189 protein-coding genes, 2 tRNA genes and 1 other RNA gene (2 of these 192 only partly in view) are annotated in these 230,686 nt (G+C 39.5%); 91 read left to right on the plus strand and 101 right to left on the minus strand.

The genetic code is table 11. The annotated features are described in order from the left end of the window. From METTI_RS11410 to METTI_RS11430, 5 genes are all read right to left on the minus strand, one after another. Positions 1–1,122, minus strand: the 5' portion of a protein-coding gene (locus tag METTI_RS11410) for an MBL fold metallo-hydrolase (RefSeq protein WP_023845971.1). It extends 21 nt beyond the left edge of the window; the window shows 1,122 of its 1,143 coding nt (coding positions 1–1,122); it begins with the start codon at positions 1,120–1,122; its stop codon lies off the left edge, out of view. A 50-nt stretch (positions 1,123–1,172) separates the two neighbouring features. Further along, positions 1,173–2,075, minus strand: a complete 903-nt coding sequence (locus METTI_RS11415; protein WP_023845972.1) for a permease — start codon at positions 2,073–2,075, stop codon at positions 1,173–1,175. Beyond that, positions 2,068–3,132, minus strand: a complete 1,065-nt coding sequence (locus METTI_RS11420) for a DUF362 domain-containing protein (RefSeq protein ID WP_023845973.1) — start codon at positions 3,130–3,132, stop codon at positions 2,068–2,070. The genes METTI_RS11415 and METTI_RS11420 overlap by 8 nt, the downstream gene beginning before the upstream one ends. A gap of 106 nt (positions 3,133–3,238) precedes the next feature. Then, the gene (locus tag METTI_RS11425; RefSeq protein WP_023845974.1) at positions 3,239–3,814 is read right to left on the minus strand and encodes a TetR/AcrR family transcriptional regulator; all 576 of its coding nucleotides are present in this window, start codon (positions 3,812–3,814) and stop codon (positions 3,239–3,241) included. Positions 3,815–3,916: 102 nt separating this feature from the next. Beyond that, entirely contained in the window at positions 3,917–5,155 is a 1,239-nt protein-coding gene (locus METTI_RS11430) for an ABC transporter permease (protein ID WP_023845975.1), read from the minus strand. A gap of 195 nt (positions 5,156–5,350) precedes the next feature. Between METTI_RS11430 and METTI_RS11435 the strand changes: the two genes are divergently transcribed. Then, positions 5,351–5,560 carry a hypothetical protein gene (locus METTI_RS11435; protein WP_023845976.1) on the plus strand — a complete coding sequence of 70 codons (210 nt, stop codon included), beginning with the start codon at positions 5,351–5,353 and terminating at the stop codon, positions 5,558–5,560. A 43-nt stretch (positions 5,561–5,603) separates the two neighbouring features. Here METTI_RS11435 and METTI_RS11440 read toward each other — a convergent pair whose 3' ends face one another. The 4 genes from METTI_RS11440 to METTI_RS11455 all read right to left on the minus strand — a co-directional run bounded on the left by METTI_RS11440 (position 5,604) and on the right by METTI_RS11455 (position 8,231). Then, positions 5,604–6,002 (minus strand): DUF2023 family protein, encoded by a 399-nt coding sequence (locus METTI_RS11440; protein ID WP_084324067.1) that lies wholly within the window; start codon positions 6,000–6,002, stop codon positions 5,604–5,606. Between the two features lie 610 nt (positions 6,003–6,612). Beyond that, the gene (locus METTI_RS11445) at positions 6,613–7,032 is read right to left on the minus strand and encodes a DUF2111 domain-containing protein (protein WP_023845978.1); all 420 of its coding nucleotides are present in this window, start codon (positions 7,030–7,032) and stop codon (positions 6,613–6,615) included. A 30-nt stretch (positions 7,033–7,062) separates the two neighbouring features. Then, the gene (gene trxB / locus METTI_RS11450) at positions 7,063–7,977 is read right to left on the minus strand and encodes a thioredoxin-disulfide reductase (protein ID WP_023845979.1); all 915 of its coding nucleotides are present in this window, start codon (positions 7,975–7,977) and stop codon (positions 7,063–7,065) included. A gap of 5 nt (positions 7,978–7,982) precedes the next feature. Then, complete coding sequence (locus tag METTI_RS11455; RefSeq protein WP_023845980.1) at positions 7,983–8,231, minus strand: glutaredoxin family protein; 249 nt, start codon at positions 8,229–8,231, stop codon at positions 7,983–7,985. A gap of 176 nt (positions 8,232–8,407) precedes the next feature. Here METTI_RS11455 and METTI_RS11460 point away from each other — a divergent pair, with 176 nt between their 5' ends. Then, on the plus strand, positions 8,408–9,103 hold the full coding sequence (locus METTI_RS11460; RefSeq protein ID WP_048135417.1) for an AIM24 family protein: 696 nt from the start codon (positions 8,408–8,410) through the stop codon (positions 9,101–9,103). 620 nt (positions 9,104–9,723) lie between these two features. Further along, positions 9,724–9,969, plus strand: coding sequence for a hypothetical protein (locus METTI_RS11465; RefSeq protein ID WP_023845983.1), 246 nt, complete (start codon positions 9,724–9,726; stop codon positions 9,967–9,969). Here METTI_RS11465 and METTI_RS11470 read toward each other — a convergent pair whose 3' ends face one another. From METTI_RS11470 to METTI_RS11480, 3 genes are all read right to left on the minus strand, one after another. Beyond that, positions 9,970–10,296: a PLDc N-terminal domain-containing protein gene (locus METTI_RS11470; RefSeq protein ID WP_023845984.1), complete on the minus strand. Its 327-nt coding sequence runs from the start codon at positions 10,294–10,296 to the stop codon at positions 9,970–9,972. Between the two features lie 200 nt (positions 10,297–10,496). After that, positions 10,497–11,819 carry a PAS domain-containing sensor histidine kinase gene (locus METTI_RS15250; protein ID WP_023845985.1) on the minus strand — a complete coding sequence of 441 codons (1,323 nt, stop codon included), beginning with the start codon at positions 11,817–11,819 and terminating at the stop codon, positions 10,497–10,499. Between the two features lie 64 nt (positions 11,820–11,883). Beyond that, the gene (locus METTI_RS11480) at positions 11,884–15,144 is read right to left on the minus strand and encodes a chemotaxis protein CheB (protein ID WP_023845986.1); all 3,261 of its coding nucleotides are present in this window, start codon (positions 15,142–15,144) and stop codon (positions 11,884–11,886) included. A gap of 499 nt (positions 15,145–15,643) precedes the next feature. Here METTI_RS11480 and METTI_RS11485 point away from each other — a divergent pair, with 499 nt between their 5' ends. After that, on the plus strand, positions 15,644–16,135 hold the full coding sequence (locus METTI_RS11485; RefSeq protein WP_023845987.1) for a rubrerythrin family protein: 492 nt from the start codon (positions 15,644–15,646) through the stop codon (positions 16,133–16,135). 70 nt (positions 16,136–16,205) lie between these two features. Here the strand turns inward: METTI_RS11485 and METTI_RS16210 are convergent, their stop codons facing one another. Beyond that, on the minus strand, positions 16,206–16,331 hold the full coding sequence (locus tag METTI_RS16210) for a hypothetical protein (RefSeq protein WP_281170045.1): 126 nt from the start codon (positions 16,329–16,331) through the stop codon (positions 16,206–16,208). Positions 16,332–16,761: 430 nt separating this feature from the next. Here METTI_RS16210 and METTI_RS15255 point away from each other — a divergent pair, with 430 nt between their 5' ends. Further along, positions 16,762–21,366, plus strand: coding sequence for a methyl-accepting chemotaxis protein (locus METTI_RS15255; protein ID WP_023845989.1), 4,605 nt, complete (start codon positions 16,762–16,764; stop codon positions 21,364–21,366). Between the two features lie 109 nt (positions 21,367–21,475). Here the strand turns inward: METTI_RS15255 and METTI_RS15260 are convergent, their stop codons facing one another. Then, positions 21,476–27,709 (minus strand): PAS domain S-box protein, encoded by a 6,234-nt coding sequence (locus METTI_RS15260; RefSeq protein ID WP_023845990.1) that lies wholly within the window; start codon positions 27,707–27,709, stop codon positions 21,476–21,478. A 660-nt stretch (positions 27,710–28,369) separates the two neighbouring features. On the opposite strand from METTI_RS15260, the gene METTI_RS11505 reads away from it, so the two are divergent. Continuing rightward, on the plus strand, positions 28,370–28,780 hold the full coding sequence (locus tag METTI_RS11505) for a DUF6144 family protein (protein WP_048135421.1): 411 nt from the start codon (positions 28,370–28,372) through the stop codon (positions 28,778–28,780). 28 nt (positions 28,781–28,808) lie between these two features. On the opposite strand, the gene METTI_RS11510 is transcribed toward METTI_RS11505, so the two are convergent. Further along, positions 28,809–29,672 carry a mechanosensitive ion channel family protein gene (locus tag METTI_RS11510; protein WP_023845992.1) on the minus strand — a complete coding sequence of 288 codons (864 nt, stop codon included), beginning with the start codon at positions 29,670–29,672 and terminating at the stop codon, positions 28,809–28,811. Next, positions 29,672–30,718, minus strand: coding sequence for a hypothetical protein (locus METTI_RS11515; RefSeq protein WP_023845993.1), 1,047 nt, complete (start codon positions 30,716–30,718; stop codon positions 29,672–29,674). Before METTI_RS11515 ends, METTI_RS11510 begins: the two co-directional genes overlap by 1 nt. 426 nt (positions 30,719–31,144) lie before the next feature. Here METTI_RS11515 and METTI_RS11520 point away from each other — a divergent pair, with 426 nt between their 5' ends. Both METTI_RS11520 and METTI_RS11525 read left to right on the plus strand, forming a co-directional pair. Next, the gene (locus tag METTI_RS11520; protein WP_023845994.1) at positions 31,145–33,544 is read left to right on the plus strand and encodes a PDC sensor domain-containing protein; all 2,400 of its coding nucleotides are present in this window, start codon (positions 31,145–31,147) and stop codon (positions 33,542–33,544) included. 110 nt (positions 33,545–33,654) lie between these two features. Next, positions 33,655–34,074 (plus strand): potassium channel family protein, encoded by a 420-nt coding sequence (locus METTI_RS11525; protein WP_023845995.1) that lies wholly within the window; start codon positions 33,655–33,657, stop codon positions 34,072–34,074. A gap of 69 nt (positions 34,075–34,143) precedes the next feature. Here the strand turns inward: METTI_RS11525 and METTI_RS11530 are convergent, their stop codons facing one another. Both METTI_RS11530 and METTI_RS11535 read right to left on the minus strand, forming a co-directional pair. Further along, positions 34,144–34,974: a hypothetical protein gene (locus METTI_RS11530; RefSeq protein ID WP_023845996.1), complete on the minus strand. Its 831-nt coding sequence runs from the start codon at positions 34,972–34,974 to the stop codon at positions 34,144–34,146. A gap of 257 nt (positions 34,975–35,231) precedes the next feature. Next, positions 35,232–35,303 (minus strand) — tRNA-Thr (locus METTI_RS11535). An 82-nt stretch (positions 35,304–35,385) separates the two neighbouring features. Here METTI_RS11535 and METTI_RS11540 point away from each other — a divergent pair. The 10 genes from METTI_RS11540 to METTI_RS11575 all read left to right on the plus strand — a co-directional run bounded on the left by METTI_RS11540 (position 35,386) and on the right by METTI_RS11575 (position 44,585). Next, the gene (locus tag METTI_RS11540) at positions 35,386–36,432 is read left to right on the plus strand and encodes a tyrosine-type recombinase/integrase (protein WP_023845997.1); all 1,047 of its coding nucleotides are present in this window, start codon (positions 35,386–35,388) and stop codon (positions 36,430–36,432) included. A gap of 474 nt (positions 36,433–36,906) precedes the next feature. Then, positions 36,907–39,510, plus strand: a complete 2,604-nt coding sequence (locus tag METTI_RS11545; protein ID WP_023845999.1) for a TOTE conflict system archaeo-eukaryotic primase domain-containing protein — start codon at positions 36,907–36,909, stop codon at positions 39,508–39,510. 185 nt (positions 39,511–39,695) lie between these two features. Then, positions 39,696–40,616 (plus strand): hypothetical protein, encoded by a 921-nt coding sequence (locus METTI_RS11550; protein ID WP_023846000.1) that lies wholly within the window; start codon positions 39,696–39,698, stop codon positions 40,614–40,616. Positions 40,617–40,913: 297 nt separating this feature from the next. Then, positions 40,914–41,384, plus strand: coding sequence for a phenylalanine--tRNA ligase subunit alpha (locus METTI_RS11555; protein WP_023846001.1), 471 nt, complete (start codon positions 40,914–40,916; stop codon positions 41,382–41,384). A gap of 154 nt (positions 41,385–41,538) precedes the next feature. After that, complete coding sequence (locus METTI_RS11560; protein ID WP_023846002.1) at positions 41,539–42,423, plus strand: hypothetical protein; 885 nt, start codon at positions 41,539–41,541, stop codon at positions 42,421–42,423. Between the two features lie 29 nt (positions 42,424–42,452). Continuing rightward, on the plus strand, positions 42,453–42,593 hold the full coding sequence (locus tag METTI_RS15850; RefSeq protein WP_023846003.1) for a hypothetical protein: 141 nt from the start codon (positions 42,453–42,455) through the stop codon (positions 42,591–42,593). Position 42,594: 1 nt separating this feature from the next. Next, positions 42,595–42,741 (plus strand): hypothetical protein, encoded by a 147-nt coding sequence (locus tag METTI_RS15855; RefSeq protein WP_023846004.1) that lies wholly within the window; start codon positions 42,595–42,597, stop codon positions 42,739–42,741. Positions 42,742–42,954: 213 nt separating this feature from the next. Further along, entirely contained in the window at positions 42,955–43,434 is a 480-nt protein-coding gene (locus tag METTI_RS11565) for a hypothetical protein (protein ID WP_048135425.1), read from the plus strand. 420 nt (positions 43,435–43,854) lie between these two features. Then, positions 43,855–44,184 carry a hypothetical protein gene (locus tag METTI_RS11570; protein ID WP_023846006.1) on the plus strand — a complete coding sequence of 110 codons (330 nt, stop codon included), beginning with the start codon at positions 43,855–43,857 and terminating at the stop codon, positions 44,182–44,184. 62 nt (positions 44,185–44,246) lie between these two features. Next, positions 44,247–44,585 (plus strand): hypothetical protein, encoded by a 339-nt coding sequence (locus METTI_RS11575; RefSeq protein ID WP_023846007.1) that lies wholly within the window; start codon positions 44,247–44,249, stop codon positions 44,583–44,585. A 136-nt stretch (positions 44,586–44,721) separates the two neighbouring features. Here the strand turns inward: METTI_RS11575 and METTI_RS11580 are convergent, their stop codons facing one another. Continuing rightward, positions 44,722–45,123, minus strand: a complete 402-nt coding sequence (locus METTI_RS11580; RefSeq protein ID WP_023846008.1) for a hypothetical protein — start codon at positions 45,121–45,123, stop codon at positions 44,722–44,724. Then, positions 45,124–45,468 (minus strand): hypothetical protein, encoded by a 345-nt coding sequence (locus tag METTI_RS11585; protein ID WP_023846009.1) that lies wholly within the window; start codon positions 45,466–45,468, stop codon positions 45,124–45,126. Positions 45,469–45,625: 157 nt separating this feature from the next. Here METTI_RS11585 and METTI_RS11590 point away from each other — a divergent pair, with 157 nt between their 5' ends. Both METTI_RS11590 and METTI_RS11595 read left to right on the plus strand, forming a co-directional pair. Beyond that, positions 45,626–46,324 (plus strand): GxxExxY protein, encoded by a 699-nt coding sequence (locus tag METTI_RS11590; RefSeq protein WP_023846010.1) that lies wholly within the window; start codon positions 45,626–45,628, stop codon positions 46,322–46,324. Positions 46,325–46,470: 146 nt separating this feature from the next. Continuing rightward, the gene (locus tag METTI_RS11595; protein ID WP_023846011.1) at positions 46,471–47,640 is read left to right on the plus strand and encodes a competence protein CoiA family protein; all 1,170 of its coding nucleotides are present in this window, start codon (positions 46,471–46,473) and stop codon (positions 47,638–47,640) included. 61 nt (positions 47,641–47,701) lie between these two features. Here the strand turns inward: METTI_RS11595 and METTI_RS11600 are convergent, their stop codons facing one another. The 3 genes from METTI_RS11600 to METTI_RS16215 all read right to left on the minus strand — a co-directional run bounded on the left by METTI_RS11600 (position 47,702) and on the right by METTI_RS16215 (position 49,242). Further along, the gene (locus METTI_RS11600) at positions 47,702–47,914 is read right to left on the minus strand and encodes a hypothetical protein (protein ID WP_023846012.1); all 213 of its coding nucleotides are present in this window, start codon (positions 47,912–47,914) and stop codon (positions 47,702–47,704) included. A gap of 112 nt (positions 47,915–48,026) precedes the next feature. Beyond that, positions 48,027–49,022 carry a transglutaminase domain-containing protein gene (locus METTI_RS11605; RefSeq protein ID WP_023846013.1) on the minus strand — a complete coding sequence of 332 codons (996 nt, stop codon included), beginning with the start codon at positions 49,020–49,022 and terminating at the stop codon, positions 48,027–48,029. Positions 49,023–49,107: 85 nt separating this feature from the next. Continuing rightward, complete coding sequence (locus METTI_RS16215; protein ID WP_281170046.1) at positions 49,108–49,242, minus strand: hypothetical protein; 135 nt, start codon at positions 49,240–49,242, stop codon at positions 49,108–49,110. 465 nt (positions 49,243–49,707) lie between these two features. On the opposite strand from METTI_RS16215, the gene METTI_RS11610 reads away from it, so the two are divergent. Then, the gene (locus METTI_RS11610; RefSeq protein WP_156916279.1) at positions 49,708–50,136 is read left to right on the plus strand and encodes a hypothetical protein; all 429 of its coding nucleotides are present in this window, start codon (positions 49,708–49,710) and stop codon (positions 50,134–50,136) included. 887 nt (positions 50,137–51,023) lie between these two features. Beyond that, on the plus strand, positions 51,024–52,370 hold the full coding sequence (locus METTI_RS11615; RefSeq protein WP_023846015.1) for an MATE family Na+-driven efflux transporter: 1,347 nt from the start codon (positions 51,024–51,026) through the stop codon (positions 52,368–52,370). A gap of 55 nt (positions 52,371–52,425) precedes the next feature. On the opposite strand, the gene METTI_RS11620 is transcribed toward METTI_RS11615, so the two are convergent. The 4 genes from METTI_RS11620 to METTI_RS11635 form a co-directional block, all read right to left on the minus strand. Continuing rightward, complete coding sequence (locus METTI_RS11620; protein ID WP_023846016.1) at positions 52,426–53,301, minus strand: hypothetical protein; 876 nt, start codon at positions 53,299–53,301, stop codon at positions 52,426–52,428. Between the two features lie 215 nt (positions 53,302–53,516). Continuing rightward, positions 53,517–53,777, minus strand: coding sequence for a hypothetical protein (locus METTI_RS11625; RefSeq protein WP_023846017.1), 261 nt, complete (start codon positions 53,775–53,777; stop codon positions 53,517–53,519). A gap of 81 nt (positions 53,778–53,858) precedes the next feature. After that, positions 53,859–54,455, minus strand: coding sequence for a hypothetical protein (locus METTI_RS15265; protein ID WP_023846018.1), 597 nt, complete (start codon positions 54,453–54,455; stop codon positions 53,859–53,861). Between the two features lie 44 nt (positions 54,456–54,499). Next, positions 54,500–54,868, minus strand: coding sequence for a hypothetical protein (locus tag METTI_RS11635; protein ID WP_023846019.1), 369 nt, complete (start codon positions 54,866–54,868; stop codon positions 54,500–54,502). Between the two features lie 491 nt (positions 54,869–55,359). Here METTI_RS11635 and METTI_RS15860 point away from each other — a divergent pair, with 491 nt between their 5' ends. The 3 genes from METTI_RS15860 to METTI_RS11645 all read left to right on the plus strand — a co-directional run bounded on the left by METTI_RS15860 (position 55,360) and on the right by METTI_RS11645 (position 56,061). Further along, on the plus strand, positions 55,360–55,497 hold the full coding sequence (locus METTI_RS15860; RefSeq protein ID WP_156916280.1) for a hypothetical protein: 138 nt from the start codon (positions 55,360–55,362) through the stop codon (positions 55,495–55,497). Positions 55,498–55,565: 68 nt separating this feature from the next. Continuing rightward, the gene (locus METTI_RS15865; protein ID WP_156916281.1) at positions 55,566–55,709 is read left to right on the plus strand and encodes a hypothetical protein; all 144 of its coding nucleotides are present in this window, start codon (positions 55,566–55,568) and stop codon (positions 55,707–55,709) included. 4 nt (positions 55,710–55,713) lie between these two features. Then, entirely contained in the window at positions 55,714–56,061 is a 348-nt protein-coding gene (locus tag METTI_RS11645; RefSeq protein ID WP_023846021.1) for a hypothetical protein, read from the plus strand. 27 nt (positions 56,062–56,088) lie between these two features. Here METTI_RS11645 and METTI_RS11650 read toward each other — a convergent pair whose 3' ends face one another. Next, the gene (locus METTI_RS11650) at positions 56,089–56,931 is read right to left on the minus strand and encodes a hypothetical protein (protein WP_023846022.1); all 843 of its coding nucleotides are present in this window, start codon (positions 56,929–56,931) and stop codon (positions 56,089–56,091) included. A 122-nt stretch (positions 56,932–57,053) separates the two neighbouring features. Here METTI_RS11650 and METTI_RS11655 point away from each other — a divergent pair, with 122 nt between their 5' ends. From METTI_RS11655 to METTI_RS11665, 3 genes are all read left to right on the plus strand, one after another. Beyond that, positions 57,054–58,085 (plus strand): hypothetical protein, encoded by a 1,032-nt coding sequence (locus METTI_RS11655; protein WP_023846023.1) that lies wholly within the window; start codon positions 57,054–57,056, stop codon positions 58,083–58,085. A gap of 160 nt (positions 58,086–58,245) precedes the next feature. Next, entirely contained in the window at positions 58,246–59,232 is a 987-nt protein-coding gene (locus tag METTI_RS11660) for a hypothetical protein (protein WP_023846024.1), read from the plus strand. A 256-nt stretch (positions 59,233–59,488) separates the two neighbouring features. After that, complete coding sequence (locus tag METTI_RS11665) at positions 59,489–60,067, plus strand: tyrosine-type recombinase/integrase (RefSeq protein WP_023846025.1); 579 nt, start codon at positions 59,489–59,491, stop codon at positions 60,065–60,067. 304 nt (positions 60,068–60,371) lie between these two features. Here METTI_RS11665 and METTI_RS11670 read toward each other — a convergent pair. From METTI_RS11670 to METTI_RS11690, 5 genes are all read right to left on the minus strand, one after another. Continuing rightward, positions 60,372–60,443: transfer RNA gene (locus METTI_RS11670), tRNA-Thr, on the minus strand. A 67-nt stretch (positions 60,444–60,510) separates the two neighbouring features. Further along, entirely contained in the window at positions 60,511–61,512 is a 1,002-nt protein-coding gene (locus tag METTI_RS11675) for a class I SAM-dependent methyltransferase (RefSeq protein WP_023846026.1), read from the minus strand. Position 61,513: 1 nt separating this feature from the next. After that, positions 61,514–62,125 carry a LysE family transporter gene (locus METTI_RS11680; protein ID WP_023846027.1) on the minus strand — a complete coding sequence of 204 codons (612 nt, stop codon included), beginning with the start codon at positions 62,123–62,125 and terminating at the stop codon, positions 61,514–61,516. 113 nt (positions 62,126–62,238) lie between these two features. Then, positions 62,239–63,252: a transcription initiation factor IIB gene (locus METTI_RS11685; RefSeq protein ID WP_023846028.1), complete on the minus strand. Its 1,014-nt coding sequence runs from the start codon at positions 63,250–63,252 to the stop codon at positions 62,239–62,241. 105 nt (positions 63,253–63,357) lie between these two features. Beyond that, complete coding sequence (locus METTI_RS11690; RefSeq protein WP_023846029.1) at positions 63,358–63,618, minus strand: H/ACA ribonucleoprotein complex subunit GAR1; 261 nt, start codon at positions 63,616–63,618, stop codon at positions 63,358–63,360. Between the two features lie 342 nt (positions 63,619–63,960). On the opposite strand from METTI_RS11690, the gene ppdK reads away from it, so the two are divergent. After that, positions 63,961–66,618 carry a pyruvate, phosphate dikinase gene (gene ppdK, locus METTI_RS11695; protein ID WP_023846030.1) on the plus strand — a complete coding sequence of 886 codons (2,658 nt, stop codon included), beginning with the start codon at positions 63,961–63,963 and terminating at the stop codon, positions 66,616–66,618. Positions 66,619–66,761: 143 nt separating this feature from the next. On the opposite strand, the gene METTI_RS11700 is transcribed toward ppdK, so the two are convergent. The 15 genes from METTI_RS11700 to serA all read right to left on the minus strand — a co-directional run bounded on the left by METTI_RS11700 (position 66,762) and on the right by serA (position 78,230). Beyond that, entirely contained in the window at positions 66,762–67,730 is a 969-nt protein-coding gene (locus tag METTI_RS11700; protein WP_023846031.1) for a polyprenyl synthetase family protein, read from the minus strand. A gap of 19 nt (positions 67,731–67,749) precedes the next feature. Next, the gene (locus tag METTI_RS11705; RefSeq protein WP_023846032.1) at positions 67,750–69,096 is read right to left on the minus strand and encodes an RNase J family beta-CASP ribonuclease; all 1,347 of its coding nucleotides are present in this window, start codon (positions 69,094–69,096) and stop codon (positions 67,750–67,752) included. A gap of 62 nt (positions 69,097–69,158) precedes the next feature. Continuing rightward, on the minus strand, positions 69,159–70,262 hold the full coding sequence (fni, locus tag METTI_RS11710) for a type 2 isopentenyl-diphosphate Delta-isomerase (protein ID WP_023846033.1): 1,104 nt from the start codon (positions 70,260–70,262) through the stop codon (positions 69,159–69,161). A gap of 38 nt (positions 70,263–70,300) precedes the next feature. Further along, positions 70,301–71,077 carry an isopentenyl phosphate kinase gene (locus METTI_RS11715; protein WP_023846034.1) on the minus strand — a complete coding sequence of 259 codons (777 nt, stop codon included), beginning with the start codon at positions 71,075–71,077 and terminating at the stop codon, positions 70,301–70,303. Continuing rightward, positions 71,070–71,993 (minus strand): mevalonate kinase, encoded by a 924-nt coding sequence (locus tag METTI_RS11720; protein WP_023846035.1) that lies wholly within the window; start codon positions 71,991–71,993, stop codon positions 71,070–71,072. Before METTI_RS11720 ends, METTI_RS11715 begins: the two co-directional genes overlap by 8 nt. Positions 71,994–72,054: 61 nt before the next feature. Further along, positions 72,055–72,852 (minus strand): MEMO1 family protein, encoded by a 798-nt coding sequence (locus METTI_RS11725; protein ID WP_023846036.1) that lies wholly within the window; start codon positions 72,850–72,852, stop codon positions 72,055–72,057. A 72-nt stretch (positions 72,853–72,924) separates the two neighbouring features. Beyond that, positions 72,925–73,581 (minus strand): 30S ribosomal protein S2, encoded by a 657-nt coding sequence (gene rpsB / locus METTI_RS11730; RefSeq protein ID WP_023846037.1) that lies wholly within the window; start codon positions 73,579–73,581, stop codon positions 72,925–72,927. A gap of 25 nt (positions 73,582–73,606) precedes the next feature. Continuing rightward, on the minus strand, positions 73,607–73,783 hold the full coding sequence (locus METTI_RS11735) for a DNA-directed RNA polymerase subunit K (RefSeq protein ID WP_023846038.1): 177 nt from the start codon (positions 73,781–73,783) through the stop codon (positions 73,607–73,609). A 304-nt stretch (positions 73,784–74,087) separates the two neighbouring features. Continuing rightward, on the minus strand, positions 74,088–74,276 hold the full coding sequence (locus METTI_RS11745) for a DNA-directed RNA polymerase subunit N (protein WP_023846039.1): 189 nt from the start codon (positions 74,274–74,276) through the stop codon (positions 74,088–74,090). Between the two features lie 8 nt (positions 74,277–74,284). Continuing rightward, entirely contained in the window at positions 74,285–74,689 is a 405-nt protein-coding gene (locus tag METTI_RS11750) for a 30S ribosomal protein S9 (protein ID WP_023846040.1), read from the minus strand. 17 nt (positions 74,690–74,706) lie between these two features. Next, the gene (locus tag METTI_RS11755) at positions 74,707–75,126 is read right to left on the minus strand and encodes a 50S ribosomal protein L13 (protein ID WP_023846041.1); all 420 of its coding nucleotides are present in this window, start codon (positions 75,124–75,126) and stop codon (positions 74,707–74,709) included. 9 nt (positions 75,127–75,135) lie between these two features. After that, positions 75,136–75,516, minus strand: coding sequence for a 50S ribosomal protein L18e (locus METTI_RS11760; protein ID WP_023846042.1), 381 nt, complete (start codon positions 75,514–75,516; stop codon positions 75,136–75,138). Positions 75,517–75,649: 133 nt separating this feature from the next. After that, on the minus strand, positions 75,650–76,126 hold the full coding sequence (locus METTI_RS11765; protein ID WP_023846043.1) for a DUF2240 family protein: 477 nt from the start codon (positions 76,124–76,126) through the stop codon (positions 75,650–75,652). Beyond that, the gene (locus METTI_RS11770; protein WP_023846044.1) at positions 76,126–76,608 is read right to left on the minus strand and encodes a hypothetical protein; all 483 of its coding nucleotides are present in this window, start codon (positions 76,606–76,608) and stop codon (positions 76,126–76,128) included. Before METTI_RS11770 ends, METTI_RS11765 begins: the two co-directional genes overlap by 1 nt. A gap of 50 nt (positions 76,609–76,658) precedes the next feature. Further along, on the minus strand, positions 76,659–78,230 hold the full coding sequence (serA, locus tag METTI_RS11775; RefSeq protein ID WP_023846045.1) for a phosphoglycerate dehydrogenase: 1,572 nt from the start codon (positions 78,228–78,230) through the stop codon (positions 76,659–76,661). Positions 78,231–78,683: 453 nt separating this feature from the next. On the opposite strand from serA, the gene METTI_RS15270 reads away from it, so the two are divergent. After that, the gene (locus METTI_RS15270; RefSeq protein WP_023846046.1) at positions 78,684–81,074 is read left to right on the plus strand and encodes an ATP-binding protein; all 2,391 of its coding nucleotides are present in this window, start codon (positions 78,684–78,686) and stop codon (positions 81,072–81,074) included. 4 nt (positions 81,075–81,078) lie between these two features. On the opposite strand, the gene alaXM is transcribed toward METTI_RS15270, so the two are convergent. Continuing rightward, the gene (gene alaXM / locus METTI_RS11785) at positions 81,079–81,792 is read right to left on the minus strand and encodes an alanyl-tRNA editing protein AlaXM (protein ID WP_023846047.1); all 714 of its coding nucleotides are present in this window, start codon (positions 81,790–81,792) and stop codon (positions 81,079–81,081) included. Between the two features lie 97 nt (positions 81,793–81,889). Between alaXM and METTI_RS11790 the strand changes: the two genes are divergently transcribed. After that, positions 81,890–83,188 carry an MFS transporter gene (locus METTI_RS11790; RefSeq protein ID WP_023846048.1) on the plus strand — a complete coding sequence of 433 codons (1,299 nt, stop codon included), beginning with the start codon at positions 81,890–81,892 and terminating at the stop codon, positions 83,186–83,188. 40 nt (positions 83,189–83,228) lie between these two features. Here METTI_RS11790 and METTI_RS11795 read toward each other — a convergent pair whose 3' ends face one another. Next, positions 83,229–84,644 (minus strand): dihydrolipoyl dehydrogenase family protein, encoded by a 1,416-nt coding sequence (locus METTI_RS11795; protein WP_245596120.1) that lies wholly within the window; start codon positions 84,642–84,644, stop codon positions 83,229–83,231. 76 nt (positions 84,645–84,720) lie between these two features. Then, the gene (locus METTI_RS11800) at positions 84,721–84,927 is read right to left on the minus strand and encodes an MM0924 family protein (RefSeq protein ID WP_023846050.1); all 207 of its coding nucleotides are present in this window, start codon (positions 84,925–84,927) and stop codon (positions 84,721–84,723) included. A 176-nt stretch (positions 84,928–85,103) separates the two neighbouring features. On the opposite strand from METTI_RS11800, the gene METTI_RS11805 reads away from it, so the two are divergent. The 15 genes from METTI_RS11805 (at position 85,104) to mtaB (ending at position 101,854) form a co-directional block, all read left to right on the plus strand. Continuing rightward, a complete protein-coding gene (locus tag METTI_RS11805; protein ID WP_023846051.1) occupies positions 85,104–85,646 on the plus strand; it encodes an Hsp20/alpha crystallin family protein in 543 nt (180 codons plus the stop codon). 105 nt (positions 85,647–85,751) lie between these two features. Beyond that, on the plus strand, positions 85,752–87,773 hold the full coding sequence (locus METTI_RS11810) for a GAF domain-containing sensor histidine kinase (protein ID WP_023846052.1): 2,022 nt from the start codon (positions 85,752–85,754) through the stop codon (positions 87,771–87,773). 129 nt (positions 87,774–87,902) lie between these two features. Continuing rightward, positions 87,903–89,405, plus strand: coding sequence for a homocysteine biosynthesis protein (locus METTI_RS11815; protein WP_023846053.1), 1,503 nt, complete (start codon positions 87,903–87,905; stop codon positions 89,403–89,405). A gap of 2 nt (positions 89,406–89,407) precedes the next feature. After that, positions 89,408–89,800, plus strand: a complete 393-nt coding sequence (locus METTI_RS11820) for a 4Fe-4S binding protein (RefSeq protein WP_023846054.1) — start codon at positions 89,408–89,410, stop codon at positions 89,798–89,800. 37 nt (positions 89,801–89,837) lie between these two features. Continuing rightward, on the plus strand, positions 89,838–90,551 hold the full coding sequence (locus tag METTI_RS11825) for a UPF0280 family protein (protein ID WP_023846055.1): 714 nt from the start codon (positions 89,838–89,840) through the stop codon (positions 90,549–90,551). A 108-nt stretch (positions 90,552–90,659) separates the two neighbouring features. Next, complete coding sequence (locus METTI_RS11830; protein WP_023846056.1) at positions 90,660–91,811, plus strand: pyridoxal phosphate-dependent aminotransferase; 1,152 nt, start codon at positions 90,660–90,662, stop codon at positions 91,809–91,811. Between the two features lie 182 nt (positions 91,812–91,993). Next, the gene (locus METTI_RS11835) at positions 91,994–92,482 is read left to right on the plus strand and encodes a metal-dependent transcriptional regulator (protein WP_048135433.1); all 489 of its coding nucleotides are present in this window, start codon (positions 91,994–91,996) and stop codon (positions 92,480–92,482) included. 195 nt (positions 92,483–92,677) lie between these two features. After that, positions 92,678–92,920 (plus strand): FeoA family protein, encoded by a 243-nt coding sequence (locus METTI_RS11840; RefSeq protein ID WP_048135435.1) that lies wholly within the window; start codon positions 92,678–92,680, stop codon positions 92,918–92,920. Positions 92,921–93,006: 86 nt separating this feature from the next. Further along, entirely contained in the window at positions 93,007–95,004 is a 1,998-nt protein-coding gene (gene feoB, locus METTI_RS11845) for a ferrous iron transport protein B (RefSeq protein ID WP_023846059.1), read from the plus strand. After that, positions 94,994–95,503 (plus strand): hypothetical protein, encoded by a 510-nt coding sequence (locus METTI_RS11850; RefSeq protein WP_023846060.1) that lies wholly within the window; start codon positions 94,994–94,996, stop codon positions 95,501–95,503. Before feoB ends, METTI_RS11850 begins: the two co-directional genes overlap by 11 nt. Beyond that, positions 95,500–95,772, plus strand: coding sequence for a hypothetical protein (locus tag METTI_RS11855; protein ID WP_023846061.1), 273 nt, complete (start codon positions 95,500–95,502; stop codon positions 95,770–95,772). Before METTI_RS11850 ends, METTI_RS11855 begins: the two co-directional genes overlap by 4 nt. 267 nt (positions 95,773–96,039) lie before the next feature. Then, entirely contained in the window at positions 96,040–97,659 is a 1,620-nt protein-coding gene (locus tag METTI_RS11860; protein WP_023846062.1) for a methylamine methyltransferase corrinoid protein reductive activase, read from the plus strand. Between the two features lie 39 nt (positions 97,660–97,698). Beyond that, complete coding sequence (locus METTI_RS11865) at positions 97,699–98,832, plus strand: GTP-binding protein (protein ID WP_023846063.1); 1,134 nt, start codon at positions 97,699–97,701, stop codon at positions 98,830–98,832. A gap of 859 nt (positions 98,833–99,691) precedes the next feature. Further along, entirely contained in the window at positions 99,692–100,453 is a 762-nt protein-coding gene (gene mtaC / locus METTI_RS11870) for a methanol--corrinoid protein MtaC (protein WP_023846065.1), read from the plus strand. A 15-nt stretch (positions 100,454–100,468) separates the two neighbouring features. Continuing rightward, entirely contained in the window at positions 100,469–101,854 is a 1,386-nt protein-coding gene (mtaB, locus tag METTI_RS11875; RefSeq protein WP_023846066.1) for a methanol--corrinoid protein co-methyltransferase MtaB, read from the plus strand. A 180-nt stretch (positions 101,855–102,034) separates the two neighbouring features. On the opposite strand, the gene METTI_RS11880 is transcribed toward mtaB, so the two are convergent. The 9 genes from METTI_RS11880 to METTI_RS11915 form a co-directional block, all read right to left on the minus strand. Next, positions 102,035–103,966 carry a hydantoinase/oxoprolinase family protein gene (locus METTI_RS11880; RefSeq protein ID WP_023846067.1) on the minus strand — a complete coding sequence of 644 codons (1,932 nt, stop codon included), beginning with the start codon at positions 103,964–103,966 and terminating at the stop codon, positions 102,035–102,037. Positions 103,967–104,194: 228 nt separating this feature from the next. Continuing rightward, entirely contained in the window at positions 104,195–105,205 is a 1,011-nt protein-coding gene (mtaA, locus tag METTI_RS11885) for a methylcobamide:CoM methyltransferase MtaA (RefSeq protein WP_023846068.1), read from the minus strand. Positions 105,206–105,431: 226 nt separating this feature from the next. Beyond that, positions 105,432–105,617 carry an MM0924 family protein gene (locus METTI_RS11890; protein WP_023846069.1) on the minus strand — a complete coding sequence of 62 codons (186 nt, stop codon included), beginning with the start codon at positions 105,615–105,617 and terminating at the stop codon, positions 105,432–105,434. Between the two features lie 103 nt (positions 105,618–105,720). Then, positions 105,721–108,552: a DEAD/DEAH box helicase gene (locus METTI_RS11895; protein ID WP_023846070.1), complete on the minus strand. Its 2,832-nt coding sequence runs from the start codon at positions 108,550–108,552 to the stop codon at positions 105,721–105,723. Continuing rightward, on the minus strand, positions 108,549–109,418 hold the full coding sequence (locus tag METTI_RS11900) for a metallophosphoesterase (RefSeq protein ID WP_023846071.1): 870 nt from the start codon (positions 109,416–109,418) through the stop codon (positions 108,549–108,551). Before METTI_RS11900 ends, METTI_RS11895 begins: the two co-directional genes overlap by 4 nt. Before the next feature lie 34 nt (positions 109,419–109,452). Further along, entirely contained in the window at positions 109,453–109,869 is a 417-nt protein-coding gene (locus METTI_RS11905; protein WP_023846072.1) for a hypothetical protein, read from the minus strand. 112 nt (positions 109,870–109,981) lie between these two features. After that, positions 109,982–110,140, minus strand: coding sequence for a hypothetical protein (locus METTI_RS15870; protein ID WP_023846073.1), 159 nt, complete (start codon positions 110,138–110,140; stop codon positions 109,982–109,984). 10 nt (positions 110,141–110,150) lie between these two features. Further along, positions 110,151–112,085 carry a hydantoinase/oxoprolinase N-terminal domain-containing protein gene (locus tag METTI_RS11910; protein ID WP_023846074.1) on the minus strand — a complete coding sequence of 645 codons (1,935 nt, stop codon included), beginning with the start codon at positions 112,083–112,085 and terminating at the stop codon, positions 110,151–110,153. An 11-nt stretch (positions 112,086–112,096) separates the two neighbouring features. Continuing rightward, positions 112,097–112,837 (minus strand): hypothetical protein, encoded by a 741-nt coding sequence (locus tag METTI_RS11915; protein ID WP_023846075.1) that lies wholly within the window; start codon positions 112,835–112,837, stop codon positions 112,097–112,099. Between the two features lie 236 nt (positions 112,838–113,073). On the opposite strand from METTI_RS11915, the gene METTI_RS11920 reads away from it, so the two are divergent. Together METTI_RS11920 and METTI_RS11925 are read left to right on the plus strand one after the other, a co-directional pair. Next, positions 113,074–113,886: a winged helix-turn-helix domain-containing protein gene (locus tag METTI_RS11920; RefSeq protein ID WP_023846076.1), complete on the plus strand. Its 813-nt coding sequence runs from the start codon at positions 113,074–113,076 to the stop codon at positions 113,884–113,886. A gap of 300 nt (positions 113,887–114,186) precedes the next feature. Then, positions 114,187–114,888: a helix-turn-helix transcriptional regulator gene (locus METTI_RS11925; protein WP_245596123.1), complete on the plus strand. Its 702-nt coding sequence runs from the start codon at positions 114,187–114,189 to the stop codon at positions 114,886–114,888. A 19-nt stretch (positions 114,889–114,907) separates the two neighbouring features. Here the strand turns inward: METTI_RS11925 and METTI_RS11930 are convergent, their stop codons facing one another. Together METTI_RS11930 and METTI_RS15275 are read right to left on the minus strand one after the other, a co-directional pair. Continuing rightward, positions 114,908–116,335 carry an RNA-binding domain-containing protein gene (locus METTI_RS11930; protein WP_023846078.1) on the minus strand — a complete coding sequence of 476 codons (1,428 nt, stop codon included), beginning with the start codon at positions 116,333–116,335 and terminating at the stop codon, positions 114,908–114,910. Between the two features lie 189 nt (positions 116,336–116,524). Then, a complete protein-coding gene (locus METTI_RS15275; protein ID WP_052324337.1) occupies positions 116,525–117,955 on the minus strand; it encodes an S-layer protein domain-containing protein in 1,431 nt (476 codons plus the stop codon). A gap of 155 nt (positions 117,956–118,110) precedes the next feature. Here METTI_RS15275 and METTI_RS11945 point away from each other — a divergent pair, with 155 nt between their 5' ends. Further along, a complete protein-coding gene (locus METTI_RS11945; protein WP_023846080.1) occupies positions 118,111–119,064 on the plus strand; it encodes a deoxyhypusine synthase in 954 nt (317 codons plus the stop codon). 19 nt (positions 119,065–119,083) lie between these two features. Continuing rightward, positions 119,084–119,737 (plus strand): orotidine-5'-phosphate decarboxylase, encoded by a 654-nt coding sequence (pyrF, locus tag METTI_RS11950; protein WP_023846081.1) that lies wholly within the window; start codon positions 119,084–119,086, stop codon positions 119,735–119,737. A gap of 126 nt (positions 119,738–119,863) precedes the next feature. Here pyrF and METTI_RS11955 read toward each other — a convergent pair whose 3' ends face one another. From METTI_RS11955 to METTI_RS11980, 6 genes are all read right to left on the minus strand, one after another. Continuing rightward, positions 119,864–121,456 (minus strand): coiled-coil domain-containing protein, encoded by a 1,593-nt coding sequence (locus tag METTI_RS11955; protein WP_023846082.1) that lies wholly within the window; start codon positions 121,454–121,456, stop codon positions 119,864–119,866. Next, positions 121,453–122,490 carry a rod shape-determining protein gene (locus tag METTI_RS11960; RefSeq protein ID WP_023846083.1) on the minus strand — a complete coding sequence of 346 codons (1,038 nt, stop codon included), beginning with the start codon at positions 122,488–122,490 and terminating at the stop codon, positions 121,453–121,455. Before METTI_RS11960 ends, METTI_RS11955 begins: the two co-directional genes overlap by 4 nt. 233 nt (positions 122,491–122,723) lie before the next feature. After that, positions 122,724–123,617, minus strand: coding sequence for a Ppx/GppA phosphatase family protein (locus tag METTI_RS11965; protein WP_023846084.1), 894 nt, complete (start codon positions 123,615–123,617; stop codon positions 122,724–122,726). Then, positions 123,614–125,695 (minus strand): polyphosphate kinase 1, encoded by a 2,082-nt coding sequence (gene ppk1, locus METTI_RS11970; RefSeq protein WP_245596125.1) that lies wholly within the window; start codon positions 125,693–125,695, stop codon positions 123,614–123,616. The genes METTI_RS11965 and ppk1 overlap by 4 nt, the downstream gene beginning before the upstream one ends. Positions 125,696–125,845: 150 nt before the next feature. After that, complete coding sequence (locus METTI_RS15280) at positions 125,846–127,765, minus strand: CHAD domain-containing protein (RefSeq protein ID WP_023846086.1); 1,920 nt, start codon at positions 127,763–127,765, stop codon at positions 125,846–125,848. Positions 127,766–127,840: 75 nt separating this feature from the next. After that, positions 127,841–128,185, minus strand: coding sequence for a 4Fe-4S binding protein (locus METTI_RS11980; RefSeq protein ID WP_023846087.1), 345 nt, complete (start codon positions 128,183–128,185; stop codon positions 127,841–127,843). 113 nt (positions 128,186–128,298) lie between these two features. On the opposite strand from METTI_RS11980, the gene METTI_RS11985 reads away from it, so the two are divergent. The 3 genes from METTI_RS11985 to METTI_RS15285 all read left to right on the plus strand — a co-directional run bounded on the left by METTI_RS11985 (position 128,299) and on the right by METTI_RS15285 (position 135,491). Next, entirely contained in the window at positions 128,299–129,618 is a 1,320-nt protein-coding gene (locus tag METTI_RS11985; protein ID WP_245596127.1) for an MgtC/SapB family protein, read from the plus strand. 66 nt (positions 129,619–129,684) lie between these two features. Beyond that, positions 129,685–131,187, plus strand: coding sequence for a polyphosphate:AMP phosphotransferase (pap, locus tag METTI_RS11990; protein WP_023846089.1), 1,503 nt, complete (start codon positions 129,685–129,687; stop codon positions 131,185–131,187). Between the two features lie 359 nt (positions 131,188–131,546). Beyond that, a complete protein-coding gene (locus METTI_RS15285) occupies positions 131,547–135,491 on the plus strand; it encodes a PAS domain S-box protein (RefSeq protein WP_023846090.1) in 3,945 nt (1,314 codons plus the stop codon). Here METTI_RS15285 and METTI_RS15290 read toward each other — a convergent pair. Next, a complete protein-coding gene (locus METTI_RS15290; protein ID WP_023846091.1) occupies positions 135,485–136,738 on the minus strand; it encodes a CYTH domain-containing protein in 1,254 nt (417 codons plus the stop codon). The two genes, METTI_RS15285 and METTI_RS15290, sit on opposite strands and share 7 nt — an antisense overlap. Positions 136,739–136,989: 251 nt before the next feature. Here METTI_RS15290 and METTI_RS12005 point away from each other — a divergent pair, with 251 nt between their 5' ends. Next, positions 136,990–137,850: a hypothetical protein gene (locus tag METTI_RS12005; protein ID WP_156916282.1), complete on the plus strand. Its 861-nt coding sequence runs from the start codon at positions 136,990–136,992 to the stop codon at positions 137,848–137,850. A 15-nt stretch (positions 137,851–137,865) separates the two neighbouring features. Here the strand turns inward: METTI_RS12005 and METTI_RS12010 are convergent, their stop codons facing one another. The 6 genes from METTI_RS12010 to METTI_RS12040 all read right to left on the minus strand — a co-directional run bounded on the left by METTI_RS12010 (position 137,866) and on the right by METTI_RS12040 (position 147,481). Further along, positions 137,866–138,222 carry a GNAT family protein gene (locus tag METTI_RS12010; RefSeq protein ID WP_156916283.1) on the minus strand — a complete coding sequence of 119 codons (357 nt, stop codon included), beginning with the start codon at positions 138,220–138,222 and terminating at the stop codon, positions 137,866–137,868. A gap of 28 nt (positions 138,223–138,250) precedes the next feature. Further along, positions 138,251–138,853, minus strand: coding sequence for a CheR family methyltransferase (locus tag METTI_RS12015; protein ID WP_023846094.1), 603 nt, complete (start codon positions 138,851–138,853; stop codon positions 138,251–138,253). Between the two features lie 209 nt (positions 138,854–139,062). Then, a complete protein-coding gene (locus tag METTI_RS12020; RefSeq protein WP_023846095.1) occupies positions 139,063–139,554 on the minus strand; it encodes a chemotaxis protein CheW in 492 nt (163 codons plus the stop codon). Positions 139,555–139,566: 12 nt separating this feature from the next. Continuing rightward, positions 139,567–143,208, minus strand: a complete 3,642-nt coding sequence (locus tag METTI_RS15295; protein ID WP_023846096.1) for a methyl-accepting chemotaxis protein — start codon at positions 143,206–143,208, stop codon at positions 139,567–139,569. A 209-nt stretch (positions 143,209–143,417) separates the two neighbouring features. Continuing rightward, positions 143,418–143,924, minus strand: coding sequence for a chemotaxis protein CheW (locus tag METTI_RS12035; RefSeq protein ID WP_023846097.1), 507 nt, complete (start codon positions 143,922–143,924; stop codon positions 143,418–143,420). Between the two features lie 17 nt (positions 143,925–143,941). Next, positions 143,942–147,481: a methyl-accepting chemotaxis protein gene (locus METTI_RS12040; RefSeq protein WP_023846098.1), complete on the minus strand. Its 3,540-nt coding sequence runs from the start codon at positions 147,479–147,481 to the stop codon at positions 143,942–143,944. A 317-nt stretch (positions 147,482–147,798) separates the two neighbouring features. Here METTI_RS12040 and METTI_RS15300 point away from each other — a divergent pair, with 317 nt between their 5' ends. From METTI_RS15300 to METTI_RS15305, 5 genes are all read left to right on the plus strand, one after another. After that, positions 147,799–148,842: a PAS domain-containing protein gene (locus METTI_RS15300; protein ID WP_023846099.1), complete on the plus strand. Its 1,044-nt coding sequence runs from the start codon at positions 147,799–147,801 to the stop codon at positions 148,840–148,842. 203 nt (positions 148,843–149,045) lie between these two features. After that, positions 149,046–150,776, plus strand: a complete 1,731-nt coding sequence (oadA, locus tag METTI_RS12050; protein WP_023846100.1) for a sodium-extruding oxaloacetate decarboxylase subunit alpha — start codon at positions 149,046–149,048, stop codon at positions 150,774–150,776. 10 nt (positions 150,777–150,786) lie between these two features. After that, complete coding sequence (locus tag METTI_RS12055) at positions 150,787–152,268, plus strand: acetyl-CoA carboxylase biotin carboxylase subunit (RefSeq protein WP_023846101.1); 1,482 nt, start codon at positions 150,787–150,789, stop codon at positions 152,266–152,268. 56 nt (positions 152,269–152,324) lie between these two features. Beyond that, positions 152,325–153,296, plus strand: a complete 972-nt coding sequence (locus tag METTI_RS12060; protein WP_023846102.1) for a biotin--[acetyl-CoA-carboxylase] ligase — start codon at positions 152,325–152,327, stop codon at positions 153,294–153,296. Positions 153,297–153,313: 17 nt separating this feature from the next. After that, positions 153,314–153,901, plus strand: a complete 588-nt coding sequence (locus METTI_RS15305; RefSeq protein ID WP_084324014.1) for an S-layer protein domain-containing protein — start codon at positions 153,314–153,316, stop codon at positions 153,899–153,901. A 60-nt stretch (positions 153,902–153,961) separates the two neighbouring features. Here METTI_RS15305 and METTI_RS12070 read toward each other — a convergent pair whose 3' ends face one another. The 5 genes from METTI_RS12070 to METTI_RS12090 form a co-directional block, all read right to left on the minus strand. Continuing rightward, positions 153,962–154,885 carry a coiled-coil protein gene (locus METTI_RS12070; protein ID WP_023846104.1) on the minus strand — a complete coding sequence of 308 codons (924 nt, stop codon included), beginning with the start codon at positions 154,883–154,885 and terminating at the stop codon, positions 153,962–153,964. Then, the gene (locus METTI_RS12075) at positions 154,882–155,556 is read right to left on the minus strand and encodes a hypothetical protein (protein WP_023846105.1); all 675 of its coding nucleotides are present in this window, start codon (positions 155,554–155,556) and stop codon (positions 154,882–154,884) included. The genes METTI_RS12070 and METTI_RS12075 overlap by 4 nt, the downstream gene beginning before the upstream one ends. An 18-nt stretch (positions 155,557–155,574) precedes the next feature. Continuing rightward, positions 155,575–155,865, minus strand: coding sequence for a DUF424 domain-containing protein (locus METTI_RS12080; RefSeq protein WP_023846106.1), 291 nt, complete (start codon positions 155,863–155,865; stop codon positions 155,575–155,577). A 21-nt stretch (positions 155,866–155,886) separates the two neighbouring features. Beyond that, complete coding sequence (locus METTI_RS12085; protein WP_023846107.1) at positions 155,887–157,977, minus strand: minichromosome maintenance protein MCM; 2,091 nt, start codon at positions 157,975–157,977, stop codon at positions 155,887–155,889. A gap of 100 nt (positions 157,978–158,077) precedes the next feature. Further along, positions 158,078–158,812, minus strand: coding sequence for an RNA methyltransferase (locus tag METTI_RS12090; RefSeq protein ID WP_023846108.1), 735 nt, complete (start codon positions 158,810–158,812; stop codon positions 158,078–158,080). A gap of 258 nt (positions 158,813–159,070) precedes the next feature. Between METTI_RS12090 and METTI_RS12095 the strand changes: the two genes are divergently transcribed. The 4 genes from METTI_RS12095 to METTI_RS12110 all read left to right on the plus strand — a co-directional run bounded on the left by METTI_RS12095 (position 159,071) and on the right by METTI_RS12110 (position 162,431). Next, the gene (locus METTI_RS12095) at positions 159,071–159,862 is read left to right on the plus strand and encodes a respiratory nitrate reductase subunit gamma (RefSeq protein ID WP_023846109.1); all 792 of its coding nucleotides are present in this window, start codon (positions 159,071–159,073) and stop codon (positions 159,860–159,862) included. A gap of 1 nt (position 159,863) precedes the next feature. After that, the gene (locus tag METTI_RS12100) at positions 159,864–161,108 is read left to right on the plus strand and encodes a (Fe-S)-binding protein (RefSeq protein ID WP_023846110.1); all 1,245 of its coding nucleotides are present in this window, start codon (positions 159,864–159,866) and stop codon (positions 161,106–161,108) included. 68 nt (positions 161,109–161,176) lie between these two features. Next, entirely contained in the window at positions 161,177–161,818 is a 642-nt protein-coding gene (locus tag METTI_RS12105) for a DUF116 domain-containing protein (protein WP_023846111.1), read from the plus strand. Further along, positions 161,811–162,431, plus strand: coding sequence for a DUF116 domain-containing protein (locus METTI_RS12110; protein ID WP_023846112.1), 621 nt, complete (start codon positions 161,811–161,813; stop codon positions 162,429–162,431). Before METTI_RS12105 ends, METTI_RS12110 begins: the two co-directional genes overlap by 8 nt. 37 nt (positions 162,432–162,468) lie before the next feature. On the opposite strand, the gene rnpB is transcribed toward METTI_RS12110, so the two are convergent. After that, positions 162,469–162,851: RNase P RNA component (gene rnpB, locus METTI_RS15455), an RNA gene on the minus strand. Positions 162,852–163,044: 193 nt separating this feature from the next. Here rnpB and METTI_RS12120 point away from each other — a divergent pair. Continuing rightward, on the plus strand, positions 163,045–163,269 hold the full coding sequence (locus METTI_RS12120; RefSeq protein WP_156916286.1) for a hypothetical protein: 225 nt from the start codon (positions 163,045–163,047) through the stop codon (positions 163,267–163,269). A gap of 46 nt (positions 163,270–163,315) precedes the next feature. On the opposite strand, the gene METTI_RS16220 is transcribed toward METTI_RS12120, so the two are convergent. From METTI_RS16220 to METTI_RS12135, 3 genes are all read right to left on the minus strand, one after another. Further along, complete coding sequence (locus tag METTI_RS16220) at positions 163,316–163,447, minus strand: hypothetical protein (protein WP_274377629.1); 132 nt, start codon at positions 163,445–163,447, stop codon at positions 163,316–163,318. Between the two features lie 172 nt (positions 163,448–163,619). Continuing rightward, positions 163,620–164,171 (minus strand): TMEM165/GDT1 family protein, encoded by a 552-nt coding sequence (locus METTI_RS12130; protein ID WP_048135445.1) that lies wholly within the window; start codon positions 164,169–164,171, stop codon positions 163,620–163,622. Between the two features lie 170 nt (positions 164,172–164,341). Continuing rightward, positions 164,342–164,548, minus strand: a complete 207-nt coding sequence (locus METTI_RS12135) for a hypothetical protein (RefSeq protein WP_023846116.1) — start codon at positions 164,546–164,548, stop codon at positions 164,342–164,344. A gap of 225 nt (positions 164,549–164,773) precedes the next feature. Here METTI_RS12135 and METTI_RS12140 point away from each other — a divergent pair, with 225 nt between their 5' ends. The 4 genes from METTI_RS12140 (at position 164,774) to METTI_RS12155 (ending at position 168,275) form a co-directional block, all read left to right on the plus strand. Beyond that, positions 164,774–165,916, plus strand: a complete 1,143-nt coding sequence (locus METTI_RS12140; RefSeq protein WP_023846117.1) for a methanogenesis marker 9 domain-containing protein — start codon at positions 164,774–164,776, stop codon at positions 165,914–165,916. 47 nt (positions 165,917–165,963) lie between these two features. Next, a complete protein-coding gene (locus tag METTI_RS12145) occupies positions 165,964–166,920 on the plus strand; it encodes a triphosphoribosyl-dephospho-CoA synthase (protein WP_023846118.1) in 957 nt (318 codons plus the stop codon). Further along, positions 166,920–167,507, plus strand: a complete 588-nt coding sequence (locus METTI_RS12150; protein WP_023846119.1) for a DUF447 domain-containing protein — start codon at positions 166,920–166,922, stop codon at positions 167,505–167,507. The genes METTI_RS12145 and METTI_RS12150 overlap by 1 nt, the downstream gene beginning before the upstream one ends. Before the next feature lie 63 nt (positions 167,508–167,570). Next, positions 167,571–168,275: a dihydromethanopterin reductase (acceptor) gene (locus tag METTI_RS12155; RefSeq protein WP_023846120.1), complete on the plus strand. Its 705-nt coding sequence runs from the start codon at positions 167,571–167,573 to the stop codon at positions 168,273–168,275. Between the two features lie 34 nt (positions 168,276–168,309). Here the strand turns inward: METTI_RS12155 and METTI_RS12160 are convergent, their stop codons facing one another. The 13 genes from METTI_RS12160 to METTI_RS12220 form a co-directional block, all read right to left on the minus strand. After that, entirely contained in the window at positions 168,310–168,981 is a 672-nt protein-coding gene (locus METTI_RS12160; RefSeq protein WP_023846121.1) for a CehA/McbA family metallohydrolase, read from the minus strand. Between the two features lie 267 nt (positions 168,982–169,248). Next, on the minus strand, positions 169,249–170,499 hold the full coding sequence (gene hflX, locus METTI_RS12165; RefSeq protein ID WP_023846122.1) for a GTPase HflX: 1,251 nt from the start codon (positions 170,497–170,499) through the stop codon (positions 169,249–169,251). Positions 170,500–170,521: 22 nt separating this feature from the next. Further along, complete coding sequence (locus METTI_RS12170; protein WP_023846123.1) at positions 170,522–170,914, minus strand: DUF2209 domain-containing protein; 393 nt, start codon at positions 170,912–170,914, stop codon at positions 170,522–170,524. Between the two features lie 87 nt (positions 170,915–171,001). Beyond that, positions 171,002–172,060 (minus strand): tRNA-intron lyase, encoded by a 1,059-nt coding sequence (gene endA, locus METTI_RS12175; RefSeq protein WP_023846124.1) that lies wholly within the window; start codon positions 172,058–172,060, stop codon positions 171,002–171,004. A 174-nt stretch (positions 172,061–172,234) separates the two neighbouring features. Next, complete coding sequence (locus METTI_RS12180) at positions 172,235–178,462, minus strand: S-layer protein domain-containing protein (protein ID WP_245596179.1); 6,228 nt, start codon at positions 178,460–178,462, stop codon at positions 172,235–172,237. A gap of 197 nt (positions 178,463–178,659) precedes the next feature. Further along, positions 178,660–180,333: an alpha-glucan family phosphorylase gene (glgP, locus tag METTI_RS12185; RefSeq protein WP_023846126.1), complete on the minus strand. Its 1,674-nt coding sequence runs from the start codon at positions 180,331–180,333 to the stop codon at positions 178,660–178,662. A 148-nt stretch (positions 180,334–180,481) separates the two neighbouring features. Continuing rightward, the gene (gene cfbB, locus METTI_RS12190; protein WP_023846127.1) at positions 180,482–181,948 is read right to left on the minus strand and encodes a Ni-sirohydrochlorin a,c-diamide synthase; all 1,467 of its coding nucleotides are present in this window, start codon (positions 181,946–181,948) and stop codon (positions 180,482–180,484) included. A 12-nt stretch (positions 181,949–181,960) separates the two neighbouring features. Continuing rightward, entirely contained in the window at positions 181,961–182,755 is a 795-nt protein-coding gene (gene cfbC, locus METTI_RS12195) for a Ni-sirohydrochlorin a,c-diamide reductive cyclase ATP-dependent reductase subunit (protein WP_048135449.1), read from the minus strand. After that, entirely contained in the window at positions 182,752–183,882 is a 1,131-nt protein-coding gene (gene cfbD, locus METTI_RS12200) for a Ni-sirohydrochlorin a,c-diamide reductive cyclase catalytic subunit (RefSeq protein ID WP_023846129.1), read from the minus strand. The genes cfbC and cfbD overlap by 4 nt, the downstream gene beginning before the upstream one ends. A gap of 158 nt (positions 183,883–184,040) precedes the next feature. Continuing rightward, positions 184,041–185,459 (minus strand): coenzyme F430 synthase, encoded by a 1,419-nt coding sequence (gene cfbE, locus METTI_RS12205; protein ID WP_048136226.1) that lies wholly within the window; start codon positions 185,457–185,459, stop codon positions 184,041–184,043. Between the two features lie 109 nt (positions 185,460–185,568). Further along, complete coding sequence (locus tag METTI_RS12210; protein ID WP_023846131.1) at positions 185,569–186,192, minus strand: DUF2150 family protein; 624 nt, start codon at positions 186,190–186,192, stop codon at positions 185,569–185,571. Positions 186,193–186,304: 112 nt separating this feature from the next. Then, the gene (locus METTI_RS12215; RefSeq protein ID WP_023846132.1) at positions 186,305–186,751 is read right to left on the minus strand and encodes a UPF0179 family protein; all 447 of its coding nucleotides are present in this window, start codon (positions 186,749–186,751) and stop codon (positions 186,305–186,307) included. A 41-nt stretch (positions 186,752–186,792) separates the two neighbouring features. Continuing rightward, positions 186,793–187,857 carry an NAD(P)-dependent glycerol-1-phosphate dehydrogenase gene (locus METTI_RS12220; protein ID WP_023846133.1) on the minus strand — a complete coding sequence of 355 codons (1,065 nt, stop codon included), beginning with the start codon at positions 187,855–187,857 and terminating at the stop codon, positions 186,793–186,795. Between the two features lie 207 nt (positions 187,858–188,064). Between METTI_RS12220 and METTI_RS12225 the strand changes: the two genes are divergently transcribed. The 16 genes from METTI_RS12225 (at position 188,065) to METTI_RS12300 (ending at position 203,504) form a co-directional block, all read left to right on the plus strand. Next, the gene (locus METTI_RS12225) at positions 188,065–188,913 is read left to right on the plus strand and encodes a DUF63 family protein (RefSeq protein ID WP_023846134.1); all 849 of its coding nucleotides are present in this window, start codon (positions 188,065–188,067) and stop codon (positions 188,911–188,913) included. 3 nt (positions 188,914–188,916) lie between these two features. Further along, complete coding sequence (locus METTI_RS12230; protein ID WP_023846135.1) at positions 188,917–189,522, plus strand: stage II sporulation protein M; 606 nt, start codon at positions 188,917–188,919, stop codon at positions 189,520–189,522. Between the two features lie 85 nt (positions 189,523–189,607). After that, entirely contained in the window at positions 189,608–190,765 is a 1,158-nt protein-coding gene (locus METTI_RS12235) for a formate--phosphoribosylaminoimidazolecarboxamide ligase family protein (protein WP_023846136.1), read from the plus strand. Between the two features lie 146 nt (positions 190,766–190,911). Then, positions 190,912–191,667, plus strand: coding sequence for an RAD55 family ATPase (locus tag METTI_RS12240; RefSeq protein ID WP_023846137.1), 756 nt, complete (start codon positions 190,912–190,914; stop codon positions 191,665–191,667). 235 nt (positions 191,668–191,902) lie between these two features. Continuing rightward, on the plus strand, positions 191,903–193,129 hold the full coding sequence (locus tag METTI_RS12245; RefSeq protein WP_023846138.1) for a translation initiation factor IF-2 subunit gamma: 1,227 nt from the start codon (positions 191,903–191,905) through the stop codon (positions 193,127–193,129). Further along, the gene (locus tag METTI_RS12250) at positions 193,126–193,494 is read left to right on the plus strand and encodes a type II toxin-antitoxin system VapC family toxin (RefSeq protein ID WP_023846139.1); all 369 of its coding nucleotides are present in this window, start codon (positions 193,126–193,128) and stop codon (positions 193,492–193,494) included. Before METTI_RS12245 ends, METTI_RS12250 begins: the two co-directional genes overlap by 4 nt. 69 nt (positions 193,495–193,563) lie before the next feature. Then, positions 193,564–194,127: a DNA-directed RNA polymerase gene (locus METTI_RS12255; RefSeq protein WP_023846140.1), complete on the plus strand. Its 564-nt coding sequence runs from the start codon at positions 193,564–193,566 to the stop codon at positions 194,125–194,127. Positions 194,128–194,147: 20 nt separating this feature from the next. Continuing rightward, on the plus strand, positions 194,148–194,333 hold the full coding sequence (gene spt4 / locus METTI_RS12260) for a transcription elongation factor subunit Spt4 (RefSeq protein WP_023846141.1): 186 nt from the start codon (positions 194,148–194,150) through the stop codon (positions 194,331–194,333). Next, complete coding sequence (locus tag METTI_RS12265) at positions 194,334–194,927, plus strand: GTP-dependent dephospho-CoA kinase family protein (protein ID WP_023846142.1); 594 nt, start codon at positions 194,334–194,336, stop codon at positions 194,925–194,927. It begins immediately after the preceding gene. Further along, the gene (locus tag METTI_RS12270) at positions 194,908–195,252 is read left to right on the plus strand and encodes a 30S ribosomal protein S24e (RefSeq protein ID WP_023846143.1); all 345 of its coding nucleotides are present in this window, start codon (positions 194,908–194,910) and stop codon (positions 195,250–195,252) included. Before METTI_RS12265 ends, METTI_RS12270 begins: the two co-directional genes overlap by 20 nt. Before the next feature lie 2 nt (positions 195,253–195,254). Beyond that, positions 195,255–195,404: a 30S ribosomal protein S27ae gene (locus METTI_RS12275; RefSeq protein WP_023846144.1), complete on the plus strand. Its 150-nt coding sequence runs from the start codon at positions 195,255–195,257 to the stop codon at positions 195,402–195,404. A gap of 461 nt (positions 195,405–195,865) precedes the next feature. Beyond that, positions 195,866–196,540 (plus strand): DUF2162 domain-containing protein, encoded by a 675-nt coding sequence (locus METTI_RS12280; RefSeq protein WP_023846145.1) that lies wholly within the window; start codon positions 195,866–195,868, stop codon positions 196,538–196,540. 2 nt (positions 196,541–196,542) lie between these two features. Next, positions 196,543–197,166, plus strand: coding sequence for a MotA/TolQ/ExbB proton channel family protein (locus tag METTI_RS12285; RefSeq protein WP_023846146.1), 624 nt, complete (start codon positions 196,543–196,545; stop codon positions 197,164–197,166). Then, positions 197,163–197,555, plus strand: a complete 393-nt coding sequence (locus tag METTI_RS12290; protein WP_023846147.1) for a DUF2149 domain-containing protein — start codon at positions 197,163–197,165, stop codon at positions 197,553–197,555. Before METTI_RS12285 ends, METTI_RS12290 begins: the two co-directional genes overlap by 4 nt. 153 nt (positions 197,556–197,708) lie before the next feature. Continuing rightward, on the plus strand, positions 197,709–202,949 hold the full coding sequence (gene cobN, locus METTI_RS12295) for a cobaltochelatase subunit CobN (protein ID WP_023846148.1): 5,241 nt from the start codon (positions 197,709–197,711) through the stop codon (positions 202,947–202,949). Between the two features lie 246 nt (positions 202,950–203,195). Beyond that, positions 203,196–203,504, plus strand: a complete 309-nt coding sequence (locus METTI_RS12300; protein WP_211232194.1) for a hypothetical protein — start codon at positions 203,196–203,198, stop codon at positions 203,502–203,504. A 352-nt stretch (positions 203,505–203,856) separates the two neighbouring features. Here the strand turns inward: METTI_RS12300 and METTI_RS12305 are convergent, their stop codons facing one another. Further along, positions 203,857–211,281 carry a PKD domain-containing protein gene (locus tag METTI_RS12305; RefSeq protein WP_023846150.1) on the minus strand — a complete coding sequence of 2,475 codons (7,425 nt, stop codon included), beginning with the start codon at positions 211,279–211,281 and terminating at the stop codon, positions 203,857–203,859. Positions 211,282–212,198: 917 nt separating this feature from the next. Here METTI_RS12305 and METTI_RS15310 point away from each other — a divergent pair. The 6 genes from METTI_RS15310 to METTI_RS12335 all read left to right on the plus strand — a co-directional run bounded on the left by METTI_RS15310 (position 212,199) and on the right by METTI_RS12335 (position 225,778). Next, positions 212,199–218,519 carry a putative Ig domain-containing protein gene (locus tag METTI_RS15310; RefSeq protein ID WP_023846151.1) on the plus strand — a complete coding sequence of 2,107 codons (6,321 nt, stop codon included), beginning with the start codon at positions 212,199–212,201 and terminating at the stop codon, positions 218,517–218,519. A 119-nt stretch (positions 218,520–218,638) separates the two neighbouring features. Next, the gene (locus METTI_RS15315; RefSeq protein ID WP_023846152.1) at positions 218,639–222,976 is read left to right on the plus strand and encodes a PGF-pre-PGF domain-containing protein; all 4,338 of its coding nucleotides are present in this window, start codon (positions 218,639–218,641) and stop codon (positions 222,974–222,976) included. 38 nt (positions 222,977–223,014) lie between these two features. After that, complete coding sequence (locus tag METTI_RS12320) at positions 223,015–224,034, plus strand: bifunctional N(6)-L-threonylcarbamoyladenine synthase/serine/threonine protein kinase (protein WP_023846153.1); 1,020 nt, start codon at positions 223,015–223,017, stop codon at positions 224,032–224,034. Then, a complete protein-coding gene (locus tag METTI_RS12325; protein ID WP_023846154.1) occupies positions 224,031–224,603 on the plus strand; it encodes a Kae1-associated kinase Bud32 in 573 nt (190 codons plus the stop codon). The genes METTI_RS12320 and METTI_RS12325 overlap by 4 nt, the downstream gene beginning before the upstream one ends. Continuing rightward, a complete protein-coding gene (locus METTI_RS12330; protein ID WP_023846155.1) occupies positions 224,596–225,150 on the plus strand; it encodes an XTP/dITP diphosphatase in 555 nt (184 codons plus the stop codon). The genes METTI_RS12325 and METTI_RS12330 overlap by 8 nt, the downstream gene beginning before the upstream one ends. A 46-nt stretch (positions 225,151–225,196) precedes the next feature. Continuing rightward, positions 225,197–225,778, plus strand: a complete 582-nt coding sequence (locus METTI_RS12335) for a hypothetical protein (RefSeq protein ID WP_023846156.1) — start codon at positions 225,197–225,199, stop codon at positions 225,776–225,778. A 121-nt stretch (positions 225,779–225,899) separates the two neighbouring features. On the opposite strand, the gene aroA is transcribed toward METTI_RS12335, so the two are convergent. Continuing rightward, entirely contained in the window at positions 225,900–227,177 is a 1,278-nt protein-coding gene (aroA, locus tag METTI_RS12340) for a 3-phosphoshikimate 1-carboxyvinyltransferase (protein WP_023846157.1), read from the minus strand. A gap of 352 nt (positions 227,178–227,529) precedes the next feature. Between aroA and METTI_RS12345 the strand changes: the two genes are divergently transcribed. Continuing rightward, entirely contained in the window at positions 227,530–227,964 is a 435-nt protein-coding gene (locus METTI_RS12345) for a DUF488 domain-containing protein (protein ID WP_156916287.1), read from the plus strand. Positions 227,965–227,993: 29 nt separating this feature from the next. Here METTI_RS12345 and htpX read toward each other — a convergent pair whose 3' ends face one another. Both htpX and METTI_RS15320 read right to left on the minus strand, forming a co-directional pair. Next, positions 227,994–228,854: a zinc metalloprotease HtpX gene (gene htpX, locus METTI_RS12350; RefSeq protein ID WP_023846159.1), complete on the minus strand. Its 861-nt coding sequence runs from the start codon at positions 228,852–228,854 to the stop codon at positions 227,994–227,996. 214 nt (positions 228,855–229,068) lie between these two features. Then, on the minus strand, positions 229,069–230,686 hold the 3' portion of the coding sequence (locus METTI_RS15320) for a methyl-accepting chemotaxis protein (protein WP_023846160.1). The gene runs 1,220 nt beyond the window's last position; the window shows 1,618 of its 2,838 coding nt (coding positions 1,221–2,838); its start codon lies off the right edge, out of view; it ends in the stop codon at positions 229,069–229,071.

Below are 230,686 nucleotides of genomic sequence, written 5' to 3' on the forward strand. Positions count from 1 at the left end.
TGGAGATGTTTCCATCTCTGAATCTAACAAAACTGTCTCACCGATCATTGGAGCAATTATGTCCACTTTTTTTTTGTTTGCTTCTTCAATTGCCCTTTCTATTGGTTCATTCCAGGCATGATTAGCCAGTGTAAATGCTCCCCAATGCATCAGCATCATGGTTTCACCCTTGACATCCAGATGAGCCTGTACTGCTTGTTCCGGCACCATATGAATTTCAGACCATCTCCGGTCATATTGGGCACCTTCCATCAGGGTGATGTCAAAAGGTCCGTATTTGTTTCCAATTTCCTCAAAGTGCGGACCGTATCCTCCATCTCCGCTGGTATATACCCGGTTTTTACTTCCCAGAATTACCCATCCACCCCATAAAGTAGTATCAATGCTGAATAGATCTCTTCCTGAGCCATGTCTTGATGGTGTAAGAGCAACAGTCAAACCCTGATACTCCGCTTCTTCCCACCAGTTGAGTTCTGTGATTTTTTCCTCCGGGATACCCCATCTTATCAGATGAGCACCACATCCAAGAGGAACAAAGAAGTGAGATACTTTGCTGTTTAATTTTACAATGGATTGGTAATCCATGTGATCGTAATGATCGTGTGTTATGAGTACTGCATCAATTGGTGGCATTTCATCAATGATATTCATCATGATATCTTCGGTGTATTCATATCTGTTAATTCCCACAAACGAAACCGGTGAAGCAACAGGACTCAGCATAGGATCGAGCAATATTTTATTGTCATCAATACTCAGCAGGTAAGCGGAGTGTCCCAACCAGGTCAGACTATCGTTTTTACTGTTCACCTGATTCCAGTCTATCGCAGAAACAGGGATTGGATTTGCAGGATCACGGTTTACGACTTCGGAACCTGAAGAATCATTTGATGATGTATCTGGCGAATCTACGAATACACTTGTTGGTAATTCGTTTACAAAATGTCCGTCGGCATAGTTACTTAATTGTTGATATGCTTCTTTTTGCTCTGATGTTGGATCTCCTCCAAAAGCCGGAGCTACATTCATGAATACTATTATTCCGGCAAAAAACAGAAGCAAAAGCAGGAATGAATGTAATACGACCTTTTTGAGTTTGATCTTTTTTATTTTTTGAATCACAAGAACACCAATTTCTTTAACACCTTGTTTTTATTCTCCACTATAGGATATTACAGAACAATATCTATAATAATTCCTGTTATAATTGCAAACAAAATCGTATATGCCAGATAGATACTGAATTGCCTTTTACCCAGTACTATTTTCACAGCACCAAGATTCGTAATTTTCGTTGCAGGCCCTGTTACCATAAATGCTGCAGCAGCACCCAGACTCATTCCATGTCGCAGCCATTCCAGTAGTAAAGGAATAGTACCTCCGCCGCATACGTATAAGGGTACTCCTATGGTTGCTGCCAGCAATACTCCAAATCCCTGCTGGCTCCCGAAAAGGCTGGCAAATGCATCAGGGGATACATAGCGTTGAAACATCGCTGAAAGCAAGATACCCAGAAAAAAATAAGCTCCTGTTGCCCTGATATTTCTCCTGATATTTTTTATCAGGCGCATCAGCATATTGGTGTCTGTATCCCTGTTTTCCGGCAGCACAAGCGTTGAAAAATTGAAAAATCCTTTTTCACGGAAAAATAACCTGACACAGAGGCCGGCCAGAATTCCACAAATGATACATGAAATTAAACGTATGGAAAAAACTGTTTTGCCAAGAGCGGCACTGTAAATGAGCAGTTGAGGATTGAGCAAAATAGAGCTCATCATGAATGCAGCAAGCCAGTCATCCCTCATTCCTTTTTCAGAGAATGAAGCTGCAATAGGAATAGTACCAAACATACAAAGAGGGGAGGCGATTCCCAGCAGACTTGCCGGAACCACTCCGAATAATCCAAGGCGTTTGTTCTGTATGGAAACGAACAATCTGTGAATTTTCTCTTTCCCAAATACGGAAATTACTGAGCCCAGGATAATACCGAAGACCCAGTATATTGCTATCTGGTTGAACAGGACGCTGGAATAATACCAGAGATATATGACTTCTCTCTGAAGTATGTCAAGCATCCAGATTCACCAATTCATATTCCTGACTACCTATGCCAATTCCTGCTGCATAGTCAAGGATATGTGTACCGTTTCTTGACTCAATCCTCTCAATTACATGTTCTCCGTCAGGTGCTGTGTAAATCTGGTCAACACTAGCCTGATCAAGAGCTACAGGATCAAGGGACGCCATGATTCCTATGTCTTCCATAGTTGGTTCAGCCGGACTGGCAACACAATCACAATCAACAGAGATCCTGTTTAAGACATTTATGTAGGCTACGTTATCTCCAACATCATCCATGAATGCACCATTGGCTTCTGCCATCGATTCCAAAAAATCGTCCTGTGGTGTTTCTCTGAAGGCATCCCAGATCTGACTAACATCGTCATAATTTCCTGCACCATGTACACTTGTCTTTCCATTAGCTGATGCAATACCTATTGCCACATTCTTTAGGGCACCTCCAAAACCGCCCATTGCATGACCTTTAAAGTGAGAAAGAATTAACCATGAGTCATAATTTGAGTAATGTGAACCAACAATGAATTCGTCAAGGTGTTTTCCATTACTTACCGGAAGCGACATTTCACCTTTTTCATCCATTATGTCTGTTGGAGCAATAGCTGTGAATCCATGATCTATCATAACTTGTTTATGCATTGCTGTTTCAGCCCTACCGCCACCGTAAGCAGTATTGGCTTCAACAATAGTACCGTTCACTAACTGAACCAGATCTTTTATAAATTCAGGTCTGAGATAATTGTTATCTTCACTGCCTGGTTCCCCACTATGAAGCTTGACTGCAACATTTCCGGTAAGATCACGGTTCATTGCTTCATAAACTGCAATTAAGCCTTCCGGACTGATGTCAGTGGTCATATAGACTTTAGGAACTTCAGTTGACATGTTATCCTTAGCAGTTGTCATCTGAGAATTTTCTCCTGGATTGTTGCTATCGGCTTCCAGTCTTTCCGAATCAGTTTCTGATGCGCTGTCATCTGTGATGCATCCCGCAATTAAAGAAAACATCAGAATGGAAACCAGCAAAATAGTAGTCTGCTTTCTCATTTTCATTAACTCTCCTTTCTATATGTGCAAATTTTCAATGATTTTTATGAAAGTGTATGCGTCTTAATGTTATATGAGTGACCGGTCACTCATATATGTGGAGAAAAAAATATTATTTTTTGGCAATCCCATTCCATACAACCTGAAATCCATCTTCAATAGCTTTATTCTTATCCTGTGGTTCTGAAAAAAGAATAAATTCTACTATTGTCCTGCTTGATTGATAGAACATTGAAATGATCATTCCTTCAGGGTAATCTCCCAGCTCACCATTTGCTAATCCTTCTTTCACAAGATCATGGAAGAAAATATACTCTTCCATAACTACTTCACGGGTATGGTTTGTGATGTAAGGAGAAGAACAGAACTGTCCTACAAAAAGGAATTCATTCTGGTTTTCCAGTCCCCATTCTGCCAGGTTATACCACATTTTCCTTAGTTTTTCCTTATAGTTTTCCTGTATATGGACATCTTTTCCCATTTCACGGCTTAGTTCACCTTTAACCTCAAAATACAGGCTGTTGATGAGATCTTCTTTTGTAGGGAAATAGTTGAATAAAGTGCCTGTGGCTACTCCTGCCTCTTTTGATATCTGGGCTGTGGATGTACCATGGAAGCCTCTTTCAGTAAAGAGCTTCAGGGCAGCTTCTAAAAGAGCTGCTTTTTTGTCTTCAACCTGTTTTTTCATGGATAATCTCTGGTATTGACTAATTAGTCATTTTATGTTACTAAAAATGGTTTGTTCTATAAATACCTTTTGTATATCTTTGTTCATCTGATTGAGTTTTAATTATTCGTACCTCAATGCGTCCACTGGTTTCATTTTTGATGCATTATATGCAGGTATAATTCCTGAAATAATTCCTATAAACATTGCAAGACCAATACCAAGCAGCATCAGGTCAGGAGCAACTGTCATTCCTGTGGATGAACGTGTCATTGGAAGTCCGAGGTAAGGGAAAAATGATGTCAGTATCAGACTTAAAACAATACCAAGTACTCCTCCCACAAAGCCCACAAGTGCGGAGTTGAAGAGGAATATCATCATAATATCACTATTTTTTGCACCAATAGCCTTCATGGTTCCTATTTCTTTTGTCCTTTCCAGTACGGATGTAAACATTGTATTTGCAATACCCACAGAACCTACTACAAGTGATACACCTGCTATGGCTCCCAAAAATATTGTAAACGATGCCATCATCTCACTGAAGGATTCTGCCATTGATAATGAATCTGAAACACTGAAATCACGGTCATCATCGTTCATAACATGCCTTGAGATCATGAGTTTCTCTTCGATGTCCTCTACAACCGTTTCAACATTATCCACATCATCAGCTTTTACAACAATACTGTCAAATACGTCCGTTTCAGCATCATCGATGATATCTACTGCAGAATCTATGGGCATAATGATAGCACTATCACTTTCCCCTTCTGCCAGTATTCCTACAACTCTGTAGGACCTTCCTTCAATAGCAAGCAAGCGGTTAAGGCCAATCTCCTGGTCATACATCTCATGAGCTATCCTGTAACCTATGACTACAACGTTATTATCGGTGGCTTCAAGCAATCTTCCGGATTCCAGCTCATAAGTCACAGTATATTGCCAGACCTGAGGATCAACTCCTGTTACAGAAAGGTCTGCAGTTTCACCCATGAAGTAGACTTCCAGACCACTGTCTGCTATCTGGCCATAGATGTAACCAATGTTCTCTACCAGCTTTATCGCCATTATATCCTTATCTGTAAGTTCTGCATCCGAGGATGAAGTGCTGCTTCCAAAGCCACCTCCTCCACCTCTAAAACCTGACATTGCCTGCGTGTAACCCGGGGTCACCGTGATAAGTGTAAGATCCAGGTCAGCTAATCTCTCTTCCATGTCTGCTTCCATACTGTCACTTAGTGCCATGATGGTAACAACTGATCCAACGCCTATTACAATACCTATTATGGTGAGCCAGCTTCTGATCTTACTATGTACCAGGATATTAGTAGCAAGTTTTAGGTAGGTACTTTTTCTCATTGCAGTTTCTTCCCAATTTCATTTCATCCGCTGTTTTTCATTGATTGACTAATTAGTCATTTTAAGTTTAATAAAATTGTACATATAAATACTTATGCTAAATTCAGATGATTATTCCTAAATAGACTATATCATAATCATCATGGATTCGCAATAAATAGAAAACTATAATATGGATAAAATGTTGTTCTGACTATGGAAGGGCCACTTGGTAAAATATACGGTATGCCGGCAGCGGTACTGCTGGTTGTTGGTATGGTTTTGAGTGCGTTTCTTTTCTATAGTCTCATGAAGGCAGCAGAAAACGGGAACGTATTGATGGTTGTAATTCTTTCAATAGCAATATCCATCGTAGCTTTTGTAATAAGCAAGGCAATCAAGTTCCAGAATATGAAAAAGTTTTGATTGAACTGATTGAACTATTATTCAGGTTCAACGTATTCAATGATCAAATCTGGATTTCCTGCTGACAGCTTGCTGATACATGCCGATGATCGCAAGTAAAATAGACTCCTGCACTTTGACTTTGACTTTTGCTTTTTCTTTTGAGGTATCGGTCACATTGCTGTATTCTATCATAACCCAGCATTGTTCCAAGTATAAAGTCTTCCTCAGGAGTGTAATCTGAAAGACTTTTATTCCCTATCTTTTTGAGAACACTGATACATCTCCTATCACCAAAAAAGACATTGATCTTTTTATCCGAAGCTTTCTGGATATGATAGTTGACATTCTTTTTTTCAAGCAGGTCAGTTATCTCATTTTCTAAGTCTGTGGTAGAAGTATGTAATATCAAATGCCTCAGACCTTTCTGGTATTCATAGATATGATGGCGTAAAACTTGCATGTTGCCACGCATGTACGAATTTAAAAAATCATCACTTACCTTTTTCACTTGAATACACCTCTTGTTTTTGATACTGTTTATCCGTTTCTTTCAGATGCAAGTTATTCACTTTTCAGAACCTGAGTAATATTCTGCATCATGCCATACTCTGAAATGTCTGAAACGTTGCTGTGTTCTTCTTGGCAGTCTCCAATCCATAATTTTACTCCTTTTAGACTGTTTCTGAAATTTTATTTATTATTTATTTTTTTTGTGTTTGAAGGCTACCATACAACACCTGGAGAAGAGTGTTCTGCTTAAGGAAAATGACCAATCTGGTTGCAATAGATAACCAATTTTTGTTTATTGGCAGGTGTTATGTTGTATGGTAGCAACACCTACTAGGTGTTGTGAGTATTTATTTATTTTGGTATGCCTAATATTTGTGAAGGTACCTATTGTAAAACTGATATTCTTTTAGATTTAAATACGGCAGGAAACAGGAATATTTGAATCGGATTTGATTTCATCAAAGTCAAAACTCAGAAGATTAGCTACCAGCACGGATAATCAAAAAGCAGCAAAAATGTATAAAAAAGAAACCAAGATAAAGAATGAAGGCAATAATTTCTTACTGAATTCTTTTTCTTGATTCTTCCACTTCGTCAATTATACCTGGATATTCCCTGAACATCACCAGTATGTCAAGGGCTGCAACAAGATCAACAACACCTATAGCACCAATGGCATCCCCGCCGAGTGTTCTTATAGGAGCAACCATGACCGACTTACCCTTGTAAACACCTTCTTTTGGTACTGTCCTGATACTCTGGTTTATCCTCATGACCTCTTCTAGTACCGGACCTGTGTAGTCTCTATCAATTATCATACCTCTTTCCATACGAATTCCCTTGCAATTGAGACTGCGAATCGTAGTCGGTATGCCTATCAGGGCGTGTACAGCAGTTGCTATGGGCTCCAGATCATCAGCCGTGGAATCCGGGCATATGTTCAGGCAAATCGAACCATTTAATTCTTCACCGCATGTCATTTTACTCACCTTCTATTTTGTGGAAAGAACCTAATTTTCATATTTAATAGCTGTAATGTATTCATGTGCCGATATGGCTGCAACCGCACCATCTGAGACAGCTGTAACCACCTGCCACATGGAAGTCCTGCGACAGTCACCTGCTGCAAAAATGCCGGAAACAGAGGATTCCATTTTATCATCGGTTACAATGAAACCTGCACCTTTCTTTTCTACATCCACCATAGATGTGTTTGGGTTAATACCAACATAGATGAAAAGGCCATCAATTTCCATTTCAGTCAGTTCATCTGTTTTTGTATTCCTGAGGACCACTTTTTCAACAAGGTCGCTGCCCTTTATCTCCTGAACAACTGTGTCCCAGATGAATGTGATATTCTCTTTATCAAAAGCTCTTTTCTGAAGAAGAGAACAGGCTCTAAGTTCATCACGCCTGTGAACCACATAGACTTTCTCGGCAATATCGGAAAGTATGAGTGCATCGGTAACTGCAGACTCTCCTCCACCTACTACGATTACATTCAGTCCCGAGTAAAAAGGACCGTCACATGTGGCGCAATAGGAAACTCCTTTTGTCAGGAATTCATCTTCACCGGGAACACCAAGTCGTCTTGGATTTGCTCCTGTTGCAACGATTACTGCCAGAGCTTCAAAATCGCCGTTGTCAGTGACAATAATCTTTTTGTCACCTTCATCTTTGACGGTTTTTACATCTGCACTTTGGGTTTTGACACCAGTTTGCTCTGCATGCTCCCTGAACTTGTTCATGAGTTCCATTCCTGATATGGAAGGAAAACCGGGGTAATTCTCAACCCTGTCAGCGGTTGCTATCTGGCCGGGGACAACGTTCTTTTCCAGCACAAGGGTATCCAGACCGTAGCGCACGGCATAGATGCCTGCTGTCATTCCCGCAGGCCCTCCGCCAATAATCACAAGATCATACATATTGATCAGCTAGCATCACAAACATTGCTTGCCTGGGCTTTGTCAGGAACTCCTACAAATGCAACCTTATCATCAATGATTGTTGTAGGTATTGAGCGGATCTTGAACTTCTTTGCAAGTTCTTTTCCCTCAGGAGTGTCCAGTTCTACTTCCTCGTACTCAAAATCACACTGTTCCTTAAGTTCGCGCCATATTTTTTTTGCAGTAGGACAAAAATGACACCATTCCGAATGTACTAAAGTAACTTTAACCATATTTTCCACACTCCTTGTATTGGTTATTAATCTATTAGTTAGGAGAGTATATCAAATTAATGACTGTAAAAAGTTAATTATCGCTGTTAACTTACTGTTGAAGCTTGAATCTATAAATTTTCATTTGAAAAAGTATATCACTAATAAACAATATTTTCAATGATGGAGGGATTGATATATCAAGATATTCCATCGATGAGTTTGTAAAGAATACAGGTCAGAAAGATCTTGGACAGGGCAAGTTTGAACTTGAACGTGACAGGATGCTTGAAGTGAACCTTGATGGTCGTGTATGGATCAAAAGAGGTTCAATGGTTGCTTACCTTGGTGATGTAAAATTTACCCGCGAAGGTGTGCTGGAACATGGCCTTGGAAAGATGATGAAAAAAGCGGTTACCGGTGAGGGTGTTTCCCTTACAAAAGCCGAGGGTGCCGGTAAAGTTTACCTTGCAGACGGCGGTAAGAAAATATCCATACTCAACCTCAAAGGCGAGGCAATTTATGTGAATGGAAATGACCTTCTGGCTTTTGAAGAAAGTATCAACTGGGACATCAAAATGATGAAAAAGGTGGCTGGAATGATGGCCGGCGGACTTTTCAACGTAAGGCTTGAAGGAACCGGAATGGTTGCTATTACAACACACTACGACCCGTTGACATTGATGGTAACTCCTGACAGGCCAGTATTTACCGATCCGAATGCAACTGTTGCATGGTCAGGAAACCTGCAGCCTGATATAAAAACGGATATTTCCCTGAAAACACTGGTTGGAAGGTCAAGTGGTGAAAGTATACAGATGGCTTTCAAAGGACAGGGTTTTGTGGTAATCCAGCCTTATGAGGAAATTCCTTACGTAGTTCCAACTGCATGAGTAAATTAAAATCATAAAAAGTTTCCAGTTAGCACTCAATTGATTGGGTGCATACTTTTTATTTAAGTCGTAAAATGTCAGGTATTGACAAGTCCTGCTATTACGACTACTGCCATCAGCATGAGTGTGTACAGGAAGAACATCAGTCCTACCTTTTTGGCACTGATGATTGCATCGTTATTCATTGTTAAGCTCCAGTCACTATCAATTATAATTATAGGCTTCAAAAGTATATAATGATTATTAGTTACAACATATCTATATTTGATTGCACATTTCCACATTAATTTAGTAATTTCTACTTACGGGCTTAAAAATTCTGGCTGGCCCCATGCGGAAGATTTCATAAACTTTATATAGAGAATGGTTTGAACTATATGTATCAGACGTGGGGGTGGTCTCATCAGGGCAGATCACCTCAATAGATTCAATCTTAAAAGGTGGTCTGCCTCCCGATCGAATACATGGAACGGTGAGATTAGGATCATAACAACATACACCCCCACATACGATACCCTTTTCCTGTATTCTTTGTAATCTGTAATATTTGGTATTCGGTAAAAACAACTTCCGGATGTACTTGTAAAGAGTTATATTATTTGAATACCATTACGGGGCAGATGAAATTAAAAACGCCAATGTACATGGTAGCAGCAGGGCTCGTTATTATCTTTCTTGTTGCGGGCATATTGTCAATGTGCAATATTGCAGGAATTGACCTTACTGAAAGTGCATGTGATGCAGCAGGAAATCCAACCGGAAATCCTCATACGCTTCCATCTGTCATTTTCAATGTGGGGCTGACCGGAATGTTCATGGTGCTTATCGGAGTTGTATGGACAGTCAAGTCTTATTTCTTCGCATAATCAATTCACATTTTTACTGTTTTTGGGGTCAGCAGTTTCATTGTATTTTGTGAATACAAGTGCAAAATAAAGAAATGCTCCTATCAGGTTAAGAAATATCAGGACCATTGACCAGATTAGTTTTTCATTCTGCCCCTTCACGGGAAATTCAGTTTCATTTCTCTGCAGGCAATCAACAAGCATATTCACCCAGAACGCAAAAAACAATAGTATTATCCCCCAGAGCAATTGGCCAATTTTAAATGTGAAAGGAATTACTATCAGCACAACTAATGCCAGAATTAGCCATTTCATTATTGAATTTACAGCTTTTTGATTAAATTTCATAATTTTCTTCCCAATTATTTATTCTTGAAATGATGAAATATATCTAAAATTAATAATATTTGATGTAAATTAATTTACAATAACTTTTCGATCAAATGCATATAAGATAGAAAAGGACGTAGAAAAAATAAGATTACAGGTACAGGAATATTCACAAAAACAGATCGCATTCCCTAAACAAATCTCTTATGAAAGAGAATTCATTCAAATTCATCAAACAGTTTACCGGTTTTTGGAATTGAAAATGTAAACTTACTTCCTTTGGAAACTTCGCTTTCAAGCTTAATTGTGCCATCGTGTAGTTCTACTAATTTTTTTACAAGAGCAAGACCAAGGCCTGTACCTTTCTGGTCTTTACTTAAGGAAGAATTTAGCTGTGAGAAAGGGTCAAATATTTTTTCGTGGCATTCAGATGGAATTCCGATACCTGTATCCTCTATCGATATCTCTATTTTATGATCAACTGATTTCCCGGTGACATCTACTGCTCCTTGCTCGGGAGTAAATTTCAGGGCATTGCTAATGAGGTTCAACATAATTTGTTTTAGCTTACACATATCCCCCTCAAAAGTGATGTTGTTTTCTTCCTGTTTAAAATTCAGATTAATCTCTTTGTACGAGGCTATAGGATATACCATGTGTTCTATTTCTTTTAATAGTTCGTTCATATTGACCTGTTCGAGACTAAGTTCCATCTTTCCGGCTTCCACTTTAGAAATATCAAGCAAGTCATTTATAAGATTAAGCAGATGTTTGCCACTTTCTTCTATATACCCCATATAGCGCCTTTGCTCTTCATTCAATTCGCCAGTCTCTCCCCTTTCCATTGCTTCAGAAAATCCTATTATGGAAGTAAGAGGCGTTCGCAGCTCATGACTCATATTTGCAAGGAACCAGCTTTTAGTATTGTTTGCTTCCTCTGCTGCTTTCATTGCATTGACAATAGCCTTTTCTGCATTTTTGCGCTCTGCTATGTCATTGAACGTTATGAGTATCATAGGAGTTTGTTCATAAATGCTGAAGAATCCAAAGTGTTCCTTGATCTCTTTTCTCCCTCTCATCTCCATGTAAAGTATATTTCCCTCCCTGCCTTTAAAACGCAGTTCCAGCGTTTTATCTTCAGGTTTTTTAAAAAAAGCCTTAAAACGGGACATATATGCAGACCTGTCTTCCTCTACAATATACTTTGAAAGGGGATTACACATATTCTCACATTGTGAAAGATCGATAAGCTCGCAAAGCAACTGGTTAGCCTTTCGGATCATTCCGTTCTCATCCAGTAGTGCATAGCCAATGGGGGCCCGATGGAACAATTGGTAATAACTCTCTCTCTGGAGAACAAGTTCCTCCTGTGATCTTTTCAGTTCCTCATTCTGAAGTTCCAGTTCTATCTGGTGCACACGTAGTTCATGAAGGATTGCCTGTATGTTTTCATCAGGATTTTCTTTTACGGTTTCCTCCTTTTCCAGCTCGTTAAGTCGTGTGTGTGCTTCTTTTTTCAAATCCTCTAAGCTCTTATCCATATAAGTGCCCCATTTCGATTATCAATTTTCAGATTTTCATCATATTTGTACAACTGTCTTTTCCCTAATCTATACTATAGAATATAATTACAATTTCTCCATTGGGAAGCATGTACATATAAATTTCATACTTTCCGTTGGTATTTTCAACATCAAATGTATATGAGTCAATGTGAGAAGGCAATCCATTTTTCTTTACACTGAGAATCAATTCCTCTAAGGTTCCATCCTTATCCGGTAGCAATTCAAACAGTTTGTTCCCAACTACATTCTCTCGCTTAACGGAAAAGATATTTTCTGCGGCACAATTAATTTCCTTGATATCACATTTACCGGTAGATTCACAATTGCAGACAATTGCCGGGCTTGTTATCATTTCATAAAGTACATCATACTTATTTCTTGCATTTTCAAGCTCCGATATCATATTTGATTGTTCTGTGATATCCTGAAAAGCCCCGTAAACCCTGACGATTTTATTTTCATTTTTTTCTGCTTTTCCTATTGCTCTGACCCATTTTATCTTTCCCTTATTGGTTATGAGACGCAGCTTAAGATCAAAAGGATTCCCTTTTTCAAGGGCATTTTTAACTGCGTTTTCAATTATAGGCCTGTCATCAGGATGGTAGAAATCAATTCCATTGTGGACATCATGATCAAAATCAGGTTCTACTTCGTGTATTCTGTAAACTTCTTCAGTCCAGATTGTTTTCATTGTAGATGTATCGATCTCCCACCCACCTACTTTAGCGATAGATGCGGCTTCTTCTTGCCACATTTCTTTCTTTTCAAGGGTACGCTGCGTTTTTTTGAGAGTGGTTATGTCTATTACTGTAAGAACTATACCGGAATATTTGTCATTTGATATAAAGTATGGAAGAACTTTTAGGAAATACCATCTGTCATCCTTTGTGTGAACTTCATTCTCATAACTTCTGTTGTTCTCATGTACATCCTTTATAATGGTGATTAGATCAATATCAACTACTTTATTGGCGATTCCTTCCAGTGGCCTTCCAATATCGTTGTCTACCAGGTGGAAGATCTTTTCGATCATGGTGGTATATTTACGGATCTCAAGATTCTCATCAAGGAATAATGTTCCTATTTGAGTATTTGCCATGAGATTCTCCATATCCTGATTTAGTTCAGTAAGTTCTATTATCTTAGCCTGGAACTCTGAATTTACAGTGTGCAGTTCTTCATTAACAGACTGAAGTTCTTCGTTTGTAGCCTGAAGTTCTTCGTTACTTGCAAAAAGTTCCTCGTTTGTTGCCTGAAGCTCTTCATTTGATGTTTCGAGTTCCTCTATGGTTGCCTGCAGGTTCTCGCGGGTAAACTGTAATTCCTGTTCAAGGTCTGATATACGCTGCTCAACGATCTCTTCCATATCATATTCATTTTGATCAGGGTTTTGATCCTGTACAGGAATTATATTCTCCTTCAGTATAATTGCAGCAAGAGGAGTCTGGTTATTTCGGGAAGGGAGGAGTTTTATCTCAATATCGAGTTTCTTTTTTTCTCCCTTTATGCTTGCCTTTACATTTTTATATCTGACTTCTTCTTTGGTGTTGAATACTTTCTGAAGACCAGTGGTAATAGGTATGGACAGGTCATTTGATGCCATTCTTGAAATAGTGAATACCATTTTTCCGGAAGGGACCTTGAAATATCCTTCTGTGTCGCCTATTGTGTAGACGATCTCCATGCTTTCATTTGCTATGATGGTCACAGGAAGATATTCATCCTGTATAGTATCCATGATCCTTTCAAGCAACTTTTCATCCTGTGTTTGTTTCCATGTTCTGGTTTGCGGAACGTATTCATTTTTAGCTCTGGAAACATCCATCGTTATATTGCGGATCTTCTGGATATCAAGGGTCTTTGCCTTTCCTCTTGAACGATATATTTTCCATTTATGGTTCATAGGCTCAAAGTTATCAGACATATCACCTGTGGTTTCACTGGGTCCCAGGAATAGTATTCCACCGGGCTTTAGTGAATAATTGAAAAGTTCAAGTACTCTGGATTGAAGCACAGGCTGGAGATATATGAGCAGGTTCCTGCAGCTTATAAGATCAATATTCGGGAAAGGAGGATCCATAAGAACATCGTGTTTTGCAAAAACTATCATTTCCCTTATTTCTTTACTTATACGGAATTCATTATCAGTTGCAATAAAATATTTGTGGAGTCTTTCAGGATTTACGTCAGAAACTATTGCTTCAGGATAACGACCGCTGGCTGCTTTAAGAATTGCATCTTCGTCAACATCAGTTGCAAAAATCTTAACATAGATGTGTTTGCCAATCATTTCCATTGTTTCTTTCAGGATAATTGCAAGGCTGTAAGCCTCCTCACCGGTGGAGCATCCTGCCACCCAGATGCGGATCTCTTTTTCGCCGGACTTGTTAATAATGTCAATAATAGATTTCTGGGCTATGTAATCAAAAGCATCTTTGTCTCTGAAAAAATGAGTTACTCCTATAAGCAGTTCCTTGTAAAGATTTGTTATCTCCTGTGGATTGTTTTCCAGATATCCCACATAATCCCTGAATTCGGAAATATGGTTTACAACCATTCTGCGTTCTACCCTTCTGACAACCGTGTTCATCTTATAATGTGTAAAGTCAACTTTGTGTTTTTTTCTTAAAAGGGAAAAGAGCTTGCCCATGCTTTTCTGATCTGAAAGAAGTACATTCGTCTCTGCAGGGTTGCTTGCATAGGGATGCTCAATAAAGGAGATGAGTTGCTCAGGCATTTCCCTTGTTGTCAGTACGTAGTCTACGATTCCAGTAGATATGGCACTCTTTGGCATACCGTCAAATTTAGCGGAATCTTCTCTCTGGACCATCACCATGCCACCTTTTTCCTTGATGGCTTTTATTCCCCGCATACCATCACTGCCGGTTCCTGAGAGGATTATGCCAATGGCTTTATTTCCCTGGTCTTCAGCCAGCGATTCTAAAAATATGTCAATTGGGAAATTCGGAACCCTGTGATTATCGTGCTCGCTTAAGAGTAGTTTGCCGTGAAAAATAGTGAGATTGTTTTTTGGAGGAATAAGATATATCTTGTTTGGTTCTACAAGCATCCCTTCTTCTGCCCTTAACACTTCCATCTTTGTCCTTTTAGATAGTAGTTCCACCATCAGGCTCTTATAATCAGGTGAAAGGTGTTGTATTATCACAAATGCCATTCCAGTATTGGAAGGCATGCTGTTGAATACTTCTTCAATGGCTTCAAGGCCACCTGCTGATGCTCCTATGCCTACTATGTAATGGGAAGATTCAAATCCACCCTCTGTAATACCCACCGAATTCATATTATACTCCTGATTATTGTTGTCAGAAGTATATCTAATAATATATTAGATATTTGTCTTTTCTAACACAAGAAACACTATTAAGTGACTATTTACTCACCAATTATGTTTTTGTTGCACACTAGTCCCAATCACATTACGATGCGATTTTATTTTATATATATTTACCTATAAATTCAAATTTTGCTGCACAATGTGAAAAATGATTTCATATATTTATAATAATATCTTAATAACAATGTGGATAATGCATGCTACGCATTAATTCCAATTTTTTTATTAAGAAACGTAATAGAATTATTATAATATCTTTTCTTCTTGATTATTATTTTCCAAATTTGATGAGTTGCGGCATATAATTGTCCGATAATAAATTTGTCGTTTAAATTATCTTGCTGAATCACTTTTAATGCCTTTTCCTATTTTTACTCTGTCACAGCGTTAATCTGATATATGCGGGAACACCTAATCAGGCTGAGAAACATTAAAGGAGATAATTATGAGTTCCAAAGATAACCTTAAAGCAGCATTTACCGGTGAATCAATGGCAAACAGGACATACCTGGCCTTTGCAGCAAAAGCTGATGCAGAAGGATACACTCAGGTAGCTAAACTTTTCAGGGCTGCAGCAGCTGCTGAAACAATCCATGCACTAAATCACCTCAAACGTATGGGTGGCATCGGTTCAACAGAGGATAACCTGAAAGAGGCTATCAATGGCGAAACTTATGAATTTGAGAGTATGTACCCTTCCTTTATTGAAGAAGCAGAAAAGGAAGGCGATGACAAGGCTCTCTGGAGTTTCAAGGTCGCAAACGAAGTGGAAAAAACCCACGCAGCTCTTTACGAAAAAGCCCTTAAAGAACTTGGCAGCAACGAAGAAACAGATTACTACGTTTGCAGCGTCTGCGGACATACCCACGAAGGCAAACCTGAAGATAACTGTCCTGTCTGCGGTGCACCTGCATCCAAATTTGATAAGATTGACTAAATCTCAGAGTAATATATAATATAAAATAACGAGAGCATAAGCATTATGCTTATCTCTTTAACAACTTTTTTTATTCAGGATTTCCTGTCCTGCTTTCTTCATCCAGAAAAGACGCAGTAGCTTTTTGAATGAATGCCATTTCGTCCAGTGAGAAATACATAAAGACATCCTCCCCGGTGTGGCGATTGCATTTCATGATACGTAACCACTTGTCTGAATAAGAGTTTATACGGATAAAATTTTTACTGTTACAGTGTACAAACTCCTTTCCTTTGTTGCATATCTCCATGAATGAATGGAGGTTCAGATCGAACTTATACTTATGTTGTATATTCTCTATAGAAGTACGTGTACAATATAATAGTATAATTTATGTGTAGATTTTCTGATACAGCTTGAATGGCACTGATGTGTTTCAACAGTAATTCTCTTTTGATGTGTTTTTGGTATATTCTAAAATTTGTGAGTTATATAGTTTTATTTTCACACTGCAACATTTATATATTTTTAGTTCTATACATATGCTGGCTGGTTAACAGTTGAACTTATGTACATTAAATATTTACTGAGTTAACATTAGAATGCGGTACAAATCAAAATCATCTGTTGGTATTTGGTGAGGCAACATGTTTGAGAATATAAAAATAAATAATCTTCTTATAGGAAGTTTTGTAGTGTTACTATTATTAACCGCTATTGTGGGATACAGTGGTTATAATGGAATGATGAATGTAGACGACAGGGTTGTCAAGGCGGACGACATGAACCGGCTTGTCAAATTCATGAAAGATGCCCGCATCTCTCAGGAAAGTTATCAACTGACACAGGATCCGGCCTATGTTGTAGAAGTAGATGCACATGTTGAGGAAATTGTAGCACAGACTGAAGCTTCAAAAGAGATATTTGCTGACCCCGTTAATGATCAGCAAATGGACGATGTGCAGACAGCTGCTCTTGCATATGATGCCGCATTCAACAATTATGTAGCTCTTGAAAACCAGAAGACAGAAGCTGAAAATGTTTTAGTTCAGCAGGGTCTGCTTCTTGACGAAATGGCAGTTAACCTGATGGAAAGTCAGGATGCGGATTATGTCCAGGCACTGGAACAGAACGCCGGAGCTGCAGTTCTCACGGAAGAATTTGAAAATATAGAATACATCAATGAGATTATCCAGTTAAACCTTGAATCACGTGGTGAAAGATTACGTTTCATGGTTCACCTTGAAGATCAATATGTGACAAATGTCAACAATATAATGGACGAGATTATTGTCACAGCAAATACTCTTGATTCACGTTTCCAGAACACTGCTGACAAAGAAGCTGCCCAGGCAATAGCCGCAGCAGCAGCTGAATATAAAACTGATTTCAATGCCTATGTTTCCTATGCCCAGGAACAGGAAGTAGCAAGGACAAGTATGGTACAGAGTGCGGCTGCCGTTGAAACAATAACAACCCAGGCCCGTGCTGACCAGAAAGAAAAGATGGAAAGTGAAATGAACAGTGCTGTTACCACAGTAATAAGTATGGTAGTCCTGGCGATTCTGATTGGTATTATAATGTCACTTTTCATTTCAAGACTTATATCAAAGTCCATCAATGACATAGTAGACGACTTTAAGAAATTGACACAGGACACCCTTGACGGTAAGCTTGACAAAAGGGCAAAAACCAATGTAGGTGTTGACTTTATTGATATTCCAAAAGGTTTCAACATGGTTCTGGATGCTGTTATCGGTCCTCTTAATCTTGCTGCTGAATATATTGACAGGATATCCAAAGGTGATATTCCTGCACCTATTACTGATGAATACAAAGGCGATTTCAATGAAATAAAGAACAATCTCAATCAGTGTATTGATTCAGTACATGCACTGGTTGATGATGCCAATATGCTTTCTGCCGCCGCTGTTGAAGGCCAGCTTGACACCCGCGCCGATGCTTCAAGGCACCAGGGGGATTTCAAGGCTATAATCGATGGTGTAAACGACACCCTTGATGCTGTCATCGGTCCTCTTAACGTTTCAGCTGAATACATCGACCGCATTTCCAAAGGAGATATTCCTGAAAAGATCACAGACGAATATCGCGGTGATTTCAACGAAATAAAAGATAATCTGAATATGTGTATAGATTCTGTAAATGAACTCATTTCAGATGCTAATATGCTTTCTGCTGCTGCTGTTGAAGGTCAGCTCGACATCCGTGCCGATGCATCAAAGCATAATGGGGATTTCAAACGTATTATTGATGGTGTCAATGACACTCTCGATGCTGTCATCGGTCCTCTTAACGTTTCAGCTGAATACATCGACCGCATTTCCAAAGGAGAAATTCCTGAAAAGATTACAGATGAATATCGCGGTGATTTCAACGAAATAAAAGACAATCTGAATATGTGTATCGACTCTATCAATGCTCTTGTTTCAGATGCTAATATGCTTTCTGCTGCTGCTGTCAGAGGTCAGCTTGATGCCCGTGCTGATGCCAGCAAACACCAGGGTGATTACCTTGCAATAGTTCAGGGTGTTAATGACACTCTTGATGCTGTAATTGGTCCGCTCAACGTTTCAGCCGAATACATCGACCGCATCTCCAAGGGAGATATTCCTGAAAAGATCACCGATGAATACTATGGAGATTTCAATGAGATCAAGGACAATCTAAACCAATGTATTGATGCAGTCAATGCCCTTGTTTCCGATGCTAACATGCTTTCAAAAGCAGCGGTAGAAGGAAGACTTGATACCCGTGCCGATGCTTCAAGACATGGTGGCGATTATCGTGCAATCGTTGAAGGTGTCAATGACACTCTTGATGCTGTCATCGGCCCACTTAATGTTGCTGCTGAATATGTTGACAGTATAGCACACGGAAATATTCCTGAGCAGATTACCGATGATTACAATGGTGACTTCAGTGAGATCAAGGACAACCTGAACCAACTGATTAATGAACTCAATATGTTCGTAGCTGAAATGTCTCGTATGAGTAGTGAGCACGATGCCGGAGATATTGATGTTGAAATGCCAGTTGACAGGTTCCAGGGAGTTTATGCCAGCATGGCAAAAGGTGTCAATGATATGGTCGCAGGCCACATTTCTGTGAAGAAAAAAGCAATGGCATGTGTAAAAGAGTTCGGAGAAGGAAACTTTGAAGCTCCGCTTGAACAATTCCCTGGTAAGAAGGCTTTCATAAACGACACGGTTGAAGAAGTAAGAGGCAATCTCAAGGCTTTGATTGCTGATGCTAATATGCTGTCAGAAGCTGCCATTGAAGGAAAGCTTGATACCCGTGCCGATGCTTCAAGGCATCACGGTGATTTCAGAAAGATAATAGAAGGTGTTAATGAAACTCTTGATGCTGTCATCGGTCCTCTTAATGTTTCTGCCGAATACATTGACCGTATATCCAAGGGAGATATTCCTGAGAAGATCACTGATGATTACAATGGTGATTTTAACGCCATCAAGAACAATCTTAACCAGTGTATCGATGCTATCAACGCGCTGATTTCCGATGCCAATATGCTTGCAGAGGCTGCTGTTCAGGGTAAACTTGAAACCCGTGCTGATGCTTCCATGCATCAGGGTGATTATCGTGCTATTGTTGAAGGTGTAAACCGCACTCTTGATGCTGTTATTGGTCCTCTCAATGTTGCTGCCGATTATGTTGATTTCATATCCAGCGGTGCAATCCCTGATAGGATTACTGACAACTATAATGGTGATTTCAACACTATCAAGAACAATCTTAACCAGTGTATCGACGCCATCAATGCTCTTGTAATGGATGCCAATATGCTTGCAGAAGCAGGAGTCAATGGTGAACTTAGTACCCGTGCCGATGCATCCATGCATCAGGGTGATTATCGCAGGATTGTTGAAGGTGTCAATAATTGTCTTGATGCGGTTGTTGGCCCTGTCAATGAAACTGCAAGGGTTATCAATGCTTATGCAGATGGTGATCTTGGTACCAGGGTATCAATTGATGCAAAGGGAGATTTCAAACAGTTAAGTGATACACTTGATGGATTTGGTGATTCCTTGCAGTCTATTATAAGAGACTCATGTGATGTTCTGGAATCAATGGCCTCCAACGACCTTACAAGAAAAGTAAAAGTAAGGGGAGTCGGTGACTTTGTACAGTTGACCGATGGTGTGGAGAATTGCAGAGTATCCCTGAATGAAGTTGTTTCACTTGTGGCTTCAAATGCAGAAAATATTTCTGCTACAGCACAGCAGATGTCCTCATCCAGCGAACAGTTAACAGCTACTGCAGAACAATTAACAACAACAGTGACTGAGATATCAAAGGGAACACAGGTTCAGTCCGGTAAGGCTGAAGAGGTTTCTCAGGCGATGGCTGACATGAGCCGCACTGTTCAGGAAGTTGCTTGCAATTCAAGCAGTGCTGCAGAAAGTGCTGTACAGTCTAACAACCTGATACAAAACCTGGGTAAGATGTCTGAGGATCTCAAGTTAAAGATGACAGGCATAAAATCCGCTGTTGGTGATTCTTCAAATGTAATCAATGAACTTGATGAAAAGTCCAAACAGATTGGGGAAATTGTCAACCTCATCACTAACATTGCAGACCAGACAAATCTGCTTGCTTTGAATGCTGCCATTGAGGCTGCAAGGGCAGGAGAACACGGAAAAGGATTTGCTGTTGTGGCTGATGAAGTTAGAAAGCTTGCTGAAGACTCAGGTAATGCTGCCAAGCAAATTGCAGAACTCATCGGCCAGATGCAGACCGGAACCCATGAAGCAGTTTCATCCATGAAAAAGGGTGCAGAGGAAGTCGATACAGGAGCAGAGTCTCTGGATGAGTCTGTGGCTGCAATCGGTGATGTTGTTGAAGCCGGAAACACCATTGTGAGAATGGTTCAGGAAATTGCAGCGGCTGCAGAAGAACAGTCTGCTTCCATAGAGGAGGTTACAAGTTCTGTTGAAGAAGTATCTGCCATTTCAGAAGAGTCTGCAGCAGGAGCACAGGAAGCTTCCGCTTCAGTTCAGGAACAGACGGCTTCCATGCATGAGCTTGCTAAAGCCGCAGAAGGTCTTGCAAATGTTGCTTCCAACATGCAGTCTGTAGTTTCCAAGTTCCGTATAGATGCGTCATGTACTACTGCTTCAACGAAGACAACAATAACAGAGGATTTAGATTTTGATGATTCTCCGGAAGCAAATGACATGTTTGCCTCATTCCCGGAAAATGCATTTGTCTAATCCCGTGTAAGAATACAAACAACAGAAATAAACACAAACGACAGCTCAGCTTGAGTTGTTGTTTGTAGATTCTTTTTTTAAAGCTGAATTTAAAATAGCTTGTACAGGTTTATATTTTTTCTAATTCCTGCATAAGGAGCTCATAACTCTTTTCCAGTTCCGGCAGCATTTTCGCGATCATATCCATCTCACCGGAGCCTGCCTGCATCTCTATTCTGGAAGATATGTCACTAAGTGCCATTCCTCCAACACTTGCCGAGGCTCCTTTTAGTGAATGTGCACTATTGACAATACTTTCAATTTCCTTTTCACTAATAGCTTTCTTCAGTTCATCAAGCTGGCGAGGAGCATTTCTATTAAAGATATCAATGATTCCCCTGGCAATGACCATATCATCCATGATATTTTCCATAAAGAGATCGTAGTCAAATATCTTTGGTTCTTCTTTTTGCTCATCCGGGGAATTGTTTACATCATCCTTTTCCGGTTCATTATCCAGCCACTTGTCTATCTTTGCTGCAAGCAATTCCAGATTAATAGGTTTTGACATATAATCATTCATGCCTGCTTCTATGCATTTTTCGTCATCTCCTTTCATTGCATGTGCTGTCATGGCAATGATAGGAACATCATGGTTGATGACCGAGGAATGCTTATTACGGATGTGCTTACTCGCTTCCAGTCCATCCATTTCAGGCATTTGTATGTCCATAAAAACAAGGTCATAAGGTATTGTTTCCAGGGCTTCGATGGCTTCCAGCCCGTTATTTGCAACATCTGCTGTAATGCCAAGTTTGCGGAGCATACTCTGGGCAACATGCTGGTTAATCACATTGTCTTCCACAAGCAGTATCCTTGCTTTGCTGCTATCAATACTGGATTTTTCACTATTCTCCCCGTTTTTAACAATGTTGTCTTTTTCTCCTTTATTGTCTTCAGATAACAGCGAAGACAATTTTGTAAACAGAACTGAAGATTTAACGGGTTTTGAAAGACAGGCTGCAAAATTACTTTTATTTTGCTCCCAGTTATCAGGCATTTGTCCTGCAGAGCTTAACATTATTAATGATGTCCCATTCAAATCCTTGTCTGATTTAATAATACGTCCAAGCAGAACTCCATCCATACCCGGCATTTGCATATCCAGTATAGCTATATGGAAATCTTCTCCTTTTTCATGTGCTTTAAAAAGCTTCTCAATTGCTGAAGGCCCATTCTCTGCTTCATCTACTTTCATATTCCAGGAATCAAGCAGCTTTACCAGGACTTCACGGTTAGTCTTATTGTCATCAACTACCAGGACACTAATATCTTCAATTCCCGGATAGTATCTGTCTTGTATTTCAGCTGCAGGAGATTTCTCAACATTTAGTTTGAACCAGAACTCCGAACCTTTACCTTCCTTACTTTCAAAACCTATTTCACCGTTCATCAGTTCCACAAGTTCCCTGGAAATCGCAAGGCCAAGTCCTGTGCCTCCGTAATAACGTGTTGTTGAAGCATCTACCTGGCTGAATTTCTGGAAAAGGAGGTCCTTTTTCTCATCAGGAATTCCAATACCTGTATCCCTGACAGAAAAACGTAGTGTTTCTGCATCTTCACTTTCTGATTCCAGGCTGACCCTGATGACAACTTCACCTTCATGTGTGAATTTTATTGCATTTCCACCGAGATTTATCAGTATCTGCTTCAGTCTTGCAGGGTCTGCTTTGATATTTACCGGCACATCAGGGTCAGCTATACATATAAATTCGAGTCCTTTGCTATTTGCTTTTACAGACAGAATTGATGCTACATCTTCCAGCATTTCCTGAAGGTTAGTATCGATTACATCGATTTCCAGTTTTCCGGCTTCTATTTTAGAGATATCAAGAATATCATTGATAAGTTCAAGAAGGGATTCCCCGCTTTTCTTTACAGTATCAATATAGTGTCTCTGCTCTTCATTCAGTTTTGTAGTGAGCAGAAGGTTTGTCATTCCTATGACGCCATTCATTGGTGTGCGTATTTCATGGGACATATTAGCCAGGAAAGCACTTTTAGCTCTGGTGGCTTCTTCCGCCTTTACCAGGGCTTTGTCAAGTTCTATATTCTTATTTTCCAGTTCCTCGGCATATTCCAGCAGTTTTTTCTCTGCACTCTTACGTTCTGTAATGTCCTGCAATATTCCGGTTACTTTCACAACCTTCCCATCTACGATTTTCGGAAAACCACTTGTTCTGACCCATTTGTGGTTTCCTTTAGCTGTTATAAATTCAAGTTCGAGTTCATAAGGTTCACTTTCCTCGATGAGTTTATTAAATGATTTCTCAAGTATCTCCCTTGATTTTTCAGGATAATAAGACAATCCCATGTCAGTACTTGCTACTGAATCTACGTCCAGTTCGTGTATCTTTGCAACTTCAGGTGTCCAGCTGGGTTTGTTGGTAAGCAAATCAAGCTCCCATCCGCCTATCTTTGCAATATTTCCCATTCTGGTAAGAAGTGATTCTCTTTCCCGAAGCTTTTCTTCGTATTCCTTACGTTCAGTGATGTCTTCTGCAAAGATTATAATGCCACCAATCGAGCCGTCGGCTGCTTTCCATGGCCTGAGCTCCCAGCGAAGCCAACGCATACGACCATCATCTCTGATATAAAAGTCCTCATTACTGCGTACCACTTCTCCGTTCAGCGCTTTTTGATGTGCTTCTTTCCATTTTTCCTTGATATAAGGCATTACTTCATAGTGATGTTTACCTATAATGTCCATGTCAAGGGAAAAATCTTCAAGCCATCTCTGGCTCACGGCTATGTGCCGCATATCACAGTCAAGCATTGTCAGGGCTGCAGGTGCGTGTTCAATGAACAGTCTAAGCTTTTCTTCACTCTCTTGCAGTTTTTCTTCTGCTTTCTTCCGCTTTGTAATATCCCTTGCTACTGCGTAGATTAGTTCTCCTATCGGGGCAGAGCGCCATTCTATCCAGCGGTAAGTTCCATCCCTGGCAAGGTAACGGTTCTCAAAGCTTTGAACCTTTGTTCCCTGATTGGCCTGATCAGTAAGGACTCCAATGGTAGTCTCTTTGTCATCAGGATGTACAAAATCTATGAAGTAACGACCTTCCAGCTCGCTGATAGGGTATCCAAGTACATTTTCCCATTCAGGATTCAGACGGATGAATTGTCCTTTTGTGTTAACAATGCAAAGGAGGTCAAGACTGGATGTGAAATATACTTCAAGTTCCTTTGTTTTCTCAAGTAAAGCTTTTTCAGCCAGTTTCTGTTCCGTTATGTCCCTGAATTCAACAACTCTTACCTGTTTACCTTTGTAGGGTATATTCCTTGCTTCAAGCCTGAGGGGATACTCAGTTCCATTTTTTCGAAGTCCCATTGATTCATATGGTTTTTCGTAGCCTGAAAGTATATTGGACATGACTATATCCCTGTGGCTTTCGGCTATCAAAAGTAGTCCATTCATTCCTATGAGTTCATCATGTGAATAGCCTGTCATATCTGAAAGACCCAGGTTACAATCAAGTATCACACCTTTGTCGTGAATGGTAATTCCACCAAAGGATGCGTTGTGAAGGGCTTTGAACCGTTCTTCACTTTCTCTTAGTTCCTGCTCTATTTCTTTCCTCTCTGTGATATCTTCTGAGAATATTACAATGCCACCAATGCTGCCATTAGTTGTTTTCCATGGCCTTGCTTCCCACCGTAACCACTGTATCGTTCCGTCTGTACGTTTGAAACGACTACCCTCATCACTAATGATTTCTCCTTCTATGACTCGCTGATGGATCTTTTTCAGTTCCTCTTTGATTTCAGGGAATATTTCGTAGTGTGATATTCCGATAACCTCCCGGTCATTAAGAGAAAAGTCATTCCTCCAACGGCGGCTAACAGATATATATCTCATATCCCTGTCAAACATTGCCAGGGAAGCAGGAGCATGCTCAATGAAAAGTTTCAACTTTTCTTCGCTTTCAAGCAGTTTTAATTCGGCTTCTTTAAGTGTGGTTATATCCTGCAATGTGCCTGTTAATTTTACAACCCTGTTACCTTCTATTACAGGTTTTCCAATTGCTCTTACCCATTTGTATTCGCCTTTTCCAGAAATCATTTCCAGATCAAGATCATATGGTTCAGCATTTTCAATAGCATCATTAAGCGCTTTTTCCAGTATATTTCTGGATTCAGGCAGGAAAAGTTTCAGGCTTTCTGCAGGGTCGGAAGCATCTTCTTTTCCATGGATTACCTCAATTTCTTTTGTCCATTTGACTTTATTTGATTCAACATCCAGTTCCCATCCACCGATTTTCCCTATTTTGCTGACTTCACTGAGAATAGCTTCATTTTCCCTGAGTGCGATTTCAGTTTCTTTTCTATCGGTAACGTCTTCTGAAAAGATAATTATGCCACCTATTGTGCCATCAGCTGTTTTCCATGGTCTCACTTCCCAAGAACTCCAATGGATTGATCCATCAGGCATCTCTACGCGATCATCATCTCTGCGAATGTTCTCTCCCTTTAATGCACAACGATGTGCTTCCTTATAGTATTCCGGTAGATGAGGTAACAGGTCGTAATGATGTGTCCCAATAATTTCCTCAGTGCTAAGACCTACCAAGTCAGCCCATCGGCGACTAACAGCTATATGTCGCATATCGCGATCTAACATGACCAATGCAGCAGGTGCATGTTCTATGAACAACCTTAGTTTTTCCTCACTCTCAAACAGCTTGTTCTCAGCAGTCTTACGTTCGGTTATGTCTCTTGCCGCAGCTACCCTGACCTTCTTTCCTTTGTATGTAATAGTATGGGATTCAATTTCAGTTATGATTACAGTTCCATCTTTTCTGATAGTGCGAACCTCATAAGGCTTAGTAGAATTCTTTTTCATCTGCTGTTTTATTTTGTCAATATCATCAGGATGAGCAAGTAATTCCAGAAGATTCCTGCCTATAAGTTCTTCATTTGTATATCCTGTCAGGCGATGTATAGCCTCATTTGCCTCAAGAACAATCCCATTCTCATGAATAGCAATACCCTCGTAGGTCAGGTCTGAGAGCATCTGGTACTTTTCCTTGCTTTCTGCAAGTTCTTGCTGCATTTCTTTACGTTCTGTGATGTCCTGAAATACTCCTACAACAACATTTTTTTCGATACTGTATGCATTTACATTGAAGTATTTTTTTAAATCCGTAGAATACGTTTCTGTACTGTCGGCAAGTCCGGTAAGTGCGACTTTCACGTGCAGGCCATAAGTGCTGTTTTCTCCTTTGTCAATATTAGAAAAGACATCACTTACACGTTTTCCTATTATTTTTTCGGCGTTAAGCCCGGTATCTTTTTCAAAGATTTCATTTACTTCAAGAAAAACAAAATCAACAGGATGACCTGTTTCATCTGTAATTGCTTTAGTAATGACTACACCACTGATGTTATTCTCAAAAAGACCACGGTACTTCTTTTCACTCTCTCTCAGGGCTTCTTCTGCACCTATCTGTCCTATGACCTTCCAAACAGAATCCATGAGAAGAGTAAGCTGGAGAATGTTATTTTCTGTATAATCGGATTTTTTGTTGGCAACTCCTATTACAGCAACGATTTTTCCATTCCTGAAAATGGGTACACTCATAAATTTATTAACTCTGACATGACCTTGCGGATATCCTTTAATAAGGGGATTAGGTTTGTGGAAGTCATTTACAATAATAGGTTTGCGTTGTCTTACCGGCTCCCCCCAGATTCCTGTATCTTCCAGCTTGTAAACAGTTTTTATCTCTTCAACGTCACAACCATCTATTGCCTTCTCAGACCATGAGTTTACAGTGAATAGCTTCTCTTTTTCACTATAATAGAAAATGTAACCGATTTCACTTTCTGTTAATTTTATAGCTTCTTCAAGTGCAAAGTCCAGTGCTTCATGGATGGATTCATGTTTTGATTGCAGGATTTCTACAAGGCTTTTTAGCCTTTTTTCTGTTATATGAAGCTCTTTTTCTGCTTCTTTTGTTCTTGTTATATCAGTAATACTGAAGCAGAGAATGTATTTGTTTTCTATTTTTATTGGTATTGTAGAAATTTCAACATCATGTTTTTCTTTAAATGGGATTCGGCAAGTACAGATGAACTGGTCCTGCTGTCCGTTGAGTGCTTTGTTGATAAAATGACTGCATTTCTCCCCGGAATGAGAAACTATTTCAAATATTTTCATCCGGCTCAGCTCTTCAGCGGATGACTCATAGTATTGGCAGGCTGCACTGTTCGCATCAATTATGTCCATACTGTCCGGATCTACCAGCAGCATCGGGGTATGGTTTTTTTCAAATAATGTCCTGTATCCTGACAAATCTGTTTTCATGTATATTTACCAGTGTTTACGATTGCTCATGTTTCCAACTATTTCGTTTTTCATAACCATGTAAAACCAGTTTCAGGATTCCAAATAATGACATCAGCTTTGCTAATATATCTTCTTTTTACAGAATTCCAACCCACACTTAATAAACTGATCACGTCTTACACTATTTCAACGATCCGCAGAGTTAAATTTTCCTGCCGGACTTTCCATATCCATTATTACATTTGAACTCTCAATTATATTAATTTACTGATTTAATTGCCCGGATATTGATTTTCTTATCAGTACCGTTCATATTTTTAATTAAAAAAGTATTTTTTATCACTGTCTTATTGGAATATAGCTAGTGTCCGCATTGTTTCCGGAAAATGTAAAGAATCCGAAACACATGTTAATCATACGGATTTCCATCTAAAAGTCTGCAAGGACTTATTTAGATGTCAAAGTGAACTAAAACCCGCCAACAGGGCAATAGCCAGCATCATCAGTAGATATGATGAGATAACTAACGCTGTCTTTGTATTGGAATTCAATCTATACCACCATTTATAAAAATACAGGCAGATATTATAAATCTTTTTAATATGTAGTCTTTAATTAAAATTGAATTAAAATTGACATTTAGTTTTCATGATATTATTGAAATTTCGGAGAATCTCAATGGATAGCTGGATTAAGAATTTACTTGTAACTCTGGACGAAAAACTGGATGAAGCAACAAAGATCAAAATAATGGAAGCATGTGGAGCGGACTGTCCTTTCACCCACCTTAATGATGAAAAACTGATGGAAATAAAAAAATCGTCAGGGAATGAATCTGAGTTTCTCCAAAAACTCTCAAAAGAGTGGCGCGTAATATTTGAAAATGGAAATGTGTATGTGGTTTTTGACAAATGCTACTGTCCGCTTGTAAATGAAAATCCGGAAGGTGCTTCTAAGACACTCTGCTATTGTACAATGGGAAATCTCAAAAAGAAGTTCAGGCTTGGACTTGACAGGGATGTTGAAATTGTTATGGAGAAAACCGTACTTGCCGGAGATGAAGAATGTCGCTTCAGGGTGATGGTATGAGTTGTTTGTCTGTTCAATAGCTGTCATCTCAATTACTGTCTCTATGGACTCTCCGGTTATTTAATTTTAAGTCACGATTTTCATATCCCAATATATTTAACTCAGGAGCTTTAATCCCGGCTTTATGGAACTCATTCCATGCTCTTCTTGTTACATCCGATCTGTAAACAAATTCATCCCGAAGGTCATTTACATAAGCTTTTGCTGTGATGATTTTGTAAAACGGATGGTCGTTAAGGAGCATTATGACAGGTCTTGAAGATGAGATGTAAACAAAACGGGAAGTGACAACTGCTTCTCTTAATATCTTAATGGCCAGATCAGCATCAGAGTTGTTGTTAATATACACGTTAAGTTCGGCCATCATTTCCGAACTGCCTGCATTGCCACTTGCCACACATTCTGTAAATATCAGGTTATTAGGAGCTGAGACAGTATTGTCATAGGGAGTTACAAGTCTGGTGGATCTTAAACCTATGTCAGTTACCTCACCATAATATTCTCCTATTTCAATTCTGTCCCCTACCTGATATGGTTTTTCCATTACTATGACAAAACCAGCTGCAAGATCCGCTAAATAATCCCTTAGTGCTAAACCTATTGCTGCACCAAGAAGTGCCATCAATATCATTACCTGACTTACTGAGAATGCAAAGACTGCTGTAAGAATATAATAGATAGCGAAGAGGTAAATGAAGACTTTAATTATGGGGATTATTGTTTTTAGATGAAGCCTGTGTCTCCATATTTTTTCAGAGATGTAGCTGAGAAGGGATGCGACTATCTTTGTAATTAGAAACGCAATGAAAAATATGGCAACTGAAAGTAATATGGAAGTAAAGTCAATTCCCTGAAAATTTTCAATTAATAATTCGATGTTGGATTCTGCCATTACCACACCTGCCTTATTTTTTCCAGATAACTAATTGCAGAATACATTTTCTCAGGCTTTATGCTGTAATAGTTATCATCTTTGACAATGAGATCCATATCTGACAACTGGAAGAAAGCTTTGTTTATTTCCGTGGAATTTCCACTGCAATCCCAGCTTATTGAGTCTGCGATTTCATCTTTTGTGATATGGCCGTATGAGATTATCAGGGCCAGAATGAACTGCCCGGTATTGTCAAGATCAATGTCAATATGGGCATCTGTGGTGCTGCTCACTTTTATCTGGTTATTGTCAAGCCATTTGGTCCATATTTCCTTTGCAAGTCCCGGATTGCCATAAGATATTTTTGTTATTTCTCTGAGTATTACCGATTCCGGACTTTCATCATTATTTCTCTGTAGCAAAGAGAGCAGGTAAGAATAATTGATGTGTACACTATACAAATGTAATTTGCTTTTTGTTATCTTTTCAAGTACCGGTTTTCTGGCTATTTCAATAACGTTTTTCTCTTCTTTCTGAGTATCATCTACAAATTCGATATCACTATTATCCTGAAGTAAAAAGTCTTTCATTTCCTCTTTTTCAAGTGAAGGAATTGTGATCTTAACAGAGAAATATTTGCTTATGTTTAGTACCTGGTCGAGATAGTTCCATGAATGTATGTTCCATGTGGTGATACAAATTCCGTTGTCCTGTAACAGCATTTTGTTTAGGAATTCCTCTATTGTATCAAAGCCGCCTATCTTTCTTGTGTACAGGTAATGACAGTTATCAAATATCATTATCCTTTCTTTTTTATCAGGAAGTGGAATATCTGATTTGTTTTTGGGAACCGATGAAAAAGTAGTCCTCGTTGTCTGACCAGGATAGGTTTGAATTATATCTTCCACAAGCTGGGATTTTCCTCCGTAGGGTAAGGACAGTATCGCAATATTAAGCTTTTTTTCAGGGACATTATCGCTTATGGCTTTATTGATAGTTTCAACTGCTTTATCAAAACCATAATGCAATTTACCTCCTGAATAGGTATTATAAGACGTTGTCATATGTTCTGAAATTAATAAACATGTTAAATATTTTGTTCAATAACCACTTGCAGAGAAGTGTTTGTAACTCCCAGAGAAAGTAAGCTGTAAAATTATAAATAGTTCATGATTGGTCATTCCATCTTTTTTTATGTTTGTATATAAGTAAAGACATCAGTCAAACTTCACAATTAATTTGAATCTAAATTTTGATAAGTATCAATGAGCACAACATAATTTAGGAATTATAGTTAAATTTGTATATTTAATGCAGGAATACAATTACCTAGTTACTTTCAGGAATATGTGAACAAAAGATCTGATCCAATGAGAAACTTTGCTAATACTGATGTCGAAATTCTCAGGTAAATATAGAAGTGCTGCTAAGTTTCAATTGATAAAGAGAGAATAAAAAGGAAATTAATGCAGATATGCAGGGGAATTTGAATGGGAGAGGAAAAAAGCTTCAGTGTTTTTGATCCTTCGATACGTTTTGAACATCGGGAATTTTATGAAGAGATCGTTAATGAACTCAATGTTATTATTCCGGTATGTTTTTACGGAGAAGCTATTGCTATTTCAATAAGTGAAAATGCAACAGAACAGGATCAGATTACCGAATTAATGAAACGCGTGGAAAACTTTTCACGCCAGTTGTTGCAAATAACAAAGAAATTATTTGACCAGTATTACATTGCCAAAGAAGAACAACATGAATCAATTCTTCATACCACTGCTTACAATAAGATCAACACTCTGGACAGGAATCTTCTTGAGCGGACCTGTGATGTGAGGTGGTGGGCTCTTGAAACTGCTTTTAGTGATTGTATTGAGTTTTATGAAAAAATCAGGCAAGACTCGGGTCCCATTTTGCATATTCTGGAAAATGTCCAGTTTCAATCTCAAGCCGGCGGGCAGGAAATTGCAGAGAGAACTGATTTTTCCATTTCAGTTTCAGAATCAAAAATGCTTTCTCAAATCACCGATAAGCTCAGAGCTTTTTCCGGATTACTAAAAGATAACGCTTTAAAGAGCTTTATAAGTGTATTTAAGCAATTTTGCCATAAATTTCAGGGAAGGGAAGAAAGCAGAAAATCACTGGAAGCTTTTTTGCAGGACCTGTTGGAGCTTGATTCCAGGATATCCTTTGCTTGCTATCGGCTGGAGGACATAAAAAATTCGTATACACTTTATCGAGATCTGGTAATTGCGGATTCAGAAGGATATATACTTGCGAATTCAAACAGCCATAGAAGAGCAGAAGTTCTGGGTACCAGGGTAAATGATGAAGACTGGTTTATCAGGGCTTTGAACACCCAGAACGGAACAGAATATGTTGCCCAGGATATTTGTCCATCAAAAGTAGAAGAACAGCTTTCTCTTGTGTATTCCACTGCTGTTCGTGAGAATAGTGATGAACGTGGAAAGGTGCTTGGTGCCATGGGAATCTTCTTTGATTTCCAGGGAGAAGCCGGAATTATTCTGGATGAATATATGCCTTTAACTGAGGATGGGCTCATACAGGATGGCTGTTATTCTATGTTTACCAGCAGCGATGGAAAAATCATAGCTTCTACGGATGAAGATATACTTGAGATCGGTAAAAAGGCGCATATTCCAAGAAATAATCGTGCTCTTGCTGATGGTGAGCAGGTTAATACCTATATGGCTTTTGAAGGAGTTGACTCCGCAATTTTCTCTTCCAGAACAGATGGCTATCTGGAATACCGTGGGCTTGGCTGGAGTTCCCATGTAATTCTTCCAAAATCACATATTTTTGCGGACACAATTCAGGCTGATGGGTTCAATATTGAAGCAAAGGAGTTAATGAATTCCAATATTAATCCTGATATTAACAAACAGACTTACGCAAAAATACAGAATGATAAAGATGATATTCAATTAATATCACTTAACGGGACTATATACGCCTCTAAAATGGGAAACCGTGGTGATCAGCTGGGGCCAATTTTCAGTCAGATAACCCATTCCAGCAATTTTATTACCTCTAAAATGGAAGAACTGCTACAGGAGATGGCAACCGTTGAACTCCAATTGAATTTAAAGACGCTGGAAAACTTTGCTAAACAGGCAATTGATCTTGTTGACAGGAACCTCTTTGAAAGGTCGGCTGATATCCGCTGGTGGTCAACTGATGAATATTTCTGGAAAGCTCTTTCACATCCTTCAGAAGAAGAATTCATGAAAGCCAGTGACCGGCTTAAAGTTATCAATGGCAGTTATACAATGTACAGGAATCTGGTTTTAGCAGATTCAAGTGGTACTATCAAAGCATGTTCAAATACAGAGTTGATGGATGAGCTTAGTGAAATTGATGTTTCAGATCATATCTGGTTTCAGGAGGGTAGCAATACTTCACGTTCAAGCCAGTATGCTGTTCAGGATGTTATGGATTCTCCTCTTGAAAAGGATAAACCACGTTCTCTGATTTATGCCGGTGGTGTTCGTGAAAATGGAGCACGCGAAGGCAAATCAATTGGTGTGCTTGGCGTACTGTTTGATTGGGACACTGAAGCGAAAACCATATTGGAAACGTGTCTTCCAAAAGACCGCAAAGGTGATGTTATCCCCGGCAGTGTTGCTGTGTACGTTAATCAGGACTTTGAAGTTATTGAGACAACAGGAGAGAATGATTTTTCCGTAGGTTCTGTTCTCTCTCTTCCTCATGAAGTTTCTTTTCTGCATTCTGGTGAGAAAGTTTCCGGTCTTTTTGAATCCAATGGCCAAAAGTATATTTATGGTGCATGCAGGACAAAGGGATACCGTGAATATCCGGGTTTGAATTGGGTTGCCTGTGTCCTGAGGCCAATTTCTACAGGTGCCTGAATAAATGAATGAGGATTTAATGCACTTTTTCTCAGATTTATTCTCTCTCGTTATTTACAGGATTAGCGAATAGTATTTGGACAGGAAAAAAGAATGGGTAATAGAGAATCATGCTATCATTTGTTCTGACATTCTTTATATTCATTCGTTCGCTCTTCAATATGTTCAAGGAGCCTGAATTTCGAAGCATTTTCACGCTTGTTATATTTACCCTGACTCTGGGAACTGTAACCTATCATTCAATAGAAGGATGGACCTGGCTTGATTCCCTATATTTCTCTGTGATAACCCTGACAACAATAGGCTTCGGAGATTTAGCCCCAGCAACTGATATTGGTAAAATATTCACCATTATCTACGTTTTCATAGGACTTGGAATATTGCTAGGCTTTGTTAATGCCAGTGGCGAACATTTCAGAAAACAACAGGTAGAGAGAATGTCCCAGCGTAATCCTAATTTCCTGTGGGATTCCGGTGATACTCTGGAGGAGATGGAAAAGGATATTCTGGAGAATATTAAGGATGATTAAGATGGGTGCTAATGGTAGAGTTTTGTTTCTGGGATAAACTTCTAACTTTAGATTTGAAAGAATCCAGAATTAACATGAAATATCACATATTTTGATAGTTAGTATTTGATTCCACTCAACTATAGTTAACATATTAGATTCAACAATAATTATAAAGTTCTCATCAAAAATAGATTTTACTTTCCCTGTAATTGAACATTCTTTAGTGATAATCTCAACAACAGGATAAGATTGTAAACAAGATTCATTAATGGAATTACCAAATTCACGGGAATGAGTGATATTTACTAGATGTATAGTTAAAAATACAGCTACCATAGCAAATATTGTAATACTAAATTGGATTATTATTTCCTGGATATCAGTATAAAAATCAACTATGTTTGTATTTAAACTATTTATAAAGATCACAATTGATGTAATTATTCCCGCAAATATAACAAAATACACGTCTTTATACAAATTTGCAACCAAGTTAGAATGCTTTATTAAGTAAGCCTCATCCCTATTATACATATAATTTACAATGAAGGTTGAAATCATTAACATTAACATGGAAATTAAAGTTATCACTAGGATTTGATCAATAAAAGCTTCCATTAAGTTGCCATCAGCTTGCTTATATAAATACATAAAAGAAGTTCGTGCTCCTACCATACTTGCAATGACGACAAAAATAGCAAAGATTAATGACGCTGATCCCTGTGGATATTTTCCACTCTCGTATTTAGATAAACAAGAGTCAATTTCTTTATTCAATCTTAAAGCTTCAATCCACTGATTTCTTTTGTTGGATTCATCTTTCTTTTTAGTCCATTTTGGAAAAAAATAATTACCAATTATAAGAAGAAGCAATGATAATACAAATGTAAATATTTCGTTAATTGGTATTGAAGTCATCTTTAGCACTCTTATTTTTACATAAATCGTGTTTCTAATATTATTTCTATTTTGTTATTTTTGTATTTAATGATAAATATTTCCTGAATAATACTATTTTTCACCTTATTTGGTATAATTTATCGATAAAAATATCAACTAACATAATCCATTTTGATACTTACTACTTTGAAAATACCATCGATTTTAATCTAATACATTAGTATTTCGATATTAAGTCGTAAATTAAAAGAACTGCCAACTCAAAAAAATAAGTAAGCCCCTGGAGAGATTCGAACCCTCGGCCTGCTGATTACGAATCAGCCGCTATACCGCTAAGCCACAGAGGCTTGCGGGTTTTGCATTGAATGAGCGCTCAAAATCGACCTCCGTCATCAAGGTTCAAATCCCTCTTTTCACGGATGGTTATTAATGGAGATGGGAATTTATCGATTGAATCTTGCAAGGCGTATAGAAAAATTGAAACAATCTGACATATCGGATACGAATAAAAGCCTTATTCAAAGTTTTGTGCATTTTTGTGTGGTTACTGGTATTGGTGAGCATAGGATTCTCAAATATATTTCTACGCTGAAATGCATAGCAATCAGCATTCAAACCGATTTTGATAAAGTTGACCTTGAATGTCTTCAGTCATATGTTGCAACCCTTGAGCAATCGGATTATAGTGAGCATACAAAGCACGATTACAAGGTCACCATCAAGAAATTCTATAGATGGCACTACGATGACGAAAACCCTAAACTCATCAAATGGATAAAAGCTAGAATCAACACTAAGCGGTGTAAATCGCCGGAAGCAGTTCTGAATGAACCAGAAGTACTTCAACTCATAGATATATCATCAAATCGTCGTGATAAGGCTCTTATCGCTCTTCTGTGGGACATTGGAGGGCGTATTGGAGAGATTGGTACATTGCTAATTAAGCATGTTCTTTTTGATGATATGGGGGCTGTCATTCATGTCAACGGTAAAACGGGTCCTAGAAGGGTGCGAGCAGTATTCTCCGTTCAGTATCTCAAGGAATGGATTTCCGAGCATCCCGGTAAAGATGACCCGGAGGCTCCACTGTGGATTAAATTAAATTCTGGTAGTAAAGTTGTTATGCTTCAGTACGGTGCCATCAGGATGCAACTAATTAAAATTGCTAAACGAGCAGGCACAAATAAACGAATTCATGCACATCTATTCAGACATAGCCGGGCCACTCATATGGCGAATTATCTAACAGAATTTCAGATGTGCCAATATTTTGGATGGACCCTTGGCTCTGACATGCCAGCTACGTATGTTCACCTGTCAGGTCGTGACGTGGATGATGCGGTTCTTAAGGCAAATGGTGTGAAGCAAGGTGAAAGTTCCTTTATGAATGAGTATATGGGGAATTTGGATGTATCTGATATTGATGTGTTGGTGGAGCAGAAACTGAAATCGATGATGTTGAAATTATTGACTTAATCATCTTTTCTTACCATATTCAAAACTTGTTTTATTATCATGTAAAATTAGCGAAATGATATGCCGTTTTTTAACTGTACTTTTTTTCTTCTTTCATTTTTTGATAATCCGTATACCTAACAATCTCACATTAGTCTATGTAAGTTTTCTACAGAAGGATACTTTTATATATAACTTAAACAAGCAATGATGTCGACTGATATCGTTTTTGCCAAAATGTATTTATTTGAATACGAGGATTATAACATGTGATAAAATGATAAGAAGACATAACAGAACTTTTACTATTGACATAGTTCTAGATGACAAAATAAACGACATAAAAGGCAATCACAGTCGTTCTGATGTAGTAAATAAAGCCCTAGCTCACTATTTTGAAAGCATTTACAATGAAGAAAAAGTAAATAATAATTAATCCTAAAAAGATGCGTAGCCGTCGTCTTTGCCCACAACGGCTGCAAGCGAGTTGACTATATGCTAATTGATTTTGACAGATATAAACATTTTCCCATTCATGATTCTAGACTTGAGATAGCTTACAAGCTTGTGAATTCATGTAACATTGGTGATTTACTTAAAATATGCAAAACAACCAGAGCGGGAGCTACGACTTCATTATTGGTTGCACTATTAATGCTGAATCAGCCTTTTTTAGTGTTGGAGCCAACTAATAAAATTATAAAAGAAACAATCATTAAAAACGTAGCTAAACATAGTAAAAAAAATGTGCAAATAATACATGTCCCTTCAAATAAAGAATGCATCCGCAACAAACTCAAAATTGAAAATAACAAGGCTTTAGAGGCACTTCCTTACTTATTCTTGCCCACAGACTGTGGAAAGGATTGCAAATATTATAATGAATGCCCAGTGACACAAATTCTGCGAGTTGAACGTTTTGATGGCATAGCGATGACCTACGATAAACTCCTTGCACTGAAAATAAGTTCTGAGCTCTATGGAAATAAAACTTCTATAGAAATATTATCAAAAATAGAAAATGCAATCAAATTTATTTTATTGGATGAAGCTCACGAGTTGATGTATGATACAATATCAAGTTTGGAAAAGAGAAACACGCATAACCGTGCCTTTGCTGAAAATCTCTATCGCAAATTTAAAAAAATAAATGATATGAATTATAATCCAGATTTTCAGATTTTAAGACTGCTGATTTTGAATTATGCTTTACTTATAAATGAGCCTGATATTAAAAAAATAGATGATGAATTATTGCAAATGTTAAGAGATGATAAAAGACCTACATTTCAAAAACATCAATCAGCCTCTATTAAAAATCCACGTTCAAGAACTGTATTTCACTGTGCAATTAAGCCAAAAAATGAAGATGATTTAATATCAGGAGACTTCTGCAAAAATGGATTCTTTATAGGAGAACTTACCGAAAATAGATGTCAAGAAGCTTATTTTAATATTTATAACCAAATAATCCAGCTTGCTGATTACACCAAAAAATTCGATATCACGGTTGAAGATTTGACCGCTTTATGTGACATGCTGAACCTTGAAATTGAGGAAAATCTCTCTGTCCATTGTCAACAAAAAAGAAAAATAAAGATGATAGGCGATAAGCGTCTTGAGTTCTGGGAGGAGCACACTGACCTTTGTGCTGTGGACAAAAATAAAATCAGAATGCTTCAGCAATTCATTACAACAATACAAGATAAAACCAGCATACTAGTCACATCTGCAACGTTTTGTAGTTATGATTATTCCCAGCTATCACATCCTGAAAAAACTGTTCGAGAAGTCTTGTTCGGGATAAATGGAGACCCACTCAACACGAATTCTAAACTGACCATCTTCGCAGACACATACACGTTCTCAGCTACAGGGGAATATTCAGTCTACAACCGCCGGGAGGAAATCAAACAACGATGCCAAGATGTCATGGACATATATGGCGACGACGACTGTTTGATTATCTGTGCTAATAAAGAAGATTCCAAGTTGATAAAAAACCTCTTCGAAGATACTGAATACAATCCCGAGATTACTTATTACAGAGCCTCGGAAGTTATGGGTGTTGAATCTTCAAAAAGAGTTTGTATTCTCATCGGTCTCGCCCACAAACCCGGCCATGCTTTTGATGTAATGCGAGGCACTGCTAATGAAAGTCAAATTCTAAAAGAAGAATCAATGCATGCGGATGTGATGCAAGCTGCTTCCCGTGTTAAGGACCCAGCCGGACTTGAGCCATCAATTGTCTTTGCTCTCGGATGCCGGGAATATGACCTCAATAATGTGTTCAAATGGGGAATCGGAAGGGATGTTCATATTACCCAATCTGGAGGCAAAACCGTCCGCAAAGATATCGATGTAACCATCTCCGGCGATGAGATACCTCAACCTAACATCAAATACCTTCACGATTGGCAGGAAACTCTCGTTGAGAGTATACTTTGCAAAGAATCTTTGTATTCTTATGCCAAAAAATTACCATTATTATCTAATGTATATGGTACTTTTCAGGCTTATCAATACAAAATAAATTCTAAAAGTAATCTATTCGACTCATTCTTTGGACACCAAAACGTGGATACGTCTATACGAAACAGCGACGGCAGTTTCACCAAACCGGAATTGATTACAGATGAGCTTGTCTCCAAGCACTTGAGTGAAAAGATAGAACTCCACTTCAACTCACTCCAGCCTGACAACTCCGTCAATTTCGTCATGTTTGAGTCCTTCAATGAACAGGACATTCATCGCCTGAAGATTCATCTCGACAGCATGGAAATCCCCTACGTCATCGAAAAGCTGGTTCCCTATGTCAATATCTCCATTAGACCAGACCCTCTACGTGTCTGGATACTGCTTGAACCTGTTCCGGCAAGTCTTGCAAACCAGTTTGCTAAGAACCTATTGAAGCAAGCCGGGTTCAAGGTAAGAGGTGATAAAGAGATTGACTTCTATCCGAAAAAAACAAAAAGGAATCCTCGCAACAAAGGTGCACGCATTCGAATGCCATTCGGAAAGGGCTCAAAAATTCTTGTGGATGGTGAATTTGTTGATGATTTTGAGGAACTGAACTTTGGAAATCTCATACTCACCTGAAACACCACTCAATAACGTGCAGATTACTGGAAATTCTCAGGAGGGAGGTGGAATCGCTATATAATGACAATCATCTTGCTACAATCCTCTACGTTTTATTGGAAACCTGCCTGATATATTACCTAGACATTATGCCTCCAAAAAAATAAATACCCATATACCTTATAAAATTCTGGGGCAATTCTGTGACTAATCTTGTAGATGATATTTATTTAGAAGTTGTATCTGCTGTTATATCTGCTATTATCTTAGTATGTTTTAATTTTGTATATAAATATATAATAACAAAGTACCGTTTACCTGTTTTCTCATTACAAATATTGGATTCGAAAAATCATTCAAAAAATTTAGTATTAAAAGAATTAAAAGAAAACATAAATTATAATGAGTATTTTGTCCTATTTCGGGATATAAAAAACAAATCTAAACTGAAAGGTTCTAGTTCATTCACATTAATTTCAATAATTGTTTCCATAAGTGCTTATATTTACATAATTCATTATTTTGATGAATACATTGATTTCTGGAATCGTGATTTCTGGAATTTTGTTTCATATGGTTTTTTGATGTTGAATTCACTTGGACTTGCCATCACAGCATCAGGCTCTATAGTTATCCTGATATTTGTAGCAAAATTTTATCAAAAATCAAAAAGTGCTACTGAAAGGTTACGTACTTTGTCTGGATATATTCTAAATCTACTTGACGGAATCAAGCTCTATTTCTTTGTGAGTAATTTATTCCATTTGCTTCTAATAGTTTTACTAGTTAAAAATTCGGATATTTTTTACTCTCATAATCTAACTGGTTCTGTTATTGTCAGATTAATAATATCTTTCTTTTTCATTATTAGTTCACGATACTGGCTAAGCATTCTTAAAAAAGTGTATATTATTGCTGTACAAAATGAGATTAATAATCTGGTGTTAACTAATTGTCCCTCTATTAGAATCACCACACATCAAACGGAGATAGGAGGAAAAGTAAAAGATATTTTTGATGAAAAATTCATTGTACTTGATGATGGAGGCTATAAAAGCATTACAAAATGGGAGGACATAAGAGGAATACGTATCATTGAAGATGATGGAATTGGATATGGGTGATTAACTTGAAATTACTTTATTAATCTTTAATGCTTTCAAAGGATGCACTTTTTTCTTCTATAACCAATCATTCAGGACCGGTATCCGGTTTCTCAATGTATCTTTATTGATGCTGTTTTCATTATCTCAAATCTTCCGGTTACCAGATATCTTAGACGATATTTTCACCATTTGCGAAACCCCTACACCCAAGATTGGTAACTGACTTGATTGAATTGAAGATTCGATAGCCATTGATGCCGTGTTGTATTAGCACTAGCAAAAATGTTTTTAAACAGATATTTTTAACATGGTTTTATGACGAAACTGAAAATATTGCGCCTGCTTCAGCATCAGGAGATGAAACCCAAAGAACTGGCACAGGAAATCGGCTTACAAAAGGTATATTCACATATTCGCAGCTTGAAAGACATGAGTCTGATTGAGAAGCAAAACAACAAATATCGTCTGACACCCAAGGGTATTGAATACCTTGAAAAGGGTGATTTCAGCGAAATCCTGCCACCGAAACTCTATGTAGATGACCTCACAGCCTTCATGTTGAAGCATGACAGACCAATGACAGCACGAGAGCTTCATGAAGCATTGCAAGACCCAAGGACGTTGCCGGATTTCCGGGCGTGGTTGAGTCATCTGATACGAAGAAAGTATATCACAATCGACAAAACCCGGAGCGTGAGCACCTATCAAATCACAGCACGTGGAAGATTACATGGGGTTAATGGTGCTGAGTTCAGAAAACAAAGACATTGGACACGACTTTATTGAATATCCTGATACGCAAGAGGTATTCCAAGGAAGTAATAAGCTTAAAATCTATATACCAATCAGGAAATAGGCTTAAATTAGAAACAAATAAGTAATAATCAGTATTATTTGGAATCGAGTTAAAACCAAAGCTTTTGTCAGGGATGTATAGAGAATGAAATCATTCAGAGATGGAACATTAAAATGGGCTATTTTGAACTATATACTCAACCATCCTGAATGCACCAGTCAGGATATTGCAAACCATGTCCAACATAGCAGCATTAAGACTCTGCGTAGCGAAATCTATTATCTCCGCCGTTATGGTGGCTTCATTTCTGCTGACAAAAGCAGTATACCGCACCGTTTAACACTTTCGAAGTCAGGTAAAAATGAAACTCAGCAAGGTCCATATTCTGTGCAGATTAAGCGTCAGAAACGCCAAGAACGTATACTTGCGATGGTTTCTGCGATACTCAATGATGATGAAAAGTTCGCTGAAGCTGTGAATGACGAAGTGGAAAAGGAAGTCAAACAGCGTATGAAAGAGATTGAATCCGGTGTCCGGGAAGCTCCTACGATAGTTGAGACCATTGAATCGAAGACTGACACTGAACTCAGGAAAGAGATTGAGAGCAAGGACATGCGTATTCATGAGTTACAGGCCCAAATCCAACATCTCCGGCTTCACAAAGCCAATGTCCCAACCCGTGCACCACCTGTTCAGAAATCACCTGAAGAGCAGAAAGCAGATGCAGAGAGAAGGCAACGAAGAGAACAACTTTCAATGAGGTATAGAGGAATGTTGCTGGATGCTCCTTTCTTTCACCATTGGAAAGACATGTTTCCCTTCCGTATGAAGCACTTGCAACTATACAAGGAAGGAAGTGTAGAAATCATGTCACCATCAAACCCAGAGCACCGAAGGGGTCATGCACGCCGTCCATTGAATCCGGCTGAGGTCATAGGTGGAAAGTATCACATTGTCAAGATGACAAAGCAAGGAATAGTCATTGAGGGTATGGGCCTTCCGGGTGGTCAAGCTTCATTACGATGGTAATAAGAGATATGAATGTCATATAACCCATCATGACCGAAAAACCAGAAGACTCAAGACCCTTTTACACACCGGCAAATCCCGGACGTGGATTTACAGATGCTGAATGGGAGAATGCAAAAAAGATTTTGGATGAGCACCGTAAAGAATTACTCGCAATAAGCGACGATTGATATGACCAAATCCAGCAACCCAAAGCCCAAGTATGGACCGGGAAATCTTGGTGAGGAAGCAACACCGGAAGAGTTGCAAGAAATGGTTGCTGTAATCGAAAAAACCGCACCGTGGGTATTTTTAATCCCACTTGATGATGATGCTTAGTTCTTTCGATGCTGAAGAAACACGAAAAGTATCATTAATCGACATACTCTTATTTTCTCATTTGTCATAATTAGCCCTATTGTTCTCGATTTCAATACAAACATAAAATCTTTTCATTTATAAATACATTTTCATTCTGGTAAATCCGTATACCTGAGCTTGATTGTGATTTTGTCAGATACCTATATAAAGGAAATGAACTAATTTGGAATTATGACAAATGAAGGAATCCACCAAGACAACTTCCACCGAGCTGAACAAGAACTCGTTGATTTGAAGAAATATTGGCACATGCTCGCTTGGTGGGAGCGAGATATGTCACTAGACGCTGTTTTTGATTATATTTCAGACATTGAAGAGCTTCCAGAGTATGCAGCTAGATGTGCTATAATGCAGGAGGTTGCTGAGGAATTGGCATTTAAGAATGAATCCAATTATCCCTCAGATGCTGAACTTGCAGCAGACAAGGATATGAAGCTGTATTACATGGGAAAACCACGCCTCTCTCATGGTCATGCTGTAAAAATCTTGAAAGCATTCACGCCAGAACAGGTCGAAGCGATTTGTTTTGATGAACCAGAGTATACTGTTGACACTATCATTGATGCAATGTTTCGGTCTACAGCTGCGTTTTTTGCTGTAAGAAATTCAATCGGACATGTATTCCAGCCTAGCCAAACAGTTTTCAGTTAGTGGCTTTAATACCTTTGCGTAGATGGTTTTTGACCACTTTGACCCAATGCAATCTTTTTTGTTGCTTGTGACCATATACGTACCACCGCCCTCACACCTCTGGTGTTCCCCGTTCCTCTCCAGCTTCTCACCCGTGAGAAGCCTGCGTTTTCACTACACAAATAGAATTGGATTTTATATTTTTTTGTAATGTGTGATGTGGTGTGTTTTGTCTCAGTATCCATTATAAGGATAAAAGAAAGGAGTATGGATTTTCGACTATTTTTTTGTTCAATTGAGTAAGTTCATGTGATTAATGAGTTAACGGGCCCAACTTTCTAAAAATGGCATATAGGTTTAAATAGATATATATACATGTTGTATTAGAAAGAGGGAGAATTTATAAGTAGTAACACTTTCTAACACCAATGAGGTATTAACATGAAAATAAAATTCGGCGTAGAAACCACAATGTTACCTGTAATTAAGGGGTACGAAGGCGAATATGAAATTGAAGAAATAACGATTGTCAATGAAACAAAAATATTTGCTCAAGTAATCGACTACCTAAAAGCTGATATCAAAGATTTGATATTCACCAGTGAAAACCTTGGCATGAGACTCAGAAAAATATACCCCGAAGTCACTGAAAAGACCATCTTAAACAGGACCGGGAGTTACTTGAAGTATTTGACCACCGTTTCAGGTGAGCTTGAAGTACTGAAGACCACAGATGGAAACAAAAAACCCCTTTACCGTTTCAAAGAATAAGCCATAAGGTAGAGTATGAAGTAGGCATTCGTGCTTGATTATGATGAATAAGGTGATTTTCAATGAATAAGAAAAGTGAATTAGTAGAAACAATGTACAGAAGAAAGATATTAGAAATCCTCAAGGATGTATGTCCAGAGGGCATTAATGCAGAGGATGTTAATAACAGCAATAATGCTGACAAAGGTGTACTAAGGTCAAAGATTCGTGACACCATCAAATCAGATGGTTTAGACGATGATGGAAGGACTCATATCCCATGTAACAAAATGCTGGATGAAGGTCTACTGGTACAGGTCAAATTGAGCTATAGAGTCGGGTACAGAATGTACATCACTCCAAAGGGTGTCGGATACTTGGAATCCATGACAGAGTATGAAGTAGGCATGCCAGCTGCCTGAAAGTGACTGTAATATCACCTAAAAGTCAGTCCTTTTTCCTTATTTTTTAATCTTATTTTATGATAGCTACTGGAAGATGGTTTCCGAGAAGCTTGTGGAATTCGATAGACTCAACAAACTTCATCACTGAACATGATTATACAATCACTCTTTCTTCTGTTCTATCATCAAAATTGACATTATCCAATTTCCTTTTGATAGCCAATATATCACTTACACATTTGCTTTCTTCGCTATCAAGGTACGTATAAAAAGCATTTTCCTCATGGTCCTTTTCATAGATTGGATGATTAGGATATTTTTTCTTATAGTCTGATGTAAAACAATGAGGAATCCAATTATTTCCATCCATTACATATCTGAAAGTGGTCTTGTTCTTATATGAAATACTTCTAATTTCAACAATCCACGGACCATCTAAACCTTCTGGAAAATCATTTGTTGCAATGAATCCTCTATTATCAAATAATAATGCAAAACGACCTGTACTGTCAAATGATATTGTTTCTCGTAATATTTTTCTATTCTCTAACGACATTCATTCACCCTCAAATATTTCGTCAGTGTCATTCTTGTTCCAGTGTTCGCAATCATACACGTCAATTTCACAATGATGCATGCATTCATCCAGCCTACCCATTACTTTTCCTCTCATGAGTTCGTCTTTTTGAACCATAATCACTTTACCACACAGCATTGTGAGGGGTACTTCAATTTTGAGGAGTTCTTGAATCAAGTCGCTGGCTTCTTGGTTATTCAAGCCTTTGAGGGAAGTTCGTCCAAGATGTTGCATGAAATTCTCATAGCATTCACGGTCTTCATCCCTAGTTGCATATTCTGATGTAAGGGCCTTAATGTATACTTCTTGTTTCTCCGTTGTCATTTTCCTTCCTCTCTGTATAATAGCTCATTCAGGTAAGCCATGTTCATGCAATATTGTCATCCTCGTAAATTGATTTATGAAACTGTTTTAATTCTATGATATTTATATACTATCAACATATATTTCCTTTGAGGTATAAGGAATTTGAGGTTGAAGGATGGCAGCTAAGAGGAGAAAAAGAAAATCTGATGATGAAGAAATTGACCCGGTAGCAGTTGCAATTGCTGCTGTGATTTTTGCAGTGTATTTTGTTTACACAAAATATCTGTTACCGTTGTACGAAGCATTCATGTCATTGTCACCTGTTTACATCTTTTTGATTACCCTGATAGTTGCTGTCACAGTTCTTGTTGTTATCAACTATATCTTCAAGTATCGCAGGATGAGAGCAGAGAAAAAGAAAGAACGCCGTAAGCAGCAAATCATTGCAAGGGGTGTTGAATTTGATAATACTATCAAGTTCCTAGAAAACGAAATTAAACTTCGTTATGGTAAAAAGAAGATTGAGAAGGACTATCAACAGGATTTGGAACAAGCCATGAAGGTCTTGACCGACAGACATGGTTACAAAATCGAATATGAAAGAAGCCACTCCAAAAAACATAGGATTGATTTGGTGATAAATGACTCTATTGGTGTTGAAATGAAGGTCTATAAGGGTGGGTCACAGGTCAAAAGAGCACTACTTAGTCAAATCTCAGAGTATTCTCAGTACTGTGACAAAATTATCGGATTTGTGGTCAATGTGACCGAAGAGAGCAACGAATCTATCAAATCTGATATCGAATCTCAACTCAAGTTTCAAAAGGTTATTGACCCGAATGACTATCACATCATTGTTCACGGGGTCATCTAAAATGTTTCATTTGGCATGAGAACTTCAGTTTCGATGATTGAAAGAAGTTCAGTCTTTGAACGAAACAGTTTCACCCTGCTTAGATTATGCGTATATGATGTCAGTCAAATGATAGTAGTTAACAACTTAAAAATACGGTGACTGACATGGTTAAGTTTGAATACGCATTCGATTCTCAAGGGAAAATACACTACATCAACAATCTTTACAAAGGTCACAATCTTGGTCCATTCACATGTATCACATGTGGGGAACCTATGAAAGCTAGACCTGGAAAAGGTGTCGATAAAGGTGGAAACACCCCTCATTTTGCACATAAATCGTCATCATACAACCATGCTGATGAATCTGAATTGCATTATAATACCAAGGCATATCTATCCCTGAAACTAAATGAGATACTTGATTCCAATGACAAAAATGAATTCATAATCAACGTTTTCTGCAATGACTGTAATTCAACCAAGAGGGCATCTTTGCTTTATGGTCTTGATGATGAATCGATGAAATCATTAAAGTTAGGTAATTATTCAAATAATCTTCATGAACAGCCAACAACACACAATTTTGAATATAATTTACTCCAAGATGTCACCAGTGTGAAGCCGGAAAAGAAAGTTGACAACTTTGTACCTGATGTTTCACTATACCACGGTGAGGCTCTAATAAAGGCGATAGAAGTCGTTTACACTCATGAAGATGAAGATGTGAAAGTGCAATACTACAGGAACGAAAAGATAGATGTTGTGCGGGTTTATGTTAAAACAGATGATGACTTGAGAGACTTAGAAAATGGTATATTGGACATGATTGAAGTTGAACTGAACCGTACTGTGTGTCAGTTTAAGTCACCTATAAGCAAAGATGAGATGTCTATCAATTTGTATTTTAGAAGCATGCAGTATTACCGATACATACGGGAAATATTTGAGCCATTTTTCTCTAAAATGGATGATTACATCAATAGAGCTTTAATATCGAACAGAAAAGTGAATCTCAAGAAGATATTCAGTGATGAAAGCAAATCTAATAGCAAAACAACAAGCGATTCCGAACTTCATGAGATAAGAAAACCTGATAACAAAATAAAAAACGATTCCGAACTTTACGAGATGATACGTAAATACCGGAAAGCTCGTAGGACTGCTGCACTAACATCTTATGACGTACAAGAATTCATGGATGAAAACCCACATAGCGATATTGACCCTAAAAACGTGGATAGACTCATAAAAATGGGGAATGCATGTGGATGGGGATATTTCGTAAAAGCCATCGAGCATTATCACAAATATAAGCCATACAACAAATATTAGTGTAATTCTTATTTATAGTAGATTAAGCAGCGATAAAAAGTAGTGAAGGTGATTCTCAACATCACCATTCAATGTAAGCAGTCCCACCAGAATCCTTGCCACCTTTACAGTAACCTGTAGATTTTCCACAGTTTGTACAGTGTCTTCCATTGCGATGTAGAAGACCACTTACGATGAAAGTGTTACCACAGACCGGACACTTAAATGCTGCATTGTTTCCTATCCAGTCCTCATCTATGCTGAGGTTGTTTGGTTCTAAATATCTTTGATTCATAGTATTTTCTCCATTTTATAGTCAAGTCAATGAGCATCCTCTACGTGACACGGGTGGCAGACCCCCCCATATATCCAATATTATGCAATTGCCTGTACTTCTTAATGTTATATCAGAGCCAACGTAATTCCTTTTCAGTGATATTAATCAACAAAAATTGTGATGGTTTATTAAGTGTGATATTTTCTGCACCATAGTGCTCATAAATCATTCCATCATAACTCGATTTAATATTGTAATAGGCATCTTTATGCATACCCAAGTTAATAGTGAGTGGAATCGAATCATTTGTCACCAAGTCTCGTTTATATCCCAGCACGGGAACTTCAGTATTGTTGTAGACCATGCTGACAAATACATTTGCTCCATTTACAGATTCATTGTTTTCCTCTACTTGGATATTCAACTGACATGTATTATTGACATAATTCGCAGTACAATCTGTAAAATAAGTGTTGTTTTCAATAACGCTCACATGTCCAATTAAAAACTTAGATTTAGATGTAAAATGGGACTGATTATCTTTTGGATACCATAAATGAAAACCGGAGTCGGCAATTCTCCATCCATTATCAATCCAAACTTCGGACCATGCGTGGTCTCCACTCGAATTATCTCTTGTATTGATGAATCCTTCCATTTCCATGTGTCGATATGTTAGTCCACATCTTTCTACCATATCCTCAAAGATAATGGCACGCTCACCACAGTTTGCACTTCCTAAATAGACAAACCACTTTGAATCATGATTGTTCAATCGAAAAATTGCAGTATAGCGATTGAATCGTTTTAAATCAACATTATCACTGTTTTCCCATTCAATAATATGCTGAACAATTTCAGACTCGTTCTCTGAATACTTACATATTGTTGTACTTGTGTCATCCAAGTATGATTCCATTTGGGGTTCAATATAAAATTGATAGAAAGGACCATAATAGACAATATATGGAAAAGCAAAAACTAAAATCAGAAGTATAAATGCATTACGAAACCCTAAATAAACTCCTTGAGCTATGTCTTTTTTTGTTACCTTAAATGCGTTTTTATCTTGTGTATTATTAATTTTGTCAAGAAGATAAGCTTTAAATTCATTAAAAAGAGACATTAGTAGGTGTATAGTGCTGTTTGTATTAATACTATGTACAATTCAATAGGATGAATGTATTAATAAAATAAAGACTATTGCGTTCTTAGTACATCACTTTTTGATAAGCAAAAAGTGCCCTGTCAATTTTCCTGATATCGCACCCTGTGTCCTTCACAATTCCCTCTATTTTGGCTTTGTAAGTCCTGTATGTCCTTTTGCTGATGGTGTAACTGGTCAATAATCCAACCTCATTGAGGACATCAATAGTCCTGAAATCAACAATAGGGAACCTTCAGGCTACATGAAATGCAAAATAGTGGAAGCACTGGGATGTCAATGCCGTCTAACCAGACCAAAAGTCCGGGATTAAGTGGACCAAGAACATCGAGAACATGAGTTATAGAACTCTGACATAGGTTTATTCTACCTTTGTTTATCCTGCTTTTTGCACGTGCTGCTTTCCAATACATGATAACAATGAATGTGTCATATGATATGGTTTTCTAGATTTTGACCCGAAAGGAGTTAATTTCAGAGATATTTACTATATTGCAGTAATTTTTACACTTTTTTATATACTCTATTTTCCTAACAACTTCACAAAAACATATAAATATATTCATCAAAATATATTAGTGCATATGATGCTTATAATGTATCACCATAAGAGGTGTTAAAAATGAAAAACAATGAAAAAACAGAAATGAAATGGCGTGAAGCGACAGTCAAAGTACTATGTATGGACAAAAATGCAACAAAATTTATAGATAAATGGAATGGTAAAGACAATCCTTATGAAAATGACCGTTTTTCAAAAGAACCATGTAAAATTGAGATATTTGACACGGAATATGGAAAACGTGTATTATTTTCACATAATGCAAGTGCTTACGAAATAGCGTTCGACGACGCAATACTAGCTGTTTCACATAGAATTCATATATTTCTTCAGACGCAGTTCCTAGCTACATTAGATGTATCTTATATCGTAGAAAATGAGAGAATTGAACCCATTACATACATGTTCCATCAAAGTTTCACTGATGATGAGCTTGATACACTGACTGAACATGAACTTCTGTACACTAATGTACTCAATATGAATCATGAGGCACGTGAAAAGATGGAATGAAAAGATAAAACTGGAATTCCAAAACTAAATTTATTCCCTAATGCCAAATTTAACAAACATGGGATAACAGTCTAACACATCAACTCTCATCGAGCCCAAAATCAAATTGAAACCAAAACATATCTAGTTCGCCGGTGAGTATACTGACCTTAGTAAAGATATAACACTAAGTACAATTTCCGAACCTTCCTATGATGATAGTATGCAAAATCATCGACATTTTGAACGCTTGTGCTTTTGTTCTCTGGTCTTTTTTCTCATTCTATGCTTGTAATTATCCACGAATACTTGCTCTGAAGGGTCCATAAATAAAGATTCTTTTGACTATATATGCCTCTGAGCCAAGCACCGTGAAAGTGATGTGCATTTCATATCTCGACATATTCATAGAAAGGCAAGTATGCCCTCAAATTCTTCTTCTGTGTCAATTTCTGCCCTTTAGACTTACATTGACACGGCTGGTAAAATATCGAGGCTTCAACCATTCTTTAGAAAGTGCTTTGAATTTCAAACTGCTGTGACACTGATGGACGGTGTAGATGTTGCAGACAACGTAGATTCAAGTTCTTAGTGTACACAGCGTCTGTCACTACATGCATCATCTACAGGTGTGGATGTGGTAGTCCATAATCATCATGCACAACATATCAGCTTTAGCTATCGGATTATCTCTTAAAATTTGAATGAAAAAGGTATTTGCACCTTGTTTACAGGCTGCCCAAAAGCTTGTAATCTTTAACAGATACATAAATATAATATAGTTCTAAAAATATTATAATCATAGACTAATGATATTTTAACACTACATGTGGTTGAAAATGCCAACATGCTTTGTGGTCTAAGGAAAAATACTACCAAATTCCTGTACAAAATCTATGGGTGGACACGTGCATAAAACAATAGAATCGATTAGAAGAATTGACTTGCGTTTATTTTTAGCGTTGCTTTTGACTGGATTGTTACCAACAATATACACTACGGTACGCATATTTTTCCTTGGAAACCTTCCAAATGATTGGGGAATCAACATTGCTTCACAACTTATGTGGGTAAATCTTCTTTACGAAATATTGCAGGAATCCTTAATTCTACCACTGTACTTCATACTTGGTAAGGCAATATCAAATACTGAAGAGTTCACTAATCGCCTGAAAGGCAGCATGGTAATAGTGTTCTCAATATATCTCACACTCTCAGCATTGATATCAATATTTGCCGAACCTATGGTAGTAGCGATGGCACAAAATTCTGCATTGGTAGATGCTACAGTGTCATACATACGTCTGGAAACAATAGCATACATCTTTCTGACAATGTGGAAATTCTTGATGCTCATACTTCTCTTGATTGGAAGAGATAAACTGATTTACATCATGCTCACGGTTCAGATGATTCTTACTGTACTATTGGATACATTGTTCATCTCAGAATTTAGTTTTTCATTACAGCTAGGTGTTAATGGTATCGCAATAACCAACATTATCGTAAATATTGTTCTACTTGCAGTCTTTTTCATATTACTCAAGAAAGAAAAGAATATCAATATCTTCCAAAGGAAGAAATTGAACTTTGCTTGGGTCAAACAATGGACAACAATCGCAGGTTATTCCGGTCTTGAGACTTTGGTTCGAAACCTGGCATTTATGTATATGGTAGTTCGAATGGTAAACATCATCAATGAGCCGGGAACTTTCTGGGTCACTAATAGTTTTATCTGGGGATGGTTGCTTCTTCCAGTACTGCAACTGAGCGAGTTGATAAAAAGTGATTGTTCAAAGGATGAAGAGAACATAAAACTGAATTTCAGAGGATATGTAGGAGTCACAACAATAATAATTGCAATATGGCTTGTGACAATACCATTGTGGGAGCCGTTCATTAAAAATGTGCTAAATATGAGCAACTATGAAGTGATATCCCACTTGGTGATGATATCACTACCTTTCTACATCCTATTTGCATATAACAACATCATAGATTCAATCTTTTATGGAATAGGTAAAACAGAGTACATGTTGTTCCAATCAGTATTTGTGAATGTCACATTTTATGGTACTCTTTTCATCCTTTTCCAAAAGGGTATATACGTCCCTACATTGGAATTAATCACATTGATGTTCGCAGCAGGAATTGCAGTAGATTCATTGCTCACTTTTGTAATGTATTGGTACTTATCGAAGAAAGGTAAGATAGTACACAAGTATGAGCTGACTGTTCCATTGGTTACAGATTGAATCCCAAAAAGTTCTGAAACTGCCGAATGACTTGCAAAAAATAGTAGTGAGAGTATCATTGATACTGATACTCTGTCACTTTCCTATAAATATCGTAGGCTTCTTCAGCTGTAATACCATAGTGATTAGCAACATTCTGCTTGACTAAATCCTCATCAACAGTTGCATATGGGTCACTCAAGTCAACTTCATCCCATGCAGCATCATACGATATCTTGTAAAAGTCGTAAATTTCAAATTCTAATTCCGTAGGTTTGGTTAAAGTAGAATTTACAACTCTTTTTGTCAAGGTGAATACATATTCATAAGATGACCTATCGTTTGACCTTGCAATTTCATTCGGTACATTCCATTCTCCGTCAGGACACCAATCAACTGTACCAATGGTATAAGCATAACCAACATCAACTTCCCTATCATATGCAAATATGCATATTGCATCAATGTCAGGATTTTTGGACGTTTCATCCATAATAAGTTGAATAAAAGTTGCTTTTGCCTCCGTTTCAGATATATCAGAAGGAACCACTATCCAATACTGTTTGCGAATAGCATCCATCCTGTTGTCATCTTCAATAAATATAATTTCGTAATCCTTTGCTAAACTACTATCGTACCCTGGTATATTAGATTCAGCCGTATTTGCAGCAGCATGTGCAAGTGCTGCTTGTTCATCAGCTTCTCTTAAATCTTCTAATTCTTCTGCTGCTTTTATTGATGCCTGTGATTCTTTCTCTGCTAATTCTTCGTCAGATGTTGTTAGCAAATCAACGCATCCATAAGCAAGAAAACAGAATAAGACTAATAATATTAACCAATTATTTCTCTTATTTTTTTTCCGTTGCTGTTCACTTGGTGGATTAGCTTTTATGCTCTCAAGTTCTGTATTTAATTTTTCCATTCTATCGGTGAATGTTATTTTCTCTACCATTTTGTTACCTCGATAATTGAGGATTTCCTTTTATTAAGTAATATATAATCAAAAATTAATATATTTAGTATGCAATGCACATGTGTTGATTATAAATCCATTTAATAGTTATGGTCACTTGAAACAATGTGCAAACGTTTAACAAATTACATACAAGTCTTTTTATCATGTGAAAACGTCGTTTTTATGACAATATTTTACCCATCAAATTGAGTTCACACATTAAAGACTTGAAAGTGTCTGAATGCCTGCATATGGTTCTCAAAATGCTCACAGGCAATGTCATAAGTTCCCCACCCGCAAGCATTTCCAAGAATGATGTTCTTCAGCACTATGTCGGGAAGCAGGTCAGTTGATTGTGTTTCAATGAAGGACTGAACGTCAAGTGAGGTCAGTGCACCGGTTCTTTTGTTCTTTCGGTATTCATTGATTCGGTCATAAAGTTCATTTTCACTCTGGATGGTTGTGTCATTCATAATTGACAGTATGTTGGTAGCGTATATGCTGATACTCCAAGCAGGTTGAAAGTATTCAGCATTAGTACACTTTTGAGCTAATTAGTCTTCAAAATGGAAATCAACACACTCCTTGACTTTCATCAATTCATCAGGACTCATCATTTCAATGAAGTATCCGGTCTCCTTCAATGGAGAATCGTTCTTTCTGCAATGTGCTACACGATGACCATTTCCTATTCCATGCCTGTGCCATTCGTGACAGTAGGGGCATAAGAACATCATACCACCGTCAAGGTCTTTTCGTGGAATGCATTTGAATGTAGGGACTTTGATTACTTCTTCCCCCCTTACCATTACATTTCCAATATTCCTTGCATGCTCGTCACATGCTGTTATTGATATAGGAACACCACTAATCTCAATTGTGGCGATTTTTGAAATGAGGCTATCGCATCCTTTTTCAAGGCAGAATCCATCTGCATTAGGATTTTCAATTACCTTAGTCCATAATTCTTCTTCAAGCTCATTGGCATGTTTATCGCATAAATCAATGAAAACATCAACATCATTGAGCTTGATATTTACGTAATGAGTACTCCATTCATTGCAACCCTTTACAGAACAGGCCCCATCATTGACAGAATCATGGTCAGTAACATCCCTAAATGAGATATTTTGATTTATTTCAGTAAGCATAGTAGCAGCTCCTATCATTTTAAGGCAAAATTAGGTGGTTCTGTTCAGAACCATGCCCCTGCGTGATTGCTCTCTACAGCTACACTCCCTATCATCATGGCAATAACTAGTAGAATTACACTAAATAGAGGGGCTGAGATAAGCAAAAGCCCACCAACAAAAGCAATTCCAATTGCAATCATTCCAATTTTTCCACCCATCGCATAAGCTCCCATTACTGAACCTATGGTTAACAGTAGAGGGAATAAGGTAAACATGAAGCTAAATCCAGAATCAGGATTTAATGTTTCCATTACGGTTCTTAGTGATTCGAAAATAACTGTTTCTGGATTTACGCCTACTGCTATCCAAAAACCACTAAAGAAGCCCAATCCGATGATGAATTCTTTGAAAAATACTTCACTTTTCGTCATCAAATCACCGCCATAGTGGTTGCAGTTATGCTTTTTTCAATCTGTACCATCGACACTGAGTCGACAGGTTTATGTAGAGTTTTGTATACACACATATTTGTTAACCTATTTATTGTGTATAACAGGTTTTTTGTCGCAATTAAACCTGTTATCAGCCTTTTTCCAAAAGGTAATTTATATAAGTGGCTTTTAGCTTAATAATCGTTTTTCAAACTGCATTTGAATATCCAGTGGAGTATACCATACCAGAGAAGGAACAGACTATGAACAGACATGATAACATATAGACTTGGAGTAGGTTGGCAGTATATGCCGCTGTACCATTCATAGCATAAGTATTCACTTCATCCATCTGACAGCTTTCTACGTTTCACGTCAACACGGTCCAAAATCCCGGCCCTGACAAGCAAAACAGGGACTTTTCCATACAATGACACCTTGGGATATCTCAGGCCCGGAAATCCAACAGTATAAACATTCAAAACCACGTCATGAAGTCGATGGATGCGGGTTTTGTGGTCATGTGTTGTCATTGTATGCAGTGTAGATGGCGTGTTGTCATTGTAGTCAGCGTCCACAGCAACGACACAGACAGACTCACAGGCTCATTGATTGCGATAATATCTTAAAAACGAGAACAGCAGCATTTGTGAGTGTTGCGATGTTGATATTAAGGATGCATGATATATCAGTATTCATGACCAAGGAAAATAGAGCACAATCGGTAGTCCCGGAAGGACATAGAACCGGCGGATTACCTACCAGTGAGGAATTCGAGCGACTATTGCCGGTTGTTTTGAATGAAAACAAGGAGCTAATTGAAGCCCTTGCAAGGAAGTGATAACGTGCCAGTAGATAACGAAAGTGAGTTTAAGATTTCAACCCTTCCTCGTGGTCATGGTGCGCTGAGTCCAACTTTCATGAATACCATGAAGGGAGTTTACGAAAGTATGAAGCCCTTAATGGATGCGTTGAGGAAAGGTTACATCATCGAAGACAGGTCATTCATCCGTGGTGAAGAGCATCTTTTGCCATCGGATGAGCTTGCATGGTTGAATCAGAAGCTCATTGAACGTCATTGTTTGCCTATTATACCACGTGGCGGACTGCTGAATCGTGCTGAATTTGAGAAATTACTCCCCATTGTGATTGAAGAAAACAAAGACCTTATCGAAGCATTGTCAAAAAAGTGAATTTAGTATTGATATCACTGTTCTTTATCACATGTATTCATCATCATGGAACATGTCTTCTGCCATGCTTTCCAGTATTGATATTGTAACAGGCAGAGTTTCAGAATCAATAATCTCATTAACGTCATACAGGTGCAAAATTCCGTGTCTGGAGAAGTAGACTCCAATTTTATCTATGGTTGAGCCATCTATCTTTTCTTCCCCGATTCCGCCTATGACTCCAAGAAGGTAATAGCCCACGATTTGGTTAAAAATGTCCCTTGTCACTGATAAGTTCTTGGTGGTCTTTATGTCTATCATCATGTTATCAATGACTAAATCAGCATCAGCACCACCTACAAGGTAAGAACCTTCATTGAATATTGGGTTCAATAAACAATGCTTTTTAGCCTTGAATAGGTCGAAATCAACAATGCTGATTAGGTTTTTGAGGTCTTGGATGTCTTCAGGTTCAATCTGCATTGGAATATCATATACATCCCTTCCTGCTCTGTAATACATATCGAGGTGTGCCAGCATCAGAGACGATTTCAGTAAATCATCGGTGAGTATACCATCATTCAGGAACTGATTATATGCATTTGTTGCAAAATCAAGGTCATTCTTCGCTTTTGCGTAATACTCAACGGATTCACGCTCTTCCATTCTGGCACAGGCTCCTTCTGCAACCCATCTATCTGTGATTGCATCAGGATTGTGGTATTTCAGGTGAAATCGCATAAGATAGTCAAATGCAGTGCCAATCATAGGGGGCTTATTTGTCAGAAGTGGTGCTTTGATTTCACCGGCAATTTTACCTCTTGGCTTCTGGAATTCATCTGCAAATATTGCCTTTACGTCCTTATCCTTCAGAAAATCAGTTAAACTCATGCAGGATTATATATTTTGCAAGAATATATAATTTGTTAAAAAGTTTCACTTATAAATCTGGTAGCCGTAAACAATATGGATTATTAAAAAAGTATATCTGTCTACAAAGAATCTTTACTAACATGATAATAACAGCGAATTCAACATTTCAGGGTCTAGTATCATGGACAGATGGACATGACAGCCTATTGACTCTCTTTTTCACTGCTGTAGTTGCTGCTGCAACTGTTGTGTATGCAATATTGACTTGGAAGTTAGTTTCTGAAACAAGAAAGATGCGAAAGGTACAAACAGAACCCCATATTTCAATAATCATACAACCAAGAGAAGATACTATAGGTTTTATAGATTTGATTGTGCAAAACATTGGATTAGGACCTGCTTATGATGTTAAATTTGATATTGAACCCGATTTTGATTTGATGGTAAATAGGAAACTATCAGAAGTTGGTTTTTTCAAATATGGCTTAAAATACTTTGCACCCGATGAAAGAAGAAAACTTTTCCTGACAAGTACGTATGAAAACTATGAGGAGAAAATCAAGACAAAGATTCGAATTGTTGCAAAGTACACTAATGGAGCAGGAACTGACTATTCTTCAACATACATGATAGATTTCTCTGAAATGGAAGGAATGATTTCAGCAGGCAAACCGCCTATTTATGAAATATCGGACTCGTTGGGTAAAATACGCTCAGAACTACATGATTTCAGAATTGGTAATCCTAAATTCAGCGTCATCGCTTATTCAGAAGATGAATATGAGCAAAAGAACATCGAAAATCGAGAACGTAGAAATAAATTCAGAAATCAATCACATGTTCCTAAATGGGGCGAACGCTTACCTTTCGAGTATGAGGGTTCCATTAAAGAGGGTAATATCATAGAAGTGGGAAATGAAGAAGTCTCGATTTCATCATTACAATATTATGATTTGCTCTGTAAATTCCGTGGGAAAACAGTAAATATTGGACTTCCTGATTCTAATGATGTAATCCCCAATGACAGTCTAGGTGCTTGGCTAAGGGATAATGTGAGAAGAATACCTTTAGCAGCTTATGTAGGTCCAATACTCGTGAAAGAAGGATATGCTGAAAAAGGTGATGATGTTGCTTTCATCACTTTCAAACAAGAATATCCTACTGATAGTTAGGTATCACACAATTCAGAATTCATCTTTTTCCCTTTTTGATAAGCTGAACCTATATTGATACTAGGGATAATCGATAACATTACACATATTGATTGTAACTTATCGAATAGATTCGAATCACTTCGAAATAAATAAGTATATAAGTAACCCTTTTAGGTATGTGGGAAATAACAACATAAATGAAAGTCTAGCTCTCAACATCACAATGAACGTGGTGCTTATCACTGCAATCTCGGTCTTGATGAAGAAAGATTTCTTCGATGATGTGTTATACATTGCTGCTATAGCTGAATTCTATGGCCTGTCACTAATTTTACTGGTGTTGTTTTATGTTGCACTGGAATTGAAAGGAATAAACCATTTTGAACAGAGAATGGACTTTTACACAAAGGGTCTATTGATTAACCTTGCAGTTGCTTGTCTTGTACTAGGTGCAAGCATGTACCCGCTGGTATTGTATACAGTAGGTGGACAAGGGTTGTTTGTTTTTGCCATAACAGCCCTTGTACTCGTTAACATATCAATTCCTTTCCTAATGTTTCTCTCTGTATTGGGTAGAATCATGTATGATATCGGAACTGGGAGTGGAGAGAGGTATCTGAAAATGTCAAATGATAATCGTAAAAGAAGTTGGAATATGAATAAATATATCGGAAGAAAAAGAGGATTTGTATATACTTTTGCAACGTATCTCCTAATATTAGTGATACTTTTCTCCGCTCGTTCCATAATTCCTTTTGTTTCTGATTTATCAGATATTGCAACAATTGTGATACTCACAATAACGGCAATAATCTACTTACTTCAAAATCATCTAAATTTTAATAACCATTTAGAGTTACTTGATTCAACATATAGGATAAAGCAGCTTGAAGAACTCTACATGCCATTATACAGTGTTTCACCTGATTTCTGGAAACTTGATGTTAAGGAGATAGAGAGATTTTCATACCTTGCATCAGATGAATTAGGTCAAATGGTGCAAATGGATGATAAAGAAATCTCCCTTATTGATAAATTCATCAAATACCTCAAGTCACCGGATGATTTCACATTTCATGAGAAGAATGAAGTCTATGAAAAGGTTGCAAGTGCAATTGAGGAAGATATCAAGTTATTAAAAAAGGATTTGAATATACATTTATAAGGAAAGTAATACCCTTGTCAAATATCACCTTTTCTCTTCCAATTAAGCTGAATAGACACACAGGCATCCAGATATTGCCCTGTTCTCAAAGGATTATACACCCATTTTGTAATGCAACAGAAGGTACATTTTGTTGCATTTTATTATTAAAGTTGATTTTGCGTGTTTTTTAAAATCCAGGTACCTGAAAGCCTTTAATTTTTGAATTAAAGGGCGTAGGAAACTTTTTTAATGTAGTTGTTGCATTTTCATAACTATGTACTCGAAAGAATGGCTAAGAGTTGAGGAAATCGAAAGCATGCTTTCATTGCCTAATCTCGAAGAAAAGTATGAGATTTGGATTCTTTTGCTCTACGTTCCAGCACTGAGGGTTACCGAGGCTATTAATGTCAGAGACCGAGACCTTGACCTTGAGGGTGAATCTATTGACATATGGAAGGGAAAAGGGAAAGACGGGTATATGGAGAAAGTACCTTGTGATATTGCTACCTTGAAACGAATCAAGAGGTATTCACAGCATAATAATCTCAGACCAAACGACTACATAATGTTTAGCAACAAATCCGGCAAAGTGCACCGAAGCCATGTTTACAAGGTTGTGAACAAGATATTGCAACAGGTCAACCCGGATAAGACGATTGGAACACACACCTTCAGAAGGTCCAGAGCACAGCATCTATTGGACTCAGGACTGCCATTGGTCTATGTTTCGAAGCTGTTGAGACATAAGAACCTGTCAACCACTATGCATTACTTGAACGTCTCTGTGACCGACATACAGCGTGAAATGGAGAAAATCAGTGACCCAATGGATAAGATTAGTGCTGTGATTTGATGTAGTTTTGAGCAAAGTAAATTCACTCTATTCTCTTGAATAATATTGAATTAATTCATCAATACTCTGTGAATTTGTTGATTTAAGCAGATTGACAATTTTAATATCGAGACTTTCTGTCATGTTCATAATTTCATATCAGCACGCAATATTAAATCATGCAATAAATCAATATTATGAATAGAAAATCCGTATACCTTAGGGGGGAAAGATTTTTTGCACTTCGAAGCTGAAAGGGATGTGGCCCAAGTAGGCCACATTTATATACAAACTCAAAAGAGAGATTTGAACCCTTATTCGCCTAAGCCCCTGGAGAGATTCGAACCCTCGGCCTGCTGATTACGAATCAGCCGCTATACCGCTAAGCCACAGAGGCAAAACTGAACGACAGTATAATTCTATATAATGATTTAATAATTTCGCTTAAGCTTTACTAATATCAGCTAGAGCACTCTCACTTCAATGCAGACATTGAACTGGTGTGGAGCATAGGACCGGACGACTCGTGACTCTACAAGTTCAGTAGTTCTTCCTGCTCTTTTTGCTGCTTCATCGATAAGTTTCAGGGAACTCTCAAAAAGGTCGTCCTCTGGAGTAATATCGTAATAGTGAATAATACCGTTTGTAGCACAAAGTTTCACAGCAGCATCAAGGAAATCATTAGCATTATGGGGCAGGTTCATAATCACATGATCTGCAATACCGGCATATTTTTCAGCTTCAAGGTTCGCATCGCCTTCTATAGCTTCCACGTTTGGAACTGAATTGAGTTCAACATTGTGGCGCAGGAACTCAACAGCATACGGGTTTTTGTCAATTGCAATCACGCGAATGTTAGGGCTTTTCCTAGCGAACATAATGCTATATGGGCCAACACCTGCGAACATGTCTACAACGGTTTCGCCTTCTTTAACTTGGTCAAGGATGCGTGAACGCTCGGTTGCAAGGCGTGGTGTGAAGTAAGCTCTTTCAAGATCGATGTAAAATCGTGAACCGTATTCCTTGTGAATTGTTGATGTCCTCTCCTCCCCTGCAACAGTCCTGAACCTGCGGGTTCTGAACTCTCCCTCAACAGGACTCTGGGCTGCAAGTACGGTCTTGACGTTTTTCTTCACTTTCATTATGGCATCTGCCACTTTCTCAGGTTCAGCAACGTCATCCTCAATAAGCGCAATATCTCCGACTATTTCAAAGTGAGGTATAACGTCCAGCAGTTCTTCAAATTTAAGCTGGCCTTTCTGCTCCTCAAACTCATGCTCGGTAAGTTCAAACTCTCCGGGTAATTCCTTTAGCTCTACTTCTTCTGGTTTTCGTGTGAGTGGAAGCAAAAGGTAATCTTCTTTTGAACTAATTCGTGCGGAATTGTCCAGCAGGTCCATTTCCAGCAGTAACCTGCGTATTGGCTCGCCTTTTTTCTTCAGAACTTTAATGCAACTTCTATTCATATTATGTACCTATGATAAACCATGATCCAAACAGGACAAGGAACAGTCCGCAAGATAGCAGTACCCTTTCATAAATCTTTGGTGACATGAGTTTCTTTCCCTTGCTGAAAGATGCGGAAACAACAGTGAAATATCCAAGGTCAGCGAGCCAGTGTCCTGCCATAAACATCACAGCTGCTATCAGACCGATCTCCATTCCCCGGAGCACAAGTGCACTTCCCGCTGCCAGCCACCATATCCAGAAATAAGGATTTGATGCTGATGTGACAACTCCTGCAAGTACAGGTTTAGAGGTGCCTTTGTCGTGCTCATGCATGGAGTCTGCTGCACCTTTTGCACTTCTCATTGTCATCAGGCCAAATATCACAAGGGTGGCTCCACCAAGTAATGATATTGCCATTACAGTGCTGTCACTCACTGCTGTAATACCGTAGATTATCAGAATGCATACCATGAACTCAAGGATTGCATGACCTACAAAGATTTCGGGACCTGCTTTCCATCCTCTTTTCAGGGATGTATCTATTGTCACAAAAAGCATGGGTCCTGGTACAAGTGCACCTGTAAGTCCCAGGACAAATCCTATTGTCAGCATTTCCAGCAGTTCTAACATAGTCTACACTGCTTAAGTCAGTTAAATGTTAAAAAAGATTTGTAAAAAAGTGTATGTAACAAAGGAAGAGGTTGTACAGTCTTCCTCTGTCGACTATCAAATTATTATTTGTTTTAGAGAATAATTTCTATGTCAAGCTCTTCGGCAAGTTCCTTGTACCTGTTACGGATAGTGACTTCTGTCACACCTGCAACATCAGCGACTTCACGCTGAGTACGGCGCTCGCCACAAAGGATTGAAGCAATGTAAATTGCTGCTGCTGCCACGCCAGTTGGGCCACGGCCACTGGTAAGTTCCTTTTCGGAAGCCTGCCTGAGAATCTCCACACCCCTGGACTGTACTTCACCTTTGAGGTTAAGTCCTGAACAGAACCTTGGTACATAGTCTATTGGTGAGGTTGGCATAAGTTTCAGTGAAAGCTCTCTTGAGATGAAACGGTATGTTCTTCCAATCTCTTTCCTGCTTACTCTTGATACTTCTCCTATCTCGTCAAGCGTTCTTGGAACACTGCACTGACGGCATGCTGCATAAAGTGCTGCTGCTGCAACACCTTCAATACTTCTTCCACGGATGAGGTTCTTGTCAACTGCCTTTCTGTAAACTACAGCAGCAGTCTCACGAACAGTTCTTGGCAGACCAAGAGCTGATGCCATACGGTCAAGTTCGGACAGAGCAAACGCAAGGTTCCTTTCCGTAGCGTTACTTACCCTTATCCTACGTTGCCATTTTCTCAACCTGTAAAGCTGTGCCCTGTTCTTTGATGAAATGGATTTACCGTATGAGTCACGATTTCTCCAGTCGATCATTGTGGACAGACCTTTGTCGTGGATGGTGTAGGTCATTGGTGCACCCACACGGGAACGTTTCATCCTCTGGTCATGATCGAAAGCACGCCATTCAGGTCCTTCGTCAACAAATTCTGCGTCAACTACAAGTCCACAGTCAGAACACACGAGTTCAGCTCTCTCGTAGTCCTGTACGAGGTTGCGGCTGCCACACTCAGGACACTGAACTTTTGCTTTTTCGACTTCAGCACTCTTATCTTTCTCTTTACGTGCTTTAATCATTGCACGTATCTTCTCCCTTTCGGAAGTATCGGAATATCGTACCCTTTCTACTTCGACCATTCATTTCACCTTTAAATAATCTCTCATGAAAATATATTTGATATGTGTATCCTCAATCATTCACAGCTCACAGCATAAGTAATATATCATATAACCTGCAATCCTTCATTGAACGTATACTCGTTCATTTACAAGTCGTTCCAATCCGGAAGCTACAATTCGCTTGTCAGGCTTCAGAGTAAAATAAGGCTGATCCACTGGACCAAATATGCAGGAAACCTTTCCGATGGGTTTTATGGATTTGTCAAGAACAAAAGAGTTTATTCGCGGCAAGTCCTTCATTGACCCGGAAAACTGTTTTTCATCGCCTCTGACGACGATTTCATTCTGCTTAGAAATATGCAGGATCTGACCTAATCTTTTCATATGCTTTCGTTTATTGTATTTAGGTTTTTGTACTATATGTTCTATTCATAGTATATAAAGATATCGTAAGCATTTTAATATCAGTTTTTTTAGTACAAAAACATATCTATAATCCTCCAGATTATGCCTGAACAGAGTCAATATGCTCCTGATACAGGATTTTGATCATAGTTTGTGTTTAATGACTCCAATGTCGTTTTTATGTTCTCGTTTAAATAATTATGTGATGACTATGTCACTTAATCGCAGACCACAACCTTAAAGTTGTAAAAGAACAATTGGGGCATCGACTTAATAATAGTAATGAATGTCCATCATATTCTTATGCATGGAGGAAATTCGGTGGCAGATAACAAATTCGTATATTTTTTCGGAAACGAAGAAACTGAAGGTAAAAATAGTATGAAAGATCTGCTGGGTGGCAAAGGGGCTAACCTGGCAGAGATGGCCAATCTGGGAATCCCTGTCCCTCCAGGATTTACTATAACAACAGAAGTTTGTTTACTTTATCTTGAAAAAGGGGTTTATCCTGAAGAGGTTATAGACCAGATAAACAAAGCAATAATAAAGCTCGAAAAGGCAACTGGCAAGAAATTTGGGGACAACGAGAATCCTTTACTTCTATCTGTCAGATCCGGTGCAAGAGTATCCATGCCAGGAATGATGGACACTGTTCTGAACCTTGGTTTAAATGATGATACCGTCACAGCCCTGTCTAAGAAGACAGGTAATGAAAGGTTTGCCTATGACAGTTACCGCAGGTTCCTCACCATGTTTGGTGATGTCGTACTTGACATTGAGCATGAGAAATTCGAATCTGCTCTCAGCGCTAAGAAGAAGAACCTTGGTGTTGAACTAGACACTGATCTGAATGCAGCTGCCCTAAATGAACTTGCAGAAGAGTTCAAGGGAATTATCAGGAAGGAAACCGGAAACGATTTTCCACAGGATCCACGCGAGCAGCTTCAGATGGCAATCGATGCGGTTTTCAATTCATGGAACAACCAGCGTGCCATAACTTACAGGCGTCTTAACAACATTCCAGGTGAATGGGGTACAGCCGTTAACGTGCAGTCTATGGTTTACGGTAACATGGGCGAAACATCAGGAACCGGTGTGGCATTTACAAGGGACCCGGCAACCGGGGATAAGCGCTTCTTTGGTGAATATTTAATGAATGCACAGGGGGAGGATGTTGTTGCAGGTATAAGAACTCCGGAACCAATATCCACTCTCAGGGATAACATGCCTGATGCATACGCTCAACTTGAAGAGATCTACATGAAACTGGAAGATCACTTCAAGGACATGCAGGATATCGAATTTACCATTGAGGAAGGCAGATTATACATGCTGCAGACCCGTACTGGTAAAAGAACGGCGGCGGCGGCGTTAAAAATTGCTGTTGAAATGGTCAATGAAGGTCTCATTGACAAACGAACAGCAGTTACAAGAGTCTCCCCCGAACAGATCGATCGTCTTTTACATCCTACAATTGATTCTCAGGCCGAATATGAAGTTGTTGCAACCGGCCTTCCAGCATCCCCCGGCGCTGCTGTGGGTAAAGTCGTTTTCACCGCAGAGCATGCCGAAGAAATGGCAAAAGCCAATGAAAAAGTAATTCTGGTACGTACTGAAACTTCACCAGAGGACATTGGCGGCATGGATGCAGCACAGGGAATCCTTACCGTAAGAGGTGGAATGACCTCACACGCAGCAGTAGTTGCAAGAGGTATGGGTAAGCCATGTGTTGCAGGATGTGGCTCAGTAAACATCGATATGGCAAGCTGTTCATTCTCTGTTTGTGATGTCACAATCAACGAAGGGGACTATGTGACCATTGACGGAAGTACAGGTGGTCTCATTCTCGGTGAGGTTGAGCTTGTAACTCCTGGTGTAAGCGGTGAACTTGATACGCTTCTTGCATGGGCAGATGAGGTAAGGGAAATGGGTGTCAGAACAAATGCGGACACACCTCATGACGCTCAGGTAGCAAGAGACTTCGGTGCAGAAGGTATCGGTCTTTGCAGGACAGAGCACATGTTCTTTGGAGAAGACCGTATTCCTGCAGTAAGGGAAATGATCCTTGCAGAAGATACAGAAACCAGGAAAGCAGCTCTTGAAAAGCTCCTTCCAATGCAGAAAGAGGACTTTATTGGAATCTTTAAGGTTATGGAAGGTTTCCCGGTCACAATCCGTCTTCTTGACCCACCACTTCACGAGTTCCTTCCAAAACATGATGAGATTGCAGAGAAACTTGCATCCCTTGAAACAGAAGGTGCAAGTGAATCAGAGATCGAGCGTATTCACAAGATTCTGGAACGTGTAGAGTCCATGGAAGAGACAAACCCTATGCTGGGACATCGTGGATGCCGTCTTGGAATCACCTATCCTGAAATTTATGCAATGCAGGTCAAAGCAATTATTGAGGCAGCATGTGAGCTTAAAGCAGGCGGAATGGATATAGTTCCTGAAATTATGATTCCACTTATTTCACATGTAAATGAACTCAGTTCCACAAAGAAAGACCTTGTGGAAGTTGCAGAATCTGTAATGACTGAAAAAGGCTGCAAACTTGAGTACATGGTAGGTACCATGATAGAGCTTCCAAGGGCAGCACTCACAGCAGACAAGATTGCACAGGAAGCAGAATTCTTTTCATTCGGAACTAATGATCTCACTCAGACTACATTTGGTTTCAGCAGGGATGATGCAGGCAAGTTCCTTCCGTTCTACATTGAGAACTCCATTCTTCCAGGCGATCCATTCGCAGTCCTTGATCAGGAAGGCGTTGGTGAACTTGTGAAAATAGGTATTGAGAAAGGGCGTTCCACAAGACCTGATATTAAAATTGGAATCTGTGGTGAACATGGTGGCGAACCAAGTTCTGTTAAGTTCGGATACAACATCGGACTGAACTATGTAAGCTGTTCACCTTTCCGTGTGCCAATTGCAAGACTTGCAGCAGCACAGGCAGTAATTGAAAAGCAGGATAATTAATCCTGATTTCAATTCTCTTTTTTATTTTTGTTTCAATTTCTTATTTTGCTTTTTGCGATTGCTATTATTTTTATCATTATTGTTTTTCCAGACATAGCCACAGCTATGCAAAAAAAATGAGAATAGAAAAAAAGAAGGAAAGATTAGTATGATCTTGTGATCATATAATCTGCAATTGCTTTGAGTATTGTTTTAGATTCAGAATCTTCAACAACGTTAAGAAGTTCCTTGCCCCTTGCAATGTAGTCAAGTGCAAGGTCTCTTACATAATCAATGGAACCCGCTTCCTCAAGCTGGTGCACTGCTTCATTGATTTCTTCTGTTGTAGCTTCTCCCTTGCCGAATATCTTAAGTTCAACACCCTTGTTAAGTGCATGTATGGCAATAAGGGTCTTCTTGCCTTCCATAAGGTCACTGCCTCTTACCTTACCCAGAACTTCTTCAGGAGTAGTCATGTCAATGACATCATCATAGATCTGGAATGCAATACCTATGAGCCTTCCGCATTCATAGAATGCATCTGATACTTCCTCGGGTGCTCCCCCAAGAATTGCTCCTATCTGCATGGAAGCTGCGTAGAGTACACCGGTCTTCTTCTCGATCATCTCAAGGTATTCTTCCTTTGTGACATCGTCACGGTTCTCAAACTCAACATCCATCCACTGACCTTCACAGATATCCCTGCAAGCCTTGGAAAGAATGTCAATACATTTAAGGTTGCGTTCAGGTGCTTCTGCCGGTGCATGGGTAAGTATTTCGAAAGCCTTTGAATAGAGTGTATCACCTGCAAGGATGGCTCCTGCTTCTCCCCATTTTACATGGACTGCCGGCATTCCACGACGAATATCGTCTCTGTCCATGATATCATCATGGACAAGTGTGAAATTGTGGACCAGCTCGACTGCCACTGCTGCAGGAAGAACGGTTTCAAGATCTGAACCAACAGCTTCTGCTGCAAGTATCACTGTTGCAGGGCGCAGTCTTTTACCACCTGCATCAGGGAGATATCTTGCTGCCTTGTAAAGTTCATACGGCTTGTCAATAGGAAGGTATTCCTCTATTCCTTTATCGACATGTGATGAACGTTTTTTAATCTCTTCAATAAGATCCATAAACATCCCTATTTTTATTTTACTCTTCATCTATGTAGAGCTCTTCTCCATTCCTCAGAAGGTGAAGTGTGTCACCGAGCACGTATCCGGCATCCTCTGCCATCTGGATGTACTCGCTGTGCATCTGTATAGTTCCATGTGCAGGGATAACGTGCTCTGGTTTAAGCATCCTGAGAAGTTCCCAGTGATCCTCACGGTATGCGTGCCCTGAAACATGGACATTATCGTAAATCCTGGCTCCGCGCATCTTCAATTTTGTCTCAAGAGCATAGCGGTTTGCCTGTGTCATTGGATTTGGAATAATATTTGCAGAGAAAATAATGCGGTCTCCCCTGTCAATTTTGAAAGGTGTCTCGCCTGCTGCGATTCTTCCAAGCACAGCACCTGGTTCACCCTGATGGCCTGTGACCACTGGAAGGTATTTGTTCTTGCCCTTTTCCATTATCCTTGCAAAAGCTTTGTCTATTTCCCTGCGGTTTCCGTATATTTCGACATTCTCCGGAAGTTCAATGTAACCCATCTGGTGAGCAGTTGCGATATATCTCTCCATGGAACTTCCCATAAGGACCGGGATTCTTCCCATTTCCTGAGCGAACTTGACAATGGAGTTAACACGGGCAACATGTGATGCAAAAGTAGTAACAATCATGCCGACATCGGATTCTTCCGTCTCAAGGAGTACATCTCTGAGCATGGAATGTGCGATCATCTCGGAAGGTGCTTTTCCATTGCGTCCTGCGTTTGTGCTCTCTGTAATCAATGCTATAACACCTTCTTCCCCAAGTTCCTTGAGCCTGTTAAAGTCAGGAGCTTCTCCAAGTGTCGGAGTCCTGTCAAGCTTGAAGTCACATGCATAGACGATTGATCCGCTTACGGTGTGGATTACGAGAAAAATCGTGTCTATTATACTATGCTGTGTGTTAACAAATTCAATGGAAATTTCTTTTGTAATCTCCAGTGATTCACCTGCGTCCAGAGATACGATATTGTTCTTTACTCCGAATTTTCTCTCAGACTCTATCTGATGCTTTATGAGTGTTGTTGTGTATGGGGTTCCGATTATAGGTGCAGTATACCTGTGTGCCAGCTTTGGGATAGCACCAATGTGATCAAGGTGTCCGTGTGTACAGACTATTGCACGTACATTACCGTTCACTTCTTTCATGATGGTATCATCTGGTATGGCTCCCATCTCGATAAGTTCAAGTGAATGCATTTTATCTGTTTCAACATCTTCATGTATCTGAACCCGGTCAAGACGAAGACCCATATCGACGATGATAATATCTTCGTCGATCCTGATGGCAGTCATGTTACGGCCCATTTCATTGTATCCGCCGACTGCAATAATTCCTATTTCTGTCATATATATTAACCTCTAATTATTAAATTCAATTTATTTAAATTTTCCCTGTAAATTGATGAATGTTAAACTCTCTGGAAATCCTTGTTAGTTGAGCGCAGAGCAAAGTCCTTTACATTAAAACCACGCAGTTCCAGATACTCGTGTGTCCAGCCACTGATAACTGTCGGTGCAAGATGCAGATCCTTAAGATCCCTGCATCCGCAAAGGAACATTGCAACTTCCATTTCTTTGAGCATATGTTCTATGTTTTTAACTACTGCATCCTTTCCCTGTAAGGCTGGTCCGACAAAAGGAAGGGCAGCACTTGCAACTGAAGCCCCAAGAGCGAGTGATTTTGCAATATCAAGTCCAGTTCTTAAGCCTCCGGTTGCTATTACCGGGAGTGAAACACTACATTCCACTATGCTTGGAACAGTGGGTATTCCGAAATCCCAGAATAATTCTCCAAGCATTTCAGATTCTGTGTCTTTTCTTTCCCTGGCACGATATACTTCTACTCCTGACCAGCTTGTGCCTCCGACACCGCCAACATCAATGGCAGCAACTCCCGCTTCTTTTAGTATGAATGCGTCCTCATGTGAAATGCCTGCACCGGTTTCTTTAATTATGACCGGTACTGCCAGTGAACAAATATCCTTTATTACTTCAAGAGCACCTGATGCGTCCCTGTCACCTTCTGGCTGGATTGCTTCCTGAAGGAAATTCAGGTGAACTGCAATAGCATCCGCATCTATCATTTCTATTATCTTTTCAACACCTTCAACGCCGTATTCTCTTATCTGGGCTGCACCGATGTTACCATAAACAAATGCACTGGGTGCTTTATCCCTTACAATACTGAATGATTCTTCCTGAGATGGATCTTCAATGGCAGCACGCTGACTGCCAACACCTATTCCCAGTCCGAGTTCTTCAACTGCTTCAGCAAGAGCGGCATTAACTGCGGTAGTTTCAGGATGTCCTCCTGTAATGGAGGCTATCATGAAAGGTGCGTTCATTTCCTTTTCCAGAAAACGGATCGATGTATCAATGTCATCCATGTTCATTTCGGGTAGTGCCCTGTGAACAAGCATTACATCATCAAACCCTGCTCCTGTTTTCCTTGATTCTACCGGACTTGCAGCGCATAGTTCTAGATGCTCGATCTTTCTTCTGGATGTGCTCATGATTAATACCTTTATAATATGTATATAAAATGCCTTTTTTATATAGTCCCGGCTCCTATTGCGGTACCAATATTCTTACCACTGAGGAAATCTGATATGTTTCCTGTATTGCCTGCATTAAATATATAAGAAGTGCTGTTTGACTGCTCACTTAGTTCTAAAAGCTCAAGTACTTTTCCCAGCATTCCGCCGGTAACATCGGTGTTAGCAGAACCACTGAGATATGCCTTAATTTCATCAAAATTTTCGTTGTTGATTAGGGGTATTACTCCTCCTTTGTCATCAAGCACACCTTCTTCCGCACTTCCAATTCCGATTCTTGATGCTTTCATCTGTATTGCAAGATACGGAACAATCTGATCACCGGACAGGACCGAAGTCCCAAGGTCGGTGTCCATTACCATGTCGCCATGAAGAACGGGTACAAATCCATTAGCAAGCATTTCCTCTATTTGTTCACGGAACATACTCTTTATGCGGCTGTTGCTTGATATTGCACATGCCATAGGATGTACTGGCAATGCGTTAATTCCTGCAGAGTTTAAGGTTTCAACAACCATTGTGTTGAGTTTCCTTACTGACATGTGTGTAATTATGGAACCTTCGTGGTCAAATTTACCGGTAAGTCCGAAACGTTTGACCTGCGGATGTCCGAATGATCCTGCACCATGTACAATGATAAGTTTTCCTTCAAAACCTGAGATCTCAGCTGCTATTCTTTCTATTTCACTTAATCTTGCAGTACCATCATCAGCACTTTTATCTGTGATGACACTACCGCCTATCTTCAGGATAGTAATATTATTGTTATCCATGCAATGACTCCAATCGCACGCCTTCTTTTGTATTGTTTGTAATTATGGCTTCTCCGCCGGCATTCTCAATTGCTCTTGCGATATCTTCCGCATTATTTTCTCCGGCAAGTGCAACCATGCACCCTCCTCCGCCGGCACCTGTTATTTTGGCACTGATGGCACCACTTCCACGGGCAGCATATACCAGTGAGGATAACTCTGCACTTCCAACACCAATGGCATCCAGAAGCCCTTGATTTATATTCATGAGTTTTCCAATAGTTTTGTAGTCGCCTTCAGATACCAGTTTTTCAGCCAGTATGGACATCTGTCCTATATTGTAAAGTATTGGTTCAATAACAGAAGGGAAATCGCTGCGTAGTTTTGCAACATTGCCTACAAGTTCTTTTGTAGAAGAAAATTTGTGGGTGTTACCTACAACAATAGGACAATTGATAAGATCCAGTTTTTTCCTCTGTGGAATCATTACAACGCCGCCCATGGTACTGACGTATGTATCAGTAGGACTTGCATTGCCCTGAACCATTTTTTCAATTTCATGTGCTGTTTTTGCTATGCCTTCAAGGGAAAGACCGCATTCATAAAGATGATTCAATGCCTGGATACTTGCAACAGTGACTGCTGCAGATGATCCCAGGCCCGATCCTACTGGAAGTTCTGATTCTATAATTATCCGTACACCTTTTATATCTGCAAACCTGCGCATTTTTTCGATGACATAAGAAACATAAGGATGGGTATCATGGTCAAGTCCAGTTCGTCCCAGAATAGATTCTATAATTATTTCATTTTCATCAGATTTTTCCACACTTACTTTTGTGCGAAGCTCAACAGCGCAGCAGATCGCGCTTTCTCCATATACTACTGCGTGTTCACCAAAAAGATAAACTTTTCCGGGTGCTGAGCATGTGATCATAGGTTTCCTGATCCTTTATTTACTGTTATGATCTAGTTTATGAATACAAGCCTTGACAACCTTATTCAATAGTGATTGCTGCGTATCCGACAACTCTTGATGTATCCCCGCTTACATCACCGCTGGTTGCATATTTGATAAGTGAGGCTTTGCTTGCACCCAGCTCTTTTGTAGCTGCAAGCATGGACGCTATCGGTCCAAACCCACATGCAGAAATACTCCTTTCTTCCCTGCGCCTATAAAACTCAGGAATATCCATATCCAGTATGGCTTCTATCAGGTAAGTGTCCTGTTCTTTTGCAACAGAATCCGGCTGATAGTGTGTAAAGTCACTGGATGCTATAAAAACCACTTTCTTTCCGGTAGCTTTTACTGCACGGGCAACTTCTACTCCTACTTCCATTGCAGTTTCTTCGTCCTGAAGTCCCATGCATATTGGAAGTATTGAAAAGTCATTGCCAAAACGATATTGCAAAAATGGTATCTGCACTTCTATGGAATGCTCAAAATGATGTGCAAGCTCATCAAAGTCTATTATGGATCCGGCTAGCTGCTTTCCTATTTCCCTGTCTGTTTCGATAACTCCAAGGGGAGTTGTCCAACTGTCCTGGGAAAGAGCTACTGCAGACCCATATCCTGTATGATTCGGACCAAACAGGATGTATGTATCTGCTTTTGGAAGCCGGGCATATGCATGCGCTGCCACTTCTCCGGAATAGATATATCCGGCGTGAGGTACGACAGCACCAAGGATGGGCTCCTCTGAGATGGCCACATCCTTAAAGCATCTGCTAAGTTCCTTTTTCAGACTCTTCGGATTTTGCGGGTAGAATTGACCGGCAACGGTTGTTTGTCTCATACTACTGATCACCCTATATTATTCTATAAGGGTTTTTGATTATATGTAGTATGCTTTTAACAAGTTGTCAGTTCAGACTCCTGCTTCAAAGTCTTCAAGTTCATAAGTGAACATTGAGTCATTGGACTTTGCAATCTCTCTTGCAAGCAGCCAGTAAACAAGGGAAAGTGCCTTTCTACCCTTGTTGTTTGTTGGGATTACAAGGTCAACGTTTGATGTCATGTTGTTAGTGTCACAGAGTGCGACAACAGGAATTCCTACATTTACAGTTTCCTTGATTACCTGTGCGTCACCGGTTGGGTCGGTTACGATTACTACATCAGGTTCGTAGAAGTTTTCGACCTTAGGGTTTGTAAGTGTTCCTGGTATGAATCTTCCTACCATTGACTTCGCACCGATTGCTTTTGCGAACATCTTTGCAGGGAACTGGCCATACTGTCTTGCGGAAACCACAAGTATTCTCTGTGGGTCGTAATTTGCAAGGAATGCAGCTGCAAGCTTTATTCTCTCGTCGGTTGCCTGAATATCAAGTACGTAAAGACCATCTGTTCTGACACGGTACACGAATTTCATCATGTTCTCGGTCTTCTGCTGGGTACCGATGTGTACGCCTGCTGCAAGGTACTCGTCTATAGGTACAAGGGAAGTTGTTTTCGCTTCCTCTCCTGCCTCGGTTATTGTTTCTTCAGTAGTAACTTCATTAGTTGTAGTTTCTTCAATTGAATCCATAAAATCACCTTAATAAATTTGAAAATTAAATCTCTCTCTTAACAGTAATTGGGATTACCCCAAGTTCGTATTCTCTCTTGGCAAGGAATAATGAGTTCATGCTTGGATCATCGATGAGCACCGGAGCTCCCATTGAAATCTGAAGTGCTCTCGCACCAACGATTCTTGCCTTTTCATACCTGGTGTAGTGTTCAGTAGTCAATAGATCACCTGATCAAAATACATATAGAAATATCAACAGCCCATTTATAGATAGCTACCCCTATTGCTTCCAAAAAGTGTTCCTGTATGAATAGCCATTAATGCGGTCAATGATAACCCTGATAAATAAATTTTATTCGGAATCCCTCCGAATGTGGTCATATATTGTTTCAGATCAAACCAGTATGGTTTATTGAAGGGCATGGACCACTGAGATTTTTTCTCAGTTTCCGACGTATTTTTGCGTAGCAAATACATGTGTCCCATACGTCGTATGATGGTCCAGGCAACCTTGTGGTCCCCTCTTACTGGTATGGGGCAAGTGTATCTACTAGCTCGACGTGTGAAAGGATCATCCTTCTGCAGCAGTAACGAACAACACCAAGGTCATCCAGTACAGCAGCCGCGTCTTCACCTTCAGCAACACGCTGTTTGTATTCTTCCCAAACGTTTGAGACAACTTTTCCACAGCTGAAACATCGAACTGGTAACATCTTTTCGCCTACCTGTATGATTTCTGATATTTGGCACGTGCACCTGGTCCACCAAACTTCTTGGTTTCCTTCTGCCTGGAGTCGTTTACCAGGAGATTACGGTCGTATGCCATGTAAGTATCTCTGAGGGCTGTATCATTGGTCCAGTCTACAATGCCTCTTGCAATTGCAGTTCTTGCAGCACTTGCCTGACCGATAATTCCGCCGCCTTTTACTATTACATCTATGTCCACGCTTTCAGCAGTCTCGCCTGCAAGCATAACCGCTTCTGTGATCTTGAGTTTTGCAAATTCCGGGTCAAAGATTTCCAGTGGCTTCTTGTTGATGCGCACCTTTCCGGTTCCCTTCTTCACTGTTGCGCGTGCAATAGCTGTCTTCTTTTTACCTGATGAGGTTATAACTTTAGTAGTCATTATGATCTTCCTCCTTCTTAGAACTTAGCACCGAGTTTCTTACTGAGGTCGCCGAGTTTGAGGTACTTGTTTGAACTGAGACGGTCCATGTTTGCCTCTTCAATCTTTATACATTCCTTGTTTTCGAGTTCCACTGGAATGCCAACGTATACCTTAAGGTTAGCCATTGCTGCTCTTCCCCTTGCACGTTTGTAAGGGAGCATACCTCTTACTGTTCTCTTAAGAATGCGGTCTGGTCTCTTTGGGAAATAAGGACCGAATTCAGGCTTTCCTCTTCTCAGTGTTTCATCGTACTCTCTCATTGTGGTGTACTTTGATCCAGAGATTACTGCCTTTTCAGCATTGACGATCTCGACCTTCTCACCAGCAAGCAGCTTTTTTGCAACAGTACTTGCAAGCCTGCCCATAATAAGTCCTTCTGCATCGATAATTGTCATCTTCTTCACCTACTGCAAGATCTTGATACCTGAACCCTTTGGGTTCTCTTCCATGATCTGTTCAATGGTCAGGCATTTGCCACCAACCTCTGCGATCTTGTCCATTGCAGTTGCGCTGAAGTTGTATGCAACAACGGTGACTTCCTTTTCAAGGAGTCCTGCACCAAGTACTTTTCCTGCAATAAGGACAGTTTCTCCATCCTTTGCGTACCTGTTGATCTTACTGAGGTTTACCTGTGCATAATTCTTGCCAGGTTTTTCCAGCCTCTTAGCCACATCTCTCCAGATTGCGACTTCGTTCAGGCGTGACCCTTCCTTCAGTGCTGCAATGAGCACAGGAGTACGAGGGTTTGTCTTTCTTTGGATTTTTACGTTTGTAGTCTTGCTCATAATGTTCCTCCGCAAGAGTTTGTCTCACTCACGCACGATGTGCGTTCGAACATCCGTTAGGTGTCAGTTAAGTAAGAACATAGGGTCTGTAAACTCAGACTGGTGTCTGAATAACATTAATAGTACATAAAGATTATGTGGATTTTTCCCCGGTTCTAAATACTTTATCAAAAACACGGTCATAAATAGAATCAATATTGCATCCAATTTCTCTTGCAACCAGAAGTCCTGCTACCTCTATGTCAACAAGGTCTCCAAGCTCCTCCTGCTTCTTATTGATCATTACTATAGTGTCTTTAGTATTCTTTCCGCAGCTGGCAACGATCATGGCAATAATGTCTTCTATTATTGATCTTTCCTGAAACAAAGAACCAGAAGGTTTGAATCCATGAGGTATCTCTATTTTTGAAATATCAAATGCAGGAATCAGTTCTGCCCCTTCAAACTTTAGTAAGTGTGCCCCTATTGCTTTATCCCTTATTTTAGATGCAGCGTCAGGTGCCATCCATTTCATATCAAAGGACAGCACGAATTCAAAATCCTTAATTGACAGGGATTTTTTATTATTTCTTTTGAAAGGGGTTGCTGCAACAAGCATCAGCTCGTCCATCAGGAACCTCTGCGAAGTTCATCAATAATGGTATCAGCAACTCTGCCGCATTCAGTTCTCTTCGGACCGTCTATGTGATTTATCTGCAGGACAAGCAGTTCATGCTCAAGAATGGCCCTTACAAGATAGATATCTCCCCGGAAAGGTACGCGGTTGTACTTTCCATCAAGGTAGCTGTATCTCAGGTGAATTCTGAAATCCACAATACCTTCAGGGTCAAGTGTATCAAGCACTCCTTCAACAGTATCATAATTGAGAGGCGAGAAGTCTATTCCATTTGCAACAATTTCCACACCTATCTCCCTTTTAGCCTGGATACGGTGTCCTCTCTTGGTTACTGATTCGGTAACGAACATACCGAACTTACCATCCATATTTGCCATCACTTTCACAAAAAAAGGAAGGTCCGAATGGTAGCGGTATTTTTGTTCAAACTCCACAGTCCTGTGCGGAAATCGATGATATATTCGCTTTCGCATCATTTTTAACTGCTACCATCCTTTTAGTTTATAATAATTTCTGGATTCAATTCTTATAATTTGATGAGCTTAGCATCGATAATTCCTTCAACCGCTCTCATCTCTTTCAATATACCCTCAGGTACTTCTGAATCAACATTAAGCACCATTATGGTAGTTCCTCCTATTTCAGCTCTTCCTACCTGCATACCGGATATATTAATGTCATTCTTTCCAAGTACAAGGCAGCATGGTCCGATGACATTTGGTTTGTTAACGTGTTTTGCAACAATCATATGTCCTGCCGGCACAATATCTACATGCTCTCCATTGACAATGATAATCTTTCCTTTACCACCAACAACAGTACCACCAATAGATACTTTCTCATCACCCATAGTGACTTCTATCTTTATTGTGGAGCTGAACTCTTCTGTGGTTTCGGATTTGCTTTCAATAACTTCAACTTTCCTGGACTTGGCAAGGGCGCCTGCGTTCACATAGTTTACTGCAGAACCGAGTGCAACCTGAAGCATTCCTTTAATAGCAGCCACAGTTACAGGTCTTGTATCTTTCTCAGCAATGTCGCCGTTATATGATATTGAAATCTTCTCGTAGTTTTTACCGAGGAGTTGCGCACATGCATTGCTCATTGTCTCAGCAAGCTGGATATAAGGAGCAAGCATTGTCATAAGTTCTGGTTTTACGGAAGGAATGTTAATTGCATTCTTTGCAGTTCCTCCGTTAAGTACAGCCACAACTTCTTCTGCAACGGAAACAGCCACATTTATCTGTGCTTCCTTAGTTGAAGCGCCCAGATGCGGAGTAACTATAATGTTCTTACAGTCAATAAGTGGTCCGTCAAACGGTGGTTCACTGGTGAAAACATCTATTGCTGCACCTGCTATTCTCTCACTGTTAAGAGCTTCTGCAAGAGCTTCTTCATTAATGATACCTCCACGCGCACAATTGATGATTCTTGCGTTGCTTTTCATCATGCCAAATTCTTCAGTATCGATGATATTTCTGGTATCTTTTGTAAGTGGTGTGTGAACTGTAATGAAATCAGCTTCTTTTGCGATTTCCTGAACGGACATCATCTTTACACCCATCTCCTTTGCTCTCTCATCTGAGACAAAAGGATCGTATGCAAGGATATTCATATTCATTCCCTGTGCTCTTTTGGCAACCTCAGCACCAATACGTCCAAGTCCGATTACACCAAGGGTCTTTCCATTGACTTCAACTCCCATGAATTTGCTGCGTTCCCACTTTTTGGATTTGAGGGATGCATCAGCCTGTGGCACATTCCTTGCAAGTGCCATCATCATGGCAATGGTATGCTCTGCGGCAGAAAGCATGTTACCTTCAGGCGCATTGACTACTATTATTCCCTTCTCTGTTGCTGCTTCTACATCAACATTGTCTACACCAACGCCTGCCCTGCCTACTATCTTCATCTTGTCGGCAGCCTCGATGACCTTTCTTGTAACCTGTGTTCCGCTTCTTATGACAAGCGCGTCATATTCCGGTATTTTCTCAACAAGTTCCTCTTCGGAAAGTTTTGTAATAACATCAACTGTGAAATGCTGCTGAAGTATTGTTAATCCCTGTTCTGATAATGGATCACTGACTAGTACTTTCATTTTGTCTATCTCCGCAGATAAGTGCAATAATTATTGCGCATTTTGATTTTATAGGTTTAAAGGACAAATGCAATTATATCTTTTTCTACATAATGTCCTTAAGGTTTTATTTCGTTCAAGTGACCTCAACCTATTTTAACCTACTTTGTAAATGCGCCATTTTACATATACTTGTCTCTTTAAGAATTTAAGTGCGTAATAATATAAAGAAGAATTGTAAAGAAATATGCACTTTGTGACTAAAATCAGTTCAATGTAATTAATGGTCTCTCTTTTTACTCCGTCATATTTTTTATTTGTTACTCACACTGCTTATTTTTTTAATCGGGATTAAATAGGAAGCTATATATAAAATATTCTATATTTGCCTTATGTAAGCCTAAATGCCCTTGAAAAAGAATTAAAGCATGAATTATGCTGAAATGAATTTTTCTTTCTGTAGTAGGAACGTATATGAGAAAAGACGTAAGTATAATCCTGATTTCAATATGTTTCGGTCTGACATTTTTAATTGCAGATACTTACATAGCCCATCTACTCTTTTCCGTGAATATACTGCCTTTTTCAATTGAAGAAAAAGAGACTTTTTATGACTTTTACGTCAGATCCTTTGTATTTCTTGGTTTTCTTCTTTTTGGGATGACAGTTTCAAAAATGGCTCAGAAATGTCATTTTGCAGAAAATGAACTCCTGTCCCAGTTAAGGTTTGAAAACCTTGTTGCAGAGATTTCTTCAAACTTCATTGGAAAGAAATCAGAAGATATTGATAATGCTATTAAGCAGTCACTTAAAAAAATGGCAGACTTTGCAGATGCTGATCGCAGTTATCTAATATTACTGTCCCTGGAACCGGACTCCAATGATACGGTATATCAATGGCACACTAATAATGATGACAATAGAAAAATTTACAATTACCCTGGTCGCGATTTTCCATGGTGGATGGAAAAAATGGCCAGTCCCGAGATTGTCCATATACCCGATACATCTAAATTACCACCTTCTGCCAGTAAGGAAAAAACAGTATTGCAGGAGGAATGCATAGAATCCGTACTTTCCATACCTTTACAGTCAGATGGGAAAATGATTGGTTTTCTTGGATTTGATACCATTGGGCGAAAAAAACAATGGCCACAGAATTATATAAAGCTCATGAGAGTTGTCGGGGATATTTTTATCGACAGTATCGAACGAAAAAAAGCAGAAGAATCTATACTTATGCATCGTGAAAGGCTGTCAAGGGCTCAGGAAATTTCGCATGTGGGAAGCTGGGAGGTAGACATGCGTACAAAGAAACATTTCTGGTCAGACGAAATGTATCACTTAATGGGTTACTCTCCTGATGAAATAAACATTGGAAGAGAACACTATTATGAAAGAATGCACCCGGAAGACAGGGAAGCTTTCACTTCATGCGTAGAACTGGCACTTTCCATACCCGGATACAAATTTGACATTAAAACCAGGTTTATAAAAAAAAATGGAAGCATCTGTATCCTGCATTCTCTTGGTGAAGTTACATGGGACAGTGAAGGTAGGCAAATGCTTTTCCAGGGAACAACCCAGGATATAACAGAAATATCCCTTGCACAGGAAGATTTACAAAGAAAAAACCGCAATCTTGTGATACTCCAGTCCACAGCCATGATAGCTGCAAGCTCAATGGAAATGGAGGATTTCCTCAGGGATATTCTTAAAGAAATAAACTCATACGTTGGATGTTCTGCAGGTTCTGTTTATCTTTTTAATTCCACTGAGCACAGTTTTAATCTATGCTCTTCTACAGGTTTCAGGGATAAGATTGTAGAAAGATTAGATTGCTTAAAGGAAGATGATCCTCTGTTCAAACTGATTCCGGACGCCAAGAAAACATGGATTACGGGAAAAGTTGATGAGATAGAGGGATGCCTGAAATGGATCATCAATTCCGAATGCATCGGCAAACTGGTTTATATCCCTATTATGGCCCGTGAGAACCTTGTAGGTGTTATTTTATTACTGCCTGATCAGGATACTGTTATCTCAAAATCTGATCTTAACATACTGGGTAATGTGGGTCGCCAGATAGGTATAACTGTGGAGAATATACGTCTTCTTAACGAGACTCGCAACGCCTATGAGGAATTGAAATCACTTGATAGGATGAAAGATGAGTTTGTTGCCAATATTACTCATGAACTAAAAACCCCTCTCATATCCATAAAAGGGTATAGTGAAGTAATATATGAGGGTCTTCTGGGTGAGCTGGAAGACAAGCAGAAGCAGTGTATGAAGATTATTGTTTCCAATTCCGAACGTCTGGAAAGGCTGATAGAATCATTACTTAATATGAATTCCCTGTATTTTGAAAAATATCATGTGCTGTCACCTATATACCTGAAAGATGTCATGGAAAATGCAATTACAAGCCTTTCAATGAAAACTGAGGAAAAAGAGATCAGTATCATTAAAGACTGTCCGGCTGACATGCATCTTGTTTACGGAAATTGTGAATTCCTGAAATACCTTTTTGTTTACATTCTCGACAATGCTGTCAAATTCTCTTCAAAAGGGTCTAAAGTCATCATTAAGATAACTGAATCAGAGGCAGATGCTCATATAGCTGTAACTGACCATGGAATAGGTATCCCCGGCTCATGTATGGATAGGATATTTGACAGGTTTTATCAGGTAGACGGGTCAGCCACTCGTATTTATGGCGGAAATGGCCTTGGTCTTTATCTTTCAAAAAATATTGTGGAATTACATTCCGGAGCAATAGAAATTGAAAGTGAAGAAGGAGTGGGGACAACAGTGCACATCACCATTCCCCTGTTCAATCCTGATATCCACGATTCTGAATGAGTTCTCACTCATCTGCAAATTTAAAATATACTCTTCTGTTGTTTTTTCCTTTGTTTTCAGCTTTTATAATTGATATGTGTGGAATATCTCCGGTATTTGCAATGTGTGTTCCTCCGCATGCCTGCACATCAACATCAGGGATGCTGATTATTCTTATTTCTTCAATCTCAGGAGGGAATGCATCCTTGAGTTTGACAACTGAAGGAATGCTGAAAGCTTCTTCGCGTGGCATAATATCAATACTAACAGGGATATTGCGGTCAATAATCTCATTGACTTTGCTTTCGTATGATGCTATCTGCTCGCGGTCAAAGTCTTCCAGATTGAAATCCACACGAGTCTTATCCTCTCCAAGCTGGTTTCCGGTTATCATGGCACCAGTCTCACTATGAATAATTGCGCTAAGAATGTGACACGCAGTATGATACTGCATGAAACGGTATCTTCTGTCCCAGTCAATTATTCCCTTTACCTTATCTCCAGCTTTAAGTCCTGGATTTGAAACCTCATGGCTGATATCTGTTCCAAATTTACCGGCAAAGATTACAGGAAATTCAGTTCCATCTTTCCTGACAAGTTTTCCTGTATCATTCGGCTGTCCGCCGGATTTAGGATAAAATGCAGTCTTATCCAGAACCACAAATTTGTCATCCTTTACACTTTCAACAGTTGCATCAAACTCTTTCAGGTAACAATCAGTAAGGTATAGTTCTTCCATGGATGCATTAAAAGCAACTAATCAAAATTAATTTTTTGCTTTTTCTTTCGGATTACAAAAAAATCATATACTAGCCGCACCCTAAAAATATTAACAAATGCCGGATGAGAATAAAGACAAAATATCTCTGTATCCTCTTCTCATGGTGAATTTTATTGGTACCATGGGGGTAAGTCTAGTTCTTCCCTTCCTTATTTTTCTGGTTGAAAGATTTGGAGGTAATGCTCTGGTATATGGCCTTCTTTCTTCAATGTATCCGTTTTTTCAATTGATAGGTTCGCCTCTTCTTGGTAAATGGTCTGATATTTACGGCAGGAAAAAAGTTCTGTTTGTCAGCCAGGCGGGAACCCTGTTCTCGTGGATATTGTTTTTCATTGCACTTTTTGTGCCGGTAATAATACTGACTAACGTTGACTCGGATCTTCTTGGAAAATTCATGATTACCATACCTCTGCTTATACTCTTTTTTGCAAGAGGTCTGGATGGTCTGACCGGTGGCAACGTTTCCGTGTCAAACGCCTATATTGCCGATATCAGTACTGATAGCGACCGCAGCAGTAATTTCGGCAAACTGTCGGTTTCTACAAATCTTGGTTTTATTCTGGGTCCGGCGCTTGCAGGTCTTTTGAGCGTGACGATATATGGTGAAGCTCTCCCGGTTATGGCTGCAATTTTAATAGCTCTTGCAGGACTGATAATGATAGCGCTGTATATTCCGGAAACACGTAGCAATATGCAGGATACAAACAACAGTAATGTAACTTTCAATCCTGAATCAATTGGTGGGAATAATGTAAGTGAAAATCATAAACAAGGCATCAGGGATGTCTGGAAAATGCAGTCTCTACGCTTGATGTTCATAATTTATTTCCTGCTCTTTCTGGGCTTCAATACCTTTTATACTGCATTCCCTGTCCATGCGGCAAATTATCTTCAATGGAGTATTGCAGAGCTGGGTTTCTTTTTTTCATTCCTGAGTATCGTGCTTGTAATTGTTGAAGGGCCTGTTCTTTCATATGTGTCAAAAAGAGCAAGAGATTCCACTATGATATTCGGGGGTAGTTTTATTCTCGGCCTGAACTTTGTGGTACTGCTATTGGGAAATACCTTCTTCACCTATGTGGCAGCAGTATTACTGGCTCTGGGTAACGGCTTGATGTGGCCTTCCATACAATCAATGCTTGCAAGACTAGCAGGAAAAGATAATCAGGGACTGGTACAGGGAGTTTCAGGCAGTGTAATGAGCTTTGCCGGTATTTTCGGTCTGATAGGTGGAGGTTTTATTTACGAACTTGTAGGAATATGGTCTTTCCTTCTGACGGCAGCCATAATTGCCTGTGTAGTAATTCTGTCCACGCGCCTGCGTTCATTTGATGCACCTGCTATTCAGGAGTAAAATCTTAGAAGAAAAAATAACCTGGAAAAGAATCCAGTATTCATCTGAGCATGTATTTCACATCATAACTGCTGGCAGGATATGCATACATTGCTTCTCTGACATCTGAAAGTGTAAGTCCTGCTTTAATTGCCAGTGTAAAGATATTAATGACATCATCTGCCGCAGGTCCGATAAGATGTGCGCCAACTATCTTTTCCGTATCCTTCTCAATAATTACTTTGGAATAAGAGTATCCCAGATTTGTCCTTCTTGCAGAATAGAATTTGCTGAGATCGCTGGAGAGTACTTTATGTTTTTCTGTGAGATTCTTCTGTGACAACCCAACTGCTGCAAGAGTTGGAATTGTAAAAACGGCAGATGCAATGCCTGTATAGTCTGCTGTATGTTTGTTGCCGTCTATTATGTTAGAAGCAACCACATTTGCCTGAAGACTTGCAGTAGGGGTCAGCGCAGGTCCGGGTAGAATACAATCTCCTGCAGCATAAACTGCTGGATTTGAAATACTCTGCAGGTACTCATTCACTGCAATTGCACCATGTTCAAGTTTCACGCCGCCTTTTTCAGTTTCAAGTCCTTCAATGTCAGGAACCCGTCCAAGGCCATGGACCACCATGTCGCATTTGTGAGTGACTTCTTTTTTGGATTTTTTATCAAAGGTGACCAGTTCCAGTTTGGAATTAATATCGTTTGATTCAGTATTTTCAATATTTTTAGTATTTTTAATATTTTCAGTTTTGTTTAGATGTTTTCTGATCTCCCTGAGTTCCTGTCCGGTTATTACTTTAATACCAACTTTTTCTGATGCATCCACCAATATGTTGACAAGATCCTGATCGAAGTTCTTGAGCAGATTTTCTCCTCTGTGAAGTATAGTTACATCTGCCCCTGCTCTTGCAGCTATGTGTGCAAATTCAAATGAAATATATCCTCCTCCGGCAAAGATTATTTTTTCAGACAAAGATTCCAGGTCAAGAAACTCATCACTTGTGGTCAGGTATTCTGCACCGGTAATGTCTATTTTTCTTGAGGTTGCACCGACTGCCAGCAATATATACTTTGCAGACAGGAGTTTTTCACCCACAAGTAAGGTATTGTGGTCATGGAAGCTTACCGTGCCATGATATGTATCAATACCTGCCTTTTTGAAAGCTGCTTCTTTAGGAGCGGTATATGAATGGACAAGCTCATCCTTGAAACGGATTATGTCACTCCACTGAAGTTTAGGGTTACAGTTAACACCTTTATCGTGCATGCGTCTTCCACTGTCTACGATTTCGGCTGCGCCGCTGAGTATCTTCTTTGGAATACATCCGTGAAAAGCACATATGCCGCCAAAGCCTGCTTTATCTGCAATGGCAACTTTCATCCCTGCCGTCTTAAGTTTGTATGCGAGTGAAGAGCCTGCAACTCCGGTACCAACTATAAAAGCATCGTAATCCATGTCCATTATCATGACTCCAGTAACTAGTCTAATTAAAATATACTTACTTAAGATTATAATTTTTCTTTCAAAAAACAGCAATTAAGATTCAGGAATCTTCATCGTACTTTATTGTAATTATACTGTCCACAGAAACATGGGAATACCGGTCTTTAGTTATCTCAAGGGTAAGGACTCCGTCACTACATGCTTTAACATTTCCACGGAATGTGAGAATGCCGCCACAATATACTATGACATCTTTCCCAAGTAAATGTTCGACAATAAAAGGTTGAATTTTTGATTTGTCTTCCATCTGGTTTCTCTCCCTGTTCTCTTACATTTACAAATTATATTGACACGGTTAATATAAGTATTGATTACTGTTTTTTATATATAATATGCCTGAAACTTCCCCTTCCAAAAGAAAGAAATAGTTCCCAAAGAATAAATAGTGCGACTTCTATCTACCTAGCAAAGCGGAGTATACCTATGGCTGATAAAAGAAAAAAGAGAGGTTTTTTTGACGATATCTTTAACGAAGGCAGTTTTACCGATATAGAAGACATCATCGATCAGATGATGGAAAAGTTCGGTCTTAACTTCGAAGATTTTGAAAAGCAGCCCTTCTTCTATGGTTTTTCAGTATCCCGTCATCCTGGTGAGGAGCCTGAGATCAGGGAATTTGGAAACATCTTCTCAGATGATGAAGATGAGGACGATGATGAAGAATCCATTATTCAGCAGTTTAAGGTAAATGAAAGAAAGCCACTCATGGACGTATTTGAGATAGACGATAAAGTACATGTCATGATTGAGCTTCAGGATGTTAGAAAAGAGGATATCAATCTTAATGTTACTGAAACATCACTTGAGATCAGTGCGGAAAACGAAGATGTGGTGTATGAAGAAAGTATAGATCTTCCTTCAAGTGTTGATCCTGACTCTGCAAAAGCAAGATATCATAATGGTGTCCTTGAAGTAATAATGGAAATGAAAGAACTGGGCATTTCCCGCTCTGTGCATATTGATTAAAGCTATCTGGCTTTATCTCTTTTTTTGTAATCGTTGACCACAATGTATTTATGAGCTACGCGTGTACACTAGTTAGTCTGCTGAAATATAATAAATGGGATGTAAATGTCTGCGAGTTCAGAAAACATAAATGACTCGGTTCTGCCGTTATTGTTGCAGAATACCGATCAGGATCTGTTCACCAGATTAAATATTGGGGTAATCTATCTGGATGAGCATAACAGGGTGCTTTGTTCCAACAAAGTGCTGAGTGACCTTACGGGTTTCACGGCAGAAGATATTTTAAGTCCGGAACATACTGAGCCAGACTTTAGCTCCAGGGAAGATTATGCTTCTCTCCGTGATTTCTTTTTATCATCTCAACCTTTGGGCAAAAACGGAAAGTCACGCAAATTCAGACTGGCAGATAAACATGGAAATCTCAAATGTTTGATGTGTGACGTATTTTCGTTCCCTGATAAATGTAAAAGCAAATGTGGAAAAATTTGCATTATACGAGCCGATGCATCACAGTATACTTATGAAAATGATTATTCATTCGATGAAGACAAAATTGAAAATATGTATCTCAGGGAGAAAGTGCTTTCAAAACTCGGAGAAAAAGCTCTCTCATGCAATAATATCAACATATTAATGGATTATGCATTAAAAACAGCAGCACAAGCCCTGAATGTAAAATTCTCTCTTATTATGGAACTACTGCAGGATGGAAAATTCCTGATGAGGTATGGATACGGTTTTAGCGAGTGGTGTGTGGGTTCCGCACTCGTGGATAAAGATCTGGGCTCTCCTTCAGGATATACGGCTTTAATCGGAAAACCACTTGTAGTAGATGATATGCGAACAGAGGACAGGTTCTTCATTCCTCGTTTTCTTCATGAACACAATATTGTGAGCAGTGTCACTGTTATTATCGGCGACAGGAGTTATATGTATGGTGTGATGTGCATCCACACTGATAAACAACGGAAATTCACTGAACATGATGTAAACTTCCTGCAATCTGTTGCTAATATCCTTGCTGAAAAAATCAAACTCAGGGATTCTTTTAAGTCGCTGGAACTTTACAGGAATCTGATAAACCAGTCCAGTGATTACATAATGGTGCTCAATGCTGTCACAAAGAAGTTCATTTATGTTAGTGACAAAGTATTTCAGGACCTTGGTTTCACGGAAGCTGAGATGCTAGATCAGGATATCTTTGATCCAGGTTGCTTTATAAATGGGCATGATATGCATGAACTTATCGGTAACGTGGCTGAGGATGGCGATCTTGTAGTTGAATTTGAATTATTGGCAAAGAATGGCTTGCTAATTCCTGTCGAGATAAGCTTCTCGTTTGTTGAAGATGAAGGTATTGCTTATATTGTGCTAATCGGTCGTGACATCAGTGAACGCCGCATACTTGAACACGCAATAAAAGAACGTGCAAAGCAGCTTGAATACTCCAACGAGATCAAAAATATGTTTGCAGATGTTACAAGTCATGATCTTATTGGTTCCATCTCTCTGATAGAAGGATTTGCAGCTTATCTTGAGGAACTGGAAACTGACGATGAAAAAAAGCATCTTCTGGGGCATGTTGTAAGCAGTACGGCCAAATTGAAAAAGACAATAGACTCTGCAGCTGTTTTTGCAAAACTGAATTGTGCTTCAGATATGAGTATTGAAGAACTTGATCTTCGTTTGCTTTATTATAGTGCCCTTGAACGGCTGTTATCAAAAGTATCTGAAAAAGCTATCAATGTCGAGTTTGACTGTCCCAGGCAGTGTGATGCACATATTAATCCAATTATCGAGGAAGTTTTCTACAACCTGCTTTCAAACGCTATAAAATATTCTCCTGACAGCGGTACAATTAATGTGGCTATTAAACAGGAAGTCAGCAAATGGAAAGTAAGCATATCCGACGAAGGGCCTGGAATCTCTGATGAGGATAAAATTAAGATATTTGACAGGTTCAGACGAGCTGATACTTCGCATAAAAGTGGTCATGGCCTTGGCCTTGCAATTTCCCGCATGGCATTGAAATGTCATGGTGAGGATATTCATGTTGAAGACAATTGCACCGGTGTCGGCACTACTTTCTGGTTTACTGTTACTGTTGCCGGTATGTCTGAGTCATAACTTTAATTAGGAATTGCGCAGATAAATTAAATCTCATTATTTGTTCCTGAATGGTATCTATGATTACTAATTACCATAAGTAATATATAGGTATCAAAAAATTACTGTTATGCTTTAGAGGTATATGGCATGGTTAAGAAAACAATTCACGAGATCAATAGCAAGATCAGAGATGGAAGTGTCAATGTGGTCACTGCCGAGGAAATGGTTCACATTGTAGGTGAACTTGGTGCAGAAGGGGCTGCAAAGGAAGTTGATGTTGTAACTACCGGGACATTTGGTGCTATGTGTTCATCGGGTGTCTGGCTGAACTTCGGTCACTCAGAACCACCTATCAAGATGCAAAAGGTCTTCCTCAATGACGTGGAGGCATATACTGGTGTTGCGGCAGTTGACGCTTTTATCGGTGCAACACAGATCTCTGAAACACTTGGCATGGATTACGGTGGCGCCCATGTAATTGAAGACCTGATAAGCGGTAAGTCCGTGCATCTTCATTCAATGTCCCATGGAACGGACTGTTATCCCAGAAAGGTTCTTGATACCACACTTTCCCTTGATGATATGAACCAGGCCATCATGATGAACCCTCGTAATGCATATCAGAAATATAATGCTGCGACAAACAGTACCCGGAGCACAATTCACACTTATATGGGATCCTTACTCCCTTCATTTGGAAACGTCACTTACTCAGGTGCCGGTGTTCTTTCACCATTATCAAATGATCCGGATTACATGACCATCGGTACCGGCACAAGAATATTCCTCGGAGGTGCCCAGGGTTACATAGTCGGAGAAGGAACCCAGCATTCATCCGGCGGAGGTTTTGGTACGCTAATGGTTCAGGGTGACCTTAAGAAAATGAGTACTGATTATATCAGGGCTGCAAATTTCACCGGTTACGGTACTTCACTTTACGTTGGAATGGGTGTTCCAATTCCAATACTGAATGAGCAGATAGCCCAGGCAACTGCGGTGAGTGATGCGGGTGTAACTACCAAAATTCTGGATTATGGTATCCCAAGCAGGGACAGGCCGGCAATACGGGATGTGACCTATGAGGAACTTCGCAGTGGCTTTGTAGATATCAATGGAAAGGAAGTTCCGACATCTTCGCTTTCAAGTTTCAAGAAATCCAGGATAATTGCAAATGAACTTAAAGACTGGATAGCAAAAGGGGAGTTTTTCGTATCAATGCCTGTTGAGCGGCTTCCAAAACACATATCCGCAAAACCAATGAAACAGACAGAAGGTATTGCTATTGTTTCCGATATTATGGCTGTAAATGTGGTGACCATAAACAAGGATGCCAGTGTCTATGATGCGGCAAAGATTATACAGGATACTTCATTTAACCATCTCCCTGTGCTGAATGATGACAGGACTCTGGCAGGAATTATTACTGCATGGGATATCGCAAAGGCGGTTTCTCTCAACAAATTCGATCTTGTGGAAGATATAATGACCCGCAAGGTCATAACTGCAAATGTGGATGAACAGGTGGCGGTAGTTGCAAGGCGGCTCGATCTGAATGAGGTTTCCGCAATGCCTGTAATTAATAAAGACGGACATGTCATAGGTATGATTACAAGTGACGACATCAGCAAATTGTATGCCAGGAGGTCATAGATTTGAAGATCAAGATCAATATTTCAAGTGATATACTCACAAAACCAATAATGGCGGAAGCTATACTGGAAACTGGTGTACTGCTGAACATCTCCCAGGCACATTTTGACCGTTCCCACGGCGAAGTCGTTGCGGATGTTGAATCGGATAGGTTTGATGAAATGTGTAAGGCACTGACAAATAAAGGTGCAATGGTCATAAAGCTGGATATACCTATCAAATGGGATGAGGATGAGTGTGTTGAGTGCAGTGCATGTGTTTCTGTCTGTCCGACAAAGGTTTTCTCTCTTGCAGAAGATTTCAGTCTGGTTGTAGATGATAAAAAATGCATCCAGTGTGGAACATGCGTAGATATGTGTCCCCACAACGCTTTATCACTTGGCAATAACAAGTGATACATTCTTTTTTTATTCTTTTACCGGATGCATTGTTATGAAAGAGTATTTCAGGCTGAAGGAGACCATTGTTACAATTCAGGCAGACTCAGAAGTATATATTGAAGTTGCCCGTGAGTCAATAAGGAAAAATCGCAGGGAACTTGAATCATTTATTGCATATGACCCTTTTTTCCAGAGTACCCTTGAGCCTTATGACCACAATGGTGATTTTCCTGAAGTTGTCAGCAGGCTGATAAACGCAGGAAATGCCATGGGTATCGGACCAATGAGTGCCGTGGCAGGCACGATATCTGCCCTTGCGGTGGAAGCTATGGTTGATGCCGGGGCTAAGTTTGCTATTGTGGATAACGGCGGTGACATTGCTATTATCAACGATCGGCCTGTACTTATGGGGATTTATGCAGGTAATTCCGCTCTAAAGAATCTTGGTTTTGTAATGGAAGCAAGAGACTCAATCACAGGTGTTTGTACATCTTCTGGTAGTGTTGGTCCTTCCATAAGTTTTGGAATGGCAGATGCTGCGGTTGTATTTTCAGATGATGTATCCCTTGCAGATGCTGCGGCAACTGCTCTTGGAAATGCTACTGATGTCGGGAGGGATGCAGTTGAAGCTTCCTTTGATGTTGTAAAGAATGTCGAAGGAATAAAAGGAGCAATTGTTATTCAGGGTGAGTTCATGGGTTTCTGGGGAGATGTGCCTGATATCCAGAGGGCTGATGTAAAATATGAATGCATCACCAAAGGCTGAGGCATTCTGTGCAAGCTTTTGAAACAAAAATCTTTTATTGTTCTGTTCCAATCCTGAATCTGTTTATTTTCTGTAATGCGCACATAGCTTGCGCGGACGATGAGTAACATGTTATCTGAAAAAGTCGCAAACATTCCTCCATTTTACGTAATGGAGGTACTGGAAAGGGCACAACAGCTTGAAGAAGAGGGAAGAAGCATAATCCACCTTGAGATAGGTGAACCTGATTTTCCAACAGCTTCGCATATCTGTGATGCTGCAAAGGCTGCAATGTGCGCAGGTAATACAAGATACACACACAGCCAGGGGCTTATAGAACTGCGGCAGGCTATTGCAAAGAACTATAAAGACAGGTTTGATGTGGATATTGATCCCGGGCAGATAATTGTAACTTCAGGTACCAGTCCTGCGATGCTCTTGCTTTTCCTTGCGCTTATTGATCAGGGTGATGAGATTATAATGTCAAATCCGCATTATGCATGTTATCCGAATTTTGTAACAACTGCTGGTGGAGTGCCTGATTTCATTTACACCAATGAGGACAATGGTTTCATGTTACAGCCAGATGAGCTTGCCACACATATCAATCCTAAAACAAAAGCGATTCTTATCAATTCCCCATCTAATCCTACTGGACAGGTGCTGCCCGCAGAAACTCTGCAGAGGATTGCAAAGGTTGCAGGCGATGTCCCAGTTATATCTGATGAAATTTATCAGGGACTTGTCTATGAAGGTGAGGATCATACTATATTAGAGTATACTGATAATGCCTTTGTTCTTAATGGTTTTTCCAAGTTGTATGCCATGACCGGCTGGCGGCTTGGCTATCTGATTTCACCGATGCAGTATGTCAGAACCTTGCAGAAAGTGCAGCAGAACCTTTTCATTTCCACAAATGCATTTGTCCAGCATGCAGGTGTTGCCGCTCTAGAAGGTCCGCAGGAGCAGACGCTGGAGATGGTAAAGACATACAACGAGAGACGTCTTTATCTTATTAAGAGGCTCAGGGGGATTGGTTTTGATATAAAGGTCGAGCCCAAAGGCGCTTATTATGTTCTTGCAGATGCTCGTAAGTTCAGTGAGGATTCACTTGCACTTAGCAGGCAGATACTTGAGGATATTGGGGTTGCCGTTACTCCTGGTATTGATTTTGGTCAGGGTGGCGAAGGACATTTACGTTTTTCCTATGCTAACAGTCTCGGGAACATAAAGGAAGGTATGGACAGGCTTGAAAAATACCTGAATAAAGAACGATGTTAATACAGCATCGTTCTGTATTTCTATCCTTTTTTATCCGTCACTTATTTACTTATTTTTATATTAACTATTTTTTGTAGGTTTAATTGGTAAACTTAAAATACTACCTGTAGTATACAAAATTATAACCTACAATTATTAGATTGAAGGGCAACCTGTTTACAAAATCCATGGGTAGTTTTGAAATGACAACTGAGAGAACTGAAGATTATCTGAAGGTCATCGAGAAGATAATTGAAAGAAAAGGCTATGCACAGGTCAAGGATGTTTCAAGGGAACTTGATATTAGTTCTCCGAGTGTCACCGGAATGTTCAAGAAGCTTACCAAGATGGGTTACATCAATTATGAGAAATACGGTGGTGTCACACTTACTTCTGAAGGTGAAAAAATAGCAAAATGCACCATGGAGAAGCACGGTGTCATTAAAGACTTTTTACTCATTTTGGGTCTGGATAAGGAAATTGCAGATCAGGATGCCTGTAAGATAGAGCATGTACTGGCACCGGAAACATTTGAAACGCTCACCAAGTTCGTAGAGTTTATGAATATGAAGGATGAATGGCCATACTGGCTGGACCATTTCAACTATTATTGTGAAACAGGCAAGTACATTGATTGCAGTCCATCTGCAAAAGATACCTGCCCCATTCATGGTAAAACTCATGACAAGTGATAAATTCCGGTAATTTGCTATTGAAATTCTTTTATCATTTTCTTTTTTTATTATATTTCTCTGTAGTGTTCTAATGGTTGTTACTATAAATGTGAATATCTTTTGTTTTTTGTATACTGAAACAATTTAGGTAATGCGAAATTGCTATATACAAAAAACAGGTTAGAGCTACCATTAAAAAGGACAGGTAATGACTTGAACGAAGATCAGGAGACCACACTGGATACGCTAAAACCCGGAGAGAAAGCCAGTATAACAAAGGTAAGGGTCAAAGGCACTGCAAGGCGAAAACTCATGGATATGGGAATGGTTGCAGGAACTGAGATTGAACTTGTCAGGAATGCTCCTCTTGGGGATCCCATGGATTATAATATAAAAGGTTACCACCTGTCTATCCGTAAAGAAGAAGCAAAACAGATATTCATTACCAAGCTCTGAACTGGCTATTTTCCAAACCTTTTAGATATTTTGTGTCATTATTGTATATTGTAACATTATAGTATAACAGTTCCTGGGGATATTTCATGGAAGGCAGGAAAATAAAGATAGCATTAACAGGAAACCCTAATGTAGGTAAGACTACGCTATTTAATGCGCTGACAGGTTCCAGGCAGCATGTGGGTAACTGGCCTGGTGTCACCGTGGAAAAAAAGAGTGGCAGGGTCTCGTACAAAGATTATGACATCGAAGTCATAGACCTGCCGGGCACTTACAGCCTTACTGCTTATTCAATGGATGAGATAGTTGCCCGTGATTTTATCATTGAGGAGAAACCGGATATTGTCATTCAGGTAGTGGATGCATCCAATCTAGAAAGGAATCTCTATCTTACAACCCAGCTCATGGAGCTTGGTTCTGAAATTCTCATTGTACTCAATATGTGTGATATTGCAGAGGAAAGAGGCGACCGTATCTATATAGATAAGATGGAAGAGCTTCTTGCAACTCCTGTGATAAGGACTGTTGCCAGCCAGAAAAAAGGTATCTGCGATCTTCTGGATAAGGTTATTGAACAAAAAGAGATCCAGCAACATCATGGTCACGAAATAGGATATGGAAATGAGATTGAGGACAAAATCCTTGAGATAGAGAAAGTACTTGCTGAGGATGAAACGCGAGACATCAGATATCCACTCAGATGGTTAAGCATACGCCTTCTTGAGGGAGATAGTAATGTTGCTGGGAAGATCTCACAAAGTCCTGTTTATGATCGGGTAATGCAGATAATCGATTCCATTGATCAGGAGGAATATGAAGCTGAAATCGCTGATAAGCGCTATCTTGCAATCAATACTGTCTTTCCTCAGATGTGTACCCGTGCCAACGACAAACTTACAAAATCTGATATGATTGACAGGGTGCTTACCAACAAGTACCTTGGTATTCCAATATTTTTAGCACTTATGTGGGGTGCATTTGAGCTGACATTTGCCTTTGCAACCCCTTTTATGGATATGATTGACATTGCATCAACATGGTTTGCAGATTATGTGTCATCAAGTCTTCAACCTGCATGGCTCGCATCCCTTGTAGGTGACGGTATCATCGGTGGTGTGGGTGCTGTACTTGTATTTGTGCCAAATATCTTCATATTGTTCTTCCTGCTATCACTTCTGGAAGGAAGCGGTTATCTTGCCAGAGCAGCGTTTATTATGGACAAGCTGATGTATAAGATAGGCATGCATGGCAAGTCATTCATCCCGATGCTTATGGGATTCGGATGTAACGTGCCTGCTATAATGGCTGCAAGGAGCATAGAGGATGAAAAGGACAGACTTATCACTATATTAGTAGTGCCCTTTGTTTCATGCGGAGCCAGACTTCCTATATATGTATTGTTTGCAGGAACTTTCTTTGGCAGGCAGGCAGGCACTGTGATATTTGGTATGTATATACTGGGGATTATTATTGCCATAATATCTGCCAAGTTACTCAGGGCAACAGTTGTTAAAGGCAAACCTGCGCCATTTATCATGGAGCTTCCGCCTTACAGAGTCCCGACTTTGAAAACAAGTCTTATACACATGTGGGACAATGGTTTCATGTACATCAAGAAAGCCGGTACTATTATACTAGTAGGTGTTGTGGTAATCTGGGCACTTGCATCGTTTCCATGGGGCGTGCAATATGGAAGTGAGGATAGTTATGTAGGCTCACTCGGTCATGCAGTAGAACCCATTCTTAAGCCACTTGGTTTTGACTGGAAAATTTCAGTTGCATTAATATTCGGACTTGTTGCCAAGGAAATAGTTGTTGCTTCAATGGGTGTTCTTTACGGAGCCGGTGACAATTCAGATGTGCTTAGTGACAGATTACTTGCAGATTCCGGTTTAACTGCTTTGAATTCCCTCAGTCTTATGGCTTTCAGTTTGCTGTATATGCCATGTGTGGCAACTGTAGGTGTTATCAGAAAAGAGACCGGTTCATGGAAATGGACAATATTTGCAATTTTTTACGGAATTATTGTGGCTTGGCTCACTGCATTTGTAATATATCAGGGAGGTGTTCTGCTTGGATATTAATTCAGTAATGGAAGAAAAGCCGGATACAAAAGTTCCGATGATTTTTTCAGTTATCTGCGGTTCACTTTATATTATAATGGGACTGCTGCAGCTGGCAGCTGGAACCGGTAAGATAATACTTGGTTCTGAATTTTCAATTCCACTTAGCAACGTTCTTTTTGTGCCGGCGGATATTATTGGCTCTTTTGTTCTGTTACTTATCGGAACTGTCTTTATTTACGGTGTGCTGGAAATGCGTTCAGGAGTCTATGAAGGTATATCCTATGCTTATGTGGGAATTCTTCTTGCCCTAATATTTGCGTTCATATATTTGCTTGTGTGCACGGGTAATTTGCTTGAGACTCATCTTCTTATGAATGAGGAATTTGAAGGATGGACGCCTCTCAGCGATATGAGTCCTGGTATATATCTTGCAATTCTGCCGCTTTTTGCATATATTAAATGGAAGGATATTTTTGAACCAGTTCCGGGAACTAATATCAGGGTGGATTTAAAATGATTAAGGAAACGCTGAAGGTGCTGTTCATAGACAATTGCACTCTCCAGGAAGCTGCAGACAAATTAGGCGTTAAACAGAATGACATCAAGGACCGGCTTCTCATGCTGCAACATATGGGGTATGTACGGGAGATATGTAATAATTCCATTCCAAAGTCTTCTGCATGCTGTTCATGCACTGCGGCATCTTCCTGTTCTGATAATGATGATATTTCAGGCTCAAAGGCATATCAGTTGACTGATAAAGGCAAGCGGATCTGCCGTAACTAATAAAACAGCATCTATAGGTCATATTTTATTATTTTTTGTGTTTGTGGAAATGCAAAACCTGAATATTTCAATCATCACTATTATTCATGTGGTTTTATTTTCATGTATGGATATTCTACGGTACTGTTAAATCTCAGCGGTTTTAAGATGTACTTCAATCAGTTTAAATAATGCCAAACAGACACAAAAAATACCGCAACATATATTTTTAAGTTCGGACACAGATACTACGTTATTAAATTTAAAAAGGAATTAAAAGGGATTCAAATGAAACTTGGAGTTGCAATAGACATAGGTACCAGTGGTATCAGAGCACAGAAAATAGATCTTGACACTGGTGATATCCAGAAGACAGTTATAACTCTCCGTAACCCGCTCCCTGGGGCAAACGTTATGGACCACCTGGACTTTGCCATCACTTATGGTCTTGATCTTGCTCAGGGTCTGCACGTCAATGCTGTAAAGCATGTTATAGAGACATTGGGAGTTAAACCGGAAGAACTTGAAAGAATGTCCATTTGTGGAAACCCTATACAGCTTTCAATTTTCCAGGGAATCCCAATCGATGACCTTGCATATGCAGGAGAAAGGAAGAAGGAAAGACTGAACATTCAGGAATCAGACAGAAGTGCCAGGATCATTGATTGTTCAGAAATCAAGGGGCTGGATGTATATCCAAACGCACAGCTTGTTGTTCCACCTGCAATCAGGCATGAAGTTGGTGCCGATGCTCTTGCACTTATTATCAAATCAGGATTCCTTGATACAAAGGAAACTGCAATTGCAACAGACTACGGAACAAATGCTGAAATGGCTCTTATCCATGAAGGTACCATCTATACAGGCTCCGCCGCAGCAGGTCCTGCTCTTGAAGGTCAGCAGATCAAATACGGTAACCTTGCATCTCCATTTGTAATTTCGGATGTTGAATTTGAAGGTAAAAACATGCGTAACTACGTACTTGACGACGAAATGAATACTGTCAAGGCACAGTTGATCAACCCTAACAATGGGGATATCATTGAAGAGGATTCCATTAAGGCAAAGGGAATTACCGGAACAGGTGTTATTGCAATAATTGAAGCAGGAATGAAGGATGGAATTATCACACTTCCAAAGATCAACACACCGGACCACATCCTCTATCTCCAGGACAAAATCAAGTTCTTTGAGAGCGATGTCGAAGCAGCGGGTCTTGCAATCGGTGCTATCCGTGCAGGTCACCTTGCACTCTGTAATGCAGCAGGTGTTGAGGTTTCTGATGTCAAGAAGGCATACATGTCCGGTGCTGCAGGTACTTACATGGACGCTGTCAAGGCACACCAGGTCGGTATGGTTCCATTTGATGTTGACGAAGTTATCCAGATAGGTAACACTTCACTTATTGTTGCAAGGGAAATCCTTCTTTCAGAGGACAGGCTCTGGGAACTCCAGGACATTGCAGCAAAGATTGTCAGCAATCACGTAATGTTTGCAACAGATCCGGCATTTAAGGAAGCATACATCCAGGAGATATCATACTGGACAGAAGGAATGCCATTCAAGATGCTTAAGAAATTCCTCAAGAAGAAGGGACTTCCAAAGATTGACCTTCCTGAGAAAGAAACAACTGTCACCAAGGTTGTTGAGAAAGATATCCCAGTACTCGGTCCGGAAGGACTTCAGGTCATTGAACAGGTCGGTACATATCTTACAATGAAGGTCGACTGTCCAGAATGTCCAAAATGTATCAAAGTTTGTCCAAATGACGCGATCACCATTGATGATGAAGGCGTTGTCATGATCAGTTCAGATCTATGTGATGGTGCAAACTGTAAGAGATGCATTAATGCCTGCCCCAAGGAAACATTCAGGTGGGAGAATCTGGTTGTAATGGAGAATGCTTAATTTGCTTTCTCTTCTTTCAATTTTTAGAAGGAATAATTTATGAAAATACTCGTTGTTGGTGGATTTTTAGGTAGTGGAAAAACATCCACCATTATTCGTTTAGGAAAAGAATTTAGTGAAGCCGGCCAGAAGGTTGCAGTTATTGTCAATGAAATTGGTGAAGTAGGTCTTGATGGTGATGTCATTTCCAAATATGGTCTTGATATGACTGAGCTTACAAGTGGTTGCATTTGCTGTTCTCTTAAAGTTAATATGAAAACAACTTTGACCATTCTTAACAGGGATTACCAGCCTGATGTCATATTAATAGAGCCAACAGGAATTGCATTCCCACAGATAATCAAGAATGAAATAGATCTGATGGACCTGAAGAATACCACAGTTCAACCTCTTGTAACACTGATTGATGGTAGCAGGTTTAAGCAACTGATGAAGGAAGCAAAGAATTTTGCAATGCGTCAGATAATTGATGCTGAAATCTTATGTATTAATAAGATCGATCTTGTTGACGATATACGTTTGCCTATTCTTGAAGCCTCTGTGCAGCAATTAAATCCAAAGGCAAAAGTGCTCCTCCTTTCATCCTCCCGGGAAGATGAACACTGGTTTGAATTTGTCGAACTTGCAATGGGCGATGCTCCCAGTCAGCATGGTCATCATGAGTTAAAGACCACAAGTGCGGATACTGAGGTCATTGATGAGGCAACAGGGAAGCCTGTAGAGCAGACAATGGATTCCATTGAGGCTTCAGGTATAGCCAGTTATGCTACTGAGTTTGTACTGGATGGTCGCATTGCCACAGATGTCGCACAGGCAACAGCCAGGGATATTATGACAGCTCTAAAATCTAAGGTTATAGAGCTCAGTCCTGAATTTGTGGGGCACATTAAGCTCTTCATTGAATCCGGTTCTAATACTGTAAAGACTAATCTTACGGCATATGATCAGGATATTACCATGGAAGTCATTGATACGGAGACCGGGCAAGTGCCAAGACTAAAGGTTCTCTCGGCAGTTTCAAGTATTGACCGTGACAAGCTTGTGAATATAGTAAATGATACTATTTCTGAAAAACTGGGCGACCAGAATATAGTTTTCAAGCACAACAAGCCTCATGATCATGATCATGATCATGGGCATATCAAACCAATAGATTTAGTCAATAACAATTGATTATGAGTGATTATTGCAGCAATTATCTTTGCTGCTATCTTTTTTAGGAGTATATTCAGTTTTGTTGTTACCATTTCATTTTGAATCTGTGTTTTGTGTTCTTCATTTTCTTTGTTTCTTTCGTAGGACCTCTGTCCTAAAATATGTAATATATAAGTATAACGCATTACATGCACTTTTGTGAACTGTTCTAATATTTCTATATCGAGTCTTTGTACACTTCGACTTTTGACGATACTTAAATCGAACGGTTAACAATTAGTAACAAAAATCTATATTGAATTAATTGTCTAAAATAATTATATATGCAACTAAAATTTATTGGGCAAAAAGGCACACATATTAAATAAAATAGTTTTTTACTTTTTTATATTTAGATGATTAACAAATTCAATTTCGACAAGGAAACTTTAGTTATGTCTGCAAAATTGGAAAAAATGTGCGGTCCTATTTAAAGTTAACTGTCACTCTCTTATTTACTTTTATATTAATGTAAATAAAATCATAAAAAACCCGGTTTACATTCTAAATATAATCAGGCACTTTGTGATGCATTAGTCATAAAAAATGAAATCTAGTGGTACTGTGTAAAATTATGCTTTGTTTTGATATTGTTTTATTATTATAAATGTACGAAACCGCTAGGTTTATATAGCTATCTAGAATACGTGGTTATGTGGAAAGATGAAGTTAACAAATGACTAAAACATATTAGCAAATGGTTGTGGAGACTTTTGCTGAATGTAAAAATGTCATATGTCAACAGATATCCATCTGCTGTTTACAAAAGCATAATTCGTTTGAATGTATGCCAGCGTTGCAGCAGGAAGTCAATCTAGATCTAAGGAGGTAGAATTAGATGGATGTAGACCCAAGCAAAATATTAGTTAGGTACAATGTTGCTAAAGAAAAAGCACAGACACCTGAAGAGATGGCAGCTGAGATGTATCCAAGCGCAGAGCCTGGAAAGACAATTTGTGCAGCAATCTTTGATGGAGAAGAAGACGACGTAATCGAAGGTCTTGAGAAGGCAATCGAGGGCGGAGCAGATCCAGTAGCACTCATCGACGACGTGCTTATGGTAGGAATGAAGATCGTCACAGACTTATACGACCAGGGTGTCATCTTCCTGCCAAACGTAATGATGTCAGCAGATGCAATGCTTGAAGGTATCGAATTCTGTAAGGAACAGGGTGGCGCAGCACCAAAACCAAAAGGAAAGGTTGTTTGCCACGTAGCAGAAGGTGACGTACACGACATCGGTAAGTCAATTGTAGCAGCACTCCTCAGAGCAGCTGGTTACGAAGTAGTTGACCTTGGCCGTGATGTACCAGTCGACGAAGTTATCGCAGCTGTAAAGAAGGAAAGCCCAATGATGCTTACCGGTACAGCATTGATGACCACAACCATGTACGCATTCAAGGAAGTCAACGACAGACTCCTCGAGTCCGGTATCAAGATACCATTCCAGTGCGGTGGCGGAGCAGTAAACCAGGACTTCGTAACACAGTACGAGCTCGGAATCTATGGTGAAGAGGCAGCAGACGCACCAAAGATGGCAGACGCAATCCTTTCAGGAAAGGGTCTTGCACAGCTTAAGGAGCAGTTCCACAAACACTAAACAGAGGTGACAGAAATGGTAAAAAGATACACATCACTTGCATACAAAGCAGCTGACGACATGATCTTCGGTAAGTCAGTCTACCCAGTAAAAGCAGAGCTCGGATTAGAAGTAGGTGCTGGATACGTTACAGCAGAAGTTAACTATGCACCAAGACCAGAAGCTGGTGTCTCCAAGGAGAAACTTGTTTCTGAATACCGCAGACTCACAACCGACATTATGGCAAGAGCAGTCCAGATCGGTTTCCCTGCAGTATCACTTGAGACAGAACACGTCGAGCAGATGACCAACAACCCAGACTGGGGAGGAGAAATCGCTCACGTCCAGAAGACAATCCTGGAAGAATACCACGAAGAATACGGAATCAAATGTGGTCTCAGACACACACCTGGTGACATCCGTGAGAACCGTGACCTTCTTGCACTTATCGGCGCAAAGTATGACACCCTTATGGAGTCATTCGAAGCTGTAGCAGATGCAGGAGCAGACTTCCTGTCCATCGAAACAATGGGCGGTAAGGAAATTCTCGACTACGCAATCCTCAGGAACGATATTCCTGGTCTCGTATATGCAATTGGCTGCCTCGGTTCAATTGACATGACCATGATCTGGGAAGACATCAGGAAGATCGCAGACAAGAAGGGAAGAATTGCAGCTGGTGACACAGACTGTTCACAGGCAAACACCGCTATGTTCATAGCAGGTGGTCTCCTTGACAAGAACCTTGCACACACCATTGCAATCATCGCAAGAGCAATTTCCGCACCAAGGACACTTGCAGGATATGAAGCAGGTGCTCAGGGTCCAGGAAAGGACTGTGGATACGAGAACACAATCGTAAAAGCAATCACCGGCTGCCCAATCGCTCAGGAAGGAAAGACCTCAACCTGTGCACACGCTGATGTAATGGGTAACCTTGTCATGCAGTGCTGTGACCTCTGGTCAAACGAGTCTGTAGAATACCACGGTGAATTCGGTGGTACCTCAGTACAGTGCTGGTCCGAGTCCCTTAACTACGATGCAGCAATGCTCAACGTAGCAACCGAGACCGGAAACGCAAAGATGCTCCGTGACATCCTCGTACTCTCTGACAAGTACAGAGACCCACAGGGATACGTCCTCGCATACGACAACGCATACAAGGTAGCTGAATCAATCGCAAAGGACGGAGACGACCTTTACCTCCGTGCAAAGAACGCAGCAATCTCATGCTGTGACATCCTGAACGATGCTGACAGCAAGAAACTTGTCATGTCCAAGTTCGAGATCGGTGCACTCAACGATGCAAAGGCAGCACTTGACGCAATGACTGACGAAGCTGACACCTTCATGAGTGACAGCCTCGAGAAGTACAAGGCAGAAGTCGCTGTATTCAGACCAGACGACAACTACAAGTTCTAAGTCTAAAAGCGAAACAAGTTCTTAAGGAACTTGTTCCTTTTTTCTTTTTTTAGTTATTTGAGTTTCACTTACTGTTAAGTATATTTTATTTTTAGAATATAGAATTTTGAAACTACTTATAGTACGAATCCATTCTGGAATTAGTTTCTCAAATCCAATTTAATATAAAAAATAAATGGGTTATTTTATGAATCTCTTGGGATAACCTATGCCCGTTATCTGTATCACTGTTTCAACAGGATCATGTTTCCAGTCCTCTGGAGAAAATGTTTTTTTTGTCATGTTTATATCAAGGTTGTCTCTGCTGACTCCGCATTCTCCCATGTATTCAACAACCATATTCTTTCCATGCATTTCCGCATATTCCACAGCTTCACGATAATCTGAAAAACTATTTCTTCCTTCAGGAGAGAATACATAATACCCTGCATCAAGATCGTTGATTGATACCGGTCTTACGATAAGTTCTATTCTTCGGATTCCTTTCCCAAACAGAGCTCCGGCAGCATTGCCAACCTGGGCATGTTCAGGGACAGCAATTTCCGCATCAATTATGCCTTCCATAATTTCTTTATACGCTACAACGGGACCACCAAGAAGAACAACCGGAATGTCCACTTTAAATCTGGCATTGAATTTTCCATCAACAATTTTCTTAATGCCATTTATCTCTATATCAGGCAAGATGTAAGTCATCAGGTTGAAAGCCATGTTCTTTGCAACTATTTCCTTTACTTTTGTGCTGAATTCAACGTCAGTCATTTTATTCAGTTTTCCAAGTTTTTCAGCCCCAATTACTGATGCTTTTGTATCCCATGAGTTGTACTCTCCTAAAACATGAAGTGCGTCCGATGGTGTAAATCCAATAGCCTGAATTAGCCTTTTCTGTATAAGTGAGTCCAGTATAACAGTAGAAGGATAGCGAGTTGAAATTGCAGCAATTTCATCCAGACTCATTGGTTCATTAGCAATAGCTTTGAGGACTTCAGCTTCAGAATCTTCAAGTCCTTTAGGTTCAAAACCGGATCTCATGAAAAACTTTGTAGGCTGGATATTTCTGTCAAGAGTACTTCTCTTAGGAATAAGATTTCTTTTAAGTTTATCCAGAAATCCCGGAAATTTAGATGATGCAAGGCAGAGAGGAATTACTCTTCGTGGTCCGATATGGATTACTTTGTTGCGTGTCCAGACATGACTGTCGCCACCCATGGCAGATGTCTCCATCCTGGTTGCACGGACACGGGTTTTCCATCCTCCTACGACTGCACCCGTGTCTGAAAGTTCAGGAATACCGTCTTTAATGGCAGATACATCAGTACTGGTTCCACCAACATCTACAACTGCACATGTGTCAAATCCAGAAAGGAAGGAAGCTCCCACAAGACTTGCAGCGGGACCTGAGAATATCGTTTCAACTGGTTTTTCCAGCGCATCTTTTAAACCAACAACTGTTCCGTCACATTTCAACATTAATAGACGTGCATCTATTTCTCTTCTTTTTATTTCGTCTATTACAGAAAGGATAAATTTATGGGATATTGGAAGAAGTTGCGCATTAAGGGATGCTGTAACAGCACGTTCATATGCTCCAAGATCCTGGGAGAGTTCATGACCGCAGACCACAGGCAGTCCTGTAATTTTGTGTAGAACATCGGTAATTTCAAGTTCATGTTCCGGATTTCTTATGCTGAAAAATGAAGATACAGCAAAAGCTGAAACATCATCCTTATACTTTTCAGCAAACTCTTTTACTGCAGCGATATCTGGTTTTTGAATTTCTTCTCCATTGTAACTATGCCCTCCGGAGATTGAAAGCACATGTTTTGCAGGAAAATCTCCTTTTACAGGATGTTCACCCACAAGAATAAGAGCAACAGGACTTCCGGTTCCTTCAAGTACTGTATTGGTAGCAAGAGTTGTTGAAACTGACACCAGATTTACTTTTTTTACATATTCAGAATCGAGGGTATCAATGGCATTTTTTATTCCTTCAACAAGATCCGGGTATGTTGTAAGTGCTTTCCCTGAACCTACTACCGTTCCATCTGAATCTCTTACAAGAATCGCATCAGTATACGTGCCACCAGCATCAATTCCTAGACTATAGTGCATAATATATCTCCTGTTTTACAATGCAAAAGAACCAAAGTTAAATTTGAAAAGACGTATGAAATGTGCAAATAACCTTTGATCAATAAAAGATGTGCTCAGGTTATATTAAAGAGTTATGTTAACGCCGAAGACTAAAAACGAAAGCAATAAACGCAAAATCAGTTTAAATTATGCAAAAAAAGAATAGTGCATGACCATAGTGAACTATGGCATGCTTTGTTAAAGAATTTATGCGTAGTATTCGTCTCTTGCTTCGACCATTGCCTTAAGGTTTGCAACTGGTGTGTCAGGTGCAATTCCACAGCCTGGTGCGAGGACATCGATTCCGTTGTCAAGAGCGGTCTTTGCTGCTTCCTTGACAGCTGCTTCGTCGCCTGCAAGAAGTACGAAAGGACTGGATACGTTACCGCAGATAGTGACCTTGTCTCCTACCTTTGCCTTTGCGCCTGCAAGGTCCTTTACCTTCTCTTCGATACTGATGGACTCGAAGTGGCAGTCTGCCATCATTTCGATGATTGGGGATACGTCACCACAAACGTGGAGAATCATTGGTCCCTTTACACCGTCAGCAAATTTCTGGAGAACTGGCTTGAGCATCTTGTCGAATGTGTCAGGAGCCATAAGGTCTGGGGATGCTACTGGGTCTGGTACACTGATTACGTCTACTCCTGCGTCGAAGAGTGCGTTTGCGTATGCAGTACATGCCTCACATGCGAAGTCGAGGATCTTTTCGAAGTCTTCTGGCTTTTTGATGGACCATTTCATGAACTTCTTTACACTTGCAAGGTCAGATGCGAGGGTAACTGGACCTTCCATACCTGCGATGATTGGTACGTCGTCTCCTACCTTCTCTCTGATGATCTTCATTGCTTCCATTACAGCAGGAATTCTGCCTATGCTAAGGAGATCCTCTGGCATAGCAAGGTCTTCAACACCCTTTGGGTATGGGTGACCTGTGACTGAAGGCTGTCTGTTCTTTGTACCCATGTTAATTTCACAGCCCATTGCTTCTGCAAGTACTGTAAGACAGTATGGAGCTCTTACACCTTCAAGACCACATACTTCGTATGATGCGACTGCAAGGTCTGCCATCTTCTGTGCGTCGGTGTGTGCCTCTGGCCATGCTGCACCTGTCTGGTCCATGAGCTCAACAATAGCGGACTGTGTTACTGTGCACACAGGTACTTTGTCTACTTCTTCACCTTTTAATGCTTTGAGTAATCTTTCTTTCATGTTCATAATGAATCCTTCTCTGTTGAGTAGATTTTAGTCACCTTGATTTGCGTTACATCAGATATAAAACTATTGGATTAAAGCAGGGGATGCAGAAAATGAAAAATAATTCGAATTAATAACCATTAACAAATAAGAAATTTAGTAAACAAATGTCATCGAAATACAACAGATTTATTAAAAATAAGAAAAGAAAAACGCTAATAAAACTGCCATTCAGAATTAAATCTGCTTATTTCTTCTCATCGCTCCATATGGCAATTATCTTATCAATAGCAATATGTGTGTATTTGTTTTCATCCTTGATGGTCAGTACACCATCTGCGCATGCTTCAACAACTCCGTAAAACCTGTCAGGACCACCACAGTAAATGTCGATCTTCTTTTGTAAATAGTGCTCTACGATAAAAGATTGCATTATATTCCTCCCGGCTTAAGATCATTAATCTTCAACCATATTAAATTTGTACTGTATTTATATTAAGATTGTCTATACTAGCTACCTTACACGTAAAAGCAATTCAGCTCCAGAACCTCTTGTTTTTAGCATAATTCCTTTCGGCAACCAGTATATCGCGATAGAATGCTTCCTCATCATGCCTCATTTTCTGTATAATACGGGTTGCCATCTCAGGACCAACACCTCTACTTGCAAGTGCTATAACTGCCATCTTTCCATGGGTCATAACGATATTCGCATTCCTGTGAACCCTGCGTATACGTTTAATATCCTCTTTTGCAGTTACCTTATCCTGCTTTCTCACAAGTTTGATTTCCTCATCTTCCCATGGCTTGAGTGCTGCCACCATCCCGGAATCACAAACAGGACATATAATCTCATCAGGTACATTTTTCACCTGCCTTCTTGATGTCCATTTCTTACAATGAACGCAGAAAAGGATCACTCTGTCATTCATAATACGTTCCTTCAAAGCCATAACAATGGACCTGTCAGCTTTTTCAGGAGCCACAAGATCACGTTTCATGGCGAATCCCGAACTGCCTATTGGTGTTGACCTGCTTACCACAAGCCGGATCTCGTCTTCAGCCATTCTCGTAAGTATTTCCGTGACCCTTTTGACATCCAGCATATCATGGAATATTTCCCTGATAACTTCATCATACATTGCAGTATCACGATAAATTTCAAGTAACTTCTTCATGCTTATCCTGTCATAATCAATATCCTTGCTCAAAGCACCGAATTTTCTGGCAACATGTACCATTTTCCACTTCATCAGCGAAGTGTTCTTCAGGGTCATCTCTATAATAGGTTCAATATGTTCCGGCTGAATATCCTGCAACAGAGTCTCTATTTCCTTAGCTCTTATCCTGTGTGGCAATGTCATTTTTATCCTGTAAGGATCTATTTCCTGAGCCACACTGCTTCCATATCTTGCTGCAAGAAGTGATGTCAGCACTTTTGCAAGTGTTTCGTTGGCATTGTGTCCAATGCATGTGTTTATCAGCACTGCATCGCCGTCATTCTCAATAACAAACAAATTTTTGTCTGGAAGCGGATATCCTCCTTCAACATGTTCCCTGAGTATTGAAAGCATCTCTGTAAGGCTTTCTGGATCAATCGGATACAAAGCAGCCAGCTCAGAGGCAATTTCATTGTCTTCCTTTTCTTCAATAATCATACCTGCAATAACAGAGCGTATGTTTGCAACTTCCTGTGCAACCTCAAAAGGAACAGGAATTTCTTCCCCGGTCCAGCTTGGTATTTCTCCCATGCCTCTCACAGGTTCTACTTTTATCCGGTTGCGGTCACTGATCATCTCAATGACACGCCACATGTCACCTTTTGTAATGAAAACAGCACCAGGTGTAGCAAAGTTAATAACGAAAGCTTCGTCCAGCACTCCAACAGGCCTGCCGGTGACAATATCAAATATCTCATACTTTTTCTCATCCGGAATCATGGAGAGATTATCGTAATAATATTGCCAGCTCTTTCTTCTACGGCTGATATTGTCAGATCCTTCCTCCTGCCAGACCATACGGTAATCTTTGATCTGGGCTATTACTTTCCTGAGAACTTCAATTCGAAGATTCCTGAAAGGATATGCTCGCTTCAGAATACTGTATATTTTCTCAATTCCGATATCTCCGAAATCAAGAACAATTCCTGCAAGCTGATTTGCCACAACATCAAGTGAATTCATGTGAGGAGAAATGGATTCAACCTTTCCTTCAGTCGCAAGTTTGCAAATTGCCATGCTCTCAGCCACATCATCGGCATCCATGGCAATGATAGTACCTCTGGATACCTCATGTATCCTGTGTCCTGCACGTCCGACACGTTGCAGGAGTCTTGAAACCTGTCTCGGAGAACCATACTGTACAACATGGTCCACGTTACCAATATCAATTCCAAGCTCCATTGATGAAGTGCAAATAAGTCCCTGAAGGTCTCCGTTTTTGAATGATTCTTCTGCCTCGATACGAGAGTCTACGGACAGTGAACCGTGATGGACTCCAATTGGCAGTTCCAGCATATTGAATCCGGCAGCAAGTGCTTCGGCGCTCTGTCTGGTATTTACAAATACAAGTGTGGATACATTTTCCAGTACAATGTCCCTTACGCATCGTATATGTGCTGCAAAATTAACATCGCATGCAAGTTTCTTTGAGAGTGTGATGTCATCATCCGTAACCTGTGGGCAAACTACACTAAAATCAAGAAGTTTAAGCAGGGATACGGAAATAATAGAAACCTCTCTTTGTGAACCAGCAAGGAACTTTGCCACTTCTTCAGGATTACCAACAGTGGCTGAAAGCCCGATTCTCTGGAACTCTCCGGAAAGTTCCACAAGTCTTTCAAGGCCAACTGAAAGTTGAGTTCCTCTTTTTGAAGATGCCATTTCATGTATCTCATCCACGACAACATGAGTAACGTATGACAGGTTTTTCCTAAGGCGTGAGCCGGTGAACATTGCCTGCAAAGTCTCAGGTGTTGTAATCAAAAAATCAGGCGGTTTGCGTGACTGTTTTTGTCTCTCATACTGGGAAGTATCACCATGCCTGACCTGCACATCAATACCAAGTTCCTTTCCCCACCATTGTATTCGGGAAAGCATATCGCGGTTAAGTGCCCTCAAGGGTGTGATATAAAGTGCTGATATTCCGACTCTCTGCTCCTGGGTTTTAGCAAGAATTGCATGGAATATGGGAAGAACTGCAGATTCTGTCTTTCCTGAACCTGTGGGAGCAATCAGGAATGTGTGATCTCCATTTAGAATATATGGAAATACTCTCTCCTGTGGTTCGGTTGGAGCCTTAAATCCCTGTTTTTCCAGAGCACCCTGAATTCTCGGATCAAATGAATCGAAGATGTTACCAAAACTCATTTTCTGCTCCTTTTCTGTTCTCCTTTCTTTCCAGCTTTACGTTTCATTCTTGGCCGAACCTTACTTTCCTCGAGCTTTCTTATGTTTTTTAGTTTTCCAAGTTGAGTCCCATCAAGCAGATATGCCTGTGCATTATCGATGTCAACACCTCGTGATGAAAATAATGGTCCAAGAAGATCGTCATGTAGTGATTCATTAAAAGCAACACCTCCACAAAGTTCATTGAATGAAGGTACAATTATCATCTCAGGGTCGTTCCAGTTATCACTATCATTTTCAAGTTCAACACTGCTGAAATGTTCCTGAAGTACAGGGAGATTCAGACGAGTTCTTATCCAGCTTTGTTCTACCATGGCATATCCAAGTGAATCGGTAAGGCGGATAGTTGGGTGATTGTGTGCGGTAATAATGTACTGTGCTTTTAGCATTTCAGGGTCAGGCCATGTATGCCCGTGAAAATAACCCACATTTTCAATAATAGCTCCCCTTGCAGGATGTACTGTTATGTTCTCCCTTTCCGGCAGCAAGTACTCGATGCCTCCATCGTGATTTCCGGGGAATATTTCCACATCTGCATGGTCAGACAGGACCGAAAGGAAATGCGGAATCTCATTTCTCTCCTGCCATGAAATTTGTGGAACATTATGTTTCACATCCCCAAGCAAAATTATTCTGTCAGGAGAAACCTGACTGATGTAACCCAGAATTCTTTCAAGACCGTATTTCATTCGGCTTGGGATTGAAAATCCGCTTCTGTAAAGATCCCATTCGATTCCAAGGTGGATATCGGCAACTACAAGTGACTTTGTTTCGCTGCTTACCACAAGTGCAGGTTCATCAATAATAGGATCTATCTGGATGGTCATTTTTCCGGGTTTTAAAATCTCAAACTAGATGTTATCACTGGATATTGTCCTTTTGATTCATGCGGTCGATTTTCTCTGACATATCAAAGACAACTTTTTTCAGTTCATCAATGTCATCCTCAAGGTCGAGGATCTTATTGTACATGGGACTTCTGTCGTCTTTTATCGCCTGCTCCTGAGAAAAGCGCTGTTTACTGGGGAACACATACACATAGGTTAGCCACATGCCTATAAACGCCACAACAAAAAGTGCTGCAAGGAACAGCAGGTAGTGAGGAAAGAGAACCCTCATGAAGCTGTCACCTGAACTGTAATACTGCAACCTTGTGATCATCAGGAAGTTGAGCAGGGAAAAAAGAAACATAGTTTCTCCTACTATTATCAGCAGTCCTCCAATTCTTGTTGACATTTTCCGCTGCTTTGGAATTATCTTTTCAAATATGGCACTCATTAAAGATAATATGACATTTATCTATTATTATATTATGCAGCCTGTGAGTTGCTGATGGAATTATTGTTTTGACGTTTTTTGATATTCAATTTTCACTATTTTTATACTGATTTCAAGGTTCGATTCCAAGGATATTCAGGAGCTCAAGAGCTTCGGTTTTTCTGCGGAGAGTGCCGGATTTAGCCATGTAATGTATGGTTTCCTTGTTTTCTTCATAGAGAATCCGGAGCTGCTCCCGATACTCATCGGAGAACTCGTCATCTTTCTTCATATTATCACCTTCATTCCTTCAAGACCATCAATGGATTTCCCACACCCATCACAGTGATGGTAGTCTGGAGGGGGGCATGGGTCCAGTCCGGCGGTGAAGCAGTTCTGGTTGTGACATTAATTTCGGTTTCCCGGCGGCTGACTCCGCATCTTTCGACATAGTCAAGAACTATATCCCTGCCAACCTCGATGGCACATTCGATTGCTTCAGAATATGTTATTACTCCATGTCTTCCCAGGGGTGAGAATACATAGAAATTCCTGTCAAGTTCGTCCGGGGACTGGGCCCGTATAAGCATTTCAACTTTCTTAACACCTTTTCCTACAAGTGCGCCGATAGCGTTACCAACCTCGGCATGTTCCGGGACAATTACTTCGCCACCTATTATGGATGTGAAATCTTCAGTATAACTTTTAACAGGGCCACCAAGTAGTACCGTTGGTACTCCCATTCTGTATCCTGCCGGATATTCACCGCTTACTCCATCCATGATTACTTCTTTCGGGTGATGTGGATAAACAAAGGACATCAGTCCGTAACCCATATTCTGTGCAAGCATTCTTCTTACGAGTGAGCAGAATTCGAATTTACCCATCTGACTGAATTTGGACAGATAGAATGCTCCAATGTCAGATGCATGTGAATTCCACTGGTTGTAGACTTTCAGTACATGAAGTGCATCGGTTGGTGTGAATCCGATTGCCTGGACCAGTCTTTTCTGTATAAGCGAATCCAGCATCTTGTTTGAAGGTGGTACATTGGAAGTATCTGAAAGATCGTTAATGGATACAGGTTCATAATTAATGTAAGTCAGAAGCTCGGCTTCCTGTTCGGAAAGTCCTCTTGCAGGATAGTCAGTCCTGACAAAGAATGTTGTTGGCTGATAATGCCTGTCCATCATCTGGCGAGAAAGTATCCTGTTTCTTTTCAGGCTCCTGATGAAATCCGGGTATTTTTCGGCAGCAACACAAAGCGGGATAACCCTTCTTGGACCAATATTTACCTTCTTGTCCTTTACCCAGATGTGACTGTCACCGCCGTTGGCAAAGGTCTCCATTTTCATCGCCCTTACTCTTGTTTTCCAGCCACCTACAACGGAACCCGATTCACTTATCTCTGGCAGTCCTTCTTTTAGCATTGCAACATCGGTGCTTGTACCGCCAACATCAATTACGGCACAAGTATCTTCTTTTGCGAGATAGGATGCACCAAGAAGACTTGCAGCAGGTCCTGAGAATATGGTTTCTACTGGCTTTTCCAGTGCATCTTCTATGTTGTATACTGAGCCATCTCCCTTGAGCATAAGAATTCTTGCGTGGATTCCTCTTTTTTGAAGGTCCATGGCAACGGAATTGACAAATTTGTATGTTATGGGAATTAATTGTGCATTCAGCACTGCAGTCACACTTCTCTCATAAGCTCCAAGAGCCTGCGTCAGTTCGTGACCGCAGACAACCGGGAGTCCGGTTTCGCGCTTGAGGAATTCCTTGACACGTAACTCATGTTCGGGATTACGTGTGCTGAAAATAGCTGATACTGCGTAGGCTGATACATTGTCCATTGTGCTGCGGGCAAAATGTGTGAGTCTTGAAAGGTCAAGCTCATATTCCTCAGTGCCCCTGGGGTCGTGCCCACCTTCGATTTCTATCATATTTTCTGTAGGATATGGTTCTTCATGTGGGTGTTCTCCTACAACTACAAGTCCTACCGGTGTTCCTGTTCCTTCAAGAAGTGAGTTCGTTGAGAGTGTTGTTGATACTGAAACAAGGTTTACCTGTTTGAGATATTCAGGGTCAAGATGGTCAAGTACATTTTTGATTCCATGTTCCAGTTCAGGATATGTTGTGAATGATTTGTGGGAATCAACTATTTTCCCGTCACTTCCTCTCAGTATAACAGCATCGGTGTATGTTCCTCCTGCATCTATTCCAAGTCCGTAGTGCATTTTTGACCTCCTCACTCTGCCCTGTCAATGAACCACTGTTCGTGGATGATTTTAAGTGCCAGTGCTTCTGCATCTGTACTCAGCTTGAAAACATTCTGCATGGGTGGAAGTCTGGAATAAAGGTCTTCGGAGAAGATCATACGCTTTTTCCATCTGGCTTTTCTCACATGCTTTATGCCGGGGGCGATATTTTTGAACTCGTATTCTCCTTTTATTTTTCCCACTGCAAAGGAGCCGCGTTCTTTCAGAGGCATAATTACCATGTCTCCAATCTCAACTTCATTCATAAATCTCAGCACATCATCATACCAGTTCATGAGCCTGGAACTTTCGATGGTCATTAGACGGTCGACTATTATCTTTTTGAAGTGTTCCTGACGCTCGAATTCATCGAAGTCTTTCATGAGCTCGTCAAGGTTCTTCATCCTGGTTGTAAAATCTACAACCTTTTTGTTGAGACGAACTATCTTCTGGAAGCCTTCTTTAGAATCAAGACCTTTTCCGAGTTTTTTGAATTCGCGCCCCAGATCTCCCCGGAAATCCCTGTCGAATTCCTGATAGATCTCTTTGAGAGCTTCTTCTTTTTTGTGTTCCCGGAATGACATACTGAATTCCTGTAATTCGCCACCGAGTTCTTCCATTAGATGAATGTCTATGTCAAATGTGGCATAGCCTTCGTCTATACATGTTCTGCTTTTGTCCCCTGAAGGGTCCACACTCATATACCATATTGTTTTGCCTTTTATGCTCATGGTGGTATCCCCCATTTCAGGCTTCCTGACCTGTCATCCCCACGGACCATTTGTCAGGCATTTTTATGTGTCGTCTGAAACTGATGCCTTTTTCTTTCTAATTTTGAATTGGTCAGGTATTGATATATACTTTAGCGTCATTGGAATACACAAAGATTTAGTTTTGTACATCTGACTAACTATTAAATACATTATTACACAGTGACTACACGTTGACATCAAAGAAGTGAAGAAACATGATGCATCCACAGCAAACATGTAACATAAATCCTAAAAAACTGGATCAGATCGAGGAAAGTATTCGTAAATTACAGGCAGATATGCAGTTGTTTCAGGAGCAGAGCAACCAGAGATGTTATGAGCTTCTCTCTTCTGAGATAAGGAATAATTTCTCCCGGACCATGATTGGCAATATCCAGGAACGCATCGACCAGGACATTGAAAGCAATATTGCCTCCTGTTGTGATATGCGTGATTTCTGTAAAGGTGCTTTCACCGAGTTTTTGAACGAGACCGTGCAGCTCATAGATAAAGAACGGGTTGAGAAAGAAACCATCGATGAATACTGGAATAAGCTAGGAGAGATCCGCAAACTCGTACACTTTGAAGACTGCGACCTTTGTTTTAAGGAAGTTTCCCGCATCTTCCAGAAACAAATAGATGTCCTGTCATCACTCAGGATATATGATAAAGAAGGCACTTTCGTGGAAAACCTGCCAGATGTCAGCATGGAGGAAGTTGTCGATGATATCTGTGAACCCTTTGCAAACAAACAGCGTCTTACAATAATGAAAGCTTTAGTTCTTGATTCAAGAAGCTTCACTGACCTTTCAAAGCTAACCGGTCTGCGAGGCGGAAATCTCCTGTTCCATCTGCAAAAACTTGTAGACAAAGGAATGATCCTCCAGAGAAACGAAAGGGGAGATTACATTATCACCTCAAAGGGTCATTCTGTGTTCAAGGGAATTATGAATATCTATAGTTCTGTTAGTGAGAAAAGGAATGAATGTGGGGTTGTGGCAGATGAGAGCGTTGAGGATGCGGTTTGAGATATGCAACAACTAATCCTAAAAGTGCCAGGCTGTTTAGTTTGAAGATTAATGTTAGGAAAATTGGATATCTGGCATATATATACATACTTTTTATAATTTCATATTATGCAAACAGGCGGAAGTACTATTCACTGATTTATTTAAATAAAATTGATACATAAGTGTGCATCAAATAAGATTATGCTTAATACTTTTTCATGGGATGTGAATTAACTGAAAAAACGTTTACTTGATGTAGCATTTGCTTCTGAAAAGAGAATGAATGTATTATTATCTCTACAGGACGGGGCAAAAGAAATGGCTACTCTTCTGGAATTAATAAACACGAACAGGAATTCATTGCTTCCTCAAATGAAGATTCTGGAAGCGCATTATCTTATTAAGCACTACAATGACACTTATGAGTTAACAACCATTGGAAAACTTGTTGTTGACAATATGATCCCTTTACTGGATAAAACCGATATTATAGATCTTGATATTGATTACTGGGGAAGCCGGAATCTTGATTTCATCCCATCTAACTTGCTAGATAAAATAGGTCAGCTTAAAGATTATGAAATAATAAATCCCCCTATCACAGAGTTATTTTCGATGCATAAATCTTTCAATGTTGATTATAATGTATCTTCGCATGTCTATGTGGTTACTACTATCCTTTACCCTGATTTCGATTCGATAATCGCAGAGCTTCTTGTGAATAATGTCAATTTCCATTACATTGTTTCGCAAGAGTTACTCAACAAGCTAAAAACAGAATATCAAAAAGAGTTTGCAGGTTTTATTAACAACAAATTTTTCCACATGTATGTTTACACTAAAGAGATGAAATTCATATATTTCACATTTGACAGTGTCCATTCTGTAATAAGTGCGTTTAATAAAAAAGGCGATTTCGATTACAAATTCATGTTGTGCAAAGGCCAGAGCGCAGTTGACTGGACAAAAGAACTTTATGATTGTATTCTTGAAGATTCAAGAGTAGTGGATGAGATTTAATTGGTTTTGTTCTTAAATATCACTTATCAATAACTTCCCAGTGGCCGCCCTTATCCGGGCCCACCCGCTTAAGCATTTCTTCACCCTGAAGCTTCTGAATGTTACGCTCTATGGAACGTGGAGTAACTCCTATTATTTCGGAAAGCTCGGCAATTGTGACATGCTGATTCTTCTGAACTTCATGTAATATTTTCTCCGACGTTTTCTCCGACGTTTTCTCCGACGTTTTCTCCGACGTTTTCTCCGACACTTTTTCAGGAATGACATCTTTTTCCAGTGGGAAAGTGATCTTATAATGATCTATATCGCTTGCAACCTCAGGTTCAATCTCATAATACGACTTCCAGCCGCTAAACATTTTGTCAAAGCCTGAGCCTGCGTTTTCGGAGAGTTTGATGACCCTGAATATTTTAGCGATAATAGGGTTTCTTGGCATCGTGAAATCTTCTTTTATGATGGATTCGATATCTTTTGGAAGGCTGCCGGGATTTAAGAATTCTATTCTGTCGAGAAAAACTCTTATCCGTGGTTTCATTGGGCTGAAATAATCGCAGTGCATCAGCAGATTCACAAGAGCTTCACGAATAGCAACAAGCTGGGGCTGGTTGTCAGTGGCAAAGCCATCAGCTCTTAAAGTGAAAGGCAGGTCTATCTTTTTGATAAGGCGTTCAAAAATGCTGAAATAGAACCGGAAAAGATTCTCTTCCTCAGAAAGCCTGTAATTATATCGGGTCGGTGCATCGGAATAAGACGTACCCATGATCTCAAGATAATCAATTCTGAAATCTGTAAGCATGCGATTGATATTGTCTTCATTTCCAAAGACCAGTAAACCGCCGATAGTTACTTTTCCATCGACTACGACCTGTAACTTCTCCAGCAATTGTTCCGTTGATAGTTTGTTATATCTGTGCTCAGGGTTTACATTCTCAAGATAAGTCTTGTAATCAGAGATCGTCCTCTCATCCAGGTCATCAATGGTAAACTCAGTAAGTTCCTTATCCTTCAAACCGAAGGAAGAATCTCTATACATAGCATCGATCTCAGCATCTGTTGCTCTCTGGTCTCCGCTGCCGGTTCGTATGAACGTATTTTTCCTCGAATTGAAATAGACTGGCTTCTGCCCGGAAGCAGGAACATAAAAAGCAAGCACGATTTTTCCATCAAAATCATACTTTATACTTCTTACCCTGATTTTCTGGTTGAACTTGTCCCCACGAAGAGTGGTGGTAAAATCCTGCTCGATCTTTTCGGCGTCTGTAACACCTGTAATCTCAAAAGTCTTCTTCGTTTGCTTTACTCCAAAAACAAGCCAACCACCATTAGTATTGGAAAATGCACTCACCGTTTCAAAACTGCTCTTAGGAATAGAGGACTTCGCCTCTTTTACTTCAAAATCTTCCCACTCAAGCTCTTCCAGCCGGTCGAACAGTTCTGTTTTATCCATGTTTGAGTTTCCTCTATTTCTCTTGTTGTAATTTCCTGGTTTCACTTTTTTGGTGTTCGCATTGCAGATACCCTAGTTAGCAAATTTTGTATATACAGTTGTAAAATGTTAAAATAGAACTTCTTGAATTAGGGTTGTGAAGTTTATATTATTTTTTTAAAATTCTTCTTGGAATGAGCAATTTAGAGATTAGGCATACTCTCTTATCACTTTGAATTCAAGATTATCTGAGTCAGCAACTTTTAATTTCATGCCTTCTGCAATTTCTTGTATTGAATTTTTTCTTAAAAGTATTGGGTCTTCATTCACCATAATCATTGAACTATCGGCAATACGGTCAACTATCAAAACATCAAATTTGTCACCGATTTCAAGCTCAATGATGTTTTCGTAATCAATTAGCCAGATGCCTTCGACTACAACAAGGCTGTCTATCTGACCCTGAAACACATTAGTTACATTCACTCTAAAAACTTCAACGTTACTCTCATCTGCAATATTGACATTATGTATCCATGTTCCATCTGTTTTCTCATCGACAAGGATTACTTTATCTTCAATGAATTCACCATCTTTTGAGAATTCCATCCAAACCTTGTTACCTACTACATCAATCTGCTTTGCGGTAAGTTCATAGCCACCACCGAGTTCAAGTGTGGAACCAATTCTCAGGGTGTACTTGTCATCACTGTCAATAATTAGATTAGTCAACTTGTTTGGTGTATTATCCTTTAGTGATACATACACATCTCCAAATAATTCCATGACATTATAGGTGTCTTCCCATGCACCATATTTAAAATCAATCTGCTGGATTTGGGTTTCATATATAAGTCCATCTCTCTTAATATATCTATTATCGACAAAAGACCCACCATAAATCTTGAGTTTTTCCTGCGAAATGAACCCTGCAAAGTTAGTTGCGTTTATTTCAATAAACTTGCCATCATCTAAACCAATTATATTGTGAAGGTCTGCACCAGTGTATGTTATGTCGCCCTCGTAAACAGCACCTACTGCCGGTTTATTGGTAGATCTCACCCTTTCCGCCAAAGAGTTATTTGTTTTATTTTTCTTGAGGAAAGACAATGTTTTTTGTTTTGAAACGCTTTTATGAATTTCCTTAAAATTAGAAATATTGTTCTGATTTGCTAATTCAATGAACTGATTATCAGGAATATTTTTATTATTTTCAAACCATTCAAATTGTTTTTTTAACCTTTGAGATAATTTCTTCAACCCAGTACCTGTATTATCATATTCTATATATCTTGAATGTGCAATGTCAAAAGGAAGCGGAACATCACTTTTTTCTTTGATTAAAATAGTTCCTATTTTGCATGCGTGCCTAAGTCCTAATTCATAAAATACATTTGGATTTGGAAAAGTAATATCTGCAACTACATAATCAGAAGTCATTAATCTTTTTAGAATATCATTTGTAATAACTCCTGGTATATCAACATCGTCTGCACGTGTTACGTCCAAATCAGGTTTCGCTCTTAAAATAGCTTCCTTTATGAGGTCATCATATTTACTTCGAAGACTTTCAGCAGAAATCATTTCATCTCCGATTTTTTGATTTCCGATTGGCATTATCACAAAACAAGTTTTAACCATAATCTGAACACTACCCCTATATAATCTAAGAAAAGACCATAATCAATTAAAAATATTTCTAATTTTTTGAGGTTTGTACTTAACTTTATTCCTCTCATAATAACCTTAAAGAACAACTTCCTCGTTAACTCTGCTTATATTAAAGAGGCTTTCAAATGGAACATTGTCATTCACATGGAGAAAAACTGAAAAATCCTATCAGACAGGCGAAGATCACAGAGAATATGGGCGTTGATGAACTGGTACATGCAATCGATGGGTGTGCTTTTGGTGCAGGAAAACTTGCAGACGCCGTTGACATCTACACTGAGATGCTTGCAAACGGGTCAACCAGTTTCTTCGGGCTTGCCGGTGCCATGGTTCCGGCAGGAATGCGTCAGATAGTTACCGATCTAATATACGATGGCTACATCGATGTGCTGGTCACAACCGGTGCAAACATGGTTCACGAAATCGTGGAATCCATGGGGCTGCACCACTACAAAGGCTGCGCCGAATGTGACGACATCGAACTTAAACACGATGAGATAAACAGGATATACGATGTCTACCTTCCTGAACCTTATTTTGTAGACTTCGAGGAAAAACTCAAAGCCATACTCTCAGATGTTGGAACTGACACCATATCCATCAGGGAATTCATGACACACCTTGGAAATAACATAGAGGACAGGGACTCAATCTTAAAAGCAGCAGCAGACATGAACGTACCGGTCTACTGTCCTGCAATCCAGGACTCAATGATCGGACTTCAGGCATGGCTCTACAAACAGAGCAACCCGCTCAACGTTGATGCCTTTGCAGACATGAAAGAGATAATCGATATCTGCTACGAGGCAAAAGACCCTGGAGCAGTTCTTATCGGCGGCGGAGTTCCAAAGAACTACATCTTCCAGTCTATGCTCATAACACACCAGGAATTCGAATACGCAATCCAGCTTACAATGGACACTCCAGAAACAGGAGGTCTTAGTGGTGCAACACTTGATGAAGCACGTTCATGGGGTAAGGTCAGCGAAACAGCACGCTCAGTAACAGTCCACTCTGATGCCACCATCACACTTCCGATAATGGTTGCAGCAGCAAGGAGCAGACTTGCAAAAATGTAAATTTCAGGGAGAAAATCACATGGAAAGAAAGACAGGACTCATACTTGCACTTGATGTCACAGACAGGCTTGAGGCAGTGGAAATATCTGAAAAGGTTGCGGGCTATGTTGATGCAATCAAAATCGGCTATCCACTCGTACTTTCAACCGGAATGGATATGATAAGCCAGCTTTCAAAATTCGCTCCTATAATCGCTGACTTTAAGGTAGCAGACATCCCTAATACAAACCGCCTGATATGTGAACAGGTTTTCAAGGCAGGAGCAGATGCAGTTATCGTCCAGGGATTTACCGGACATGACAGTCTTGAAGCTGCTGTAAAACTTGCAAAGGAAGAGAACAAGGACATTTATGTGGTCACTGAAATGAGCCATCCGGGTGCACTTGATTTCATGCAGCAGGTCGGAGAAGGAATCGCAAAGATGGCAGCAGATGCAAAAGCATCAGGTGTAGTTGCTCCGGCAACACGTCCTGAAAGGGTTGCAGAGATAAGAAAGATAATCGGAAACGATCTTTCAATAATCTCACCAGGTGTAGGTGCACAGGGTGGTTCAGCTTCAGATGTCATTAAAGCAGGAGCTGACTGGGTAATAGTTGGCAGAGCAATCTACCAGGCCGAAGATCCTGCAATGGCTGCAAAAAAGTTAGTTGATGAGATGAAAGAGTTCATCTGAACTTCTTTTTTCATATTAAAATAGTATACTAATAATATAGTGTGCCGATGATGATAAATCACATCTGATTTGTGATGAACCCTATGAGTTCTGAGGCACACATATAATATAGCATCAAATGTAGCATCATATGGACTGTGGTTTGTCCATCAGTTCCATATTGGTTTTAAGTATCTGTGAGAATACTTCGTTCTTTTTAACATCACACCTTGCTTCCTCAAGGTTTCTTTTAAGTTCCGCAACAGATGATTCAAGACTCTGTATGTAGATTGTCTGCTGTTCCAGCTTATTGTTGAGCTTCTTAATGTCAAGGTTCTGACGATGAATAGTAACATGATTTCCGATCTCACTGTTTGTTTTCTCGATCATTTCATCAAGTTCTTTTCTTTTATCTTCCATCTCAGCAAGCATTTTTTCCATCTCAGCTTCAAACTTTGAATTCTCCTCACGCTTCTGGTCAATATTCTCGCTTTCAGCTTTAATCTCAGCTTTCTTAGCTTCAAGAGCATTCATATCTTCCTGGAAAGCACGCTCCTTCTCTTCATGAGCCCTGACATTTTCTTCATGCTTTAACCTGAGTTCTTCACGCTCGGCATCAATCGCAGCCTTTCTCTCCTCAAAGGTCGCCTCAAAGGCTCTGATGTTCTCCTCATGCTCCAGCTTAATCCTTTCACGTTCGGCTTTAAATTCTGCTTTCTTTTCATCAAAAGCCTTTATCTTTTCTTCAAAAGAAAGCTCCTTTTCCTGATGCTCTTTAAGCCTTTCTTCATAGCCAGCAACAGTACTCTCAAGTTCTTTTGCCTTGTTTCCAATGTCAGAAATATCAGTCTGGATGTGCTCTCTCATCTTCTCAATGGAAGAGCGTTTTTCATTCAGAAGTGATTCATCATCTTCTAACTGTGTTTTTATTGTCTGGAAATCTGCTTTTTTCCTGTTAAACTCTTTCAGCTCTGAATAATATCCAGCCTTAATAACTTCAAGTGCTGCCTGTGATGTTGCTTTAGTGAACTCAATGGATAGCTCTTCTCCCTTTAAAAGCTGCTCTTCAAGTATCCTGCATTGTTCATCCAGCTCGGATCTCTTTGCTTTGTACTGTTCAAATTCAGTTTCATAAGCTAATCTCAGGGAATCAAGTTCATCCTTTTTAGCTTTATATTCAGCAAAATCCTTCTCATGTTTCTGTCTGGATACTTCAAACTCTTTGACACGGACTTCAAGTTCCTCACGCTTCTTTTCAAATTCAGCAATCTCTTTTTCAAGATCATCTTTCTGGTCTTGTGAAATAGCCTTATTTGCTCTTTCACTGGCAGATTTTATGATAGAACACTTTTTGCGGAGTTGTTTTTCCTGTTCGCTAAATTCATTTTTAAGCTTATCAAGTTCTTTCTGCTTGCTTTCATACTCGCTAATTTCAGACTCATAGCGTTCTCTGATTTTAACGAGTTCAGCTTCTTTCTCAATAAGTCCCTCTATATTGGAATTGAAACCCTCCGGAATATTAACTACCTGGGTTGATGCCTGAGTAGAAATATTAGAATTACTGGAAAAAGTGTCATCATTTTTATCGGATGCAGGTACATAGTTCTGAGGACCTGATGAAGCATTATTTACGTCTTCATGTTCCTCTTTCATAACGGGCTTGCGGTAGATATTAGGGGTGAATACCTTGGATGAATTATCATTTTCCTTGTTCCTACCTGTTAAGTTCAATGGATTCATACTATCATTTCCTTATTTTTGTTTTCAGCATTCAGCTGAGTCCAGAATTCCGGTGGCATATTCTTTGCAATTTCAAGTGCACCTTCTGAGATCCCGTATACAGGATCGATATCACAAATGACTTTACCACCGCCAAGCACCTTCAGTTCGTTCTCGATAAAAATATCAAGCCCCTCAAGGTCGCTGGTCCCCCCTAAAATATGGATGTTGTTCCTTAGTTTTTCACGCAATTCCGGTTCAATATCAGATATCAGTTTGATAATTCCCGATACAATATCCGTTACAACGAATTCACATGCCAGTTGCAACTCTTCAATAATAGATTCCTGAACATTGCCACTTTCAAGAGGTACGTCAACGACACATGTGTCCGGAGCTGAAACCAGCCGGCCGTATTTCTCTTTCCATTCACTGGCAAGTTCCTCGGTTACTTTTGAATCTTCCCACCTTTCGCTAATGAGCTTAACAATTTCAGAATCAATATCTTTCCCGGCACATGAAAGTCTCAGGCAATCATTTTCCCTGGGAACTTCACTGTCAATTATGGATATATCTGTTTTACTGTACCCAATATCCACTATAATGGATTTGTCAGGAAGATTATTCTTGTAGGATGCACAAAAGAGTTCATCGACAAGCATAGCACCTGAAAATACCTCATTTGCAAGCTCAAGGAATTTACGTTTGTATTCTCTGCTTGCATTAGAAGGAGTTCCAAGTATCGCATACTTATCTCTGCTTGCGTCAACATCGTGCTTTTCAAGAATGGATTTCAGGAACTTTCTGCAAGCGTCTATGTCTTCCTCTGTCCGGAGTTCACCTTTGAAAAGCTCTATTATATTCCCATCTTCCAGTTCAAGTGCATCCTTGCCGGATACTACTTTTTGTTCCTGGTTGTTGCTGCCCTCAGTGGAAACAACAACTGCACTGCGTTCTGTGAATTTTTTACCTTCACTGGTACACACAGATGTTTTGAACATTCCTGCATCTATTCCAATATACAGGCTATTGTCACTGGTTGTCTGATCTTCCATGTAATCAACTACTTGTTTTTAAGACCCACATGGAATTACAACAAAATACATGGGATCCGTTTTTCTTAATAAAAGTTGATTCGATTAAATCAGTATTTATATATTATGAACATAGGATTTGCAGTTATGGCTATACTTTCAAGTCAATAAAATCCATAAAAGATAAAAAAAGGTAGCTATATACTGTTTTTTGAAAAAATGTTTCATGTCCAAAAACACGGAATATATGAGAGTTATTTTATATATCTATCTGTATGTTTCTTGTACAGTACATGCACTATTCCATCCGCCAGACCAAGTTTTGGTACATGCATGTATTCAATGTCACCCCATTTCATGACAGAGTAATAAATCTTGGAAGCTGGAACTATAACATCAGCCCTGTCCGGCCTTAAACCAAGTTTTGTTATCCTCTGTTCCAGAGTAAAGCCTCTAAGGTATTTTTTAAGCTGACGTATATCATCCCTTAAAAGTAGTGTACCGTCTTTTCGGCCTGACATTCGATGAAGTTTATTAATGTTGCCGCCACTGCCAATGGCATAATCCGGAGTATGGTCATTGGTCACTTTCCTGACCCATTTTTTCATCTCATTCCATTCATCTTTTGTTACAATGCCTTCAAGCAACCGGATTGTACCAATATTGAATGACCTGTACGCGAATACTTTTTTCCCCTTAAACAGGATAAGTTCTGTGCTTCCACCACCCACATCAACATGCAGGTAAGTTGAATCATCGCTTCCGATTATCTTTTCAATCCTGTTTGAATAGATTATCTTTGCTTCTTTCCTGCCGCTTATCACATTCAGATCAATGCCGCTTTTCTTTTTAATCCTGGCAATGATTTCATCGCTGTTTTCTGCTTCACGCATGGCTGAAGTGGCGCATGCCATGTAATCCAGTGGTTCGTACGCGTCCATCAGATACTTAAATCCAATCATGGTTTTTATGAGACGTGATTCTTTTTCCGGAGAAATATTATTGTGAATGAAAGCATCTTCACCAAGTCTGATTGGCATGCGTATAAATGATATCTTCTCAAAGACCGGTTCAACTCCTTCAGAATCTACTTTTGAGAGAAGAAGCCTGACAGCATTCGAACCAACGTCAATGGCAGCAAATTTCATTCTGTGTCCTCATTTTGCAGTTGTTTTTCAAGGAACGCGTATATATCTTCCTGGGCACGGCAGAAATTACATTCGTTTCTGACATATCTGTTGTCCTGTTTTTCATTAATTATTCTGGCTTTTGTATTATCAGAAAACTGGATGTCCATGTGTTCTCTCAGTTCTTTCTGTAAAGCCAGATCGTATATCGGTGTAGCAACTTCAACACGCCTGTTGAGGTTTCTTCCCATCCAGTCAGCAGATGAAATGTAATATTTTTCCTGTCCCTCGTTACAGAAAATAAATATTCTGGAGTGCTCAAGATATTTATCTACTATACTTGTAACTTCAATATTCTCACTAAGTCCTTCAACACCCGGGACAAGTGAACATATTCCCCTGATAACAAGCTTAATCTTAACTCCGGCATCATTAGCTTCATAGAGTTTGTCTATCATACCACTGTCAACAAGGCTGTTCATCTTAGCATGAATGTATGCTGGTTTCCCTGCTCTTGCGTTTTTTATTTCATTATCAATGAGTTTTACAAACTTATTACGCATCTGGAGTGGTGCAACGACCAGATGCTCATAATCGTATACCTTGTAGTTATGGTCAAAGAAATCAAAGATTTTTTCAACTTCATTTGTGATATCTTCATTTCTTGTCATCAACATGTGGTCGCAATAGAGTTTGGCAGTGGATTCATTGAAGTTCCCGGTTCCGATACAGGAATAATGAATAGTGTCTTCTCCTTCTTTCCGTGTAATGTGGCAGAGTTTGGAATGCACTTTCAGGCCCGGCACACCATCAATAATTCTTGCACCAGCATGTTCAAGTTTCTGTGTCCAGTAAATGTTGGATTCTTCATCAAAACGAGCCTGGAGTTCAATGACAACAGTAACTGTTTTTCCATTCTTGATAGCGTTTATGAGTGCATTGATTACATTTGAATTGCGTGCGACCCTGTATAAGGTAACTTTTATGCTTGTAACATTAGGATCGATTGCCGCTTCCCGAAGCAGATCAATGAAATAATCAAAAGACTGATATGGATAGTGTAGAAGAATGTCCTTTTCCCTGATAGCAGCAAGCATACTCTTATGCTTTCTCAGGTCTTTGTGTGGCAAAGGCTGCTTCTTTTCATAATAAAATGATTCGGGCCCTATTTCCGGGAATCCCATGAAATCCTTTGCATTATGATATTTCCCGCCTGGTACAAGGTTTTCGAATTTCTGTATATCCAGCCTTTTCAGAGTGAAATCAAGAAGATAATACGGCATTTCCCTGTCATAAACAAAACGTACCGGCTGGCCTTTTTTTCTTTCCTCAAGACTCTCTGATACTTTTTCAAAGAAACTCTTGGTCACATCATCATCAATATCAAGCTCAGCATCTCTTGTAAGTTTAATAGTGTATGCGCCTATGGAGTCATAATCAAAGGTTGAGAATATGTCATCCAGTCCGAAACGGATGATGTCATCAAGCATGATTACACATTTTCGTCCCTCTGAATCCGGAAGATTAACAAAACGTGGAAGCACGTCTGCAGGAACTTCTATCAATGCAAATTTTGAGCTTTGGGGATCCCATTTCTTTCTGACATCTACCACCAGGTATATGACCTGGTTTTTAAGGTATGGGAAATCCGGGATGTCTTTCAGCATTACAGGAATAAGACGTGGGCGAACTTTTTCCTGGAAATAAATTTTCAGGAATGCTTTCTGCTTATCATCAAGCTGGGTTTCATCGACAATGAAAATATTCTGAGTTTCAAGTTCTTTTGTAACTCTTGTGAAAACCTTATCGAATTCATCCCTCAGGTCAAGTACGGTACTGTGTACTTCTTTCATGACCTTTTTAGGCGATGCTCCGACCATTGCTTTTGATTTCACATCCGCATCTATCATCCTTTGCAGAGTACCTACCCTCACGCTAAAGAATTCATCCAGATTGGAAGAAAATATCCCAAGGAATTTCAGACGCTCAAGTAAAGGGACACTGGGATCCTTTGCTTCCTGCAGTACTCTTGCATTGAAAGAAAGCCAGCTGATTTCCCTGTTGACATATTCGTTTACTTCATTAGACATAAAACTCATGTTTTTCAGCTTCAAAAACGTTAGAACGCTGTTGTGTTTTGATAAAACAACAGTGATTCTATTATATAACACTTCATACAGTTTCATATATAGTAGTATATAGCACAATATAGCTTACATATTCAATACTATTCAGGCTGCAGCCTGTTATCAGGAGTTGTAAATTCCTGCAATTGCCTGTGAAAACCTTACACTGAAATCAGGGTCAATAACCTTTGACCATGCTTCAGGGAATGAATCCAGCAAGGATGCAAGTTCCTTTTTCCTGTATTCCATATATGCATCGACGCCCGGATAATCCCTGATACTTGATTTCTTTCCGTGTGCTTCTCCCCACACGCCATATTTCTCAAAGTTTTCAAGCATTTCGAGTGCAACCACAGTATCATGCATATCACCAAGATTGTCCTGAAGACCTTTGAGATCTTTTATAATGCTCTTTGATTCGGAACCAAGAACTTCCTTAAAGAACTCAATGGTATAACGCAGTATCTTCACATCAATTCTTAGCTGGTGGTATTTTTCAAGGTAAGGATCAATTTTTGTGTCGTCAGTAAGTACATCACCATATGCCCTGACAGTTGCAAGCTGGGAATAAAGAAGCACTGGCAATACATCAACGACTCTGGCAGGTATAGGTTCACCATTTTTCTTTGCAGATTTCATCTTCCATGATTTCTTAGTATTCAGATAGTCTGCAAAGTTCTTTTTGAATTTATTATAAGGTGAATCATCAAGGTACACAAGCATATTTCCACGATGCTTTGCTCTTTCAATCAGGAGAGAGTCTGTGAGAGGCTCAATTTCCAGGGCTCTTTCAAGTGGCTGGGCTGTAAGATAATGGTCTATCTTCTCAAGGAACACGTCCAGATCACGAACAGTTCCAAGTGTTTTCCTTATGGATTTTACGCCCTTGTAATAGGGAGTCATATCTTTCATGTTAAGATAATCCTCAAGAACCTCTACAATTGAACGCATACGCATTGCAGCAACCCTCATATCATGGAGTTCTTCAATATCCCTTCCGATTTTTGTACCTCTCTCATGTTCAAGCATCTGACCGAAATGATACATGAGGATCTTGCGTGCAGCTTCACGCATTGTATCATCAGATTTTATATTTGTCTTTTTAAGTGACCTGAATTCCGCATAGGGTACAATAAGTTCCTTAAGATCAGACTTTTCATTTGAAGAGGGATCTTCTTCAGGTTGATTATCTGCTTTATCTTCATCCTCTGTTTCCTGAGTTTCTTCAATATCCTCGATTTCTTTTTCAATTTCAGGTTCAATAACTTCTGCTATTTCAGGGAACTGTGTTGTTTCAAGAGCTGTAGTTTCTTCCGGTTCCTCTTCAACATTACACATTTTATAATTTTCATCGTCAACTGCATCTGCTGCAGTTACAACTTCAGTTTCGGTGATGGTTTTTTCCTCATTGAATTCCATAATTATGGACTCCGAACGTTTTTCTTCAGAATTTGTATCACTTACCATGTAGGTATTTTCATTATCACTTGTACCTGTAAGAAAAGCAGGCTCATAGGTACCTGATGTGATATTAGTCATTAGAATGCCTGCAAATGTTGTAAGGACAGAACAGTCATTGTGCTGAGGTTCAGTACATGGAACACTATCCTTCTGGTATTTTTCTTCCTGCCGCCTGGAATCTCCCAGTGCCTGCAGGAAATAATTGACAAAGATATTGATTAAAAGCAGGAAAATTCCAAGTGAATAGGCTATTATTGCATAGCTGACCCGTGGATAAACCCAGTTGTCAGGGAAAGATGACATAAAAACAAGCAGTCCGGTTGCGGATAACAACAGACCTGCAAGGAAAGAATAACTACGTGAGAGCTTCTGGCGTATTCCTGCAGCATTGATTCCAGATAGGATCAATACTACTCCTGTGGCAAGTAACATGCAGACAACCAGGATTGTCTCAGTCCCAGAACCTCGGTTGAGTCTGCTGACAATAGCAAAAAGTAACCCTGTCATGCATGACACCAGGCCTGCAAGAAAACCCAGTGATGCCGCTAAGGAGTATTTTCTTACAAATATATTCGATGACATTGTTCTCCCCTCAGCAATTACAAGCTGCTCCTCTTTATTCAGGTTATATTTATATGTAACCTCTATAGATTCAAATTAAAGTTTTATCCGTTTCAGTTCTTTCATAGTTCCACGGATAATTTCCTGTTCACGTTTTAGCTGACGTAGCTGACTCTTGATAAGACGTTTCTTTGAACTCTTATTTTTGGATCGTTCAAGTGAGTTTTTAGCAGATTTGATATTTTCACTTATTTTGAACTTCACGATTTCCTTATCTTTGAGTATCGCTTTGACGGGACATATTTTTATGCATTTCCCACAATTGATGCACTTATCTTCTTCGATTAAGGCCTTTCCTTTTACCATTTCAATGGCATCCACTGGGCATTTTTTGACGCATTTCTTGCACGACACGCATTTTTTCTTATTAACCCATGGCATTATATCAGTCCTCACTATTAGTTTGTTAAGCAGATATAAAAATATATAGTAATATATGTAGTATAGATAAACAACTGGACAGTCATTTGTGCACTGGTATAATTAAACCCGTTTTGGACAGATACCAGAATTATTTCTTCAGGAGGGATGAGGATATTATAAGCATTCAACCGGGCATTGATCCGCTATATGCCACTATACTGGAAAAAATCGTACTTTCAATGATGATAGGAATTCTTATAGGTCTTGAAAGGGAACACTGGCGTTCAGACAAGAAAGTATTTGCAGGTGTGAGGACTTTTTCCATTACATGTATTACAGGTGCAGTTGCTGCATTTCTTGTTGATTACATCGGAATGTGGATACTAATATTAGCTACAGTGTTGGTATTAATTGCCTCTGCCTCCCTTATTTACCTGGTCAATATTCTCAAAGGAAAATCAGGTCTTACCACAGCTATTGCATTGTTCTGTACATATCTTCTGGGAATAATAGTTGCCCAGGGTCTTTATCTTATAGCAATAGTCACAGGACTTCTGGTTACATTCCTGCTTATTGAGAAAAAACCGCTTCACTCCTTTGCAGAACATCTCTCTGATGAGGATATAAGCAGTGCTCTGAAGTTCCTTGCAGTTGCTTTTGTTCTGTATCCTGTTATGCCTGAAGAACCTATCTTTGGAATACTAAACCTGAAACAATCCATACTAATTGTTGTACTTGTTTCCTTTATCAGTTTTGTAAGCTACATCTCCCTGAAAAAACTCGGACCTCGCGGAGGTATTCCTTACTCGGGTTTCTTTGGAGGTTTTATTAGCAGTGAAGCAACTGTTGCAGCTCTGTCCGGTATGTCAAAAAAAGGTTCATTGCTTAAAGATTCGGTTCACATCGGCTCTTTATTGTCAGTGGTTTCTATGATCATAAGCAACACTATTATTGCATTAATAGCCGATCCAACTGCCCGGACCGCTTCTCTGATGGCTCCTCCGTTTATTATTATGGGCATTGTAACTCTCATATTTGTAGGTCTGAAATGGAAAAAGACAGTAAATCCCAATGATACTATAGATATAGGTTCACCGTTTGCACTTGGTCCGGCATTCAAGTTTGGTGCTGTTTTTACAATACTGCTGATTTTTGCAAATTATGCTAATGTCTACGGAGGCGCCGAAGGAACCTATATAACCGCACTTGGTGGAATTGTCAGCAGCTCGGCAGTTACTGCTTCGGTTGCAGCTCTCGCTTTCTCAGGTAACATTTCTGTCCAGACCGCAGGAATAACGGCTGTGCTTGCAGGCCTTATAAGTACTCTCAATAAGCCATTGTATATCAAAATAAGCGGTTCACCTGAGTTTTTCAGGACAGCCGTCCTGTCTTTCATAATTATTGCATTGTGTGGAGCAGTCACTCTGTTGATATGGAGTTTCTATATGTGATAATCCTATGATATACATATAAATATAACTATATATACGAAGATGAACCATATTTAAAATGATATTATGCTTGAAAATGTAGATCTCACCAAAACGCTTCCAAAGGAAGAGTATAAAACGATAATGGAAGACCTTAAAATTCAGATGGGTGAGCTGCAGCGAAAAGCGTGGAAAATGGATATTCCGATAATTATCGTTTTTGAGGGATGGCATGCTTCAGGTATGTCTGAGATCATAAACAGGTTCCTTCTAACCTTAAGCCCGATGGGTTTCAATTTGCATACTACCGGAAGGCCTTGTTATCAGGAAGAACAGAAACCTCTTTTGTGGCGTTTCTGGACAAAGATTCCACAAAAAGGCAGAATGGCAATTTTTGACAGAAGCTGGTATCGCAGAATAATTATTGAACATAACAAGAAGGGCAAAGCCAATAAGAATATGCAAAAATGCCTTTCCAATCTTACATATTTTGAACGACAGCTCACAGACGGTGGATATCTTCTGATTAAACTCTTCCTTCACATAAGCAAGGATGAACAGGATAAGCGATATGGGGAAATGAAAGATACCGGGATTCCCCAGTTTATCATTGAAGAGGAAGAAAGGGATTACCTGAATGGATATGATAAATACCTGCCACTTATTGAAGGAATTCTTGAAAAAACAGATCGTTCCTTTGCACCATGGACAATTGTAGAAGCAGATGACAGGAATTTTGCAACTGTAAAAGTGCTGGCAAAGGTTATAGAATCTATTGAATACAGGATTCAGGATCTTGAAAACAAGGAATTATTGGAACAAAACCAGAAAAAAGATACATGTGTCATTCCTAATATCGACTCTTCCATTCTGGAAAAAATAAATCCTGACAAGAGTCTCACTTATGAAGAGTACAAGGCAGAAAAGAAAAAATGCCAGAAAAAGCTGAAAACCCTCCAGTATGATCTTTTCAGAAACAGAATACCACTTATTGTTGTATTTGAAGGCTGGGATGCTTCCGGCAAAGGTGGAGGTATCAGAAGGCTTGTTAAAAAGCTAAATCCCCGGCTTTACCAGGTAACTCCAGTGGGAGTGCCCACTCCGGATGAGCTTCGACGTCATTACCTGTGGAGATTCTATAATCAGATTCCAGAGGCAGGCCATATAGGAATTTATGACCGGAGCTGGTATGGACGGGTATTGGTTGAGAGAGTTGAGGACCTGTGCAATGTTGAGGAATGGAAACGTGCTTACAGGGAAATCAATGAATTTGAAGAAACTCTCTCTAACTACGGTACTATAATTGTCAAGTTCTGGATGCACATTGATAAGGATGAGCAGCTTAGAAGGTTCAAAGAGCGCGAAAAAGTAGATTATAAACAATGGAAGATAACTCCTGACGACTGGCGCAATCGCGAGAAGTGGAATCTTTACCTTGATGCTGCCGATGAAATGCTCACAAAGACCAGTACTTCATGGGCTCCCTGGACCATTGTGGAATCCAATGACAAATACTATTCCAGAATCAAAATTATGAATACGGTCATTGGCCGCATTGAGAGTGAACTTAAGGAACGGGGACTTCAGTAATTGTTCCCATCAACATTTGTTTTGTTTTTCTAATTTTCCAAAATATTTTGAAAAATCTGTCCACTAAAATTGTAACTCTCAAAACATAATAAAATAAACAATTTAGTATATTTTGCACTGGAAATAAAGGGCTTACAAATATAACATAACTAACAAAATTAGTGAATCTCTTCTTTTGCATATTGTGTTTAGATTTGTATCTAGATCTCTTTTTATAGATTTAATTATATAGTATATTTGACCACAAAATCTATTAACTGGGCAAAAGTTCAACACACATTCAATGTGCTTAAAATGCATATTATGTGCTAACATGGCCGGCGACCATTGATATTCAAAAATGCTGACAAAGGGTTATAATGCAAAATAATAACATTCCTTCAACATGTATTCCGGGTGAACTAAAACTGGACTATAACCAGTTATTCAATAACGATTATACTATCATGTTAATTATTGATCCAGAAAGCCTTCAGATTATTAATGTCAATAATGCTGCTTCTGATTATTACGGCTGGTCATGTGAAGAACTGATACTAAAGAAAATAAGCCAGATTGATATCTCTTCTGAAGATGAATTAAAAACGGAGCTTTGTAAAGCTAAAACCGGGATAAAAAATCATTTTCACTTTAAGCATCAACTACAAAATCTTGAAATACATGATGTTGAACTCTGTGCCATTCCAATAAAAGACAAGAATAAAACACTGCTGTGTCTCATTATCCATGATATAACTAAAACAAAGCAAATAGAAAAAGAAAATATTCTTGAAAAAGCAAGATTAAGAAGTATCCTTGAAATTTTAGAATCAAAGCATGATTCTATTCAGGAATTCCTTGACTTTGCATTAAATGAAGCTATTAAACTCACCAACAGTAAAATTGGTTATATCTACTATTATAATGAGAAAAAAGAACAGTTCACCTTGAACACATGGTCAAAAGGGGTGATGAGGGAATGTGACATCACAGAACCCCGGACCATATATAATCTCAAGGAGACGGGTATATGGGGAGAGGCAGTCAGGCAGCGTAAATCTATAATTGTAAATGATTTCCACGCTCCTGATCCGTTAAAAAAAGGCTATCCTGAAGGCCATGTAATACTTCATAAGTTCATGACAATTCCTATTTTTAAGAACAATAAGGTTGTTGCTGTAGTCGGAGTTGCCAACAAAGAATCAAATTATAATGAGAACGACACTCTACAGCTTACTCTACTAATGGATTCCTTATGGAATATCATAGGAAAGATCGGAGCTGAGAATGCGCTAAAAGAAAGTGAAAAAAAATATAGGGAACTCTTTGAAAACGATATAAGTGGCGTGGCAATCCACAAAATAGTTTTTGATGATAGTGGAAAGCCAATTGATTACATCTTCCTTGATGCAAATGAAGCATTTGAAAAACATACCGGACTGGAAATAACTGATATCATAGGAAAGCGTGTTACTGAAGTTCTCCCGGGTACTGAAGAAACATCTTTGATAGAAACATATGGAAAAGTTGTACTAACTGGAAAACCTGCTGTTTTTGAAACGTATTCACCACAATTGAATAAGCATTATAGTGTTAGTGCACATAAAGTTGACAATGATTCTTTTGCTGCTGTATTTCAGGATATTACTGAACGCAAACAAGCAGAAACTGCCATTTTTGAGAGTGAAGAACAATATAGGACTCTTTTCACAGAAGCACCTCTTTCGATAATTATACATGACAAAGAAAGCGGAGAGATTATCGATGCTAATCCTAATGCCTGGAAAATATATGGTTTTTCTTCGCTTGAGCAATTACAAACAAATGAATTCTGGATGGAGCCACCATATTCTTTTGAAGATGCATTGGGATGGATACATAAAGCTGCAGCCGAAGGTGCTCAGGAATTTGAATGGTTCAACAAAAAGGTAACTGGAGAATTATTCTGGGAGCATGTCCGTTTAAGCCCTGTAAACATCAACGGTGTAGAAAGGGTAATGGCAACTACGGTTGACATAACTGAACGTAAAAATGCGGAGATTGCACTAAAAAACAGTGAGGGACAACTGCGTACATTGGTAGATACCATTCCTGATCTTGTCTGGCTGAAGAATTCCGATGGAGTATACCTGTCATGTAATACCAAATTTGAACGTTTCTTTGGTGCAAAAGAGGAAGATATCGTCGGGAAAACCGATTATGATTTTGTCAATAAAGAACTTGCAGATCTCTTCAGGCAAAAAGACATTGAAGCATTGGAAGCCGGCGGACCATCTGTAAATGAGGAACTCATTACCTTTGCGGATGACGGGCATCAGGAATATCTGGAAACCATTAAAAGTCCCATGCATGATTCCAGTGGTAAAACCATAGGAGTTTTAGGCGTTGGAAGGAACATTTCTGAAAGAAAACAGGCGGAAAAAGACATCTTAGAGGAACGCAAGCGTCTGGCGAATATCATCGAAGGTACAAATGTCGGTACATGGGAATGGAATATACAGACTGGTGAAACCATTTTCAATGATCGCTGGGCAGAGATGCTTGGCTATACTCTGGATGAGTTGACTCCATTTGATATCCATACGTGGAATAAGCTGGTTCATCCTGTAGATATGAAAAGATCAGAAGCAGTTCTTAAAAAGCATTTTGCCGGTCTATTGGATAACTACGAGTATGAAGCTCGTATGAAGCACAAAAATGGGGACTGGGTATGGGTGCTTGATCGTGGTAAAGTTATAGAGTGGGATGAAGATGGAAAGCCACTTCTTATGTACGGAACTCATGCCGACATTACAGAGAAAAAGAGATCTGAAAAGAAAATTGAAGAGGAACGTACCAGAAAGAAAATACTCGTTGAACAATCAAATGATGGTATTGTCGTTGTAAATGGCAAAGGCGAAGTAGTTGAGGGTAACCAGAAATTTGCGGATATGCTGGGCTATACCATGGATGAAGTTCTAAGTTTACACGTTTGGGACTGGGAAAATGTTTCAACACGCGAAGAAATACTTGAGATAATAAATGATATTGATGAGTCCGGATTTACATTCGAGACATGTCATCGTCGTAAAGATGGGAAGCTACTTGATGTTGAGGTTAGTTCGAACGGGGCTATTTTAAGTGGTCAGAAACTGGCCTTTTGTGTTTGCAGGGATATTACTGATAGGAAAAGAGCCGAAGAAATGCTAAGGCAGGCAGAGAAGAAATACAAGCATGCCTACAAGCTTTTGAGGGAGGTTATTGAAAGTCCAAAGGATGTTGTCATATTCGCTCTGGACAAAAATTATTGTTACATTACTTTTAACGAGAACCATCGGATAACAATGGAAAATATATGGGGTACTAAAATTGAAATTGGCTCCAGTATGCTAGAGTATATTCAAAATCCCGATGACAGGCAAAAAGCAAAATCTAATTTTGACAGGGTACTTGCAGGAGAGGCTTTCACCATTGTCGAAGAGTATGGCGATTCCTTATTCGAAAGAAAATGGTACGAGAATGTGTACAGTCCTCTGGAAGATGACGAAGGAAATATTATCGGGCTTACATTGTTCTTAACAGACATAACTGAAAGTAAACAGGCTGAAATGGCTCTTATCCAGGCAAAAGCACTGGCTGAAGAATCGAGTCAGATTAAATCAGAATTCATCGCGAATATGAGCCATGAACTTCGCACACCTCTTAATTCAGTTATTGGTTTTTCACAGATATTAAATGATAAAATATTTGGTGACCTGAACGATAAGCAAAATCAGTATGTTTGTAATATACTTAAAAGTGGAAATCATCTGCTGGAATTAATCAATGATATTCTTGATCTTTCTAAAATAGAATCTGGCAGCATGGATTATAATCCTGAAATGATTGACATTTATGAGGAGATGCATGAGGTCATATCATTGATGGATCCTTTGTTCAAAGAGAAAAAACATGATTTTGAAGTCAATATCGAATTTGAAAAGCTGGAAATCAATGCTGACCGGTTAAAGTTCAAACAGGTAATTTATAACCTTCTTAGCAATGCTATTAAATTCACACCTGTAAAAGGTAAAATGCAACTAAATTCTAAAATTGTGGATGGCAATGTTGAGATATCTATATGCGATAATGGTATAGGTATTCCTCTTGATCAGCAAAAAATAATATTTAATCCGTTTAAACAGGTTAGTTCTTTTGTAAACCGCAGTCATGGTGGAACAGGACTTGGACTTGCCATTGCCAGACATTACATCGAGATGCATTCAGGGGAAATAATTGTAGAAAGTGAATCCGGCAAAGGAAGCACTTTCACCGTCAGAATTCCAATAAACCAGATAAATCAATAATCTTCCCTGAAGTAGATATCCCTTTCAAAGAGCAAGCGCCAGAGGTCTGCTTTTGTGTCCGCTCTGTCTGCATCAAGTTCTGCTCCTTTTCCGCTTATTTTTACGATGATATCCTCTTTTGTAAGATCAATCTCTGTGATCCGGCTTCCCATCCTGCTGTAATCCAGGCCATCAGCCATTCTTAATATGGCCGAAAGAATGAGTATATCCTCACGCATCTGGGATGGGAGTATAAAGAAATTTCTTTTAAGGGATAGTTTTTCCAGTTTTTTGAGGTCTATTCTTTTCTTATGCAGGAATGCCATCCATGGAAGAATTGCACAGAGTGGACATGGGAGTTCATCTGGACATGTTTCCGAGAGAATATCCCGTCCAACCTTATGATGCTTTTTTACATCGGTCATGACTCCTATGTCATGAACAAGCGAAGCAATTCTGAGTGTATGAAGTAACTCACTGCGCAAATGATGTATGCTTTTTAGTTCTGTAAAAAGCCTGTAGGAATTTTCTGCAACTCTTCGTGCATGTTCTCTTTCAATTCCATATTCCTCTATTATTTCCTGAAGAGGTGAATATTTAACAGTTCTGTTCTCAGCATCTATATTGTAGTTAAGTATACTGGCATTTTTTCTTACATTTTTCATAAAAAGCTTAAGACCATTATCGAACTTTGAACTGCTTCCCGGAGTAAGTCCTTCTTCGTCCCTGAGATATTCAGCTATCTGGTTCAGTTCTGATTCCGTACCATCGCCTGTAAGTTCAACTTCCAGTTCGAGATAACTTTTCTTGCTCTTCTCGCATTTGAGAATTACATCATCAAAGCTCAGCTCTGCAACATTTCTCTGGCCGGTGCCCAGAAGGAAATCAGTTCTTTTATGAGTTACAGTGAATAAAGGAAAAAGTTCCCCTGAGCCTGTCATGGAAAGCACTCTTTCCCTGAGGACACAATTATCCCAGTCTTTTACAGGTAACTTCTCGGTAAGTGTAAACTCAACTTCCTCTCTCATGTGCACAAGAGAGTTTGAAGTAGAAAGTGATTTTAGTGTGTAAGTTACCTTGCTACCTTTTTCGCGGCAGCGGAATGAAAAACCAGAAGCGTAAATAGCCATATCCATCGTATCAAGATATGTATCTGTGAATTCTTTATCAACAGGCTCGCCGGCATCAAATCCGGCAATAGATGTAATGCCTTTGAGTTTTTCAAAGCTATCACGTTCAGATATGATGAATTTAGCTTCAATTTCCATACAGAGAAATATATACCAAGACTAAAAAGGTTTCTTATATTGATGTGGAAATACAGAGATGAAAACCGCTTTGTCCGAATATTCCTGATTTTCTCTAAAAAATCGTATTTTAGATCGATATTAGTGTTGTTATCTTACTAATTAAACACAAACTGCCAAATTTTCATAGATTATATTGTAAAATTATTTATCAGATTGAGCTTATATGCAACGCTAGACGCTTGGAGTGATAAAATATGAGGAAATCCGGAATGATAATGGTACTGCTTCTAATAAGTTGCATGTTATTAGCGGAAGGATGTGTTGATCTTGAAAAGTACAGATATACGAATGTATATTCCTCATCATCTATTAATGCCAACTTTGAAGGAAATAACCTGAATCTTAGAAATGTGGGCACGCTGGCATCACAACACTATTCTGTTGAAGATGTTTTGCCTACTGAGGGAATACCTCTTGAAAATGATAATATATTGCCTTCACTATTTGATAATAACTCTACTGTTTATCTCTTAAAAGTGTTGGTGCCTCATGATAATAAAATATTTGATGATGAATACCCGGAATATCTAACCTTCTTCATTCATCAGAATAATGCTGAAATGGCGTGGTCTGCAATTCCTCAGAGTAACAGTAATTATCCACAGAATTTTGTTGCTGACATTGTAAAACTATCATTCAACATATCTGATAAGAAGAGTGATCAATATGCTGAAATATTTGGCGAAAACATCACAACAATATCCATTCCACATCAACCTGAAGTCAGAGTCATCGTTGATTACCTGAACGAACATGGAGATTCAGATATACAGTCTTTAGGAAATGGAAATTATCTAATCGAATTTTTAAATGATTCTTTACCTTATGAATATAAGGCTGCAGGAAGCATTTTTGTACATACTCGATACTTAAAAATAATTCATTCCACAGAAAATGCCAGATATGAAATTAGAATTGACGGGTCGGGAAACCTTACAGCAGCTATCCATACATCGATCAATGGCGTTTCACTTGAAGATGGGAAGGTGGTGCTGAAAAGTATGTTTGAAGATATTGGACTAAATACAGAACTTGTTGATGAAATGGAATTTGGATTGGCAGTCGCATGAAACTGCTGTTTTTAATCAGGAGTTCACTGCAGAAACAACGGGGGATGTTGTTCCTTTTTTCATGAAAACAAAGGAACCATCTCCTTTGCTTGTAAATCCCATTTTTTCCCAGAAACCAATTGCTGTAGGTCTGACCCGGTCCGCAACAATGGTACCGAACTGGGATTTGAAATAATCAATTGTCCTTTTCCCGTAATGCTTTCCTTCAAATTCCGGGAAAATATTGATGGAGTAGATTATAAGGACGTTACCGTCTGCCTTGCCCCTGGCTTTTCCGACTCTTATCCCTTTTCTGTCTATATTCATCCACCTGTATTCAGAGCCCGGTGCAGGCGGCAGTAGTGTGAATTTCAGTTCCTGGGGCATGTTCACAATCTCTCCACTTTGTGTCCATATATGCTTAGTTGTTTATTTTACGATACAACTGTGCGTTTGCTACAACCGGTTCAAACTGGTCCTGAAGCTCAGCCGGAAGCTTCTGTGTCTGTTCGGTTGCGAAATAGCCGCCGTCAAGGGAATCGTGGAACATTTGCATTACTTCTACTCTTTCAGCTTCTGTGAAGTGAAGAAGGACATTTTTGCAGAGAATAAGGTTTAGTCCCGATCTGATTGGTTTCATGTCAAGGAGATTCTGTCTTGTAAAATCAACACTTTTTCTTATCTCATCGGATATCTGGAAATGGTCTGGTTCATCTGCTGGTGAGAAATACTTTTCAAATATAGGTTGTGGTATTCTTTGAACCATTTCTCTTGGGTATATTCCATCTTTGATAATGTCACCAAAAAGATTACTGTTGTCAATGTCAGTTGCGTGTATTTTCACATTCCTGAAGATCATTCCCATATTCTCTCTTAACACAATGGCAAGTGAATACGGTTCCGGGCCCATTGCACACCCTGCATCCCATATGTGGATGTATCTGCGGCTTCTGAGTTCAGGAATTACGTAGTCTCTGATCATTTCCAGTGTTTGCATGTCTCTAAAGAAATAAGTGAATGCCATAATTTTTCTCTCCTATATTGAAAATAACCTATGGATCTAAATATATATATTATGTACAAAAATGCCATAAGTATGGTCATGGAGCTTGATGGCGTAATTAGATTGCATGTTGTACAATATAAGAAATTAAGCAATATGGAATCAAAAATTAATAAAAAGTAAAACAAGTACTATGGATTAACAAAATAAAAAGATAAAATCCTGCCTTATCAGGCAAGACTTGCAATTTCTGCTGCTTCCTTTTTGTCCATTACCTTTGCAAGGTCAAGAAGGATCAGAAGACGGCCATCTATTTTTCCAACACCTGTGATGTACTCACGGCTAATGTTTGATGTTACAAGTTCCGGTGCAGGATCTACACTTGACTTTGGAATTCTCAGGACTTCATTGACAGAATCAACTATCATTCCAACAACATTTTCTCCAATCTCAACCACAATGATACGTGAATGTGCATCAACTTCCTTTGAAGCAAGGTTGAAACGTTTGTCAAGGTTGATGACAACGATTATCCTGCCACGAAGGTTGATAACTCCTTCCACAAATTCAGGAGATTGTGGGATCTGAGTGATCTCAGGCATCCTGATAATCTCCTGTACTTTCATAATCTCTACGCCAAACTCCTCGCCACCCAGCTGGAAGACTACCATCTGTAATAACTCATCAGTCGGGCCATTTCCGGATATTGAAACATCTTTCATATTCTCATCTCATTATACAAGGATGTGCTCCTCTTTCTCAGTTTCTTCCCTTTTCCCGGGGCCAGCAGTATTCCCGCCATTCATGGAAACGGTTTCTAATATAAATTTGTCAACTACAACTTTCATATCAGCTGCAAGTCTTGAAAGATCTCCTGCTGAACTTGAAAGCTCCTGCATTGTTGCACTCTGTTGTTCTACAGCTGCTGATGCTTCTTCAGTTCCTGCTGCGGATTCTTCTGATATTGCGCTTACTTCTTCTATTGAGGAAGTAACCTCTTCAATGGAAGCAGACTGCTCCTGGGCAGCAGCAGCAATATCCTGTACCATGTTAGCTATAAGTGTACCTGCATCTACTACCTGTTCAACAACCTGCACTGCTTCGTTCAGGGCAAGTGCACCGGTATCAACTTCAGCTGAACCCTGCTGCATTGAAGTAACTGCATTGTGAGTTCCTTCCTGGATCTCGCCTATGAGTGTTGATATCTGTTTTGCTGCATTACCTGAATCTTCTGCAAGCTTTCTGACTTCATCTGCCACCACTGCAAATCCACGACCATGTTCGCCTGCACGTGCTGCTTCAATCGCTGCGTTCAGTGCTAGAAGGTTAGTCTGGTCTGCAATATTAGTAATGAGGTTAACAATTTCTCCAATCTGCTTGGATTTACCATCAAGCTCCATAATTACTCCTGAGGAATCAGCAGTTGCAGTCTTAATTGAATCCATCTTAATTATCAGATCCTTTGCAATCGTACCAAGGTTGCTTATCAGTTCATTGGAGTCTTTTGCATTCTCTGCCGCTTTCTGGGAGTTAGTTGCAACTTCCTGAACTGTCATGGTCATGTCAACCATTGCACGGGATACTTCCTCTGTTTTAGAAGCCTGGCTCTGTGCACCTCTTGATATCTCTGAAACAGTATCAGCTACCTGATATGATGATGCTGACATCTCTTCAACTGAAGCAGACATTTCTTCAGCGGTTGATGCAACGTTTCTCGAACTGTCATGTACCATGGATACAACTTCGTTCAGTGATCTTCTGGTGTTTTCCACATTATCTGTAAGTAGCTTGAATTCACCTACGCCATGAACAGAAACTGGCTGGCTCAGATCGTTGTTTGCAATTGCTTCAAGTACGTGGGATGAATCAGCAATAATTGCCTGCAGGTTATTACCAAAAGCATCAACAGTGTCAGCAAATACCTTAAAATCGCCTTCTGTTTCAAAGCTGAACCTTGTGTTAAGTTTACCTGATGAGAATTCATTAACCATGCGCATTGCTTCATTCATTGGTGTCACAAGGGCATCAATAGCTTCGGAAACTGCTTCTATTGCATCCTTATATGCACCATCGAATTGTGATGAATCCGCCTTGTAATCGAGGTTACCGCTCTTTGCAGCGTGACCCAGTTTGACAAATTCATTACCAAGGTTCTCAATGTTGGTCATCATAGAAATGTAACATGGGATAAGTTCATCATTCTCGGAGCGCTTACCAACTTTCTTCAGCCCTTCAAGATTGCTCAGATCACCTACTGCAATCTTCTTGTTCACATCCATAATGGTGAGCATTCTCTGACGTATTCCATTGGTTGCTTCAGCAACTTCAGCGTAGATTCCCTGATAGTCACCTTCAACGCTTCTGGTGTGATCGTTTTCCTGCATCAGGTGCAGGACTTCATTTGCTTCTACAAGTCCTCCGAGTCCGTCAATACAATCATTGATATTGCCTTTTATTCTGTTGAAATCCCCGAGGTATTCATCAGTTATTCTTTCAGGAATTTCTCCTCTTGAGATCTGCTCAATATAACCAGCAGTTACATTAAGCGGACAAATAATGGCATCAAGGCAATTGTTAACTCCTTCAACAACCTTACTGAAGTCTCCTGTATGTCTGGAGGCATCTGCTCTTACGTCCAGACGACCTTCAACACCTGCATTTGCCAGTAACAGAGCATCATCAACAAGCATGTTTACAGCATCAATACACTGATTGAGGTTGTCTTTAATGTGGTTAAAGTCACCGTTGTATTCATCTGTGATTTTCTCTGGAATATTACCTTTTGAAATACGGTCGACATAGTCTGCTGCAACGTTAAGCGGACCGACCACGGAGTCAAGTGTTTGGTTTATTCCGTCTAGAACAAGTTTAAATCCACCTTCATAGCCGGAAGAATCTGCTCTGTAATCAAGGTTTCCGGCTTTTGCTGCATCTGTAAGGTCAACAGTCTCATTGATCATACCGTTGACATTTTCCATCATTTTAATGAAAGAAGGAGTAATATTATCATTTTCTGAACGTTTACCAGTTCCGTTTCCTATCTCGCGGTATGCTCCAAGATCACTCATATCTCCGCGTGAAATATTCTGGGCGGTGTCTGTTATATGGAGAAGACGTCCGCGAACATCATTTACTGCATTACCGACTTCAGCATAAATTCCCTGATAGTTACCTTCAACATGGCTTGTATAATCATTAACTGCCATTTTCTGAAGCACATTGTTTGCCTCAACCATGCCGCCAAGACCATCGATACATGCATTTATGTTATCTTTGATTATGTTGAAGTCTCCATGATACTCATCTGTGATTTTCTCAGGTATTTTTCCTTTTGAGATACAATCTACGTAATCAGCGGTCATGTTAAGTGGATTGATCAATGCATCAAATGCACTGTTTACAGTGCCAACCGCTTCCTGGAAAAGTCCGTCGAAGTTGGAAGCGTCCAGTCTGTATTCGAGGTTTCCGGCTTCAGCAGCTCCACCAAGTTCTATGAATTCATCTGCCATTCCCTTGACAGTTTCCATGAGTCCGATAGTGTATGGCAACAATTTATCGTTGTCAGATCGCTTTCCAGCCTGCTTGTATCTTGGCAGATCACTGAAATCACCTCTGGCCATGAACTCAAATGTACGCTGAATATTCAGGAGTCTGTTTCGGACTTCATTAACTGCGTATGCATTATCTTTGAATATTCCTTCATATTGGCCTTCTACACCGTTTTCAAAGTCATTGACAGCCAGTTTGAGTAGAATATCCGTACTTTCGTTCAATGGTTTTGCCATGGAATCAAGAGTATTATTAAGGTTCTCTATAATAGTGCGGAATTCTCCGCCGTGTCTGGTGGCATCTGCACGGATATCAACATTACCTACTGAACCGGCTTGTGCCAGCATTTCGGAATCTTCAATAAGGGCGTTGATAGCATCCACGCAAATATTGAGCCTGTTTTTGAAGTCGTTGTAACTGCCTTTGAATTCCTTTGTTATTTTAGGAGGAATATCTCCGTCAGAAAGACGTGTCACGTATTTTGATGCTGCCATAAAAGGGGTTACAATGGCATCAAGCATCTGGTTAACACCTGCTGCAAGTTCCCTGAATTCGCCTTCAAAGTCATCAGGTTTTGTTCTTACGTCCAGGCGGCCTTCAACCGTTGCAGTTACCATCTGATTTACCTGTTTTGACAGTTCATGCTGCTGTTCAACTTCATTTTTCCATCCGGTAGCTTCATCTAAAAATGAGTTTAGAGCATCTGCCATTTCTTTTTCAACACCAGTTGATGCCAGATCCAGTCTTGCATCTAACTGTCCTTCATCAATAGATTTCAGGACTTCGATGATTTCGTTGTATGTTTTATTGTTGTTTTTCCCTAACATGTTTTCACCCTAACAGTAATAAAAGTCATTAACAATTGTTCAACTTTTACTCTCCTGCTGCCATTTCGCACATCATACTCTTCAGTATAATTATAATTATGCAGATTTATAGATGTAAATAATTATATAAAAATATATCCTCAAATACTATATAAATGCATCTATATATGCCTCAATGTCTTTAGATGCTGATTTTGTATTATTGAGGATTATTCAGAAACAATATCCTGATACCCGGATTTGACAATATTCAATTGTTCATCTTTTCCTAATATATTTCTGGAATCTATTAATAAGAGAATGCGATTCTCAAGTTTGCCTACACCTTTTACACACTTTGAACTTTTACCGGAAATGAGCATTTCAGGTGCCGGGTCAATATCAGTAGAAGGAATCCTGAGTACTTCACTGACAGAATCAACCATAAGTCCTACAATTATATCTTCAAGTTCCGTGACAATTATACGTGAATTGTGATCCTGTTCTTTCATTTCTACATTAAACATATTTGCAATATTTACAGCTACAATTATATCGCCGCGTATGTTGACAATCCCTTCAACATAATCCGGTGTCTGTGGAATTTGTACCAGTTCAGGAACGCGTATTATTTCCTTAACGCTGGAAATATCCATTCCGAATTCTTCACCGGCAAGTTGAAAAACAACTACCTGGAGCATGTCTCCAGGAGTTGCATTTGAAATCGTATCTTCCATTAACAATTTCCTCCTTATCAGATAAGTGCGGTATTCTTAACTAAAGATTCATCTTTTTCAGTTTTCCCGGAACCTATGCTATTCATTCCGGATTCTGTGCAAACGATTCTGAACCTGTTGACAACTCTATTCATATCTTTAGCAATCTCTGATAACCCATCAGCAGAATTTGCAAGTTCGTGCATTGAAGATGTTTGTTCCTGAACTGCTGCTGCAGTTTGTTCAGTTCCTGCTGCTGTTTGTTCGGAAATAGCCGCCACTTCTTCAATAGATGATGCAACCTGTTCAATGGCTGCAGATTGTTCTTCAGCAGCTGCTGCAATGTCAACAACCATTCTGGTGATATCATCCACAGCAATTATTACCTGTTCAATTTCCCTGACGCCTTCGCCTAATGACTCTGCACCCCGTGTAACTTCGGTGGTACCCATTTCCATTGAGGTGACTGCTTCTGAAGTTCCGTCCTGTATTTCATGAATCAGATCTGCAATCTGTTTTGCAGCGTTTCCTGAATCCTCTGCAAGTTTTCTGACCTCATCTGCCACAACAGCAAATCCACGTCCGTGATCCCCTGCACGTGCTGCTTCGATTGCGGCATTCAGTGCAAGCAGGTTAGTCTGATCAGCAATATTTGTGATAAGGTTAACAATCTCGTCAATACGCCTTGATTTTTCTTCAAGATTATTGATAACAGATGCAGATCCGGATACAGCATCTTTAATGTCATCCATCATTTTGAGAAGTTCATTACTGGTTCTGCCAAGCTCAGTCATTTTCTGATTTGATTCGCGTGCATGGCTTGCAACATTTTGTGAATTGCATGCAACATCCTGTATACTCTTTGTCATATGCTGCATGGTGCGTGAAACTTCTTCTGTTTTAGTAGACTGGTCCTGTGATCCGCGTGATATTTCTTCCACCGTTCCTGAAACTTCATTTGCAGAAGAGTTTAGTTGTGTGGTTGCTGCTGACATGTTTTCCGCAGTATTAACCACCATCTCTGCAACGTTCATTACATGTGAGACAACATCGTTGAGTGACATACGTGCACTTTCAATTCCATCTGTAAGTTTTCTGAAATCCCCTACAGATTCCACGGCAACTCCTCTTGTAAGGTTGTCTTTTGCCATCTCTGCCAGAACCTCGCTGGAATCATTAATGAGTTCCTGCAGATCCTTGCCAAAAGTGTTCAGGGTATTTGCCAGTTCAGCAAAGTCACCATTCATTTTCATTGTAATTCTGGAGTCAAGATCGCCATTTGCATAGGAGTTGATCACCTCGCAACTTATGTTCAATGGTGTTACAATCGCATCAAGTGTGTTGTTAAATCCTGCAACTATTCTCGCGAAATCGCCACCATGCTGTGAATCATCAGCACGAATTGAAAGCTGCCCTTCCACACCTGCCTGCGCCAGTAATTGTGAATCCTTTACAAGGAGATTTATAGCATCAATGCAGGTATTGATATTGTTTTTAATCTCGTTGAAGTCTCCGTAATAAGTATCTGTGATTCTTTGCGGAATATCACCTTTTGAAATCCTGTCAATATATTCCGCAGCTACATTCAATGGTGAAACAACAGCATCGAAAGCTAAATTTACATCCTGTATGGCTTCATTGTACACTCCTTCAAAACCAGATGGATCTGCTCTGAAATCCAGTTTACCTTCCTCTACAGCAGCACCGAGGGCAACAAACTGGTCAACAAGACCCTGTATGTTTTCCATCATATGGATGTATGCAGGCAGGAATTCATCGTTTTCAGATCTCTTTCCAAGGCCTCTGTAAACGTCAAGCATCTGAAGATCACCTGCAGCTATTTCCTTGGTTGTATCCAGAATACGAATTATGTGGTCTAAAGCCTCATTTGTTCCCTTTGCAAGTTCTCCGAATATTCCCTGATATTCATTTTCTACCTTTACAGTAAGATCATTGACTGCTGAGTTGTGAAGGACGGTATTACATTCGGTAAGAGCTCCAAGTCCGTCAATACACATATTAAGGTTGTTCTTTATTTCATTGAAGTCCCCTCTGTACTCATCTGTGATCTTTTCGGGAATTTCTCCTTTTGAAATGCGGTCAATGTATTCGGCTGCTACATTCAGAGGTCCTATGCATGCATCAAGACAATCGTTTACTCCTTCTACAACTTTGCGGAAGTCTCCGTGATGCTTACTGGCATCTGCACGTGTGTCCAGACGTCCGTCAACCCCTGCCTGTGCCAGCATTACTGACTCCTCAACTAAATAATTCACAGCATAAATACATCCGTTGATGTTGTTCTTTATCTCATTGAAGTCCCCGTAATACGTATCAGTGATAGGTGCAGGAATATCCCCTTTTGATATTCTGTCAATATATTCGGCTGCAACATTCAGGGGTGAGATGACGGCATCAAAAGCTGTGTTTACATCCTGTATTGCTTCTTCAAAAACACCTTCAAAACCAGATGGGTTAGCCCTGTGATCAAGTTTTCCATTTTCAACTTCTGACCCAAGGACTACGAATTCGTCTACCAGACCCTTTATGCTCTCCATCATCTTTATGTATGCAGGAATGAATTCGTCATTTTCGCATCTTTGTCCAATCTCCCTGTATATTTCCAGCATTTTTAAATTTCCGCTGGCAATTTCCTGGGTTGTGTTCAGAACGACTCTGTTGTGTTCTATTGCTTTATTTGTACCTTCAGCAATTTCCTTATATATTCCCTGATATTCACTCTCTACTTTGGTTGTGAGATCGTTGACTGCCATTTTTTGGAGTACCTCATTACATTCCGTAAGTGCTCCCAAACCATCAATACACATGTTGAGATTGTTCCTTATTTCGTTGAAGTCTCCATTATATGAGTCTGTGATCTTCTGTGGGATGTCACCTTTTGAAATCCTGTCAATATACTCAGCTGCAACATTCAGCGGACCAATGAATGCATCAAGACAGCCGTTTACTCCTTCCACAACCTTGCAGAAATCCCCATTGTGTCTGCTGGCATCGGCACGCATGTCAAGTTGTCCTTCAACTCCTGCCTGTGCCAGCATTATAGAATCTTCTACCAGGGCGTTGATAGAATCAATGCACATGTTGAGATTGTTCTTTATCTCGTTGAAGTCTCCTTTGTATTCGTCAGTAATCTTTTCAGGAATGTCTCCTTTTGATATTCTGTCAATATATTCTGCAGATACATTTAGTGGTCCCATCACAGCATCAAGTAGCTGGTTTACACCTTCCAGTATACTCTTGCAATTACCGGCTAACCCGGAAGTATCACCACGGGCATCCAGTTTCCCCTCCACCACTGCATTAATCAGATCTGCAACCTGATTTGCAAGCATTTCGTTATGGAAATCTTCCGCTTCTTTTAGTTCAATAATACTTTTGTTTTGCATCACTTCATTTTTAAGAGAAAAATAGTCATCCAAAAGAAAATTTAATGATTGGGCAATTTGAGCATCCTGATTTGAATCTTTGGGAGAAATCCTGGCTTCTGTATCTCCTGAGCCAACTGCTTCAAGTACATTAATAAGTTCTGTTTTTAATTTATCGTTCATTCCTAACATAGTTAACCCGTCCGCTAACGATTGGCAACTTTTGCACATCTCTCTGTGATATTTTTGCGTAGAGTCTCACATTTGATGAGCATCTTTGCAATGCAAAAGAATATTATATTGACTAGATATATAAATTTATTCTATATACTAATATATATTGAACAAGAAGTAAGGTGAGCTAGTTTTTTTGTTAGTTCTTTTATGGAAGATGCTATCGTATTTTGATATTAAGTGCAAACAAGCCCCTGTGTTATTGTGTATTACTTCCGATTAACAGCCGTATCAATCGCAAAATTTATATGAGGATACAGTACACCATTATATTTATGGAGTTATACAAAGAGGAGTCTGCTAAGATTAAATCTCTTCTTAAAGAAAATCCTCGTGGTATGAGTGTTACGGATATTTCTAAAAAGGTAGCTGTTAATCGAAATACTGTTGCAAAATATCTTGAACTCCTGAGAATCAGTGGCCATATTGAAATGGAAAATGTGGGTACTGCAAAAGTCTATTTTTTATCCCAGAGGATACCGGTTTCCACATTACTTAACTTTTCATCTGATTTTATTGTAGTTATTGATGATAACAACAGAATAGTTCAGGCAAATGACAGGTTTACGGAACTGGCAAAGGTTTCTAAAAGTGAAATTCAGGGAAAAAAACTCTGTGATGTGTTTCCTCCAATGATATCCAATAAAACTCTGCTTGATAGTATAAAACATGCCAGGAAAGGGGATGATCAGGTGGAAACACTAGATTTGTTTGTTGACAATAAGTTGTGTTTTTTCAAGACCAAGATAATCCCTTCTACATTTGATGACGGAGAAATCGGTGTCACTCTGATCATGGAAAATATTACAGAAGAAATTAATTCCCGGAATCTTCTCAAGAGTCAGCAGGAAGAACTGGAATTACTGGTTTCCCAGAGGACATCTGAAATTGAAAAAGCTAATGAGATGTTAAAAAGAGAAATTGCTGAGAGAATAAAGATCGAAGCTGAATTAAGAGAAAGTGAGAACAAATATCGCCTTCTTGCCGAAAATACTATGGATTGCATCTGGACAATCGACAAAGATCTGGTTTTTACTTATGTGAATCCTGCCGTATCTGATATAACAGGTTATACGCCTCAAGAGTGGATTGGTACTAAACTGAGTGATCATTTTCCCGAAGAAGAAATGAAAAAGCTTAATGATATCATCTGGTACTTCCAGATAAATGGTCCAGATTATTCAAGAACCCGCATAGAGTCTAAAATGTATAATAAGAACAAGGATCTGGTGCCTATTGATATCTATGGAAAAATGCTTCTTGATGAGCATGGGAAGTATCAGGGTTTTCAGGGAACTACCAGGAAAATAGAATTTTGATTAATATTTCATGGCAATGTAACTATATTTTGTTCTGTTTTTTCATTTATAAATCATGATTATGTGGCATTTGTAGATATATAAATGCTCACCAGAAACTACATAAAAGAACATGATATATAAGGTACAATTTCATCTGGAAATTAGATGATTCTCTATCACATTGACTATTATATTATTATAAATACTCCCGGAGGATTCCTATGAAAGTAAAAATAACTGAAACTATTCTTCGAGATGCGCATCAATCCCTCATTGCCACAAGAATGCGCACACGGAACATGCTTCCGATTGTGGATAAGCTAGATCAGGTCGGATACTATTCCTTAGAAATGTGGGGCGGTGCAACATTTGACAGTTCTATAAGGTATCTTAATGAAGACCCATGGGAGAGGTTGAGAGAACTTAAAAAACACATGCAAGAGACCCCTGCACAGATGCTTCTCAGGGGGCAGAATCTTGTAGGTTACAGGCACTATTCTGATGATATTGTTGAAAAGTTCGTAAAGAAAGCTTATGAAAACGGTATCGATATCTTCAGAGTATTTGATGCTGTTAACGATATACGCAACATGGAAAAAGCTATAACTGTAGCTAAAAAGGAAGGAGCACACGTACAGGGTACAATTGCGTATACTATCAGTCCGGTTCACACCATTGACAAATACGTGGAACTTGCAACCGGTCTTGCAGAGCTTGAATGTGATTCTATCTGTATAAAGGATATGGCAGGTCTTATCTCCCCACAGCAGGCATATGACCTTGTAAAAGCACTCAAGGCAGAGGTAAATATCCCTGTTGACCTGCATGCTCACTGTACATCAGGTATGGCACCAATGAGTTATATGTCCGCATGCAGAGCCGGTGTTGATATTCTTGACACTGCACTTTCTCCATTTGCATGGGGAACATCACAGCCACCTACAGAGTCCATTGTGGCATCACTTGCTGAGACAAAACGTGCAACAGGACTTGATCTCGAACTTATATCCGAAATTTCACAATATTTCAAGGATCTCAAGGAAGAATATCGCTGTATCCTTGACCCGATTTCCGAGCAGGTAGATACCAATGTCCTGCTTTACCAGATCCCCGGTGGAATGCTTTCCAACCTTGTTTCCCAGCTTAAAGAGCAAGATGCACTTGACAAGTTTGATGATGTACTCAAGGAAATGCCACTTGTCCGTGCAGAACTTGGTTACCCTCCACTTGTTACACCTACAAGCCAGATTGTAGGTACCCAGGCAGTTCTTAATGTGCTTATGGGTGAAAGATACAAGGTAATTCCAAAAGAGGTGAAGGATTATGTCCGCGGCCTCTACGGCAGGCCACCACAGAAGATCAGTGATGAAATTATTGCAAAGATAATTGGTGACGAAGAACCGATTTCATGCAGACCTGCAGATCTCATTGCTCCGGAATATGAGAAGGCTAAAAAGGAAGCTGAGGAAATGGGTATTGTCAGTAAGGAAGAAGACATCCTGACATACGCACTCTACCCTGCAATTGCTCCAGCATTCCTCAAGGGCGAACTCGAGGAAGAACAACTTACGCCTATTATGGAGAAAAAGCATCCTTGTGCTGCAGCAGCTGATGTTACTGGCATACCAACAGACTATAAAGTTGAGATTGATGGCGAGGTTTTCAATGTAAAGGTCAATCCTGTTGGTGGCTCAGTTCAGGTTGTAGACTCTGCTGAGAAGCCAACGGCAGACTCTGTGGCCGGAGCTGTAACAAGCCACATGCAGGGAATGGTACTATCTGTCAAAGTGGCTATAGGAGACTGCATCAATGAAGGTGACACGGTTTGTGTTATTGAAGCCATGAAGATGGAAAATGCGATTCATGCACCTCATGGCGGTACTGTAAAGGCTATACTGATTTCAGAGGGTGATGCCGTGAAATCAGGCGATGTACTTTTGAGTATTGAGTAGGTGAACAGATATGTTCAAGAAAGTACTTATCGCTAACAGGGGTGAGATAGCAATACGTGCAATGCGTGCATGCCGTGAACTGGGTGTGCAGACAGTCGCAGTACACTCCGAAGCTGACAAGAATGCTCTCTTTGCAAAGTATGCGGATGAAGCATACAATATAGGTCCTGCACCTTCCAGCCAGAGCTATCTGAATGGTGACAAAATAATAGAAGTCGCACTTGAATGCGGAGCAGAAGGAATCCATCCCGGATACGGTTTCCTTTCAGAAAATGCTAAATTTGCACGCAAGTGTGAGGAAGCAGGTATTACGTTTATCGGCCCTTCAAGTAAGGCTATTGAACAAATGGGAAGTAAAATTGCTGCTAGAAATACCATGATAGCAGCCGGCGTTCCTGTGGTTCCTGGAACCAACGAAGCAATCTCTGATCCAGAAGAAGCTGCAGATATTGCAGATGGTATAGGCTATCCTGTTATAATCAAGGCATCTGCTGGTGGCGGTGGAATTGGAATGAAGATAGTCCATTCCAGAGGTGATTTCCAGAATGCTCTTAACTCAATACAGTCAGTTGCGGAATCAGCTTTCGGAGATTCAACCGTATTTATAGAGAAATACGTGGAGGAACCAAGGCACATTGAGTTCCAGATACTTGCTGACAAGTATGGTGATGCTGTATATGTAATGGAAAGAGAATGCTCAATCCAGCGCAGGCACCAGAAGCTTATCGAGGAAGCTCCATCCCCGGTAATGACGCCTGAATTGCGTAAGCAGATGGGTGAAACTGCTGTAAAGGCTGCAAAAGCAATAGGATATGAAAATGCAGGTACAGTGGAGTTCCTTTACTCAAAAGGTGACTTCTATTTCCTTGAAGTTAACACCAGACTTCAGGTAGAACACACCATCAGTGAGATGATAACAGGTATTGATCTTGCAAAACAGCAACTTCATATTGCATGTGGAGAACACCTGCCATTCAAGCAGGAAGATATCACCATTCGTGGATGGGCTATTGAATGTCGTGTCAATGCGGAAGATCCGCTGAATGATTTTGCTCCTTCACCAGGTAAAATTAGAAGATATCGCTCGGCAGGAGGACCAGGTATCAGGGTCGACAGTGGTGTCCACATGGGTTACACTATTTCACCATATTATGATTCAATGATATCCAAGCTCTGTGCATGGGGAAGTGACAGGAATGAAGCCATTGACAGGATGCAGCGCGCGCTCTATGAATACGTTGTTGTGGGTGTAACTACTAACATACCATTCCACAAGGCGGTAATGAGACATCCTGCATTCAGGGAAGGAAAACTCACCACACATTTTATAGATGATTATAATATCATCGATGATGTCAGAAAGGTTGTTGAGGAAGATTCCGCCAAGGGAGCAACACTTGCATCAGCACTTTCCAACCAGGATCAGAAAGTTGCTGCGGTAACTGCTGCTGTTAGCTCATATGTGAATGCTGCCAAAAAACAGACAAAGTAATAAACTTTGGCAGCGTATGTTTAATTTGGGAGTAAACATCCGATGGTGGAATGCCTGTGAATGATAATAAAAAAGCAATTATCAGCATATTAAGAAAATCAGAAGGAACTCCAGTGTCCGGCCAGGAGATAGGGCAAAAATTAGGCATTACCAGGGCCATGGTATGGAAGTACATAAAAGCCCTTCGCAAAGAAGGATACGATGTCCGTTCTTCTCCTAAGACCGGGTATATACTGGATTCATGTCCTGATAAAATAGATCCTGATATGCTGCAAAGCATTCTTAAGACCACTCTCATTGGTAGTGATATTCAGTATTATACAGAACTGGAATCCACTAATAATACTGCCAGGGAAATTGCCCTTGGGGCTTTAGAAGGTACTGTTGTACTGGCAGAGACCCAGAAAAACGGAAGAGGGCGCATGGGTTCGGAATGGCAATCTGTTCCTGGTGGATTGTGGCTGTCCCTGATACTTAAACCTTCGATTCCTCTGGAGAGTCTTTCAAAAATCACTCTTGTTGCGGGTATTGCTGTAACTAATGCTCTGAGAGCTGTAGATGTGGATGCACATATCAAATGGCCTAACGATGTTCTTGTTAGAGGTAGGAAAATATGTGGAATTCTCACCGAAGTCAGTGCTGAGATTGGAAAAGTAGATTATGTTGTTCTTGGAATCGGCATAAACGTAAATGTCAAGCTTTCTGATCTAAATGAGGATATAAGAAGAAATTCCACTAGTGTTTCAAATGAAATCGGAAAACCTCTTGACAGGACATCTTTTCTTGCATCTCTTCTTTATGAACTTGAGCAGCAGTACATAAGGTTTAAGACAAGACAGTTTGCTGAGATTGTGGATGAGTGGATCAATCTTTCAGATACAATAGGAAGAAATGTAAGAGTAAGGACTCCTGCTATGCTCATTGAAGGTAAAGCAGTTGGAATTACTGAAAAAGGGGCACTTGTGGTTCTTGATAAAAATGATAAAAAACACAAGATCATTGCCGGTAATTGCCGTTATGCTGATTAAACAGTGATGTGTTCTTCATGACTTTTTTGAAAAGAACGTCTTATGTGTTCTTCATGATTCTTTTTTTAAGCATGATACTAATAGTTGTAACAGCGGTTAGTGCCGAACCTTTGCGTATCAATGCGGCTCTGGGCATGGATGGGGATGCAGATACTGTACTTATCAATGGTACGGGGATATTTCTGACAACAGGTGATTCCTGGGATTTTTATCAGGGTTATTCCTTAAATGTAAAAAGTGTTAATCAAGACCAAAAGCAGGTGTGGGTGAAGCTTTTACATGATGGTGAACTACTACAGGATGATATCCTGTCAGAAGGTGATATTTTTGTATATTCCAAAAATACGGAAATAATGAACATTACGGTAGATACCATTTACATAAGTCCCGGAGGAGAACTGATCACATTCAAACCTATTTATCAATATCTGGATGAAGAGTATCCTGAACCAGAGCTTGAAGAAACGATGGATAATTCCACACAGGAAGAAGAGCAAAATTCAACAGTTAATCCATCTTCCATGCAGACAAATGGATTTTCCATTTTTCAGGCATTTGCATGCATATCTGCAGTAATATTGTGCAGAATTGCTATTAACAGGTGAATCCAGTATAAGTTTAAATATTACTTATATAAAAAATATAATAAAAACAGAAGGGAAAGATCAGAATTTAAGATCTCCCTTTTCCATAAGAACTTTCAGGTCTTCAAGACTCAGGCGACCACTCTTTTCCAGTTTCTCTTTTGCAACAACAAGATGCTCTTCCTGCTTCTTATCATCCTTTTCAACCTGGATGTCATTGAGTTTGCTAAGATAAACATCAAGTTCTTCCCTAAGAGCTGCTATCTTCTTTTTGAGTGGGTCTATTTTTTCCCTGATTGGAGCGGTAACTGCATATTTCTCGGGTATCTGTGAGTGAGCGGTGTCTGCTGCTTTTCTCAGTTCATCTGCCTGATTGTAGAGTTCTATCATTTCTAAATGATGCTTCTGTGACTCTTCAGCAAGCTTGCCAATTTCACTGCCGAAATCCTCTCTGGACTCAAATACTTCTTTTGATTCGGCATATGTCTCCATCAGTTTTTCATGCATTGCATTAGCATCAAAAGCTGCTCCCAGACGTTCTTTCAGGTCAAGTAGTCTTCCGAAAAGGTCTATTTCATGTTTAAGGGGAATATCTGCATTAAGGAAAAGTTCAAGGTCTGCAGCATAGGCTTTGGATAGTGTCTCTACACTTCCTTTAGACAGCTTATTGAGTTCGTCTCTTTTCGTCTTGAAATCGCTGATGTTATCAGAGAACACACGGCTCTTTTCATTGACTGCATTTCTGGATGCCTTCAGTGAAGAGATCTTTGCATTTATTTCGTCTCTTTTTGACTTTGAATCACGTGCTTTTCCTACCAGATCTCTTACCTGGGCGTTCAGCTTGTCTCTTTCCTTTTTCAGGTCATCGGTATTTGTACGGTGAAGTTTGAGTTCACGGAAAATACCTTTAAGCTCACGTTCATGGTGGCCTATCTGGGTTCGAAGATCGTTCACCTTATTTTTGAGGTCTTTTTCATTCATTGACGAAACATCGATATCGCTCATGCTTCAACCTCCTGCTTCTCACCGGTAAGTGGTTGTTTTTCCCAGTAACCCTGAGCTTCCTTGTGACTGTTGATCCTGTTCTCCAGCCATTTGTAGCGTGGCTCAATCTCTTTAACTCCTTCCTCATAGGAAGACATATTGCTATTAAATGATTCTTCAGAGCTGTCTATTGAGCTCATCTCTATTTTATATCCCAAAGCATCTTTCACCCTGTCACTGATGGCCGCAAGCTTATCGTCGATGCCGGATGATTTTGACTTCAGTTCTGAAATACTCTGAAGAATTGAATCAACCTGTTGCTTTTCTTCTTCAGGACTTAGTGAACCTTTTACTTTGGACAGTTTATCCATTACATTAGATTTCTCGCGGGTAAAATCGCTATCAGATACAGATTCTGCGAGCTCATCCAGTAATTTTTCTGCCTGATGATAGAACAGCTGTCTTTTTTCAGCCAGTATCTCCATCTTTTCCAGAATATCTGTTCGATTCTGTCTGGAAGAATCAATGTTATCCTGAAGTTCCTTCATTTTGCTTCCAAGTTCATTGAATTCAGTAGTATATTCATCAATGTACTTTTTGTGCTTCTGTACAACGGCTTCGATAAGCTCTTTCCTGTCATAGGTATGTGGCGCACTGTTATTCGCGCCCTGATCCGCCATGTCGTTATTCATAACTAAACCTCGTAGCAATTATATCCTGAATGCCTGGGCATGTGCTACTTCATTTATGATTTTCACATTATTTTTATCTACAACCCCACATTCAATGGCACAGGAAACTGCTTTTTCCCCAAAGATATTAACATTGCCGGCTTTTGAAAGAACTTCAACTGCCTTTTCTCTGGATATGAGTTCTCCTTTGTAGAATTCCTCAGTTATAGTAACATTTATGTTACCTTCTTTAAGTGTCTTTCCAATAAGTTCTCTGTCGCACAGAGCAACAATTGTGCTGTCGCCTGATTTATGGATCTTCAGATACATGAGGTCACTCCACCATTAGTTCTAAACTACTTTTACATGCTCTTTGTCGGGTTTGATAAGATCACCGGAACGCCTCATGCGTGCAATAAGGTCTTCAGCATGTTGCCTGTCTATCTGCTGGTTCTGGGCTTCTGCATAGACTTCTTCAAGCGGGGCTTTTCCACCGGGATGCTTTTCTCCAACTGATTTTATAATTTCTTTGACAATCTTTATTCTGTCTCTCTGGCTCTTGCTTGTACCGGAGGCAATCACATCAACATCGAAAGCTCCTGTATCTGGATCAACACCAACCTGCCTGAGACATGAATATACAATTCTTGTTGTCCTTTTAGCATCATCCATATTTGCAACGTTACTGAGTCGCAAGCGTGCACTGGCCTCGGCAAGTCTCACAAGAGCTTCAAGCTGACGTGCTGTTACGGGGACAGGTGCATCCTTTCCGTCTCCCATTCTTCGCAAATCCATATAGAATTTTACAAGATGGTCACGTGCATCATCTTCCATTACCGGGAAAATATTCCTTCTGGAATATGCAACGTATTTTCTAAGGAAATCGGGATCAATTACAGGTTTGATGACTTCCATGTGGCCGTCAACCTGTTCCTGGGTGATTGTACTTGAAGGCAGGTTCTTGCGCTGTTCGGAGAGTTCACCTGCGTAGTGTGATTTGAGAATGTGTTTTGCGATCTTTGAGTCCATGTCCTCATTAGGAGTATCCAGCAGGACAAATATCATATCAAACCTGGAAATAAGAGCTGGAGGCATGTTTATCTGTTGTGCGATACCTTCATACCTGTCAAAACGACCGTATTTAGGGTTAGCTGCACCAAGTAGTGCACAACGGGATTTTAATGTGGCAAGGATACCAGCCTTTGCAACACTGATTGTCTGCTGTTCCATTGCTTCGTGGAGTGCACTCTTATCTTCAGTGCTCATTTTATCCATTTCATCCACTGCGGCAATTCCCATGTCCGCCATGACAAGCGCACCGGCTTCCAGCGTCCAGCGTCCATCTCCAAGATCATCACGTACAGCCGCAGCGGTAAGACCACTTGACGATGCACTTTTACCGGATGCAAAAACACCACGCGGTGAAAGTTTTACCATGTATCTGAGCAACTGACTTTTAGCTACACCCGGATCACCCATAAATAGCATGTGAATATCACCACGCACCCTGGATCCGTCAGGAAGGTGTTTTGCAACACCTGAGAATAATTGAAGTGAAAGTGCTTCTTTCACCTCTTCATAACCGTAAATAGAAGGAGCAATAGATCCGATAACTTTCTGGTATATTTCAGGATCGCGACTCAGGGCAAGTATCTCCTCTTCCTCTTCAGGTGTGATTTCAAGCTCATCAAACTCAAGATCAGTGTATTCAATGGAATTGGCGTGCAGGACTAGATCATAGAAAGGAGATTTTCCTTCTCTTGTGGTTCGCTGGTGAGAGCGAAGCACTCCATTTATAATTACACGGTCACCCGGTTTAACAAGACCTGCAAGGTCATCCTCAATATCAACATCAAGGCTCTGTGGCTGTGTACCACCCTTCAGATTTTCCGGAGATTCCTGTATCTGAAGTTTCTGTGCATCAACAAAAACAGACTGGTTGACAAGGATCTTAAAAGGTCCTTTTCGTCCGCACGTTTCGTTCTCACATTCAACCGGTTCAACAAATTTAATCTCGTTCTGCGGAACCATTGTCACATGCTCACAGCGCATACACTGGAATGCGGCATTAAGCACCTTCGGACGTACTTCTGTTGCTTTGCGTATCATTCCTTCGATTGCAACGAATTGCAAAAGGTGCTTACTTCTCAAGTCCCTGTTTGGTATCTTGTTTGGAATCTTAATAAAGCGGACTTTTGCATCAATGAGTTTTTTTTCAACCGGAAGATCTATCTGCTGAAGTGCGTTGTTAGCACTTGGCATCACTTCATCAGGGTTAAATAAAAGTTCGTTCGCTATTTCTCTGTCAAAAACATCCAAGTCGTAGAAGTCCACTTCCAGACTACGCTGGTCGGGATAGCTATTAGCCAGTTGAAGAATATCATCCCAATAGTATTTTTTAAGGAACACTACGAATTTTTCGTCCCACTTACCTTCAGTCATGTTCAATCAATAATTGCTTAAAAATCATTTAGGGAATGCAACATGGGTTTCAAATGATATGAATATTTCGAAACGCATCCCTCACTATCAATCCTATTTCCTATTTTTCGTAATAGGAACCATCGTCGGAATCATCATCTGCATCATTGACAGAATTTCTCTTAATCTTTCTGAGAATGCCATGCAATGTGTAAACTTCCCTGGATAACAGGCAGGACCTTCCAAATATCCTCCTGAGCATCAAATTTGTTTTTTCCTTTTTGTGTTCCGGGTAGTTGATATCATCTAGAAGTTCTGTAAGGTGTTGATAAAGCAATCTCATATCCCCTGGGTCTGCCAGTGGAGCCTGTGCATTTTTGATATCACTGAACTCGTAAAGGACAACTGCCACAGCATGTGAGAGATTCATGACCGGATAGATATCCGAAGTTGGAATGGACATAATCATATCGCATTTTTTAAGTTCTTCTCTGGTGAACCCATTGTCCTCTCTTCCAAAAAGCACTGCAACTTTTCCACTGCAACCTGAGAGTCTCTCTTTCATTTCTTTAGGCGAATAACCGGGGACTCTGAGGTGCAGATCAAATCTGGAACCTGCTATACCTGTAGTACCTATTATTATACTGCAATCTTCAATTGCTTCGTCAAGGGTTGAAACTCTCTTTGCACTTTCCAGCAGATCCCTCGCATGAGATGACATTGCTCTTGCCTCTCCTTCAAGTTTACAGGGATTTACAAGTACAAGATCAGAATATCCAAAATTTTTCATTGCCCTTGTAACTGAACCTACATTTCCCTGGTACAGGGGTTCAACGAGCACTATTCTAAGGTCCATTTATTATGACTACCTATTGCTTCTTTTTGTTTTTGCCTAATTAAGCATTTGACGACATATAAGGTTAATTAATTTTTTGCCATCATTTGTGTGGATATTAAGCACAACAATACGTCAGCCGATGTAGATTTTAATGATGACAATCTTTAAATAATATCGGCACCACAATCATGCAAACCAAACTGGTTACTTTAGAGTAAAGAATAAATTATCTTTATAATAATTATATATTTATAATAACATCAGGAGAAGAAAAATATGGATTATTTTGCCGGTGTAACCGATGCACTAAGGGTTACTTTTGTGCAGATGATGCTCATTTCCTTTTTAGCCATGGGTATTTTCGTTGTAGGAATGTACATCAACTTAAAGAAATGGGGTATGGGCTCCACAGGGTATGGCGCTGCTCCATCTAAAAGTATTATGGCATTCCCTAAAATGCTTATGTATCAGATGAATGAGCATGCACATGTTCACAATCAGTCTGTTCTTGAAACATTTGTCCTTGACATCCTTTTCCAGAGAAGGATCCTGAGAAGAAGCCCTCTCAGATGGTTTATGCACTTCACAATTTTCGTTGGCTGGATGACACTTTTTGCAATGTCCGGTGCAATGTTCGCTGTTGAAATGATACACCTGATAGGCGAAAAGGTAGGATATGCTCATTCTCTTCCATGGTTCATGATACCTGAGACATTCAGAGAGCTTCTTGCAGTACCAAATGATGTATTCAGTTACATTTTACTCATTGGTATCATCATAGCTATCTACAGAAGACTTTTTGTCACAAAGGTAAGAGAAGCAACAATAGCATACGATTCTATTCTTCTTATCGGACTTACAATCATTACAATCTCAGGATTTGTTGCAGATGGTATCAGGACAGGAAGGCTTTGGGGACTTGGAATTGATTCCGAGCTCGCACCACCAATGGCACTTTTCCACGTTGTAATTTCACTTCTGTTCTGTATTGCATACATCCCATTCAGTAAATATATCCATGTGATTGCAATACCACTTGCACTCCTTGCAAACAAGGGAGGAGAATAAAATGGCAAAACGTGAACCATCTATTACAACTGAAAACTTTACCGCTGTTCAGCTTATGGAACTTGACTCATGCAGCCGCTGTGGCGAATGTGTGGACTGGTGTCCAACATACGATGCATCCGGACAGGATCCGGGACTTGCACCAAGAGACAAGATCCTCAGATGGAGAGAATACATGAACCAGTCCTATGGACTTCGTGCAAAACTCTTCGGTCCAAAAGAGATCTCAGAAGAAGAGATCGAGCAGTTCAAAGATGATGTATACGGCTGTACAACATGTGGTATGTGTGCAACAGTCTGTGAATCTGCAATTAACACAGTAGAACTCTGGGAATCCATGCGTGCAAACCTTGTAAAGCGTGGAAACGGTCCATTCGGTAAGCAGGGTGCTTTCCTTAAACTTATTGGAGAGTACAAGAACCCTTACATGGAAGACAACGCAAACAGGGTAAACTGGTTCCCTGAAGACATCAAGGTCGAAGACAAGGCAGAAATCCTTTACTTCGGAGGATGTACCGCAGAACTCAAACAGAGGAAGCTTGCGCTTGCAACAGCCCGTCTTCTGAACAAGCTTGGAATTAAGTTCACAATGCTCGGTGAAGATGAGATCTGCTGTGGTTCAGCTCTTATCAGGACAGGTCAGTATTTCATCAACGACACTGCAAAAGTAAATGCTCAGAAAAATGTTGACAACATCAAGGCAAAAGGTGCTAAAATTGTACTTTATGCATGTGCAGGATGTTTCAGGGCTTCTAAAGTAGACTGGCCAAGGCTTACTGAGAAGGAACTTCCATTTAAGGTAATGCACATTACAGAGTATCTCCAGGGTCTTATCGAGAAAGGAGAGATCAAGTGGGAGAAGTCAATTGACAAGACAGTAACATACCACGATCCATGCCACCTCGGACGTCACGTTGGAGTATTCGAGCCACCAAGAGCTGTACTTGAAGCAATACCAGGTATTAAGTTCATTGAGATGGAAAGAATCGAAGAGAATCAGCGTTGCTGTGGAGCTGGCGGTGGTGTCAAGGCAGGTATTCCTGATCTTGCACTCGGTGTTGCTTCAACACGTGTTGAAGATGCACTTGCAACAAAAGCAGAGCTCCTTTCAAGTGCCTGCCCATTCTGTAAGAGAAACCTCAGTGATGGTAGGGACGCAATAGGCGCAAAGGATCTTGAAGTTGAGGATGTAGTAGTTCTTGCTGCAGAAGCAATGGGAATTGACCTCAGCGACTCACCAGAGTGATTTTATCACTCTATCTTTTTATTTTTAGGGCAAATTGAATATACCTATTCGTACTATTTACTTTTCTCATGCAAATCCCTTATGAATTACTTGGAAAAATCTTTATTTTTGTAGCTTTTGCTGCACTTTTAGTCCTGTTAATTGCTTTACTATTGGGTTTATATAGTTTTAAGAATCATAAAATACTGTTCCCAAATTTTGTCCTATTCATTCTCTATCTGTTCTACGGCCCCTCAAAATGGATATGCCGTGTATTTGGCATTAAGGACACACTGGTTGATGAAATTCTGGTTGAGGTACGTAATGCCGTAATGCTTGATCAGTTCAGAGAAATTAAAAACGGAAGGGTTGTTTTTCTTCCTCAGTGTCTCAGGCATCCAAACTGTAAAGCTCGCTGTGACCCTTTGATTGGGTATGAATGCAAATTATGCGGTCTGTGTGACATTGGAACTATATGTAAAGCTGCCAATGAACGAGGTTTCGAAGTTTATGTAATTCCCGGCGGCAGTTTTGTCAAAAAAATAATTAAGGCTCACAGACCCGAAAGTTGTATTGGCGTCGCATGCTATCCTGAACTGGCCGAGTCAATGCAGGGTGCCTCACCATTTATGGTTGTCCAGGGAGTTTCACTATTGCAGGATGGTTGCTACAATACCAGAGTAGATGTAGATGAGGTCATAAGAAAAATGGAGGAATGTGACGATGTATAGGATTATCGGCATTATTGTGACCCTTTTGTTTATCATGTCAATACTGCTGGCAGCCCTGGCACTGCTGGTCAGTCGTATCAGTCTTAACAGGCATGTATGGCTTGCAGGATTTTTTGCAGGTATACTGGACTTCTTCTACATGCCTCTGAAATATTTCTTCTATAAGTTTTCAGATCCGCGTATTCTTGATAAATGGATGGTATCCCTGAAGAATATCTCCAACAGGAACAGTTTTAAGAAAGCTGACAGACGTATGATTATCGCTCCTCACTGTATGCGACATATGGAGTGTCCGGCATCATCTAAAAGAACTGGTATACAGTGTGTTTCATGTGGAAAATGTATTTTTAGCAGACTCAGGGAAGATGCATCAAAATATGGGTACGATCTCTATATTGTTACCGGTTCATCCTTTGTTAAACATGTGATTAAAGAAAAGAGCTATGATGCAGCTTTACTTATTGCCTGTGATTATGAACTGAATAAGGTTATGATGGGGCTAAAGGGTAAGAGACTGATAACTTATGGTGTCCCGATGCTTAATGACGGATGTTTTAATACTGAAGTTGAATATGAAAAAGTGATTGAAACTCTGGAACTGTTCTCTAATTAACTATATAAAAAGAGATATCGACTAATCGAAGAATATTGAGTGAGGAGAGTAAGCTCCCTTCTGTTAATGCAATACATTCATTCCAACATGGCAGAATGATGCGCTCAAAAGAGCTGCATTGACGGCATTCGGCTACGCGTACATAAACTTCGGGAATGGTCTAAACAACCATTGCCCCCTACTTCCGACTTGCACCCACGAGGATTCGCCGTTCCATCCGCATTTCATGAGAACTCAGCTTTTCAGCATCATCGCATTGACATGTTGCGGTATCGTTTCTGTGCCAGCATGTGCAAAGCACATGAGTTGCAAAGCAACTGCCCTGGCTCTCGCCAGATACCCTTTACAGGTATTCGTGTGTTTAGAAGGTGGGGAGACTTTCCTCAGGTCAAATGACCCGGCAGCCGTCCTTCCTCTCTCAGTGATTGAGATGAAATCAAATGATATATAACTTGTGACAATGCCTGGCAATTTAACTGGTTTCAATATCATATTAATTTAATACGTCATTAAAATTTCATATGCTATTTAAAAATAACATCTCATTTTAAAATAGTTCATTATGAATCAAAACATTTATTAAGAATCCTATGAAACAACTAAGATGGTTGGTATGAAATATAATAGGTATCTCATAATTGGTATCACACTGTTGACGGTACTATTCCTTTTCATATTCTCCGGAGCTGTTTCCGTAACAGACACCGAGCTGTTTAATGTCAATGGATTCGATGCCGGGGAAAATGGATTTGAAGTATTGGTACTGGGTATAGGACTTCCTTTATTGCTTGCAGCTATTTACGTTGTTTTCAGATCTAAAAAGGAGAATTCATCCTAAATTTAAGTAATGAATATCATTTTTAATTAAAATGTGAAATGATGGCTTAGAGTTTAAGCACACCACAGCCACAGCCACGTGTGAGCAGGAAATCCATTTTTGAAATGATCTCTTCCTGATGGAAGTCTGATAGTGATTCGAACTCTTCCTTGTGCTCAGTCAGGACATGCTCCTTCATTCTTTCTTTTGCCTTTTTTGGATCATTGTCGATGACTATAAAATCGTCATTAAAACCAAGGTCCTTGCATCTGAGTATATGTACTATAGTATAACCTCCTACTTAACGTTACAACTCCTGCCTTATAAGTTTTTGTTTTGACTGCAAAAAAGGAAGTAAAAATAACCGTACTTCAGAAGAAGAATGAAATACCAATTACAATGAAAAGTACGCCTGCAGCTTTGGAAATTGTATTCTTATTTATCTTTTCCATGAGTACTTTGCCAACATATACTGCCATAGATGAAAGCAGTAATAGTGCAAGTACAACACCTATGAATACCATCAATGGGTTGTATTGGGTTGCAAAAAGTGCAGATGCAAGCTGTGTCTTATCTCCCATCTCTGATACTAAAATAAGACCAAAACCCGACATAAAGGGAGTTTTTAGTTCGTATGAACCTTCCTGATCATCATCTTCCTTGTTTATCAGTGTCATTACACCGAAAATGATGAACATAACTCCGGCACCGATACGCACGTATTCCATTGGTATTCTGTTGGCAATTACATTTCCAAGAAGGATTGCCAGGCCATCTGTTATAATAAAAGCAAGCATCACACCGGCAAGTAAACGAGTGTATTCTCTTGTTTTAGTAGATAAAACCAATACGGCTAGTTGTGTTTTGTCTCCCAGTTCTGCCAGACCTACGAGGAAGAATGGGATCAGTATGTCCTGAATCATATTAACAGGAAGAAACAATAAGTCCTATATAAAACATTTCTAATATGTATCAAATATACTACTTGAAGTTTGCAGTACTTTATTTCAGAAGAAATTACGTAAGAATAAAAAAAGGTAAGCATATGCTTACTTTCTTTTCTTCTCAATTGATCTGTTTTACAAAAAAGTAATCAGTCTTCGACTTCCAGGGCCTGGATTATATCATGGACTGTAAGTTCACCTCTGGCAACCCTGAGGACCATTGGATAAATAAACGAACAATCGTCTATCGCATTCCATCGCTTCTCTCCTACGGTTCTTATTACCTCATCCATTACTTTCCCACACTCATTACAATACTTTGTATCACTTTCAATACCACAAACAATACAATTCATAATTTACCTCCACATTTACATTATTCCTAGATTCTCATTGGTGCGAATCTCTGGTTATTTTAAATGTCTGTGCTGATAGTATATAGGTTTTGAGCCTGAAAGGGTTTACATGGAAAATGTTCAAAACAAGGCGCAATTTTAATAATGGAAACTCTCATTATTCAGCGACATAAAAGGAAATTCAAATTAATGTTGATGAATATCAAATTTACCTGAGGTAAAAACGTGTCTGATAATCTTTTTGATATTAAAGTAGGAGATTTCTCATTCAGAAATCCAATTGCGCTTGCACCCATGGGGGGAATAACAAACAGTACTTTTGCAAACAAGAATGCAAATGATGCCGGACTTGTAATTCTTGGAGGATACAATCTGGATTCTGCGACACAGAAAGCTGCTGCAGAAATGGTATCCCGTGGAAGAAAGGAGTTTGAGTCCCATGAGCCTTTCAAGGTCATGGAAGATGAGATAAAAGCTGTAAATGAAGGCCCCATCGTCGGTGTCAATGTAAGGAGTTCAAAACTTGAACCTCTCATTAAGGCAGCTGAACTTGTAAGGGATGCAGGTGCCATACTTGAGCTTGATGCTCATTGCAGGCAGAATGAAATGACTGACATTGGTGTCGGTCAGGCATTACTCAGCGATCTTCCAAAACTCAGCGACTGGATCTCTAAAATCAAGGAAACAGGTGTCGTACTTTCTGTAAAAATACGTGCAAATGTTGTTAATGATATTGAACTTGTCAAAGCAATCGAATCAGCCGGTGCAGATGTTCTTCACCTTGATGCAATGCAGGAAGGTGCCGGTGCAGATCTTAAACTCATAAAAGAGATACGTGACTCCACAAGAATGTTCCTTATCTGCAACAACTCTGTCACAGATATTGAGACTGCAAAGGATATGTTTACAAGAGGAGCTGATATGGTTTCTGTAGCACGTGCTGTAATGGATGAACCAGGAATAATAAGTCAGCTTGTAAACAGGATCTCAATACAGCAGGAAGATATGGGATGGTATAACGCACCTAAACATGTTTGTCGTGGGGAAGGAGACCTCAGGGGACTTGCATTCTGTTGCCTGCCTGTAAAACCATGCCCTGTTCATAACAATATTGCCAAACTCGGTTACTCTGCACAGGAATTTGCAGATATAAAGAATGAGTTTGCAAAAGGTACAATGCTTGAATACGGTGACAGTACATGTTTTGGCAGTCTTGTATGGTGCTGTAAGATATCAAAACCATGCTACCTGAGAGACGGTGTTCTGGAAACTCTTGGTCTTTCTGATTCAGAATACATGCGCCTTAAAAAGGAACTTGCAGACTACATACTGGAGAACGCTAAAAAGCCAGTCAACGCTCAGGTATGAGTGCTAAAATTAAATCAACTCTTTATTATAAGGCATAAGAAGATACGATGATAGATTCACTCTACACAATTGACAGGGGAGCTTATCCTCTGCCGGCACACATTGCACGGTGCGCACAGCTTGCTATGTGTCTTGAAGTGTCCTCTTCACCTAAACCTGGAAACATTGACAGGTTTAATGATTATGATGACACCCGATACGAACATTTTCTTGCGTCATCAAGTGCTGTCTATCCTGTCATTGAGGAAGCAGTTTCCTGTGAGGCCGGTGTAGGTAGGCTTATTAAGGGTGCTGTTACTGAAAGTATGCGCTGGCAGAAAGGTGGTAATACTCATTTCGGTGCTTTCTTGTTATTGATTCCTTTTGCGATGGCTGCAGGGGAAATGTTTGAGGAAGATGAAACATTTACTATCCAGCAACTGACAGAATCTGCATACAGGATAGTAAAGAGCACCACAACTGAGGATTCAGTGGATTTCTACAGTTGTTTTGATAATGCAGGTGTTAAGGTCAATTCGGTAGACGAGTTTGATCTTGAGGATAACAGTGCTATAGATGAGCTCCACGAAAAGGATATGAGTCTTTACAAACTCATGGATATTGCCAGGGGTTATGATATCATAGCTAATGAATGGGTCACAGGTTTTAAGAGGTGTGCCCGTTGTGCAGACCTGATTATTGATGGAATGAAAGGTCTTGAGGCTCCCAGACTTCGGGCTGATATTAATAACGTTACTGTTTATGCATTCCTGAAGATGCTTTCTGAGAATGAGGATACGTTCATCAGCACCAAATATGATACGGATACGGCTCTCTATGTATCAGAAAAAGCAAAAGAGATACTTGAGCAAATGTATAATATCGGTGAAGACTTTAATAGTATATTACCATTGATTGAGAAACTGGATCAGGAACTTCTCCGGAAGAAGATAAATCCGGGTTCTACAGCAGATATAGCCATTGCAGGTTTGTTCATAGCATTACTTGCCGGAGTCCGATTTTGATGCATATTAAATTAAATCTTGAGGATTACGGGATATATGAAGGCATTTCGGAAACCATTGTTACGACAAACAGGGGATGGTCTATGAATGCTGCACCTATGGGAATTATCCGCAGGAACGATAAGTTGTTTGTGCGTCTTTTCAAAGGCTCAACTACTTATGATAATGTATTGTCGGAAAAAGTCCTTGTTGCAAATACCACGTGGAATGCCGCAATTTTTGTAAACTCTACATTTTCCGATCTGCAGGATTCTGATTTTGAATCCATTAATGTTAATGGAAGAACAATTGTAGCTCTCAAAGAGGCACAGTGCTGGATAGCTTTTGAATGCATCAATATAAAACTTACATCAGAGGCCCTGGTTGCTGAGCTTATTCCTTTGAGAACACATGTTAACAAGTGCCGGATAAGAGCTCCAAACCGCGGACTTTTCGGTGTGATTGAAGCATGCATCCATGCAACCAGATACCGGCTTACAGGTGAGGAAAAATATCTAAAACTCATCAAGGCCTATGGCGAAATTGTGGATAAGTGCGGTGGGGAAAATGAAAAGGAAGCCATGAAGTTGCTCTATGCCTACCTGTAACTCCAGATTCAAACTAAATCCGGTATATTAAAGTATATAACACAGAAGGACCATTTTCTCCCTATGGCAAAAACGATAGCATGGGGGATTACCGGAGCAGGTCATTTCCTTACTTCGAGTTTTGACATATTCGGGCAGATGAAAAACGAATATGATATCAGAGTGAACACTTTCCTTTCCAGTGCAGCTGAGGAAGTTGTGAGGATGTACGGACTTGAGCATGAACTGGAAAAGATATCCTGTGGTGAATACCTTGAGGAAGTCTTCCTTGAAACACATCAGGGCAAAAGCTGGCCTAAAACAGGACGCTTTTTACTTGACAAATATGATGCTCTTGTAGTAACACCCGCGACATCAAACACGGTTTCCAAGATAGCGCACGGTACCGCAGATTCACTTGTGAGCAATGCTGTTGCCCAGGCTGTAAAAGGTAGTGTGCCGGTTTATGTTGTTCCTGTGGATATCGCAGGAGTGGTTATATCTGAGCTTCCTTATGGCATTGCCAGGGAAAAATGCCGAAAATGTGACTCCTGTCCGCCCCGGGATAACTGTCCAAACGGTGCAATAAACGACCAGATTGACTTGCTCAAATGCAGTGGTTGCGGTATATGCAAAGACCTTTGCAACTTTAATGCTATAAAAGGCGGTCCTGTTGAGTTGAAAGTAAGGGATATTGATGCCAGAAACGTGGAAATCATAAGGGAACTCGAAGGTATTACTATACTGGAAAAACCGGAAGATATACCTTTAATTATGGATGAAATATAAGCAAAAAAGGAATTATCATTTCCTCTTTTTATTTTCATCTCATTCCAAGGCGCCTGGTGATTTTGTTCATATGTCCAATAAACATTTGTTTCACCACAAATGACACAGGTGTTTTTCTTCCGCCGGGACTTGTCTTTCCTGCTCTGATTGCATCCAGAACCTCTTCTACAGTTGTGGCGTCGGTATCAATTTCAGTATATGATATTCCTACCATTTCAGCTTCATGTGCGTCACTCCCACCTGCCATTGGGAATCCAAGTTCTTCTGAAGCTTTTCGGGCTTTGTTATTGGGGCCGTCTGTTACGCATCTTGAATTCAGGACTTCGATTGCATCCGCATCTAATCCTTCAATGTAACCTATTCCGTGGGATGTCACTTTAAAGGGGTGTGGGATTATAACTACTGCGCCCTGTTGACGTGCTTTTTTTATAGTTTCTTCCGGACTGAGTCCAGGTTTTATTGGTTTATGGACACCGAGAACAAGTATATGGCCTTTTGAAGAACTGACTTCAACACCTGGGATGACAATCATTTTTGAACCAAGTTCCTGCGCTCTTTTGACGCAGGCAAATCCTCCTTCAATACGATCGTGGTCACATATTGCAAAACCATCAAGTCCATTGGATTCAGCATTTTTTAGAATCTCATCAAGACTGGCGTTGCTGTCTTTAGAGTAACAGGAATGTACGTGAAGATCGAACTTCATGTAAGCATCTTGGTCTTCCAGGTTAATAAAGATATTTTAGATTCTATGCTGGAAACCAGTTGAAATCAGGTAAACCAAGGTAAGTTGAATAATAGAAAATACTGCGAACGGGGATAGAATTTTGGTGGTTGGGTGGTTGGGTGGTTGGATAGGATTGGTGGTACATTAGAGTATTTGTTCCCGTTCGCATATATACTAACTACCGGATCGCATATATATATAACGCTGTGAATTAAAATCTTTAAAAATTACAGCTGTATATACATGTCATGATAGTTCATTCACTAGAGATATGGCTTTATTTATAACTTTATCCCTTGCTTCAAAATCAATTGAAATTACATCAGTGTAACTGATATTATGGACTACTCCTTCGTCATAGATCCATGCTACAAGTGACATACCCTCTTCCGACATTGGTATCGTAATACTGATTCTTTTCCACTCAGGTAATTGGTTTCGTATCTGTTTTTTGAGCTTTTCAAATCCAAAACCTGTTTTTGCAGATACAGTTACAGAATTTGGGGCAAGATATGCAAGACCCGTCATCTTTTCCTGCAGTTCCTCCTCTGTTACAAGATCTACTTTATTGAAAACGGTGACAATAGCTACTTCCTGTAATTGGTCCCACATTGTTTCATGACATACAAGAAGCTTTTTACGTATAATCTCAAACGGTTCTGATGAGTCTACTACAAGAAGCACGACATCGGCAAGGAATATCTCATCAAGTGTTGATCTGAAAGCGTCAACCATCCAGTGAGGAAGGTCTTCTATAAAACCAACAGTATCCGTGACAAGAATATCACGACCCTCTACTTTAAGCGATCTTGTTGTGGGTAGAAGAGTGGTGAATAACATATCCTTTGATTCGACAGTTTCGTCCACGAGTGCATTGAACAGAGTACTTTTTCCGGCGTTAGTATAACCTGCAAGTGCCGCAAGTGAGAATCCTTTTGAATGACGATGTGCCCGCAAGGATTCGTTATCCTTCTGTATGGTCTCAAGCTCACTTCTGATACGTGTCATCCGGTTTTTGATATCCTGGGCATATGAGTCCTCATAACCGCCAAGTCCCATAAAACCAGGTCTTTCGTCCTTTTTCAGAATGGATATTACTGCCCTTGCACGTGGGAGTTCATATTCCAGTCTTGCAAGTTCCACCTGTAATTTGGAACGATGTGTAGTTGCTCTTGTTGCGAAGATTTCCAGAATTAGTTGAAATTTGTCAATAGTTTCACAGCGGCATGTTTCAGAAATATTGTAGATCTGCATGGTGCTGAGAGGGTTGTGGAATATTAGCTTATCTGGTTTCAGGTCAGAGACCATCAGTGCAAGTTCCTCAACCTTTCCTCTCCCAAGGTGATATTTGCGGTCGGGATGACGTGTCTGGCTTATTTCCAAAATGATTTCATAACCTGCTGCTCCGGCAAGTTCCCGAAGTTCATTCATTTGAAGGTCATTTTTTTCATCTTCAGACCTTGGTTCATTCCTCTTTACTAATATAGCACGCATCATAGGGGTACCTTGAATTGGCATTTCACTGAATATCCAGTTCTTTTAAAAGAAGCTTTCGTGAACTGAGTGATGCATGATGGGCAATCTCAATACATCTTCTCTCACTGAGTGATTCCTGATATTTGAAATCCCGGGTGAACATACTGTCGATTAACCATTGGGGTTTATTATAAAAATCACCCGCTTCTGTAACAATGGTTCCACAGGATTTCAGTTCGGAAACAGTGGTTTCTACCATTTTTACAACAAACTGGACATCAGGTGCGGATTTACTCCTGAAAGACCTCAGGTTTATCTGATTGACTTTTTCAATGTGGTCTGCAGTGACAGAAGCAGCAACTGCTGCACATACCATGAGGTATTCATCATTTACCTTATGCCTGCCGGAAATATCCACCGCGATTATATCAAACATCTTCTAAAGCAAAGTAGGGTATCTTATATAAGTTTGAGCAGTTTTGGAGTTTATTCCTGTTCTCTTTATTCATTCATGAAACTGTAATTACATCTTTATCCTGCCGATATCGATGTATTCAATAGCACCATTAAATTCCACTGCATAGAGCATCTGTTTTCTGACGCTGTTTGCAAGCCTGATGGCTCTGGACATAACAGGGAGTAAGAATTCGTGGTTATGTGGTATGGCATGAATCAGGAAATTAGAGTGTGGAAGCTTGTCAGTAGAGTGCACTTCGCTGTAAACCCTGAAGTGTGTTCCGAACTTAAAACCGGTCTTCGGGACAAATCCTCTGCTTCGAAGGTCTACATAGGCACTGTACTTGCGTGTGAAATCAGGATCAATTGAGGCCGCAATTTCTGAGAATTCAGAAATGTCAGGAATTATTTCGTCATTACTGTTCTTTATCTCTATTATGCCTTTATCAAGCAGGTAGGCAGATTCCACAAGTGACAACTGAAGGCGTTCATTATCTAGTGGTTTGCCATAAAAGCCGTTCTCATAAAGAAGCCTGGATGTTCCCCCGTCCCAGACAAGTACACGGTCTTCGAGCATCGTAACAGATACTAGCTTCTCTAAAGGCAGAGTTTGTCCCATTTCTCCTTTAATATCCAGTCTTTTAACTTCGTAGTATGTGATGTCACTTTCCTCGTCAACGATGGCAAGAACCATTTGTTTGCGGACATTAAGTGCGGCGTTATACTGGGTAAGCAGGTCTTTCAGTAACATTGGCACACGTTCTGACCTGACGTAAACAAACATCTTTGCCTGTGTCTTGCCAGGGTGTCCGCCTCTAGGATAGACCCTGAAGTCAGTTACACTGGGTTGTACATAGTAGCCTCTTTCACGGAGGTCTTTGTAAACGATGTATTTCAATTCAAAGAATTGCTGTCTTCTTGATGCTTCTGTGAAAAACTCTTCAAATCCAAGGTTCTTTTCATCCTGACTTATCTCCAGTTTGTTCTTGTAAAGTAAATATGCGGCTTCAACGAGTGTGAGTTCAAGAACATCGCCCTTTGGACGACCATAGTACCCGGTGTTGTAAAGCTCATTGATGGCTTTTTTTCCGGCTTTTACCTTTTCTTTGACTAGTTTTCCGATCAAAAATTTCACCTGAAATAAATAAGAATGTATTTACAAATGTATAGGGATTCAAATATTGTACTATATATTTAACAGTGGTGGACTGGGCTATCTGCAGTTCCAGGGAATTTAAGTGCAAATATAATAATGGCAGGTTAAAAAAAGATTGGAGAAGAAAAACTGAAACTTTCAGTTTTAGTCCTTCCTCACGCGAGTAATGCAACAGACAGCAAGCAAAAATGCGGCTATTAAAGTAATGCTTTCAAAGCCAGGTGTGCTCTGTGATGCAGTTTCAGTCATTTCCTCTTCAACATTATTGTTGTTTTCAATTGAATTAGTTGACATTTTTGCGTCGTCAGAGTTAGAATTCAGGTTTTCTTCCTTAGAATCGCCAACTATTGCAAACGGAGAAAATCCTGATGTTTTTGCTTCAAAGTGAAGATACTCATCATCTTCACCTGTCATTTCCGTATCAAGTTCTTCCCATTCTCCATCTGAATAGTGCAACAGCCTGATAGAATCTTCATCTATGTCGTTGTCTTCAAGCCACTGCCTGCTTACTTTAAACCCTATAATGCAGTCTTTGATATTGTCTGAATCTGAGAATCCTGATTTTCCAACCCATATGTTGAGGTTGCGGTACACTGTTCCTTCAGGCTCCTTGTCCACGAGGGCAGATGTGTCATGCAAACATTCAATGGTTGCAGATATCTTACCCCAGTTGCGGGAAGCTGTGAACTGGATGAATTCTACTTCATTGTTCTCATTCTCAAAGTCGTAGTTTGTGACTGAATCTTTGGTTATGAATTCTGATTTAACGTCCTTGAATGCGATGTTTTCGTAAAGTTCGCCAGAGGTTCCACCGCCTCCTCCTCCGCCACCGCCGCCGGAGCTCGAGGTTGTTGTGATTGAAGGGGAAGCTGCATTAACCAGAAGATTTGTTGAAACTTCTTCGGACCAGTCACCATTGTCGTCTTTGGCTTTGAAGTATATCGTGTGATTACCTATAGAGAGCTCAGAACTTGTGAAACTGGAGTTGGTGCTTAATTGGCCATCGATGTTGGAACGCCAGTTGTAGGCGACTATGGAACCATCTTGATCGGTTCCATTTCCATAGAAGCTTACGTCTGAGTTGAATGTTGTAATATTTGTTGATAGAAGTAATGATGAGACAGATGGTAAATAATTGCTTAGTGCTCCGGTTGGCTTATATTCTCTATAAGGATAGAACAGTAGTGAATCACTGTCTGATATTCTAAGGTTGATCCCTTCAGCAAGTTCAATCTCATACCCCTTTCCTATAGAAATACTTCTGAAATTAAACATATGAATATTATCTTCAGCGATAGAATCGACTACAAATTCCCCAAATCTGTATCCTATATTTATTGCAAGATAGCTTTCAGAATCTACTATCCAGAGACCATTCAGGACTATATAACTGTCTGTTTGTTCGGTAACTATTTCTTTGATATTTGTGCGGACAACAATGACATTTTCCTGAGAACCTATATCTTCCTTAAATTCCAGAGTAAACTCTCCAGCAAAAGAATCTATATTTTCACTGAATAGTAGTTCTCTGTTCTTTAATATGCTTATAACTGCAGTATTATTGTTTTCAATCTCATTTACGATTAATTCATAACCTTCTGGAAGTTCAAGCGGTGAACCTATTTTCAAAGTATATTGTGAATCAGAATCAATTACCAGTTTTGCTAATTCATCCGGTCTACTGTCTTTAAGGGATACGTATTCTTCTCCGAAAATACCTACCATAGGATATTTTTCATTATTATGGATGTTGTTTTCAGGAGTGAAATTTCCAGCATACTCTTTTTGAATGAGTGTGGAGTAATAAGTGATTCCTTCTTCTTCGATAGAGCTATTTGAAATATAGTTGATATTGATTTGTTCTGTTCCGATATTTTCTTCAAAGTCATATACAAAGCCTGCAAAGTCCTTGAAATTCCAGGACAATCCATTATTCCATATAATTGGTCCTGTAGCTACTGTACCTCTAAGTTCATATTCCTCAGTAGGATAAATATCCTTTTTAAGATAGAAATTGTGATCACTTGAATTTGAAAGTTTTATTGATAAATCCAGTGCAATGGTTGTGTCTTCTCCTTTTTTCAGAATGATGGCATCATGGTTATTGGACATCTTTATTCTGTTATTGTCCAAGAGATCGACATCTAGTTCGCTGAAGCGGTCTCCGTGATCAATTTCAAGCAGGTTATCTTCATTACTGTCTATCAACCACATTCCTTGTGTAACTGCAAGAGCATCGACTTGCCCCATGAATACATCACTTACAAGTAGTCTGTAGATAAGTACATTAGATTCGTTTCCAAGATCAGAATAATACTCCCATATTGCTAATCCATCACTTACATCTATTACTTCATCTTCAACGAACTCTCCGTTTCGGGATAGCTCCAACAAGACCTTATTTTCTTCAACTTTAATTTGTTTTGCTGTAAGAGCATAGCCATTTGCAAGTTCAAGAGAAGAATTTGTTCTTAATGTGTATTTATTATCAGTGTCAACCAGTAATTTTGCAAACTTGCAAGTTTTACTATTTTCTATTTCAGTAATTGGAACATAAGGATCACCCAGAATTCCTATTACTTGATATGTTTCATTTAATCCATATTTGCTATTTCCATAATCTGATTTGTACATGACCTGCTGAATAGAAGTGGAATAATTTAGCCCATATTTTCCAACCTTTAAGTCTCCGTTTTCTGCAGCGGTAATATTTTTTATAATAATCGATTCAGTTGAAGTGTTTCTGTCAAGGTCATAATAAAAACCTGCAAAATTGGAAGCATTGATTTCTAGGAAAGTATTGTTATCATTAAGTGCAAATATATCATTTTTGTCATATACAGGGCTTCTGACTTCGATATTTCCTGTATGGGTAATATCAACTGAAGTTGTTGGTTTTATAATTCCCCAGTCCCAGTTTATAACATCTGTTCCATTTTCGTTTGATACAAAGGCAGTAATGTCATAATCACCTGATGCATAAGTATCTGAATAATAGGATGCATCTGTTACTGAGTAATTGATCTGTTGATAATCTCCATCTAAATACCATACCACATCAGAAGGACAATCCAGGCTTATATTAATTGTAGGATTCTCATTTTGGTAACTTCTTATTCTGGTTTCATAAGAATCAATATTTGCTGGTGTATTTTCGGGTATTGTCTTTTCAATCACCGGATAGTAATAAAGTGTACTGTTATCTGCAACTTCCAATTTCAAACAATTGTAAATATCAAATCTCTCTCCTGATAACAGATTGATATAATTCGAATTTGAGAAAGTGATAGAATTCTCTGAAATATCAGCTACTTCTAGTAGACCCTCTTCATCTGAAATTTCAAAGTCCAGTATATCGTCAAAGTCCAGAATCCAAATACCATCAATTATAAATTGTTTCGAAACCGGTCCCTCTATTTTTTTAATATGCAATTTCATAACTCTGACATCGTCTACACCTGCAATGTCATATTCCCATTTCCATATAGCATCTTGAGATACCGGGTCAAAAACTATGGTGTTATCAATGGATGTTCCACCATATATCCAGTTTCCTTTTTGGAAATAAATGTGAAACTCGTCTTCTTCTTCATCATAGGAATAACGAATACTGTAATCATCCTTAAAATCAATATTACCACTTCCGGTCACAATATATTCTTTATCTGTATCAAGAAGCAGTTTTCCAAGTTTTGCCGGATTTCCCTGTTCTAAAGGTATGTACTTCTCTCCGAGTATACCTACAACTTCATATTGCTCTCCGTCAGAATTTAATTCATCACATGAGAAATAACTTTTCTGGATAGTTGTTCTATATGTGAGGTTTCCTGGGTCTATTATTCGTTCAGTACTCGTCAAAGGTTGTGTTACTTCAAGTGTTTCAGAAGATATGGCATTGTCAATATCATAGAATAGACCAGCAAAATTCAAATAATCCCATGATTCCGGTCCTGTTGCAATAGCACCTGGGATGTCATGTTGAGTTGATTGGTCGTATGTTTTAATCAGACAGAAACGTAATGAATCTGAATCAGCAACTTTAAAGTTAAGGTCATTGGCAACATTTATAGTACTATCTTTTTCAAGAACAATATTATTCGAATTGTTCATTCTGATTGAATCATTATCCACCAGTTGGACTTCCATTTCATTGAAAGTAGATCCCTCTTCTACATTTATGGGATTTTCAAAATCAATTAACCATATACCTTCTACATCAACAAATTCGTCTACCTCTCCCATGAATACATCAGTAACAAGTAATCTAAAAACAATGACATTATCCTCATCACCAACATCCTGATAATACTCCCATGTAACAGGACCTCTTGAAAGATCAATAACTTCATCTTCTATAAACTCTCCATTTTGGGATAGTTCCATCCAGACTTTATTTCCTTCAACATCGATTTGTTTTGCTGTAAGTTCATACCCTTCCGGGAGTTCTAAGGAAAAACTTGTTCTAATCAGATGTTTATCATCGCTATCTAAAAGCAATTTAACAATTTCATCTGGACTTTCATCTGATAGGGATACATATCTGTCACCAAAGAACCCTATTGATGGATAGGTGGTAGGATATGTAGATCCATACACCTCTTCGTTATCAAAGTCTGCTTTGTAAGGTACCTGAAGTATTTCAGTTTTGTAATTGAGTCTTCCTTCTTCGAGAGTCCTGCCATCTGCTGATTGGTTAGTATTTGTGGTATTGTAAATCCTTAATGATTCACTGCCTTTATTAGTATCCAGATCGTAGTTGAAGGCTTTGAAATTAGAAGAATTTATTTCGATTGCAGAAGATCCGTTTTCAATGTTAATGGCATTTTCTTTAAAAATAGAGTAGAGGTTACTTCCATTATAAACCTGACTTCTGATATATGCATCATTATCATTTTCCACGATCAATAGGCTTGTAACTTCTGCTGACCATTCATCTTCGTTGTCTTTTACTTTGAGATGAATGGTGTGATTTCCAGGTGACAATTTATTAGTGTTGAAGTAAGCATTGTCACTCAATATTCCATCAATGCTTGATTCCCATTTATATTCCAGAATATAACCGTCGTGATCAATACCTATTCCTGCAAAGTGAACAGTCTCCCCGGCCTTTACGTATCCAGGTGATACTGAGAAAATTGAAGCTTCAGGAATTAGATTTTGGTAGGAATAAAGAGGTAAGAAATCTACATTGTTTTCATTAATTGTATAGGTCTCATCGCAAATTCCATCTTCATCTGTATCAAGATGCGTTTGGCAAAAATCCGTTCCTGATGGATTGGTCCAACAATTCCCTCCAAGATATGGTCCGCCAACAATATTTTCTCCTGCTGTTTTATCGATATTCCATGTATTAGATGAATTTGAATATTGTTTCAGGTTTAAATCGTTGTTGAAATAATTGTTATATATTGTATTTCCGGAAGAATTGTAGCCAACGTACATTCCTTCCATATAACTGTTCTCTATAGTATTTCCAGCTATCAGGTTTTCTTTATTGTTATATCTCAAAAACAATCCAATTCCGCTTGCTACTGCCAGATTAGGGGTGACATAGGAGCTAGAGGCAGAGCTCAATACTAAATCTGTGCTGTTTTTACCATCATTTTCGTTTGGGTAGATTACTATCTCTTTTGTAACAAGTTCAAACTCATCAGGACTATCAATATTTGAGGAATCAACACTCAATGAGTTTACACTTGTTGATGAAACTTCATAAGAATAAGTGTGAATTATAGAGTTATTAATCAGTGAATTGTTGTGAGATGACTCATGGAAATATATCCCGTATACTTTATCGCCCTGTAAATGGTTTTCAATAACAGTATTGTTGCAGGATTTTACAAGATCAAATCCTATAAGGTCATTAAATGAATATGTTGATTTTATTTCATTACTATTACTTTCAAAGAGGCATAATCCAATATAATCGTTAGATTCCAGGGTATTATTGATGATTTCATTATTATCTGAATTGTTAAGGTAAATTCCATATTTGTTTGACTTAACAACGTTATTCTCTATCAGACAACTCGATGACTCATAAAGAAATACTGCTTTAGAAAAGTCTGCACCAGTTACAGTAAAACCTTTCAGTACAACATCATTTGAATTGATACATATTGTATAACTTTGATTATCAATTGGCCTTATCGTTACAGTGTCTGGATTTTGAGATTCTGATATAATAGAAATAGATTTTTCAATTATCAGATTCTCCATATACGTTCCTGATTTGACAACGATAGAATCCCCAGAATCTGAATTGTCAATAGCATCCTGAATAGAAGTATAATCTCCATCTCCTGACAAATCCACTGTAATAGTTTCAGCCATCGCATTTCCTGCAAGCACAAAGGAAATACATATATACATAACCAACAACGTTTTAAAATAATGGTGCCTCATATCAATAACCCATTTACTCTTAATATATTATTGGTATATAAGTGTAATTAATTTAGCATGTCTTATAAAAGGTTAGTTTATATCAAGTAGATAAAAAGAAAAATAATAAATCCTGCCCTATCCTGCAGGACACAAATAGTTCAGGCGGAGATGGTTAATTAAATTCACAGATAGGCTTCGGTAACGTAATGAAGCATCATCCTGTGGCTATTGAAGTAATAGGATAACATCTCAATGGAATTGCTCATCATTTTTGCCCATTCATCCTTTCTCTTATAATATGTAGGTATCATGATGTACTCCAGCTTATAATAGAGGTCATCAAGCTCCATCATCTCAACCTGCTCAGGAGTCTTATCGGCCTCAAGCTTCGGACCAATAGAATAACCTGTGATACCTTCCACACAGCCTTCTATCCACCAGCCATCAAGGACACTGAAATTCACAACACCGTTGTGAGCTGCTTTCATACCGCTGGTGCCTGAGGCTTCAAGAGGTTTCTTGGGAGTATTCAGCCAGACATCCACACCAGAGACGAGCTTCATGGATATGTCCATATTGTAATTCTCAATATAAGCTATCTCTATCTCACCTTTAAGCTCTCGCATGTACCCGTAAATTCTTTCGATGAGTAATTTTCCCATAAGATCTCTCGGGTGGGCTTTTCCTGAGAAAATCAGTTGTATTTTTCCTGCTTCGTTAACCTTGCGAAGCCGGTTCAGATCAGAAAATATTAATGTAGGTCTCTTGTATTCGGTAACTCTTCTGGCAAAACCAATCGTCAGAGTGTCACAATCCATATTCGTGCCACATTCTTTGTTTACATAGTCCAGGAGATCCTTTTTTGCTTTTCTGTGAGCTTTTAATATCTCATTATCCGGAATGCTCCGGGCTCTTACAAGCAGTTCTGGTTCGTTTGCCCAGCATGGAAGATATTTATTATAAAGCTCTTTCATGTGAGGTCCCACCCATGTGTAAGAGTGTACTCCGTTTGTGATTGAGCTGAACTTGTATCCCGGGAACATTTTTTCTGATATCTGCCTGTGTCTTTTGGCTACTCCATTCACATAATTGGATAAATTCAGCCCAAGCAGTGTCATATTCAGCTGATGTTCACCACCATATTTCTTCAAAATCTCAAAATCCGAATTCTGGCTGACAAGTTCCCTGACAAGATCATGTGAGAACACATCATGTCCACTTTCAATAGGTGTATGAGTTGTGAATACACAAAGTTCTTTGACTTTTGAGGCATTCATATCGTTCTCTTTCAACAGTTCCAGAGTGAGTAAACTGGAGTGTCCTTCATTCATGTGGTACTTCTGAATAGAACAACCTAGTTTTCTAAGCATCCTGACACCGCCGATTCCCAGTATTATCTCCTGTTTGAGACGATACCTGCGGTCTCCACCGTAGAGACTATCGGTTATCTGACGGTCTTCTACAGAGTTACCTTCTATGTCCGTATCAAGGAATAATACTGGAACTGTTTCCTCGGTGAGACTGTGATGAACATAAAGCCAAGACCTGACTTTTACTTCTTTTCCTTGTATATTGACAGTCACTTCGTAAGGAAGGGACTGCATATAGTCTGAAGGATCCCAGTTGTGTGGATGCTCTGTCTGCCTTCCTTCAGAGTCAAGTTTCTGAATGAAGTATCCTCTTTTGTTGATAAGAGTAACAGCAATAAACGGAAGACCAAGATCCGCACTTGCCCTTATTGTGTCACCTGCAAGTATCCCAAGACCACCACTATATGTGGGCATTCCACAGCGAAGTCCGATCTCCATTGAAAAATAAGCTATCTTGCGTTTTTTAGACCCAATGAAATTATCCATGTTGCCAACCTTCCAAATAAATAGATAAAATTAATATTTATATAAAATTACCTGAAAGAATAAAATACTTTTTGATGGGATTTATAGGGAGAATATAGTAATATTGAAAAAAGACCCGGAAAAATAAAATCAGATTATGAAAACTTTTTCACATCTTATTTTTCATCACAAAATCCACAAAACTACCTGCAAATTCCCTGTAAGAGCTTGCAACCAGATGTGCATAGCATCCAAGTGTATTATCAACAGTAAGTCCGTCCCAGCCATCAATTATGCCGGTTCCACGGGAAAGTTTGATGGCAAATTTTGAATCCATTGGAATCTCTGTAACTTCGGAGTGATGGAACTCATGACCACGGAAAGAATTTCCTGTTATACCAATAACAGAATCCATTGCAAGTTCACCAATATTGTAACTGACAACACGCTTGTGTCCCATTAGAGTGTGTCCGGGCAGTGCTCCAACCATTTCATGTGTGGATTCCGGCATCTCTGCCATGTGATGCGCTCCTTTGCCTTTCACCCCTGTACTGAGTTTCTCGGTCAGGTACATCAGGCCACCGCATTCTGCATAGATTGGCATGCCGGAGCGTGATGCATCAAGGATATCCTCACGCATGGTTACGTTTTCCTCAAGTTCGGCGGCGAAAAGTTCGGGATATCCGCCACCAAGGTAAAGTCCGTCAACATCCGGTAATTTGCTGTCATGTATCGGACTAAAGTATTTGATCTCCGCTCCTGCCATTTCAAGCAGTTCAAGATTGTCGTGATAATAGAAATTAAAAGCCTCATCAAGGGCAACACCAATAACCGGACGTTCAGTTTCCATCTCGCGTGGAGTAAAAACGGTTTTCGAAGGACGTTCTAAAGCCGGAGCAGCATGTGCCATTTCCAGAAGCCTGTCTATCTGGATTCCATCCTTGATTTTGTTTTTGATAAATTCGATTCTCTCATCGTAATTATCAGCACGGCGGCGTTCCTCAATTGCAGGAACAAGACCAAGGTGTCTCATGGAGATCTTCATGGAATTATTGCGGTGTATTACACCAATTACCGGAATGCCAGTATAATGCTCGATAGCTTCTGTGGCTTTTTTAGTGTGCCTCGGACCACCTATATTGTTGAGAATCACACCAGCAATATTAACGTTTTTATCAAAGTCCTTGAAACCATTCACAAGAGCAGCTGCTGAGCGGGTAATGCTCCTTGCATTGATAATAAGGATTACAGAACATTTCAGAATCTTAGCTATCTGTGCAGTACTGCCTGTATCGGTAAAGCTGTCAAAGCCCTCATAAAGACCACGGACACCTTCGATAATAGCAATGTCTGCATCCTCACCAACTTCGACACCGTGAATGAAAACATCCCTGACACCCTCTTCATCCATCAGGAAACCATCAATATTGCGAGCCCTGCGGCCGGTAATTTCAGTATAATAGCTTGGGTCAATATAATCAAGCCCCACCTTGTAGGGTTGAACCTTATATCCGGCTTCAGTAAGTGCTGCAAGCAGGCCAATAGTGATTGTAGTTTTACCTGAGGATGAGCTTCCTGCTGACAGGAGTATTCTTGGGATTTCTCTTTTCCCGGAAGGCTGGGGAGTGTCAGACATTTTCATCAAACCTTAACGTGTAAGTTCACGCAGTCTTTCATCCTCAAGTGATGAAGGAAGCACTGAACTGTTGTTGGACATAATAGCATGTGCAAGCTCACGATAGACACTTGCAACAGGTGAATCCGGAGCTTTTTCAAGCACGGAATATCCATCTCTTTCACAGTCCTGAACTATCTGCTCCTTTGGAATAAATGCCATGAGCTTGCTGCCAATTTCCTCCGAGAACTTCCTCACGATTTCCTCTTCCCTTGTAACACTTCTGGAATTACAGATTATTCCGGAAAGTGGTGTGTCAATCTTGGCAAGTCCCTTGCAGATATTGTTTGCAGCATAAAGCGGCATGTATTCTCCGGATGTGAGGATGTAAGCCTCATTTACAAGTCCTTTGCGTATTGGTGCAACAAATCCGCCACACACGATATCCCCTGGAACATCATAGATTATGAGATCCATATCATCAATGGATTTGCACATCTGTCTGAGTTTCTGTATGGCAACAATGATTCCACGTCCTGCACAGCCAATTCCAGGCTCAGGTCCGCCGACTTCAACACATTTTACGCCCTTGTAACCTTCGTGTACAATGTCCTCTTCCTTTACATCGATCTTCTGCCTGAGAAGGTCAAGAATTGTTGGAATTCTTTTACCGCCAAGAAGTGTAATGGATGAATCACTTTTTGGATCACATCCGATGATCATAACTTTGAATCCTTCATCGGCACAGGCTGCTGCAACATTGGAAGCGGTGCTGGATTTTCCAATCCCGCCTTTACCGTAAATGGCTATTCTTTTCTGTTCCATCAGGCTTCCTCCGTGTTTTGCATATCCTTTACAACTTCACGCATTGTTGCACCAAACTCAGACTCAACGATGTTGCTTACACCAAGTGTCTTTGGATGCAGATCAATTTCCACAATAACATTTGAGTGTCCCATATCTTTTAGTGGGAATACCTGTCTTGGCCCGTTTGTCACGGAGATTACATCCATATTCCGGAGATTGTCCATTGGAATGGCATGTGGCACGCCGCTAATGACGGCAAAGTCAAAGTCACTGTATTTTTCAGCAATAAGTTCACTGACCTTTTCACCTGCTATAGGGTACTCGTCCATACCGCCGATAATCTCGTGGATTTCAATTCCTTTCTCCTTGAAATCATTCACAATATATGTTGCATGCTGGCGTACACGTGGCAGACCAAGTGTATCATCAATATTTGCCATGTTGATGACGTTCTCTGCAACACCAAGCTGCTCAGCTACTTCGTTGATGGCAACGGTAATATCTGCGAACATGTAACCCGTTTCCTTCTTTGCGTTCATGATCGTCAGGCATTTCTTTCCTTCTTTCAGGTAATTGATTACCTTTTCAGCAACCTTGTATTTCAGATCACCACGGGATGGGACAAGATATTCCTTACTTGCTGCACCATGGCGTTTCTCAACATTGGTTGCTTCTGTAAGCAGGACTTTCTGCCTGTCAAGTTCCTCATCAGTAATTACTCCTGCATCACATGCAGATTCAAGTGCAATAAGAACACCTTTGGTATTATTCGGGTATCCTGCATGTACTTCCACACCTATCACAGGCACGTCAAGATTTGCGTCCTTAACAGGCTCGCTTAATTCCTCGCCAATGATCATACTGACACATGTCCCAACAACTCCAATGAGTTTAGGATTAAACATTTCGTTAACTTTTGTAAGCAGGGATGAAAGCTCATCACGTCCACCGAAAACAAAGCCATTTTCATCAAGGGCTGTTGTTACAACATGTATGCCGTCTTCCTCAAGCAGTCTTGCATGTTTAAATGAGCATCCTGGTGGACCATGAAGTATTGCAACATCAACATTCAGGTCTCGCAGTGTGTATAAAGCAGCCACAATAGAACTGGGCCGTGGGTGTATTATAGAAATATCTTTTTCAGCCATATTTATCCCGATAAACTTGGTTGATTCTTGTAAATTATTATAATTTTGTAATTTCGTAATAAATAGTATACTTATTACAAGTCGGTTTTTCTGCACTATCTATATCCTTATTGTATAAAAGGACTAATCATAGTCAATAAACTAAAGGTGGGTAACTCTCACCTGAAGCATTTCACACATGATAGAATGATGTCTTTATCAGAGGCCATTGCTACAGCCATATCAAGTCCTTCTTCAAGCCCGCTGACATAAGTGAAGCTGTCATTTCCAATATTCTGCATCCTAGCTCCGACAAGTATCATCTTTGAAAGTTCATCACTGCGCCGAATAGCAAACTCAGAAACCTGTTCCGGTGGAAGGCCTTCACATACCTGTGCAGCTTCTTCTCCCAGCACCATTATAATACCTGAATCCCTGTTCCCAAGCCTGGTCAAAGCATAGTCAAGCGAACGCTCTGCAGATTTAATATCCATGCCTGAGTTAGAATTATCAATGAGCACTCTGCCAGAAAGTTCTTTTTCCTGCATTCTTCCCTGAAGTCCTTCAAAAGAACAAATGACTTTTATAATATCCTGTTCGGACATTCCCAGATTCAAAGCAACTGATGTTGATACTGCAAAAGCTGTTGCGTATGATTTTGAATTATATTTCTCAGATAACTTAGCTGAGAAAATCCCATTTTCATTCCTGAATATAACACTGGAATTGTCGCTTTCAGTAACAATATCAGCCGCAATGTCTGTATTTTTGTAATCAGCGCCGGAATATTCCGAATCTCCAAATGTGAAAACCGTTCTTCCATATTTATTTGCCATTTCCTGAGCTTTCCTGTCTTTGATATTAAGGAAAAATATCTCTTCTGAATTGGCATAGGAAAGAACGTTCATTTTTGCATCGCTGGAATTTGAAGTTGATGCAGCAATAGGATAATCCGGCTCAAGCGTTGTAATGATTCCTATATCTGCAAAACCTGTCAGACCGATGGAAACCTCAAAAATGTAGCAGTCTGCTGAAACTTCAAGTTCTTCCAGTTTGTCGATTGCAAGCAGAATACTTCCCGGTGCAATGCTAAGTCCCAAGTTTAATATTCTGCATTGTCCCTTTTTCCACAATTCCAGACCTCTGGATGTGTGAAGCACAACTTTCATTTTCTGCGAAAGCATTTCGGCGAGCAGGGATGCTGAACTGGTTTTAGCTTTTGAACCGGTGATTTCTATGACAGTTCCTCTCTCGGGCCATCCTTTTATGGGCAATATGTTGCCAACTGCCTGATGGTGAGTAAGTATTGTTATGCCTTTTTTTCTGGCTTCACTAAGTACAGGATATTCTGGGTCAAGATGTGCAGGACTTATCACAAGGTCATTATCATTAATTGATATTGGTTCCTTTGATACTTTTATACCATGCTTCTCTTCCAGTTCCTGAAGCACTTTTTCATCAACTGTTTTGTAAACATCAACTGCGGTAACAGGATAACTCATCTCTGCAAGTTTTGTGGCAATAATAATTCCTGCATGTGTAAGGTCAAGGACAATAATTCCTGAAGCGTCCTGAAATCCTATTTTGGAAAGATCCATATTATCAATTGAAGGCATAGTAAGTATAAAAAGAACAAAAGAAAACGATTGTTTTTAGTCAGATCAAGAATGTAATGTAGGAAATATGAGAGTAGAGAGTTTAAAATCCTCAACTCTCATCGTCTTCTTCATCATTCTTATAGCTGTCAGAGCCTACCATCGCTGCTGCTATTGAGTCAATTCCATCAAGCCATTCAGCAACAAGTCCGTATGGAACTTCTTCCATGACCTTTTCAGTAAGCTCCTTTCCGCTGAGAACAAGGGCACCTATCTCTGCAACAGTGCCAATAGCAATCTCTATGTCATCAGAGCTTTCAGCTTCAAGAGCTACCTTAACGAGATCAGATATCTCTGCGTTTTCGTCATAATCTCCACTCAGGTATGCTTCGCATGCTGCAAAGCTTCCCATGAGGGATGTCTGGAGTGATTCGATCATCATGTCCGCATCTTCAGAGATTGGATCAATCTCTGCAAGAGCTATATCCCTGATATCTGCGATGGAGAGCATTGCAGTTTCCGGTGAGATCTGCCCGTTCTCACACTTTGCAATGATCTTGAGGCATGCAAGGATGATGTCATCTTCCATATTTACGAAGATTGCACCTTCTTTTCCCTGTGGCTCATCGGATTCATCGAATTTGAAATCACATTCCTTTACCTGGTTGACCCAGTTGTTCCAGCGTTCCGCTGTATAAAAGTCCTGATGGAATACATCACCTTCCGTCCCTGACATTCAATTACCTCTATGTGATATTAATTTATTATAATAGTTAGTTATAGTTGTTATTCGAAATTTTACTTACACTTACGATTTCCTTTTTATATAAAAGATGTTCGCAACGGAACTATAGTTTCAGTTCCACCTTCTTAAGAGAGCATCCGGACACCATTCCCTCTTCCATTGGGCCAAGTACTTTAATGACAGTACATTTGTCCCCTTCTTTAAGACCTTCAGGATAAAGGATATCATATACGCTGTCATCAAACTCCTTACATTTTGGAAGTTCGTAGCTTACTTTTGAACCTACAACAGCCTTGCGTGATTCAATTGCTGCAACTATTGGTGAAGTTTCGACATCAACGGTGAGTACTCCGCCCTCGTGTATGAAACACTCATGAACTGTGTCCCCTCTTATCTTTGCAACACGATACTTTCTACCAGGCTCCAGATTCATACATGTTCTCCTGAGCTTGCATTTTTTGCACTCGCGGGACTCACCCATAAATACGAAGTCTTCGCCTTCTTTTGCAAGCCTTGAGCCTATAAGTGTAATGGTAGTATCATTTGTCATATAATCACCTTGATTTTACTGGTTAGGATATTTTACAGTAATTATGAAATAACTTTTGTTAAACGTGCAACTTTCTCGGCAGCTTCAGGGGTCAGACCTGTACCGAGTATAGTGTATCTTTCCGGACGTATCTCATGTGCAACAAGAAGCGCCTCTAATATATATCTATCTTCTATACCCAATTCACTGGCAGTTGTAGGAGCTCCGATTATCTCCAGGCATTCCTTTATCTTCTTCCAGTCACCACCATGCAGATACATCATCATTATTGTTCCCACACCACATTGTTCTCCGTGCAGGGCGGAATTAGGTGCAACCCTATCGAGTGCATGACTGAACATGTGTTCTGAGCCTGACGCAGGTCTGGAAGAACCTGCAATGCTCATTGCAACTCCGCTGGATACAAGCGCCTTTACAACAATCCTTACAGAACTTTCAAGTTCCGGTTTGATGTCCTCCGGAGAATCCATCAGAATCTGTGCCGTCATTCTGGAGAGTGTTGCTGCATATTCACTGAATGGTTCGTTTCTAAGCCTGTGAGCCATTTCCCAGTCAAGGACAGCAGTATAATTAGAAATTATATCGCCGCATCCTGCTGCAAGTAAACGGTATGGGGCTTTTGCTATGATACTTGTATCTGCCACCACTGCCATTGGTGCATTTACTTCAATTGAAGCTTTTTTACCTTTATCATGTATAGAGGCCCTGGAAGAGACGATTCCATCATGTGATGCAGCAGTTGGTACACTTATAAACGGCAGGTCAAGTTTTGTGGCTGCAAGTTTTGCAACATCAATGGATTTACCACTTCCAACACCAATAAGATATCTGGAATTTGCTTCCGTTGCCAGTTCTACAATTTTGTTGACCTCTGTCATGGAAGCTTCTTTTGAAGAAGCTATTGAAGGGTCATAGCCACAGTCATTAAGGATATCATGTACAACATCTCCAGCTATCCTTTTAGTATTATGTCCCGTAACAATAAAGGCTCCTTCATTGAGTTTGAGGTCATTACATACATCCTTCAGATCATAAATAACATCAGGACCGACAACAACATCTCTTGGTAACTGCATCCATTTTTTTTTGCCTTGTGTGGGAATCACTTAATATACCTACCAGAAACTGTATAGCTTATTTAGTTATGTGGAAATTCGTTGCAGAGATAATAAATAATATCAAATGAGTACAGGTCTCCAGATGACCTGCCCTTTAAGCAGGAAAAATCTTTTGATACACTCTACATTTCCCATAAACTATTAAATGTTAGTTGTATTAGGATATTCCTATATTATGTTACTGCTGTGATTATAATGCCATTCATAGATAAAGTTACCCAATTCATTAACGAATATTATATAGACCCGATACTGCATGATAGTGGCTACAATATCGTTAATACTATCACATGGGCAATAGTGCTGGGAATTTGTATTTTCGGCGTTGTAAAGCTGTTGAAAAAACTGGATATCGAGATTGATGACAGGTTTACAGTATCCGTGATTCCTTTTATCCTCGCAGGCTCTTCTATGAGAGTTGTAGAAGATACGGGAATACTCACGCATCCTTTGAGTTATTTATTCATAACTCCAAACATCTATTTTGTGGTATTTGCCATTACAGTGTTCTTCCTGGTACTTTCCAGGTGGATTGTCAAATTAAAAGGAACAGGTGACTACAGAAAGCTATTTGCCGGATTCGGACTTGCCTGGTTTGCAGTTAATCTTTCAATACTTTTCTATCTGGAAGATCTGACTCGTCCATGGGTTCCTATCTTTGTTCTTGGTGCAGCCAGTCTGATAGTAATATTATTAAAAGCGATATTTGACCGCATAGATTTTGACCTTCTCAAAAGCAATGTCAATGTCGCTATTCTATGGGTCCACCTGATGGATGCATCTTCTACCATTGCAGGAATTGACTTTTTGGGATACTACGAAAAGCATGTTGTTCCGTCATACCTGATAGACCTTACAGGAACCGCTTTTGTGATGTATCCGTTAAAACTATCTATATTCATTCCGGTATTATATGTACTGGATAATCATTTTGATGAGGACGAGGAATCTGAGACATTAAAGACCTTCCTGAAACTTGTGATTATAGTCCTTGGATTATCTCCTGCCTGCAGGAATACAATCAGAATGGCATTTGGAGTATGATCAATGCACGATGAAAATGTAAGAGAGATATTCAGGACATATATCAATGAGTTAAAACCATTTGTGCTCTTTAGTTTTGTAGCATTTTTAATATCAGCTATCGTAGGCTATGTATATTATGCCACAAATCCTTCCTATGCACTTGATTCTCTGGGCGGACTCGAGGAACTTGCAGAAATGCTCCAGGGCCTTTCAGCAATTGAAATAATGCTGCTTATTTTTGTGAACAATGCCGTGAAAATGTTCTTCTCGGTCCTTTTGGGTTTTGCTCTTGGTATCGTTCCTCTGGGATTCCTTGTGTTAAATGGTTTTGTCATTGGCATATTTGCACATTATCAGACTGCAGAGAGTGGAGCTCTTTTTGTGATTGCAGGTCTTACACCTCATGGGATTATCGAGGTTCCAATGTTGATAATCTCTTCTGCGGTAGGTATGAAAATAGGATACACAGCGTTTCAGGCTCTTCGCTCTGAACCTGTTGACCTTAAAGCTGAAATTATCAGGGGAATTAAATTTTATCTCCACTGGCTGTTCCCACTTATATTCCTTGCAGCAGTGATAGAGACTTTCATAACACCCGTGGTTATCTACATGGTAAGCGGGATTTGAACTTAATTTAGTCATTTATATACTACAGGCGTAAACAGGTTTATTAACACCAAATACAATGTCTGGGCAAAATCGAGGGTAAATAATGATTGACAGAAAAGAGATCTCAGAGATCATTGAAGATTATGATTTAGATAAGGTCAAGATCGGTGCTGTGGCGTCACATTCAGCACTTGATATCTTTGACGGGGCAATTGAAGAGGATTTCAGGACTTTTGCTGTTTGCCAGCAGGGACGTGAAAAAACCTATACTGATTATTTCAAGTCACAGAGAGACAGCAATGGTAAGGTTGTCCGTGGTATTGTGGACGAGCACATTATGCTGAATAAGTTCAGTGAAACCACAAGTGCAGATGTCCAGAAGAAACTCATAGAAGAAAATGTGCTTTTCATTCCTAACCGTTCATTCACATCATACTGTGGTATCGATGAAGTAGAGAACGATTTCAAAGTACCTCTTGTCGGAAGTAGGAACATGCTCCGCAGTGAAGAGAGGGGTATGGAACGCGACTATTACTGGCTCCTTGAGAAGGCAGGCCTGCCATTCCCTGAAAGGATCAACGATCCACAGGATATTGAGGAACTTGTAATGGTAAAACTTCCTCACGCAGTAAAGAAGCTTGAAAGAGGTTTCTTCACAGCAGGGACCTATGAAGAATACCAGCAGAAGGCACAGTCACTGCTCAAACAGGGTGTCATCACCCAGGATGCACTTGACAACGCAAGAATTGAGCGTTATGTAATCGGTCCAGTTTTTAACTTTGATATGTTCTACTCACCAGTTGAGACCGAGATGAGCCAGCTTGAGATTCTTGGTATTGACTGGCGTTTTGAAACAAGTCTTGACGGACACGTACGTCTTCCAGCACCACAGCAGATGACACTTGCAGAACACCAGCTTACGCCTGAATATACAGTTTGTGGTCATAACTCAGCAACCCTCAGGGAATCACTTCTTGAGAAGGTCTTTGAGCTTTCCCAGAAATACATTGATGCTGCAAAGAAGCACTATGACCCAGGAGTAATCGGTCCGTTCTGTCTCCAGACATGTGTTGATAAGGATCTTAACTTCTACATATATGATGTAGCACCACGTGTTGGCGGTGGAACAAATGTCCACATGTCAGTTGGTCACCCCTATGGAAATACAACATGGAGAAAGCCAATGAGCACAGGTCGCCGTGTTGCCTTTGAAATAAGAAGAGCAATTGAGACAGACCAGCTTGATAAGATTATCACATAATTTTATCTTTTAGCCCGGTCAGGGTTTATTCTGGCGGGTTCCGGCTAACCTGGCCGGACTTATTTTTATTTATTGCTTTTGAGAATAATAATATACAGAAAGTAATAATAGTCTTTTTATATAATTATTTGCATAATACAATTCACATGCAGATTGACAGAGTTCCTACGGGCATAAAAGAACTGGATGAAATACTCGAAGGAGGTTATCCTGCACAACAGGGCATCCTGGTGAGTGGACCTCCCGGTTCTGGTAAAAGTATCCTTGCAACCCATTTCCTTTACAGGTCATGTCAGGATGGGAAAAAATGCGTACTTATGCTTACCCAGGTCAATGTAGAAAGTTTTCTTGAACAGGCTCAGAGCATTGGAATAGATTTCAGTTCATGCATTGAAAAAGGGACTCTGCAAATTAACAAATCCTTTGAAACCAGGACAAATAAGATCTACAATGCTGCAAGACATGGAAGTGGAATCGGATTTCTGGAAAAAGACTGTGTGCAGAGTGTTCAGGATATTCCCGAGGACACGGAAATTGTGGTTATTGATAATCTGGATATGCTCTCTCTTTACCATGATATGGAAGAGTTTGCGGATAAGTTCTTTACTATAAACGATATCCTTTTTGATAAGAAATGTACAACTCTTTTTTTGATAGGCCAGGAAGAGAGCGGACAAAAATTAGCTATCGCACAGCACACTTCTTTTGGTAATATTGAGCTAAGTGTTATCAAAGATAGTGTTACAGGAAAAGGCATGCGCCAAATGTATATACCTAAAATGAGGTGTACTTATCTCTCACTGGAACCTCTTAATTACAAAATAAGTAATCAGGGTATAAAGATTGAGAAGATTTTCCAGAGGGATGAGATAGTAAATGATGCGATCAATTCTCTGATTTGATCGAGTCATCTTTCTTCTGTTCCAGATTTAAATTATAGTAAATTATATACCTTATTAAAAGAATAAGGCATGGTTTGCCATACCAACAGGTATTTGCATTTTCTGGTCTGTTCGAAATCATTTAAATATGATTAATCGAATGATAGACCACAAATCTAAACAGGTAATCCGTTAAAACTTATACTGAAATTATTACACTTTTAAAATATTGCCCAACCGGGAGGGAAATCAAAAATTGAGTCAACCTTGTGTTAATATCGGCATGGTAGGACATGTCGACCATGGAAAAACCACACTTGTCAGCGCGCTGTCAGGAGTGTGGACAGATACCCATAGCGAAGAGATGAAGCGTGGAATATCTATCAGACTGGGCTATGCAGACACCACTTTCAGGAAGTGTCCAAATTGTCCGGAACCTCAGTGTTATACTGTAGAGAAGACCTGTCCTGGATGCGGAGAAGCATCCGAAGAGCTAAGAACCGTATCTTTTGTAGATGCTCCAGGTCACGAGACACTGATGGCTACTATGCTGTCCGGTGCAGCTATTATGGACGGTGCTATTCTTGTTATTGCGGCAAACGAAACATGTCCGCAACCACAGACAAAGGAACACCTGATGGCACTGAACATCATCGGAATCAAGAACATTGTTATCGTGCAGAACAAGATAGACCTAGTACCGAAGGAAAAGGTCATCGAACACTATCACCAGATTAAGGAATTTGTGAAGGGAACAGTTGCTGAGGATGCACCAATTGTGCCAATATCCGCACAGCAGAACATAAATGTCGATGCTCTTATCATGACAATGGAAGAGAAGATCCCTACACCAGTTCATAAGATAGACAAGCCACCTCACATGCTTATTGCAAGATCATTTGATATCAACAAGCCAGGAACACCAATCAAGAAAATAACAGGTGGTGTCATAGGTGGTACGCTTACAGAAGGCATACTGCATCCGGGTGATGAACTAGAGGTCAAGCCAGGTAGAAAGGTTGAGAGTGATGGTATGACCAGATGGGAACCAATTGTTACAAAGGTCTCACTTGTAGTTGCCGGAAAGGACAATGTTGAAGAAGCAACTCCCGGAGGATTGCTTGCAGTAGGCACAACACTTGATCCTACACTTACAAAGAGTGATTCACTTACAGGACAGGTAGCAGGTCTCCCCGGAACTTTGCCACCAACCCGTGATGACCTCAAACTTGAACTTCACCTGCTTGAGAGGGTCGTAGGAGTTTCCGATGAAGAAGTTATCGGACCTATAAAGACCAGTGAGCCATTGATGCTGAATGTAGGCACAGCAACCACAGTTGGTGTAGTTACCAGTGCACGTAAGGACATTGCAGAAGTCAAGCTGAAAAGACCTGTCTGTGCTGAAGGAGAGTCCATGGTTGCTATAAGCAGACGTGTAGGCTCACGCTGGAGACTGATTGGTGTAGGAGTTATCAAGGATTGAAGGTAATTATTGATACTAATGCGTTAATGATACCCGTCCAGTTCAAAGTAGATATTTTTGAAGAGCTGAAACGTCTTGGATTTGATGTCCATCTCGTTCCAACGGCTGTTATCACTGAACTGGACAACCTGATCAAAAATCTTAAAGGACAGGACAGGATTGCAGCAAAAGTTGCCAGGTCAATGGCGCAGAGGTGTGAGACCATCCGTGCAGATGGGCATGCTGATGATGTCATTCTGGAAATGGCCATGGACCTTGATGCTGCAGTACTGACCAATGATATAGGGCTCAGAAGAAGACTTGAACAGGAAAATATCCCGGTTATCTGCCTGCGTCAGAAAAACAGGCTTGAGATTGTATCATAGGTCATGATAGGTCAGTTTAAAATCATATAAGTTGTTATATAATTATACAGGATTATTGGAGTTTTTCATATGTATAAAAAGATGAAGCTTGCCGATACTATTCGTGTTGCACCAGATCTTTTAGGCAAGGATGTTAACGAGAATGTCAAGAATGCTCTGAAACACAAGCTTGAAGGCAGAATAGACAAGGAAATTGGTGCTATCGTTGCTATCACACAGATAAATGAAATCGGTGAAGGTCATATCCTTGTAGGTGACGGTGCAGTATACTACGATGTAAACTTTGACGCAATCGTCTTTGTGCCAACTATCCAGGAAGTTATTGAGGGTGAAGTTGTCGAGACCGTTGACTTTGGTGCTTTTGTAAGTATTGGAGCAATGGATGGCCTCCTGCACGTAAGTCAGGTTACTGATGATTTCATGTCATATGACGGAAAGAATGGCAGGCTTGTCAGCAAGAATGGTGGCAGGGCACTTTCTGAAGGTGATAAGATCAGGGCACGTATCGTTGCTGTGAGTATCAATGAAAGAGAACCAAGGGAAAGTAAGATTGGACTGACAATGCGTCAGCATTCCCTGGGTAAGTTCGAATGGCTGGAAGATGCCAGAAGGCCTTCCGCTGAGAAAGAGTAAACAAAACCGGAGTGCTTTAGATGAGTGAACAGGTTTGTAGGGAATGCCACAGAATCATTAATGGTCAGACATGTCCTATTTGTGGTTCAAGCAATCTCAGTGCTGACTGGAGTGGTATGGTAATTATCATAGATCCGGAACGCTCTGAAATTGCAAAGAAAATTGATGTGAAAGTCCCGGACAGATATGCATTGAAGGTGCGCTAATTGGGGCTTGAGCTTACTTTGCCCGAAACATTACGTCCTCGTTTTCGGGAAAGTTTTGGATGTCTTTACAGAGGTAAAGGCGCCGATACCATTGAAAAACTTTCAGTGGATCTTGGTAGTCCCACAAAACTTATATCCGTGGGTGATGTTACTACCTTCCACTTGCTCAATCATGGAATAATTCCGGACATCCTCGTAGTGGATGACCGAACAAAACGCGGTCCGGCTTCAGATCGGGTCGTGGTGGGTACCAAGCATAAGGGGTTCACCGAAATATCCGTTGACAATCCAGCAGGGGTCATAACCGAAGATTTGATAGATGCCGTAGGAAATGCGCTGAAATCAGATGAACATGTCAGGATATTTGTGCGCGGCGAGGAGGACCTTGCGGCTGTACCTGCAATTCTTATGGCACCGGAAGGTTCAGCTGTTCTTTACGGACAGCCGGACGAAGGTGTTGTACTTGTTAAGATAACATCAGATAAAAAGGAACAAATGGAGGATCTGTTAACGGCAATACTTGACGGACAGAGCTTCACTAATCAGGAAATAGAAACTATTCGGAGGAAACTGAATGGATATCAAAATCATTAAAGAAAAAAATAATGCGCTCCTTAACAGGCGTGAATTAAACCTTGCAGTTACATTCGATGGTGCAACACCATCAAGAAACGATGTTAAAGCTAAACTCGCAGCTATGCTCAATGTACCACTGGAACTTGTCATTGTACAGAAGATGAACAATGAGTTCGGTAAACAGGAAATGAATGTATACGTCAAGATCTATGAAGATGCAGCTCGCATGAAACAGGTAGAGGAAGCATATGTTCTTGAAAGGAACAAGCTCCCTGAGCCTGAAGTAGTTGAGGAAGAAGAAGCTCCTGCTGAGGAAGCAGCTGAAGAAACCACAGAGGAATAATCATGGCAGTAAAAGACTACTATAAAGTAAGCGGCGATTCCATTGAGCGCACACACCAGTCCTGCCCACGCTGTGGTGAGGGAGTTTTCCTTGCAGAGCACAAGGACAGACGTTCATGCGGTAAGTGTGGATACACTGAGTTCAAGAAATAATATTATTCTTTTCAGCAACCCAATGGGTTGCTTTATTTTGTTTATTCTTTTAATTTTCTTATTTTTTGTGTACAGTAGATATACTGTGTATATGTAAGTTTTTATTTTTCCTGAATGATCAAATATTCTTGCGTTTAATGTTTTACACTAATTTTTTTCTTATTTTTACTTGTATGGGAACAGTCATTTTCAAGCTATATAATATGTATTAATTTATTTTATTTTTATTATACATTACTTAGTGGTACATTGAGAATTTTTGTAGCTCTTGCTATCCTTTTTTTGTAAGAACAATCCGAAAGGTTTAATACTAAGTACTATGTTTGCATATATTAGTCTCTAAACAAACAAAAATTAAGTTAACAATAAGTTGCATCATTATATTGTAGATACAATTTATTGAATAAAATATGATACTTAGGAAATTGTTGATACATACAATCTATTAGCAGGGGGATATTATGAGCTACGTATATGCGGCCGTAATCGGCATACTGATAGGCATCTTCATCTTCGGTTTAAAGACCGGAGTTGGATGTGGCTTTTCGACGGTAAAGAAAAAAGATGTTCTGATACTTGCAAGTGGTTATTTTCTTATCTCCGTTATACTTGGAAGTCTTGTAGAAATGGTAGACCAGTCATATCTTGAAGGTATTGCAAGCCTTGGAATGACATTGCACGTTTTCATTGCACTGGTTCTTATTGGTGCAGGCATTTATACACAAAAAAAATGGAACTGCGGTCATGATGTTTCAAAGAAGACTTTCCTTGTAATTTCAGTCCCCTGTCCTGTATGTCTTACAGCTCTTTTCGTATCATGTATGATACTGGCTTCAACCCTTGAAATAAGCGGGTGGAAGGTCGGAGTCATTGTAGGACTTGTATTTTTTATTTCAGTAATATCATCAACATTCGTCTTCAGGATGATGAAACGTACACCTGAAGATCTTGGAACTGCAATGATGTTCCTGGGGCTTTTCTATCTTCTCGGAGCAATGATAGTTCCTGCTTACATCAAGGCAAAAAAACTCAGCATGGCACTGAACTGTGGTGGAGATTTCGAGATAGTTCCTCTGTTGATATTATCGATATTCATAATTGGAGGCTATGCACTCAATAGCATAAGAGGTCAATAAAAATGGATGCTACTTCTACGTTGTTTGGTATATTATACACATTTTCAGCATCATTGCTGTATCCGGTAATTATTATCCTGATATTGCTTGTGGTATTTTCTTTGATGCTTATAGGGGAATTCCTCTCAGAGTATGCAAAAAGGCACAGAGATATTGAAAACCTTGAACTTTGCTGCAGTGCTGTCAGGGAACATGTAAGTTCTCAACAATATGATAAGGCAGCAAAGGCACTTCGCAATATTAAGCAGAATTTCATGGTTATGAGCTTTGCAGAATCCGCAGCTGGTCACCTTGAAAAGAACATGTTACCTGCCATTGAATGGCTTTCTCAGGAATATGAGATAAGGATGGCAAAAAGGCTGGAACAGACAAGGATTGTTGCAACAATCTCACCAATGCTTGGTCTTATGGGAACACTTATCCCATTGGGTCCTGCACTAATCGGCCTTTCACAGGGCGACATCGAGCAGCTTGCAAACAATCTTATGATTGCGTTTGCAACAACAGTTATCGGACTTTTCGCAGGAACAATCGGTTATGTTCTCACCCAGGTCAGGAAAAGATGGTACTGGCAGGACATGGCAGATATTGATTATATCCTCGACACTCTGGAGGTTGGAGAGTGACAAAGAGGAGTGTAAGAAGGCACAGACGAACAGGACTCATAAACAATGAGGATGAGCAGAACCCCTTAACCGGGGTTGCCAACCTCTTTGATATTGCCATGGTTTTCTCAGTTGCATTACTTGTAGCACTTGTTATGTCCTACCAGATGCCTGAGCTTCTCAATCCTACAGAGGATATCACTCTTGTGAAAAACCCTGGTCAAAAAGACATGCAGATTATTATTAAGGAAGAAGGCAAACCCATTGAGGTTCTGAATATGACCGATCAGATTGGTGGCGGTCAGGGTGAAGCGCTGGGCACTGCCTATAAATTAGCTGATGGAAGAGTTGTTTACGTACCTGAAGAAGAGGAAGGTGCAGAGGAGGTAGAAACCACTACTTCCGATTAATTTTTTTTCTAACAATAAAACAAGTGGAGTTGTTTTAACTTAAATTTGATTTATGTAAGTGGTTGGTGGATAGGAACTTTAAAAGATGGTGGAGCATTTCGGCACAGCCTGCAAGCAAAGTAACCGAAATGCTGCACGTTATCGAGGGATAACATGCAAAAAGAAAGAATAGTGACATTGTTCATAAGTATATTGTTGTTACTATCGCTAACAACAACAGTATCGGCGGAAGAAAATGACTATTATCTGGTTGCTAATACTACCAGTGATGCAGATGGTAATTTTGTATTTGAGGATATTCCTAATGGCGAATATTTACTATACGCTGTTAATTACTCTTCTGGTAGAAATAATAGTTGGTATTGGTACAATGCTGCAGTTGATCTAAGTGTCAATAGTTCTGATCTAAGCGGTCTTGAAATAGAACTAAGCAAAGAATCAGGCATCGATGAAAATGAAGTACTGGCGTATCTTGATAAATCAGCAATTGAAGGGACAACGTACAGTCCCGGAATGAATGGGAAAATCAACTATAAATCAAGCACTTTAGTTCTTGTTGACAAAATAACAGATGAGGTGGTGACTAACACCACTTCAGATAGTAATGGCAATTTTACTTTTGTTAATATTCCTAACGGTGATTACCTGCTATACGCCGTGAATTACTCTTCTGGTAAAAACAATAGCTTTTATTGGTATAATGCTGCAGTAGATCTAAGTGTCAATAGTTCTGATCTAAGCGGTCTTGAAATAGAACTAAGCAAAGAATCAGGCATCGATGAAAATGAAGTACTGGCGTATCTTGATAAATCAGCAATTGAAGGGACAACGTACAGTCCCGGAATGAATGGGAAAATCAACTATAAATCAAGCACTTTAGTTCTTGTTGACAAAATAACAGATGAGGTGGTGACTAACACCACTTCAGATAGTAATGGCAATTTTACTTTTGTTAATATTCCTAACGGTGATTACCTGCTATACGCCGTGAATTACTCTTCTGGTAAAAACAATAGCTTTTATTGGTATAATGCTGCAGTTGATCTAAGTGTCAACAGTTCTGATTTAAGTGGTCTTGAAATAGAATTAAGCAAAGAATCAGGTATCGATGAAAAAGAAGTATTGGCGTATCTTGATAGATCAGCAATTGAAGGGATAACGTACAGTCCCGGAATGAACGGAAAAATCAACTACAAATCAAGCACTTTAATCTTATTAAAACAAAAAGTGGTTTCAGAAACAAGCAATGCTCCACATCTGAATGTCTCTATCATAACAGGATACTCTTCATACAAGACACAACTTGCAAATTTTAAACAGCGAATTAATTCTGATTCGAGTCTTAACATCACAGCGAGCTATTATATTACTGATGACCTGCCTGAAAATATAGATTTCAACAATACAGATATTATTTATATAAAGATGGTTACACAGACAGCTTCTGAACTAGAAGAGCAGGTCCAATTTGCTATTGACAATGGAGCATTAGTTATAGGACAGAATACTGAGCTACCTGAAAGTGATTATTCCCTTCCTTCAGACTATAATACGACTGATAAATTCAAAGAATTCCTTGGTTCATACTGGTCAGGGACTTCCATAAATGATACTAACCTTGATAACCTCATATTTTATCTTGCAAAAGAATATTATGATCGTGATGACCTCGCAGTTGAAGAACCTGAAGAACTAGAAAAAGCCATTTATCATCCTGCAATAACGGACAGCGCTTTTGAATACATGATAAGTGATGCTGAAGAATACTTTAGTTGGTATTCAAATAGAACGGACGGACATGCTTTCGACGCAGATGCCCCTACAATAGGTATAACGTTCTATTCCACATATTATCCTACAAATATCGATCCTGTTGATAGTCTTATAGAAAGCTTTGAGGCTAAGGGAGCAAATGTAATAGCCTGCTACGGTGACACTGATGTGCCTATTGATTCCTATCTTAACTACAATGAAGAAACAAAAGTAGATGCTGTAGTTTCATTCCATTATCGTGGAAATTACTTTGACCTTGAGGAACTCGATGTACCTGTTATAAATGCCGTCCTCAACCCAAGTATGAATGCTTCTGAATGGGTAAATTCAAGCACACCACTAGATACTGATAAAATGAATCGTATCTACAGGCCTGAAGGTGAAGGCGTCATTGATCCTATCATGATTGGTGCTCAAGAAGTCATACAGGTTGACAACAGTACTACAACAGCATATGTTGCAGTTGATCAACAGATAGACTGGATTACAGATCGTGCTATAGCACAGGCAAACCTTGGACTGGAGGATGAATCTGATAAGAAGGTTGTAATTATCTACTACAATCATGGCGGTGGAAAAGACAATATCGGAGCATCATATCTTGAGGTTATGCCAAGTATTGTGAATCTGCTTGAAGGAATGGCAGACGAAGGATACGATATTAACAGCAGTGCTATTCCCAACAAAACCGAACTTGTAGACCTAATAACTTACCAGGGAAGAAATGTAGGTACATGGGCACCGGGAGAACTTGAAGCACTTGTAGAAACCGGAGAGGTTGAACTCATTCCTGAAAGCACATATCTTTCATGGTTCAATGAGCTTCCAGAGGATATGCAGGAGGAAGTTACCGAAACATGGGGAGAAGCACCCGGGGAAATAATGGTCTACACCGATGAAAATGGTGACAAGTTCATTGTTATCCCGAAGATAAATATAAGCGATAATGTAATTCTTGCACCACAACCTACCAGAGGATGGTTGCAGGATGACGAAATACTTTATCACGACAGGGACCTTGCTCCACATCATCAGTACATTGCATTCTACCTGTGGTTGCAGAATGAATTCGATGCAGATGTAATGGTTAACATGGGAAGACATGGAACTGTTGAATGGCTTCCTGGAAAAGAATTTGGTCTACTGAGTGATGAATGGCCTGCACTTATGAACGGTGACATACCTGTAATTTATCCTTATGTCATGGACGGACTGGGAGAAGGAATACAGGCAAAACGCAGAGGCAATGCAGTAATAATTGATCACCTTATACCTTCAGTAATATCTGCAGGTCTTTATGGTGATTATGCGACACTTAGCAGTGAAATTACATCATATCAGACATCTGTGTCAGAAGAAGAGTACAAGCAGGCGCAGTTCTATGACATTGTAAATCTCACAATTGAGCTTGGACTTGATGATCAGGTAAATATGAGTCTGGCAGCAAGCAATACAACAATTGATGATTTCCTTGAAGAAGTAGATGATGTACTTACAGAACTTAAGAACCTGTCTATGCCATATGGACTGCATGTACTTGGTGAACCACCTGAAGGGGATGAACTTGTAGGAATGGTCAATTCCATGCTAGGGGATGATTATTCAGAACTTGTAGAAACGTACAATGCATCTGATAATGCATCAGCTGACCTGTTAACCCTTGTATTACTCGAAAACATGTCCACAACAGATGCTCAGCTTCAGATACTTGGAAATTCCACAGCTGAAATTGATGAAGAGTTGAACTCATCAATTGACTACGCAGAATTACTTGGGGAATCTGACAATGAAGTTCAACAGGTTCTGAATGCAATGGATGGTGAATATATCAAAGGAAATCTTGGTGGAGATCCTATACAAAAACCAGAGACACTACCATCAGGACGGAATTTCTATTCCTTTGATGAAGACCTTATACCTTCAGAAAAAGCATGGGACAATGCTGTAGATCTTATAGACAAATGGCTTGCAGAATACTATGCTGAAAACGGAGAGTACCCAACAAAAGTAGGATATATACTCTGGGCTGGTGAAACCACACGTCATGAAGGAGTAATGGAATCCCAGATACTTTATCTGATGGGTATTAAACCTGTGTGGGATGATGGAGAAGTTATAAACGTCACTGCAATAAATTCTTCTGATCTGGGAAGACCACGTATTGATGTGTTTGTCCAGATATCAGGTCTTTACAGAGATACCTTCCCTGGAAAGATTGACCTTCTTGATCGTGCTGTGAGGCGTGCTTATGAGCAGGAAGAAACTGCAGATTGTCCAAACTATGTTAAACAAAGCACTGATGAACTAAAACTGATTTTCGATGAATCTATAGAAAATGAGACACTATCTCTTGATGTTGCCCAGTTCAGGATATTTGGCCCTGCACCAGGTGCATACGGAACTGGAATGGCAAATGCTGTTGATTCCAGTGACACATGGGAAAATACATCTGAACTTGCAGAGCTCTACATAAACAAGATGTGCTACATATATGGAGAAAATATCTGGGGTCAGACGATTTCAGAATATGTATTGCAACAGACCGGTCGAACAGTTGAAATTAATGATACAGCTGTCTTTGAGAACAATCTAAATGGAACCCAGGTTATTTTCCATAGCAGAAGTTCCAATGCATATGGCTCTCTCGACATCGATGATTTCTATCAGTACATGGGAGGATTATACAATGCCATATCGTATATATCAGGTGACGCACCGGAAATGTACGTTGTAAATCTTCAGGATCTAAGTGATCCAGAGATTCAGACACTTCAGACATATATTGAAAATGAACTCTATGCAAGGTACCTGAATCCATCATGGATAGCAGGAATGCAGTTAAGTGGCTTTGAAGGAGCAGCCGAGATTTCAAATTTCATTGATAATTTATACGGATCGGCTGTATTCTTTGGAGATGATGTTATCAGTAATGATGTCTGGAATAAAATATACGACACTTACATTGGTAATTCAGAAATGATGGCATGGTTAAAGGAAAGTAGTCCTTATGCTGCACAGTCCATAGGAGCAAGATTATTGCAATCTGATGATATGGGCTTATGGGATGCTTCTGATGACCAGTTATCACAGCTTGTCACGGACTATATGGAATCTGTTGTTGAATCTGGTTCTCCTGCATGTTGTCATCATACATGTGGTAATCTTCTGAATCAGGAAAACATTTTGGCTCTGGCAGAACTCTATGACGTATCAGATGAAATCATTCAACAATACAACAATATAATGTTTGAAGCTACTAGCTTGTCAATATATTCATCCAGTACAGAAACGTCAGAAGTGAGCACTGATCCTGAGCTGCACATGGAAGACAGGCATTCTGGAAATTCACTCACCAGATCTATGGCAGCATCTTCCAGATCAAATCAGTCATCTACAACAAAGACGGGTATGGGAGAAAATACCAATATAAATCCTGAAAATACTCAAAAATCAACAACCGATGATTATGTAGAAGGATATGAGATGGTAAAAGATGAGATATCTAATGAGCCACTTGCAAGTTCCTATGCAATTTCAGGGTCTGACATAGCTGCAATGGGATTTGTAGTGTTTTTACTGGGTGCGATCTATATTGGATTCTGGAAGAGGAGAAAATTCTAAAGAACTTTTTGGCGCTTTTAAATAAGCGCCATTTTCATTTTTACACATTATATTTTGGATATCTATCGCATTTGAAACGCTTGCAAGTATCAATTCTTTTCACAGTCATAAAATAAGATTAGGCAGTACTTGTAAAAACTTCTGCGTAGCTGCTAAGCAAGTTCTGAAGAGTTCTACACATCACCGGGTGTTAATATGCAATATACAAAAATAATTTCATTGATTTTATTTGTATTTTGTTTGTTAGTGTTAACCAACATTACTACCATGTGTATGGCAGATGTAAATTCAACTAACAGCAGCAATACTTCATTGAATATCACAGAAACATCTGGAAAGAACCTATCAGTACAGAAATTTGCATCCGGTAATTATGTTAAAGGATATGACATGGAACATGAGCAGTCTCCACCGATTCCGGACTCTGAAAACATTGGTATTTCAATATTTGAGCTGGCAGTAGCTTTGATTGTTATTGGAGGCATAGGGACTTTTTATGTCGTTGCATTGTTAATTGTATTTGCAGTGATTCTGAAGTCTGCAAAGAAAAAGTAAAACAGAATATTTGATTTTGTGTTCGTTATAATTTGAAGGCTCTCTAGAAATTCTCAAAATTCAAGCGATTATGCTAGTCTATAAAACTTATAGCTGTTCCCCATAATAGTGATTATTTTTGATGAACTTTAGCTACAGATAGTGATTTCAATAGTTTTTCTACAAAGCCAAAACTCAGTTAAACCACATGATGTTAAAGAGATTCTTGTAATCATAATACCTAAATAAAATATGAAATCGTTATTCTGCAGACCATTAAATAATAAAATTAAAACAGAACAATTAGCTATAACCTTCTCAAACAGATCCTGCTAATTGTTCAAATGGAATTACTAATACGTTAAGTTTAAACTTAAGATTCATCCCAGTCATGGCATGAAACACAGCTAGTGTATTCAGGTTCAACAACTGAAATATAATACTGCTTTGTCTTTAAATTATAACCATATTGATTTGAAACGTTTAGCTGAACATTATAATCCCTATTTCCTACATACGTATGCGTTGGGTTTTGTTCAGTCGATGTACTGCCATCCCCAAAATTCCAGTTCCAACTGTTGGCACCGGTAGATACATCGGTGAACTGAACAGTCAACGGAGAAACTCCATACGTAACATCCGATACAAAATTTGCAATTGGTTCTAGACAATTAGAGATTACATAAACGCTATAATCATCGTATGTGAATTCATATCCACTATTCAATTGTGGACTTTCCATAAAAAAAGTTCTATGATCATCATTTAATGGATTATTATAATACCAATCCCATAGTGTAGGTTCACTTTCACCATATTTCCAATGTTTATAATATGCAGTATTATCCTCTTGATAATATTTGAACCAATACCAATTTCCTGATTCAGACTTATAATCATATTTTGTGATATTGCAGCTTTCTTCTTCATACCAATAGCATACTCTGTTATTCAGAGCATCATATAATATAGATGCTCCAACATCCCCGCTAGGAGATATATAATATGGAGCACGTAAATTAATAATACCATTTGGATCTGTACATCTCATACGATATTGAACTATTATGTTACCAGAGGGAATTATTTCTGATTTCGGGTATATCCATACACTTCTGTTATCAGTAATGTGTAAAGACCCTCCGTTCTCAGTAAGGTTTCCACCAGAGGTCCAATATCCAAGACCGCCATCATTAAATCTGTCAGTGAATACTCTTGTGTATGTTATATTAGGTGAAAAAGAAGTTATTGAAATGTCATCTATTCCACATCCATTTACACCTACATTTCTTGCATAAACTTCAAAATACTCACCGTCAACAGATGGATCACATATTCCTTCCCAATCCCAATCAATAGGTTCACTTGTACCATCTTTCCAAATCTTGAACTTAATGTATCCAGCATCGTGGTATTGCAACTTGATGTGATACCAAGCTCCAATTTCAGACTGGAAATCATATTTTGTATCAATATGGAGTATGTTCCATTCATTTCTTTCAGTTGTCCATTCTTCAACTGATAACTTATTACTATCATCTGTAAACAATTTTATAGCTATACTATTGTCATCCCAGTCTTTTTGAATTGGAAACACCCATAATTCACCAGGGTCATTATTTTTCACCTTAAAATTAATTTCTTTATTTCCATAAATACCTCCATTGCTAACTGAAATCTCAGAATAATCTACATTTGATGACAAGTAATAGGAGCTTGCAGACCATGTTCCATCAGCCCACCATGCATTATAGTTCCCATCACTGAAATCTTCAGTAAAAGAATCAATTGGTACAACATGAATGTAATCTGACTTTGTTTCAGTATAATATCCTTTCTCAGTTAGTATATTCAATTGTACTGTGTATAGTCCACCCTCATTATATGCATGAATTGGATTTTGTTCAGTTGAAGTGGAGCCATCACCGAAGTTCCATTGCCATGTGCTGGGATTGTTATTTGAATCATCATAAAATGTAATATTTTGTCCGACATAGACAGTTTGGGCATTAGTATGGAAATCAGTTACTTGTGAACTATATGCATGAATATAATCTTCCTTTGTCTCGATAAAGTAGCTTGTAGCATTTGATACATTCACTTCTACATTATATGTCCCAGCATTGGAATAAGTATGTATAGGGTTTTGCTCCGTAGAAGTGTTTCCATCACCGAAATTCCAGTACCAAGAATCTGCATATCCTGAATTTTCGTAAAAATGAACTGAAAGGGGAACTTCTCCTTCAGTAACATTTGAAGTAAAAGACATTGTGTTATTATAAACTTCGATTATCCATGATGTATTACTAGTGCTTTGTTCATCTTTTAAATTTAAAGTAACTTTATGAAGACCTGGATTTAAGAACACATATTCTACAACATTTCCATACTTGCTTTTATTGGTATCATCATCAATAATCCACTCATACTGAACTGTTTTCTCAAATGTACCACTTATAATAGTACTGTTATTGGCATCGAAAACTATAGGATTACCGACTTCAGGATTTAATGTATTTTCCCAGTCGTAAGTAAACTTTGGAATTAAAGTATTAGATGTTAATTCAATACTGTCCTTAATTCCTGTGTACCTTTCTGTATCCACTGAATAAACAGTGTATATTGATCCATAATTTGCGCTTGTAACATAGTATGTTTGTGAAGTATTATTTAGGAGCACATTATCGCGATATATATAATATTCATCTATATCGTAATCTCCATTTACGCCAATCCACGATAGTTCAATATTGTCATCATCCATCTCACGAATTGATAAATTTGTAATTGAAACTGGTTTTACATTTCTTATTCTGATTTCTGGCGTTGAGGCAATATTGTTTGAAGTATCAGTTGCGTATATTTTTATTGTGTGATTACCATAGGATTCATCTAGACTTGCCAATAATAAACCACTATATATACTATATGTGAAATTTTGTTCTTGTCCATCTACAATTAACTTTATAGACGAGTTATTGACACCAGATCCTTCATCATTTATTGACACATTTACTGTAATGTTTCCAATATAAATATCAGAGTAATCCCATTCAATGATAGGTTTCTTATTGTCATAACCAATTCCGTAAGTTCCTAGTTCTGAAGACAGATTTGTTGATACAATCTGCAAAGATTTATCAATACTTGAATTATGGGGCACCCATGAATCTTTTTCATCATTCCATTCGTAAATTGACAGTTTTGATTCGTCAATTATTGATTTCATAACAGTTTGAGGATAACCATTTCTATCATCTATCCAAGCAATATAATCTCCTCCGAGGACAGGTGATGATTGATTAAATGAATTGTTACAAATCACAATTTCTTCATTTGAATTCAAGTCATACATGTATATATCTGGATTATCATCTCTATCATCTGTCCATACTATTCTATTACCATATATACAAGGATTTGTCTGGTTACCAGATTCATTGCATAGGATTGCAGTCTCATCTGAAGTTAAGTTGTATAGATATATATCACAATCTCCGTTGCGGTCATCTACCCAAACAATCAGATTACCTGAAACATCAGGACTAAATTGGTTTCCTGAATCACTGCAAATGTTCACAGTTTCTTTAGTTGAGATATCATACATGCGTATATCTGTATGTAGTGTAGTATCGTTGATACCTGTCCATACAATATAATTTTCTGATATAGAAGGTTCTGATTCAAAGAAATAATAATCATCGTCAGTACTTATCTTTGTTTCAGAGCCTGTTGATAGATTGCACATGAAAATGTCTCCTCCATAATATTCGCTTTTATCCATCCATACAAGGTTACTATCAGAAATATCCGGCATGCAACTACTTGTTGGAGTGGACATTACTGATATTGAATCCAAATAAACCTCACATTCGGCAAAATCAAAGCAATATACCATAAATACCACTTCATGATTACCAGTGTATTCAGATATGTCTATTGATACTGTACCACCATTAGAGTATCTTAATCCGGGAATCCCCCATCCACCACTGTTGGGATTTTGGTAACCATATACATCTTCATCATCTATATATACAACAAATTGTGCAATAGAACCGCTAAATTCATATCCATCATACATAGAATATGTAAAACAAAGCTCACTTGCATTAGTTAAATTTATATTTTGTCTTATTAGCGAAAAAGAATCTATTTCGTCTTCACGAGTATCTGCACGAAGTAAAGCTCTGTTATTTATAACATTTGCAGAACCATAAACATAAGACCAACCTCCCCCACAGCTTACAGTCCACCCGGCAAAATCTCCGGTTTCAAATCCACCATTTAGTACTTTATTTATAGATCTTTCTGATGAATTTGTTACACGGATCAATTCGTCAGTAAACAGATTGTATGCCCCTATGTTTCCCTCAAGTGAAGCACCTGTAAAAGTAGTCCATGCAATATAATTTTCTGAGATTACAGGGTTGACATAATTGCTTAATCCTATTTTATATTCCTTATCTTCATCATTGTTTAAATCAGATATTACTAAATGTGTGTAATTAGACCATACTATTTTATCACAGAAAATGTCATGATAAAGCTGCATTCCATTATTAATAGTGCTTTCATTCATTTCAAATGAAGATATATCCTCTTCAGAGTAAGCAAGATTCAATTGAACATTTGAAAAATCACCTGTACCAGATGATTGAATATCATTAACACTATTAATCATAATGTTTGCACCACTTGAGCTTTCAATAAAATCTGTAGATATTGAATCATCAGCAAAGAAATTCATAGTTTCTTCAGTTGGTTTTTCCGGAACATAGGAAACTATAGTAACATTTTCATCAGAAATGTTACTTCCACTTAATAATGATATCTCATTCATTGGTCCGTCGATCACTGTATATATATCTTCAGGGGAACTTTCTAAATCATAATTTATGCTATCAATAAGGTTTAGTGTAATATCGCTAAGATTTTTGGCGTGATATTCTACAGGATTTTGAAGTATAGAGTTATCTGGATAATTTATGTAATAATAATCTTTTTGGCCAAAAACCAGTCCTTTATCTGTTAAGTAATTGTTTGCGATTCCAGCTTTTAGCCCTACACCCAGGTCCAGCTTTATTCCATCGACTGTCAATTTGAATGGAATGTCAATTCCAACATCTTCCCCATAACTCTCTTCAGATTTAATTTCTGTATAATCATCATGATATGTTGTTGCTAATTGAGAAAAAATTTGACTGTTTAATACAGTCAATAGATTTGAATTAAATGGATTGTTTTTTATCATATCCTCAGATGTAATTTCACCAATATCATAGGTTACTTCTTTTGTTATGGCCCTACGACCACCAATCAAATTGTCACCTATTACTTCTGTAGCTTTCACTACATGCTTTGAATTTAATGTATTATTGTCATTCAGTTCCAGTATTGTAGTAAAATCTGCGGAATCAGTATATCCCCAATCAATTAAAGGAAAACTTGATACGTGCCAGTCAAGGTTAGCACTTAAATCACTTACAGTTTGTAATCTATATTGTGGATTTCTATCATTGTACGTTCGCAGACTCAAAAGTTTACTTCCTTCGTATCCTACTCCAAGTGAAGCATCATTAACTAAAACTGGGCTAATATTCGTATTTAGTTTGAATAGTGATGCACTTGCACCCTCCGAGATACCCGCACCGATTTCACAAAAATCATAATTAAGTTGTGATTCTGAATTATAGCTCGAAAGGAAATTTAATAATTTAATTGATGTGCTTGATGGAGCTATACTTGATAACATATATGAAATTGCTTGCCTTTTTTCGGAATTTGGTGCATTTGCATAATCAAGACTTACTTGAGAGCTTTCTGAGATTGTGCATGTTTTATGAATATCAATCCCCAAAGCTTCGGCGTTTAGCCCGGGCGTTTCCATTTCAAATGCTGAATATTGTGCGCCAACTGTAATTCCTGCTTCCTGAGATGATTGCAAATTTAAATTTGTGTCAGAATTAAATGCTGTCATTTCAAAATCAGTTGCACTTTCACCTTTCACATAAACAACAGGTCCACCACCTGCTTCCATCGACTTCCCAGTATACCATGTGGTTGAATAGTTTCGAGGAATAATTGATAAAGTAAAATTAAATATGGAAGTATCATTAAGGGACTTTGTATTATCATTATGCTCGATTGTTACTTCATTAACTGAAAGTTCTTTAGAACCCGTTGTTGTAATATCTGAAGTATTTATTTTTATTGCAAATATTCCATTTTCATCCGTATTGGTATGGGTGAAATCTGTTATTTCATCTGTGATTATGGTGACTTTTGAATTAGGATATTTTGTCTTGTATACCCGGGAGTAGATGCCTCCGGTTTCTATTGTATCAATATTCGGAGATAATAAATAGCAATCTTCATTTTTATGGACAACTATTTTAAAAGCTGAGATATTTTGATTATTTGCAGAGTCAGTTGCAACAACTGATATACTATTGTCTCCTTCATTCAGAGGTACATTTGCAAACCAATCATTGCTATTAAAGGTAGCTTCTATATTATTTACTGCTAATGAAAAGGAATTAGGATCTGAAGCTGAACCCGTAACTGTTATGTTAGACATTCCTACTATTACTTGTCCAGGTGAAGGATAGTTAACAGTAATACTTGGAGTAGTTTTATCTATACGATATAAACAGACGTTATATGTATTTTCTGTACGAGCAGACCATACGACATACTCTCCCGATATTTGTGGGTGAGACGAGTCATAATAAAGTTTGGTTTTTTGCTTTGTAGATAAATCTATCAAATATGTTCCACTATTACTTCCTGATAAAGAGTATACGAGGTATTCATTTTCAATATCAGTTGCTTCTGGAATTACAGCTTCTGAAAAAGAAGCTTGTTCGCCAGTTTCCAAATTATAGTAAACTATGTAATAATTATTATTTCTCCATTTATGCCAAACAATATATTTATCAGAAAGTATCGGATTAACAAACATTGAACTAGCTATGTCTCCTTCATCAGCTTCATCCAGATCAAAAGTTGCTTCATGAGTCCAATAAATAGTTCGAACTTTATTAGTTGTAAAGTCTTTATACATAATTGAGGTTGTAGGTTTTTCAATAACTTTCTTCGAAAAATTTCCAAATCTTACATAATATGATTTTGCAGGTTCATAATCTATCCATACCATACCATTTTCGTTTATATAAGAATCATATTGGTCATGATATCCAGTGAAATAATAGATATCATTTTGTGGTGACTGGGGTGTTCTTACGACTACATCTCTTCTTAATATGTCTAATTCCTCTTCCTCCTCTTCTAAATCAAGATAATCATATTGATAACAATCTGTGTATGTAATAAGGTTTCCAGAAATAGAAGGCATTACTTGTGACTTTGATAAACCCAAAGTAATATTGGAATATTCACCTGTAGAAATGTCATATGCCATAATATCCCAATTCATATTTCTTTGATATATTTGGTCTAATTTTCCCCACCAATTATCAATACTTGGTTCATTTTCTATTAACCGGCCATCGGTCCATACTACATAACTATCTGACACCTTTGGTTCTATTTGCTGACCTTCCGCATTGCATATGACTGTTGATTCTTCTGTGGATATATCATACATCATAATGTCCATGTTTCCATTCATATCATCCTGCCAGACAATTATATTGCCATAAATTGAAGGCATGGTCTGATTTGAATTATTATTGATTAATTGGATACATTGTCCTTCATCTAATTCCAATGCAGTTACTATTCCGATACTCAGTATACTAATTAATATTGCTAATAAGAAAGTGGTGTATTTCATTCCCAATCACATATTTATTTTTTTAAATATCTGCAATTATTGGTTTAATAGATATTAATATTTTTTGTTTATTTGTTAGTATTTTCGCTGAGGTGATGTTTCATTTTGTAGCAAGTAACTTAATAGCATCTAATTAATGAAATTAAAATATCAAATTCAAAATGTATGCAAAAAGAGAATTTGAAACTCTGGATATCTTAATGTACGCTATTTATATCATTCTCAATGCTATTACATATATAGAGCATCTGTTGGTTTTTATGCATATTAACATGATTTTGTTATTGAATGTTTGAATAGAAAATTAAAAGGCTTTGTGGAGTTCCTCTTGATTGCAACTTTTAACTCAGCAATTTTCAATAACTACACTATTTCTATATATTGTGGAATGTGATGAAGAAACGTGCTGGCTGCGGCTTTTGGTCATGTTATTCTTTGTTTGTCAATGATTTATTGTGAAACTATAAGAAAAAAGGGTTTTAGGGGACAACAAGTTTGACTGTTCGAAAGTCATAGGTACTTAAACCATCTTGAAAGCTCCCGGCGAATTTGGCATATCTGAAGAGATGAATAAAAATATGTGATCTTCACCTATTTTCTGCATGCTACAATTAATAACTGTGATATTTCCAATAAAATTGATAGTTTTCAATCATGAAAGTAATGTCAGGATTACATGGGACATTCAATTAACAGGATTTCTACAGAGCTAATAAAAAAATAAGCAATATTCTTTCAATTAGAAAATGATGCTTGATGTCACTACTATTTTACACAAGTTTTCTAATTATATTATTATTCAAATACTACTCCTATTTTATATAGAAGTTGGTTTGAATATATTTACCAAATACATATTTTCGTAAATATTTCTACGAGTGTTCTTTATACCCAGCACAAAAACAGGAAATGAATACATGACGGATAGGAAAAAAATTGCATTCATCTTCATAATTTTATTGTTTTTTACATCTCTTGCTTCGGCAAACAATGACGACAACATAATCTTTCTCAAAACAGGTCATATTGATACTGATCTGGAAACAGATGCCAATTACACTGAACCGAATACAATGAGTGTTAATTCTGCTAGCGAACTTTCTGGTAGTTCTTACAAATATTATCTGGTTCAATTTGATGGTATTGTGCAGCCAGAGTGGAAAGATGCGGCAGAAGCCACAGGTGCTGTAATTCAGGATTACATTCCTGACAATACATTTGTGCTGAAAATGAATGATACTATTCTGGTTGAGGTTGAATCTCTGGAATTTGTGCGCTGGGTCGGGGAATATTTACCAGAGTATAAGTATGATTTTAGTCTGGAAACAAACGAGAACCAATTATCGATAAATGAAAACCAGATTGAAACGATAAAATTAAACGTATTTCTTTTTGAATCGGCAGACTCTGATGAAATCGCCCGGGAAATCAATGATATTAATGGGGATATTATCAGCAGTTCTGGCAGGATATTGATTATTGTCGTACCTGAAAACCATTTAGATTCACTTGCATCAATAAACGGAATAAGCTGGATAGAGGAATACTCTGAAGTTGTTCTCTTCAACGATGTGGCAGCAGGAATAATGAATGTAGACACAGTACACAACGACATCGGGCTTAATGGAAGCGGACAAATTGTTGCTGTTTGCGATACCGGATTGGATACAGGTGTGGACGACAGTACAATGCATCCTGATTTTGCAGGAAGGATAATAAGTATAATTGACTATTTCGGCGACGGTGCAGCTGATAATGCATCAGCCTGGTATAATGGAGGACACGGAACTCATGTTGCAGGTTCTGTACTTGGTAACGGATCAATGTCAGGTGGCCAGTATAAAGGAATGGCACCTGATGCAGAATTAGTTTTTGAAGCTGTCCAGAATGGTACCAGTGGAGGTATGAATATTACTTATTCAAATCTCGACGATATTTTCCAGGATGCATACGATCTGGGGGCAAGGATACATACAAACAGCTGGGGTTATGAGACAAGTCTTGGGGATTATATTACTCCTTCCAGGATAGTTGATGAATTCATGTGGGAACATCCTGACATGCTAATATTATTCTCAGTAGGCAATTCAGGAACGGATTCTGACAAAAATGGTGTGATAGATATTAACTCCACCTCGCCTCCGGCAACTTCTAAGAATTGTATCGCAGTAGGTGCATCAGAGAATTACAGGCCTGAGATGATCTCTGCTTATGGTAGTTCTTTTGCACTTCCTATATATGAGGATACAAAAGCAGACAACATAGAAGGTATTGCAGCTTTTAGTAGCAGGGGTCCTACAGACGATGGAAGAATAAAACCTGATGTTGTAGCTCCCGGTACATACATAGCATCCACGAGATCCAGTTACATAAGCTGGTATGACTGGGGACTTATTGATGATAATTATGCATACATGGGTGGAACGAGTATGGCAACACCACTTGTTGCAGGTTCCGCTGCTCTTGTCAGAGAGTACTACACTGAAATGGAACATATATCCAGTCCAAGTGCTGCACTGCTCAAAGCTACTCTTATTAACGGTGCAATTGACATGACTCCGGGTCAATATGGTGAAGGTAGTACCCAGGAAATATACGGAAGACCTGATAATTCCCAGGGATGGGGACGTGTTGACGTCGCAAATTCCGTAATAAATGATTATCCGGAAGTAATTGCATATTCCGATGGTGAATCACTTAGCATGGGTGGGCTATGGACTCATACCTATGATTACATTGAAAGTGGAGAACCATTAAGAGCAACTCTTGTATGGACAGATTACCCTGCTTCTGCAAGTGCGGGTAAATCACTTGTAAACGATCTTGATTTGACAATCACAGACTCTTCAAATTCATATTATGGCAACGACGGTCCTGATCATGTCAATAATGTTGAAGACATCCAACTGGATAGTACATCAGAGGGAGAGTACACATTTGCTGTCGATGCCTATTATGTGCTATATGGTCCGCAGCCCTTTGCACTGGTAGCTTCTTTCACCTGTGATAACAATGAATTCCCGGCTCCGGGCATACTGGCTGACAGCAAGAACACTGCGGTTTCCACAGATGTTGTGCATCCGCAGGGAGTTGATCCTGATTCAATTGTTATGAAAATAAATGATATTCCAGTGACATTTGCTTCCACCCCGGTAACTGATGGATATAATATAGAATATCAAACTGTTTCATCATATGCAACCGGTGAATACAATGTATCCGTATCAGCCACAACAGAAACAGGACAGGATTTCTCATATTCATGGAATTTCTCAGTTGATGCTGAAAGCTCAAACAATGCACCAGTTCTCTCGTCTATCACCGGAAGCACAACTGTCAGCGAAACATATCCTCTGACGCTTGAGCTTTCAGCAACAGATGCTGACAATGACACACTTACTTTCGGTACTAACGCAAGTTTCGGTGTTCTTAATGGTAATACTTTTACCTGGACTCCCGGCTTTGATGATGCCGGTTCATACGTGGTTGAATTCAATGTAACAGACAACATTGAAGTTGATTCGGAAATTGTCACAATAAATGTAATCAACCTTGATAGAGCACCCGTGCTGACATCTATAGGTGACAAAACGGTTAATGAAAACAGTCCACTTGTTTTCAGTATCCATGCAATTGATGATGACAATGATACTGTAACATATTATGCAAACGGATTGCCAGAAGGTGCTGTTTTTGATACAGGTAGCGGGGATTTCAGCTGGACTCCACAATATGATGAATCTGGAAGTTACAGCATAGAATTCATTGCAAGTTCAAATGGAATTAATGATTCGGAAACGATTACCATAACTGTTTATGATGTTGACCAGAATCCTGTTCTTGCAGAAACAGGCGATCAAGAAATCGATGAAAACGAACTACTTACATTCACAATTTCTGCAACGGATCCTGACGGACCATCCACAATAACATATTCCGCAAATGATATGCCTGCAGGAGCCACACTTGATTCAGATTCCGGTGAATTTGCATGGACCCCTTTATACAGCCAGTCCGGTGCTTATGATGTGGAATTTATAGCCACATCAAATGGCCTTACAGATTCAGAGACTATAACCATCACAGTAAATAATGTTGACAGGGCGCCGGTATTTGATACTATTATCGATAAAACAGTTAATGAGAACAATACTCTGACTTTCACGATATCAGCAACAGACCCGGACGGTGATGATGTGACTTATTCATCTCCTGATAAACCATCAGGTTCAATTCTTGATTCCGATTCCGGAGAGTTTATCTGGACTCCTGATTACAATGATGAAGGTTCCTATAATTTAGAGTTCATTGCCAGCTCAAATGGTCTTACTGATTCTAAAATAATTACAATTACAGTTCTCAATGTTGACAGACCAGTGGAACTGAATCCGGTTGATGATGTTACGGTAAATGAAACAGAACTTGTTGCTTTCCAGATTTCAGGAAATGATCCCGATGGGGATAAGGTAACTTATTCAGCATCAGTTCTTCCGGTCAACTCTTCACTGGATGTAGAATCCGGTGAATTCTCCTGGATAACAGGTTATACTGATTCCGGTACATATGAGATTGAGTTTACCGCCACAGCAAACGGGACAACAGACTCGGAAACAATGATAATTACTGTAAATAATGTTGACAGGCCTCCTGTATTAGATTCTATCATCGACAGGACAGTTGATGAAAACAATGATCTGGTTTTCACGGTTTCAGCTACTGATCCGGATGGTGGCTCAGTAAGCTATTCATCTCCTGATAAACCATCAGGTTCTACTCTTGATACAGGATCCGGAGAGTTTTCCTGGACTCCTGATTACGATGATGAAGGTTCCTATAGTGTAGAGTTTATTGCCACTTCAAATGGTCTTACTGATTCGCAGACGATGACCATCACAGTAAATAATGTAGACAGAGCACCGGTTCTCAACCCGATAGGCAGTAAAACAATTGATGAGAATGAAACCCTTGCATTTACAATATCCGCAGCAGATCCGGACGGTGAGTCAGTTACATATTCTGTCAACGACCTGCCCACTGGAGCTACTTTTAATACGGCAAGCGGCCAGTTTGTCTGGACACCAGGTTATGGTACATCAGGAAACTATGCTGTTGAGTTCATAGCATCGTCTAACGGTCTTGAAGATTCAGAAACTATCACCATCTATGTTGGTAACGTTGACAGGCCACCGGTTCTTAATCCAATAGGCAGTAAAACAATTGATGAGAATGAAACCCTTGCATTTACAATATCTGCAATAGATCCTGATGAAGATGATGTAATCTATTCAGCCAGCATTCTTCCACAGGGTTCAACTTTTGACACATCAAGTGGTGAATTCATATGGACTCCTTCTTATGACGATTCGAAAGAATACACCGTTGAATTCACAGCATCTGCCAATGGTCTTGAAGATACTGAAACCATTACAATCACAGTAAATAATGTCGACAGGGCACCTGTATTAAGTGCAATAGGTGACGTATCAGTCAACGAAAATGAGCCTATAAGCTTTACTATATCTGCAAGCGACCCCGACGGCAATTCTATTACATATATGGCAGAGGATGTACCAGGCGATGCAAGCTTTAATGCTGCAAGCAGACAGTTTACCTGGACACCGGATTACGATGCAGCGGGTTCCTATGATGTGACATTCATTGCTATGTCAAACAGTCTCAATGATTCGGAAACCATCACAATAACGGTTCTCAATGTTGACAGGTCTGTGGAACTTGATACTATTGAGGATGTCACGGTAAATGAAAGTGAAGTTGTTGAGTTCGTAGTTGCTGGAAATGATCCTGATGGTGATGATGTAAGCTACTCTGCATCCACTCTTCCGGTTAACTCGTCTCTGGATGAAGATTCTGGTGAATTCTATTGGATGACAGGTTATAATGATTCAGGTACATACGAAATAGAATTTACAGCAACAACCACAGGTTCAACAGATTTACAGTCAATGATAATTACTGTGAATAATGTTGACAGGCCACCTGAGCTTGCAACTATTGGCAACAAAACCGTAAATGAGAATGAAACTCTAACATTCACTGTATCAGCAACAGATGCAGACGGAGACTCAATTGTCTATTCTGCAAGCGGCTTGCCGGATGATGCGGTATTTGATACTGTCACAGGAATGTTTGAATGGACAACAGGTTACACAGATGCAGGAAATTACAGCATTAATTTCACTGCTGTTTCAAATGGTCTTAAAGATTCTGAAACTATCAACATTGAAGTGTTAGATGTGAATGCTCCTCCGCAGTTCCAGTCAGCAGCAGCACAGACCGTTCAGGTATCCACTGCTCTTCAGTTTACCCTGAATGCAACTGATATTGACAATGATACTCTTGTGTATTCAAACGAAAGTTTGCCTGATGGAGCAGAGTTTAATGCTACAAGTCTTTTGTTTAACTGGACACCATCAGTAAACCAGACTGGAAACTATTATGCTAATTTCACAGTTACTGACAGTCACTATTACGACTATCTCAATGTTTCAATCACAGTAACTAATGCTACAACCAGTGTGGTTACTACAAGCTCTGCCGCCGGCGGCGGTGGCGGAGGAGGAGGCGGTGGTGGCACCTCCGGTGAAGAGTACGAGAACATCGCAGTAAAGGATGTCAGCTCTGTGTTTGTAGGAACAGGTGATGTTATTTTTGAATTCTACAGGGATGGTAACGATATCCGGTATGTCAGTTATGAGTCACTTAAAAATTCAGGAACTATCTCCGCGACCATAGAGGTGCTGGTAGACAAGTCGGCATTTGTCAGCTCACTTCCTTCAGGAGAAATTTACAGGAACATAAACATCTGGGTTGGAAAGGTAGGGTATGCAACTGAAGATAATATTGCAAATCCTGTTATTGGATTCAGGGTTGACAGAGAATGGATAGATGAAAATGATATTGATCCGGATTCTATAGTCCTTAACAGGTATGATGGAGGCTGGAGCAAACTCTCAACCTGGCAGACTGACTCTGATGATAACTACCTGTACTTCGAGGCCAGCACATCAGGATTCTCTTCATTTGTGATTACAGGCGAAACTATGATGCTTGAGAGTACTCTGGATGAAATTGAAACACAATCTTCTGTGAGTGATGTTAGCGAACCTGAATCTGGTATTTCAACAGAAATCGAACCGGAGACCAGTTTGAATGCACTTTCAGGCTTCATGTCCTGCTTGATTCTTGTATTTGTCTGCTTCCTCAGAAGGAAGCAGTAATTTTATTTTTTTATTTACCTGACCTGTTTCTAAATATGCCTATATATTTTATTGTACAGTACATATAAATATATTTATGGCTATATCTCTTTATTCTGAATATTACCTGAGGATAGCTTATGCGCAGTAAAAACACGATCCTGACAAGTTTAGTCCTGATACTTCTTATTACATCATTTTCTGCATCTGCAGGAACAAATAATTCTTATCTGACAAACAGTGATACGCTTTTTTTAAAAGCCGGGCACGTAAACACTACATATACGGATGAGGACAATTATGCTTTTCTTTCACTGAATTCCGTTTCTTCTGAAAATACCTATGCATATTACATTGTACAGTTTTCCGGTCCTGTAAGAGATCAATGGAAACAGGACATAATCTCAACAGGTGCAGAGCTTTACACATATGTTCCGAATAATGCATTTGTTGTCAGGATGAATGCAAGTTCAATGGCTCAGGTTAATGAACTGGCTTTTGTAAAATGGATAGGTGAATACAAGTCTACCTACAAATACGACCCGGAAATTGAATCAGATAGTAGCTTAGAACAAGGATTATATTCAGCTGAAACTGAAGAAAACAAGACATATTATATTTCTCTTTTTTCCGCAGATGAATATTTAAATGTCCTTGAATCGCTCGAATCTCTTGGAGTTGAGGTTCTTGGTGGCTACGGAAAAACTATCAGGGTTAAGGCATCAGATTCCCAGATTGATTCTATAGTTGTTATCTCAGGAATAAGCTGGATAGAAGAATATGTCCAGCCTACTTTTGACAATAACATTGCTACAGGAATAATTACTACAGATGTAGTTCATGATACATACGGGCTTAATGGAAGTGGACAGGTAGTTGCGGTTGCAGATACAGGAATTGATGTTGGAGTCGATAATGAGTCCATGCATGCAGACCTGCGGGGAAGGATACTTGCAATATTTGATATTGCAGAAGATGGAGCTGCTGATGTTGCATCCGGGCACGGGACTCATGTTTCAGGTTCGGTGCTTGGAAACGGGAGTCTTTCAGGAGGACAGTATGCAGGAATGGCGCCTGAAGCAAAACTTGTAATGCAGGCTTTGGGAAGTACTTCAGATGGATTGTACCTGCCTTCGGGTGGTCTGGAGGAATTGTTCCAGATGGCCTATAATGAAAGTGCAAGGATACACACTAATAGCTGGGGTTCTGACACAAAAGGATTATACACAGAGTATTCAGAAGCCGTAGACCAGTTCATGTGGGATCATCAGGATATGCTGATACTTTTCTCAGCCGGAAATGAAGGAATTGATTCTGATTCAGATGGAGTAATAGATCCTGATTCAATTGGTTCACCGGCAACTGCCAAGAACTGTCTTACAGTGGGTGCATCTGAAAATGAAAGAGGAGCTACATTCTCAGTACCCCCTTATACAAAATGGGGGCTTGCATGGCCTAATTTTTATCCTGCATCCCCGATATCCGATGATTACATGGCATCGGACAGTGACGGAATTGCTGCTTTCAGCAGTCGTGGCCCAACTGACGATGGCAGGATAAAACCGGATGTAGTTGCTCCGGGTACATTTATTGCGTCCACCAGATCAAGTGTTGCCACAGGAACCGGTTGGGGTCTTATTAACAGCAATTATCTGTATATGGGTGGGACCAGTATGTCAACACCAATTACAGCAGGTTCAGCAGCCCTTGTCAGGGAATATTACACTGAAGTTGAAAACCTCAGTAGTCCTAGCGCTTCATTACTGAAAGCTACACTAATAAACGGTGCATGCAACATAACACCGGGACAATACGGGACCGGGGATTATCAGGAGGTCAGTGGAAGACCGGATTATTCCCAGGGATGGGGACGTGTTGACATTGAGAACTCAATATATCCGCAGTCTCCTGTTGTCATGAGATATTATGATTATATCCCTCTCAATTACAGTGAATCATGGAATGTGAGTTATGATATACTTCACACTTCTAGACCGGTGAGGGTAACACTTGTATGGACTGATTATCCGGGTGATTCACTTGTTGAGATGCAACTGGTTAATAATCTTGATCTTATTGTGGAAGCTCCGGATGGCACATATTATGGAAACGGTGCTCCCGATACTGTGAATAATGTAGAAGGTATTGAACTTCTTGAACCGGTTGCAGGTACTTATACAATAATCGTTAACGGAACAAACGTTCCACAGGGTCCGCAGAATTTCTCACTTGTAATTTCTTATGGTGAGCTTAGTAATATCTACATGTATCCTGAACACAATTCTTATACAACGAATGCAAGCACTGATGTTTACATGAATCTGACACATGTGGACGGAATCAACTCAAGTTCCATAGAAATGCAGATTGACGGTTCATCTGTATCATATTCACTAGAGGCTATTTCTGCTGGATACAAGGTCCAGAACCAGTCCCAGTCATATTCCGAAGGATTCCACAATGTGTCCGTTACTGCGCTTACTGATCAGAATGAAGAACTGAATTACGGATGGAGGTTCTATGTCAGTATTGAGGACAATATACTCACTGTCCAGAGCCCGCTGGAAAATTCAGTGATACAGGATAATACTGTTCAGATAAATGCCAGCAACAATAAGTGGTGTGATTTCTGGTACAGGATTGATAACGGAACAAATTCCACAAGCCAGTCTGGATATTCACTGAATGCAAGCACAGTACTTTCAGAAAATACCCACAATATCACGGTGTATGCTGAGGATATAACAGGTTTCGTGAACTTGACAACTGTAAACTTTACTGTGTTTACCGAATCAGCAGAGATTGATTCCCCTGCATCAGGTTCGATTTACTATCTGCCTGATGACAGTTTTACCCTAAACGGAACAGTTGGAGTTGCAAGTAATGTTTCTGTTTATGTTAACGGTGCCCTGACAAATAATTCAGAGCCTGTTTCTAACGGAATGTTCAATGTAAGTAATGTTCCTCTTTTAAACGGGACAAATACAGTAAATGTAAGTGCAATTTACAATAATTCCCAGAATGAGTACTTTGTATCAAATACCACAATATATCTCAGTTTAGGGCAGACCACCGACACCAGTTCAGGTGATCAGATTACTGTGACAGTTCCGGGAATTGACACCAATGTGAGCAATCCGGTGTTCAATTTCAACATAAGCGGTACATCCGCAAATCCCGGAAATATTTCTGCTTCTGCAATTAGAGGTAACCAACCCGGAAATGGTTCATATCTTACCGGTACAGTGCTTGATATAAGGGTCTACAATGAGTCCGACCTGAATTATTCATACCAGTTTGGCAGAAACGTTTCCCTGACACTTGGATATGATCCATATCGTGTAAATAACACAGCTAAACTCACAGTTGGCTGGTATGATCCTGATGAGGGAATATGGATTCCTTACAGGAGTATTGCCAATACTACAGCGCATACAGTTACTACAAATATAACTCATCTGAGCATTTATGCTCCACTGGAGGACAATACAGCACCTGTAATAAGCAGTGTTTCAAACTCCAGTACTTCATCAAGTATCACACTTGACTGGAACTCTTCAGATGATACTGATCATGTGGAAGTATGGAGAAGCGGTTCACTTCTTGGAAATTATTCCGGTTCTGAAATGACAGATACGGGACTTAGTGCCAGCACTCTCTATAATTATAGTCTTCGTGCAGTTGACTATGTAGAAAATACCGGTGAATGGTATAACACCTCAGTAAGAACAAGTGCTGCAACAAGTACTAGCTCCACAAGCACTTCTTCCGGTGGAGGAGGAGGAGGCGGTGGAGGTGGAGGTGGTTCTACTGGTGAAGATGTGGATAACATTGAATTCAAGGATGTACTTTCAGTCTATGCAGGAAAGGATGACCTGGTAGATTATGATTTTACTAAAGAGCAGAATGAAATAGATTATGTCCGCTACACCTCACTAAAAAATGCAGGTAAGATAAGTGTGACAATCGAAATCTTGAAAAATACCTCTGCACTTGTGAACACAGCTGCTTCAGGTTTAGTATACAAGAACATGAATATCTGGGTTGGAAAGACCGGCTATGCTACAGAAAGCAACATCAAGGATCCGGTAATCGGTTTCATGGTCAGCAAAGACTGGGTTGATGATAATGATGTTAACATTGGTACTATTGCCCTTAATCGCTATAGTGATGATGTCTGGAGCAGACTTGAGACTGAGCAGACAGGAGAAGACGCAGATTATTATTACTTTGAGGCAAGTACTCCCGGATTCTCGCCTTTTGCTGTAACTGCAGATATTCCTGTTATTTCAGCTGAAGAACAGGAGACAATAAACCATCAAACCGAAGCTGCATCACCGGACGACGATGAAGAGGGTGAACCGGTATTTTATGAGGAAAACAATACTGAGGATAAAGACACACCAGCGTTTTCCACTACTCTGACATTGTTGATACTTACATTTGCATTCGTATTCATCAGGAAACAGCAAAATTAATATTCAACTCCATCCCATTTAGCGCCGGAGATATCAAGTTGAAAGGAACAGTGCTTGGCATTGAGGGCACTGCGTGGAACCTCAGTGCTGCCATCGTAAATGAGAAAGATGTTATTGCGGAGGTTTCCGATATGTATAAACCTCCTACTGGTGGAATACACCCAAGAGAAGCTGCCCAGCACCACGCAAAGTATGCTTCCTATGTGGTAAAAGGAGTACTTGAGGAAGCAAAACAGAAAGGACTAGATGCATCAGATATCGATGCGATCTCATTCTCTCAGGGCCCGGGACTTGGGGCTTGTCTGCGTACTGTGGCAACTGCTGCCAGGATGCTTGCAATAAGTCTTGATGTTCCTCTTGTAGGCGTAAATCACTGTCTTGCCCATGTGGAAGTTGGCCGCTGGAAAACACCGGCAACTGATCCGGTTACACTCTATGTAAGTGGTGCTAATTCACAGGTACTGGCTTACAGGATGGGGCGATACAGGGTATTTGGCGAGACACTTGATATCGGACTTGGAAATGCTTTTGATAAATTTGCACGCAGTGCAGGTCTTGGACATCCTGGTGGGCCACAGATAGAGCAATTTGCCAGAAATGCTTCAACTTACATTCCCCTTCCTTATGTTGTAAAGGGAATGGACCTATCATTTTCAGGACTCTCCACCGCAGCAACCGCAGCACTCAAAGATAATTCCATGGAAGATGTGTGTTATTCATTCCAGGAAACCGCTTTTGCAATGGTGGTTGAGGTTACCGAACGTGCACTTGCTCATACAGGAAAGAACGAAGTGCTTCTTGCAGGCGGTGTCGGTGCTAACATGAGACTCAGGGAAATGCTTGATATCATGTGTAACGAACGCGGTGCCAATTTCTATGTTCCTGAAAAGAGGTTCATGGGTGATAACGGAGCCATGATAGCTTATCTCGGACTCCTGATGTATGATTCAGGCAATGTGATTGACGTTGAAAACTCACATGTAAATCCGAACTTCAGACCGGATGATGTTGATGTAACATGGATTCCAAGAGATTTAGAGGAGGGGATGCAGTCATGAATCTGACCAATGGTGCCGAGGCTGTCGTCAGGGTTGAGGAAGGAGTTCTTATCAAGGAAAGAGTTCCGAAGAACTATCGCCTGAAAGATCTTGATGAGCGTATCAGGAAGGAGAGGACAAAAGCCGAAGCAAGGCTGATATCTGAAGCAAGAAGGGCCGGTGTTCCAACTCCTATCATTTATGATATTGAGAATTCTACAATAAAGATGCAATACATTGATGGAATTGCATTGAAACATGTTATCGATGAGAAGCTCAGCGAACAGATAGGCATTCTTGTTGCGGAATTGCACTCAGCCGGAATTGTACACGGTGATTTGACAACGTCCAATCTTATACTTTTCAACGATAAAATTTACATGATTGATTTCGGTTTATCCTTTTTTGAAGGCAGTATCGAAGCACGTGGTGTTGATGTGCATGTCCTTTTCAGGACGTTTGAAAGTACGCACAGAGGCCATGAAAAACTTATAGAGGCATTCTGCCGTGGCTACAGGAAAGAATTCGGGCAGGCTGATGAAGTGCTTGAAAGAGTGAAAGAAATAGAGAAGAGGGGAAGATATGCGTAAGATAGTTTTTGTTACTGGTAATAAGGGTAAGTTCAGGGAAGTTAAGGATATACTTGCCACCAAGGGCTTTGAGGTTATACAGAATACAGATGGTTACCCGGAACTCCAGGAAGATGACCTCGAACCAATTGCAGCCTATGGTGCCAGATGGGCATCTGATAAACTCGGACTTCCTGTAATGGTGGATGACTCAGGACTCTTCATCAATGTGCTTAATGGTTTTCCAGGACCTTATTCTGCATTTGTGGAAAAGAATCTTGGAAACCCAAGGGTTCTTAAAATCATGGAAGGTGAAACCGATAGGTCTGCTGTATTCAAGTCGGTGATAGGCTACTGTGAACCGGGAGCTGAACCACTTACATTTACAGGAACTGTGGAAGGTAAGATTGCTTTTGAGGAACTTGGAACAGGTGGTTTTGGCTATGATCCGATATTCGATTACAATGGAAAAACATTCGGCGAACTTGGTGATGAATTCAAGAACACAGTTTCACATCGCAGACGTGCTCTGGATAAGTTTGTAGAGTGGCTGGATTCTCAAAGCTAACTGCCAATTTTGTTAATTTGATTAAGAATACAGGAATGTGAAAAACGTGGGGGTTAAAAAAAGTTCTTTTTTCAGGGATACCAGAGGTATTGACACAGTTCCGTTAAAGATGGTATTCTATCTTGCCATAACGGGTGCTGTTATTTTCCTTATGGCTTTCTCATGGAATAATATGGCTCCTGTTTATTCAGGAGCTAAGGACAGCAAGCAGATAAATTCTGCTGTACTGGAAATAGTGTCCATACAGGACGGATATGCCAGAAATGTTCAGGAAACTAACTCGCTGGAAGGTTCTATATGCAGCATTGAACTTTCATTGCCCGATGTCAGCTTTCTGTCATTTGGCGTGGATCCGGACTCAAATTTAAATGGTAATCTCAGTGACAATTCATGGATTGTTGAGAATAACACCATAATCTGTCAGTATGAAAACGGTGCAAGGAATCTGTATCACATTGATGGTGAAACCATCATTTTCAAAAAAGGCAAGCTGGATAATTCTACCGGTTTATGGCTGCCTGATGAAAATACTGAATCTGCAGGAATCGTGATTGGAGGTCCGATATCAGGTACTTTTAATTTTGAACTGGTATTTGACGATGGAAAATGTACAATTTCACATTTTTAGAATTAGTGAGGACATTATTTATTTACATATAATTTAAAATTGGGCTTTGTAAAAATAGAAAAATGTTCAGATCAACATGAAAATGTCATGTTGATTCTGTTTTGTAAGTAAAATCTGAAACTCAGATAAGTTCCACTGCTGCACCCAGTTCTTTCATTACCTCAAAGAAGTTAGGGAACGAAATGTCCACGGCTTCAGCAGTATCTATAACAGTATCTCCGGCAACCATTCCGGCAATGGTGAGTGCCATTATTATTCTGTGGTCATGCCATCCGTGAAGGTCGGCTCCTCTCAGTGTGCCGCCTGTGATTATAAGCTGGTCTGGTTCTTCACGTACTGAAATACCCATCTTGGTAAGTTCAAGTGCCATTGCGTGCAGCCTGTCGGTCTCCTTGTAACGGACATGTTCCGCATTTTCGATAACTGTTGTTCCTTCGGCGCATGCAGCCAGAACTGCAATTGTTGGTACAAGGTCAGGTGTTGCACCTGCGTCGAATACTGTTGCCTTAAGGCCGTTGCCTGTTATCTCTGCTACACCGCTTTCTTTGTCCCAGGATATTTTAGCACCCATGCGTTCGAGGACATCGATAATTTCAACATCTCCCTGTTTTGATGGGAAGAGATTTTTCACCGTAACAGTTGACCCTGTTACAGCGGCGGCTGCAAGCAGGTATGAAGCTGAAGAGAAATCTCCCGGAACTGTGTACTCTTTCAGGTTGTACTTCTGGTTTGCAGGAATGATGAATTTGATAGTGTTTCCTTCTTCAACGAGGATCTCTGCACCTGCCTGTTCGATGAGTTCCATTGTAACGTCAACATATGGTCTTGATTTCATCTCACCTTTGATGGAGAGTGTTGTGCTCTGTGTGTTCAGTGGACAGGCAATGAGAAGTGCTGATATGAACTGTGAACTGATGGAGCCATCAATTGTAGTAATGGCGCCTTTAAGTCCTCCGCGCACTACAATAGGTGCACAGCCGTTTCCTCTTGTGGAATATGCCTCCACTCCAAGTTTATTGAGGACATCAAGGAGGGGCTGGTTTGGCCTGTTTCTGATAGAACTGTCACCTGTAAGTACGGTAACTCCAGTTGTAAGTGCTGATACTGCTGTCATAAAACGCAGTGTTGTTCCCGAGTTTGCCACATCAATAACGTTATTTGGCACGTGAGGTTTACCACTCACTCCTTTTACGTGAATTCTATCCTCGTATTTCTCAATAATTGCTCCTAATGCTTCTGATGCACGAATACTTGCAAGTGTATCGGCTGACATAAGGGGGCGGTGAATCATACAGTCATCGGAGAGTGCGGCAATTGTAATTGCACGATGAGTATAGCTTTTTGATGGTGGTGCGAAGACTTCACCATTTACTTTTGAAGTGCTGACAGATACTTTCATTTTATCCTCTTTGATCTCGGATTACTATAAGTGTAATAGTTAATATCTTAATATCTCATTCCCTGTATTCCTATATTCAGATATTAATTTCAATTAGCTTAATGTAAATATGAGTTTTACCCTAGCTTCCTGTGACAAGATGACTTTCTTAATGATATTCTTATCGATGTGATAAGAATTGCTGTTCCTCTTTTGTTAGAAAAATCGTTTCAGATAACTTAAAACAGCTTCTGTTATAGAATGAATTTGTCATCTCTTCCGCTTTCTTTTTATTATATGCCGCAAAATCTCAGAACTAATAATTGGACATCGGCATATAATATATTGTGCATTACACATCATGGTGCTAAAAATGAAGTGCTATACCATAGGATACGGAAACCGACAGCTTGATGAGTTTATCTTCATGCTGGCAGAGAACAGGATAACTCATCTGGTCGATATAAGAAAGTATCCACAGTCAACTTTCAAGGTATATGATCGGGAATCACTGGAAGACATACTTCCAAAGAACAGTATTCTTTATTATCATTGTGAAGGCGTTGGCGGTATGCGTGAAACCACATACGTGGAGTATATGGACACAGAGGCATTCCAGAGCAGCCTGAAAAAATTGGTATCCCTTATCAGTAAGGTGAATTCTGAAAACGGGAGGATAGTTCTTATGTGTGCTGAGAAAAGCCCTAAAGGTTGTCACAGGCACTACCTTTCAAATAAGCTTGAAGAAAAAGGAATTGAGGTTATCCACCTTGTTGAACAGGGGCAGACAAGCCTCTTTAACTTCTAATTCTATGTTAATTTATACTATCTTTTCGATTACTGCATTGCATGCAGACGCCTGATACGTTCTTCCGTAGTTGGGTGCGTCCTGAACAGGTTCATCAGCGAGTGTCCTTTTAGCGGGTTTACGATGAACATGTGTGCAGTGGTCTCAGATGCCTGCACATCGTTTCTTCTCGGACGATAATTCTTGCTTCCATACTCCAGTTTCTCAAGGGCACTGGCAAGAGCCCATGGTTTCTGAGAGATACGAGCTCCCTCCTCATCGGCTGAAAATTCCCTTGATCTTGAGATTGCAAGCTGGATAACCGTTGCTGCAATTGGTGCTACGATAGCAAGTGCAAGGAATCCTATAATATTCCCGCCACCTTCGCTGTCTCTTCCTCCAAAGCCGCCGAATATGGCTGCCCATTTGACCCAGGTTGCTATCATTGTGATAACACCGGCAATGGTTGCTGCAACTGCACTGATAAGCGTGTCTCTGTGTTTTACGTGTGCAAGTTCATGCGCCAGTACACCTTCAAGCTCTTCTGCATCTAACAGGTCAAGTATTCCAGTGGTTGCAGCGACTGCGGCATGCTGTGGATCTCTGCCTGTTGCAAATGCATTTGGCATTGAAGTGTTCACAATATATACTTTTGGCATTGGCAGGTCTGCACGCATAGCAAGTTTTTGTACAATTCCATATAATTGCGGAGCTTCGGCTGCAGTGACTTCCTGAGCACGATACATTTTCAGGACAATTTTATCACTATACCAGTAGCTTCCAAAGTTCATGATTATCGCAAATATGAAAGCGATTATCATTCCTGACGTTCCACCAAGCAACTGGCCTACAATAACCAGTAAACCGGTAAGAGATGCCAGTAATAAAGTGGTTTTTAGCATATTTCCCATAATTTTCCTCTTAGATATGATGTCATTTCTAAGTGAAAAATTGTTGTTTGTTCTTCTATAAAAAGGTAACTCTACATCCGGATACTTTTTCCTATGATATAATTTCACAAAAAACAGAAAACAGGTGCCAAAGAACTCTTTTTTAAATTAATCCGGATTACACCTAAATAAAATAAAGTGGAAATTTGCCTTTTAAGGCAAAATCCCCTGGACTTCAAACCAGTGCGGGTTTCTCATCACGGTCTTTAGGTTCCTCGTTTCCACTTCCATCTGCACAGGCAATACTTGCAGAACTTACACTGCCAACACCCAGAGTTACATCAAGGATGAACTTGTCAACAACCGATTTCATATCATTGGAAAGGCATGACAGCTCGTCTGCAGATCTTGAAAGTTCCTGCATGGTTGAATTCTGTTCCTGCACAGATGCTGAAGCTTCCTGCGTACTGGCTGCCGATTCCTCTGAAATGGCACTCACCTCTTGAATAGAAGAGGTTATTTCTTCAATGGAAGCTGATTGTTCCTGTGCGGCAGCAGCAATGTCCTGTACCATATTTGCGATCATTCCGCCGGATTCAACTACCTGTTCAATATCAATTGCAACGGTATTCAGGGCTTCTGCTCCGTTTGTAACCTCTTCTGAACCCTGCTGGATAGATACAACAGCATTATCAGTTCCTTCCTGTATTTCCGCTATAAGTGTTGATATCTGCTTTGCCGCATTACCTGAATCCTCTGCAAGTTTACGTACTTCATCTGCAACCACGGCAAATCCTCTGCCATGTTCTCCTGCACGTGCAGCTTCAATTGCAGCATTAAGTGCAAGAAGGTTTGTCTGGTCTGCAATATTGGTTATCAGATTGACAATTTCTCCAATCTGCTTGGATTTTCCTGCAAGCTCCATGATAACATCAGATGACTCGCCGGAAGTGTGCTTAATATTTTCCATTTTCTGCAGCAGGTCTTTTGTAGTAGTCCTGAGGTTTTCCATGAGTTCATTTGAACTCTTGGCATTTTCAGCAGCCTTACTGGAATTAGTAGCTACTTCCTGTACTGTCATCGTCATATCTATCATGGCTCTTGAGACCTCTTCTGTTTTAGAGGCCTGGCTTTGAGCACCTTTTGCTATCTCAGAAACTGTATCTTCTATCTGATATGCAGAAGATGTCATTTCTTCTACGGAGGCAGACATTTCCTCGGCAGTGGAAGCCACATTCATAGAACTGTTATGTACAAGTGATACCACGTTATTTAATGATCTTCTGGCATTTTCTATTCCGTCTGTCAGTTTCCTGACGTCTCCTTCAGCAACAAGGGTAAGCGGTTTTGAGAGATCATTATTTGAAATAGCTGCAAGAACTTCACTTGACTCTTCAATCAGGCCCTGGAGCTTATCACCAAAAATGTTGAGGGCATCGGCAAAGTCTTTGAAATCACCTCTTGCCTCAAGTTCAAACCTTGCACCAAGGAGACCTTTACTATATTCGTTAACCAGGCGTATGGCTTCGTTCATTGGTGTGACAAGAGCATCGATTGCTTCATTCACAGCATCAATTGCATCTTTGTATGCACCATTGTATTGTGAGGAATCAGACCTGTATTCAAGATTACCATTCTTTGCTTCATTTCCAAGTTTGACAAATTCATTACCCAGATTTTCAATATTGCTCATCATTGCAATATAACATGGAATAAGCTCATCATTCTCTGAACGTTTACCCACTTCTTTGAGTCCTTCAAGATCACTCAGGTCACCCTGAGCTATCCTCTTGTTAACGCCCATGACTGTCAATATTCTGTCCCTTACACCGTTAGTAGCAGTCGCAACTTCA

This window comes from Methanolobus tindarius DSM 2278 (assembly GCF_000504205.1).
In the GTDB taxonomy this organism is placed as follows: Archaea; Halobacteriota; Methanosarcinia; order Methanosarcinales; family Methanosarcinaceae; genus Methanolobus; species Methanolobus tindarius.

Excerpts from the sequence above, each read along its gene's own strand:
- METTI_RS11415 (WP_023845972.1), bottom strand. The coding sequence starts at position 2,075 with ATGCTTGACATACTTCAGAGAGAAGTCATATATCTCTGGTATTATTCC.
- METTI_RS11420 (WP_023845973.1), bottom strand. The coding sequence starts at position 3,132 with ATGAAAATGAGAAAGCAGACTACTATTTTGCTGGTTTCCATTCTGATG.
- METTI_RS11425 (WP_023845974.1), bottom strand. The coding sequence starts at position 3,814 with ATGAAAAAACAGGTTGAAGACAAAAAAGCAGCTCTTTTAGAAGCTGCC.
- METTI_RS11430 (WP_023845975.1), bottom strand. The coding sequence starts at position 5,155 with ATGAGAAAAAGTACCTACCTAAAACTTGCTACTAATATCCTGGTACAT.
- METTI_RS11435 (WP_023845976.1), top strand. The coding sequence starts at position 5,351 with ATGGAAGGGCCACTTGGTAAAATATACGGTATGCCGGCAGCGGTACTG.
- METTI_RS11440 (WP_084324067.1), bottom strand. The coding sequence starts at position 6,002 with ATGCAAGTTTTACGCCATCATATCTATGAATACCAGAAAGGTCTGAGG.
- METTI_RS11445 (WP_023845978.1), bottom strand. The coding sequence starts at position 7,032 with ATGACATGCGGTGAAGAATTAAATGGTTCGATTTGCCTGAACATATGC.
- trxB (WP_023845979.1), bottom strand. The coding sequence starts at position 7,977 with ATGTATGATCTTGTGATTATTGGCGGAGGGCCTGCGGGAATGACAGCA.
- METTI_RS11455 (WP_023845980.1), bottom strand. The coding sequence starts at position 8,231 with ATGGTTAAAGTTACTTTAGTACATTCGGAATGGTGTCATTTTTGTCCT.
- METTI_RS11465 (WP_023845983.1), top strand. The coding sequence starts at position 9,724 with ATGAAATTAAAAACGCCAATGTACATGGTAGCAGCAGGGCTCGTTATT.
- METTI_RS11470 (WP_023845984.1), bottom strand. The coding sequence starts at position 10,296 with ATGAAATTTAATCAAAAAGCTGTAAATTCAATAATGAAATGGCTAATT.
- METTI_RS15250 (WP_023845985.1), bottom strand. The coding sequence starts at position 11,819 with ATGGATAAGAGCTTAGAGGATTTGAAAAAAGAAGCACACACACGACTT.
- METTI_RS11480 (WP_023845986.1), bottom strand. The coding sequence starts at position 15,144 with ATGAATTCGGTGGGTATTACAGAGGGTGGATTTGAATCTTCCCATTAC.
- METTI_RS11485 (WP_023845987.1), top strand. The coding sequence starts at position 15,644 with ATGAGTTCCAAAGATAACCTTAAAGCAGCATTTACCGGTGAATCAATG.
- METTI_RS16210 (WP_281170045.1), bottom strand. The coding sequence starts at position 16,331 with ATGAAATGCAATCGCCACACCGGGGAGGATGTCTTTATGTATTTCTCA.
- METTI_RS15255 (WP_023845989.1), top strand. The coding sequence starts at position 16,762 with ATGTTTGAGAATATAAAAATAAATAATCTTCTTATAGGAAGTTTTGTA.
- METTI_RS15260 (WP_023845990.1), bottom strand. The coding sequence starts at position 27,709 with ATGAAAACAGATTTGTCAGGATACAGGACATTATTTGAAAAAAACCAT.
- METTI_RS11505 (WP_048135421.1), top strand. The coding sequence starts at position 28,370 with ATGGATAGCTGGATTAAGAATTTACTTGTAACTCTGGACGAAAAACTG.
- METTI_RS11510 (WP_023845992.1), bottom strand. The coding sequence starts at position 29,672 with ATGGCAGAATCCAACATCGAATTATTAATTGAAAATTTTCAGGGAATT.
- METTI_RS11515 (WP_023845993.1), bottom strand. The coding sequence starts at position 30,718 with ATGACAACGTCTTATAATACCTATTCAGGAGGTAAATTGCATTATGGT.
- METTI_RS11520 (WP_023845994.1), top strand. The coding sequence starts at position 31,145 with ATGGGAGAGGAAAAAAGCTTCAGTGTTTTTGATCCTTCGATACGTTTT.
- METTI_RS11525 (WP_023845995.1), top strand. The coding sequence starts at position 33,655 with ATGCTATCATTTGTTCTGACATTCTTTATATTCATTCGTTCGCTCTTC.
- METTI_RS11530 (WP_023845996.1), bottom strand. The coding sequence starts at position 34,974 with ATGACTTCAATACCAATTAACGAAATATTTACATTTGTATTATCATTG.
- METTI_RS11540 (WP_023845997.1), top strand. The coding sequence starts at position 35,386 with ATGGAGATGGGAATTTATCGATTGAATCTTGCAAGGCGTATAGAAAAA.
- METTI_RS11545 (WP_023845999.1), top strand. The coding sequence starts at position 36,907 with ATGCTAATTGATTTTGACAGATATAAACATTTTCCCATTCATGATTCT.
- METTI_RS11555 (WP_023846001.1), top strand. The coding sequence starts at position 40,914 with ATGACGAAACTGAAAATATTGCGCCTGCTTCAGCATCAGGAGATGAAA.
- METTI_RS11560 (WP_023846002.1), top strand. The coding sequence starts at position 41,539 with ATGAAATCATTCAGAGATGGAACATTAAAATGGGCTATTTTGAACTAT.
- METTI_RS15850 (WP_023846003.1), top strand. The coding sequence starts at position 42,453 with ATGACCGAAAAACCAGAAGACTCAAGACCCTTTTACACACCGGCAAAT.
- METTI_RS15855 (WP_023846004.1), top strand. The coding sequence starts at position 42,595 with ATGACCAAATCCAGCAACCCAAAGCCCAAGTATGGACCGGGAAATCTT.
- METTI_RS11565 (WP_048135425.1), top strand. The coding sequence starts at position 42,955 with ATGACAAATGAAGGAATCCACCAAGACAACTTCCACCGAGCTGAACAA.
- METTI_RS11570 (WP_023846006.1), top strand. The coding sequence starts at position 43,855 with ATGAAAATAAAATTCGGCGTAGAAACCACAATGTTACCTGTAATTAAG.
- METTI_RS11575 (WP_023846007.1), top strand. The coding sequence starts at position 44,247 with ATGAATAAGAAAAGTGAATTAGTAGAAACAATGTACAGAAGAAAGATA.
- METTI_RS11580 (WP_023846008.1), bottom strand. The coding sequence starts at position 45,123 with ATGTCGTTAGAGAATAGAAAAATATTACGAGAAACAATATCATTTGAC.
- METTI_RS11585 (WP_023846009.1), bottom strand. The coding sequence starts at position 45,468 with ATGACAACGGAGAAACAAGAAGTATACATTAAGGCCCTTACATCAGAA.
- METTI_RS11590 (WP_023846010.1), top strand. The coding sequence starts at position 45,626 with ATGGCAGCTAAGAGGAGAAAAAGAAAATCTGATGATGAAGAAATTGAC.
- METTI_RS11595 (WP_023846011.1), top strand. The coding sequence starts at position 46,471 with ATGGTTAAGTTTGAATACGCATTCGATTCTCAAGGGAAAATACACTAC.
- METTI_RS11600 (WP_023846012.1), bottom strand. The coding sequence starts at position 47,914 with ATGAATCAAAGATATTTAGAACCAAACAACCTCAGCATAGATGAGGAC.
- METTI_RS11605 (WP_023846013.1), bottom strand. The coding sequence starts at position 49,022 with ATGTCTCTTTTTAATGAATTTAAAGCTTATCTTCTTGACAAAATTAAT.
- METTI_RS11610 (WP_156916279.1), top strand. The coding sequence starts at position 49,708 with ATGAAATGGCGTGAAGCGACAGTCAAAGTACTATGTATGGACAAAAAT.
- METTI_RS11620 (WP_023846016.1), bottom strand. The coding sequence starts at position 53,301 with ATGGTAGAGAAAATAACATTCACCGATAGAATGGAAAAATTAAATACA.
- METTI_RS11625 (WP_023846017.1), bottom strand. The coding sequence starts at position 53,777 with ATGAATGACACAACCATCCAGAGTGAAAATGAACTTTATGACCGAATC.
- METTI_RS15265 (WP_023846018.1), bottom strand. The coding sequence starts at position 54,455 with ATGCTTACTGAAATAAATCAAAATATCTCATTTAGGGATGTTACTGAC.
- METTI_RS11635 (WP_023846019.1), bottom strand. The coding sequence starts at position 54,868 with ATGACGAAAAGTGAAGTATTTTTCAAAGAATTCATCATCGGATTGGGC.
- METTI_RS15860 (WP_156916280.1), top strand. The coding sequence starts at position 55,360 with ATGAAGTCGATGGATGCGGGTTTTGTGGTCATGTGTTGTCATTGTATG.
- METTI_RS15865 (WP_156916281.1), top strand. The coding sequence starts at position 55,566 with ATGACCAAGGAAAATAGAGCACAATCGGTAGTCCCGGAAGGACATAGA.
- METTI_RS11650 (WP_023846022.1), bottom strand. The coding sequence starts at position 56,931 with ATGAGTTTAACTGATTTTCTGAAGGATAAGGACGTAAAGGCAATATTT.
- METTI_RS11655 (WP_023846023.1), top strand. The coding sequence starts at position 57,054 with ATGATAATAACAGCGAATTCAACATTTCAGGGTCTAGTATCATGGACA.
- METTI_RS11665 (WP_023846025.1), top strand. The coding sequence starts at position 59,489 with ATGTACTCGAAAGAATGGCTAAGAGTTGAGGAAATCGAAAGCATGCTT.
- METTI_RS11675 (WP_023846026.1), bottom strand. The coding sequence starts at position 61,512 with ATGAATAGAAGTTGCATTAAAGTTCTGAAGAAAAAAGGCGAGCCAATA.
- METTI_RS11680 (WP_023846027.1), bottom strand. The coding sequence starts at position 62,125 with ATGTTAGAACTGCTGGAAATGCTGACAATAGGATTTGTCCTGGGACTT.
- METTI_RS11685 (WP_023846028.1), bottom strand. The coding sequence starts at position 63,252 with ATGGTCGAAGTAGAAAGGGTACGATATTCCGATACTTCCGAAAGGGAG.
- METTI_RS11690 (WP_023846029.1), bottom strand. The coding sequence starts at position 63,618 with ATGAAAAGATTAGGTCAGATCCTGCATATTTCTAAGCAGAATGAAATC.
- METTI_RS11700 (WP_023846031.1), bottom strand. The coding sequence starts at position 67,730 with ATGGATCTTATTGAAGAGATTAAAAAACGTTCATCACATGTCGATAAA.
- METTI_RS11705 (WP_023846032.1), bottom strand. The coding sequence starts at position 69,096 with ATGACAGAAATAGGAATTATTGCAGTCGGCGGATACAATGAAATGGGC.
- fni (WP_023846033.1), bottom strand. The coding sequence starts at position 70,262 with ATGAGCACATCCAGAAGAAAGATCGAGCATCTAGAACTATGCGCTGCA.
- METTI_RS11715 (WP_023846034.1), bottom strand. The coding sequence starts at position 71,077 with ATGGATAACAATAATATTACTATCCTGAAGATAGGCGGTAGTGTCATC.
- METTI_RS11720 (WP_023846035.1), bottom strand. The coding sequence starts at position 71,993 with ATGATCACATGCTCAGCACCCGGAAAAGTTTATCTTTTTGGTGAACAC.
- METTI_RS11725 (WP_023846036.1), bottom strand. The coding sequence starts at position 72,852 with ATGAGACAAACAACCGTTGCCGGTCAATTCTACCCGCAAAATCCGAAG.
- rpsB (WP_023846037.1), bottom strand. The coding sequence starts at position 73,581 with ATGGATTCAATTGAAGAAACTACAACTAATGAAGTTACTACTGAAGAA.
- METTI_RS11745 (WP_023846039.1), bottom strand. The coding sequence starts at position 74,276 with ATGTTACCAGTTCGATGTTTCAGCTGTGGAAAAGTTGTCTCAAACGTT.
- METTI_RS11750 (WP_023846040.1), bottom strand. The coding sequence starts at position 74,689 with ATGACTACTAAAGTTATAACCTCATCAGGTAAAAAGAAGACAGCTATT.
- METTI_RS11755 (WP_023846041.1), bottom strand. The coding sequence starts at position 75,126 with ATGACAATTATCGATGCAGAAGGACTTATTATGGGCAGGCTTGCAAGT.
- METTI_RS11760 (WP_023846042.1), bottom strand. The coding sequence starts at position 75,516 with ATGAGCAAGACTACAAACGTAAAAATCCAAAGAAAGACAAACCCTCGT.
- METTI_RS11765 (WP_023846043.1), bottom strand. The coding sequence starts at position 76,126 with ATGGACGAGCTGATGCTTGTTGCAGCAACCCCTTTCAAAAGAAATAAT.
- METTI_RS11770 (WP_023846044.1), bottom strand. The coding sequence starts at position 76,608 with ATGATGCGAAAGCGAATATATCATCGATTTCCGCACAGGACTGTGGAG.
- serA (WP_023846045.1), bottom strand. The coding sequence starts at position 78,230 with ATGAAAGTACTAGTCAGTGATCCATTATCAGAACAGGGATTAACAATA.
- METTI_RS15270 (WP_023846046.1), top strand. The coding sequence starts at position 78,684 with ATGAGAAAAGACGTAAGTATAATCCTGATTTCAATATGTTTCGGTCTG.
- alaXM (WP_023846047.1), bottom strand. The coding sequence starts at position 81,792 with ATGGAAGAACTATACCTTACTGATTGTTACCTGAAAGAGTTTGATGCA.
- METTI_RS11790 (WP_023846048.1), top strand. The coding sequence starts at position 81,890 with ATGCCGGATGAGAATAAAGACAAAATATCTCTGTATCCTCTTCTCATG.
- METTI_RS11795 (WP_245596120.1), bottom strand. The coding sequence starts at position 84,644 with ATGATAATGGACATGGATTACGATGCTTTTATAGTTGGTACCGGAGTT.
- METTI_RS11800 (WP_023846050.1), bottom strand. The coding sequence starts at position 84,927 with ATGGAAGACAAATCAAAAATTCAACCTTTTATTGTCGAACATTTACTT.
- METTI_RS11805 (WP_023846051.1), top strand. The coding sequence starts at position 85,104 with ATGGCTGATAAAAGAAAAAAGAGAGGTTTTTTTGACGATATCTTTAAC.
- METTI_RS11810 (WP_023846052.1), top strand. The coding sequence starts at position 85,752 with ATGTCTGCGAGTTCAGAAAACATAAATGACTCGGTTCTGCCGTTATTG.
- METTI_RS11815 (WP_023846053.1), top strand. The coding sequence starts at position 87,903 with ATGGTTAAGAAAACAATTCACGAGATCAATAGCAAGATCAGAGATGGA.
- METTI_RS11825 (WP_023846055.1), top strand. The coding sequence starts at position 89,838 with ATGAAAGAGTATTTCAGGCTGAAGGAGACCATTGTTACAATTCAGGCA.
- METTI_RS11830 (WP_023846056.1), top strand. The coding sequence starts at position 90,660 with ATGTTATCTGAAAAAGTCGCAAACATTCCTCCATTTTACGTAATGGAG.
- METTI_RS11835 (WP_048135433.1), top strand. The coding sequence starts at position 91,994 with ATGACAACTGAGAGAACTGAAGATTATCTGAAGGTCATCGAGAAGATA.
- feoB (WP_023846059.1), top strand. The coding sequence starts at position 93,007 with ATGGAAGGCAGGAAAATAAAGATAGCATTAACAGGAAACCCTAATGTA.
- METTI_RS11855 (WP_023846061.1), top strand. The coding sequence starts at position 95,500 with ATGATTAAGGAAACGCTGAAGGTGCTGTTCATAGACAATTGCACTCTC.
- METTI_RS11860 (WP_023846062.1), top strand. The coding sequence starts at position 96,040 with ATGAAACTTGGAGTTGCAATAGACATAGGTACCAGTGGTATCAGAGCA.
- METTI_RS11865 (WP_023846063.1), top strand. The coding sequence starts at position 97,699 with ATGAAAATACTCGTTGTTGGTGGATTTTTAGGTAGTGGAAAAACATCC.
- mtaC (WP_023846065.1), top strand. The coding sequence starts at position 99,692 with ATGGATGTAGACCCAAGCAAAATATTAGTTAGGTACAATGTTGCTAAA.
- mtaB (WP_023846066.1), top strand. The coding sequence starts at position 100,469 with ATGGTAAAAAGATACACATCACTTGCATACAAAGCAGCTGACGACATG.
- METTI_RS11880 (WP_023846067.1), bottom strand. The coding sequence starts at position 103,966 with ATGCACTATAGTCTAGGAATTGATGCTGGTGGCACGTATACTGATGCG.
- mtaA (WP_023846068.1), bottom strand. The coding sequence starts at position 105,205 with ATGAACATGAAAGAAAGATTACTCAAAGCATTAAAAGGTGAAGAAGTA.
- METTI_RS11890 (WP_023846069.1), bottom strand. The coding sequence starts at position 105,617 with ATGCAATCTTTTATCGTAGAGCACTATTTACAAAAGAAGATCGACATT.
- METTI_RS11895 (WP_023846070.1), bottom strand. The coding sequence starts at position 108,552 with ATGAGTTTTGGTAACATCTTCGATTCATTTGATCCGAGAATTCAGGGT.
- METTI_RS11900 (WP_023846071.1), bottom strand. The coding sequence starts at position 109,418 with ATGACCATCCAGATAGATCCTATTATTGATGAACCTGCACTTGTGGTA.
- METTI_RS11905 (WP_023846072.1), bottom strand. The coding sequence starts at position 109,869 with ATGAGTGCCATATTTGAAAAGATAATTCCAAAGCAGCGGAAAATGTCA.
- METTI_RS15870 (WP_023846073.1), bottom strand. The coding sequence starts at position 110,140 with ATGAAGAAAGATGACGAGTTCTCCGATGAGTATCGGGAGCAGCTCCGG.
- METTI_RS11910 (WP_023846074.1), bottom strand. The coding sequence starts at position 112,085 with ATGCACTACGGACTTGGAATAGATGCAGGAGGAACATACACCGATGCT.
- METTI_RS11915 (WP_023846075.1), bottom strand. The coding sequence starts at position 112,837 with ATGAGCATAAAAGGCAAAACAATATGGTATATGAGTGTGGACCCTTCA.
- METTI_RS11920 (WP_023846076.1), top strand. The coding sequence starts at position 113,074 with ATGATGCATCCACAGCAAACATGTAACATAAATCCTAAAAAACTGGAT.
- METTI_RS11925 (WP_245596123.1), top strand. The coding sequence starts at position 114,187 with ATGGCTACTCTTCTGGAATTAATAAACACGAACAGGAATTCATTGCTT.
- METTI_RS11930 (WP_023846078.1), bottom strand. The coding sequence starts at position 116,335 with ATGGATAAAACAGAACTGTTCGACCGGCTGGAAGAGCTTGAGTGGGAA.
- METTI_RS15275 (WP_052324337.1), bottom strand. The coding sequence starts at position 117,955 with ATGGTTAAAACTTGTTTTGTGATAATGCCAATCGGAAATCAAAAAATC.
- METTI_RS11945 (WP_023846080.1), top strand. The coding sequence starts at position 118,111 with ATGGAACATTGTCATTCACATGGAGAAAAACTGAAAAATCCTATCAGA.
- pyrF (WP_023846081.1), top strand. The coding sequence starts at position 119,084 with ATGGAAAGAAAGACAGGACTCATACTTGCACTTGATGTCACAGACAGG.
- METTI_RS11955 (WP_023846082.1), bottom strand. The coding sequence starts at position 121,456 with ATGAATCCATTGAACTTAACAGGTAGGAACAAGGAAAATGATAATTCA.
- METTI_RS11960 (WP_023846083.1), bottom strand. The coding sequence starts at position 122,490 with ATGGAAGATCAGACAACCAGTGACAATAGCCTGTATATTGGAATAGAT.
- METTI_RS11965 (WP_023846084.1), bottom strand. The coding sequence starts at position 123,617 with ATGAAATTTGCTGCCATTGACGTTGGTTCGAATGCTGTCAGGCTTCTT.
- ppk1 (WP_245596125.1), bottom strand. The coding sequence starts at position 125,695 with ATGAGTTTTATGTCTAATGAAGTAAACGAATATGTCAACAGGGAAATC.
- METTI_RS15280 (WP_023846086.1), bottom strand. The coding sequence starts at position 127,765 with ATGTCATCGAATATATTTGTAAGAAAATACTCCTTAGCGGCATCACTG.
- METTI_RS11980 (WP_023846087.1), bottom strand. The coding sequence starts at position 128,185 with ATGCCATGGGTTAATAAGAAAAAATGCGTGTCGTGCAAGAAATGCGTC.
- pap (WP_023846089.1), top strand. The coding sequence starts at position 129,685 with ATGCTTGAAAATGTAGATCTCACCAAAACGCTTCCAAAGGAAGAGTAT.
- METTI_RS15285 (WP_023846090.1), top strand. The coding sequence starts at position 131,547 with ATGCAAAATAATAACATTCCTTCAACATGTATTCCGGGTGAACTAAAA.
- METTI_RS15290 (WP_023846091.1), bottom strand. The coding sequence starts at position 136,738 with ATGGAAATTGAAGCTAAATTCATCATATCTGAACGTGATAGCTTTGAA.
- METTI_RS12005 (WP_156916282.1), top strand. The coding sequence starts at position 136,990 with ATGATAATGGTACTGCTTCTAATAAGTTGCATGTTATTAGCGGAAGGA.
- METTI_RS12015 (WP_023846094.1), bottom strand. The coding sequence starts at position 138,853 with ATGGCATTCACTTATTTCTTTAGAGACATGCAAACACTGGAAATGATC.
- METTI_RS12020 (WP_023846095.1), bottom strand. The coding sequence starts at position 139,554 with ATGAAAGATGTTTCAATATCCGGAAATGGCCCGACTGATGAGTTATTA.
- METTI_RS15295 (WP_023846096.1), bottom strand. The coding sequence starts at position 143,208 with ATGTTAGGGAAAAACAACAATAAAACATACAACGAAATCATCGAAGTC.
- METTI_RS12035 (WP_023846097.1), bottom strand. The coding sequence starts at position 143,924 with ATGGAAGATACGATTTCAAATGCAACTCCTGGAGACATGCTCCAGGTA.
- METTI_RS12040 (WP_023846098.1), bottom strand. The coding sequence starts at position 147,481 with ATGTTAGGAATGAACGATAAATTAAAAACAGAACTTATTAATGTACTT.
- METTI_RS15300 (WP_023846099.1), top strand. The coding sequence starts at position 147,799 with ATGGAGTTATACAAAGAGGAGTCTGCTAAGATTAAATCTCTTCTTAAA.
- oadA (WP_023846100.1), top strand. The coding sequence starts at position 149,046 with ATGAAAGTAAAAATAACTGAAACTATTCTTCGAGATGCGCATCAATCC.
- METTI_RS12055 (WP_023846101.1), top strand. The coding sequence starts at position 150,787 with ATGTTCAAGAAAGTACTTATCGCTAACAGGGGTGAGATAGCAATACGT.
- METTI_RS15305 (WP_084324014.1), top strand. The coding sequence starts at position 153,314 with ATGACTTTTTTGAAAAGAACGTCTTATGTGTTCTTCATGATTCTTTTT.
- METTI_RS12070 (WP_023846104.1), bottom strand. The coding sequence starts at position 154,885 with ATGAGCGATATCGATGTTTCGTCAATGAATGAAAAAGACCTCAAAAAT.
- METTI_RS12075 (WP_023846105.1), bottom strand. The coding sequence starts at position 155,556 with ATGAATAACGACATGGCGGATCAGGGCGCGAATAACAGTGCGCCACAT.
- METTI_RS12080 (WP_023846106.1), bottom strand. The coding sequence starts at position 155,865 with ATGTATCTGAAGATCCATAAATCAGGCGACAGCACAATTGTTGCTCTG.
- METTI_RS12085 (WP_023846107.1), bottom strand. The coding sequence starts at position 157,977 with ATGACTGAAGGTAAGTGGGACGAAAAATTCGTAGTGTTCCTTAAAAAA.
- METTI_RS12090 (WP_023846108.1), bottom strand. The coding sequence starts at position 158,812 with ATGGACCTTAGAATAGTGCTCGTTGAACCCCTGTACCAGGGAAATGTA.
- METTI_RS12095 (WP_023846109.1), top strand. The coding sequence starts at position 159,071 with ATGGATTATTTTGCCGGTGTAACCGATGCACTAAGGGTTACTTTTGTG.
- METTI_RS12100 (WP_023846110.1), top strand. The coding sequence starts at position 159,864 with ATGGCAAAACGTGAACCATCTATTACAACTGAAAACTTTACCGCTGTT.
- METTI_RS12105 (WP_023846111.1), top strand. The coding sequence starts at position 161,177 with ATGCAAATCCCTTATGAATTACTTGGAAAAATCTTTATTTTTGTAGCT.
- METTI_RS12110 (WP_023846112.1), top strand. The coding sequence starts at position 161,811 with ATGTATAGGATTATCGGCATTATTGTGACCCTTTTGTTTATCATGTCA.
- METTI_RS12120 (WP_156916286.1), top strand. The coding sequence starts at position 163,045 with ATGAAATATAATAGGTATCTCATAATTGGTATCACACTGTTGACGGTA.
- METTI_RS16220 (WP_274377629.1), bottom strand. The coding sequence starts at position 163,447 with ATGAAGGAGCATGTCCTGACTGAGCACAAGGAAGAGTTCGAATCACTA.
- METTI_RS12130 (WP_048135445.1), bottom strand. The coding sequence starts at position 164,171 with ATGATTCAGGACATACTGATCCCATTCTTCCTCGTAGGTCTGGCAGAA.
- METTI_RS12135 (WP_023846116.1), bottom strand. The coding sequence starts at position 164,548 with ATGAATTGTATTGTTTGTGGTATTGAAAGTGATACAAAGTATTGTAAT.
- METTI_RS12145 (WP_023846118.1), top strand. The coding sequence starts at position 165,964 with ATGATAGATTCACTCTACACAATTGACAGGGGAGCTTATCCTCTGCCG.
- METTI_RS12150 (WP_023846119.1), top strand. The coding sequence starts at position 166,920 with ATGCATATTAAATTAAATCTTGAGGATTACGGGATATATGAAGGCATT.
- METTI_RS12155 (WP_023846120.1), top strand. The coding sequence starts at position 167,571 with ATGGCAAAAACGATAGCATGGGGGATTACCGGAGCAGGTCATTTCCTT.
- METTI_RS12160 (WP_023846121.1), bottom strand. The coding sequence starts at position 168,981 with ATGAAGTTCGATCTTCACGTACATTCCTGTTACTCTAAAGACAGCAAC.
- hflX (WP_023846122.1), bottom strand. The coding sequence starts at position 170,499 with ATGATGCGTGCTATATTAGTAAAGAGGAATGAACCAAGGTCTGAAGAT.
- METTI_RS12170 (WP_023846123.1), bottom strand. The coding sequence starts at position 170,914 with ATGTTTGATATAATCGCGGTGGATATTTCCGGCAGGCATAAGGTAAAT.
- METTI_RS12180 (WP_245596179.1), bottom strand. The coding sequence starts at position 178,462 with ATGTATATATGTATTTCCTTTGTGCTTGCAGGAAATGCGATGGCTGAA.
- glgP (WP_023846126.1), bottom strand. The coding sequence starts at position 180,333 with ATGGATAATTTCATTGGGTCTAAAAAACGCAAGATAGCTTATTTTTCA.
- cfbB (WP_023846127.1), bottom strand. The coding sequence starts at position 181,948 with ATGTCTGACACTCCCCAGCCTTCCGGGAAAAGAGAAATCCCAAGAATA.
- cfbD (WP_023846129.1), bottom strand. The coding sequence starts at position 183,882 with ATGGCTGAAAAAGATATTTCTATAATACACCCACGGCCCAGTTCTATT.
- cfbE (WP_048136226.1), bottom strand. The coding sequence starts at position 185,459 with ATGGATCTTTCCAAAATAGGATTTCAGGACGCTTCAGGAATTATTGTC.
- METTI_RS12210 (WP_023846131.1), bottom strand. The coding sequence starts at position 186,192 with ATGTCAGGGACGGAAGGTGATGTATTCCATCAGGACTTTTATACAGCG.
- METTI_RS12215 (WP_023846132.1), bottom strand. The coding sequence starts at position 186,751 with ATGACAAATGATACTACCATTACACTTATAGGCTCAAGGCTTGCAAAA.
- METTI_RS12225 (WP_023846134.1), top strand. The coding sequence starts at position 188,065 with ATGCCATTCATAGATAAAGTTACCCAATTCATTAACGAATATTATATA.
- METTI_RS12230 (WP_023846135.1), top strand. The coding sequence starts at position 188,917 with ATGCACGATGAAAATGTAAGAGAGATATTCAGGACATATATCAATGAG.
- METTI_RS12235 (WP_023846136.1), top strand. The coding sequence starts at position 189,608 with ATGATTGACAGAAAAGAGATCTCAGAGATCATTGAAGATTATGATTTA.
- METTI_RS12240 (WP_023846137.1), top strand. The coding sequence starts at position 190,912 with ATGCAGATTGACAGAGTTCCTACGGGCATAAAAGAACTGGATGAAATA.
- METTI_RS12255 (WP_023846140.1), top strand. The coding sequence starts at position 193,564 with ATGTATAAAAAGATGAAGCTTGCCGATACTATTCGTGTTGCACCAGAT.
- spt4 (WP_023846141.1), top strand. The coding sequence starts at position 194,148 with ATGAGTGAACAGGTTTGTAGGGAATGCCACAGAATCATTAATGGTCAG.
- METTI_RS12270 (WP_023846143.1), top strand. The coding sequence starts at position 194,908 with ATGGATATCAAAATCATTAAAGAAAAAAATAATGCGCTCCTTAACAGG.
- METTI_RS12275 (WP_023846144.1), top strand. The coding sequence starts at position 195,255 with ATGGCAGTAAAAGACTACTATAAAGTAAGCGGCGATTCCATTGAGCGC.
- METTI_RS12280 (WP_023846145.1), top strand. The coding sequence starts at position 195,866 with ATGAGCTACGTATATGCGGCCGTAATCGGCATACTGATAGGCATCTTC.
- METTI_RS12285 (WP_023846146.1), top strand. The coding sequence starts at position 196,543 with ATGGATGCTACTTCTACGTTGTTTGGTATATTATACACATTTTCAGCA.
- cobN (WP_023846148.1), top strand. The coding sequence starts at position 197,709 with ATGCAAAAAGAAAGAATAGTGACATTGTTCATAAGTATATTGTTGTTA.
- METTI_RS12305 (WP_023846150.1), bottom strand. The coding sequence starts at position 211,281 with ATGAAATACACCACTTTCTTATTAGCAATATTAATTAGTATACTGAGT.
- METTI_RS15310 (WP_023846151.1), top strand. The coding sequence starts at position 212,199 with ATGACGGATAGGAAAAAAATTGCATTCATCTTCATAATTTTATTGTTT.
- METTI_RS15315 (WP_023846152.1), top strand. The coding sequence starts at position 218,639 with ATGCGCAGTAAAAACACGATCCTGACAAGTTTAGTCCTGATACTTCTT.
- METTI_RS12325 (WP_023846154.1), top strand. The coding sequence starts at position 224,031 with ATGAATCTGACCAATGGTGCCGAGGCTGTCGTCAGGGTTGAGGAAGGA.
- METTI_RS12330 (WP_023846155.1), top strand. The coding sequence starts at position 224,596 with ATGCGTAAGATAGTTTTTGTTACTGGTAATAAGGGTAAGTTCAGGGAA.
- aroA (WP_023846157.1), bottom strand. The coding sequence starts at position 227,177 with ATGAAAGTATCTGTCAGCACTTCAAAAGTAAATGGTGAAGTCTTCGCA.
- METTI_RS12345 (WP_156916287.1), top strand. The coding sequence starts at position 227,530 with ATGAAGTGCTATACCATAGGATACGGAAACCGACAGCTTGATGAGTTT.
- htpX (WP_023846159.1), bottom strand. The coding sequence starts at position 228,854 with ATGGGAAATATGCTAAAAACCACTTTATTACTGGCATCTCTTACCGGT.